This is a genomic window from Vibrio sp. 10N.247.310.17 (assembly GCF_041466605.1).
Taxonomy (GTDB): domain Bacteria; phylum Pseudomonadota; class Gammaproteobacteria; order Enterobacterales; family Vibrionaceae; genus Vibrio; species Vibrio tasmaniensis_A.
This window is the reverse complement of record NZ_JBFSTC010000001.1, coordinates 1-180307: the sequence shown is the minus strand read 5'-3', so window position 1 is coordinate 180307 and position 180307 is coordinate 1. Positions and strand designations below refer to the sequence as shown.

Here is a 180307-nt window from a genome sequence, read left to right as displayed (position 1 = left end):
CAAAAGTGCTTAAGGGTATTGTTAACCATCTGTAGGATCGTTCAACTGATCAGGAAAATGCTTAAATGATCAGTGTTACCTTTTCGGGTGGCTTTTATACGAAAATATCGGAAGGAAAGTAATAACTAGAAACAATATTTACGGATCGATTTACTCAGAACATCAATTGTAGGGTCAATAAAATCGAAGCTTAAGAACTCATCCGGTTGGTGAGCTTGGTCGATTGAGCCTGGGCCTAAAACTAAGGTTGGACATAACTCCTGAAGAAAAGGTGCTTCAGTACAATAGTTCACAGTTTGAGATTCGGTTTCACACACCGATTCCATGCCACCGATAAATGGATGATCGTGCTGACACTCATAACCCGGAATCGGCTCATGCAGGGGAGTAATCTCAATTCTGCCCGGCCATTTTGCTTCTACTTCTTTAAGTGCGCTACGCAGCATGTTATCCAAGCCATCTAAGCTAATGCCCGGTAAAGGACGAACATCATAGTGCAGTTCACAACAACCACAGATACGGTTCGCACTGTCGCCACCGTGGATATGACCAAGGTTTAGGGTAGGGCTTGGAATTGCAAAACCTGGGTGGTGGTACTCCTTGACTAACTTGTCACGCAACTGCATTAAAGCAAATAACACTTCATGCATGATCTCGATGGCGTTAACGCCTAAAGCTGGATCTGAAGAGTGACCTGATTTACCCGTTACTCGCACAGCATTAGCGACGTGACCTTTATGACCGCGAATAGGCACTAGGCTGGTCGGCTCACCAATAATGCAGTAGTCCGGTTTAAACGGCGCATTTTCAGTGAAATGACGTGCACCTAGCATAGTGGTTTCTTCGTCACACGTAGCTAAAACATAAAGCGGCTTGGTTTGCTTGCTCCAATCCATTTTCTTAGCAGCTTCATAAACGAAGGCAAAAAAGCCTTTCATATCGGCGGTGCCTAATCCGTAGAAGCGGTTGTTGTGTTCTGTCAATGCGTGAGGGTCGAAGTTCCAACGTCCTTCATCGAATGGCACGGTGTCGCTGTGTCCTGCAAGCAATAAGCCCCCTTCGCCAGAACCCATCTTTGCGACCATATTATGCTTGCCGGGTTCGACTTCCACGACCTCAACGCTAAAGCCTACGTCTTTAAACCATTGAGCCATTTTTTCGATCACTTTCTCGTTGCCATGATCCCAGCTTGGATCTGTTGAGCTAATGGAGTCGGTGGAAATTAGGCCTTTATAGACCTCAAGGAAACTCGGTAATTGCATAATATCTTCACTTCTACTATTGACAGGAAAACCATAAGTCGGTAAAACACATATTAAATCATATTTAATGCATAAGAAATCAAATATAGCTAAAAATTAAGTATGAATAGTCAAATTTGAAATATAACTTACCTCAAGAATGGATGTGTTGAGATGTTGAAAACCACGATCATTGGTGCAAGCGGCTATACAGGAGCAGAACTGGCTCTAATGATAAACAGACACCCTGAGCTCACGCTATCAGGTTTATATGTCTCAGCCAATAGTGTAGATGCGGGCAAACCTATCGCTGCACTGCACGGTAAGTTAGCTGGCCTGATTGATATGCCAGTACAACCTTTAACAAATCCGGAAGAAGTGGCTAAACAGTCTGATGTGATTTTTCTAGCAACGGCACACGAAGTCAGTCACGACCTAGCGCCCATTTTTCTAGAGAACGATTGCCAAGTTTTCGACCTATCGGGTGCATTCAGAGTTAAAGGTGAAAACTTCTATCAAGAGTTTTACGGTTTTGAACATCAACACGAACAATGGCTAGACAAAGCGGCTTACGGTTTAGCGGAATGGAACGAACAAGAAATAAAAGAAGCTCAGCTTGTTGCGGTAGCGGGTTGTTACCCAACGGCATCACAACTGGCGATTAAGCCTTTGGTTGAAGCCAAGTTACTTGATGAGAACCAATGGCCAGTGATTAACGCAACCAGCGGTGTAACTGGTGCAGGCCGCAAGGCGACCATAGTTAACAGCTTCTGCGAAGTGAGCCTGCAAGCTTATGGCGTCTTCAATCACCGTCATCAACCTGAAATGGCCGCACATTTAGGATGTGATGTAATTTTCACCCCGCACCTCGGCAACTTTAAGCGTGGCATTTTAGCGACCATCACCATGAAACTGGCTGACGGTGTGACAGAACAACAGATACAAGATGCCTTCGAGCAAGCTTATCAAGGTAAGCCAGCTGTGAGATTGCTCGAAGAGACATTGCCAAGAATTCAAGATGTAGAACAGACGCCTTTCTGCGACTTAGGTTGGAAGGTTCAAGGTCAGCACATCATCGTTGTTTCAGCGATTGATAACTTATTAAAGGGTGCATCTAGCCAAGCGATGCAGTGTTTGAATTTACGTTATGGTTTTGCGCCATTAACTGCGTTAGTGTAAGGAAATCTAGATATGAGCCTTAATAATCAACCATTAATCATAAAGTTAGGTGGCGCTGCGCTATCTTGTGGTGAAACACTTAGCAAGTTATTTGGTGCTATCTCTGCTTACCAACAACAGGCACAACGACCAATCGTGATTGTTCACGGCGGCGGTTACCTTGTTGATGATTTGATGAATAAGTTGAACCTCGAAACCGTTAAGAAAGAAGGGCTACGTGTTACTCCTTATGATCAGATCCCTGTGATCGCTGGTGCACTAGCGGGCACGGCTAACAAACTACTTCAAGGTCAGGCAATTAAAGACGGTATCAATGCCGTTGGTTTGAGCCTTGCAGATGGTGGTTTATGCAAAGTGAGTGAACTGAACCCTGAATTGGGTGCAGTAGGTAAAGCTGAGCCGGGCGACTCAACCGTTCTGCAAGCGATTCTTAATGCGGGCGCACTGCCAATCATTAGCTCGATTGGTCTGACTGAGCAAGGCCAACTGATGAATGTGAATGCCGACCAAGCTGCGGTTGCCGTTGCAGGTGCGCTTGATGCTGAACTGGTACTGCTTTCTGATGTAAGTGGTGTGTTGGATGGTAAAGGCCACCTCATCCCAAGTCTTAATCAACAACAAGCTGATGACCTTATTACAGGCAAAGTGATTACCGACGGCATGATCGTTAAGGTTCAAGCTGCACTAGAAGCTGCTAACGACCTTGGACGACCAATCGAAGTTGCCACTTGGCGATACCCAGAAAAGCTAACACAACTGTTTTCAGGTAAAAGCATAGGAACACAGTTTTTACCTCAGTAGGTCTCACCACGAGTCACTACTTAAAGAATTTAGACAAATTAAATAAACATATAATTATGAAGTCATTTCCAACGCTGACCGCCATGTGCAGTATGGAAACTAGGAGAAAGAAAATGAGCAAAGTTAACGTAAAGAAAGTTGTAGTAGCCTACTCTGGCGGTCTAGACACATCAGTAATCATTCCATGGTTGAAAGAGAACTATGACTGTGAAGTGGTTGCGTTTGTTGCGGATGTAGGCCAAGGCGATGAAGAGCTGATTGGTATCGAAGAGAAAGCAAAAGCTTCTGGTGCATCTGAGTGCTACATCGCAGACCTTAAAGAAGAGATGGTGGCTGACTACATCTACCCAACACTAAAAACGGGTGCTTACTACGAAGGCAAATACTTGTTAGGTACTTCAATGGCTCGTCCAATCATTGCGAAAGCTCAGGTTGAAGTTGCACGTAAAGTAGGTGCAGATGCATTGTGTCACGGCTGTACAGGTAAGGGTAACGACCAAGTTCGTTTTGAAGGTGCATTTGCTGCACTAGCACCGGATCTACACGTAATTGCACCTTGGCGTGAATGGGATCTAGTGAGCCGTGAAGAGTGTCTAGACTACCTAGCTGAGCGTAACATCCCTTGTACCGCTTCTCTTACTAAGATTTACTCGCGTGATGCAAACGCATGGCACATCTCTACAGAAGGTGGCGTTCTAGAAAATACATGGAACGCACCGGATGAAGATTGCTGGGCTTGGACTGTAGACCCAGAGCAAGCGCCAAACGAATCTGAAACTGTGACGCTTAAAGTTGAAAAAGGTGAAGTGGTAGCGGTTGATGGCGAAACAATGACGCCATACAACGCACTGGTTTACCTAAATGAGAAGGGTGCGAAGCACGGTGTTGGTCGTATCGATATCGTAGAAAACCGTCTTGTTGGCATGAAGTCTCGTGGTTGTTACGAAACTCCAGGTGGCACAATCATGATGGAAGCACTGCGTGCAGTAGAGCAACTGGTTCTTGATAAAGCGGCATTCGAATTCCGTGAAGAGCTAGGTGTTAAAGCTTCTCACCTTGTATACGATGGCCGTTGGTTCACTCCGCTATGTAAGTCAATTCTTGCAGCAACAGATGAGCTAGCACAAGACGTGAATGGTGAAGTGGTTATCAAACTTTACAAAGGCCATGCAACTGTGACTCAGAAGCGTTCTGACAACAGCTTGTACTCAGAAGAGTTTGCAACCTTTGGTGAAGATGAAGTTTACGACCAAAGCCACGCTGAAGGCTTTATCCGTCTTTACTCGCTATCAAGCCGTATCCGTGCTCTGAATAGCCAAAAGTAATCCGAACAATGAGTTAGTGAGCTAGCCTTTTACGAATAACGGAAGGCTAGCAAATAGACATTATTACGCAAAGCCCATCCACTATTGATTAGTGAATGGGCTTTTTTCTATCTATTAGTCTAATAAATCAGCTTCGGTTTTTATCATTGAATGGCATATAATTCGCGAATCACGCTGAAAATAAATAGTGGATTAAATCATTGGTGAATAAATATGTTAAAATAATGAATTAATACTTTATTTTCATTTTGAATTGCCGTAAGTTTAAACCATCAGAAAAATACTGAATTTTAATCAGAATTATCATTTGCAAAAACAGTGAGCACTGTGCAATTAGGAGATACACAATGGCATTATGGGGCGGTAGATTTACCCAAGCAGCAGACACCCGGTTTAAAGATTTTAACGATTCTCTTCGTTTTGATTACCGATTGGCTGAGCAAGACATTGTGGGCTCAATTGCCTGGTCTAAAGCTCTACTGTCGGTCAACGTATTAACCGAAGAAGAGCAACAGAAGCTTGAGTTAGCGTTGAATGAGCTAAAACTTGAGGTGATGGAAGATCCTGAACAGATTCTACGTTCTGATGCAGAAGATATTCACAGCTGGGTCGAGCAACAACTTATCGGCAAAGTCGGTGACTTGGGCAAAAAACTTCACACTGGCCGTTCTCGTAATGACCAAGTGGCGACAGACCTTAAACTATGGTGTCGTCAGCAAGGTAACCAACTGCTACTTGCATTGGATCGCCTACAAAGCCAAATGGTGAACGTCGCTTCTCAGCATCAAGAAACCGTACTTCCTGGCTACACTCACTTACAACGTGCTCAGCCGGTAACTTTTGCTCACTGGTGCTTGGCTTACGTTGAAATGCTTGAGCGTGATTATTCTCGTTTGAATGATGCGATTAAGCGTCTAGATACATGTCCGCTGGGTTCTGGTGCCCTTGCTGGAACTGCTTACCCGATGGACCGTGAAGAGTTAGCTCACAACTTAGGTTTCCATCGTGCAACGCGTAACTCTCTAGATTCAGTATCTGACCGTGATCATGTGATGGAGCTGATGTCGATTGCATCTATCTCAATGCTTCACCTTTCACGTCTTGCAGAAGATATGATTTTCTACAACTCAGGTGAATCAAACTTCATCGAGTTAGCCGATACAGTGACGTCAGGTTCATCTCTGATGCCACAAAAGAAAAATCCAGATGCGCTAGAGCTTATACGTGGCAAAACTGGCCGTGTATACGGTTCATTAGCCGCAATGATGATGACAGTGAAAGCTCTGCCTTTGGCGTACAACAAAGACATGCAAGAAGATAAAGAAGGTCTGTTCGACGCTTTAGATACTTGGAATGATTGTATGGAAATGGCAGCACTCTGTTTTGACGGTATTAAAGTGAACGGCGAACGTACGCTTGAAGCAGCAAAACAAGGCTACGCGAACTCAACAGAACTGGCTGATTACTTAGTAGCGAAAGGCATTCCTTTCCGTGAAGCTCACCATATTGTTGGTGTAACAGTCGTCGCAGCGATTGCTAAAGGCTGTGCATTAGAAGAGTTAACCATCGCAGAGATGAAAGAGTTCTCTGAGGTGATTGAAGAGGATGTGTATGACATCCTGACCATTGAGTCGTGTCTTGAAAAACGTAGTGCGCTAGGTGGTGTATCACCACAACAAGTGGCTTACGCGGTTGACCAAGCAGAGAAGCGTTTATCACAGCGTGATACTTCTATCGTTAAGGTTCGTTCTGCTCGTCTGACCGATATTGAAGCGTTGGAAGGCATGGTGGCCTACTGGGCGAATATGGGTGAAAACCTACCTCGTTCTCGTAATGAACTGGTGCGTGATATTGGTTCGTTTGCCGTCGCAGAGCATCATGGTGAGGTGACAGGTTGTGCATCACTCTATGTGTATGACTCTGGCTTAGCGGAAATTCGTTCGTTAGGTGTTGAAGCTGGTTGGCAAGGCCAAGGGCAGGGCACCGCGATTGTGCAGCACTTGGTTGATAAAGCGCGACAAATGGCGATCAAGAAGGTGTTTGTGCTGACTCGTACCCCAGAGTTCTTTATGAAGCATGACTTCTTACCAACATCAAAATCTCTGTTGCCTGAGAAGGTACTGAAAGATTGTGATCAGTGTCCTCGCCAACATGCATGTGATGAAGTGGCGTTGGAAGTGAACTTGGTTGAACAGATCATCGCAAAGGTGAATGTTGCATAAGGTATTGATTTTATAGCCCCTAAAAAAAGATCAAAAATCTGATCTTTTTTGGGAACAAACTAAGAAAAGTCCGGTCTATTAAAGTACCACTGCTTTTTCTTAGAATTTTCTAAGAAAGCCCTAGAATCGATTGGTTCTGGGGCTTTTTTCTATCTGCTGTTTGGGAAATGATGGGAGCTTGCTAAGTAGGGGCATTTAATTGGGCGTCTGGCCTTTATCGCTTATCTAGCCGTTATCACTTATCTAGCAACGTCTCTCTGTTAACGCTTTTTGTTCCTTAAAGGCAGCACGAAAAATTTCATTATCCAATGTAACGACAGCAACCCACTGAACGCGAAAGCGGCCATCATCAAGGCGATGGCATTGATGGTTTTTGGGTCTTCTTTGAAAAAGAACCACCACACCCCCCAACTTAAAATCGACAACACCATCAGTTGGTTCATACAACGTTGGCAGCGGCCGAGTTTGTTACGGATTTTTTCACTTTTATTGCAATGAATGCATGTCATCTTGGGTTTGATTCGCGTTATGCTTGTTGCCCTGATAATAACACGTCACAAGATATTGGATCACGGTGACACAGAGAGATAAAGTCGATGATTGAGCGCCAAGAAACGAAGCAACGCATGAGCCGTATTGTTAAACACAACGGTACTATCTACCTATGTGGCCAAGTTTGTGCTGATGCAACTAAAGACATCACAGAACAAACACAAACGATGCTGGATAAAGTGGAAGCCCTACTTGAGCAAGCGGGCAGCGATAAAGAGCACATGCTGTCAGCAACGATTTACTTGAAAGACATGAAAGACTTCCAAGAAATGAACGCAGTATGGGATGCATGGGTTCCTGAAGGTCACGCTCCAGCACGCGCATGTGTAACGGGTGATATGGCTCGTGAAGCGCTACTTGTTGAGATCTCTGTGATTGCTGCTGAGAAGTAATTGCTTAAAGCTTTTAGTGACGCAATGGCTTCAAGAGATTCCAGATACCTTGTCCCTCGGTTCTGAAATGACGAGTTTAACTTTGATTAGCTGATGCGTTCAGCCAAAAGAAAAAGGAAAGCCAATGGCTTTCCTTTTTAGTATCTAGTTTCTGTTAATAGAGCAAGCTGCTATCTTTCCTGATGATCTGCGATTAACAACCAGGGCCACAATCTAGACAGTGTTTCACCATCTCTGGACCTAGGTGCAGTTTCGCATTGAGGTCACGTAGCGCTGTTCGCACACCTTCTTCAATCACTGGGTGGTAGAACGGCATGTCTAGCATTTCAGAAACCGTCATCTTGTTCTGGTGTGCCCAAGCTAATAGGTGAGCCAAGTGTTCTGCGTTTGGTCCCATCATTTCAGCACCAAGGAAGCGGCCTGTACCTTGCTCGCCGTATACGTGCAGAATACCTTTGTTGCGCAGCATCACTCGTGAACGACCTTGGTTCTCGAAAGACACATCACCTGTTGCGAAACAACCACATGTGCCTAAGCGTGTGGTGATCTCTTTGTAAGTTTCACCAACCATCGCGATTTGTGGGTCAGAGAATACCGCTGAGATTTTAGAACGGCGTAGGCCTGCACGAATCTCTGGGAAGCGACCTGCGTTATCACCCGCAATACGTGCTTGGTCTGCTGCTTCATGTAGTAGAGGCAGTTGGTTACTTGCGTCACCGGCAATAAATACTGATGGTAGCGATGTTTGTAGTGTGTAGTGGTCTGCGATAGGAACACCACGTTCATCAAGCTCAAGAGAAGTATTCTCTAGACCAAGTTTATCCGTGTTAGGGCGACGACCTGTGGCTGCCAGCACATATTCAACGACGTTAGTTTCGAGTTCACCTTGTTTATTGATGAACTGGATTTCGACACGAGCTTCGCCTGACTCAGTGGTAATACGCTTCATGCTTTCGATTTTCACGTCTGCATCAAGGTAGAGCTCTTCATTAAAGACTTTGTCTGCGTAAGCCATGATCTCTGGGTCGGTCACTGGGCCAACTTGACCACCCAAACCGAACAGTTTGGTCTTTACCCCTAAACGGTGTAGTGACTGACCAAGCTCAAGGCCAATAACACCGGGGCCAAATACCGCCACTGATTCTGGCAGATCATCCCAACTGAACACGTCATCGTTAATGATTAGGCGATCACCAAGCTCATTCCAAACGGCAGGGTATGCAGGGCGAGAGCCTGTTGCGATAACAATACGTTTAGCGGTGACAACCGTGTGGTCATCAATTTGCAGTGTGTTGTCATCTAAGAATTTTGCGTAGCCAGAGATCTTGTCTTGCTCTGGGATTTCATCAACGCCTTCTAAAACAAAACCAACAAAACGGTCACGCTCAAACTTCACTCGGTCCATCACTTCACGGCCGTTAATCACGATATCACCTTGTGGGTGAACGCCAAAAGCCGGCGCTTTCTCGATTTGGTGTACACTTTCAGCCGCTGCAATAAGCAGTTTAGATGGCATACAACCAACACGAGCACAGGTTGTACCGTAAGGGCCGCCTTCAATCATCACAACACTGTCAGTGTGTGCTTTTGCAGCGCGGTAAGATCCTAGACCTGCCGTACCGCCCCCGATAACTGCTACATCTACATTGACTTGTTTCATAATAATTTTCTCGCAATAGCTAAATTTAGTGTGAACGAACCCCTCCAACTCTGGTGATTTTTTGAGTGAGTCAGGATAGCGGGTCAGTTTTGTGATTCTGTTTTATTAGGTTTAGCTTGTCGCTCTGCCTTTATTGCTATCTGCTTCTTGTTACTAACTATAGGTTAGTTAAAGACGGGCGAGTCACAAGCTATATTCTCTTTCCAAAGCTCAGATAAGAGTATTTGGAATAGCTAACCCACAAGAGGGTGGGTTAGCTGATATTGCTTAGTTAACTTAACGATTAAGCTTATATCGATGGTAAGTCATTAACCTAGGAAAGCTTCAAGTTCTTCGCTACCACCGATGTGTTTGCCACCGATGAATACTTGAGGAACCGTTGTACGACCAGAGATTGCACGTAGGCTTACTGTTGTCGCGTCTTTACCTAGTACTACTTCTTCGTAGTTCAAACCTTTGTCGATTAGGTTCTGCTTCGCTTTCATACAGAAAGGACAGCCTGGCTTAGTGAATACTGTGATTGACTCTTGCTCTTTGTGCTCAGGAGCAATGTAGTTAAGCATAGTATCTGCATCAGAAACCTTGAACGGGTCGCCTGGTACGTCTTCTTCGATGAACATTTTTTCTACCACGCCGTTTTTAACCAGCATGCTGTAGCGCCATGAACGTTTGCCGAAGCCGATGTCGTTTTTCTCAACTAGCATACCCATACCGTCTGTGAAATCACCGTTACCATCTGGGATGAATGTGATTTTTTCAGCTTCTTGGTCTGCTTTCCAAGCGTTCATTACGAATGTGTCGTTTACTGAAACACATAGAATGTCATCAACACCGTTTTCTTTGAATACAGAATGTAGCTCGTTGTAACGAGGTAGGTGGCTTGAAGAACATGTTGGTGTAAACGCACCTGGTAAGCTGAATACGATAACTGTCTTGTCTTTGAATAGCTCTTCCGTCGTTACGTTAACCCATGCATCACCTTGGCGAGTTGGGAATGTTACTTGAGGGATTGATTGACCTTCTTTAGATGCAAACATATTGATTTCCTTAAATAGTATTTTAAATTTTGTTCTATCAGAGCTTAACGTTTTTCTTTGCTCTGTTTCGTTTCGTTGAGCCCATTATTAGACAAATCCTTTGATAGCTCTAATCGTTTGATGTTATGGTTTTGATAGGTAAATTCTATCAAGAGCATTTTTCTTTTAAATGTTTCTATGAAACCCCTTGTTCTTATTAAACCAGAGGTAAGAGACTGATCATGAACATTCGTGACTTTGAATACTTGGTGGCGCTCGCAGAGCATAAACACTTCCGAAAAGCGGCAGAAGCGTGCTTTGTCAGTCAGCCGACACTAAGCGGTCAAATACGCAAACTAGAAGATGAAATTGGACTTCAGTTAACCGAGCGTAGTCCAAGGAAGGTCATATTTACAGAATCAGGGTTACAACTTGTTGAACAAGCCAAGCGTATTCTCAATGAAGTAAAGACTTTTAAGGATATGGCAAGTGGACACGGTGAAGCGATGACGGGGCCGATGCACATTGGTTTTATTCCGACCGTTGGCCCTTATATTTTACCTAAGATCATTCCTCATCTTAAAGAGTGCTTTCCCGATCTTGAGCTTTACCTGCATGAAGCGCAGACCCATCAGCTAGTGAGTCAACTTGAAGATGGCAAGCTTGATTGCTTGGTATTGGCTGCAGTTGATGAAACGGCGGCGTTCAAAGAGATTGATGTGTATAACGAACCGTTGAGCGTCGCAGTGCCGTGTGATCATGAGTGGGCTAAGCAAGACACTGTCGATATGTTGCAGTTAAATGGACAAACCGTACTTGCACTGGGTGATGGTCACTGCTTACGAGACCAAGCCTTAGGCTTCTGTTTTGCTGCGGGTGCAAAAGACGATGAGCGCTTTAAAGCGACCAGCTTAGAAACGCTGCGTAACATGGTAGCAGCAGGGGCAGGTATTACCTTGCTTCCTCAGCTATCGGTACCGAAGGAAAAACAGAAAGATGGTGTGTGTTACGTTCCAGCGGTGAACCCAACACCTTCACGTCGCATTGTTGTTGCCTACCGACCGGGCTCTCCGTTAAAGGGGCGCTTTGAGCAATTGGCTGAGGCTATCCGAACTCAATTAGATAAAGCTGTTTAGTAATTTAAATCGTAGATAGCTCTGATTATAGATACAAAAAAAGGGTTGATATGAATACATATCAACCCTTTTTGTTGGTTCATGTTACTTGGTTCAACAAACCCTAACTAGAACAGCTCTTCTACTGCTTCACCTGATGACGTTGAGTAGATGTCATCATTGAAACGTTCAGTAATGTACTCGGTTGGCTCAGTGCCTTTCTCGAAATACTCGAACATTGATGAGCTGTCGAACTTGTTGGTCAGTAAGCCAGTTTCACGGTCGATACGAACGCGAACGATATTTTCTGGAAGCTCTTTACGTTGTGCCGGAACACCCGCTAACGCTGTGCCCATGAAATCAACCCATGCCGGCTCTGCTGTTTTAGCGCCCGCTTCTGCACCTGTAATTTGATTTTTACCAAGGTTAGAGTTCGCTTTGGTTCGACCTAGGTTACGGTTGTGGTTGTCAAAGCCAACCCATACCGTTGCAACCATGCCAGGGCCGTAACCGCTGTACCAAGTATCTTTCGAATCGTTGGTGGTACCGGTTTTTCCGCCAATATCGCGACGCTTCAGCGGTTGAGCACGCCAACCTGTACCATTCCAGCCTGTGCCAGCACTCCAGTCACCGCCGCCCCAGATATTGCTGTACATCATTTCACGAACAAGGAACGCGTTCTGCTCAGTGATCACTTGGGGTGCGTACTGTACTTGGGCATCCACATCTTGCTCGGCAAACTCATCAGCCATTGAATCTGAGGTCATTGGCTGTTGGCAATCGTCTTTACACACTACTTTCGGTGTCGCTTGGAATTCAGTCTCACCAAATGGTGTTTCAATGCGGCTGATGTAGAAAGGTTCAACGTAGTAGCCGCCATTAGCGAATACTGAGTAACCTTGAGCTACCTTCATTGGCGTTAAGCTACCCGCACCCAGAGCAATGGTTTCAGAGCGCGGTACTTCGTCAATATCAAAACCAAATCGAGTTAGGTAGTTACGAGTATCATCCAAGCCCACTTCGCGCAGTACACGTACTGCCATTACGTTTTTAGATTGAGCTAAGCCAATACGTAAACGAGTTGGACCCACATAGGTCGGTGGTGAGTTCTTTGGTCGCCATGCCGTGCCTTGGCTCTTATCCCATTGATTGATAGGCGCATCGTTGATCAGTGAGGCTAGCGTTAAGCCTTTCTCAATCGCTGCTGAGTAGATAAATGGTTTGATACCAGAACCCACCTGACGAATAGATTGCGTTGCACGGTTGAATTTGTTGTGAACAAAGTTAAAGCCACCCACCATCGACAATACCGCGCCGTTGTTCGGGTTCATTGCAACAAAAGCGGTGTTCGCATTGGGTACTTGGCTTAGTCGCCATACAACCGGTGTTTCAGGTTCAGTTGTTGTTTCTTCGGTAGGCTCTTCAGATACTTCATCGCCGGTTACTGCTTCATGGCGAACCCAAACTTGCTCACCAACAGCCAAAATCTCTTTCGCTTGAGAAGGCGCTGGACCTTGGCGGTTGTCCGTTAGGAATTTACGCGCCCAGTTCATGCCTTGCCACTCGATAGTGCCTTCGCCTTGGTTCTTAACCCAAACTTGAGCGCTTTTCGAATCAACAGCGGTTACAACTGCTGGTACTAAGTCACCATAGGTTGGTTGAGACTTAAGGTGCTTAACGATTTGTTTTTGATCCCAAGCCGATTGCGCCGTTTGCCATAATACTTTTTCAGCACCACGGTAACCGTGACGTTCATCGTAGCCAAGTAGGTTCTTAATCGCTGCTTGGTTCGCTGCTTTTTGTAGTTTTGAATCAACGGTGGTGTAGACCTTCATGCCTGATGTGTAAGCGGCTTCACCATAGCGTTCAACCATCCAAGCTCGTGCAACTTCTGCTACATATGGTGCGCTCAGTTCAATCTCGGCACCGTGATATTTCGAGATAAGTTCTTCACTGCGAGCGTCATCGTACTCCGATTGAGTGATGTATTTTTCGTCTAGCATACGACGTAATACCACGTTACGACGGTTGGTCGCACGCTCAACAGAATAAATAGGGTTCATAGTTGAAGGTGCTTTTGGCATGCCCGCAAGCGTAGCCAATTCACTTAAGGTGAGCTCAGGAAGATCCTTACCAAAATAAACACGCGCTGCTGCGCCGAAACCATATGAACGGTGACCAAGGAAGATCTTGTTTACGTAAAGCTCCATGATTTCTTCTTTACTCAGAAGTTGCTCTATGTGGATCGCAATGAAGATCTCTTTGATTTTACGCATGATCTTTTTCTCATTAGATAAGAAGAAGTTACGCGCAAGCTGCTGAGTAATGGTACTTGCCCCTTGTTTGGCTGAACCGGACATAGCAACCACGAGTGCTGCTCGAGTGATACCAATTGGATCAATACCAGGATGCTCGTAAAAGCGGCTATCTTCGGTAGCAATCAAAGCTTCAACTAGGTGGCGAGGAATCTCGTCATAAGTCACTGGATTACGACGCTTTTCACCAAATTGAGAGATCAATTTACCGTCTTGACTGAAGACTTGCATTGGCGTTTGGAGTTCTACGTCACGCAAAGTGGCAACATCAGGCAACTCTGGTTTTACGTAATAGTAAAATCCGAAAATTGTACTGACTCCAAGAATCATGCAAATCAATGTAAATATGAATAATCGCTTTATGAACTTCACCGGATAATCCCTGATTAGTTAAGGCTGATAAGCAGCAAACCCTTGTACTCTAGGTTAAAAACTTAGCTTTCGTTTATTAACGCTTATTTAACTAATAATCACAACCCCTAGATAATCAACGAAATGCTTGGCACTTCAGGAGCTAGGTCACATGGGTTCATCATTAATTACAGGTATAGATATAAATCATCACAGCATCAAAGCCGTGGTACTAAAACCCGTGGGGGAGTTGTATGCCCTAGTGGGATACAAAGAGCTGCCGATTTCGGACGACATTTTTACAGCTAACCATACTTTGGAGTATCAGAAAACTGTTAAGAAACTTAAAGAACTTAGGAAAGGACTGCCTTTTGGCTGTCGCAACGTCGCCATTTCGGTACCCGATAACACGGTGATCAGCAAAGTACTGCAAATAGAGAGTGATTTAGAAGACAGAGAAAAGGAGTTTTCTATCTATCAAACCTTTGCTCATCAATCTCCCTTTCCTATCGAGGAGCTGAGTTTAGATTTTGTAAAGCTGGAAGACAAACGATTTGGTAAAGGATCGACAACTAGCTATCAGATATATGCGACTCGTAAGGAAGTTGTAGACAGTCGAGCGGATGCTTTAAATAAAGCCGGATTTAAACCTGTTGTCATCGACACCCAAGCACATGGTCTGCTCAATATTTGGCAGTTGGCTTCACGCCTTTATCCTGAAAAAAGTAACTGGTTGCTGGTGGACGTGGGAGTTGACCAAACGTCGTTAGGCATTATCCCGCAGGATTCAGCACCTTTCTATAAAGACATCGCCTTTGGTACTCAAGATCTTCGCGGTACTGACAGCCCGAGTTATACAGAAGGTGTGTTCGGCAACGCAGAGGAGACACATCGGTTTATTGTTAATTTGGTTGAAAAGCTTAAGCGACAGTTGCAACTCTATTCCTCAGTGAATGCACTTGAGCCGATATCCGGGATCTGGCTGATGGGCGAAGGAGCCAGCATTCCGATGGTAGTTGAAGATCTAGAGCGCCATTTTCAGATGAGTTGTGAATCGCTCAATCCTTTATCGTTATTTGAGAACAAGGTGGCGAAGCGGCACCAACTGCCGATGAACTGGCAACATTTCGGCATTGCCGCGGGTATGGCGATGAGTGGACTCAAGTGGCAAGGAGAGAAGCATGTTGCATCAAATTAACCTGCTGCCGTGGCGTGATGAGATTCGCGCTCAGCACAAGAAGCGTTTTATTCACCTAGTCATTCTTGGCGTCATCATTGCACTTACAGGGCAATGGGCGGTTGGTCACTATTTTCAAGATCAACAAGCCAAACAGCAAGCTCGCCTCAATTATCTTAATCAATACATTGCCGAGCTCGACCGACAAATTCAATCGTTAAAAGTTGCAGAACAAGAACACAAAGCCATTCTGACTCGACTTGATGTCGTGGAGTCGTTACAGCTTGGCCGTAATAAGACCACCGACTTTATGAATCTAATGCCGGAGCTGATTCCTGAAGGGGTGTATGTCGACAAGATAAAGATGAATGGTCAGGAGATTGAGATGGCCGGTATCAGCGACAGTACGGCTCGCCTCGCCACAATGTTGGACAATCTAGAGCGTTCTGATTCTCTTAAAGGGGTCGAGATGCACTCTATTATCCATAACCGAAAACGCTTCAATAAAGAGTTTCAGACCTTCAAGGTCTCTTTTGTGTTTAGCCCTGTTTCTTTAGAAAACACAACCGCAGAGAGCGCAACCGCGAGCAGAAAAGAGAAGGGGGCAAATCATGGCTAACCTTCAAAGTAGGATTAGCTGGCAAAATAGTGTGAGCTTGCAAGATCTCGATGCTGATGAGATCACCGAATGGCCGTTGTTGCCCCAACTGCTCGTTATTCTGTTGCTGATGATATTAATCCAAGGTGTCGGGACTTGGCTGTATTTGCTGCCTTTAGACGATGAACTGCAGCAGATGAAGCAGCAAGAGCAGACTTTGAAAGCAACGTTAAGGATAAAAGCGAACAAGGTTGCGGCTTTGCCTAAGCTTCAGAGTCAGTTGGATGAGCTAACCAGTCGCTACGACTATCTGTTAGAACAACTACCCGTTCAAAAGGAGCTCGCCAGTATGTTGGCCTCAGTGAATGAACTTGGTTTGGATAATGCGCTGACCTTTACGCGCATTGATTGGGGGCAAAAGCAGAACAAGGAATTCCTCTATCGGTTACCCCTCAATATTGAGCTAACCGGTGATTACCATGAGATTGGCGATTTCTCCGCGGCCATCGCAAAACTGCCACGCATTATTAGCTTCGATGATGTGAATTGGCAGCGAGTCAGTCAAGAAAGCAGCACGCTACATTTCAGGGTTCGAGCTTACACCTATCAGTTTAAATCGGAGGTGAATGATGAAATTCAGTAGCGTCCTTTTGTCCCTATTGTTACTGCTTGTGCTTTCAGGCTGTAAAGCCAGTCAGGATTCGTTAGAAGATTTTGTGAGGCAAGTTGAAGCTAAGGCGAGAAAAGAGGTAGAAAAACTTGTCCCAGAAACGGAGTTCTTAGCCGCAACTTATCAACGCCACGCCTTTCGCCCTCCCTTTGAACTTCCTAAAGAAGCCATGGTTCAAAATCAACCCTTGGTGAAGAAAGACTGTTGGCAGCCGAACGCTCGTTCTCGTATTGGCAAGTTAGAAAAATACCCGCTGAGTAAGCTGCGTTTAAGAGGCGTAATGGGCCGTGGAACAAGCGTTTCAGGGTTAGTACAAACCCCAAAAGGGAACGTGGTCAATGTGAAAAAAGGTCAGTTTATTGGCTTAAACAATGGTCGAGTTACTAAGGTGACGAGCCAGTATGTACAGATTAATGAAACTCTTCCAGATGGTTTAGGTTGTTGGCATAAGCGCAACGTTAGGCTCGCTCTGAAGTAAACCAATGTCACATGATGTGGATATGAGATGTAAATATGATTAAAGGAATAAGTGGATTAGTGAGCAAGGCTCTACAAGGTTTTGCTGTGTCTGTGATGTTGGTGGTTAGCGTGTTCAGCTATGCCGAGAGCTTGCCAAATCAATTGGAAAATATTGATTTTAGGGTCAACAAGGAGAAAGACGCCGTCATCATTATCGAATTGGCAACCAGCACTGCTGTGGTGGATGTTCAACGTGCTCAGGAAGGTTTAAGTATCGAGTTACTCAATACTCAGGTGAATGACGATAAGCTTTACCTCCTGGATGTGAAGGACTTCGCGACCTCAGTTGAAGGTATTGAGGTGTATAAGGAAACGCCCAGTACGCGATTGTTGGCAACGATCGCTGGTGACTATCAATATGAATACAACTTAAAAGGTCGCTTTATTGAGGTAATGATCAGTAGGCCTACTATTGATGAAGTGACAATAGAGAAAAATGTTTTAGAAAAAGAAGGCAAGGTGATATCGATTAACTTCCAAGATATCCCTGTACGTAATGTTTTGCAGCTTATTGCTGATTACAACGATTTCAATCTCGTTGTTTCTGATTCAGTCACGGGTAATCTGACTTTACGTTTAGATGGTGTGCCTTGGCAGCAAGTTCTCGACATTATCTTGCAAGTTAAGGGGTTGGATAAGCGTGTTGATGGCAACGTTATCTTGGTGGCACCTAAAGCTGAGCTCGACCTTAGAGAGCAACAAGCGCTAGAGAAATCTCGTTTGGAAGAAGAGCTAGGTGAACTCAAGTCGGAAATCATCAAGATTAACTTTGCCAAAGCCACCGACATTGCCGACATGATTGGTGGGGAAGGGGCGGTAAGCATGTTGTCCGAGCGAGGCTCGATTACCATTGATGAGCGAACTAACTCCCTGTTGATCCGTGAATTGGAAGAAAACATTGCGGTGATACGAGGCATTATTGAATCGCTAGACATTCCCGTGAAGCAAGTTCAGATAGAAGCACGTATTGTCACTGTTACTGAGGGTAATCTTGATGAACTAGGAGTGCGTTGGGGCGTTTCCTCGACTAACGGAAGCTTCAAAGTTGGCGGCTCGATAGAGGGCAACCATCCATCGCAAATTACGCCGTATGACGACAATGGTGGGAATAGTGCGATTGACGATTTCCTCAACGTTAATTTAGGATCAACTTCCCCGAGCGCGTCGAGTATTGCGTTTCAGGTAGCCAAGCTGGGTTCTGATACCTTGCTTGATCTTGAATTGTCAGCACTGCAACAAGAGTCGAAAGCAGAGATTATTTCTAGCCCACGCTTAATTACCACCAATAAAAAACCCGCTTATATTGAGCAAGGTACTGAAATCCCTTATTTAGAGTCTTCTTCAAGTGGTGCTACTTCAGTCGCATTTAAGAAAGCGGTATTGAGTCTCAAGGTGACTCCGCAGATCACCCCCGATAATCGTTTGGTATTGGATTTGAGCGTGACTCAAGATAGGCCAGGGCAAGTGGTGAAAACCGGCACCGGTGAAGCGGTCGCTATTGATACGCAAAGAATTGGTACGCAAGTGCTTGTTAATAATGGTGAAACGGTCGTGTTGGGTGGTATTTTTCAACACAGTGTGAGCAGCCAAGTTGATAAAGTTCCACTGTTAGGAGACCTTCCTGTTCTTGGCGCATTGTTCCGTCGTAGCTATGAAAATGTAGGCAAAAGTGAACTACTTATTTTTGTTACACCTAAAGTTGTGATTCAGTAATGAGCAATTAGATTAAAAATAAAGTTGCATTAGTGGCACCTAACCTTGATAATTTCGGGTCTTATCACGAATTATCTGTGAGGAATCGGTGCCACGGGCCTTTTAATTTCAGTACTTGTACTGACCTACCTTGTGGCGATGTCATTGAATTAACGTTGTAAATTACTGCTAAAAACATGGCTGAGAAACGCAATATTTTTCTTGTTGGCCCAATGGGCGCCGGCAAAAGTACAATTGGTAGACACCTAGCTTCCCAACTTCATATGGAGTTTCTAGACTCTGACACTGTGATCGAAGAGCGCACTGGCGCAGACATCGCATGGGTTTTTGATGTTGAGGGCGAAGATGGTTTCCGTAAGCGCGAAGAATCTGTAATCAACGATCTGACAGAAGAACAAGGTATTGTTCTTGCGACAGGTGGTGGTTCAGTGCTGAGCAAAGAAAACCGTAACCGTCTATCTGCACGAGGCATTGTTGTATACCTAGAGACAACAATTGAAAAGCAACTTGCTCGCACTAACCGCGACAAGAAACGCCCTCTACTTCAAACAGACAACCCGCGTGATGTGCTAGAAGATCTAGCTGTATCTCGCAACGCACTATACGAAGAAGTGGCGGACTACACAGTTCGTACTGACGACCAAAGTGCAAAAGTGGTAGCCAACCAGATCGTAAAAATGCTAGAAGAACGTTAAGTTCATTTTTCGGAGAGCAAACCCATGGAACGGATTACGGTCAATCTAGCTGAGCGTAGCTACCCTATCTCTATTGGCGCCGGGTTATTTGAAGACCCGGCGTACCTTTCTTTTTTATCAGGTAAGCAGAAAGTTGTTGTTATCAGTAATGTGACAGTAGCGCCTCTTTATGCTGATAAAATTTTATCGCTATTGGATCAAGTCGGCTGTCAAACATCTCTTCTCGAGCTGCCAGACGGTGAACAGTACAAAAACCTTGAAACGTTCAATTCAGTGATGAGCTACATGCTTGAAGGAAATTACAGCCGCGATGTGGTGGTGATTGCTTTAGGTGGTGGTGTTATCGGTGATTTGGTTGGTTTTGCTGCTTCTTGTTATCAACGCGGTATTGATTTCATTCAAATCCCGACGACCCTTCTTTCTCAAGTGGACTCCTCTGTAGGTGGTAAAACGGCAGTGAACCATCCCCTTGGCAAGAATATGATCGGCGCTTTTTACCAACCAAAATCTGTCATCATCGATACTAACTGCCTATCAACGCTTCCAGAGCGTGAGTTTGCAGCGGGCATGGCTGAGGTGATCAAATACGGCATCATTTACGATGAAGCCTTTTTTGGCTGGTTGGAGCAGAATCTAGAGAAACTGTATCAACTTGATGAAGACGCACTGATTACCGCGATTGCTCGTTGTTGTGCAATTAAGGCTGAAGTGGTTGCTATCGATGAAAAAGAGTCAGGAATCAGAGCGTTATTGAACCTAGGTCATACATTTGGTCATGCGATTGAAGCAGAACTAGGCTATGGTAATTGGCTACATGGTGAAGCTGTGTCGTCAGGCACTGTAATGGCAGCAAAAACCGCCCAATTACAGGGACTGATTTCTCAGCAGCAACTTGAGCGAATTATTTCTATACTCAAGAATGCGAAACTACCAATCCATACGCCAGAAAGCATGTCTTTTGAAGACTTTATGAAGCACATGATGCGCGATAAAAAAGTGCTGTCTGGTCAGTTGCGTCTGGTATTACCAACAAGTATTGGTACTGCTGAAGTGGTTGCTGATGTACCTCAAGACATCATTAAACAAGCGATTGATTTCTGCCGTACTCTTTAAATTCGGTTGTGAGGTTGCCTAGCTAAAAGTTAGGCAACTGAAGCGCTTTACAGATCGAACTTATCAGTAGGGATCCCCAATGAGTTTGGCTCATGATTTAAGAGTATTGGAGTTAGAGTCTCAAGTTGAGTTGCTAGAGCGTTTACAGCTTTTAACTAACTTTGGTTCAAACTTTGTAAATGTTGCTGGTAAAACGGGTTCTGGCCGATCTTGGTTAGCTCAGCGTTATCTTGAAGCATGGTCGACAGAAAAAAATCAGTGTTTACTGCTTTGTCACCCAAGCCAAGACGATCAACAGCGCCGCGCACTTATTCTTAGTCAGATTGTTTCTGACCCACTCTTTAATCAACATGATTCTTTATCTGATAGCCTTGCTAGGTTACTGGATGGAGATACGTGTAATGTGCTTATTGTCATTGATGACGCCCACCGATTGTCTGAGCTACTGGTATCAGAATTATGGATGTTGGTACTTGAATCTCAATCAAACCCTCAATGGACGATTAATATCGTTCTGTTCTCGCAAACTGGTCACCTAGACACGCTATTAACACGACTTAGTTACGGTCAGCCGCACAAACCTATCGCCCTTGAGATCGATGATCTTTCGCAACCAGAAGCTGAACATTTCTTTGAGTCACTGGTGATTCGATATGTCGATGATGAGTCAGAATCTCGGGTGCGAAATGTATTTAAAAAAGCGCAACCTTTGCCCGGTGAGCTAATGGCCTTAGGAGAATTGAAAGTGGAAAAAAGGATTATTATTCGCTCAATCATTGGTTCACCTATCAATATTGCGATTGTGGTGGCGTTTTTGTTGCTTGTTATCGGCGGCGGTTACTGGTGGATGTTTAATCAACCAACGCCTGACGATAAAGCGCAATCTATTATCGCCCCTATTGAGCAGACAGTTATTCCAACGTTGGAAGTGGAAAATGTAACTGAGCAAGCCACAATCGACGGAACTGTCGATTCTGAAGCCGAAGTTGATATGAGTTATCAAGGTGCTGACGATGATAGCTCTTCTCTGCCGCCGGTCGTGGTTGAAGAGACAGCCAGTGTTGGTCAGGTAGAACAAGATCAGCAACGTGTGGTGATCACCTCTGATGTGGTCGATGCTTTGCTTGATGATAAACCTGAGAGTGTTGATACCAGTGCAATTGAAGCTGTAGTTGAAGAAAAGACAGATGCAGTCGTTATCCCGCAGCCTGATGTTGTGGAACGTGAGTCATTGCCGGCAACGAATGAAGGTTCAGAGCTAACACAATCAGCACCTCCGACAAAAAAAATCACATTCTCATTTGCACGCGAAGAGCTACAAGCTATCTCGCCGCGCGCTTATACCCTGCAGTTGAGTGCGATGACATCATTGGAAGATGTACAATCTTTCATTGAAGAGTATGAGCTTGAGAACAAGGTTCGTATTTACCCAACACTTCGTAACGACACCAAGTGGTTTATTATCACTTATCAAGATTACCCAACGATTCAAGTGGCGCGAGATGCGGCAAGTGCGTTATCAAAACCACTTCAACAGTTGGAACCTTGGGCAAAATCGATGAATCAAGTGCATCGAGAGATAGAACGTGCGAAATAACCCTGAGCTTAGCCTCAAAATATGTTACATTCCGCAGCCTTATTTTTGAGTTGATAGATAGAGCAGTAAATGAAAAAGCAGCGTGCCTTTCTAAAATGGGCTGGTGGTAAATATGGCCTAGTTGAAGACATCCAACGTCACCTGCCACCTGCTCGTAAATTGGTAGAACCGTTTGTCGGTGCCGGATCAGTATTTCTGAATACTGATTTTGAACAGTACCTACTTGCAGATATTAATCCTGATCTTATCAACCTATACAATCTACTTAAAACCGATCCTGAAACCTATATCACTGAAGCGAAGCGTTGGTTCTGTCCGGAGAATAACCGTAGAGAAGTGTTCTTAGATGTTCGCGCTGAGTTCAATGGTACAGATAACGTTATGTATCGCTCGTTAGCTTTCTTGTACATGAACCGATTTGGCTTCAATGGCTTGTGTCGTTACAACAAGAAGGGCGGTTTTAACGTTCCGTTTGGTTCTTATAAAAAACCTTATTTCCCTGAAGCCGAGCTAGAGTTTTTTGCTGAGAAAGCGAAAAAAGCCACCTTCGTCTGTGAGGGATACCATGAAACCTTTAGCCGCGCGCGCAAAGGTTGCGTGGTTTACTGTGACCCTCCATACGCACCGCTGTCGAACACGGCTAACTTTACCTCTTACGCAGGTAATGGTTTTAGCTTAGATGACCAAGCTGCACTGGCGGATGTCGCTGAAAAAGCGGCGATGGAACGCGATATTCCTGTCTTGATTTCAAACCATGACACCACCTTAACGCGCCGTTTATACCATGGTGCGGAACTGAACGTGGTCAAGGTTAAGCGCACCATTAGCCGTAATGGCGCAGGGCGCAATAAAGTTGATGAGTTACTGGCGCTTTTCCATAAAGAGAAAAACCAGCAACACGCTTCAACAGAATTGCCGTCGTTAGCATAATCCTCGAACTCATTAAATTGAGTGACCCACGGGTACTTTCTTAAACTAATCTTTCGAACTGCTAGGATCTGCTTAGGTGCTTAGGTAGAATTGCACACCAAATAGTCTTGGGATTGAGTCTTGTACTTGTGTATGAGAGGTCACAAGGCGGTGATATTCGCAATTTACTCACTCTTAAGAGGTTTGGTATGAAAGATTTTCTAATCGCTCCATCGATTTTGTCTGCAGATTTTGCTCGTCTTGGTGAAGACGTCGAAAAAGTACTCGCAGCCGGTGCCGACGTTGTGCACTTCGATGTGATGGATAACCACTACGTACCTAACCTGACTTTTGGTGCACCGATCTGTAAAGCGTTGCGCGACTACGGCATCACAGCTCCTATCGATGTTCACCTAATGGTTAAGCCAGTAGACAGCATCGTACCTGAGTTTGCTAAAGCCGGTGCATCAATGATTACCTTTCACGTTGAAGCGTCTGAGCACGTTGACCGTACTCTACAGCTAATCAAAGAACACGGCTGTAAAGCGGGTGTCGTACTTAACCCAGCAACGCCACTTTCTTGCCTTGATTACATCTTAGATAAAGTAGATATGATTCTACTAATGTCTGTGAACCCTGGCTTTGGCGGTCAATCTTTCATTCCTCACACTCTCGATAAGCTGCGCGCTGTTCGTAAACTTATTGATGAATCAGGCCGTGATATCCGCCTTGAGATTGATGGCGGCGTGAAGGTAGATAATATCCGTGAAATCGCAGAAGCGGGCGCAGACATGTTTGTTGCAGGTTCCGCTATCTTCAATCAACCAGATTACAAAGAAGTGATTGATGAGATGCGTGCAGAGCTTGCAAAAGTTAACGCATAAAAGTAGAACTAGGGTCTGTTGACCTAAGATCAAAAAATTTAAATTAAGGGGCTAATTGGCCCCTTTTTTACGTCTTGGAGCTCAACTCATAAGACGAACATAATAAATAGGAAAGTAAGATGTCATTAAGCTCAATAAAACTGATTGCCTTTGATTTGGATGGAACCTTGTTAGATAGCGTGCCTGATTTGGCTGTCGCCGCTGACCAAGCTTGTCAGGAACTGGGTTTTTCTTCAGTAAGCGAAGAACAAGTTCGCGACTATGTGGGTAATGGTGCTGATGTTCTTATTGGACGTTCATTGAGCCGTAATCTTACGGTTGATCCAAGCCTAGAGCCTGAGCTTCTGAAGAAAGCGCGTATCCTGTTTGATGATTTCTACGAGCAGGGCGGCCATAAGCTGAGTCACCTTTATCCATCGGTTAAAGAGACGTTAGCTGAGCTAGATAAAGCGGGCTTCACCATGGCGCTTGTCACCAACAAGCCTTCGAAATTTGTACCAGATGTTCTGGCGCAGCACGGTATCGATAAGTATTTTGTTGATGTGTTGGGTGGCGACTCTTTCCCAGAGAAAAAGCCGAATCCAGTAGCGTTGAACTGGTTGCTAGAAAAGCACAATGTAAAAGCTGAAGAGATGCTGATGGTAGGCGATTCAAGCAACGACATCAAAGCGGCTAAGAACGCAGGCTGCCACTCGTTTGGTCTGACTTACGGCTATAACCACGGTGAGCCGATTTCAGTATCAAACCCTGACTATGTCGCAGACAACATTGCACAATTACTAGATGTCGTTCTAGTTTCAGCATAAAGCGGACAAAAGTTAGCTAACCTACTAGCAAAATACTTATCAATGAGTACACTGGATGAGCCGTACAGAAGAGCTGTGCGGCTTTCTATTTTAAAGTTAAGAAGCTAAGTTTTTCAGATACTAGGTTAAGAAACTAAGTTAACGAGCTTAGCGAACAAGCAAAGGAATTAAAAGCATGAGCAAGCCCATCGTATTGAGTGGTGTTCAACCATCTGGTGAACTAAGTATCGGTAACTACTTGGGTGCTCTACGTCAATGGCAACAGATGCAAGATGATTACGATTGCCAATACTGTGTTGTAGACCTTCACGCAATTACGGTTCGCCAAGATCCGAAAGCTCTGCATGAAGCGACTCTAGACGCATTAGCAATCTGTCTTGCTGTCGGTGTTGATCCAAAGAAGAGCACGCTATTTGTTCAGTCACACGTACCAGAGCATGCTCAACTTGGTTGGCTTCTTAACTGTTACACACAAATGGGTGAGCTGAGCCGTATGACTCAGTTTAAAGATAAGTCTGCACGTCACTCAAACGACGTAAACGTAGGCCTATACGACTACCCAGTGCTGATGGCTGCAGACATCCTGCTTTACGGTGCTCACCAAGTGCCAGTAGGTAGCGACCAGAAACAACACTTAGAGCTAGCGCGTGATATCGCAAATCGCTTTAACAACATCTACGGCCCTGAAACGCCAATCTTCCAAGTGCCAGAACCTTACATTCCAACAGTGAATGCACGTGTAATGAGCCTGCAAGATGCGACTAAGAAGATGTCTAAGTCGGATGACAATCGTAAGAACGTGATTACTCTGCTAGAAGAGCCTAAGTCGATCATCAAGAAGATCAACAAAGCGCAAACGGATGCAGAAACACCACCACGTATTGCTCACGATTGGGAAAACAAAGCGGGTATCTCTAACCTAATGGGTCTGTACTCTGCAGCGACGGGTAAAACGTTCGAAGAGATCGAAGCGCAATACCAAGGCGTTGAAATGTACGGTCCGTTCAAGAAAGATGTAGCAGACGCGGTTACCTCTATGTTAGAGCCTATCCAGGCTGAGTATAAGCGTGTGCGCGCGGATCAAGATTATTTGAATTTTGTCATGCATACAGGTAAAAATAAAGCTAGTGCAAGAGCTAGGAAAACGTTACTCAAAGCTTATGACGCTGTTGGTTTTGTTGAGCGGCAGGGGCTAACTAATAGCAATAAGTCAATCTGGAAAGAGAGAGGGTTCATTAAGTAACTTATCGAGAGTATGCTGCAGTAACACTGAAAAAAGCATACGAAGCAGTCGGTTTTGTTACTCGCCCGTAGGGTGAGCTAAAGCCACTCGTTTCAGAATTTAAGCCCAAAGTAGACGCTGTTTACTTTGGGCTTTTTAGTACCCGTTCCATTTACTCCCCCAGTAAATCTCTTGTTTGAATTGATGATTTAAGCATTATCTCGCTAACATATTCATAATATTAATGCTGTGCAGACGATCCTATTCCCTCTCCTTAGGGTTTATAAAATCTTGCTTGTTTCTATTTGTGTTGGAAATACATAACGTGCCAAACAATTGATGATTATTAAGTGATAAGTTCCTCATTTTCTTGCTAACTGACTTATTCCTTTCATAAATAAACCTGATAGTTACCACAAAATACATGACTGCCCATAGACGGCAGTAACTATAAATCGATGAACTCAGGTGAAACGGATGGCTCTTTTACACAAACCTTCATTGCTAGCAGTGGCAATTGGTAGCTTGCTAACAGCAAGTGCACACGCTGATTTGTTTATTTCACAATATGTGGAAGGCGGCAGCCACAACAAAGCGGTTGAGATTGCTAATAACGGCGATAGCAGCATAAATTTAGATGGTTACTCGCTGGCGAAGTCTGCGAATGGCAACGGCTCATGGGGCGCCACTTTACCTTTAGATGGCCACGTTTTAGCGCCTGATGAGGTACTTGTTGTCGCTCATACGCGGTGTTTTTCAAGGTAGTTGTCATCATTTGCTTGCTTATTAAGCAGCTTCTCTTTCTGGATTTAAGTGAACGTCACCAACAGGTTCACAGTTTCTGATATCACCTGGCCAGCGTTCAGGGTTTAGCTCTTTCGCAGTGAGTAATACCTCCGCTCGGCGCTTCAAGATCTCTTTATCTTTTCCATTGTGACGCTCTGAAGGCGTGACGTAATTCAGCTTACTGTGCTTGTGCTCGGTGTTGTACCAGCGTACGAAGGCTTCAACCCAACTTCGACTACTGTCGATTGTTTCAAAGCCCTTTGTTGGCCAGCTTGGCATGTACTTTACCGTGCGGAACAATGACTCAACATACGGGTTATCATCACTGACTCTTGGGCGACTATACGATGAAGTAATACCTAACTCTTCCATTTTAGCTTTGAACGTCAACGACTTCATCGGCGCACCATTATCTGAGTGAAGAACCAGAGCTTGATTGAAGCACTGCTCTCGCATCAACGTTCGTTGCAGAAGTTGTGACGCCAGCTCACCGCATTCATGCTCATACACCTCATAACCCACGATTTTTCGACTGTAGATATCCTCGATGACATACAGGTAATAGTGTTGGCCTCGAACTTTTGAAGGTAAGTAAGTGATATCCCATGTATAGACTTGGTTCGAATCTGTAGCTGTGTAACTTGTTGGTTTCGCACGCTTCTGCCTACTTCTTTGACGACCTCGTTTGTTTAGTTGCCCCTGTGCACTCAGTATCCGATAGTAACTTGACTCAGAGGCGATATACTCACCTCTATCAAGCAGTGTCGGGACGATTTGAGTCGGAGGTAAGCTTGCGAACTCAGAGCGGTTACACACCTCAATAATCGCATCACGCTCTTGTTGAGATAGCTTGTTCGCAGGCTCAGTTCTACCGCATATCGGCCTTTTGTCAGCTTGAACTTCACCTTGCTGATACCAGCGACGATACGTTCTCAAGTCAATTTGAACTTCATGGCAAGCTGGCTCTAAACGGCATCCGTATTGCCTCGCTTCAAGGATAAGAGTCACTATGATTTGCCTTTCATCGGTTGAGGTTAGTCGTCCTCTGGCTCTTCCCCGTAAAAGGCTCTCAGCTTTTTTCTTAGTACCAAGAGGGCGGCCGTTTCAGCGAGCGCTTTTTCTTTGAGTCGTAAATCTTTCTTCAATTCTTTGATTTCAAGTTTGTCAGCTTTAGCCTGTTTTTTGGCTTGTGCTTCACTCTCTTTGTTCGACATGACTCCTTGAACAAACTCATTCCGCCAAGTCTGTACTTGCTCAGGGTACAAGCCCTTCTCTCGACAATATTGGCTGAGTTCACTTTCGGTCATCGAGTAAGTCTCGGCAACAATGGCGAGTTTAGTTTGAGCAGACCACTGCTCTGATGAAGTGTTGTTATTTGGCACGGCGGCTCCTGAACCTCTGAGTTGCTGCCGCCAATGATACAGGGTCGCAGTGCTAATTCCTTCCTCTTCCGATACTTCTTTCACTGACATCGAATAGGGAGGCAACAGCTTCTTTAATATAGCTTCTTTTCTTTCTACTGAGATACGAGACACAATTACTCTTTATCGCCCAAACTGGTTAAATTTTAACAGTGACAACTACCCTGCCAGATAGGGCATATAGCTCATTGCCAACACCGACATCTTCTCTTCTTAACCAATCCATTGCACCAAAGTAGCTTACCAATGATTTTTGTGACTTATTTACATTGGGGCTGATTTTCGTTTGCTTCAAATCATAAAGGTATTCCAATGATTCTTCTGATACCTCGTTACGAAACTCTTCAGATTCCAATGCATAAGTAAGAATCGTCATCAGCCCAATAAGAGGACTATAGCCACCGTGATTATTTAACTCATCCATACGATAAGTTTCAAATTCTTTCAGAACCTTATAGCGATTTTTAATCTCATACTGGTTTAACCATGAAACAAAGTGTCTTGCAGTACTGGCAAATTTAGCTTTTGCTGATTTGGCGGCATCTTTGTCAAATAAAACATAATTGTATGCTGCCACTATCGCCATGTACAATATGGCTTTATCAGGGTTCTTCGTGTCCGTAATAGCAATGGTATGTTCAATAAAACCTCCAATCTTGGGAACAAAAAGAGACGTCGCTGAAAGCGGGTGACAAAAAGACGTTGCGGGTTGACTCTTCTTATAGTCATCCTTTATCCTTTTTTCTATTTCCGAGCTAGTTAGCTGTTTTTTATCATCTACCTGTAAATCAGCCATTAACCACCTCCTTCAATAATCGCTCACGGTGTCCACATGCATGGATGTAGATTTTTGTCGTCTGATTGCTATACCTTCCATCTACTTTATGACCAAGCCTCCGTGCGGTTTCAATATAAACTCTTGACTCTGTAGTGATAGATTCATAATTCTTCTTAGCTTTTTGACACTCTTCAAAGAAGATATCTGTACCAAAAGAGTGTCTAAGATTGTGGTATACCAGTCCGTCCTCTAATGCTTGACAGTGTGAATAAGCTTCTGGGTTATTCAGCATTTCAACCCGAACCTTTCCTATAATCTTCGAGTAAATTTTAGTCCCATAGGCTTTTGAAATAACCTGACCTTTAGAGTTATTATTGGAATTAGAAACAAGAAGATGTTTAGAGTCACTATCAGGCCGTTCAGTTTCATAATATCGTTTCATCAGGAGAAGAAGGGATTTGGGGATATAAAGAGAACGAGAAACTTTGTACTTTGTATATAAAGAGGATAAGTGATATTCAAACTCCTGCCTCTCTGGATTACCATTAAGCTCTTTAAACAAGCTAAGTATTCCTTTATGCTTCTTTTTGTTCACTTCAAAGTCATGCAAAAGAAACCCTTGATTCTCCATGGTTCTGCAACCTAGCTCTCCGCCATTTCGTAAAACAATTTCTTCCAGTAATGAGTTGGCGTGGCGGTATAGTAATTCTCTTGTGGCAGGCAAGTGGTATTTAATAACTGAGTTTGATTTATTATTTGCTCTTGCTAATTCTCGGTACTCAGAGTAAATGCTTATTTTCTTATAACTATTACCAAAGAAGTAAGTTAGCCAGTTATAATAACTGGTTAGAGTAAATACAGATCGATCAACAACAAGCTCACTTTTACCCATTAGTTCAATTAGATGATCATTAATATATTCATTGATATGTTCTGAAGGTAATGCTGTGTGGTTCGTCAATGTAACTAGAGAGTGCTCATTTTCTTCTACCCACTCCAAAAACAGACCGAGTTGGTTTCCTCTAACATACTGAGCATCAGAGCCAATTTCTCTCTCTTCAAAAAAGTGTTCCGGTAAACCTGTTTTTAAACTTCTCTTGCTTTTTAGTTCAACAGACAGACCCAGTAAGGTAGTGTAGCGAGAGTACAGGTTAGGAAGCAGGATTGGTAAATCATCGTCATAAAGATAAATCCAATGCTGATTATGGATAGTGTCATTTATTCTTTGCATACATTATCTACCTTGAATTACCGCCCTATATTAAAAGGTAGTAGTTGATAACTGCACTTACAAATTTCACTTCAAGTTAGAACTGTAAAGTTTAAAAACAGTCCATATCAACGTGGATTATCTTTCTTACTTTCTCTTCACTCGCACTACACATCTAGGAATAACCCAACCTTACAACTGTATTTATAAACAGTATAATCAATTATTCTCAGATTTAAAATGATCTGGAGCCCAGCTAAATAGCTTTAACTTCATTAGCCACTTACTATTCTGATAGTATTGTTAGAGAGTATTTAACCTATAAGTAGGGATAACTTTTGAGTGATAAAATACTAGTAGTCGAAGATAGTCGTGCATTCAGAAACTACCTGTACCAGCAATTTAAAAATGATGGCTATGAGGTTGCGCTGGCTGAATCAGTGGCTGAAGCTAAAGCTATCTTAGAACAAGATACGGATTTCTTGTGCGCGGTGCTCGATTACTGCTTACCCGATGGTCAAGATGGCGAGATCATTGATTTGGTACTCGGCTATCAACAAAAAATCATAGTCCTAACCGGCATGTTCAACAACACACTTCGAGAACAAGTACTCGCGAAGGGTGTGATTGATTACATCCTCAAAGACAGCATGTCATCAGTCAGTTATTTGCTTCCTCTGGTTAATCGAATCTCAAATAACCGATATCATAAAGCCTTGGTTGTTGATGATTCTGCTGTGGTTCGTCGATATGTAGTGCAACTTCTTGAGCACCAATATATTCAAACGATTCAAGCGGAAGATGGCGAACAAGCACTAGAGCTTCTCCAAAACGACCCCGACATCACTTTCGTCGTTACCGATCATGACATGCCAAACAAAGATGGCATTTCGATGACCCGTGACATTCGAGTACACCATGATCGTAATCAACTCGCTATTCTTGGGCTATCTGGCAGTGACGACCGAACCATGACAGCTCGTTTCCTTAAGGCTGGTGCCAACGACTTCCTTTACAAGCCATTTAACCAAGAAGAGTTTTTCTGCCGTATTCATCAGCTACTCGATATGAAAGAGGCCACCAATGAACTATTTCGTCATGCAAATGAAGATGCTCTGACCGGGCTTTGGAACCGTCGTTATCTATTCAATCAAACATGTAAAGGCTGCGAACATCGCAGCATCGCCATGATGGATATAGACTTCTTTAAAAAGGTGAATGATACCTACGGTCATGATGGTGGCGATGCAGTACTCATTGAGGTCGGAAAGATCATCAAAAATCATTTTAAAGATGATGTCGCCGTTCGTTTCGGCGGTGAAGAGTTCTGCATTCAATCGTGCAGACCATTTGAAGAATTTGTCGACACGCTAGAATCAATGAGGATTGCGATACAAAACCAAGAAGTTATTCATGACTCACAACGGATTAAAGTCAGCATAAGTATCGGGTTAAGCGACTTAGTTGGCAGTTTGGATGAGCAAATAAAAGCCGCGGACGAACTGCTTTATACGGCAAAAGAACAAGGTAGGAACCAACTGGTCTTTACGCGTAATAACATGCAAATCGACCACTAGAAATTCGTTTTTGTTTCCGTTTCAGCATTCCAAAATAGACAGTTCACTCAAACAAAAAAAGCTCAAGACGATAATCTTGAGCTTCTTATTCTAAGGGCATAGATAACTCTATTCCCCTATGACTGTCACCAATTAAGCGATACGGTCTTTACTCCAAGCCGCTTCTTTTTGTTGACGTTCTGCCAATTTCTCTTCACGGTATGCTTCACGTGCTTCACGTTTTTTACGCGCATCACAAGGTTCAGGGCAGTTACATACTTTATCAATACCAACAGCACCTAAGCCACCACAGCTACCTTTCACAACTTTCTTTTGGATAATATAGCCAATTGACATCGCTGCGATTACTGCAAGAAAAACACCAAATGTAATCAGAAATGTATTCATAATTATCTCGCTTACCTTATTTACCTAAGTATGGCTTAAATGCTTCTGAAGCAATTTCTTTAAAGCCATCAGCTGTTTTTACCACCATGAACACTGGGATGTTATGTTGGTTTGCGACTTCCAGTCCTTTTTCTTCACCTAAGACCATAAGGCCAGTAGATAAACCGTCTGCAGTCATTGAAGACGGATTTAAAACGGTTACAGAAACCACTTTATGATGAAGCGGCTTACCTGTTTCTGGGTTGATGATGTGTGAATAACGAACACCATCACGCTCAAAATAGTTTCGGTAGTCGCCAGACGTTGCGATCGCCATATCACCAGGCTCGATGATCTCTTGAATGTTGCGCTCGTCAACACTTGGCTTCTCGATGGCGATACGCCAACCCACACTTTCACGGTTTAAGCCCTTCAAACGGATTTCACCGCCCACTTCTACCATGTAGTTATGAATGCCAATTGAATCGAGGTAGTCAGCAACGACATCCACGCCCCAACCTTTTGCAATGGTCGAAAGGTCAACATACAAGTTAGGCAAATCTTTGCTTAGCTTATTACCTTCAACGCTTAAGTGGTGAATACCAACCTTAGCCTTACGAGCCGCAAGCTCTTCGTCTGATGGAACCACTTCAGGACGCGCTTCTGGACCAAAACCCCACAAGTTAACTAATGGACCAACCGTCACATCCAACGCACCTTCAGTAAGACCGTTCAAACGAATCGCTTCTTTCACAACGATAGCGGTTTGTTCAGACACTTCGAATGCGTCCGCACCTTTGTGTTGGTTGAAACGGCTCAGCTCTGAATCTTCACGGTAAGTCGACATTTGATCATTTACTTCTTCAAGTAGACGATCGATCTCGGTATGAACTTCTTTAGACTCAGGAAATTCATCGCCATTGATGTACTTAATGTTATAACTGGTCCCCATTGTCGGACCACTTAAATGTACTTGCTCTCTTGCCTGCTCACAGCCCGCAAGAAAAATTAAAGAAGTTAATGCAACAAGCCAAATTCTCACTTGCTTACTCCTGTCTAATGTTGAGGATTTATATAAGGAAAAATAAGAGTGAAAAATAGGTATTTTAAATGCCTTACTCTTTCTTATATAAGCCAGTTTGTTGTCACGAGTAGTCTTAGAAAAACAAATGGCTGACTCGTAAGAGTCAGCCATAATATCAATCACTTAAATGGATTAACCACCGAAGTCATCTAGTAGGATGTTTTCATCTTCTACACCAAGATCTTTCAGCATGCCGATCACAGCCGCGTTCATCATTGGTGGACCACACATGTAGTACTCACAGTCTTCAGGAGCTTCGTGATCCTTCAGGTAGTTTTCGTACAATACGTTGTGGATGAAACCAGTGTAACCGTCCCAGTTGTCCTCAGGTTGAGGATCAGACAGAGCACAATGCCACACGAAGTTTTCGTTTGCAGCCGCTAGGCCGTCGAAGTCTTCAATGTAGAACATCTCACGCTTAGAACGAGCACCGTACCAGTAAGACATCTTACGAGTAGAGTTAAGACGCTTAAGTTGGTCGAAGATATGTGAACGCATTGGCGCCATACCTGCACCACCACCGATGAATACCATTTCATTGTCTGTGTCTTTAGCAAAGAACTCACCAAATGGACCAGAAATAGTACATTTGTCGCCTTCTTTAAGAGACCAGATGTATGAAGACATCACACCAGGAGCTACGTCAGGGTTGTTTGGCGGCGGAGTTGCGATACGCACGTTAAGCTTGATGATGCCTTTCTCTTCTGGGTATGAAGCCATAGAGTAAGCACGGATCGAATGCTCTTTAACGATAGACTCGTAACGGAACAAGTTGAACTTATCCCAGTCACCACGGTATTCCTCAGGAATATCGTAATCTGCGTATTTCACGTGATGTGGTTCAGCTTCAATCTGAATGTAACCACCCGCGCGGAACGGAACTTCTTCACCTTCAGGGATAGCTAGAGCCAATTCTTTGATGAAAGTAGCTTCGTTATCGTTAGAGATAACAGTACATTCCCACTTCTTCACACCAAAGATATCTTCGTCTAGTTCAATCTCCATGTCAGTTTTCATAGCAACTTGACATGCAAGACGTTCGCCTTCGCGAGCTTCACCTTTTGTGATGTGATCAAGTTCAGTTGGAAGGATGTCGCCACCACCAGACTTAACTTTTACACGACACTGACCACAAGAGCCACCGCCACCACAAGCAGAAGATACGAAGATACCAGCGCCAGCTAGGGCACCAAGTAGCTTGCTACCAGGCTGAGTAACGATCGCCTTTTCAGGGTCGCCGTTTACAGCAATAGTGATGTCACCTGATGGTACTAGCTTAGACTTAGCGAAAAGAATCACTAGTACTAGAGCCAATACAATAATGGTAAACATCGCTACGCCAAGAATAATGCTTTGCATTTGTTATTCCTTATTACTGGGTGCTTACCCTACAGTTGAACACCAGAGAAAGACATAAAGCCTAACGCCATCAGACCAACAGTAATGAACGTGATACCAAGGCCACGAAGACCTGGAGGTACGTCAGAGTACTTCATCTTCTCACGGATACCCGCAAGAGCAACGATAGCTAACATCCAACCCACACCAGAACCGAAGCCGTAAACAACAGATTCAGCAAAGTTGTAGTCACGAGTTACCATGAAAGATACACCACCAAAGATTGCACAGTTAACTGTGATCAGTGGAAGGAAGATACCTAGTGCGTTGTACAAAGGTGGGAAGAAACGGTCTAAAACCATCTCTAGGATTTGTACAAGTGCCGCGATAACACCGATGAATGCGATGAAGTTAAGGAAACTTAAATCGACACCTTCAACAAGCGCGTTTTCTTTCAGGATGTGTGTGTAAACAAGGTTGTTTACAGGAACAGCAATTGTAAGTACTACAACTACCGCAACACCAAGACCAAAAGAAGTTTTAACTTTCTTAGATACCGCTAGGAACGTACACATACCTAGGAAGAAAGAAAGCGCCATGTTTTCGATGAAAATCGATTTAACTAGCAGACTAATATAATGTTCCATGACTACCTTACCCCTTCGCTTCTACTTGTTCTGGTTTGAACACACGAATTGCCCAAATCAAGAAACCAATTAGGAAGAATGCTGAAGGTGCTAGAAGCATCAAGCCGTTTGGCTGATACCAACCACCGTTGCTCACTAGAGGTAGTACTTCCATACCAAATAGTTTGCCAGAGCCTAGAAGCTCACGGAAGAAACCAACAGTGATAAGAACGAAACCGTAACCAAGACCGTTACCAAGACCGTCGATAAACGATGGGATTGGCGCAGACTTCATTGCGAATGCTTCAGCACGACCCATTACAATACAGTTAGTAATGATTAGGCCAACGAATACAGATAGCTGTTTAGAGATATCGTATAGGTATGCTTTAAGCACTTGGTCTACCACGATTACTAATGATGCGATAATTGCCATCTGAACGATGATACGCACACTGTTAGGAATGTGGTTACGGATTAAAGAAACGAAGAAGTTAGACAGAGCAGTAACGAACATTACCGCGATAGTCATAACAAATGCTGTTTCTAGCTTAGTGGTTACCGCAAGAGCAGAACACACACCAAGAACCTGTAGCGCGATTGGGTTGTTATCCAACACAGGCGCTAAGATGCTCTTTTTAATTTCTTTTGCACTAGACATTAGTTCAGACCTCCGTCACGAACTTTTGCTAGGAACGGACCAAAGCCCATATCACCTAACCAGAAGTCAAATGTATGTTGAACACCAACGCTAGTCAGTGTTGCACCAGAAAGGCCATCTACACCGTGCTCAGAACCTTGAGGAGCGCCACCTTTAACAACCTGAATAGCAGGTTTGTGGTTTTCGTCGAATAATTTCTTACCAACGAATTGAGCGCGCCAAGTTGGGTTCTCAACTTCACCACCAAGTCCAGGAGTTTCACCTTGCTCGTAGTAAGTGATACCAGAAACTGTGTTGCCATCAGTCTCTACTGCAACGAATGCGTACATCATTGACCATAGACCGTTACCGTGAACAGGGATGATAACTTTAGAAGTTTCAGCGCCATCTTTCACTAGGTATACAGTACCCGTGTTAGCACGACGAATGATCTTAGCGATGTCATTTTCAGCTGAAAGCTTGATTGACTGAGCTGGATCTTTTGCCGCTTTACGTTGGTCATATGCAGCAGCATCGCCGTCAACGAAATCGCCAGTAGCGAAATCAACTAGACGAGGTTCGATGTTCTCTGCGTAGAGTGCTGGGATATCACCTGCAAGCTCAATACCCGCAACTTCAAGGATCTTAGTTTGCTGATCCAGAACTGCGTTAGCTTGCTGCTTAGGTTTAAGAACAACTGCAGCTGTTGAAACGATGATTGAGCACACTAGGCTCAATGCGATAACAACAAACAGCGTCTTTTTAATGCTATCGTTATTACTTGCCATAGCGCGCTAGTCTCCGCTTAATGTTCTTCTCGATTACAACGTGGTCAAACAGAGGAGCAAATAGGTTTGCGAATAGAATCGCAAGCATCATGCCTTCTGGGTATGCAGGGTTAACTACACGAATCATTACACACATTGCGCCGATTAGGATGCCGTACCACCACTTACCTTTATTGGTAAATGAAGCTGATACTGGGTCAGTCGCCATGAAGAACATACCGAATGCGAAACCACCTAGAACTAGGTGCCAATGCCAAGGCATGCTAAACATTGCGTTAGTATCAGAACCGATCACGTTGAACAGTGTAGACACAGCAATCATACCGATCATTACACCAGCAATGATGCGCCATGAAGCGATACGCATGTAAACGATCATCGCTGCACCGATCATAAGTGCTAGAGTTGATACTTCACCGATAGAACCTGGGATGTTACCAATGAATGCGTCCATCCAAGTGATTGCTTCACCTGATGTCACGTTCATTAGTGCGCTACCGCCGCCTTGAGCCCATTGGCTAAGAGCAGTTGCACCAGAGAAACCATCTGCAGCAGTCCAAACTACGTCACCTGAAATCTGTGCAGGGTATGCAAAGAATAGGAACGCACGGCCAGCAAGTGCAGGGTTCAGGAAGTTACGACCCGTACCACCGAAGATCTCTTTCGCCACAACAACACCGAAGGTAATACCTAGTGCTGCTTGCCATAGAGGAAGCGTTGGCGGAACGATAAGCGCAAATAAGATAGAAGTAACAAAGAAACCTTCGTTTACTTCGTGCTTACGCACCATACAGAACAGAACTTCCCAGAAACCACCGACGATGAATACCGTTGCGTAGATAGGTAGGAAGTATGTCGCACCAAGTAGCATCTTGCTGCCAACACCAGCATCGGGCCCTAAGGAGGCTCCAAGCATTTCGGTTAGCCAGTAGTGCCAGTTACCATCGATAACAGAAACTAATTCAGCGCCTGCGTACATATGGTTAAGTGCCGCGATAGCTTGGCCACCCGCGTTGTACATACCCCAGAACATTGCTGGGAATACCGCGAACCAAACCATGATCATGATACGTTTTAAATCAACGCTATCACGAACGTGTGAGCTTTTCTTTGTGATAAGACCTGGCGTGTAAAACACTGTCGCAGCTGCTTCGTAAAGCGCAAACCACTTCTCGTGTTTACCACCTGGCTCAAAATGATGCTCGATGTCTTCAAGAAACTTTTTAAGGCCCATGAAAATTACCCTTCCTTCTCAATCGTATCTAGGCATTCACGAAGTAGTTGACCGTACTCGTACTTACCTGGACATACAAAGGTACACAATGCTACATCTTCTTCGTCTAGTTCTAGCGCACCAAGTGCTTGAGCACTATCAATGTCGCCTGCACATAGATCACGAAGCAGCAATGTAGGTTCCATATCTAGAGGCATTACGCGCTCGTAGTTACCAATTGGAACCATTGAGCGGTCACTACCGTTTGTCGTCGTTGTCATGTTGAACAACTGACCTTTAAACAGGTGACCAAGGAATGAACGAGTAACAGAGAACTTGTTCTTACCAGGCATAGCCCAGCCGAATAGCTCTTTATCACGACCTTCACGTAGAACAGAAACTTGTTGATGGTAACGACCAAGGAAAGCATGTGGACCTGTTGCTTCAGTACCCGTAAGTACAGAACCAGAAATCACACGAACTTCGCCTGGCATTAACTCGCTGTCTGTCAACTCTTCAAGGCTAGCACCAATTTGAGTACGAACTAGACGTGGGTTATTCACCACTGGACCAGCCAGAGAAACAACACGCTCAGAGTAAATCTCACCAGTAAGGAAAAGCTTACCGAATGCGATAACATCTTGGTAGTTAATGCTCCACGCTACATTTTGTGCATTTACCGGATATAGGTAATGCATATGCGTGCCTGCAAGACCTGCAGGGTGTGGGCCATCAAAAACATGTTCTTCAACGTTAGACTGAGCTGAACGAGGTAAGCTAGTACCTTTTTTACAAACGTACACTTTACCGTTAGTCAGAGTTGAAAGAAGATCTAAACCAGCAACGAAAGCATCAGACTGCTCGTTAATGATTAATTCTGGCTCAGCTGCTAGCGGATTAGTATCCATAGCAGTAACGAAAATAGCCTGAGTTTCAGAATCAACTGCTGGAACCTTGCTGAACGGACGAGTTCGCAAAGCGGTCCATGCGCCAGACTCAACTAACTGAGTTTTAACCGTTTCACGGTCAAGACTTACTAGTTGGTTAGCTTCATAGCTATTGAACGTGATTTGCTCATTGCCTGCTACTTCAATCACTACTGATTGAAGAACACGCTTAGCACCACGGTTCACTTCAATAACTTTACCGCTTGCTGGAGAAGTAAATACAACACCTGGGTTCTTTTTATCTGCAAAAAGAACTTGGCCTTTCTTCACTTCATCACCAACGCGAGCATGCATCGTAGGACGCATACCAACGTACTCTTCGCCAAGCAAGGCGACTTTAGTGATGGACTTACCATCATTAATCACCTGGGATGGAGTTCCTGCGATAGGAAGATCCAAACCCTTCTTTATTGTAATCATACGCACTTGCACTACTTTATCGGGAAAAAGATTCTTTTAATTGCGTAAATTCGGGACGTTTTAAAATCGCCCTTAGACACGACATTACAGTGTCCGGTTCTGGTAAATTCGAGATACCAAAATCGCAACATTACATTAATAAACCCATCACAAAGATTATGTGAGATTTATCAGGTGCCGTATTCTAGCATTTTTTGACAACTTGATGCCATGACCAATAACTTGAATACGGCCTTAATTTGGTGAGATTTGAAGCATATGGACTCTCAAATATGTATAAATTTGACGAGCCGCACAGATAAAATGGCTTTTGAATCGTGTTTTAAACAAGAGATTAATACTCTGTCACAAACTAATATTTTACGAGTTATGTTGAAACACTGTTAATAAAAACATTACTCATTGTGGGTATTTAAAGACGCCTAATTTGACATCAATTTGAGTGATATAAACCCTAAAAACACATCAGCCTGGCGATAAAAAAGGCAGCATCGCCACCTCTTCTATCAGTTAGTTTTATTACTTACCACCGCCCATACACATAGGGCTGTCTGGCACGTTATCGAGTTGCTTCATCCATTCATCTTTTGTATAAGTGTGAATAGATAGTGCGTGAATATTATTCGCTAGCTCTTCTGAAAGTGCTTTATTTACCGCTCGATGACGACCAATAAGGCGCAAGCCTTCAAACGCATCGCTGACAACAATCACTTTAAAATGACTCTCAGAACCAGCCGGAACATTGTGCATGTAGCTCTCATTGACCACGTTTAAATGACTTGGTGAAAACTCATTGTGCAATTTTGTTTCGATAACTTCTTGGATCATTATGATTCCTTAATAACGTATTGGCATTATCTGTGGGGGAAGTATAAACCCTAACTGGTCGACTGTCTGAGTATTTCATAACGAACGACTTAGGTTTGGTTGAGTTTTTTCTATCTTGTTCAGGCTGCATTTGAGACAATATCTTTGTTATTTCTTACATAAGTATCTCAAGCTATGAAAACCGAACTTACTCTTCTCGATAGAACTTTGACCTTACATCGTTTCCCCAACCGTTCAAATGAAACCCTTCAAGCTTGGGATGCGGGCGACGAATACATTATTAGTCACGTTGAAGAGATGAATCTGGAACCTGGCAAACACATCCTGATCATGAACGATAGCTTTGGTGCCCTGTCGGCATGGTTCTCTAAAGATCATGATGTCACCATGATGAGCGACTCGTTTATCTCTCATCGCGGTGCGCTAAAAAACTTGCAGCGCAATCAAAGTAACCGTGTGAACTTCCTGAATACGATGGATGATATCCCACACGGTATCGATCTTGTGATCATGCAACTACCGAAAACAAACCGTCATCTAGTATGGCAATTGAGCCAACTACGCCAAGCGTTGCCAGAAGGCTGCCAAGTCATCGGTGTAAACAAAGTAAAAGATATCCACACATCTACACTTAATATTTTCGAAAAGTACCTAGGTGAAACCAAAACTTCTCTAGCGAAGAAGAAACATCGCTTGGTTTTCTCTTCACCAAATTGTCAGCCGATTCAAACGGTCGAACCTTTTGTTGAATGGGATGTAGACGGTGAAGATATTCGCCTGAAAAATTTACCGAACGTTTACTCAGGCGAGGCACTCGATCAAGGTGCTCGCTATATGCTAGAGCACATCCCTCAAGATCCTGAACTGCGTCATATTATCGATCTAGGTTGTGGCAACGGTGTATTGAGTGTAAAAGCTGGGCAATTAAACCCACAAGCGCGTATCACCTGTGTTGATGAAAGCTTTATGGCAGTGGAATCAGCGCGCCAAAATATTAAGGATAACCTTGGCGAAGAAGGTAATTTCCAGTTCATCGCCAATAACTGTTTAGATGGTTTTAAGAAAAACAGCACTTACTTAGTTATGTGTAACCCTCCGTTCCACCAACAACAAGCGATTACAGATCACATTGCATGGCAAATGTTCTGTGATGCAAAGCATGTTCTTAGCAACGGAGGCAAATTAATTGTTATTGGTAACCGACACCTCGGATACGATGTCAAACTAGCAAGACTATTTGGTGAAGCAAACGTTGAAACGCTTGAACTGAACCAGAAATTTGAGATATTACAAGCAACAAGAGAACCTGCGAATTTTAATAAATAAGCAGAAACGACGTCACAAGAATTTAAGATACCGAGCTCCTGGTGTGAATTTAGAAAGGATAAAGGAATGAAAAAACTGATTTTGGCTGCTTCTATTTTGGCTTTGACAGCATGTTCAGCCCCTCAGAAAGAACAGATCAACGTAATGCCAGAAGCTTCACTAAGCTCAAGCAACCTTGTACAAGGCAAAACATACACACTAACCAGTAAAGATGTTCGTGCCGCTCAATATGTTGCATTGGTTGATAGTGGCCGTTCAAACATTCAGCCAATTCACGCTAAGCAAAACATGCGTATTTCTCTAGAAAACGCTATTGCTCAACAATTGGAGTCTCAAGGTTTTCGTGCAAGCGTTAACAGTGAAAACTCAATTGTTTTAGAGATTCAAGAAGCGCTTGTTACCGTCAAGCACACCATCATGGAAAACCAAATTGATGGTAAAGTAACTCTTGAAGTAACCGCTGAAACGCCTGAAGGCAAGCTAGTTAAGACATTCAATGGTACAGCAACTCGCACAGGTGCATTAAGTGCATCAAATGACGATATCGCAATGGTACTAAACGATGTTATCGACTTAGTTCTTAAAGAGATTGCCAATGACCAAGAGCTGCAAACTTACATGAAGGAACGTTTCTAATGGGGCGCATTCTATCTTCTATCGCATTGATGCTGGTGAGCGTGAGCGTTTGGGCTGGTCCTAAAGTGAACGTAGAAACAACATTAGGCGGCTTCACTATCGAGCTAAACCAAGAGCAAGCACCGGTTAGTGTTGATAACTTTCTGAAATATGTTGCAGACGGTAGCTACGAAGGCACTCAGTTTCACCGTGTGATCCCGGGCTTTATGGCTCAGGGTGGTGGCTTCGATCAAGATATGAAGCAATTAGCAACTTATGCGCCTATCAAAAATGAAGGCAGCAATGGCCTGAAGAATGATACTGCAACGATCGCAATGGCTCGCACCAATGCACCAGATTCTGCAACTCGCCAGTTCTTCATTAACTTTGCAGACAACGATTTCTTAAACGCGAAAGGCGGTAATCCTGGTTACGCTGTGTTTGGTAAAGTAACCGATGGTTTTGACGTTGTTCAGAAGATGGCAACAATTCCAACCAAGCGAATGGGCCGCATGTCAGACATTCCTGTCGACCCAATCGTCATCACTAAAGTGACCCTTCTTAAGTAATCCAATGTAACGCCCTTATTCTTAAGGGCGTTTTCTATACAAGGACGCCCCATGTCATCAGGCACCCCCTCTATTTCTTGGATGCAAACTTTCCGCAGCTACTTAGACAAACGTCTACTTTGGGTGTTTATGCTCGGTTGTTCGAGTGGCTTCCCATGGGTTCTGATTGGATCCAACATGTCTGGTTGGCTAAAAGATGCCGGTTTAACTCGTGCTGCGATCGGTTATTTCGGCAGTGTGTTTGCTGTCTATGCTATTAACTTTTTATGGGCACCGTTGGTAGACCGAGTCAAACTGCCAGTTTTACACGCGATATTAGGCCAACGACGCAGTTGGATATTCTTGTGCCAAAGCTTGGTATTGATCTGTACCCTGTTCATTGCTGGAGTAAACCCAGCCAATGACTTGATGTTCACCTCTATGCTTGCTCTCGGAATAGCTATCGCCTCAGCAACTCAAGATGTCGCAATAGATGCCTTCCGTATTGATTCATTTCCAAAATCGGAAGCATCAAAGTTGCCACAAGCATCCGCAATGGCCGTGATGGGATGGTGGACTGGCTATTCTCTTCCAGGTTATCTTGCTTTTATCAATGCTGACTCAATCGGTTGGAATGGTGTGTATTACGGCATGGCTGGTGTGGTTGTCGTGTTAATGCTGTTTACTCTTTTTGTCGGAGAACCCAATACACAACGTGAAGCATTACAAGAGCAAGCACAACAACGTCACAACAGAGTTGTGGGTTCAAAAGTCGTCGCTTGGTTCAGCGTTACAGTGCTAGAACCGTTTTATGATTTCTTCAAACGAAACGGAGTTCAAGTTGCCATCACCCTTCTACTGTTTGTGTTCCTATTTAAGATAGGTGAAGCCTTCTTGGGTAGAATGTCTATCACCTTCTATAAAGAGATAGGCTTTAGCAATGAACAGATTGGCCACTATTCTAAGTTAATCGGTTGGGGCGCGACGATATTCTTCACCTTGCTCGGCAGTATCTTCAATGTGAAATTCGGTATTGTACGCGGACTAATGATTGGTGGCATCGCAATGGCAGCCAGCAACCTAATGTTTGCGTGGATCGCTCAGGCAGGCCCTAGTGAAACTCTGTTCTTGGCAACTATCATTGTCGACAACTTCACAACCGCCTTTTCGACGGTAGCATTTGTCTCTTTCTTAACCTTACTGACTGGCCAAGCTTTCTCAGCGACGCAATATGCCTTATTAGCATCCTTAGGCAATTTCGGTAGAACAACACTGGCTTCATTCAGTGGCGAGCTCGTCGATTACCTCAATGATTGGTCAACCTTCTTTATACTGACGTCATTAATGGTGATTCCGAGTTTGATCATGCTCTATTCGTTACGCCACTTTTTCACTGATTTATTAGAAAAAGCGAAAAACAACCACGAATAAAAGAAAAAAAAAGCAAAAGAGAAGAGGGGAGCATTGAGCTACCCTTTTCTATTTTCTATTTTCTATTTTCTATTTTCTATTTGCAGACGCTTAACGGATTAATCTGTGGTTTCACTTACTATTAAGTTAAATCCCGTTCCCATCGAATCATCAATCGCCACTACTTGATACACAACACCGTTAACTAAGGTCGCAGGCGCGGAGTCAATAGCAACAGTAGATGGATCGCCAGCCACCGTAATCGTCACATAGTAAGTTCCCGCAGCTACATAAATACCATTCGCGAAATCTTTGAATTTCACATTACTCAACGCAGGAGTACTTCCAGAAATTCCCACGTTCTCGGTTAAATAAATATCAACCGAAGCTGCAATTGGATTAGCTGCAGCATGAGTAATGTTCAATACTGCACTGGTTGCAACAGAGCGTCGATTTTCTGGAACAACTAGCGCTTCCAAATTGAGAGGACTTACCGTCCCCACGGCATAGATGCTGTAATCCATTCCGGCAAACACCGCTAAACCGTCAACATCAATGAATGTTGGAGAGGTGGTTGCTGTTTCATAAATATCGATATCGTAACTGCCTGCCGCCAAATCTAAGAAGCCACGAACTTTTTTAAACATTAGAGCATCAAGAGGAGCAAACTTAGCCGAGTTTACAAACACATCCACAGAGGGTGCACTATCAACTAAATGCCCTACTCTCACTTCTGCAGATTCTGCCATGTCGTAAATTATAGATGAACTTTTGCCATCCATTACCATCAGCTTCACCGGAGACGTACTGGTTGAATCCGCTCTTGGCACGGCTGCAATGGTCAGCTCGCTACCAGCAGGGAGAGTGATCTCTCCTGAATCAAACGCGATAGCACTTCCACTCACGGTTTCTAATCTCACACGATATTGACCAGCAGGAATATTGAGCACATCGGTAAATCCTTTGTATCCCAAAGTTCCAATCGGTGCGCCTAGAGGATCATTCGGTGCTGTAACGTATAGATTCACATCACCAACTCCAGTTGCCGCGTGAACAACTTGCACATCCAAACTCGAACTCGTCGCCGTGCCTGCTGCAGGTCGTGTCACAACGAGAGCCTCAACTGGGTTGTTGGAACCGTCAGCATCACCGACCACCATCACCGTGTAATCTAAATCACCGCTTAAATCGAACTGGCTTGGCGGAATCACTGTCGCCACACCATCTCCAGGGAGTTGAACATCGACCTGTAGAGTTGTCTGGCCTTGATTGACCGAGGTATATCCAGATGCCTGAGCATAATCAACCCCAGTCCAACGAGCCTGACTATTAACTAACACATTAGCTAGTGGAGCATCTGGCGATGCGTGAACAGCTTGCAGCTGGGTTGTTGGTTGATCGTCATCATTACACCCTACAATGAACAGGGCTGACAACGCTACAGCGAGTATAGGTGAATATTTCATTGGTCTTCTCTCCAAAAAGTTCGACCAGTTCGTCACACAGCAGATAAGCTCAAGAGCAGATCTTTAAATGTTGCCTCAAAATTGGTGCAATGAACGGTCTCAATATTGTCAGCGATGAAAAAACAACCAGAGTTAAAAGTCAGGTTAATCATCACATGAATTGTTCATCAATTGATTCAAACTTCAGTACGGAGTTGCTTGGAAATGGATCAAAGGCAGGATCGAAACGTTCGCTAAGTGAGGTGTTTTTTACGAGAAAACGCTTAGAAAGAAATACTGTTGATTTTGATATGCATGTCACGATTTTTGGTAGAATCGTTTGCTTAGAGCGGTATTTCACCAATTTATACACAAAATAATCGAATTTCACAAAATCAATAGAAGTAGGGATTCATCAAGATGCATAGCAACATTAAAGTTCCATCATTTAGATCGTTAGTGTGATCATGCTCACCATAATAATCATAGTTTTCACTCTGTCTCACTTTTATTTGAGAACAAAATCGCTATTATGCTCGGCATTCGGACATATAAACACGCACGGATTAGCGGGTTACTTATTTCAAACATAGAGAGTTCCATTATGCGTAAATCACTTTTAACTCTTGGCCTACTTGCAGCAGCTTCTGCTCCAGTAATGGCGGCTGATTATTCTGACGGCGACATCCACAAGAACGATTACAAGTTCCTACAATTTAACTTGATGGGTGCTTTTAATGAAAAAGGTGTTTCTGAGTCGACTCATGATTACCTAGAGATGGAATTTGGTGGTCGCAATGGTATTTTCGATCTTTACGGCTACGTTGATGTATTTAACCTGACGTCAGACTCAAGCAGCGATAAAGCAAAATCTGAAAAGATGTTCATGAAATTTGCGCCTCGTATGTCTATCGATGGCCTAACTGGCACTGATCTTTCTTTTGGTCCAGTACAAGAACTTTACGTTGCTACGCTTATGGAATGGGGCGGAGGTGGCGCTACTAACTGTAACTCTACAGGCTGTATTGATGGTAGTCCTGGTGTAAATACTCAAAAAATTGGTCTTGGTTCTGATGTAATGGTTCCATGGTTCGGTAAAATGGGATTAAACCTTTACGGAACATACGATTCAAACAAGAAAGATTGGAACGGCTTCCAACTCTCTACTAACTGGTTCAAACCATTCCACTTCTTCGAGAACGGTTCTTTTATCTCTTACCAAGGTTACATCGATTACCAATTCGGGATGGATGAAGGCAAAGGTTACGCAACATCAAGCCATGGCGGCGCAATGTTCAATGGTCTTTACTGGCACTCTGATCAGTTCGCAGTTGGTTACGGCCTAAAACTTTACAGCGATGTATACGGTTTTGCTGACGGTGAAGGTCTTCCATGGAACTCAGCTTCAAAAGCTGAATCTTCTGGCGTAGGTCACTACGTTGCAGTAACTTACAAGTTCTAATCAAACTTCTAAGAAAGTTTCCAAAATGGCACCCTCGGGTGCCATTTTTTATTGCTTTCATTTAATGCCTCGCTATCCTTGCAGCACCACTTTTTTATATCGGTATTGCTGTGAACATCACTATTGTTGGCCCTGGGGCTATCGGCTCTTTATGGGCAATAAAACTGCTTCAAGCTGGTCATAATGTGGCTTTGTGGAGTCGTTCCACGGATCACTCAATTGACTTATCACTTGATGGACAAGCTTCACTTTCCTTCAGTAACAACAATATCGAAAAGCTATCAGCGAGCGATTTAGTGATCTTCACAGTCAAAGCTTGGCAAGTAGAAGAAGCCACCACTCCGTTACTTCAGTATCTAGACTCTGACACCATTCTCATGTTCATGCACAACGGTATGGGGGCGGTCGCTCAGATAGCAACTCAAATTGATGCTCACCCGATAGTATTGGCAACCACGACCCAAGCTGCATTCAAACCTGATCGTAATAGTGTATCTCACACAGGAATCGGCCAAACTCAATTGGGTGCTTTTAACCTCAAGGGTCAACAGTGCACTTTTTTGGTTGATGTGTTGGAACACGCCCTACCGAGCGTAAATTGGAATCCAGAAATAACAACGGCGCTGTGGGCTAAACTCGCCATCAATTGTGCGATCAACCCACTGACTGGGCTGGAACAAATCAAAAATGGAGAGCTTGCTGACCAAAGGTTTAACGAAGTTCTGAGTTCTATAGTTAAAGAACTCACGCAAGTGATGCAGGCGGAAGGCATTAATTGTTCATTCGACAAATTAGAAACAAGCGTAAAACACGTTATTCAAGCGACAGCAAAAAACAATTCATCCATGAAGCAAGATATGTTTTACCAACGTAAGACAGAGATCGACTTCATTACCGGACACCTAATAAAGACAGCACTCAAACATCAGATAGAAGTTCCTGTTAACCAAAAGCTGTTTACGCAGGTTAAAGAACGAGAAAATAGCTGGAATCATCAAGATTAGTCAGCAACGATTAACAAGTCGCGATAAAATAACGATACCGCTCAGCATAACGCTAGCAACAATTTCCAAGATTTTAGGTAAGAATAGATGCTTGATATCAATCACATCCGAGAGCAGTTTCCTGCGCTATCACAAACCATCAATCAACAACCGTTGATTTATTTAGACAGCGCGGCAACGACACAAAAACCTCAGGTGGTTATTGATGCCATTAGCCAATACTACTCCAAACAAAATGCCAATGTTCACCGTGGTAGTCATAGCTTAACAGCCAACGCGACCAGTCAATTTGAAGCCGCCAGAGATAAGGTCGCTCAGTTTATCGGCGCAAGCTCTTCAAAAGAGATTATTTGGACTCGCGGCGCAACCGAAGCACTTAACCTGATCGCACAAACTTACGCAAGAAGCACGCTTCAACCTGGCGATGAGATCTTAGTCAGTGAAATGGAACATCACGCCAACATCGTGCCTTGGCAAATTGTGGCTGAACAAACGGGTGCTAAAGTCGTGAAAGTACCAATGACATCAGATTGTGACTTTGACGTTGTTGCGTTTGACGCCCTTTTGAATGAACGAACTAAGATTGTTGCTCTGGCTCAGATAACCAATGTTACGGGTTCTCGCCAGCCCATTAAACAAGTTATCGAGAAAGCCCACAAGAAGAATGCGATTGTTGTGGTCGATGGCGCGCAAGGTATCGTTCATGAGCCCGTTGATGTTGCTGCTTTAGGGGCGGATTTCTACGTTTTCTCAGGACACAAGCTCTACGCCCCTGCAGGCATCGGTGTACTTTACGGCAAGCTAGAATTGCTCCAAGCGATGCCCCCTTGGCATGGCGGTGGCAAAATGGTTGAGCGCGTGTCTTTCTCTGGCACTACATTTTCTGAACTGCCGGGGAAGTTTGAAGCGGGCACGCCAAATGTAGCGGGAGCGATAGCATTAAGTACCGCAATAGAATGGTTAAGTGGTTTTGCTCAGCGAGATGTCGAAAATCATATCCACCAGCTACAGCACGAGACTTATCTTGCACTCAGTAAACTGGATGATATTCAGGTATTGGGTTATCAACCCAACGCGAGTGTGATTACTTTTGTGATGGACGGTGTTCACCATCAAGATATTGCTACTCTGCTGGATCAGCAAGGTATCGCAGTACGTGCTGGACACCACTGTGCTCACCCATTAATGGATGCACTTAATGTGAAAGGAACGGTTCGTATTTCATTTGGTATTTATAACAATCTAGATGATGTTGAAAAGCTCGTAGCGGCGATAGAAAAAGCCGTTGATATGCTGTAGCGAGTAGCGAGTAGCGAGTAGCGAGTAGCGAGTAGCGAGTAGCGAGTAGCGAGTAGCGAAATTATGTAGGGTTGGCGTTTAGCGTCAACCCTTTTTGTTTCTGTGTATCTAAGAAATGTTAAGCACTTAGCTCTTGGATTTGAGCAACAATCGCTTTTAATCCATTGCCGCGAGATGGGCTTAGATGGGTAATTAAACCGATTTGTTCAAAGTATCCATCGATATCGAACGCTTGAATCTGCTCTGATGTTTTTCCATCATACGCAGCCATCACTAATGCAATCAGACCGCGAACGATACGCGCATCAGAATCAGCACAAAAGCGCCAAACACCGTCGATATTTTGAGAAACCAACCACACTTGGCTTTCACAACCAGATACAATCACCTGTTCACTTTTCAGTTCATCAGGCATCGTTGGCAGTATCTTGCCCCATTGAATCACCTGGCGATAACGGTCTTCCCAACCGCTGAATGTCTGCATCTTCGCGACAATATCATCACTGGTAATTTCAGTGCTGAATGGAGAGCTTGGGAATGTGGTCATTTTAATATCCAGTCGATTATTAATTGAATAGAAGACGTTACTTAGTATGCTTTTGAATGATCTTTTCTACGATACGCGAAACAGCCACAAAACCAAAAGTCGCGGTTACCACTGTCGCGGCACCAAAACCCGTCGCGCAATCCATACGTTTTGGACCTTCTGCGGTCGCTTTCGCAGCACATACACTGCCGTCGGCTTGAGGGTATTTAAGTTGCTCAGTCGAGAACACACAATCGATACCAAACTTACGCGCAGGGTTCTTAGGGAAATTATGATGACGACGCAATGTGTCTTTCAATTTCTTCGCTAACGGATCTTGAATCGTTTTAGTCAGATCAGCCACTTTAATTTGAGTCGGGTCAACTTGCCCACCCGCGCCACCCGTAGTGATCACTTTGATTTTGTTGCTACGGCAATACGCCAACAACGAAGCCTTAGCTTTCATGCTATCAATCGCATCGAGCACAAAGTCGAACTCTTTCGATAGGTATTCAGCCTGATTATCAGGACCAATAAAGTCGTCGATCAGGTTCACTTTACACTCAGGGTTAATCAGCTTAACGCGCTCTGCCATCACTTCGATTTTACTCTTACCAACCGTGCCCGACATTGCGTGGATTTGACGGTTAATGTTCGTCACGCACACATCATCCATATCGATCAATGTCAGCTCACCTAAACCAGTACGAGCAAGCGCTTCAACCGCCCATGAACCGACACCGCCAATACCGATCACACACACGTGTGCTGCTCTAAGTATATCTACTTCACTATTGCCATACAGGCGACGAGTGCCACCAAATCGTTGGTCATAGTTTTCTGAAGCTGGAGTGGTCAATTCACGCATTGTTGCCGCCAATTTATTTCTGAGAAAAAGAAAAGAGTGCGTTTTATACGCACTCTTGAATTAAAAGTCTAGGGGATTAGCGATTCGCTTTCAATGCCCCATTTTATTATTGTTTACTCGACCTTTTCAGGAGGCAAAGCCCAAGGCGCTTCGGTTGCGCTGCCATCTAGACCCAGCTTCCACACCCGACCAAAATGCTTGTAATGACCCGCTTCAGTTCCTGCTCGTGGGCCCATACCATGGTAGAGGTCCAAATGATTTTGCTTAACCGCACCACCGGTATCTAAAACCAATAGTAGTCTTAGTTGGTGCGCGCCGCTCCAAGTACCATCAGCATTCAGTAACGGAACCTCAGCCAGGATAGGTGTTCCCATTGGTAAGATAGAGCGATCGCCCGCTACCGCCGCCATCGGTAATAGAGGAATGCCAGCGCTACCCATTACGGATAGATCATCTCTCGCGCTAAAGAAGACGAAAGATGGGTTTTGCTCAAGCAGCTCTTTTACCACTTCAGGATCGTTCGCCAATACCCACTCTTTGATTGCTTTCAGTGACATTTTTTCGCGTGGCACTAAACCTCTTTCGATCAAAACACGACCAATACTCACGTAAGCTTTATTGTTCTTACCCGCGTATGCAAAATACTGCAGCGTGTCATCATCTCCGAAATGCACAAAGCCGCTGCCCTGTACTTCCATCATAAATGGGTCGATACGGTTTGCTGAATAACCTAACTCAAGACCTTGGCCTTCTAATGCACCGTTGTAGATCTCTTCGCGTGTTGGACACTCTTTATCACACTCTGGAAGCCCATAAACAGGGAATCGGTATTCTTCGTTTGCTTCATGTCGCAGTTCCATTACAGGAGAAAAGTAACCCGTGAATAAAACATTACCTTGTTTATCACCACCACCTAATTGAGCAGTTTGAACACCAAAATTCGCTAGCTCGCTCGGCTCTCCACTCAGCACCGCCCATTCATTGAGTTGCTGATAAAGCGGCTCATAGATTTTAGCCATCGAAGGGGATTTAGAAACCACCATCTCAGCTTGCTCTGCAAATGCGGTGAAGTCTCTTGGTTTATTAGATTCAACCAAATCGACCTTATTTAAGGTCCGGGGAAATTCACCGTCAAGGTGTTGTTGGGCAAGATCAGTGGGTTGAGCACAGCCAAATAAGAAAGAGGCAGCAACAAGGGGAAGCCATTTTTTAATCACAAGAGTCATCCTAAATATTCTATGCATCGAGGATGACAAAAACGATCAGATAACACAATCTTAGATTGTAAATGTTTACAATAATACCAATCACAGTAAGTAAGTGTTCAAAAATAGCGTAGGAAAAAATCTTGAGAACAAGGCAGCTCTTCTCGATAAGAAGTTTCGATAAGTAGTTATTCTACAATCAAAAATTCTAACGAAGTTATCGAGGTTTTTAACAAGCTAGGGTGACCAGTTATTTACTACGATTGGTATAAGATAACCTATCGAACTGAGTTATCGATATAACCTTTAAGGCGAAAGACTGGATTATAGTGATTATCCGATACAAGCATCATTTCTGTTTTATCAGAATTCGTTAGGCGAAAGTGATACGTTTTATTACCTGCCTTATATTCGAAGTACTTGCCATCAAAATCAAAATGAGTCGACACAACAGAGCCTCGCACTGACACACCATTTTCACTCAGCACAAACTCGTCCGCAGCATAACGAGCGACATCTTGCTCGACCCAAGTTCCATATATTTGACTATTAGGTGTTATCGCATCTTGCACTCTATAAAACACATCGGCGAACAAGGAAGCGACGGCAAACGAACCCACCAAAGCTAAAACCATTAAACTGCGTTCAATGAGCTTACGTCTCAATTTAGGTTTGTTGCGTTGCTCTGCTCCACTGTAGAGACCTTTTGCGATCTCATCAATCTTACTCTTTCTTACTGGATTTTTTTGCATTCGTTTACGACTCATAAGGATGCTGTACGCATTGTACACTGAGACAGTTTATAAAACGAAGCCTAGATGAGAATAGTTTGCGCTTCATTCCAAAAAGTTGTTGTTCAGATTTGAATTTAAATGCTAAATTATCGAATAAATAAACAAGGAAGACTTATTCTGTGAAATTAAGAAGTACGGCGCTAGTCAAAGGCTTTAGGCAATCGACCCCTTATGTAAATGCTCACCGTGGTAAAACCATGGTGATTATGTTGGGAGGTGAAGCAGTTGCCGATAGAAACTTTGGCAACATTATCAGTGATATAGCCCTGCTTCATAGCCTTGGGGTTAAGATTGTTCTCGTTCATGGGGCAAGACCACAGATCAACCAACTGTTAGAGAAACAAGACTGCCATACGCCTTACCATAAAAATATTAGAGTCACAGATGAATATTCTTTAGGTGTTGCAATGCAGGCGGCTGGACAACTGCAACTTGCGATCACCGCTCGCCTTTCAATGAGTTTGAACAACACCCCAATGGCAGGAACTCAACTCAATGTTATGAGTGGTAACTTCATTACCGCTCAACCCTTAGGCGTCGATGATGGTACAGATTACTGCCACAGCGGACGCATTCGTCGAATAGACATCGAAGGGATCAATCGCACCCTTGACCAAGGTTCCATCGTCCTTCTTGGGCCTATTGCCAGTTCAGTCACTGGCGAAAGCTTTAACCTGCTTTCGGAAGAGGTCGCGACACAAGTTGCTATCCGTTTGAAAGCCGACAAACTGATTGGCTTTTGTTCTGAGCAAGGGGTGACTGACGAAAGCGGTAATGTACTCGCCGAACTCTTCCCTAAAGACGCCAAGCAAATTCTTGAACGCTTAACGGAATCCCAGAACCCCGCCGAAGACATGAGCACCGGAACACTGCGCTTCTTGAAAGGAGCGATCTCCGCTTGCCGAGCAGGCGTGCCTCGTTGTCACTTAATCAGCTACAAAGTCGATGGCGCATTGATCCAAGAGCTATTCTCTTTTGATGGTATTGGAACCCAAGTGGTCATGGCGAGTGCCGAACAAGTCAGACAAGCTCAGATTGATGATATCGGTGGCATCTTTGACCTCATTCGTCCACTGGAAGAACAAGGCATCTTAGTTCGTCGCTCAAGAGAGCAGTTAGAGCAAGAAGTCCATCGTTTTACCATCATCGAAAAAGACGGTCTGATCATTGGTTGCGCTGCGCTATACGCTTACCCAGAAGATCACATGGCAGAGATGGCCTGTGTCGCCATTCACCCAGACTACCGAGATGGAAACCGTGGACAGTTACTGCTGGATTACATGCGTCATCAGTCCAAATCTCGTGATATCGACCAGATCTTTGTTCTTACCACACACAGCCTTCATTGGTTCCGTGAACAGGGTTTTTATGAGATTGCTGTTGATGAATTACCAATGGAAAAACAAGGTCTGTACAACTATCAAAGGAATTCCAAGATCTTAGCGTTAAATGTGTAAATTAAATTTGGAGTAAAATCTCACTTTAATAAGGAATCTATTGCAAATGTAATCGTTTCCAATGTGATATTTATTAAATATGCACTTTCATTCACAGCCATAATTGTATAGAATTTGCACGCTTTATGAATATCGACAAGCGTTTTTATTGGAATGCCGCCGAATGTTTAATCTATGACATTCAGGCGGTCACTGCACGGATTGCTATACCCGTTAACGATCAGCATGCTAGTAGTCATTAGTCTGCTCGTTAATATAAACAGCAAAAGAGCAACATTGATATGAGAACCATTGTTTGTAACTCGCTGCAAAGTTTTTGGGATATGGCTGATAACCAATTCTTAGAAGGGTTAGACGTACACTGCGTGTTCCCTGTGAGCGAAAATCTAAAAGAGTTTATTTTGAATTGCCAACCAAAATACAAGATAAACCATATATCGTTTACTCGAGCGTTTTTGGGTACTGATTCCTGATAACGTTCAGAGCAACCACGGATGGTTGCTTTGTGTATACGGTTTACCCTGCTATTTCGTAGTTTTACTTCCAGCTGCACCTCCACTAAAACCACTGACCGTCAGTTAGTTAATCGACTTCCTAAACCACTCACTCGCTCTGTTTTTACCTTAATACCACGCTTCAATACATTGGTATCACTGAACATCATCAGTCGTTTCTTAGCACGTGTAATACCCGTATAGATAAGTTCTCGCGTTAAAATAGGGCTGAAGTCTGGCGGTAAGATCATTAAGGTCAGATCAAATTCACTGCCTTGAGATTTGTGTATCGTCATTGCATACGCGGTTTCATGATCAGGCACTCGACTTGGTAGTACAGCTTTTACACTGCCATCGGGCAATTCAAAGTACACCTTTAATCGAGGGGCTGAGTTATCATCAATTGAAGAAGAGCTACTTACATCAGCCTCAAGCATACAGATACCAATATCACCATTGTATAAACCTAAGCCATGATCATTGCGCGTTACCATTACTGGTCGCCCGTGATACCACAATTCATCGTTGTGCGGATTCACCAAGCGTCTTGCGGCAAGTGCCCTTTCGATTCTGTGGTTGAGGCCTTTAACACCAAAGTCACCTTCGCGAATGGAACACAGCAACCGACACTGGCTGAACAAATCGAGAACCGATTTCGCTCTCGCTTCTTGAGTTTCTAGCTCTTCCAATGGCACATTCATTCGGTTCAGATACGCACCATATTCATTAACTAAAGTACGTAGCATCAAGTTATAGCTGTCACTCGACAAGGGATGGTTTTCGATGTCATCAAACCCTTTCGCAAAGACTTGGTCTACTTGACTCGCCGAGCCATTATTGATCGCTTTTGCCAACTGCCCGATACCTGAACGCGCATCGAAACGATAACTCTTCTGCAGCATACACAAGCTGTCTGCAATCGCAGGCGGATTTACAGATACTGCTTTAACCTGCCTTGGTTTGGCTATCGAGTCAAAGCCTGTCATTTCCGCAATCAAGTTACCTTGCGCAGTGCTGTAGCCTGTTGAATTAAACGAGCAGATATCACCCAACACGGCACCAGCTTCTACTGAAGCGAGCTGGTCTTTATCACCCAACAAGATAAGCCTTGCGTGCTCAGGAAGTGCATCCACCAGCTTATACATCATCGACAGATCAACCATAGAAGCTTCATCCACCACCAAGATATCAAGGTGAAGTGGATTGCGTCGGTTATGTCTAAATTCCGCTCGATTAGGAATAGCGCCGAGCAGCCTATGCAAGGTGCTCGATTCCGTCGGTATGTTGGCTTTTACTTCAGGAGCTAGAGGCAATTGCTCAATCGCTTTACCAATCGACTCAGTTAAACGCGCCGCCGCTTTACCTGTCGGAGCCACCAGCTTGATCGTCGGTATTTTACCTTGGCTGAGTGATTGCTCGACCATCGCCGACAGCAACTTAGTTACCGTGGTCGTTTTACCGGTACCCGGCCCACCAGAAATCACCGCGAAGCGACGACTTAACGCCACCGCTGCCGCTACTTTTTGCCAGTTCAAACAGACAGATAACGGCACTAGACTATCCAGCACATCTAAATCGGTCACTTGTTTGGCTTGAACAATCGCTTGATCGATAGAACCCCAATCCAAAGCCTGTTCATCGACGATATCTAGATGGTCACACACTAACTGCTGACGTAATACCTGAGAGGTTTGTTGGTTTGCTTCAGCCTTGGTTAAGGCATTAAACAGGAAGTGATAACTGCGTGCAAAAAGCTGATTGAGCGTCTCAGTCAGTGCTTTTTTCTGCTCAATATTGAACTCTACTGGCTTACTTAAACGGTTTAGAGTTTCAGCCAACACAACTTCGTAGTTCCAATAACGCTGTAAGTAGACACGCTGCCCATCAAACATCAGCGGCTTAACGCAGTCATTAGTTGTTCCAACTAGGTTAGATGATTGCAGAACAGTCACCCAATCAATACCCAACAGTTTTTGGTTCAATTGCAGTGCCGTTTCACCGTACAAACCAAGCAACTGGGCTAGATCTGTCGTTTGTTCAGGGCCTGCCTTATGCTGCTGTATAAGCTGAGTACAAATATGCCCCTTGCCTAATTCATGGCTTACAACGCCAGCTAGAAACCCGATCTCTTGAGAATGACTCGTCGCTTGCTGAGCAATAAAACGGGCAAATTGATAATCCAACTGACGAATTGAACCTTTGTCCGCTAGGAACTTTAATACATTCATGAGCTGCTCAGGGATAAGTGAAACTGGCTTTACAGAGTTCGCTGTTTCCATATTAGTGGTCGTTGTTGTCATTATAAAGCCCCATCTGTCCAGTTTCATTGTCATTCAATTGTGCTGAACGTCTGTCTATCACTTTACCGTCAATCAATTGATCCATTTCATCGAGCAAAGCCAATGTAGGTTTCGCCGAGAAAATACCTTGTTGAGATTGGCCGTCCATTCCTCTTAAAAACAAGTAATAGACCCCACCAAAGTGCTGATCATAGCTGTAATCCGCAACGCGGCTGCGTAAGAAGCGGTGCAATGCCAACGCATAGATTTGATATTGCAGATCATAACGGTGGTCGGCCATCGCCGATTTCAATGCCTCACCATGGTAGACGGCAACATCATCACCTAAATGATTCGATTTCCAGTCGAGCACATAGTATTTACCTTGGTGCTCGAACACTAAATCGATGAAGCCTTTCAGCATGCCTTGTACTGTTTGGAAACCTAAGTCGCCCGCTTTAGCCGATAACGGATCGTGATATTGAATGGTTTCATTCAGCTCAGATGCGGCCAACACTTCGATCGGCAACAAGAACTCCATTTCGACTAATCGTTGAGTCGAGTCTTTCTCACTCAGCTTTAGATTTTTGCCATCCAATGCGGTATTAAGAACGGTATCGACCAGTTGTTGAAGCACAGGTAGCCACTCTAACTCGTATTGCTCTGACTCTAATAAGTGAGTAATTACTTGCGTGTTATGTTCGCTGGTTGCTGGCTCAGTAAATTCAACATCCTCAAATAAGGTGTGCAAGAAAGTACCAGGGCGAGCGCCACGAGGGAACGTGAATATAGAACGTTCAGGTTCAATCAATTCCGACTCGTCTTGTTCATCAGCCGAATCAATATCAAAACCTGACACCTCAATCGTCGCATCATGGTTTGCGCCGTGACTGCCTTGTTTTACAAGCCCCGAGTAACTGGTGATTCGCCAAGCTCGGTCAATTGAAGCTTTAAGTTCACTAGCCTGTAAGTCGTCACTCACTTGATCTGTTTGTACAAACACTTGCTCGTGAGCGGTTGGTGTTTCAGACAGTAATACGCTTGAATTCTTACTCTCAATCGCTGACAAAGCTTGATTCAACTCAGCGATGCCTTGCTCTTGTCCGTTTTGAACCAAGTAGCCCATCGCACTCAAATGCACGCCCGTCGGTTCTTTGGTTGAACGCCCTTTACGCAGTGGCGCCATGCCAATGAAACAACCGTAAACGGCACGAGTCAGCGCTACATAAATCAAGCGTAGGTCTTCCGCCAGTCGCTCTTTATCGGCTTGTGCTAAGGCACTGTCACTGCCTGTGATATCAAGTACTGTGGTATCTGAATCATGATCGTAGAACTTGCCTTCGCTCGCTTCACGGTAGCTCGCTACAAACGGCAAAAATACAAGGTCATATTCCAAGCCTTTCGACTTATGAATGGTAACGATTTGAACCAAGTTTCTCTCTGATTCAAGGCGTTGAATGTCGTCTTCACAGCCCCCTAAACCATTTTGCGCATCGGATATCGCTTCTGCCAGCCAACGCAACAAGCCATAGTCGCTGTCGAGTTCTTGTCTTGCTTGTTGCAACAGTTCGCCAATGTGCATCAAATCAGTGAGTGAGCGCTCACCATTTTCTTCTTCTAGTAAGCGTTCCGCGAGGTGCCTTTTACTGATCACGCTGCGAAGCATTGGTAATACGCCACGTTGCAGCCACAACTTACGATATTCTCGGAATTCGTTAACGACATTTTCCCAAACCACTTCATCGTTGTTGAGTTCATCCAATGATGCGGCATCCAAAGCAAACAACTCTGACGCTAAACTCGCACGCAATGCACGGTCATTTTCAGGCGTCAGCACCGCTTGCAGTAGGCGTTGAATGTCTTGTGCGACCAAGCTGGTGAACACGCTATCTCGGTTAGACAAATACACGCTCGCAATGCCTTGTTCCGACAACGCATTTTTAATTAGGCGACCTTCACTACCAGTTCGAACCAAGACAGCAATATCACCTGCATTCACGGCATGTTGTTTTTTACCGTTATCAAAATAAGCTTGCTCGTTTTGAGAAGCGGTCAAAATGGTTTGAATTTGACTCGCCGTCGCCTCAGCCATTGCTTTGTGATATTCGCCTTTCGGTAAGGGCTTGTCTTCCGCTTCTTGTAGCCAAAAGGTCAGTGCATGCTGGGTTTCTCCGTTCATCACCCATTGGCGTTTGTCGGCCGATGGGCTGGCTGCGACGGGAAAAAATGGAATGTCTTGGTCGTAGATAAACGGACTGTCCGAATTCATAAACACTTGGTTTACTGCACTGACCATATCAGCACTCGAACGCCAGTTAGTCCCTAAAGTGTAGTGAGCACTAACTTGGTTTCTCGCCTTGATATAGGTAAAGATATCCGCGCCACGGAAGCCATAGATAGCCTGCTTCGGGTCGCCGATCATAAACAGACCGCATTGCGGGTTATCGAGATAGATTCGGCTAAAAATACTGTATTGCAGCGGATCGGTATCTTGGAATTCATCGATCATCGCCACTGGGTATAAGGTGCGGATTCTCTCCACCAGCAATGATTGCTCATCCACATCAATGGACGCGGATAACTGAGTCAACAAATCATCAAACGATAACCACTGCTTTTGCTGTTTAGCTTTGGCTAACATGGTTCGGCAATGGGTAATGGCATGCGCCAGCAATGGAGCTTTTAGATCTGCTGGAGAATTTAAGAAGTCCTCAATCGCTTCGAAAACGGCGTGCTGAGGTGCTGTGCCTTTCGGTGTTTTTTCAATTAGAGTGGCTTGAGAGAACTTCTCTAGTTTATCTGGGAACTGGTAATCATGAGTGTCGCTCTGCGCCCATGCTGTGACGGCTTCTAACCAAGTCGGCAAAGACTTCTTGGTGTAGCTGCGCTTGTTCACATCTGAACTTGAGATCAAAGCCAAAAAGTCCGCTTCAGATTCACACCACAACGCCTTAAGTTGCTTCACTTTATCTAGGTTTTGATTGTGCAGTGTTTGTAAGTCACCCGACATTGCTTCCACGGTTAGCTTTAGTGGAGAACCCGTCAGGTAGCGATTTACTTCAGCCAATAACGAAGCGGGAGATCCCCAAATATTTCGCACTTCGCCAGCCAATTGAATTGGCAGCGGGTAAAACTGCTTACGCCAATAGTCGGCTACCACTTGCGCTTTCAGATGGCTTTCATCGGTCACAAATTCATTATCAAAGCGGCTTCCTGACTCGAAGGCATTTTGAGTCAACATTCGCTGACAGAAACCGTGAATGGTGTAGACCGCTGCTTCATCCATTTGTCTTTCAGCGTTAAGAAGAGTTTTTGCCGCGCCAGCATGATCATCGATTGCTTGTAACAAAGGCGCAATCACTGGGTCGTCACTTTGCCCACGTGCAAACGCAATACGTGCATCGTGGATTCGAGCACGGATACGGTCTCGCAGCTCAGCCGTTGCCGCTTCAGTAAAGGTCACCACCAGAATTTGGTCTACGGTTAGCGGCTCATGGTGTCGAGTGGCTTCAGTCAGATCGCCTTGCGGTGCAGCCGTGCCGTGCCCGAGCAGTAGGCGCAAGTACAAGCCAGCGATGGTAAATGTTTTACCCGTACCCGCTGATGCTTCAATTAAACGCGCGCCATGAAGTGGAAACGTCATGGTATCGAGTGTTTTTGGAGCGATTACCTGAACACTGCTTGTGGTCGTCATGCCTTACTGCCTTTTGATAGATGAGTCTGTTAAAAATGTGACTATTGCTATAAATGTGACCTAGCGTGGAAAACGTCATTCAATTTACGTCCTACGCTGATTTGTTAATAGTTAGTGCGATCTCTCTCACGGATCAATTCAGATCGCCTCGCTACTATGCGCCCACGAGTTCAGGAGCGCGATTCGAGTTTTATACTCATGCGTTACTTTGAACCACAGAATAATGGTCCCTCTGACCTGTGGCCGTACAGCGAACGCCCTACACTAATAATGATTTACTGGCGGCCACTTTATTTCCTGTACTTTGCTTCTCTTCACCTTGAAAGCAGGTATCCCAAATGCTGACCAGCGACTCTCTTTCGTTTTTCATTAATTCAGCGCACTCGCTATTGATCTTGTCGATCACAACCACTTACTCCTGATCTTCCAGATCGGCAGCAGCCAACCTTGCCGCCTGTAACACAAGCGTTGAATACATCCGTGACTCAACAGCCAGCTCATCGTCCCACTTAGGCCAAATACGTGAGATGTAAGTATCTCTCCCCTCACCCGTAAAGGCGAAGCTGTCATTAAAGGTATCGGCCATTTTCTTGAGCGACTTTTCTTCGTCATCGACCCACTTACCACGGCTAAAGCCCGCTTCAACACCAGCCAATGCGGTTTTCGGGAAATAAGGCAATGGTGCAGTCATGCCTTGATAAAACAGTCGCACTAATTCAGCCAACAAGCTCTTCACCTGCTGCGCATCGCCGATAGGCTGTAGCGTCTGGTGAACAACGCCCTCTTTTCTGTCATAGCCAATAATATGGGTCGTTTTCCCGTGTCCCATCACTGCGCAACATAAATGATCGATCCATGCTGCTAAGTAATCTTGAGAGCGTATTTTGCCGCTACGGAAACGCACTAGACCTGATTGATAGTTTTGAGTTAACCAACCCATCAAGCGAACAGGTTTGCCTTCGCCTAACACATCAAATTCGATATTCACTTCGAGATCTTGCTGCGGTGATCCACTCACAAATCGAATCTCTTTGGCTAAGTCTTCCGCTTGCACACGGTTGGTTTCAAATTCGATATCACCAAAGGCGCCAACCGGTAATCGGCCCTGTGCTTTTTGCTCAGAGACAAACAATCGAACGGCTTCGTCTGCGCCTTCAGGGTGGTCCAGTAACACTTGTAGCAAAGCATCCTTAAGTTGGAAGCTCTCTAAACCATTAAGTACAAATGGCTCATCATCTTCCATCACAGGAAGTGGCGGCTCAAATACCACTTTTAGGCGGCGATTAAAGAAGTACTGCACTGGTAAACGCCAAAAACGCTGTAACTCAACCAAATCGAGTTCTAACGGGTACGTCGCACCCAACAAATACTCATCTAAGGCGCGATTAAATTCACCACTGCGTTCACCGGAACGGTTAGCCGCTGGAAGCCACTCTTTGGCGTAACTCAGCACATGGCTTGCATCACCTTGAGTAAAGGCTGTTGGGCTAAACGGTGTCATGGTGTGTTCAAAGCTGATCGCTTGAGTCAGGTTGATGCCTGAGTCATCACTTGGTAAGGCTTGGTCGTCACTCAAACAGTAGTTCTGTTGGCAGTATTCAATCAACTCTGAAACCAATACCGACGGCACTCGCTCAGTATTATCTTGAATCGAACGGCCGACATAGCTGATGTACAAGCACTCTTGTGCTGACAACATCGCTTCTAAGAATAGATAACGGTCATCATCACGACGAGAACGATCACCTGGACGAGTGCGCCCGTTCATCAAATCAAAACCTTCTGGCGGCATTGAGCGAGGGTAAACACCATCGTTCATTCCCAATAGACAAACGGTTTTGAAAGGAATAGAACGCATCGGCATCAAGGTACAAAAGTTAACTTGGCCTGCTAAAAAACGCTGACTAATACGCGCGCCAGATAACTTATTATTGAGGTATTGGTAGATAATGCTTGGTGACAGTTCTTGTTCATACAAGGCATCATCAAGCTGTTCATTCAGTTGCGAAAGTGCATCACGAATCGATTTGAGCACCACCTCGCCTTCCAGCTCAACCGCAAAGAAATCATCAATCATTTGCAGCAAGGTTTCACGCCAACTATCGATAGATTGAGTCTCAGTAAGGCGTTGACGGTAATGAGCGATACGATCGATAAAGTGAGCTAACTTACCTGCAAGTTCGGCGTTAATGCCTTGAACTTCGTTATAAGCGGCAATTGGAGAGTGTTCAGTTTCAAATAAACCTGCAGAGTCCGACATCGCATATCCTAATAACATGCGCTGAATGCCGAATAGCCAAGTGTTTTGCTCGGTCGCAGGTAGATCAAATTCTGTCGCCGTTGAAGCATCGACACCCCAACGGATACCCGCTTCTTCAACCCATTGCTTGGCTTGCTCGAATTGAAACTCGTCAATACCAAAGCGTGCCATCATCGCAGGAATTTCTAACAGCTCTAGCAACTCAGAGGCTAAACAGCGCGTGTTCGGTAGCGCGATCAATTGCATGAAAGCGGTCAGAATTGGGCTTTCTTGGTCTGCGGTTCTATCAGAGATCGAGTAAGGGATATAACGCTCACCCGGAGCATTACCAAATACCGCCTGAATCGCTGGGCTATAAGCATTAATATCAGACACCATTACGATGATATCGCGTGGTTTTAATGTCGGATCGGCATCAAACATCGCCAACAGCTGATCATGAAGGACTTCAACCTCACGCATTGGGCTATGACAAGCGTGTACCGTCAACGAGCGATCGCCAAGCTCAACCACCTGTTTATGGTTGCTGGAATCTAAGATGTGATCGTCTTGATGCTCTTCTAACTGGAGAATATCGGCTTGCAGTTGATGAAGCAGGTTATCCCTCTCAACATCAATAAAGAACTCATGCTCTTCGCTGTCTGATTGAGATAGCAAGAACAGGTTATCTCTGCCTAGCTTACCCATAGATGCGAGTAAGCTATTACCGACCGCTTGGCTGGTATGCAGTTCGTCTTCAACGTTGGCTTCAATGCCATCTTTCAATGGTGATACTTCGCCTTCTAGTTGAGGTAAACCATCAACCAACGCAAACTGCTTACGACGCTGGGCTTCAACTCTTGCCAAATATTTACGGTCTCGAATATCGCCCCAGTAATGTTGGCAAGGGTTGGTGAACATCAAGTGCACATCAATCTGCTCACCCAAAGCTTTCAACGCATCCATGTAACGAGGAGGCAACAAAGAAATACCAAACACAAATAAGCGTTTCGGCAGATGTTGCAATTGACCTTGTTGATTGGCTAGCGCTTCAATGAAGTCGTGGTACAAATTGCCACGGTGGTATTTTGATTGGCCTTGAGACAGAGTTTGCTCATAGAGTGCTTGCCACAAAATCGGTTGCCAAGGGTGCTCTTGCTGCCCTTCATCATCGACCAATTCAGCAACGGGCTCTCCCGCTTCCCACATCGCCATCCACTCTGGTCGATACACCAAGTAACCATCGAAGATATCGGCAATTTTCTCTGCCAATTGATACAGCTTCGAATCACCCTCGTCGTTTTCAAGATAGCGTTGCAGGGGTAAGAAATCAGGGTGGTCAAGCTTAGCGGGTAGCAAACTCATCAGCTTCCACGTCATCGCTTCTTTATTAAAAGCACTGCGTTTCGGTACATCAGGAAGCACTTGGGTAAACATATCCCAAATGAAGGTTGCTGGGAGAGGAAAATCGATATTTGCTGCTACACCAAACTCTTTGGCGAGTTCCATCTTAAGCCATTGAGACATACCAGGGCTCTGAACCAAGATCTGCTCTTTTTCGAAAGGATTGGCTAAAGGGTCACTTTTGATTAAGTGAACGAGAAGGATTTTTAAAGTATCAACTTTATTGGAATGATAAACAGTAAACAAAGTGCACTCACGCTAATCTTGCCACAATATACTGCCAGATTAGCATAAGTGCCGAGTTTGGATTAGCAATATAAGCTTATGAAATACTGAAAACTTAAGGTCCGTTTATCTTTTGAACTATTGCTTCTTACAATCTACTGCCTACCGCACTTAGAACACGGTGAGGTTTGTAATTCATGTAATAACGAACCGCCACATAACCCACTACAAACGTTGCCACAATCAATTCTAGATAGGCTAGGTTGAAGACTTGATCCACATAGTGAGTTTCCACACCAACAGTTTGCATCCAAGCCGCCAATTTGAATAGCGCCGTTGCACCAATCACGATTGGGAATGTAAACGCCGCATAGCCAGGGCTGAATGGCAGACGAAGTAGTTTGAAAAACGCGATGTAAATAATAAACGTCATCAACACTGCAATGCCAAAGAGTAACCCAATGATCACTGGCGAAGGATTTGCCGTCACCGTTAGGTAGCCTGCTAAAGATAGACTTGCTGGTGCCGCCATAATCGCAATGGTTGGTTTTGCTGCGTCAGGTACTTCATGAGAGAAGATCAAACGGTAGATCATAAGAGGTAGCATTACGGCATAAACCAATAAACCAAAGACTAAAGTCGCGTGAGCAACGGGTTCTAAGATCGGGTTACCTGAAAAAGAAACGTCTGCCACGATAATACCGATTGGTGGCACAAACCAACTTGGCACCATGTGGTGAATCTCAAAGTTTTTAGCTCTGTGGTATAAGAAGCTCACCAAGAACACGACATGTAACGCTACCGAAGCGAGCCACACAGCTTCTTGTAAGAATTGAGAGATCGGAGCCAACGAAGCAGACACCACCATACAACCCATTGCGAATGTGGGTACAACACTGCCGACAACAGGGTGAGCAAGGTCTTCACGTAATAAGTGGCCGTGAATCAAAAATTTCACAGCTAAAACAAGAAGCAATACCGCCGCAATACCAGCACTGACCCACTGCACTAAACCCGGTGTGTGCAAAATACCTTGTGCGACTAAAACACCATCCCAACACCAGCCTAAACTTGCAATTGCGAGTGCTAACCCTGCCATGGGAGTTGGAGCTCCTGTTAATCTATATTTAATACGTTGAATCATGTCAGCCTCTCTTAAACTTAATTCACTAAACTTGTGAACTCATCAGCTTGTTGAAGCCATAATACGCTTGCTCTTCGTTAAACAATATCCAATTATATATAACAAATGTTCATTAATACTGAACGATACCTTTCCACCAGCAGCGTAAAACTAGGAACCTGATGGCTAATATTTCAATCAAACAACTCAAAGTGTTCGTCACTATTACCCAGAATTCGACGCTTACCGCTGCATCAGAAGCGCTATTTCTGTCTAAGGCCGCTGTCAGCATGGCGCTAGGCGAAATGGAGAAACAACTCGGTCACTCTCTATTTGACCGGGTTAATAACCGATTAATTCTCAATCAAGAAGGACAAAAGCTTCTTCCTTTGGCGGATGAGATATTACATCGTGCTGCTGGTATTGATGTTTTGTTCCGTGACGACCAGCCTTTAAGTGGCAATCTAAAGGTCGGTGCGAGTGACACAATTGGTAATCAGGTCGCACCGTTTATTCTGTCTGGCTTTCGTGAACGAACTCAACATCAGGATCAAAGCTTGTTCATTTCAAACAGTGCGCTGATCTGCCAAAAGTTGGTGGATTATGAACTTGATATCGCGCTAATTGAAGGAAAAACATTACACCCTGAACTCATTTCGAGTCAGTTTAGCAGCGATGAAATGTGTATTATTGTTAGTAATCAACACCCTCTCAATTCAAAAGAAAAAGTGATTTTAAGCGATTTAGAAGATAGTCATTGGATTTTACGTGAGTCTGGTTCAGGCACTCGCGAGTTTTTCCTGCGTGCCGTCGCACCGCGTATCGAACATTGGTATGAATCCTTTGAGCTCAACACCACCGAGGCGATCATCAATTCTGTTTCTGCCAATCTTGGATTCGCGTGTTTATCACGGCTGGCGGCGCAACGAGCAATTGACTCAGGCCGAGTGAAAGCACTCGATGTCCCACTCGACATGAAACGACGTTTCTGGATGCTAGTTCACAAAGACAAATACCAGAGCCCACTGCTGAAATCTTTCATGAGTTATTGTGAAGACTGGGCTACACATCAAGATTGAGGGCGCATTGTTAGGGCTCCAACTGGACTTTTAACATCAGAAACTGTATAAAAAGCCAGTAAAATTTTATCAAACTTAGAGGATTAACCATGGCTGTTATCGTCAAGTACGTGGTCGAACGCAACGGAGAAGAGAAAATGACTTTTACCTCTAAAGCCGAAGCTGACGCATACGACAAAATGCTGGATATGGCTGATGAGCTTTTTGAACTATTAAGCAAAAGCGATTTAGTTGAAGATGAAGGCAAGCAAGAAGAGCTTGCTATGTACCTAGCGAAGAACAAAGAAGAAGTTCTTTACGCATTAGGTGCTAAGCGTAAACCAGCTCCGAAAAAAGAAAAGAAGCTTGAAGCTGTTGAAGACGCAGAAGAAGATGCCGCTTAATTAGCTGAAGTTTTCTAAAAAACGTCAATAATGTCTCTAATCAGAGCTCGTTATTGGCGTTTTTTTATACTTATCGAAATATAATGAACTCTGTTTATAGTCGAAATCGCTCTAAACATTCGCTTGCACAAAAGTGTGATTAAGATCTAATCTATAGCCATCAGGTGATGGGGTTCCACCTAAGCTTTTGCTTCAACCGCCCGTTCTTTTGAACCGTGCTAATGACTCCTACAGAATCGAAAACAGGTAATACTGTTGGATGTATCGCTACTCCTCCATTTTGGAATGGACTTAGTCTATTAAGACTGAGCTTCATGTCACCTTTGGATGACCGATACTCAAGATCTGTAGTGAATTAGCCGCACCTCTTCCAACACGTCCTGTTTTCTCAACGCCCTAGGTCTTAAATGGCTCTATCAGTGAGAAAACATTATGCACTACTCTTCAGAAATTCAATCAATGTGCCCTATTCAAAGGGGTGATCTTCACACTTCAGCTCCAATTCCAGTTGAAGGCGCTATGGTTAGTCCAAAAGATGTCATCGCTATTTCTGGTTTAAGCCATGGCGTAGGCACTTGTGCACCACAACAAGGTGCAGCAAAACTAACGCTGAACGTAAAAAACGGCATCATCGAAGAAGCGCTAATCGAAACGATTGGTTGTTCAGGCATGACTCAATCAGCTGCGATGGCAGCCGAAATTCTCACTGGAAGAACCATTATTGAAGCTCTGAATACTGACTTGGTATGTGATGCGATCAACGTAGCGATGCGTGAAATCTTTCTGCAATTCGTTTACGGTCGAACTCAATCCGCATTCTCTGAAGGCGGCCTAGAAATTGGCGCAGCATTGGAAGACTTAGGTCAAACACAACGTAGCCAAGTAGGCACCAGCTATTCAACCTCAGCGAAAGGCGTTCGTTACCTAGAGCTTGCAGAAGGCTACGTGACCAAGCTTGCACTTGATGATCACAGCGAAGTGATTGGCTACGAATATCTCAACCTCGGCAAAATGATGAAGGCGATTAACCAAGGCATGCCAGCTAATGAAGCTGCTGACCTTGCGACGGGGACTTATGGTCGCTTCGATGAAGCCGTTACCACCATTAACCCACGCCAACACTAATTTTGCCAATTTAGAGGAAAGATATGATGAACACTCAATTTAATGAATCAGTAACTCGCGTATTGGCAGAAATGAACTTCGACTCTTTAGAGCAAGCGAACCAATACTGTCTATCACACAATGTCGCCCCAAAAGCGCTAGTGATGGATACCCAACCTATTGCTTTCGAAAGCGCTGCCGATGCCTATATCCTTGGCTCAGCACTGGCGCTATTTCGCAAAGCCACCAGCGCAGAACAAGCTGCGAATATCATTGGTGAAGGCCTTCAAGCATTCACCAAACCCGGCAGTGTTGCTGAGCAACGCCAGGTCGGTATTGGCCACGGTGCATTGGCTGCACGTCTTCTAAATGAAGAAAGTCACTGCTTTGCTTTCCTTGCGGGCCATGAATCTTTTGCTGCTGCAGAAGGTGCGATTAAAATCGCACTCAACGTCAACAAATCACGTCACAACCCATTGAAGGTAATACTCAATGGTCTAGGTAAAGATGCGGCTTACTTAATTTCTCGCATCAATGGTTTTACCTATGTTCGCACTCAATACGATTACCAAACAGGTGAGCTTGTTGAAACAGAACGCCGCCGCTTCTCACAAGGCCCTCGCGGAGAGATTTTGTGTTACGGCGCTGATGATGTACGTGAAGGCGTGGCAATCATGCACAGAGAAGAAGTGGATGTGAGTATTACGGGTAACTCAACTAACCCAACGCGCTTCCAACACCCTGTTGCAGGTATCTACAAAGCAGAACGTACTCGCCAAGGTTTACCTTACTTCTCAGTTGCTTCAGGCGGCGGTACAGGTAGAACATTGCACCCAGATAACGTGGCAGCAGGCCCTGCGTCTTACGGCATGACAGATACTATGGGTAGAATGCACGCTGATGCTCAGTTCGCAGGTAGCTCTTCTGTTCCGGCTCACGTGGCAATGATGGGCTTCATCGGTATGGGTAACAACCCAATGGTCGGCGCGACGGTTGCATTGGCTGTAGCAGTAAGCGAATCTCAAAACGCATAACGACAACGTTGAGCGCCACGATCTATCCATAGAATAGAGTCCGTTAACTGAGAAACAAGCAATAACAGACGACCAAAACTCTACACCTATCACTAAAACCAAACAGCCAGCCTTATGCTGGCTGTTTTTTATTCACACTTACTCTACTATCTATTTCTAATAATTATTTGTATTTAACTGCATCTTTTCAAAGGAATAATATGAAAGAGCTCATCATTCATACCATTACTGTGTTCATGGGCTTTTTTGCCATCATGAACCCAATCGCTAATACGCCAATTTTTCTTGGATTAACCGGTGACAATGACAGGGAAACCGTTAAATCTATCGCTTTCCGTTCAGTGTTTATCGCATTCATCATCGTCAGTACTTTTGCACTCTCTGGCAAACTGATCTTTGACCTATTTGGTATCACACTTTACGCACTGCGCATCACAGGCGGCATTTTGGTCTTTTTGATTGGCTTCCACATGCTGCAAGGCGATTCAACACACGCCAAAGCAAAAGAGAAAGTGAACTCAGACGCCCAGAAAGACGCAGCTCTAAGTATCGCCGTCTCACCACTTGCAATGCCAATTCTCGCTGGCCCCGGCACCATTGCCACTGCGATGAACTTTGCCAGTACCGAGGGGGTCTATGAAACCATCATAACCATCGTCGCTTTCGGCCTACTATGTACCCTAACCTATGTCTTATTTGTATTCGGCGAGCGATTTGTTAAAGCTGTCGGACCAAGTGCATTGAACGTGATAACCCGAATGATGGGTTTAATACTCGCCGTTATCGGTATGCAGATGTTGATTGAAGGGATTGAGCAGGCTTATAAAGCGCTATTTATCTAAAGAGTGATGTTCATTTAAAGAACGTTGGTTATCTAACTTTGATATCAAATTTTGTTGAATTGCATCATTTTCTCATTGCAGAAAACTATCTCCAGAAAGACAAGCAATATCATTTTACAGACTTTATCCCGATGCGCCCTTTCATAACGAGGGCGCTCTCTTTATGATGAACGCAATTAAATTAACTTTGCTAACGGCAGCGCTTGTTATTCGAGCCGCTGTTATGAAATAGCAAAATCAAGACTCAACACATGGAGATTCAACATGGCTTACTTTTCACTAGCCTTCGGTACGGCAACCAAAAAACGCGACAATAAAATCATTGAAGCGTTCTTCCCTAACCCACTTCTAAACCCAAGCGACGCTCTTGTTGCGGCTGTTGGTGAAGTTGCAGGTTACACTGAAGGCAACCAAGCTATCGAAATCTCTGCTGCACAAAGCGCAGAACTAGCGAAAGCATTCGCAGCAAACGACGATGCAGCAAACGCATCTTTCGCAGAAAAAGCAGCAGCATCTGAGCAACCTCTTGTTCTTGTTGTTCTTGCGACTGACGAGAAGCCAGCATCAGTTGCTGAAGGCTTCCTGAAGCTGCAACTTATCTCTAACCGCCTAGTTCAACCACACGGTACGGTACTAGACGGTATCTTCGGTCTACTGCACAACATCGCATGGACTAACGAAGGCCCTATCGATCTTCCTGAGCTGTCTGAGCGTCAAATCGAAGCTCGCCTAGCGGGTCGTGCTCTGTCTGTAGATTGCGTAGACAAGTTCCCTAAGATGGTGGATTACGTGGTACCAACAGGTATTCGTATTGCTGACACTTCTCGTGTTCGTCTTGGTGCACACGTAGGCGAAGGCACAACAGTAATGCACGAAGGTTTCATCAACTTCAATGCTGGTACAACTGGCGTAAGCATGGTTGAAGGTCGTATCTCTGCAGGTGTGGTTGTAGGTAACGGTTCTGATATCGGCGGCGGCGCTTCTATCATGGGTACTCTGTCTGGTGGCGGTACTATGGTTATCTCTATCGGCGAAAACTGCCTACTAGGTGCAAATGCGGGTCTTGGCTTCCCAATGGGCGATCGTTGTACGGTTGAGTCTGGTCTTTACGTGACTGCGGGTACTAAGGTTCGCATGTTAGATAAAGAAGGCAACGAAGTAGAAATCATTAAAGCTCGTGACCTTGCTGGCGTTTCTGACCTTCTGTTCCGTCGTAACTCGATTACTGGCCAAATTGAATGTCTAGCGAACAAGTCTGCTGTTGAACTGAACAGCGAGCTACACAGCAACAACTAATCTACGCACTAGATGCTAAATTACTAGATACTAAAAAACACGAAGCCGCTGGAGGTAAATCCAGCGGCTTTTCTTTTATCTATATAAAACGGAAAGCGTTACACTTTCTCGGCAGCTAACTGCTCAAGCGCTTGAATAGAGGTTTCTGATACTAACGTACCATCCATGTAGTAACTGACCTTGTCGCCATCACGAACCCCCGTCAAAACGGCTTTCTGACCATCATTGTAGGTGATGTCCATACGAATCGTATTCTCATCGATTTGTTTCATCTCACCCCATTCGATCTGACGATTATTAAAGCCAAGTGGTGCATCTTTCAGTGAATCATCGAGGCTATCGTTCACATCAATCATAGTATCGACTTTACTATCGAATATATGAGGCGCGCCAGTCAGTGGGTTTTTTCCTGCCCAGAATTCGATCGAGTTAAATACGATGTAATCGGCTGCGAATGTTAAAGCGTAAACTGGAGCAAGCAAGAAGTTGACCCCAGCACGAGCGTAACGGTTATCTACAACCTCGACGTTGAACTTCATTAATTTCCCAGTAACGGCATTACTACCGACACACCCAGCTAACGACATGACAATCGCTGCCACTGCAACTGCTTTTGTGATTGTTGTTTTCATAGATCCCTCTTATGCCACAATGATTGATTCGGTTTTTGCATAGCCAAACAGCAGTCTTCCTGTTCACGTACAGAAATTCATGGCCTAACAAATTGATTCCATAACATTTAGCGTAGTGGAGTTTTTTAGAACAGCAAACGTTAATTGTTTCGCTCTGGTTCCTAAAGAGTTGCCAATAAAAAAGCGCAGACCTTTCGGTCTGCGCTTTTATTAGTGTTTAAAACTATTCGGTTTTGTGAACCAGATTAACCCACATTCTTACGTGCGTTTTGGAACATACGCATCCAAGCGCCATTCTCGCCCCAACCTTCTGGAGACCAAGAGTTAGCAACCGTACGGAATACACGCTCTGGGTGAGGCATCATGATAGTCACACGGCCATCCGTCGTTGTTAAGCCAGTGATAGCGTTTGGCGAACCGTTCGGGTTATTCGGATATTGCTGCGTTTGGTTACCGTTATTATCAACGTAACGTAGGGCAACCGTACCTGAATTTTCAATCGCGTTTAGGTGGTCATTGTCACGCACTTCTACGCGGCCTTCACCGTGAGAAACAGCGATTGGCATACGAGAACCTTCCATGCCGTTGAAGAATACAGAATCAGACTTCTGAACTTCAACTAGGCTGAAACGAGCTTCAAAACGTTCTGATTCGTTACGAACGAAACGTGGCCAGTACTCAGCACCAGGGATTAGCTCGCGCAGGTTAGACAGCATCTGACAACCGTTACACACACCTAGAGAGAAGGTATCTTCACGCTTGAAGAAATTTTCAAACTGGTCACGCGTAGAGTCGTTAAACAGAACCGACTTAGCCCAACCTTCACCAGCGCCTAGTACATCACCGTAAGAGAAGCCGCCACAAGCCACAAGGCCGTTGTACTCTTCTAGTACCGCTTGACCCGTTAGGATGTCGCTCATGTGAATATCAGTTGCTTCGAAGCCTGCACGGTCAAATGCGGCTGCCATTTCAACGTGAGAGTTAACACCCTGCTCACGTAGAATCGCCATTTTAGGCTTAGCGCCCGTGTTGATGTAAGGAGCAGCAATGTCTTCATTTACGTCGAAGCTTAGTTTCACGTTCAGACCTGGGTCTGAGTTGTCTTTCTTCGCTTCGTGCTCTTGGTCTGCACAGATTGGGTTATCACGTAGACCTTGCATCTTGTGCGTAGTTTCAGCCCAAATAGTACGTAGTTCAGTACGGTTACGCTCAATCACAACCGACTCACCAGACTTAATCACTAGCTCATCAGATGCCTCAACAGAACCAATTACGTGTGAACACGCTTCTAGACCGTTTGCAGCAAGTGTAGAAAGTACTGCGTCTAGGTCGTCGTTACGAACTTGGATTACCGCACCTAGCTCTTCGTTGAATAGTGCTGCTAGCGTATCTTCGCTGTTCTCTGATGCAGATAAAAGCGCTGCAATATCAGCGTTAACACCACAGTGACCTGCGAACGTCATTTCAGCTAGCGTTACGAATAGACCGCCATCGCCTTTATCGTGGTAAGCGACAACTTGGTCGTTCGCTACAAGTGCTTGAACGCCTTCGTAGAAACCTTTTAGTTGTGCTGCATTGTCTACGTCTGCTGGCTTGTCACCAAGCTGCTTGTAAACTTGCGCTAGTGCTGTAGCACCCATACGGTTTTTGCCGTTACCTAGGTCGATAAGAACTAGTGAAGTATCACCTTTGTCAGTGCGAAGCTGAGGCGTAATTGTCTTACGAACATCTTCAACACGTGCAAACGCAGTGATAACAAGAGATAGCGGAGACGTTACTTCTTTCTGCTCGCCGTTCTCTTCCCACTTAGTCTTCATCGACATTGAGTCTTTACCCACAGGGATAGTAAGACCCAGTGCCGGACATAGCTCTTCACCCACGGCTTTAACCGCTTCGTAAAGACCTGCATCTTCACCAGGGTGACCTGCTGGAGACATCCAGTTAGCTGACAATTTAATGTGTTTGATATCGCCGATGTTGGTCGCTGCGATGTTAGTGATTGCTTCACCAACCGCTAGACGAGCTGACGCGCCAAAGTCTAGAAGTGCTACTGGCGTACGCTCACCAAGAGACATAGCCTCACCGTGGTAAGAGTCGTAACTTGCTGCAGTTACTGCGCAGTTAGCAACTGGAACCTGCCATGGACCAACCATTTGGTCACGAGCTACAAGGCCTGTTACCGAGCGGTCACCGATAGTGATAAGGAATGTTTTCTCAGCCACTGTTGGTAGGCGAAGAATACGGTCAACCGCTTCGTTTAGTTCGATACCAGAACGGTCAATCGCTGGGTTGTTCGCTTTTAGCGTTTTCGCGTCACGGTGCATCTTAGGCGTTTTACCTAATAGGATGTCCATAGGCATATCGATTGGCGTGTTGTCGAAGTGTGAATCTTCTAATTTAAGATCACGCTCTTCCGTTGCTTTACCAACCACGGCGTAAGGTGCACGTTCACGTTTACAAATCGCGTCGAACGTTGCCATGTCTTTATCAGCAACCGCCATTACATAACGCTCTTGAGATTCGTTACACCAGATCTCAAGTGGGCTCATGCCCGGCTCATCGTTTGGCACGTCACGTAGGTTAAAGATACCGCCACGCTCGCCGTCGTCTACTAGCTCAGGAAGTGCATTCGAGATACCGCCCGCGCCCACATCGTGGATAAATGCGATTGGGTTCGCATCACCAAGCTGCCAACAACGGTCGATAACTTCCTGACAACGACGCTCCATCTCTGGGTTTTCACGTTGTACAGAAGCAAAATCTAAGTCTTCAGAAGAAGAACCAGAATCCATTGAAGATGCAGCACCGCCACCAAGGCCGATGTTCATTGCAGGACCGCCAAGAACGATTAGGCTTGCACCTACTGGGATCTCTTTCTTCTGAACATGATCATCACGAATGTTACCTAGACCACCAGCCAGCATGATTGGCTTGTGGTAACCACGTACTTCTTCACCTGCGTGAGAGTTTACTTTCTCTTCGTAAGTACGGAAGTAACCTAATAGGTTTGGACGACCAAATTCGTTGTTGAATGCTGCGCCACCAAGAGGACCTTCAAGCATGATATCCAAAGCAGTAACGATACGGCTCGGCTTACCAAAGTCAGTTTCCCAAGGTTGAACGAAGTTCGGAATTTTCAGGTTAGATACAGAGAAAGCAACCAGACCTGCTTTTGGCTTACCACCAATACCTGTCGCGCCTTCATCGCGGATTTCACCGCCTGAACCTGTTGATGCGCCCGGCCATGGAGAGATTGCCGTTGGGTGGTTGTGCGTTTCAACTTTCATCAAGATGTGTGTTTTTTCTTGGTGGTAGTTGTACTGGCGAGTTTCTGGATCTGGGAAGAAACGACCCACTTCAGAACCTGTCATTACCGCTGCGTTATCTTTATAAGCAGACAGAACGTGCTCTGGTGTCGTTTCAAAGGTGTTCTTAATCATCTTGAACAATGATTTTTCTTGCTTAACGCCATCGATAGTCCAATCAGCGTTAAAGATCTTGTGACGACAGTGCTCTGAGTTCGCTTGTGCAAACATCATTAGTTCGATGTCAGTCGGGTTACGACCTAACTTCTCGGTGAAGCTTTCAAGAAGGTAATCGATCTCATCTTCTGCAAGTGCAAGACCTAGGGTAACGTTTGCTTTTTCAAGCGCTTTACGTCCGCCAGTTAATAGGTCAACTTCCGCATAAGGAGCAGGCTCAGCCACGGTAAATAGTGCCGCCGCTGATTCGAAGTCAGTGAAAACCACTTCCATCATACGGTCGTGCAGGATTGCTTTCAGCTCAACAAGTTGAAGCTCAGAAAGTTCAGCAGAGGTTTCAATGTAGAAAGCAGTACCGCGCTCTAGACGTGACACTTTAGCCAGTCCACAGTTGTGTGCGATATCTGTTGATTTTGAAGACCAAGGCGAGATAGTGCCCGGGCGTGGCGTTGCAAGCAGCAGTAAACCTTCAGGTTCATGCTCTTCAATCGTTGGACCGTAAGTCAGTAGCTTTTCTAGCTTCTCAACTTCAGACTCATCTAGGTCTGCCGTTAGATCAGCAAAGTGGGCAAACTCAGCGTAAATACCTGTTACAGGTAAGCTTAATTCACGACAAAGCTCTAAAAGCTTGTTAACACGAAACTCAGATAGAGCTGGGGAGCCACGCAAAATTCTCATGTGCTTAGGTCTCTTATGCAGTTGATTAAGGTAGTATTGGAATAAATTCAGTGGGTTATAGGAACAACCTAACTGTTTTCTTCGAAGCTATTCCCGAAGGTTGCCAAACCTATGCCGATTCCACCTCTTCAATGCGAGCGCATTATAAAGCATTTCTTTTTGTGACGTAACACCAAAAGCAACCGTTTGCGTGATTTTTTTTATCTTTATGCGTAAATGGTACTTTTGCTGCATTTATCAGCACTTTTACAACTGTTTAAATAAACCTGCTTTGCCAGCCTTGCGGGGTTTGGTATAAAGGGGCTTCCACTTTTCGAGATTTCATTTTGATGCCTAAATTTACGCTCATCTTTTCGTCTAAGTTCCTTCTGCTTGCCATTGCCCTAGTTGGGTTGGCTGGATGCCAGATTGAGTCAGAACCTAAAAGTGTCCTTGAGCAGATACGAGAGCGAGGCGTTCTTCGCGTCGGCACCCTAAATAACCAACTCTCTTATTACATTGGTCCCGATGGCCCTGCTGGTTTGGATTACGAGTTAGCTCGTGAATTTGCGCAGGAGCTTGGTGTACAGCTTGAGATTAAACCCGCTTACCGTTTATCCGGCCTCTTTCCAGCCTTAAAGAAAGGCGAGATCGATCTTATCGCGACAGGGTTAACGCAAAACAATAACCTGACACGCGCTTATCGCGCTGCGCCCGCCTATTACTATGTAAGCCAGCAAGTGGTGTATAAAAAAGGACAGTGGCGCCCAAGAAACCTTCAACAACTGATCAAGTTCGAGAATAAGCGTCAAGCTGATTTCGTAAAAGCACAAACTGAATCAGAAGAAACGGCATCTACCGAAACATTGACGCCATCTTTGGTGGTAGTGAAGGACTCACATTTTGAGCCAACGCTAAAACAGATCCAGAACAAGCACGATGACTTTATCTACGATGCAATAGGTAATGCTGACATCAATGACCTGCTAAAAGAAGTCTCTACTGGTGAACGCTTGTTTACTGTAGCAGACTCGATTGAGCTGTCACTCGCACAGCGTTTGTACCCAGACGTCGCTTTGGCATTTGAGCTGACAGAAGACCAACCTATCTCTTGGTATTTACAGAAATCTGAAGATGAAAGCCTTTATGCATTACTGATTGAGTTCTTTGGTAACCTAAAACAGTCTGGTGAACTGGCTTCATTGGAAGAAAAATACATCGGCCATATCGGCACCTTTGATTACGTTGATACTCGTGCATTTATCCGCGCATTGGATAGCAAGCTGCCAAAATGGTCGCCGCTATTTCAGAAATATTCTCAAGAATTTGACTGGCGCTTGATTGCCGCTTTAGCATACCAAGAGTCACACTGGAATCCTGTCGCACGCTCTCCAACAGGTGTTCGAGGCATGATGATGCTGACACTGCCTACTGCGAAGAGCGTTGGTGTAACCAATCGTCTCGATCCGAAACAGTCGGTACAAGGCGGTGTTGAATACCTGCGTCGTATCGTGAATCGAGTACCAGATTCAATCACCCAACACGAGAAGATCTGGTTTGCGCTTGCCTCATATAACGTAGGTTACGGGCACATGATGGATGCTCGTCGCTTAACCAAAGCACAAGGCGGTGATCCTGATGCTTGGGGTGATGTGAAAGACAGGCTTCCTCTGCTAAGACAGAAGAAGTACTACAGCAAAACTCGTTACGGGTATGCGCGTGGTGATGAAGCAAGGAATTACGTTGAGAACATTCGCCGTTATTATCAGAGCATTATTGGCCATGTAAATAAGCGTAATAAAGAGGAAGAAGCGAGCCTTGAAGGTTTGGTCGTTATCCCACCTCTAGAGGTATCAGATGCTGAATCAACAATCAGTGAAACTGAATCCGCAGTGAACGACGCTGAGTCTTCCAAATAAAAGAAAAAGAGCAATGCCATTTAGCATTGCTCTTTTTTATTGCATCACGATAAATGACCAAAACAAACAAAACGCCTGCGATATCCAGAGTGTCATATTGCAGTAACAATCGAACTTTATAACGTCACACCATAAGCGACATAATGCTCTGTTGCATTCAGCTCTTAGCCATCACGATAGTGGTTCAGAAAACCAACGCTAAGTTCGTGGCAAAGCTTATAAGCAAATAACCACTATAATTAAAACTGAAGTCATACTTACAAAGCCAGACGACAAATAGGAAATCGTTGAAATGATGAAGAACAAACTGAAATCGAAACGCCTTGATAAGACCGTTGCTGCCAACCGTCGTAAGCGTATGCTTTCAAATAATAAGAAGAAGATCATTTGGCGCAACCGTGCTTTCATGCAGATGATTGCTGAGTAAAAGTAATGACCAAGTAAGTTTGCTTGGCACTCTTATGATTGAGAGTGCCGAAAGATCGCTGCTATTTTTTGTTACAGACCTTGTTCTTGTTACTTACCTTATTCTTATTACTTGCCTTGTCAGATTCTAAACGCTGCTCTTCCTGCAAACGCTCAAGCTTTCGCTTCTCTTTGATCTCTTTTCTACGGCGCTTAAAAAACGCCTGTAATTGTTCACGACACTCTTCCTCTAACAAACCATGCTCAACATCGGCATAGTGGTATGAGGCTTGGCTTTCAAAGAGATTCAATACCGTACCCGCCGCACCCGCTTTTAAGTCTGGAGCACCAAACACAATGCGCTTTACTCGGCTGTGTAATAAGGCACCCGCGCACATTGGGCAAGGTTCTAAGGTGACATACAAGGTGGTATCAAGTAAGCGATAGTTTTCCAAGGCTTGACCTGCTTTACGCAAGGTTTCGATTTCTGCATGTGCGGTTGCATCGTGGCAGCCAATCGAGCGGTTCCATCCTTCAGAGATAACCTCCCCATCTTTCACTAGAACAGCACCAACGGGAACCTCTCCCTCTTTTTCTGCTTGCTTAGCTACCTCGATGGCGCGTCGCATGAAGATTTCATCTTGAGGGCTGAATTGATGGTCTGACAAAGGGAGCTCCAGAAAACAAAGGATAAAAACGAAAATAGGTATGCGGTGAAGCATACCTAATCTTCGTGATAATGAACAATAAAGAGATAAGAGGCAATGAACAATCGCCGCTTACTGATTAGGCGGATCGCTAGCTATTGGCGCCTTCTATGTCATCGGCTATTTGCTTCGCTTTGATACTCACAATGCGATTGTTCTCAACAGAGATAACTTCAAACTGCCACTGCTGGTATTGAACAACTTCACCTGCATCAGGTAAGCGCCCTATTAACCAAGTCACTAAGCCATTCAACGTTTGGAAGCTCTCGCTTTCCCCCTCAAAATCCGACAGCTCTAAGCGGTTTTTCAGTTCACTGATAGGAATCAATCCATCCACCAGTAATCCATCTTCCACTTGCTCTGTCCAAAGATCTTTAGGGTTGTTCGATAACTCACCAGCAATCGCCTCTAGGATATCGTAATGAGTCACAAGGCCTTGAACATCGCCATATTCATCAACAATGAATGCCATCTCTGTACCCGACTCTTTAAAATAGCCAAGTAGACGTAAAGCCTTCATCGATTCAGGAACATAGATCGGAGAGCGAGATAGCCCCATGATCACTTGAATGTTTAAATTGCCCGCCTGATTCAATAAGGCTTTGGCTGACACCGTACCGACCACTTTATTGAGGTGGTCTTGGCACAATGGAAACACACTATGCTTTGAACTGCGCAGCTTTTTAAATATCTGCTCAACCGGTTGGCTAATATCCAGAAAGTCGACGTCTCGACGTGGCGTCATCAACGAGCTCACCAAACGGTCATCAAGCTGTAAGATATTGCGAATCATCTCTTGCTCGCCACGTTCAATCACACCAGATTCCGAGCCTTCTTTCACGAGTGCATGAATATCATCTTCCGTCACACTGTCTTCTTCGCCACCACGTCCCATTAACTTGAGAATACCTTCCGTAGAAGCAGACAACGCAAACACAAACGGCGTCGCAATTTTAGATAACCAGAAGATAGGCAGCGCGACTAGCACAGCAATGTTTTCAGCTTGAGATTGAGCAAAACGTTTTGGCACTAGCTCACCTACAACAATCGCGAAGTAAGTAATACCCACAACGACTACCGTGGTAGACAGGATATTCGCTTGTGTTGGATCGAGTCCCCACAGTTCAAGTTGAACGGCCAGTGGAGCAGAAAGCGTCGCCTCACCCACAATACCGCTGAGTAGGCCGATTACCGTAATACCGATTTGAATGGTTGAAAGGAAGCGGGTTGGATTTTCTTTGAGCTCAAGAGCAACCTGAGCGGAGCGATGTTTTTCGGCTAAGCGTTTCAGCCGACTATTCTTTGCTGCTACCAGTGCAATCTCTGACATGGCAAACAGACCATTTAAAACAATTAACCCTACTAAAAGCAGAATTTTCATGTGGCTTGGATTTCCTAAATTTACCGGCCAACAATTAGCCGTAATCCGGAGTATAAGCTGAGTGCCTTTATTTTGAATATAAAAAGTTTTGGATATAGAAAGTTTGGGATATAAAAAGTCTTGGATAAAAAAAACAGAAAAAAATAGCAAAAAAAAAAAGCCCGCACATTTCGGTGCGGGCTTAGCAATGAATAAAGCTTAATTTTGCTTAGTTCAATCTTACATTGTGTAAGTGTAAGGAGCTTGGATACCTAGCGGGATACCAAGAGCCCAGTAACCTAGCAAGAAGATAGACCAACCGATTAGCATAGCAATCGAGAATGGCATCATTAGAGAAGCTAGAGTACCGATACCTGTCGACTTAACGTAACGTTGACAGTAAACAACAACCAGTGGGAAGAACACCATCAGTGGAGAGATGATGTTAGACACTGAATCACCTACACGGTAAGCCGCTTGAGATAGCTCAGGAGAGATACCTACAACCATTAACATAGGAACTAAGATAGGACCAATCAGTGCCCACTTTGCTGAAGCTGAACCTACAAGAAGGTTAACTGAAGCCGTTAGTAGAATCATACCAACAACCGTTGCTTCACCAGGAAGATCCATTGCTTTCAAGCCCTCAGCACCGTAAAGCGCCAGCATAGTACCGATGTTTGATTGAGCAAATGCTGATAGGAACTGAGCACAGAAGAACGACATTACAATGTATGCGCCCATCGTTGCCATCGTCTCAGACATTGCTTTGATAACATCATTACTATTCTTGAAGGTACCCGCTACACGGCCGTAGACGATACCCGGAATAATAAACAGGATGAAGATCAGAGGAACGATAGACTTCATTACTGGTGCTGAGAACGCCGTTAGTTCGCCTTCTGGTGAACGAAGTGCTGAGTTTTCAGGCATTAGAGCCGCGATAAGCAGACCAATACCGGCAACCATTGCCCAACCAGCGAATTTGAATGCTTTAGATTCAATGGCTGTAAACGTACCTAGATCAGGTGCTTGTTCTGCATCTTCATCGACAGGCGTATTAGCAAGACGAGGCTCGATGATTTTCTCTGTAACGTACCAACCAATTGCCACAATTAGAATTGAAGACAAACCAGTAAAGAAGATGTTCGCTAGAGGGTTGATCACGTATGCAGGGTCAAGAACGTTTGCCGCTGTTTGAGTGAAACCTGCGAGTAGCGGGTCAATACCTGAAGGAATGAAGTTCGCTGAGAAACCACCGGATACACCAGCAAACGCTGCTGCAATACCCGCTAGAGGGTGACGACCCGCTGCGTGGAAGATGATACCGCCAAGAGGGATTACTAGAACGTAACCTGCATCTGCTGCTGTGTGAGACACGATAGCAACAAGAATTAGCATTGGCGTTAGCAACTTAGCTGGCGTGAAGTTAAGCATCTTCTTAAGGCCAGTCGTAATGAAGCCTGAAGAGTCAGCAACGCCAACACCTAGCATAGCAACAAGTACGATGCCTAGCGGTGCGAAGCCTGTGAACGTGGTAACCATATTCGCTAGGAAGCTAGCAAGCGCTTCACCAGTAAGTAGGTTGTTTACTTCAAGAGCAGCACCCGTTTGAGGGTTGATTAAGTCGAATGAAAGATTCGATAAAAGTGCAGATGCTACCCATACAATAACTAGAGCCCAGAAGAACAGAATTGCTGGATCTGGAATTTTGTTGCCGGCGCGTTCAATGAAGTTTAGAAAGCGGTCCATACCACTGATCTTCTCAGTCGATGGTGCTTTTTTTACGGCTTGGTTACTCATTGTAACTCCATATGTGATGTTGTTTGTTTAGGCCTAATATAAGTTTTGACCATGGCCTATTGGTACAGCACATATTCTATTAAAGTCGCTGTTAAAAAGCACAAGGTTCCACATCATTTTCCATAAATGGAGACATATTTTGCAAAAATACTGTACAACAGCAACAATATAAAAACACAAAAAACACCATTCCATATACAGAGTTTTAACTGGCACGTAAACAATGTCCGAGGAGTGAAAACTATCAGTAAAGGAGAAGCGTAGGGCTTGGCATGCAGTAAACGTTTGCTTAATAGATCAATCAAATTCACTGTATTTGGAGAGCATAGTTTCGAGGCGAATGCTTTGCGCACGGTTCATGCGATCTTGCCATGCAACAGTCACCGTAATGTTTTTCAAAGCGTGAGACAAGGCACCACTGGCATTTGTCACCTCACAGCTCATCGTATACCCAGAGCCCGACAAACCAGATAAAGGATCCGAACTTGTCGCATTGCGACAGTAGTCCGCTTGATTGAGATCCGTAAAAAGGATTAACCCTACAGCTCCCCCCACATCCGATACACGAGTTCGATAATACTCTATCTGCCTTTCAGCAAAGTGAAGCGCTTCTACACTGTGCAGCGCGTAATCCGATTTTTGTTCTGCATAGACCTGTAGCTTAACCAACCCTAGCGAAGCGATACCGATCAATAGAAAAGAGATCAGGACCTCTATCAAGCTAAAACCTGAATTTTTATAAGTCATTCCATGATCCCTTTTTCCATTTGGCTTTCAAAGGAACACTATGGGGGTTGTATTCGCCTGTGTAATCTAAGTTAATCGAACCTTGAATTGTCGATAACCCGCCTACTGAATCAAAGAACATCCCTCCCTTGGGAAAAAAAGAAGCAAATCCAATATAAACCGAATTGCTCTGCACTAAGCCGGCGATAGGTATCGTATTTGGAACTTTGGCCCATAAGCCGCTCAATAGGTCCGTATCAACATCAGGTGAGGCTGGTTCGTCGTATATGATCATATCATTTAGGTGATAAAAGGAACCATCAAACACACTTGCATTACCGTTCGCAACGATGCCATCTTGAATCACTAATGAACGTGGAGTAATAACACCGGGGATAGGTTCTACCACATTAATTGGTGGGTGATAGACCACGCAATCACCTATCACCCACACCTTATCTTTGCCACTAGTAAAGGCGTTATTAATCGCTTGGCTACACTTATTACCTTGATACTTCCCATTGACTAAATCAATGTGCTTGGGGGGAGATACAGTCCTGTCAATGAGGTCAATCACATGATAATCACGCTTAATCTGGTCAATATTTTCTGGCGTTTTAGATACCCCAAAGTAATTAGAGAAAGTATCGATGGCTGGGTCAAATTTGAAATCTGATTGAAAAGCATTTGAAGGCAATGACCCAACTGAATCAATGGTTGCATTGCGGCTAATATCGGTTGTCGGTTGGCAAGACTCAAAGGTAGGAAAAGGAGGGAGGCCGCCCGTAGGTGTGATTGTCTTTAAACGCCCGCCGCCTTGGTTTTTATAGATCACACTATCTAAGAACCGAACAGACACACATTCGTTAATACCACCGACCGCAGTAAGACTAATATCTGGGGTAATATCGATATTGTGATCAGAAATAAACTCCAAACTCGAATTGGTTTGCATCGCCCCTAACCCCGACGAATTGTTAAAACTTATCTCTTTGTTGAGAGATAAATAGTGAGCACTCGACACCAATATATTCGGTGTTAGGTTATCTGATTTCAACGTGAGGACTTTCGACTGCTGACAGTGATTCATTAAATCATTGGGAATAGCCGTGAGATCATTTTCAGCTATATAGGTAAAACCACACTCCAACCCAGCCTCCGCGTTCCAATGAGCTTTGCGAACTTGAACTTCATTCTGCGCGACCTTAATTTGATGAAAAACACTGCGATAGGTGCCCAAAGTAACAATTAAAGCACTCAACACTAAAACAGATGTGATTAACAACGTAGCTACTCCAGCTTGCTGCTTTACCGAGGTCATTGCCAATTCCTTTGCTTAACGGTTATAGCGACGCCTTTAGAGATCCCAGCACTCGGAATTGACGCAACAATATTCAAATCAGTGAGCGTAGTGCTCACCCCATTTTTGCTCAACACTTGTGAGGATATTGATAAATCGTCGACGGAAATAATGCTATCGTCGAAAAGTGAGTAGCATGAGGTAACTTGATCATGAGCTAAAATGTTCCCTGGAGTAAGAACGCCCTTTTCACAAACTTTCAATCGAGTCCCCTCCTTTTTATACACGATATTCCTGTAATTTTTTCCGTCAGTTGATCCCTCTTTCAAATAGACGAACCCCACCTCAACACCACCGCTAACATGAATCGTATTAACGGCATCTAATAGCTTCAGGGATTCACCATTTGAACCATCGTAGCCTGCTCGTTGAATATCTTCTTTCATTACCTGCATCGCGCTCGTAAGGTTTTGCAGCAGCAATAGCTCAATGCCTTTATCTTTGGCTATTCTGTGCCCCGTCATAAATACGCTGCCGATAATAGCAATCGCGAATACACCAATAACGGAGGTAACCATCAGTTCAATGAGAGATGCGCCCTTTTGCTTTCGCAAGCTTCTGCTGCGGGCCTTAGCAAGCATAGTAACCATACTGAGCGCCTGATTCGCCGCACACTTTAATTCGCCCCGGAGGGCTAGATAGTTTAATCAAAAGCCGGTCGGTTGAAGCTCTTTTAGGAGCCAAGTAAATCGTACCTCTGGCAGGCCTTCCTCTTACACTTTCAAAGCTGATTTTTGAGCCTGTATAGTTATGAGAAAACGATAAATCTCGAAACGGTTCTCCCGACAACATCAGCAATGTATCACCAGACAGATCTTCCGTAGGCTTCAACCATACAGTCCACTCCCCCGTAGATTGCTCTTCATTTTTAGCCGTCGAGAAATGTACCCAGAGTTTTTGATTTCTTTTCACAGACTCAGACTTTGCCTGTACTAAGAAACCATTCAACTCCCCAGCAAGGCGCTGTATCTTGACTGTTTGGGTGACTGAACTAAAACTCGGAGCAGCCGTCGCTACCAATATCGACAGTATCGACACCGTTATTAACAGCTCTAATAAAGTAAACCCGCGAGTCATTTCCCAAATTCCTATGTAATCAGGTGCGTAAGCATGTTTAATCTTGCACCGATGCTACCACCCGAGAAAAATGGACAGGGTTATGAAAGGAAACTACTCGTGAAGATTCGAATAAAAAGATGTAACAACAACAATTTAAGTATGAAAGGAATGACACTGATCGAATTATTGATCGCTGTTGCCATTGTAGGAGTACTCAGTGCAATAGCTTATCCAAGCTACACAAGCCATGTGTTAAAATCGCATCGAATGACAGCGATAGGAGATATGGCAAAAATCCAACTTGAACTTGAGAGTGCTTACGCCGGAAATTATGCCACGGCTGCTGGAAACATAGTTTCTGGAGGGACGTGCTCGTTTTGCGATACCGATACAAGCAGGTATACACTAACAATTTCGGCTAGCAGTACCTCATACTCCATTCAAGCTGAACCACACGCACCACAGACAAATGATGACTGCTTAGACTCACCGACTGATATTCTGGAGTTACATCACTCAGGTGTTTCAGAGCCTCAAGCGTGTTGGAAGTAACAAGAGGAGACACTAAAGCCTCTAGGGGGTGATCTGAAAAATTTCGATTATTTTTGCTATGAGCTTCTTTTATACCAATCAAAAAACACAAATCTATAGACACAAAAAAGCCTGCTACATGAGCAGGCTTTTCTACTTTTATCATTAAATTGAAGTGTCAATAATTTAAAGATCAACAACTTAACGTGTCAATAACCTATTTATCTAATCAGTTGATTACTTAGTTAGGTCATCAAAGAAGTTTTTCACGCCGCTGAAGAAACCTTCAGATTTTGGCTTGTGCTTGCTTGCAGCTTCACCACAACATGTTTCTTCAAATTCACGCAGTAGTTCTTTTTGACGAGAGCTTAGCTTAACCGGTGTTTCAACCACTAGCTTAACGATTAGGTCACCCACACCGCCGCCACGAACGCCTTTCACGCCTTTGCCACGCATACGGAACATACGGCCCGTTTGTGTCTCTTCTGGCACTTTAAGGTTTACACGGCCATCGAGTGTTGGAACTTCAACTTCACCACCTAAAGCAGCCATAGAGAAGCTCACTGGCACTTCACAGTAAAGGTTGTTGCCGTCACGCTCAAAGATATTGTGCTCTTTTACGTGTACTTGTACGTACAAGTCGCCAGCTGGAGCGCCGTGCTCCCCTGCTTCGCCTTCGCCAGATAGACGAATGCGATCACCAGTATCAACACCTGCTGGGATCTTAACGTTAAGCGTTTTCGTCTTCTGTTTGCGACCTTGACCATGACATGAGTTACATGGGTCTTTGATGATCTTGCCTTTACCATTACAAGTAGGACAAGTCTGTTGAACCGCAAAGAAACCTTGGCGCATTTGTACCTGGCCGTGGCCATGACAAGTACCACACGTTTGTGCAGAAGAACCCGCTTTCGCGCCGCTACCATCACAAATGTCACATTCAACAAGTGTTGGTACTTCAATCTCTTTAGATACACCACGAACGGCTTCTTCTAGAGAAAGCTCCATGTTGTAACGCAAATCAGAACCACGTTGTGCACGCGCTTGACCACCACCACGACGACCGCCGCCGAAGATATCGCCAAATACGTCACCGAAGATATCGCCGAAGTCACCTTGGCCACCGCCGCCGTAACCGCCGCCACCCATGCCACCTTGTTCAAAAGCTGCGTGGCCGTATTGGTCGTAAGCTGCTTTCTTTTGAGCATCGGTTAGGATCTCGTACGCTACTTTTACTTCTTTAAATTTGTCTGCTGCGCTTTCATCACCCTGATTACGGTCCGGGTGGAATTTCATCGCTAAGCGTTTGTACGCTTTTTTAATATCGCGCTCTGATGCATCGCGGCTTACGCCTAATACTTCGTAAAAATCACGTTTTGACATGTTCTAGGTCACCAAAATAATTGCTACTGCCGAATGATCACTTCAGCAGTCTGTGTATCAATCTAGATAAAAGTTCTGTCGGCTGAAACGCCGAATAAAGCTATTATCTAGATCGACAAGTCTAAATACAAATTTACGGGCGTGAGAGTTACCTCTGACGCCCGCAATAATAAGTCTTTGAGACAATGAATTTCTAAGCAAGTAGCTTGAGTTCTAGGAGGAAGCGCGGAGCCTACGCTAGTAGGTGAGCACTTCCGACAACGAAATCAGGCTACTCTGCGACGAAATTATTTTTTGTCTTCTTTTACTTCTTCGAACTCAGCGTCTACCACATCGTCGTCTTGCTTAGGTTGTTCACCAGCGTCAGCACCAGCTTGTTCAGCTTGAGCTTTCTGTTGAGCAATTTCCATTAGCTTTTGAGCTGCTTGCATAAGTTCTTGAACTTTAGCGTCGATAGCTTCTTTGTCGTCACCAGACTTAACTGATTCTAGAGCTTCGATAGCTGCTTCGATTTTAGCTTTCTCGTCTGCAGGTAGAGCTTCACCAGCTTCTTCTACTTGCTTCTTAGTGCCGTGAATCATTTGATCAGCTTGGTTACGTGCAGTTACTAGCTCTTCGAACTTCTTGTCAGCTTCTTTGTTAGCTTCTGCTTCTTGAACCATTGCTTCGATCTCTTCCTCAGACAAACCGCCTGATGCTTGGATAGTGATCTTCTGCTCTTTACCTGTCGCTTTATCTTTAGCAGATACGTTCAGGATACCATCAGCATCTAGGTCGAATGTTACTTCAACTTGTGGCATGCCACGTGGTGCTGGTTGGATACCTTCTAGGTTGAACTGACCAAGAGACTTGTTGTAAGTCGCTTGCTTACGCTCACCTTGAAGAACGTGGATAGTTACTGCGCTTTGGTTGTCTTCAGCTGTAGAGAACACTTGATCCGCTTTAGTAGGGATAGTTGTGTTTTTCTCGATAAGCTTAGTCATTACGCCGCCCATCGTTTCGATACCGAAAGATAGAGGAGTAACGTCTAGAAGAAGAACGTCTTTAACTTCACCAGCTAGTACACCACCTTGAACAGCAGCACCCATTGCAACAGCTTCGTCAGGGTTCACGTCTTTACGTGGCTCTTTACCGAAGAATTCAGTTACTTTAGCTTGAACCATAGGCATACGAGTCTGACCACCTACTAGGATAACGTCAGTGATTTCGCCTACAGATAGGTCAGCATCTGCTAGAGCAACTTTTAGTGGCTCAAGAGAACGTTGAACTAGGTCTTCAACTAGAGACTCAAGCTTCGCGCGAGTCACTTTGATGTTCATGTGCTTAGGACCAGTCGCATCAGCAGTAACGTAAGGTAGGTTTACGTCAGTTTGAGTAGTAGAAGAAAGCTCGATTTTCGCTTTTTCTGCTGCTTCTTTAACACGCTGCATTGCTAGTGGATCAGCTTTAAGGTCGATACCTTGCTCTTTCTTGAACTCATCTACTAGGTAGTTGATCATGCGGTTATCGAAATCTTCACCACCAAGGTGAGTATCACCGTTAGTTGAAAGTACTTCGAAAGTCTTCTCGCCTTCTACTTCGTCGATTTCGATGATAGAGATATCGAATGTACCACCACCAAGGTCGTATACAGCGATAGTGCGATCACCACCTTGCTTGTCTAGGCCGTAAGCCAGAGCAGCAGCAGTAGGTTCGTTGATGATACGTTTAACATCTAGACCAGCGATACGGCCAGCATCTTTCGTTGCTTGACGTTGAGCATCGTTGAAGTAAGCAGGAACAGTTACTACTGCGCCAGTTACTTCTTCGCCTAGGAAGTCTTCAGCTGTTTTCTTCATTTTCTTAAGAACTTCAGCAGATACTTGAGGAGCAGCCATTTTTTGGCCTTGCGCTTCAACCCATGCATCACCGTTATCAGCTTTAACAATGTTAAAAGGCATGATTTCGATATCGCGTTGAACTTCTTCATCTTCAAAACGACGACCGATTAGACGCTTAATCGCGTATAGCGTGTTTTGAGGGTTAGTAACAGCTTGACGTTTCGCAGGTTGACCAACTAGCGTCTCGCCTTCAGTGTATGCGATTACCGATGCTGTTGTGCGTTCGCCTTCAGCATTTTCTAATACGCGTGGTTTGTCACCGTCAAGAACAGCAACACAAGAGTTAGTAGTACCTAAATCAATACCAATGATTCGACCCATCAGGCTTTCTCCGAATAAATTCTATTTAGTTTTTTGCTATACCCACTATGTGGGGGGTAGTAATCAGGGATTCAACCCTAATACACAAAATTTAAATGCAAATGTATTTTGCTTTCGTATGCACCATAGATAAGGGCTCACGAATCCTTTTCAAGGGGGGATACTGGATTTTTTCACATTTATTTTGATAAAAGGAATGGTTAGACACGAATACATATCATTACCTTCACATAAGCCCAGTAACTGGGGTTATCACCCAATAAAAAACGGAGCCACTTAGGCTCCGTTTGTCTATTCAGGCTTTCCACTTAGATTTCATCTATAGAGGAAAATCTCTGATTACGCTTCTGCTTTCTTTAGCTCAGCTTCTTCGTTTGTTTCAACGCCGATTTCGCCTTCAGACTTAGCAACGATAGTGTTAACCGCTGTATCACCTACTACGTTAGAAGAAGTACAGAACATATCGTTGATACGGTCTACCGCAGCAATGATAGCTAGACCTTCTGGTGGTAAACCTAGTTGGTGCAATAGAACACCTACCATTACAACACCACCACCAGGAACACCACCAGCACCGATAGACAGTAGCAAGATAGTTAGACCCAGAGTAAAGATGTCAGCCGTGTTGATTGGTTGACCGAATGCGTTTGCTACGAACATTGTCGCTAGTGCGATGTAGATAGAAACACCAGACATGTTCATTGTCGCACCCAGTGGTACACCGAAGCCTGCCACAGATCTTGATACACCAAGCTTTTCAGTTAGAGTGCGCATTGTTACTGGGATAGTCGCATTCGAACTTGCCGTCGATAGTGAGAAAAGGATTTGCTCACGAGTTGCACGTAGGAATTGCTTAGGCGTAATACCTGTCGCGATACCAACCATCATTGGGTAGAAGAAGAAAATCCAGAACACTAGCATCGCAACAACAAGCGCTACATAGCCAGCTACAGACATAAGTGTCTCAGCGTTCAGTGTCGCACCTAGTTGAATCATCAGAGCGAATACACCAAATGGCGCCAAGCTCATTACTAGGCCGATAAGCTTCATCATGATTTCGTTAGCCATCTTGAACGTTTTGATCGCTGGACCGCCACGTGAATCAAGAGCCTGAATAGCAAGACCAGTCAAAATTGCCATGAAGATGATCTGTAGCATGTCGCCGCTTGCAAACGCCTGAACTGGGTTGCTAGGAACGATGTTCACAACAAGAGAGAAGATATCTGGAGTTTCAGTTGTTGTTAGTTGAACTGTCTCAGAGATCGTTCCGGCTAAATCTGCACCAGCACCCGGTTGGAAAATAAGGCCAACAGTTAGGGCTGCAGAAATCGCGATGATGGTGTTGATAATGTAAAGAGCAAAAGTTTTACCACCTAGGCGACCGAAAGAACGGATGTCTTTCAATTCAACAATTCCGCAAACGATAGATACGTATACCAGTGGAACAACCAATAGTTTGATCAAAGAGACAAACATACCACCGACACCTTCTGCTAGACCTAGCAGGTAAGTATCAAATACTGCAATACCGTTGAATAGGTACTGAATAGCAGTACCAATAAGTAGGCCGGCAAACAAGCCTACAAAAATCTTACTTGAGAGCGATTTATCCATCGTTCTTCTCCAGTTTGTTGTGTTTGAAATTTGTACTTTTATAGTTATATATGCGAGTTAAATCGCTATATCGCAGTGGATTTTACATACAAAGATAACAATTAAAAGCATTTATTTACAAAAACATTACAAGTGTGACGTCAAAACATTTCTTCATTAACAACTGGTTTCATAATATAAAACTCTAAATCATTGTTCTGGGTAATATAAAAGGAACAACATTCTTAATGCGTTTTTGGTGACTATTTACGTGGGGTCTCAAGTTATAGGCACAAAAAAAGAGAGGCATATGCCTCTCTTTCCATTTTACGTAAACCAGTGATTTATTTTGTCGCCGCGACTACTCAGTCAATGCGCGACTCAATCACTTGGCAGCGTAACACGTCATTACTTAGCAACCATAACCATCGCAGGGCGAACCACACGACCGTTTAACTCGTAACCTTTTTGCATTACGAACATAACCGTGTTTGATTCGTGATCTGGACTTTCTTGGATAGACATCGCTTGGTGGAATTCAGGGTTGAACACTTCACCTTCAGGGTTGATCTCTTTAAGACCAAACTTAGCAACTGTGTCTACGAACGTTTTGTGCGTTAGCTCAACACCTTCAAACAGTGGCTTAACCACTTCGTTTTCAGCATCTGCCGCTTGCATTGCACGCTCTAGGTTGTCGATGACAGGAAGTAGACCTTCAGCAAACTTGTTCAAAGCGAATTTACGCGCCTTATCAATTTCTTGCTCGCTACGGCGACGCATGTTTTCAACTTCAGCTTTTGCGCGAAGAACAGAATCTTGCTGCTCTTTCACTTTAGATTCGCTAGAAAGTAGTGCAGCTTCTAGTTGAGCGATTTTTGCTTCTTGCTCATCAACAGACTCTTCATTTAGCTCAGCTTCTTCAACTTTCTCAGCTTCAGCAATGATTTGATCTAGCTCTTCTTCCGTTACTTTGTTTTCTTCGTTGCTCATGATCTCTCCAGAATTCGTTTTCAATGCAAGTGACAGGTGTGTTTGCACCCCAAATTGATATAAAACACTCGCATAGACGTTCAACTTGCCTTTATTATGGGGATGAAGAATTTTGATTCAAGCCTAATTCGTTTGGAAACGTTATGAAAAAGCCATTTGAAGTCATCGCCATTATTGGTAAACCTCGAGATCAGCAAGCAATTCAGACTCATAGAGAGCTCTATCAGTGGTTAAGTACTGAGGGTTATCAAGTGTTTGTGGATGACAGACTCGCTACAATTTTAGACGATATCCCACAAGAACATTTTTCTAGCCTAATTGAATTAGGTAAACGCGCCGATCTCGCCATTGTGGTGGGTGGTGACGGAAATATGCTCGGTGCCGCTAGAATCTTGTCACGTTTCGATATTTCAGTGATTGGCGTAAACCGAGGTAACCTAGGTTTCCTTACCGATCTTAATCCTGAAAACTTCCAGAGTGCGCTTACTGATGTACTCAAGGGTGAATTCATGGAAGAAGAGCGCTTCTTACTTGAAACTGAAATTCATCGTCATGGCCAAATAAAAAGCCACAACGCCGCACTCAACGAAGCAGTACTTCACCCCGGTCAAGTCGCACATATGATCGAGTTCGAAGTGTATATCGATGACAGCTTCGCCTTCTCACAGCGTTCTGATGGCTTGATCGTCTCAACACCGACAGGTTCTACCGCTTATTCGCTTTCTGGCGGTGGTCCTATCCTGTCATCAAGCTTAAATGCAATTTCATTAGTACCAATGTTCCCACACACCCTTTCAAGCCGACCACTTGTGGTGGATGGAAAGCGTCGTATCAAGCTGATCGTATCGCCAGATAACCGCGGTACACAGGAAGTGAGCTGCGATGGTCAAATCTCGCTACCAGTTTCTCCTGGCGATGAGATCCACATTTACCAAAGTCCGAATGTGCTCAAGCTGATCCACCCTAAAGACTACAACTACTACCATGTTCTGCGTAACAAACTAGGCTGGTCGAGTAAGTTGTTCTAAAAGAATAAAAGCTCCAGAAGTAACCGAATTATGAAAGGCTGACGACGTTCGTCAGCCTTTTTTATTGCCCATAGAAAGCCCGTCGGCTCTCGCTTCTCTGCAATTCCTTATACCTCCACTCCCGACAGGGAGGAACAACTGAATTGGGAATCTACTGCGGTTTCAGTGATCTACGGACGCGCTCAATTCTGAGATCGGTCACAAAAAATTTTTACCTGTCGACTTTACTGTATAAAGAAACAGTATATACTGGGCTTATATACAGTATTGTTCAGTTATACAGGTAAATAAAAATGCTGGCTCATCTAAGTGTTAATAATTTCGCTATTGTTAAGTCTTTACAGCTAGAACTCTCTAAAGGCATGACAACAATCACCGGAGAAACTGGTGCGGGTAAATCTATCGCTATCGACGCTTTAGGCTTGTGTCTTGGAGGAAGATCTGATGCAGGAATGGTTCGACAAGGTGAAGAAAAAACCGAAGTCAGTGCCGCTTTTTTACTTGAGAACAATCTGCATGCTACCCGCTGGTTAGAAGACAATGAACTGCTTGATGGCGGTGAATGCATCCTACGCAGAACCATCTCTAAAGAAGGTCGTTCTCGCGCATTCATCAACGGCAGTCCCGTGCCTCTTTCACAATTAAAATCGCTTGGACAGCTGTTGATCAACATTCATGGTCAACACGCGCACCATCAGTTGATGAAAAGCGATTACCAAATGGCCATGCTTGATCAATACGCAGGTCACTTGAACCTATTGAAATCGACACGTAATGCTTACCAAGCCTGGCGACAAGCCGATAACCACTTGAAAGAGTTACGTGAAAATAGCCAGCAAAACCAAGCTCAAAAACAACTTCTTGAATACCAAATCAAAGAGTTAAATGAGCTGTCTATTGGGGAGGAAGAATATGAAGACCTCGAACAAGAGCATAAGCGCCTCTCCAATAGCGGAGAACTGGCCACAACCTGCCAACAAGCTATCGAGCTTATTTATGAAGGTGAAGAAGTTAATGCGCTTGGTATTCTGCAATCGGCCAATAACTCCTTAATTCAGTTAGCGGAGCTAGATGAAAGATTGGCTGAGTTACCAAACTTATTGTCTGAAGCCATTATTCAGATTGAAGAAACCAACAACGAGTTAAGAACATACCTAGACAGCATTGATGTTGATCCCGGTCGTATGGCTTACGTTGAAGAGCGCTTCTCAAAAGTAATGTCGATGTCTCGTAAACATCACGTGTTGCCAGAAGAGCTCTATAAGCATCATCAAGACTTATTACAACAAGTTGAAGCGCTTGATTGCTCTGATGACAAGTTGGAAGAATTAGCAAACGAAGTAGAAAACCAATACCAATCGTTCGTGGCTAAATCAGAGAAGCTTCATAAATCTCGAACTCGTTACGCAAAAGAACTCAACAAGCTGATCACGCAAAGCATGCATGAACTGAGCATGGAAAAAGCGCAGTTTGCCATTGAAGTAAACAACACCAACACACACCCTTCTCCATTAGGTATGGATAACGTGACCTTCATTGTTTCGACCAACCCTGGCCAACCAATGCAGCCCATTGCTAAAGTGGCTTCTGGTGGCGAGTTATCACGAATCTCACTAGCGATTCAGGTGATCACAGCGCAAAAAGTGGATACACCAAGCCTCATTTTCGATGAAGTCGATGTGGGTATCAGTGGACCAACCGCTGCGGTTGTCGGAAAAATGCTTCGAAAACTGGGCGAATCTACGCAAGTGATGTGTGTGACGCATTTACCTCAAGTTGCCGGTTGCGGTCACCAACAGCTGTTTGTTGCGAAGAACACGAAATCAGGTAAAACCGAGACTCAAATGCACACGCTTGATGAACAACAACGCGTTTCAGAGCTTGCTCGACTGCTTGGTGGCAGCCAAATTACCGAATCGACACTTGCCAATGCAAAAGAGTTATTAATCGCAGCTTAGGTTACATATTCGGCAACTTTCTGATAATTTACCGAAAATTCTTGGCAATTTTGCAACTTAATTCAAAATTGCCAGTCATAACAAGCTCAAAGCGCAAGGAGCTTTTTACTTCTTGCTGGAGCTTGTTTATTATCAGGCAGTATTTTAGCGAAGAAAGATCTCAAACTATGCGAATTAAAAAGTGGTTAGTTGCAGTTCCACTTGCACTAACAATGTTGACCGGTTGCTCTCTACTAGAGAAGTTGGTTTATCGAATTGACATCAATCAGGGTAACTATGTTGAACAAGAAGCTGTCGATCAGCTCAAGTTTGGCATGACAAAAACACAAGTTCGTTACGTTATGGGCTCACCTATGCTTATCGAAAATGGCTATCCAGATACGTGGTACTACATTTACCACCACCAAAAAGGCCATAACGACCCTATCCAGAAAAACCTTGTCGTGAACTTTGATGCCACAGGCACTCTAGTAACGATCAATGGTGACTTTGAAGCCAGTGATGAGTTCTTCGAAAGCCTTCGCTAGCTTTCAACTAACAAAGCTTTCCAGTCAACAAAGCTCTTAGCCGATAAAGCTATCAGTCGACAAAGCTATAGGTCGACAAAGCAAGAATCGCAAAAGCCTGCTCACTTCACACGAGTAGGCTTTTTAATATCTGCTAACAAATTATCTGCGTTGTCTAACCAACAGGCACAAAAAAGCTCGCCAATATCGCGAGCTCTCTTCTTAGTCAAACTTGTTTGGCATTACGATTTAGCAGCTGCTGCTTTTGCTTGCTCAGCACGCTTACGGCGAATCTCTTTTGGATCGGCCAACAGTGCTCGGTAGATTTCGATACGGTCTTTATCTCGAACTGTCGCATCTAGCTTAACGTTACGGCTGAATACGCCAACCTTGTTTTTCGCTAAGTCGATTTCTGGATACAGTTCCAAAACACCAGACTGTGCGATGATCTCTTCAACGGTCGCGTTCTTGTTCACTACCAAGGTAAACACACGCTGCTCGTGCGGAAGCGCGAACACAACCTCTACGTGGATCATATCTGATTCAATAGTCATGGCTTAGTAAACCTGTTTCGCGCGTTGAGTAAAAGCACTGACCATATTACTCGTCAGCTCATTGAAAACCTTACCAAATGCCATTTCAATCATTCGGCTAGAGAATTCAAACTCTAACTTAAGCTCAACCTTACACGCTTGCTCATCGAGCGGAGTAAAATACCAACCGCCCTGTAGCTTTTTAAACGGGCCGTCCACCAGCTCCATCAAGATCTCAGCGCCATCCGCTAAGCGGTTCGATGTGGTAAATGTTTTACTGATACCCGCTTTAGAGACATCAACCGAAGCCACCATAGTTGAATCTGAAGATTCGATCACACGTGAACCAGAACACCCTGGCAAAAACTCGTGATAACGAGCAACATCATTGACCAAGCTGAACATCTGGTCGGCACTAAACGACACTAATGCTGAACGAGTAACCTTTGGCATATAGACTCCTGTTAAAGACAGCGTTACATTAACACAAACTGCAATTTTAATTGTATTGGGCCAGAGCGCAAATAAAAAGGATTCCCCAACTAGGGTGCAATCCGTATAATGAGGCCATTATGGCAAAGAATAAATCAAAATCAAAAGCCGGTAGCAATACCATTGCGCTTAATAAGAAAGCTCGCCACGAATATTTCATCGATGATGAGATAGAAGCGGGGCTTGAGCTACAAGGCTGGGAAGTAAAATCCCTACGTGAAGGCAAAACCAATATCGCAGAAAGCTACGTCTACATCAGAGACGGCGAAGCATTCATCAGTGGTATGACGATCACTCCGCTCACTCAAGCGAGTACTCATATCGTGGCGAACCCAACACGCATCCGTAAACTACTAATGTCGAGAAAAGAACTCGACAACCTTATCGGTCGTATTAACCGTGAAGGCATGACACTTGTCGCAACCGCGCTTTACTGGTCTCGCTCTTGGGCGAAGATTAAAGTTGGCGTAGCGAAAGGTAAAAAGCTGCACGATAAACGTACTGATATGAAAGAAAAAGATTGGGCGAGAGATAAAGCACGAATTATGAAGAGTAATTTGCGTTAATTTTAAGCACTTAAACGCACAGTGCTAGACAGGCAAAGCTTTTCTGGTACTATGCAAATAACACTTGGGGCTGATTTAGGATTCGACAGGAATTTTGAAGTCTGAGGTGCATGCCGTGGGGCGGTTGGCCACGTTAAAAGCCGCAAAAAAATAGTCGCAAACGACGAAAACTACGCACTAGCAGCTTAATAACCTGCTCAGAGCTCTCTTACCCTAGCTTCCGCTCGTAAGACGGGGACCAATAAGAGATCAAACCCAAACTAGCTAGCGCGGATTCTCCCACCTGAGAGGAAAAGCGCGAATAACAATTCAGGTTAGCCTTTAACTAGCGTGTCGGTTCGCAGGTTGCTGGTGAAATTAAAGATCGACTAAGCATGTAGTACCAATGATGAATGATTTTTGGACGCGGGTTCAACTCCCGCCAGCTCCACCAAACGTTTGGAACGGGACATCTCAGGATGTCCCGTTTTTGCATCTAAAGCCTTACACATCAACACATTACCCTTCTCGTAGCATTTCATTACATATCAAGACCTCTCAATCTCTTAGTATTCCAGTTAGTATTCCAAGCAACAACTCGTTATATTGGAATACTAAACAGCAATTCTAGGGGTGTATATGGCTCGTAAAACAACTCGTCTTACTGACAAAGAACTAAAAGCAACAAAGCCCAAAGATAAAGACTACGTCCTATCAGATGGCGATGGATTGCAGTTTCGAGTGAGAAAAAATGGGACGACTCAATGGAATCTCAATTACTACCACCCGATAACCAAGAAACGCATTAACCTAGGATTAGGGACTTACCCTAGCCTCACCCTTGCCAATGCTCGAAAAATAGCTTTAGAAGCAAAAGAGCTACTAGCGCAGGGAATTGATCCGAAAGAACATCGAAACGAGTCAGTAAAGGAGCAAGCCGCTATTGTTGAGCACACTCTGTTTAATGTTGCCTCGGACTGGTTCGATATAAAGCGTAATGATGTGACTGTGGACTACGCTAAAGATATTTGGCGTTCTCTTGAGCTGTATGTATTCCCAACACTCGCTAAAACACCAGTTACCCAAGTTACCGCTCCAATGGTGATAGAGTTGCTTCGCCCAGTAGAAGCAAAAGGAAGCTTAGAAACCGTAAAGCGTGTCACTCAAAGGCTTAACGAAGTGATGGACTACTCCGTCAATTGTGGGCTCGCACCAGCAAACCCACTTTCAGGTATTCGAGCTGCTTTTAAAAAGCCAAAGAAAGAAAACATGAAAGCCTTAGCACCTGCTGAGCTACCTGAACTAATGGCAGCAATAGCCAACGCCAGTATTAAGCGCACCACTCGCTCGCTGATTGAGTGGCAACTGCACACAATGACTCGCCCTAATGAAGCGGCAGGCACACGATGGGAAGAGATCGACTTTGAGAATAATCAGTGGGTGATTCCTGCGGAGCGTATGAAAAAACGTAAAGAGCACTCCATCCCACTAACGCCTCAAATGTTAGCGCTCTTGGAATCTATGAAACCGATCAGCGGACATCGTGACTATGTATTTCCTGCTGACCGTGATCCGAAAAAGCCAACCAACAGCCAAACCGCAAATGCTGCCCTGAAGCGCATGGGCTTTGCTGGGCGCTTAGTAAGTCACGGCTTGCGTTCTATTGCCAGTACCACACTTAACGAGCAAGGGTATGATTCTGATTTGGTCGAAGCAGCCCTCGCCCACATTGATAAAAACGAAGTGAGACGAGCATACAACCGCACCGACTATTTAGAGCGCAGACGCCCAATGATGCAATGGTGGAGCGAGCATATTATCCAAGCATCACAAGGCACACTTTCTATTACTGGTTATAAATCACTGAGGGTTGTTGGCGATGAATAAGCAAAAGCACATTGATATTGACCCGAAGAAAGTAACAGCATCAGAAATTAAGGCACTGAAAGGTGGGGTAGTCCCTAAAACATCAGTCGAAATATCTTCATTCGCTAACGATGATATTTTCTTAAAGTATGAAGATGACCTATTTGAATTCTTGAACAATCCACCAAATAACTTAACACTTGAACACCGATTTTACATTCAGATGCTCAACCAACTGCTCCAAAGAAAATCCATAAAAAGCAAGAGTGCTGGGCGACCTGAAAAGCTACTTTCAGAATCAACTTTTGTTTGGGCTATTTGTATTTTATTAGGTAGTAAAAACAAAGCTGCATTGGCACTTGGTATTGATACAAAAGCTATTCGTGTACACGTGAACAAACTTGATAGTTTAGGCATCAGCCCTTTTCCTGAGCGAGAGCTTTCACACAATCACAGCATTGGAACAGATTCCGAAACCATCCTGTTTCATGCCATGCAAGTAGTCAAAAGTTATGAAGAAGAGCTACAAGAAGTAGCACGAACCGATGGAGGCGATACACTTACCCAAATTAGAGCTCGCTATACGAAAACAAGAGAGCAAACACACTTGATTAAGTATCAGTCGCTATTCAAAAGGCTCAATCGTAAGAGATAAAGTCACTTCTTCAAAAACAGATAAGGGGGGAATAAATCGCTCTCCTTTTTTTCCGTCTTATTTCATCACAGATAACTCATTAATCTCCTATCAGAAGTTACGACATCTAAGGAGATCACATGAGTACCAAAGTTCAACTTTCTATTGTTCGCTTACCAGAAGTAATGCGTCTAACTGGTTTATCACGCCCTACAATCTACCGCCGAATCGCTGAAGGTTCCTTTCCAGCTAGGGTATTGTTAGGTGAAAGAGCTGTCGGGTTCAAATTACATGAAGTCATTGAATGGATTGAAAACCTAGAAGTAAAACAAAATAAGGGGGCTTGATATGACACCTGAACAACAAGCAACTCAGCGCCAATACATTGCTTCAAAACAACGTTATCACAAGCATATACGAGCCCTAAAACACCTTACAGAATCGGGAGTCTGTATCCATAAATCGACATACAGTAATGAGTGGAAACTACTTCATTTACTAGCGCAGTCATACGGCTCGTATGTATTTTTATGTAAATACCGACTTTCAAAAAAGCTAGGAGTTGCTTGTGGATTTCTAACTCGCAAAGCAAAAGCAATTTTGAAGGACTATGCCAAAGGGTATCCCGTGATAATTCCTCCAGAGATCAATGTAACTTCAAAGCGAATGATGGGGAAAAGCAATAGCTTTGTAGTGGCTAACAAAGGGGCAAAGAAGGCTCGAACACCAAAAGTAACCAGCATCAAAGGTAAGTATAAATAAGCAATATATTGCCCCGCCTCTATGCGGGGCTGTAACTTCTGGTATTTGTATCTAATGCTATCAATTCAAGATCTTTCCTCTGTTCTACAAGTATCAGAAAGCTCCATAAAAAGAATGGTAAAAGACAAGGCGCTCCCGCCTCCGATTAAAGGATATAAAAACAAAAACATCTGGCTGCCCTCGAAGCTCAAAAAACACAGTCCTGTCCTCGGTGAGCTATTTGCTCATGTACCAGATAGAGGCAACCAAAAGCGCAAGTATCAAAAAGGTAAATCGAACCAAACTGTGCTGCGTACATTCATAAGCCCTATCTCGGGTAAGCACTTACCGATACTCACAAGCGGCTTAGACGGCAGCCCTAGAGCTTGTTTTACTAGTGAGCTTAAAAGGCTTAGTAATACGTTTGAGCCACTACTAGAGAGCTTTAGGCTACCAGTAGGCATTATGCTCACCATAAGTTCAAAGACAGTAAAAGAGCACCGACTCAAAACCATGAGCGAGGTTATCAAGCCGATTAACCGCCAGCTTCAAAGCATAAAAATCACACCGTGTATCTGGCGAGGGTGTGAAGAAGTCACCGCCAACGGCAAGCACTACCACATTACGATCATGTTTGACGCCAGCCCATGGGCTCACAAAGAAAGTGGCTCGATAAAGAGAAAGATCCGAAACGCACTCAAGCGATTACCGTTTAAGGCATGGTTTGGGGAGAACGATATAGAACGCCTAGAGCGGATTCGTCTAGTTAAGTGCTGGAGTGATTACTGTGATTTTTTCGAGCATACCAGCTACCAAGCGAAAGTTGCGACCAAGCCAAAGCGAGATAAACAAAGCTTGTTATCAAAACGTAAAATTGCTTTCAGTGGTTCTAGGTTAAATAAATCAGCATCAGAGAATAAATGAGACTCTGAGAGCTCTTGCTGAAAGCTATGGTCGATTTGAGCTTGCTTAGCTCCTAGTTAAATGGGTAGGTTTAATATGTTTCCGTATAGTCATCCCATTGAGAGACTCAGGTGTCACAAGGGTTAGAACTCAATTCTCTAGTTCAAAAAACTATTCGCTCAAAGTCTCATTCCTATATCTCTCTTTTATATCTTAACTGGAGCCTAAATGGGGGGCATAAATTACTTGTTAAGAATCAGATCTAATCCAGAATGTGGGGAGATAGTTAACGCTTCACAGTAGGATAAATACTCAATTATATCTAATCGCCTTTCTCCTTGTTCAATCTTGCCAATGAATGAATGAGGGCAGCCTAGCCTTGCAGCAAGCTCTCTCATTGATAGTTTCTGTTTTAGCCTTTCATCTTTTAGCCAATGAATTAGCTTTTGATAATCAGCAGAGTGAATTGTTTTTTTCATTGTTCCGATATTAGGAACAAACTACAATGTACCCAAATTAGGTACAGGAGTTTACAATGAGAAAATTATTATTTTTGACAGCTGTAATAGTGCTCACGGGGTGCGCTGGTGGAGCTTTTGATGAGAACGCAAAGAAACAGGAACTAAAAAATAAGTTCGAGGAGTATGGAGCATGCTTAAGTCTGTACCATTTTACTAGATTATCTGTAATGAAAAATATGGGTGGAGATTACAAACAAATCACGAAAGGTCGAACACCAAGTGACAATAGTTGGGCGACTGGCTTCTATAAGGATGGGGACATTATAATAGAGTATAGAGGGGACTCACTAAAGGTAGCAGCTGAACCAAACGCAAAAGCAATCTCATCAGCAGGATGGATAGCGGCAATGATTGACGATAAAGGGGTCATATATGTAGGCACCGTCTCAACAAGTGAGATTATCTGTACTAGTCGAAAGCCATCTGGATTTCTCAAGCCAGAAACAATTAAAACGATGTCAAAAAAACAAATGAGTTTTTAACTTGGCTAGCGAGCTACCAACCTATTATTGAACCACAACAAAGGCTAGACAAGTTGCTTGCTAGCCTTTGTTTAATATCATGTACTCATAGAATATATCTACTACAACCCCTTGGGGAAAAGCGATTCCAATCGAACAATAGAGTACTATCACTTGGTTTTATGAAACGTTTTTCTTCACTTTAGAGCCTTCAACCTAAAACGTCATTGTCCCTTTTCTACTTAATGCTTTTACTCATTCATACCCGATTTATGGGCTTTTACCCTACTAAAAGTTATCTACTCTAATAATGCGGTTCGTTGCAATCCACGTGATGTATCACAGGGTGGTATAGCAACTAAACTATAACAGTCCTTTGTTTAAGTTCTCCGCTCCAGATTAAAACTGATACCTCTAGTATCTTTGATAACCCACACCAACATATACTATGAATTGCAGTGCGCAACAAAGAAATGAATCATAACTCATGGTACTCTTAACGAAACTAATCATAAGGACTAATTGAAAATCATGAGACTTACTTTACCTATTTTTGACTTTACCGATAATAACGGTTTTAACTCAGGTATCGATATTTTCGGTAGAAAGAGGTTTGGCGAACAAGTCACGAACTTGATTCTAAACACTGAAGAAAATTTGGTTTTAGCTCTTGATTCAAACTGGGGGCAAGGAAAGTCAACTTTTATCCGAATGTGGAAAGATCACAACAACTTGTTAGAAGTCCCATTGACTACGATTTATTTTGATGCATTTGAGAATGATTATCAACAAGATGCATTTCTTGCACTTGCATCAGAAGTCTACAATGCACTCCAGTTGGATGTAGAGACCGACAAAGAAGAGTTTAAAAACAAAGTTTTTAACGTTGCTAAAGCTTTTGGCCGTAGTGCGATACGTATCGGAAGCCGCGTAGCTACTGCGGGATTAATCGACGATACAATACTTGATGCAGCTCAAGATGAACTGTCGAAATCTATATCTGATAATGTTGAAAGTTATATATCGCATAAACTAGACAACACAGATCAAGATCGATTAGCGTTAAAAGAATTCCGTGACTTCCTCTCCACAGTAATTCAAGAAAAGATGGCCAATAAAAAATTGGTTTTCGTAATTGATGAACTAGATAGATGTCGTCCAGATTTTGCTTTAGAAATAATAGAAAAAATTAAACACCTATTCTCTGTAGAAGGTTTAACATTCTTGCTAGTTATGAATCGTACCCAGCTAGAAGAGTCTGTTAAATGCAAGTATGGCTCTGGAATTGAGGCTCAAACATACTTACAGAAATTCATCCATATTTGGTTACAACTTCCAGAGAATCGCAACCAAGATTTTGGTCAATCAGATAAGATTAAATTTTTAAACTATGCAGTTCGAGAAATGGACTGCGATTTTCTTGCAGTCAACGATGTTACCAAGAAAACCCTACTTGAAGTTATCGCAGCAAACAACACATCATTTAGAGAAATTGAGCGGATGATGACGCAAATTGCTATAATACAAAATATTGAAACTCATACGAGTCAGTATAACTTTAACTATCAATTAGCGGTTGCTGGCCTCATATTTATTAAAGTTAATTTACCTGATTTATATTTAGGACTAGTAACAAAAAAAATTGATCCGGATATGCTTCTAAGAAGATTGAACATCAAACAAGAAAACGGTACATACGCAGGTTCATTAGCTAATATCATTCTTGCAACTCTATGTGATGACGCTACATTTGAACAGATGCTCGAATCTGGTCAAATTCAAATGGAAACACATCGCGCATTTGATAGAGATGTTTTTGTTAGTTTACACAACGTAGTTAATAATTTCGGTCAAATATAAATAATAAAAAAGGCTCTTGGTGAGCCTTTTTTGTTTCTAGTGTAGGCGTTACACAATTGTCCAACTATCTTTCAGCACAACTTTTTAGACATTGCTCAATTTCAAGATCACAAAAACACTTAGTATTCCAAATGGTATTCCAAAATAAAAACAATGAAAGCTTAATCAATATAAATCATTAAGTTAAAGATTAGATTCAACTTACGCCAGCCCACCAAACGTTTGGAAAGAGTTGGCCCTTTTTGTATTTTATAATCATCAATTATGCTGTCGGTACTAAACGCGCTACCTTTCACTCACAGGGTGACGCACGGTGTAAAGTGCTTTTGATTCCCATGACTTTAGTTTCGAACCATCTCATGCGCTTCAAAGTCAGTATTTCTAATTAACTTTTATGTGGCATATTTGATCTACTTACGTGTAACCATCACCTCACCTTACCCGCATGGATAATCGCCAATCGCAGAAAAACTTAGCGACAAGTCTAATAAAGGCTGGTATCCACCTTCTTGCAATACCTCTTTAAGCTAAAGGCTTTGATTATCCCCTGAAAGGTATAAAGTTATATATATCCCTTTGTTGGGATAGCACGGCCAATATCCTCTAATGGGGGTCAAGCCTCATAATATGAAGTGACAACTTGTGATTTATAGCCCACAACAATTAGCCAATACTTTATTGCTAATACGCAAAAAAATAAATGGACTCAGTTCGAAGTGGCAAAGAGAGTCGCATAAAGCAAGCTACCATTTCTAACTTTGAAACTAGACCAGATAAAGCCACGCTCTCTACCATGTTTAAAATCATTCAAGCCTTAGACCTGACAGTAAAGGTTGAAACAAGAAGTGAGAGCAAGACAATGTGTAATGCCTTTATATTACACACAATACTTGAACGACCACCTTAAGGTTCCGATAGAGAGTTAGCCATACTTTAGGTATCTCAAAGCCCCATGGCTTTGAGTTTTCTATTGTTCTTTCATTACATAAAGTAAATCACATTAGACTTTTAATAAGATCGCCAAGTTTGTAATCATAAAAGCTCACTACTGTAGACTTTTATGTGATAACTCAATGTATTCACCATAAAAGTGAACTTTAATAGACTTTTATTTAAAATCTACGTATAAATAACTTAAAAGTCTACTAAGACATACTTTATTGCATCATGCTATATGGAGGTTCTATGGTTAAGAAAGTAAAAGCAACTGAGTCACCAGATCTAAACCAGGTGTTCACACCATCACTACTTGGTGAGGCGATCAAAGCAAAAAGAACTCAAAGTAAAATCACTCAGCAAGATGCAGCATTGCTTTCTGGTGTTTCAAAACAAACCTACATAAAAATTGAACAAGGCAGCTCCGATATTAAACTAACCTCTTTAATGAAAGTTGTGTCTGCTCTAGGAATAAAGATATCGATACAACCATGGCAAGACTTAGATGCTTCAGTCTCATCACAGGAGAAAGGTAATGACGTCTGGGTCTAATCAATACATCCTCGATATAGTCTATAGCCAGCAAGTCATAGGCAAACTATCACTGAGTAAAGAAAGTGATGCTCTATCTGTAATCTACAAGCAAGATTGGATTGATAATGGGTTTCCCATATCGCCACACCTTCCATTTAACTCTGATATACCATCAGTCAATATCAGGAGGTTCTTACAGAATTTGCTCCCTGAAAATAAAGGGTTAGATTATTTGATCGACTTTCTTGGCGTATCACGTTCAAACGTATTTGCACAAGTTGGTGGTATTGGAACAGATACATCAGGTGCAATGATGTTCTTATCTGAAGGTGTTTCTCCAGTTCAAACTGAAACCTCTTTCAACCCAATCAACGATAGTGAATTAATTAAGAAACTATCTGACCCTGAGCTTTGGTATTTAGAAATATGGGAAGGAAAACCAAGACTATCAGTAGCGGGGGTTCAATCTAAGCTAAACGTTTTATCTATCGATGGAAACTTAGGGTTTGGAGAGGGTGAACTATGCTCAACTCATATTGTGAAGTTCGAAAAAAATGACCAACAACACCTTGTCATAAATGAATTTGTGACGATGAAGTTAGCGAAGCTAGTTGAACTAGATGTTGCTGATGTTGAGTTGCGGTATTTTGACCAATTTCCAGCCTTAATTGTAGAGAGATTTGATCGAAAGCTATTTAGCTCAACAAGTGTGAAACGAAGGCATATGATCGATGCCTGTCAAGCTTGTAACCTAGGTGTCGATAGAAAGTATGAACGAAACTTAGGTAAACAAAGAGATGTCAGTCATATTCGTGATGGTGTCAGCTTCACCCGACTTTTTTCGGTAACAGAGCAATGTGAAAACCCATTAGCGGCAAAACTAGCGATCCTAAAGTGGGCAATGTTCAATCTCTGCATTTATAACGCAGATGCACATGGCAAAAACTTCAGTTTCTTTGTCCAAAAATCGGGCTTAACACCAACGCCACTTTACGATCTAGTCAATGTAAGGATGTACCCTGAATTTGAGCAGGATCTTGCGATGGCAATTGGGGATGAATTTGACTCAGATTCTATTAATGCCTACCAACTTGTAGAGTTTGCTGACGATTGTGGTATTTCACCAAAATTGCTTCAACAGAGCCTAGTAAAGATCGCAAATGACATTATAAACAACATTGATGATGCTATATCTCTCGTCACTCCTACTTCTGATTCACAATTACCTTATTTAAACCGATACCGTGAAATCGTTGTGGCTAGATGTAAGCACTTCCTTAAACAATCACCACTCATCACTGAAATTGAGCTTTAACTTATAGATAAGCTATCTAATCAGAATATAGAAAGCACAAAGAGCAAAAGCTCTTTGTGTTACCTACTTGATAATTAACGCAGCCAGTTCAGTTACTGATGAAGAAGTTGAACCGATAGAAATTAGATAAATTTAGGTGTTACTCCATATCGCCCAGTAAGTAATCTTCATCGCTACTCACTACTGCGCCGTGCTTTAAGAAGTTCTTACCTAGGATCATGCTGTATTCAAAGCGAGAGCGATCTTGAAGGTTTACCCTCACCTCTTTCTCTAGGTCACCCAACTTCACCTTCATTTCTACCACTGGGCGAATGTTCACCTTCTCGCCTTTCTTAGCTTTAATGCGCATTACATCAATCACAGGCTTAGTGAAGTCTTGCTTATCGCCTTGGTTGTTTTGATAGGTAAAGCTCACCATGTCTTGGCCGTCTTTCTTAAATCGTTTGATGTTGACTGCGTTCATTGAGCTGACATCTGCGCCTGTATCCAACTTGGCAGGGAATGTCATGCCGTTGACTTCAACAACTTCTATATGCCCAACTTTAAACAAAGGTTCCGATTTCAAAAGATAATCAGATCGAGTATTCACATATACCCCATCTTTCGCCATCTTCTTACCTAGAATGAAGTACGCTTCTTTTTCATTGCTGTTAAGCACATCGATAGCAAACTCTTGTTGGCGAACTTTACCAGCTCCCAAAAACTCACCACTTACCACCGGGCGAGTATCATCACCGACCTTAAGCTTCTTAATAATTGGCTTTGTTATCTTCTGCTTCTCACCATTTACATCTGTAAGATAAAATTCAACAGAAGCCTCTTTGCCTTTACCTGTCATTTCAAAACTGTCGACCTTCAACAAAGGCGTGTTGACAGTAAATGAAGCAACAGCCTTCATAGGGAAACCATCTAATGTGATATCTTCTTCCGGTGAGATAATCAGTGGCTCAGTCTTCTTCGCGACCTCGCTGAAATTCTCAGATCCTTCAGAAAGAATATTCTCAGCACTGGTGTCAATCATAAAAAGCTCACTTGCTGTATCAGTGCCCAATCTGAGCTGTGAGCTGCTATTCGAACGGTCGCGCAGGTACACCAGAACGTCTTTGGTTGTGTTTTCATCGAGTTGAACCGGCACATACACCAAAGGTCTTTTTTTACCACCTACACTTAACATACGAACTAATGGCAGTGTCATCTCTTTCTGCTCACCATCGTTGTCGAACATATCAAACGTCACTTCACTGTTCTTCTTATCTACATCGATGTCTTTCGCATGAAGAATGCTGTAGCGATTTTTTAATGAGAAGGTCACGTTCATCGCCATTCCCGAGATAGACATCACCTCTTTTCGGCCAACAACCGTCGCGTTTTCCTGCTCCTGCAAATAGTCGTAACCAGCAAACACCAGTGCGTTATCCGCAAGGAAGGTTTTGCCGATCAATACTGGCGCAGAGAAGTGACTTCTGTCCGTCAGGTTAACGTCTGTTTTTAACTCTTGATCCGCAATGGTCAGCGACATTTTGACAGTAGGGCGAAGCAAAGGCGTGCTGCTGGTGCGGCTGCGTATTATGCTGACACGCTCTAAAGGTGCTTTAATTAATACCATGTCACCCGTACGTGGGTTTTGAACCTTGAAAGAGACCACAGCTTCATATTTTGCAAAGGTACTGCCATCCCAATCATCGTAATCAACATCGGAATTGTTCAACAGGTCTTCGGTTAACGCCGCCATCAACTCTTTGTCTTTGAGGTTTTTGTAGTCGGCATTAGAGCTCTTCACATGAATGTCTTCCGCATGCATAGAAGTGGTTTCTGCACCGGTATCGATTTTACCAATGAAAGGAACGTCTTTTAGCCCTTGAACGCTAGATAGGTATACATTCTCTGTACGCCCTAATACCGCCTTACCATCGAGTTCGTAGGTCGGATTTTGAGTGGTGTGTGAAGTGTCTGTAGCCAAAGAATATTGTGAAAAAAGTAGAGTGCTTAAAAGAGTTAGAGCCAAAGGTATCTTTTTCATTAGTTGGTCCGTTGTGATCAGTTCACTAATAATACTGGCGATTCGGCAAATAGTTCCCCCACCAGCAATGGTTCTCACATAACGTTAACGCTATGAGTTTTTCGATGACAAACCGATGACTTTGCGCAGCATTCGCTTATCGATTATTGACCATTGGATACCCGATAACCTTTTCAATATGTGGTGTTCTATTGAAAAAATAAATACCAAAAAGGCCAACGACAAGCGCTGACCTTAGCGATTCAAAACACACCTGAAGCGAGTTTAACTTGCTAAAACACAAACGGTTCTAGATAAACATAGCACTAAAAAGTGCCGACTGTTTTCTTTGCACAGATAGCTCGAGCTTTTTCTGCGTTCTCGCCTTTATTTTTGATAGAGCACTGTCGATAAGATTCGACGTAGCGCTCAAATAACACTTTGGCTTCAGGTTGTGGTTTAGAGAGCAGTTGGTTAACGAACTTTCTTGAGCCGACCTCAAAATGCTGAGTATCGATTGGGCTATTCCAATCCCCTCCCCAGATCATAAATCCGTGATGAGCAAACAGCTCAATCACATCTTCTGCCATGCCTCGGCGTTCAATTTCATCACGCGCGCGAAAACGAGTACGGTTCACATAGCGAGCCGCTGATTGTGAAGGCTTTACCGTGATTCGTCCCTTGCTATCGAACTCTAAGAAAGGATTTTGAACTGGGTTGATGTCGATTGCCACACCATAGGCATGTTTCGACCAACCTCCTCCGCCTGTAATAGGACGAGCGTTAAACGCGCTACTGTTGTTCGCGTCCATTGAGGCGCTATCATCACCTCTGAATTCACGCATTAGGCGAGCGGAATGAAGAGGAAAATTGCGCTGTTTAAGCTCTGAAAAGATTTGTTCAACAGCTGGCGCAATAACATCAAGCACGATCATATTGCCCTGTTGCGTTTCCCCTTTGAAATTAATGAAAGCGAAATCCACTTTGGATAGCCGCTCACAACCAACGGGCGCACCACTACTCAAGACATTGTTCTTTTTCATCATGTCGCATTGCCATTGAGATATAGAGGTAACCTGGGCATAACTCGCAGCACTGAGCACAGTGGCCAGCCAGCCGACAATAAAACGTTTCATATAAAAGACTCAAAAATAGTAAGAGTGAAAAGTAGCAGAAGTTGGAAAATAGCATATTAGGCCAAGTTGAGCGCACGCTTTGTTAGTGCGTTTTGTCCCAATAGACAATCTCTCGAACTCGTCCGTTCTGATCCTTGTCAGCTTCTCCACCAACATCAGAAAGTTCAGGTAAGGTCGATAATTGCGGAGCGTAATAGGCGATCAACATCAGTACAAAAGCATCGTAAATATCATCTATCGCGACGTCTTTACGCTTGGTATTTGAAATGGACAACGACAAGCCGTCACACCACTGAGGGGCAAGTTGCTGAATAATAGAAAGCCTTTCCTCTTTGCCTTCTTGTGTTCGTTTTGAAAACGTCAGCGGTTCACCTTTCAATGCTGCAAACACAACTTCAGGATGTGATTCCCTGATAGAAAGATTGGGATGAGTTTCAATGAGCTCATCAAGCTCGCGGATCTTGGGCACAATTCCCCAAGTCTGTTTAGAAAACTTCTTATCAAGCTGCTCCACATTGGCATTACATCCCGCAATGTAATCGGTTTGGTAAACCGCCTCTCGGCACGGAACAGGAAAAACGGAAGAGCCACGCTTACTGGTGAGAAAGCGCCTTGCTGCTTTATCGCATAATCTATCCGGAGTCTGTGAATCGCTAAAACCAATAGGCATATCGATTAACGTTGTTGCTCCCGTAAGATCGTCAAGCAACTCATCTAGGGTCTTTACCACCTTGAACTCAGGTGGCTCATTGCCAGAGACAATCCAAGCGATCCAACCTGCCTTGCAGCCATCAATTCCGATGTATTTCATTGTGTTCTCGATGATTAGTTTGTTGAGGGCTATTTGGGATAACTAGCCACTTAATGATCAGTGCCACTCATTAATTAACAGTCTGCTTTTCACGCCACGTACCTGTAAACCCATTGCATCGAACACCTCTTCGAAGTCTCGACACTGTGGTGGAATATTGGGTAGAGAAAGTGCTGCTTCAGAAAAGAATTGTTGTTCAAAATGAGCCGAATCGTTCCACGCCAATTGCCACCATTCGAGAATACGAAACTTAGACGCTCGAAGTTTTTCAGCCGTAGGAACTTTGTCACTTTTGCTTAGGTTCTCTTTGCTTGTGGTCGGAAAGAGGTTCCACTTGTCGTTATTCGGCCAATAAGCAAAAGGCAAGCAGTGATCAACGTGATACTCATTTTTTAATGATTTTCCACTCCAGACACTGACAATATCGGCACGTTCAGATCTAAGTTGTTCGACACGTTTACGCACATCGCGAGTATCGTGGTTTTGATCGATCCATACCAAGCAGTCGTGATACGTCTGTAGTGAGATACTTCGCTGTCGGTTCAACTCGAAACGCTGCATCTCCATGACCCATTGATTCACCACCAGCGGTTCAATCCAAGAGTGGTAGATTCTAAAGCACTCCCACAGGCTTTCATCGAGAGTGAAATAGCCAAAGCTTTCTAAGAACTCACTATCAATGACCAGTGATTCTCGGCTCTTCCGTCGTTTCTGAGGTGGGTATATATCGAATAGTCGGTTGTCTTTCGAGCCTTGATAAATAAAAGTCACAGGCCCTGATTTAATGGTGCTGATCGTTTGTGAAAACAGCTTCTGTAGTGCCTTGGCTTCATCGCCGAGAAACATAGTGCCTATCGCTAGATCATCAGCACTGAGGTGTTTGAGTTTATTCCAACCATCCTCTTTTACAAATCCGAGGCCTTTACTCGTGTTGCTATTTTGCTGAATCCCAGCGCCTTCTATATCGATATCAATCAAACGCTTAAACTGCCTTACCCAATACAGAGCAACTAAGCCCACTGGTAGAGAAATTTTCCCATCCGTTCGATCAATCACAGCGCCTGAATGAGCATCCGCAATTCTCAGTAAAGTTCTTAATAAGGCCAGCTTGTATGTGGCCGACTTGTTGTCATTCACAATAATGTGGCGCACCTTGTTCAAGTCGCCGGAGCCATCATCTGGTAATGTCATCACCACGGTTTGCCACCACACTTCACTGCGGTTCAATGTATCTTGGCTATCATCAACATGACGAACCAACAAGGCGCTGTTTTTTGATAAACGCTCGAGCTCTTCAACTGAGACTTCATAGCCTTGTCGACTGTCTTTAAACTCCCCATGACGCAAAGTAATCACCAACTTGCCATTTGGAGCCAGCAAGTTAGACAACTTTCTAAATGCACGCTCTCGATGAGACGGAGCAAGATGCATCCAAACCGCGCTCACCAATATCAAATCAAAACGTATTCCGAGGTTTTCAGTGCGGCTAAGCGAGGGAAGTGAATCATCAATCCAGCTAACACTTGGGCTTGTATATTTCGAGCCTTGTTCGCGTAATGAAGCACTTGGTTCTATCGCAATAACATCAGCTCCGGCTTTGTGCATCCATAGCGCATCACGACCACTTCCTGCACCAACATCTAGTACTTTATCGCCCTCTAAAGGCCAATAAGCTTGCCAGCTTTTATGTACCGTCTCGAACGTCACTGAGTTGTACTGTTCACAAAGTGTGTGAGCATTTTTATCGTAAAAAGGAATCGATGAGGACATATGCGCTATTGGGGTTAGGAGTCTATCTCAATAGTAATAGGGAGCTTAGGCGATTGCTAGCAAGTCATGTAAGTTCAGCCACACCAATCAATATTTATCGTTAGTGACTGTTTTATATCAATATCCACCTAATGAGATCGTCAGGCGAGTCACATCACGAATCAGTTTCGTCAGCAAAACAAAAACAAACAAGGTGCAAGCTGACGTGCGAACAGAGATAATTGTTTGAAGATGATTAACTCGCCTCAAGTACCTAGCTGATAAAGACTAATGACCACATACTCACACATAGATACCCCGTTCAACCTGCGCCACACCTGTTGGTTTTGTGGTGAACCTTCCAATGATGTTGTTGAATTCCCTAAGACTGCACAAGCTATTGCCAAGATAGACTATTCACCGATAGCACTGCCGGCTTGCAAGGAGTGTGCGAGAATTAACTATTCCAAGAGTCTGACTTCAATTTGGGCGGTGCGCGATCAGATAAAACACGCACTCATCGATAAGTACGCAAAGCACCTAGGCATCGGTGAAAACTGGACGGAACAAGAGCTTATTGATTCTGATTTTTCAGGCTCGACGCTTGGCGGATTTGGCCGTAGTGCTTGGAAAATGTATCAAATAGCCAAACAACGAGTCGATTATAGAGGCTGGCCTTTGTCGGTTGATGACATCCCACTTGAGGTATACGACGAAACCAGTGGCTTTGAGTTTGACGGTACTCGTTACGCATCAATCAATTCATGTATCGACTATTTCACCAAGGCTGCGGGCGTAGACAAAGAGCTGTTGTCGCAGCTTGTCGACATTGTTTCAACAGACCGTTTTAGCTACGCACTTCGAATCGCCAAGCTGAACAAGAATGTCTCTAATACCAAACGTTCAGAGATCATCGAAGAGGTGTTACAGCAAGAGTCTGAACAAGAAGAGATACAGCTTGAGCAAGCCAATTCACTGTTCAACCCAAATGTCGAAGAGGTCAGCATTTCAGGTTCGACGGCTCCGGTTTTCGCTATTCAATGGGCAATGATGAATAACGTTATAGATTTAGCTCACCTTTGCGCACTCGAAGATGATTATTTTGACTATTTCGAACATCTTGGTGGCCCTGCTGCTTTCATGTCTTATAACGGCCTACAGCTCTATTTAGAATCACGCCAAGATCCTGAATGGGTAGAAAAGTCGGATCCAAATAAACAGTATTGGTGAACATGCCTACCTACTGGTGAACACGTGTAAGCTCGATAACTGCGTCAAACACCCATCGTTAGTCCTTGTTTTATATAAAGATCTAAAAACAGCCCCCTAAAACAGTTAATTGTTGCAATTCGGTTAAATAGAGTGAAAACTTCAAGCATCTAAAACTATTTAATCACTGCAATCTTGTCGTGAGTAAGGAGTGAATTGTGCTTGCTGTTCTTCGTATTATTTTGGCGACGGTGTTTATTATTTTCACCACTCTATGTGCTTTTGGTTACTGCTTGTTTAGCCCCAAAAACCCAAAGCATGTGTACGTTTTTTGCCGTTGGTTCAACCAATTACAAAAACTCGTTGGGGTAAAGATCCTACAGAGAGGCCTAGATAATGCGCCGACACCAGAAAAGAGCGTCTACATATCTAACCACCAAAGCGTGTTGGACTTTGTGACCGCCCCAGGGATGTTAAGGCCTCGCACGGTTTCTTTAGGTAAGCGCGATTTGTTGTACGTGCCCTTCTTTGGCCTGCTGTATTGGATCACCGGTAATATTTTAATTAACCGCGAAAACAAGTCCAAAGCACGCGATACCATCAAGCAAGTGGCGGAAGCGATTCACCAGCGAGATCTGTCTGTTTGGGTTTACCCTGAAGGAACGCGCAGTAAAGGGCGTGGACTACTGCCATTCAAAACGGGCGCTTTCCGAATGGCGATTGAGGCGAGTGTGCCTATCACCCCGATGTGTACCAGTACCACGCACAATAAAATTAACCTCAACCGAGTTAATAATGGCATTGTGATCACCGAGATGCTGGAGCCTATAGATGTCTCTGGATACAAGCTCAGCGACGCAAGAGAGTTAGCGAATCGCTGCCATGCCTTGATGGCTGAAAAAATAGCAGAGCTTGATGCCGAAGTGGCTCGTTTAGAGGCGCAACAAAACCCAGAACTGGATTCAGACGGTTCTTCCGTGCGCTAACAGTAGTCACAGAAGGAACAAGAACCAACTCGCAACGAACCCACAGAGTCATTGCTCAGTTACTTAAAAAGATACTCAACGATCGCAACTCTCATTGTTCTTGTTTTACTTGCTGGCGCTTATCCGCAAAATAAAAACAGGCGTTAATAGCTTTATAGAGCAATGGGAGTAAACGATGAAAGTGATTCACCATGGCGGCAAACATACCGTCACAGGATCTTGTCACGAGCTAAGAGATTCAGGCCAAGCGGTGCTCATCGATTGTGGCTTGTTTCAAGGTTTAGATCTTCAAGGTAAAAAGCTTCAAGGTGAAGACACTCGCCCTCTCGATATTGAGTTTGAAACTTCCCACCTCAATGCTCTTCTGCTGACCCACACTCACATTGATCATATTGGTCGATTACCTTGGTTACTCGCCAGTAGCTTTAACCAACCAATTTATTGTACTCAGGCGACAGCTGAACTCGCCCCTTTAATGATTGAAGACGGCCTAAAACTGCAAGGGCTCAGTCATAAACAATCCAAACTCATCCTTAAAAAAATTCATTCGTTGATTGCTCCTAAGCCTTACGGAGATTGGTTTCCCATCACGTCCACACAACAAAACAACGGAAAGGATCATCATAGGCCAAATACTCTGTATGCTCGTTTTCAACCTGCAGGGCATATCTTAGGTTCGGCCTATATAGAGATTAAGTTACCCAACCAAGAAGTAGTGGTCTTTTCAGGCGACTTGGGCCCTAGTAACACGCCACTGCTGCCGGATCCTAAACCACCACAACAAGCCGACTATCTGTTTATTGAGTCGACTTACGGCACTAGCACGCACGACTATATTGCTTCACGCTCTGAACGCCTCAAATCAATCATTGATCGTTCGTTACTCGATGGCGGCGTTATTCTAATTCCGGCTTTTAGCATCGGTCGAACACAGGAACTACTATTTGATATCGAACACCTAATTTTTGAGCATCAACTCAGCAGCGATATTCCTATCATCCTCGATTCGCCTATGGCAGAAAAGGTGACGCGATCCTACCGACGCTTTAAAGAGTTATGGGGGCAAGAAGCAAAGCAGCGTCTTGAACTGAAACGTCACCCACTCGCTTTTGAGCAGTGCATTACGGTTGATGGACATAGAATGCACAAGAAAATCGTGAATCGCCTCAAGTCGACAGGTGAACCCGCGATTGTGGTCGCAGCTTCTGGAATGTGTCAGGGCGGCAGGATAATGAACTACTTATCCGCTTTGCTTCCCGATCAACGGAAGGATGTGATTTTAGCGGGCTATCAAGCCCACGGAACGCTCGGGCGAGACCTGCAACAAGGCGAAATGCAGGTTTCTATTGATAACAAAGACGTTGAGGTTAATGCTCAAATTCATGGCATGTCTGGCTATTCTGCTCATGCCGATAAAGAGGATCTCAATCGATTTATAGAGGGCATAGCGACTCCACCAAAAGAGGTGCATTTGATTCACGGTGAGCCAAATACTCAGTCTGAGTTCGCTAAAGAATTACAGGCGCGAGGGTTCGTGGTTGTTTGAAACAGGCATCAAACTAGCTACTTTCACTCAGTAAACATGAAGGCCAGAATTATCGAGCCTTCAAAGGCACAGTTTCTTAGGCCTGCGAGATCACTCGATGCAGGTGATATATTCCAATCAAATTCATCTCACCACTCCTATATCAGCCGTTCATGCTAAACAATTTTCACCGCTGTTTTACGCAATTTCGTCTCTTGTGCACACCTACCCTTCTTCTGCGCACCTCCCCACCCTTTTGTATTAATCACTATTTATTCACTTTGCAAAACACCAGTCGCAACAACCTGTTGCATAACAAGTTAAATGGAACGATTATCGAATTAGCACTAAGCATTAACAAACACCCTCTATAACTTGCTTTATGTCACAGTAATCCCAATGCGCAGTTAAATAATTTAACACTCGGGTTACAAGTGAAGTATTGTGTTGTTCGAAAAACAATCATAAGCAAAACTAACAGGGAAAATACTCATGCAGTCGTTCGTTGATTTTTTGAATGGAATAATCTGGAGCCCAGTACTTATCTACCTATGTTTAGGTGCAGGTTTGTTCTACTCCATCATGACTCGATTTGTTCAAATCCGTCACTTCTTTGAAATGTGGCGCTTGCTACTTTCGGGTAAAAGCTCATCAAAAGGCATCTCGTCTTTCCAAGCTCTTGCCGTTTCGCTATCTGGCCGTGTAGGTACAGGTAACATTGCAGGTGTTGCTGCCGCTATCGGTTTCGGTGGCCCAGGTGCAGTATTCTGGATGTGGGTGGTAGCTTTCTTTGGCGCGGCGACTGCTTACGCAGAATCTACGCTGGCGCAAATCTATAAAGAAGAAGATGAAGGCCAGTTCCGTGGTGGTCCGGCTTACTACATTGAAAAAGCAATGGGTCAGAAGTGGTACGCATGGATCTTCGCTATCGCGACTATTTTTGCATGTGGTATTTTGCTTCCAGGTGTTCAGTCAAACAGTATAGGTAATGCTGTAGAAGCTGCATTTGGCTCAGGTGATATGATTGAAACAGCTATCGGTACATTCAGTTTCGCTAAAATTTTCACTGGTACTGTTGTTGCTATCATCCTTGCTTTCATCATCTTTGGTGGTGTTAAACGTATCGCGAACTTCACACAAATTGTCGTTCCATTCATGGCGTTGGCTTACATCATCATCGCATTCGTTATCATCCTACTAAACATCAGCCAAGTTCCTGTTGTTTTCGGAATGATTCTGGGTGATGCATTCACTCCTATGGCAGGCTTTGGTGCTGCAATCGGTTGGGGTGTTAAACGTGGTGTTTACTCAAACGAAGCAGGTCAAGGTACTGGTCCTCACGCGGCAGCTGCGGCAAGTGTTGATCACCCAGCTCAGCAAGGTTTGGTTCAAGCGTTCTCTATCTACATTGATACTCTTCTAGTATGTTCTGCTACAGCGTTCATGATCATCATCACTGGTGCTTACAACGTTCACGGCGGCGCTGAAGGTGTATTCCTTGTTCAGAACCTAGCAGCAAACATCGGTGCGAATGGTCCTGTATTTACACAGCTTGCTATTGAAAGTGCACTGCCAGGCGTTGGTAAGCCGTTCATCGCATTTGCTCTGTTCTTCTTCGCATTTACAACGATTCTTGCTTACTACTACATCGCAGAAACGAATATTGCTTACCTACGTCGTACCATCAAGATCCCTGGCATGATGTTCGTACTTAAGCTTGTTCTTATCACTGCAGTTTTCTATGGCACCGTTAAAACAGCGAACCTTGCATGGGCAATGGGTGATGTGGGTGTTGGCTTGATGGCATGGTTAAACATCGTTGGTATTCTGATCATCTTCTTCATGTCTAAGCCTGCGCTTAAGGCTTTAGCAGACTACGAAGAACAACAGAAACAAGGTGTGACTGAGTACACATTCAACCCTGTAAAACTAGGCATTAAAGGTGCAACTTACTGGGAAGAGAAGTACAAGCGAAAAACAGGCAAGTCTCCTGAATCTGAAGTTGCAGACAGTAAACCTGTAGAGCAACCTTCAGCTTAAGCTTGACTTAGCAAATAGATCGCTTTAACTCGCGCTATTAATAACGCATAAAAAAGGGGTTAGCCATTTCGGCTAACCCCTTTTGTTTTGTTCATAAAAATCGCAGTTTATAACGAGCTCATTACTTATAACGAACTGACTGCTTATAACAAACTAACTGTTCCCAAGCTAGAGCGTTAAGCTGCGATTTCTTGTGTTGCCATTTGAGGCGCTTTTTTCTCACCGATTGGCAGTACTGTGCGGCCATATTCGTTGTTGATTACTTGTGCCATTGCAAAGTAGATAGCTGACGCACCACAGAAGATACCTTCAAAACCAGCGATAGTACCGATCAGTTCGCTGCCAGTGAAATCACGAGCGGCAAGTAGGAAGAACAAAATAGTAAGTGAACCGAATACTACTTGTTTCGCTACTGGGTAGCATAGAGAACCAATGAACATGAAGCCAGTGAAGATGCCCCATAGTAGTAGGTACCAACCCATAAACGCTGCTGGACTTGCTGGTAGGCCCATGTAAGGCATTACGATTAAACCAACCAAAGATAACCAGAATAGACCGTAAGAAGTAAACGCAGTTGTACCGAACGTGTCACCACGTTTGAAACACATTGTGCCCACGATAACTTGGCTTAGACCACCGTAAAAAATACCCATAGCAAGAATCATTGAATCGATTGGAAAGAAACCTGCGTTATGGATATTAAGAAGTATAGTAGTCATACCGAAACCCATTAGGCCAAGTGGTGCCGGGTTCGCCAGTTTTGTTGACATTTTGCGCGCCTTTAAAAAAAGTTAATAAAATTTGTACGCAAATTTTAATCCGAACGGCATAAAAAGATAGATCGCTAAATCGCAATCTTAGATTGCATCGTTCGCCAGTTCGGCTTTCGTGATGATTTCAAGTATCTCGCCAACTCGTTTAGGGCTTTGTTCCATCAAGACCGCTTGAACCTCGGGCTTTACACACGCTAACCACTCTCCCAAAGGTTCTTGATTAAACTTATCCATTGGGCCCATACTTTGGCTCCATGCACCACGGATATCAACCGTATCTTTGTGGCCATCGTTGGTCGTAAAATATGAAAATTCAAAGGTTGTCGCGTCTACAGATGTGATTTGGCCAGATGCCCCCCACGGCGCAGAAAGTTCGATCATAGGACCGATAGGATAGCTTTCACCTTCAATTTCTACAGAAGTTGCTTCACCAATGTAAATTTGAGCGTTATTGGCTGACTCTGAGACAGTGAAAGGTAATGATGTTGATACAGAATTAGGACCTTGAGGCGCAGCTTGCTTTAATAAGAATTGAACGATTGACGGGTATGCATTAACAGCAGCATCAACTTCCCCAACAGACTCCATACAGCCTTCGTAATTCATAATGCCTGTACTATCGACACCTTTAATTAAAGCGCCTTCAAGTGTTTGAATAACATGAATTTGGTTACCTTGCTCCTCTATAGACGTTATTTGGCCTACAGGACTTTTTAATACTTGATAACGCTGAGCAACAATACCTTCAGAGCTCGTTTCAAAACTCAAACTGCCATAATTACCCCAGCCCAAACTTTGCTCGAGACCTGACTGCGGCGTACTGTTACATCCAGTAACTCCAGTTACCAATAACGCAAGAATAGATAGCTTTAACTTCATTTTAATTGCCCTGTAATCGAATTATTCACGAACACAGTTTATCGATAAATGGAAAGCACTACTGTAATAGAAAGTAAGGGAAGTGTCGTATAACTGTCACTGAACAAGCAAGCCTCTTAAACAGAGGCTTGCTTAAGTCAATTATTTACAGCTAATTTCATCCCAGAACCAGTTCGATTGAACAGGGCTTTCCCAGAGACCCGGACCGTTTTTAGCCACGAAACACTTGCCGTTATGCGTCACCTTGTCGCCATTGCTCACTTGGCTAACACCCGCTTGCCATGTGATAAACACCGATGGATCAACAACGACAGGCGGCTCAGTCACAGGTGGTTCAACCGGTGTTGGGTCTACCGGAGCAGGATCGACAGGTGCAGGGACAACTGGCGATGGATCTGTCACTACGGGTGGTGTTGGCTCACCCGCTACTAATTTCCAAGGGCCACCATTGGCAGGCTCATCTCCTTGAGTCCACCATTTCGCTTCGTAGGTCGCGCCGTTGTGAGTGACTTGGTCGCCAGCATTGTAAACTTTACTCGCATTCCAACCGTTACCTCCGGGGTTAGTACCAGGGTCAACCGGTTCAAGCTTATCGACCACTTTTACTTCAGGCCAGCTCGCATGTGATCCATAAAAATTGGTCACACACTTCTCATAATCTCCGGCTACCAAGGCTGAATAAGCGGTTTGGAAACCAACAAGCTCACACTCAAATGAATATCCTTCTGGGCGGTCTGCGTAGTATTTCCAGTTACCATCCCAGTTGGTGTACAACACATCGGTTGCACCGTTGAGGTTCAAGCTTCCGTAAGGCGTTTGCTGCCAACATGTATTGGCTTCATCCGCTTCTACAGGGATCAGATAATGCGCAGCTAACCCTTCCCAATAACGAATTCGGTTAACTGGTTGGCCTTTGTCTTTGTTCTGCTCACCACACTCGATACCACCATTAATTACGTTGATTGTGGTACCAAACCCATAGCCAATTCCCGCATCCAACTCACGTTGAGAGGGAGTCCAAGTGCGGTCAATAACGTGCAGCATGGCAGGTTTAGGAGCTTGAGGTGTAAGGAAGAACCAGATAGCAGAAGCCAAGTTCAACCATGAATCAGCAACCAAACCTGGGTTATTCAATAGAACCGTCGCATCACCATCGAACATCACTTCCGAGAACGCACCGTAGTTAAAATGGTAAGAAAGCTGTCCAAAATAACCCTGACCTGCCGCACATGGCCATCGTGCATTCTGCCAATCGTTCTGGCCACAACCGGTGGTGTAACCCTCTTGGCCTTCAGACCAACCCATTTCACGAACATGCACCAGCGCTTGCTGCCACTCTTCTAGAGCTAATGGGTTATCAGAGGTGTTATCTATTGCGATGTGCCCACCTGTTTCTTGAGCGAAATGAGCAAAGGCCGTGATGATGGATTTTTTACAGATGGCGTCTGAATCTCGACCATCAGTGTACTCTCCACAGAAGGCTGGGAATTTTCCAATCGCGCGTAAGAAGCGAGTATAAGTGTACTCTGGTGCTGCCATCTGAGTGAGGAAGTCCCATTCAGATTGAGGAAATACACGCTCGACTCGTTTCACGTTTTCAGGATTCGAGGCTAAACCCGGCTCAATCGCTTCAACAATACTATTGGGACGAGTTTGTAATGCTTGTGACCAGATCGCATACATAGGATCGGATGTTTTCGCTTGTTCAGCAGCTTGTAATGCCGACTTTTCAACAAGGTAGCCATTCGGGTTTTGCGGATCAGGTTGAATGTTCAAAGACGCGTAACTGTGTGCAGCTAAAGTGCAGCCAACTACTGTCGCCAAATATTTGATTTTTAACATGATGGATTCTCTTATCTGTCCTTAATAAGTCCATCAAAGAGTATGCGGCGCATGGGAAATGAGCCAGTCGTTACCATGTGAATTTATAAAAAGTGCGAGTGACACTTTTATGTATCCTTCAACACAACAAAACGTCTCATTGTTTCTTGAGGTGATATCTAACTTCCAACGGATTTGGTTTCTCGTTGTAGATGTAAGTCCTTAATCTCCTAAATAAAAAGAAAAAGCCTCGAACAAAGTTCGAGGCTTAAGATCTTAATCAAAACTGGTTAAATCTCTAAGAGATTATTCCCACTCGATAGTTGCTGGTGGCTTACCAGAAATATCGTAAACAACACGTGAAATGCCGTTAACTTCGTTGATAATACGGTTAGATACCTTACCTAGGAAGTCGTATGGTAGGTGTGCCCAGTGAGCAGTCATGAAGTCGATAGTTTCTACGGCACGTAGAGATACAACCCAATCGTACTTACGGCCATCGCCCATTACGCCAACTGAACGCACTGGTAGGAATACCGTGAATGCTTGAGATACTTTGTGGTAAAGATCAGCAGCGTGAAGCTCTTCAATGAAGATAGCATCAGCACGACGCAGTAAATCACAGTACTCTTTCTTCACTTCACCAAGTACACGAACACCTAGACCAGGACCAGGGAATGGGTGGCGATAAAGCATGTTGTATGGAAGACCAAGCTCTAGACCGATCTTACGTACTTCATCTTTAAACAGCTCACGTAGAGGCTCAACAAGGCCCATTTCCATATCATCAGGAAGGCCACCAACGTTGTGGTGAGATTTGATTACGTGTGCTTTACCAGTCTTAGATGCAGCAGACTCGATTACGTCTGGGTAGATAGTACCCTGAGCAAGCCATTTAGCATTCTTCAGTTTCTTAGACTCTTCGTCGAAGATATCTACGAATACGTGACCGATGATCTTACGCTTCGCTTCTGGTTCAGCTTCGCCTTCCAGAGCGTCAAGGAAACGATCTTCCGCATCAACTTTAATGATGTTTAGGCCGAATTGGTCACCAAACATCTCCATAACCTGCTCACCTTCGTTTAAACGAAGAAGGCCGTTATCTACAAATACACATGTTAGTTTGTCGCCGATAGCGCGGTGAGCAAGCATTGCTACGACTGATGAATCAACACCACCAGAAAGACCAAGGATAACTTCGTCGTCACCTACTTGCTCTTTAATACGTGCAACTGCATCTTCAATGATAGATGCTGAAGTCCACAGACCTTCACAACCACACGCGTTAAGAACGAAGTTCTCAAGCATTTTTAGGCCGTTTTTAGTGTGCGTTACTTCTGGGTGGAATTGAACACCGTAGTATTTCTTCTCTTCGTTTGCCATTGCAGCGTATGGGCAAGTATCTGTCTCTGCGATTTTTGTGAAATCAGCAGGGATTTCAACCACTTTGTCACCGTGGCTCATCCAAACATCTTGAGTTGTCTCAAGGTCGGCGAAAAGTGCAGATTCACCCGTCACTTGTACAGCCGCGTAGCCGAACTCGCGCTCAGTAGATGTTGCTACTTTACCGCCAAGTTGCTCAGCCATAGTTTGCATGCCGTAGCAGATACCGAAGACAGGAACACCTGAATCAAATACGTACTGAGGTGCACGTGGAGAATTCTCTTCCGTTACACTTTCAGGGCCACCAGATAGGATGATACCGTCTGGATTGAATTCACGAATATCCGCTTCTTCTACGTCCCAGCTCCAAAGTTCACAGTAAACACCGATCTCACGAATACGACGAGCTACTAGCTGTGTGTATTGAGAACCGAAGTCCAGAATTAGAATACGTTGGTCATGAATATTTTTAGTCATTGTAAGCAGTCTTATTGGCTATGTGATAAAACGGAGGCGAGTTTACTCACCTCTGATTAACTCTTCAAGAAATAAAGCAAACGTTTTCGTTGGTTATCTGTAACCTCGTGTTTTGAGAAAATCAGACTTTCTGCAAAACAGGCGGTAGATATAATACCAATCACAGTAAGTAAGTAAGTGTTCAGTAGTAGCGCTGGAAAAAAGCTTGAGAACAAGGCTGCTCTATTCAACAAAGAGTTCTGATAAGTAGTTATTCTACAATCAAAAATTCTAACGAAGTTATCGAGATTTTTAACAAGCTAGGATGACCAGTTATTTACTACGATTGGTATATTAATGTGCCGACTAAATCAGCACATAATTCAAACGTTTGGACGTATTATTAACCTAAACGGTAGTTAGGTGCTTCTTTCGTGATTTGAACATCGTGTACGTGAGATTCTTTCATGCCCGCACCAGAGATACGAACAAACTCAGCTTTAGTACGCATATCTTCAACAGTTGCAGAACCCGTTAGGCCCATGCTTGAGCGTAGACCGCCCATCTGTTGGTGAACGATCTCTTTTAGACGACCTTTGTATGCGATACGACCTTCAATACCTTCTGGAACAAGCTTGTCTGCAGCGTTGTCAGATTGGAAGTAACGGTCAGAAGAACCTTGAGACATAGCGCCAAGAGAACCCATACCACGGTAAGACTTGTAAGAACGACCGTTGTAAAGGATAACTTCACCCGGTGCTTCTTCAGTACCTGCGAACATTGAACCAACCATCACACAAGATGCGCCAGCAACGATAGCTTTACAGATATCGCCAGAGAAGCGAATGCCGCCATCTGCGATTACTGGAATACCGTATTCGTTAGCTACTTCAGCCGCGTCTGCGATTGCTGTTACTTGAGGAACACCAACACCAGTAACGATACGAGTCGTACAGATTGAACCCGGGCCGATACCTACTTTAACCGCACTAACACCCGCTTCGATAAGAGCACGAGCGCCAGCGCCAGTTGCTACGTTACCACCGATGATTTGTAGATCAGGGTATGCAGCGCGAGTTTCGCGGATACGGTTAAGTACGCCTTCAGAGTGACCGTGTGAAGAGTCGATAAGTAGAACGTCTACGCCAGCTTCAACTAGAGCAGCAACGCGCTCTTCGTTACCAGCACCAGCACCAACAGCTGCACCTACACGTAGGCTGCCGCGCTCATCTTTACAAGCGTTTGGTTTACGTTCTGCTTTGTGGAAATCTTTTGCAGTGATCATTCCCGTAAGTTGGAAGTCATCATTTACAACAAGAACTTTTTCAACACGCGCTTCGTGCATTTTCTCTTGAACTTCTTCACGAGTTGCACCTTCTTTAACAGAAGCAAGGCGAGCTTTAGGCGTCATTACTACGTCAACTTTCTTAGAAAGGTCAGTTACAAAGCGAACATCACGGCCAGTAATAATACCAACAAGTTCGTTTGTTTCAGTAACAACAGGGAAACCGGCAAAACCGTGTTTTTGAGTAAGAGCTACAACATCAGCGATTGTCGCGTCAGGGTTTACAGTAACAGGGTGAGAAACTACACCTGCTTCGTAAATTTTAACCTGGCGAACCATTTCAGCTTGTTGTTCAATAGACATGTTCTTGTGAATGAAGCCTATTCCGCCTTCTTGTGCCAGTGCAATCGCTAGGCGAGCTTCTGTCACAGTATCCATCGATGCAGAGATCATTGGGATGTTTAGGAAAATATTCTTCGTCAACTGAGTGCGAAGATCAGCTGTATTAGGGAGAACGGTGGAGTGTGCTGGCACTAGCAGTACGTCGTCGAATGTCAGCGCTTCTTTGGCAATTCTTAGCATTTGCAATATCTCACAATAATAGGAGTAAAAAGAAACAATCCAATCTCATCGTTTCGCCTAATGAGGGCAGCCAATTAAGGAAAATCAAACTGCATTTGGATTAGATATTGCGGACGGATTATACGGCCAACGAAATCGCTTGGCTACACATTTTTATACTTTTAATTTGCATTTACCCCCTTGCTATGTATTATATTGCCGCTATCTTCCATACTCACGCCCAGTGAGATTCCAAGAGAAAGACCTTCCTTCAAGGATAGATAGCGCTTCTATGACCAATCCAAACATCTTTACTGTTTCTCGCCTCAATTCAGAGGTTCGTCTCCTATTAGAAAACGAAATGGGAATAGTCTGGCTCGTTGGTGAAATCTCAAATTTCTCTGCACCTGTCTCTGGTCACTGGTACCTCACGCTTAAAGACTCTCGCGCTCAAGTTAAGTGCGCTATGTTTCGTGGCAATAACCGTCGTGTGACTTTTAAGCCTCAGAACGGTAATCAAGTGCTAGTTAAAGCGCGCCTATCTCTTTATGAGCCACGCGGTGACTATCAACTGATCATCGAAAGCATGCAGCCAGAAGGTGACGGCAAGCTTCAGCAAGAGTTTGAAAAACTTAAGATGAACTTGGCGGCGGAAGGTTTATTTGCTCAGTCCAGTAAACAAATTCTTCCAGAACATCCTAAATGCGTCGGTGTTATCACCTCTAAAACAGGCGCAGCCCTCTTCGATATTCTCGATATACTGAAAAGACGCGATCCTTCATTGCCTGTTGTGGTTTACCCAACCATGGTTCAGGGCGAAGAAGCGGCGATTCAAATTGCTCAAGCAATTGGGCGTGCCAATGAACGCAATGAGTGTGATGTATTGATCGTTGGCCGAGGCGGCGGTTCTTTGGAAGATCTATGGTGCTTTAATAATGAGATCGTCGCTCGCACCATTGCAGCAAGCCAGATCCCGATTATCAGTGCCGTTGGGCATGAAATCGATGTCACTATCGCGGATTTCGTCGCAGATATGCGTGCTCCAACGCCATCAGCAGCCGCTGAATTAGTTAGCCGTGACAACAGTCATAAAGAGCAAGCTTATGCGTCTAAACGTGCTCGTTTAGTGAGTGCGATTCGTCATGTGTTAATCAAACAAGCGCAATCAACTCAGACGTTGAAATACCGCTTAGAGAAACAACACCCGAGCTACCAACTGCAAAAGCAGAGTCAGCAGCTTGATGACTTAGACATGCGTTTGCGTCGTGGTATGACTCAATACCTAAAGCAGCATGCGCAGCGTGTTGAACGTAAGCAGCACCAACTTCAGCTGAACTCGCCAGTGAAACGCCTTGGTGAACAGAAACTGCATCTACAACGTTCAGAGCAAAAGCTATTGGATGCAATGGACAAGACATTACTAACTACTCGCCACCAACTAGCCATGGCTGCCGAGAAGTTAGAAACAGTAAGTCCATTAGCAACCCTAAAACGTGGCTACAGCATCACCCATTCAGCATCGAGTAAAACTGTATCATCCGTTAACGATATCGAAGTCGGTGAAGTGATCACCACCCAAATTGAAGACGGTGTGATTGAATCGAAAGTGACCACAAGAGTCGCTAAGAGCGAGTTCTAGGTTCATTAGATACAAAAAAGACCCAACACTTTGGTATTGAGTCTTTGGTATAACATCACCGATTGTCGTTCAAACCAAATAATTTAAGGCTATTCCGCTGGTTGGAATTCGAACTTTACTCTCGATTTAGATTTAAGCTCATTACACTCACCATTACAAAAATAGCTCGCTGCACCACAGGCTTGAAGCTTCTCAAGTTGGCTGCTGCACTCAGGACAAAACCCAACCTTAGTAAAGTGTGCCTGACAACTTTCACAGTGATACTTTCCATCCCAACCTAGCTCTGATTGGCACTTAGGGCAGATATTTTCACTCATTAGCATTTCCTAACTCACTACTTTTTTTACAATCTACTACTGCTAAGACTTAGCTTGCTTGATTTGGTACATGTTCTTATCAGCTTGTGCGATCAAGCCTTCCAATGACTCAGGATCTTTATCATAAGAAAGTCCAACGCTGACAGAAAACTGAGTGCCATCGATATAGAGCGCTTGTTCCAAGGTTCTTTCTAAGCTTCGATAAAAGTTCAGCACACTTTCTTGATCATCAAAGCAAGAGAACACGACAAACTCATCGCCCCCATAGCGCCCTATCTTGGCACAGGCAGTCGTTGCCTCATCAAGCACTTTTGCAACGGCTAACAACACATCATCACCAAAGCTGTGGCCAAACGTATCGTTTATTGACTTAAATTTATCGACATCAACAAACAGGCATGCCATCACTTTTTCAGTAAAACACCGGTTAGTTAACACCTGCTCGGCTTCTCTCAGCAATGCTCGGCGATTCAAACTGTGTGTTAGGGAGTCCCGATTGGCAAAAAAGTTGAGTTGATTCTCTAACTCATACTTCTCAAGCGCGACTGAATACAGAGAAGCCAATAACTCTAAGATCTCAAGTTCAAACTCATGAGGTTCAGAGATGTACTGACTGTAAATTGCGAAGGTACCTAATACGTGACCATGTGAAGAGATGATTGGCACTGACCAACATGCATGAAGATTGGCCTGATTGGTTAAGGCTAAGAAAGGAATCCAATTCGGGTGTGCATTAATATTGGAGACCATGACAGCTTTCTTAAGTGCCGCCGCTTCGCCACAAGAACCAATTCCGGCACCAACCCCCACCCCTTCTATCTGCTGGTTATAAAAATCAGGCAAGTTTGGAGCATATTCTAAATGTAATGTATTCGATTCGGGGTTTAGCAATAGGATAGAGGCCATCCTTTGACCAAAAATCTGCTCGGTGAGTTGAATGATCTTGCGATTTAATTCTTTGCGATCCAACCCAAGGGCAAGCTTTCGAAGCAAACTGTTTACTGCTCGGTGACCTTCTAATAAAAATTGTTGTTTCATTCACTAAAGCTTTCAATTATATGGTGGGAACAGCTTGTTCTTATGCAAGCCTATATACTGGTCAATATTAACACACTAAATTACCACAACACACCACCGAAGATCATAGGTTGATCTTTTGCTTTATCTACTTTGATCAGCGATCTACCCCAAAAAGAATATTTATATCACCACACACCGAAAGCATAAGTTACATATACTGCATTTCAATTTACAATGGAATATATGACTAGAAACAAACAAATAAAACCAACAATGCAGAACAATCTATTTTCGATCTTTAATTGAGATCATCGAGAGACACACGTCTGCATTTCGATATGTTGGTCATCTAATTGGGTTAACTTAACCGACAATGCCTTAAGTTCTGAAGTATTGTCGATGTGAGTACCACCACACGGAATAGACACTAAAGTCTCGTCATCTAGTTGCCATTCCCAGTAGCGAGAGTCTGTTAACGACTCACCTTCTAGTCTCATCGTTACAAGAGTCGATTCAGCAAGCCAGCCTGCAATCATCTGGTTGATATTGGCCTCAATGCCATCAAGGTTCGTTAGCATGTCAGCAACGTTCAGACCGCGTTTCTTCAATGTTTTACCTAAACGATACTTATCGGTACACAACTCTGGAGTCACAAAGCTAGTCACCTGTGCGTAGCTATTGAAGTCATAGCTGCCGAGTGGATCTTTTCTATCCGCATCTTTACGCCAGTAACTCTCAGCCAATACTTTATTCAAGGCTAAGAAGGCAATATGTCCGGCACTATGACCGCGGCTCAAACTGGCTTGGTGCTCTTTATCAACCGACAACTCAACTTCATCGCCAATTTTAATAATAGAAGCTGATACAGGTAGTTGGTGGACAACCACAAACGCCCACCCTTCCGTATCACGCTTAACAGGGATATCTGCTGCAATATAAAGATTTCCAGTAGATTGCTCTATTGCACCAACAAGGCAATCTTCAACAATATACTGTTCGCCACCTACGCTGACAAAACCTCGGTCTGCTGGGTGATCGGGCCAAATATGACTCACAGGGTGGAAAGGTGTCACGTCAGTGATCAAGTAAGTTTTGCTGTCGTCACTTTCAACGTACACTGCTTTTGCATTTAGCAGCCAAGTTTGATGACAAAATTGAGTGATGGTTGGTGTGATTGCTGACGCTGGTGTAATCAAATCGCTAGTGGTCATATCATTCTTCTTTTGGAATCTAGTCTAAGTCGCTAGCTGATAACGGAATCAAAGACGCGATTATCAGATAACGTGAATTTTACTTAAAAAAATACCCGAGACAGGCTCGGGTATCAAATCTATTGGAAAGGTTTACTTGCGACCTTTAACCATGCTCATCATACGTTTACGTTTACGTTCTTGAGAAATTGTCAGCTTGTTAGTCTTAGCTTCAAATGGGTTCTCGCTGTTCTGGAATTGAATGCGAATAGGTGTACCCATAATTTCTAGTGAACGACGGTAGTAGTTCATCAAGAATCGTTTGTATGAATCTGGCAAGTTACGTACTTGGTTACCGTGGATAACGATAATCGGTGGGTTGTAGCCACCAGCGTGCGCGTATTTCAATTTAACACGACGACCACGAACCATAGGTGGTTGGTGATCATCAGTCGCCATCTTCATGATACGAGTAAGTACAGAAGTACCAACACGAGTCGTTGCTGACTTATAAGCTTCTTGAACAGACTCAAACAAGTGACCAACACCAGTACCGTGAAGTGCAGAGATAAAGTGAATACGTGCGAAATCAACGAAACCTAAACGACGATCTAGTTCTTTCTTAACACGATCTTTAACGTCGTTATCTAGGCCATCCCACTTGTTTACGGCAATAACAATTGAACGACCAGCATTCAACGCAAAGCCTAACAAGCTTAGATCTTGATCTGAGATGTTCTCGCGAGCATCGATAAGCAGTAATACAACGTTAGCATCTTCAATCGCTTTCAGTGTTTTAACCACTGAGAACTTCTCAACTGTTTCGTTGATATTTTTACGGCGACGAACACCCGCAGTATCAATCAGAACGTATTCACGCTCATCACGCTGCATCGGAATGTAGATAGAGTCACGAGTTGTACCTGGCATATCGTAAACAACAACACGTTCTTCACCAAGAATACGGTTAGTTAGTGTTGATTTACCTACGTTAGGACGACCAATGATCGCTAGCTTAATCGGTTGATCTTGAAGGCGCTTGAATTCTTCTTCCGCTTCTTCTTCAGTGAAATCAACTTGCTCTTCTTCTTCGTCTTCAAATTCAGTTAAATCGCTTACTTCGCCATTCTCAGCTTTTAACGCTTCAGCGAATGGGTTTAGAGCAAGATCAATCAACGCAGTTACACCACGACCGTGCGCTGCAGCGATTTGGTACATGTCTTCTACGCCTAGTTGCCAGAAATCAGCACTTGCAGCATCAGGGTCGATACCATCAACCTTGTTTACTACTAGCATTGAAGGCTTTTCTAGTTGACGAAGGTGCTTAGCAATAGCTACGTCTGAAGGTGTTAGACCCGCACGGCCATCTACCATAAATAGAACGACATCAGCTTCATCAATCGCCGCTAGCGACTGTTCAGCCATTTTAGTTTCAACACCTTCTTCGGTACCGTCGATACCACCAGTGTCGATAACAATAAAGTCATGCTCGCTAAAATGAGCATGACCGTATTTACGGTCACGCGTTAAGCCAGGGAAATCCGCAACCAATGCATCACGAGTTCGAGTCAATCGGTTAAATAACGTAGATTTACCTACGTTCGGACGCCCTACTAGAGCAACAACAGGTACCATAACAACCTCTACAATTTCTTCTCTAAATGTAGTTATAGGTAAGCACTTGATCGCAAGTTTAAACTCTTACCTATAACCACACGGTTTATTAATTTATAACAACAAAACGGCTCCTAGCTGTTACCAACCAGGAGCCGACTGTGAATTATATCACGCTTTTATTGGCTAATCGTTAGTTTCTTTACATCGCCATTGCGAGTCGTCACTAAGTAGCCTTCAGGCATTTCAATTGGCGCAACCGCAAAGCCGCTATCATCGACCAACTGTTGAGCAACAAACTCACCCGATGAACGATCTAACCAGTGCAGATAACCTTCAGTATCACCAACAACTACATAACCATTAATAATAGCAGGTGCTGTCAGTAAGCGGTTTTCTAACAATGGAGTGCTCCACAGTTCAGTACCACTACGCGCATCAACCGCAACCACATGGTCTTTGTCAGTCACAACGAACAAACGGCTACCATCACTCGCTAAATCAATCGCTGACGAGTAGTTACGTTTCCAAACTGGCTTACCAGAACGAAGATCGATAGCAATCAGCTGACCATTGATACCTACGGTATACAGGGTGCCACCAAGAACAACCGGTGATGCATCCACATCAACTAAACGATCGATTTCCGTTGCACCTTTTGGCGTGCCTACTGGCTGTTGCCAAATAAGCTGACCACGATCAACGATAGCTGCGGCTAAACGACCATTTGCCGTACCCCAGAATACACCACCTGAAACAGTAACAGGCGAGCTATCGCCACGAAGTGTTAGGCTTGGTACTTCGGTACTGATGGTCCATTTTTGCTCACCGCTTTCTTGATCTAACGCGGTCAACATGCCACGACTGGTATGAACAATAACCATGTTGCTTTCAGTTGCAGGGGATGCAAGCACCTCACCATTCACTGATACACGCCACAGCTCTTCACCGGTTGATTCATCCAGCGCGATCACTTCGCCATTTTCAGAACCAACAAATACCTTACCGTAAGCTGCCGTTAAGCCACCCGATAAACGAGCCAGTACTTCTTTCTCAAGATCGACTTTCCAAAGCTCTTTACCTGTTTCAGGGTCAAGCGCTTTAACCATACCTTCACGGCTTGCAACAAATACTTTGTCGTAAGCCAATTCCGGCGTTAGTTTTGAAAAGTAGTGACCAACACCATCACCAACCGACGTAGACCATTCCTGGCTAGGAGTAAACTCGCTGTTTACCGTTGGTACTGGTGCCATGATTACGGTGTCTTCTTCACTTGCACAGCCCGCTAGCAGGCCAAGAGCAATCGCACACAACGCCGCTTTTGGAAACATCTTCTTCATTCAAAGCGCCTTATTTAGCTAGGTCGTCAAGTTTGATTTGAAGCGTTTGGCTCGCATCAGCAGCTTGTTGAGCTTCAGAGTAAGCACTGTAAGCTGCATCTGTGTCGCCTTTACGAAGTGAGATATCACCACGCAGTTCAGCAACACGGCCAGTCCAAGATTCGTCAGTCATCGCTTCAAGATCAGTCAATGCTGCGTCAAATTCACCTTGCTCAGCTTTGATACGAGCAACACGGTAAGTAAGTAGTGGTGCTAATGCCGCGTCCTTAGTTGCCGATTTTGCCCACTCAAGCTGTTCAAGTGCTGCTGCAAGGTCACCCGCTTGAACTTGCGCTTTAGCTAATTGCATAGCAGCAAGAACAGAGTATTCAGCGTCTTTGTTTGCGTCGATGAAAGCTTGAATATCAGATTGAGCATCAACGCCCTTAGTATCAAGAGCTGAAATTACAGAGGTGTAGCTTTCTGAAGCTGCTTCACGCGCTTCAACGACTGAGTCTTGGTAATAGCGCCAACCGAATAGACCACCTAAACCAATAACCGCACCAAAGATTACGGCTTTACCGTTCTCTTTCCACCAATCTTTAATGGCTTCAACTTGTTGCTCTTCGCTATCGTAAAGTTCCACTTCCTGTCCTCTTTAATTCTTTAAACGCCAGCATAGTGCTGACGTTAATATTCATGATGAGCGTTTGCTCAATGGCTAACTAGATTAGCGCAGCAACTTTCTCTGCAACTTCCGCTTGAGACACGGTTTCTTGCACACCGCCAACCAAATCTTTTAGCACAACTGTATTGTCAGCAACCTCGTTCTCACCAAGTACCAACGCCACAACAGCACCTACTTTGTCAGCACGTTTGAATTGCTTCTTGAAGTTACCACCACCGAAGTGGTTCATCACACGTACGCCTTCAACGTTATCGCGTAATTGATTCGCTAACTGCATGCCCGCGATCATTGTACCTTCGCCAGCAGCAACCATGTATACGTCAACACTACGACGAACTTCTGTAAGTTCTAGCGTTTCCATCATAAGGACTAGACGCTCTAGACCCATAGCGAAGCCAACCGCATTGGTTGCTTTGCCGCCGAGTTGTTCAACAAGACCATCGTAACGGCCACCACCACATACTGTACCTTGGGCACCAAGGCTGTCTGTGATCCACTCAAATACGGTGCGGTTGTAGTAATCTAGGCCGCGTACTAGACGCTCGTTAACTTGGTATTCGATACCAACAGCGTCAAGAAGTTCACACAAACCAGCAAAATGTTGCTTCGATTCTTCACCTAGATATTCAGATAGTCGAGGTGCGTCACCTAAGATAGCTTGAACATCCGGGTTCTTAGTATCCAGAACACGTAGAGGGTTAGTGTGCATGCGACGTTTGCAGTCTTCATCTAGCACATCAATGTGTTGCTCAAGGAAAGCCACTAACGCAGTACGGTAGCTTACGCGATCTTCTTGAGAACCGATTGAGTTCAATTCAAGACGAACGTGTTTATCGATACCTAGTTCACGCCATAGACGTGCTGTCATCATAATAAGTTCAGCGTCAACATCTGGGCCGTCTAGGCCAAACACTTCAACACCACATTGGTGGAATTGACGGTAACGACCTTTTTGAGGACGCTCGTGACGGAACATTGGGCCCATGTACCATAGGCGCTGTTCATCACGGTTAATAAGGCTATTTTGAATACATGAACGTACACAACCTGCTGTTCCTTCTGGACGCAGCGTTAGACTGTCACCATTGCGGTCATCAAAGGTGTACATCTCTTTAGAAACAACGTCTGTCTCTTCACCAACCGCACGGCTAAATAGGTTTGTTTCTTCAACGATAGGCATACGTACTTCGTTGTAACCGTATGCGCTCACCACACTTTTAACTGCGCTTTCTACTTTCTGCCACAGTGGTGATTGAGTTGGAAGGCAGTCGTTCATGCCTCGAATTGCTTGGATATTTTTAGCCACAGTATTTATTCCGTAATTTCTCACGACCAGGTATCAGTGCGAATAGACAATCACACCCCATCGCGTTGTATTAATCTTCTAAGTTTTCTACATCAATGCGATTTGCTTTATCAAGCACTGATGCTTTTGCACGAATCTTAGCTTCAAGTTTGTCGACAAGGTCATCGTTATCGAAGCGCTCTTTCTGACGCTTACCGTCTTCGTAAAAAGCACTCTTACGTGCACTACCAGCTAGACCTAAGTGAGACACTTCAGCTTCACCAGGGCCGTTAACCACACAACCGATGATAGATACATCCATTGGAGTAATCACGTCTTCTAGGCGCTCTTCAAGGGCATTAACGGTGTTAATAACATCGAACTCTTGACGAGAACAGCTCGGGCACGCAATGAAGTTGATGCCACGCGAGCGAATGCGCAAAGATTTAAGAATATCAAAGCCAACTTTGATCTCTTCAACAGGATCAGCCGCGAGCGAAATACGCAGCGTATCGCCGATACCTTCAGAGAGAAGCATGCCTAAACCTACCGCTGACTTCACAGAACCTGCACGCGCACCACCCGCTTCGGTAATGCCAAGGTGAAGAGGTTGATCAATCTGCTTAGCAAGCAAACGGTAAGAACCGACGGCTAGGAATACATCAGACGCCTTAACGCTGACTTTAAATTGATCAAAGTTCAAACGGTCTAGGATGTCGACGTGACGCATTGCAGATTCAACAAGCGCTTCTGCTGTAGGCTCTGTGTATTTCTCTTGGATCTCTTTTTCAAGAGAACCGCCGTTAACACCAATACGAATCGGGATATTCATATCACGAGCACAATCCACAACAGAGCGAATGCGGCTTTCGTTACCGATGTTACCTGGGTTGATACGCAGACAGTCAACGCCGTATTCAGCCACTTTAAGTGCGATACGGTAGTCGAAGTGAATATCAGCAACCAAAGGAACAGAGACCTGCTGCTTGATTAGCTTAAAGGCTTCAGCTGCATCCATAGTCGGTACAGATACGCGAACGATATCAGCGCCAACTTTTTCCAGAGCTCTAATTTGAGCAACGGTCGCGGCTACATCTGTTGTTCTTGTGTTGGTCATGGATTGCACAGCAATTGGTGCACCATCACCGATCGGCACATCACCCACATAAATACGGGTTGATTTGCGACGAATAATAGGAGATTCGTGTTGCATATTAACTCTAAGGTAAGGTTATTCTAGCTACTTTGCCTGAAGTATACCCAGAAAGGTCGACAGGTTCACTTGCAAATGTCATCGATACGCCCTCTGGCGCACCTAGAATCACTTTATATGGCGCAGTTCCTGATAGATTTAACGACTGGCCTGCTTTTTTGATGCCAGTCGACAAGGTTTTGCCCGAAGCATCTTTCACTTGGATCCAGCAATCAGCAGAGAACTGCATCACTAACTCGTTAATCACAGCTTCAGGCGCAGTGCTTGCTTCAACAGCTTCTGCATTAACAGCAATTTCAGTATTAACAGCAACTTCAGCAGTTGGTTCTGTCTCTGTTGCTTGCTGTGCAGTAGTTTCGTCAGTTAAAGTAACAGAATCTTCCGCATCGCTTATCGCAGCAAGGTCATCAGTACCTTCAACAACAGAAGTACCCTCTTCATTTTGTTCAGCTTCAATCACTTCTAAAGAGGTGAATTCAGGGGCAAGTGATTCTTCTACAGCTAGCTCTTCTGAGCTTTCAGTATTAGCTAAAGATTGAGATAGGGTGTCTTGTTGTTGGTTCTGCCACCACCACAGTGAGGAGATACCCGCAATTACCGCAAAAATGCTCCAAGTAAGGATCATAATACGGCTGTTGTGCTTCTCGGTTTTGGTCTTACGAGAAAAGCTCAACATTTCTTGTTCTTGATGTTGAGCGTCACCAGCATGATGGAGTGCACTCAATACGACCTTTTCGTCAAGATTGACGTATTTCGCGTATGAACGAATGTAGCCACGCATAAAGGTTGCAACTTGATCTGACTCGAATTGGTTTTCTTCAATTTGTTGGATCAGCGTAACGCGCAGCTTTAAACGATCAGAAATCTGCTTTTGTGTTAAACCAAGAGATTCTCGTTTATTTTTAAGCAGCGTTCCCGCTTCGATTTCTGGAGCGACAGTTTCTTTTGTTTGTGTTTCGTGTTCTGTGTTCATAGAGAGTGAACTTCTAAAGTATTATCGCAGGTTGATGAGAGCATTTTTATTGTCGTTTAAGCTCAATCTAACAACCCACTTTATGTGGAATTTTTCCTGTTATCTAAATCATCAACCCTTAAAGACGAACATCACCCATTGACTATGGATGACCTTCTCAGGAAGCTAGTTTATCAAGTAGCCAACCTAAATAGACACATTGACGATTACCGGGTAACAAGCGAGCACTTAAATTAATTTAAGATGAGTTAATCATAAGCTAATGCCATTGCAAGGCAAAAACACTTTAAACAAAATTTACCGTCAGCTCATGGTTTTGTCCAAAATTTGACGAAAAATGTAAGAAAGCATGGGGAAAAAATCCAATTATTGGAAATTCACCTTCCAGAAAAGCAACAAGCCAGAAGGAATCCTTCTGGCTTGTTTAGATCTAAATGGTATTTAAACCGCTTTTACTTGAATCACATCACCTGCGATCAAGTTAGCTTCAGAGGCGGCTTTCAGCATTTTAGTACGCTTGGTTCTATCAATAACATCACCAACCAGCTGACCACATGCGGCATCAATATCATCACCACGAGTTTTACGAACCGTAACTGTGTAGTTGTATTCCATCAGCGTTTTTTGGAAGCGATCAATACGAGAGTTGCTTGGCTTCTTATAAGGCGAACCCGGATAAGGGTTAAATGGAATCAAGTTGATCTTACAAGGCGTATCTTTCATTAGCTCAGCAAGTTCACGAGCGTGGTCCATATCATCATTCACATGATCCAACAGAACGTACTCAACCGTTACTTTGCCGCGGTTAGCATTTGAAGAAGCAATGTAGCGACGAACCGATGCTAGGAAGTCTTGGATATCCCAACGATCGTTGATTGGCATGATTTGGCTACGTAGTGCATCGTTTGGTGCGTGTAGAGAAATCGCCAGAGCTACATCGATGTTGTCTGTCATCTGATCAAGACCAGAAACAACACCAGATGTTGATACTGTTACACGACGCTTAGACAGTGAGAAACCTAGATCATCAAGCATCAGCTCCAATGATGGAATTAGGTTCTTCATGTTCAATAGAGGTTCACCCATACCCATCATTACGACGTTAGTAATTGGACGACGACCCGTTTCTTTCTCTAAACCGATTTCACGTGCAGCACGCCAGATTTGACCAACGATCTCTGAAACTTTCAGGTTACGGTTGAAGCCTTGTTGAGCCGTAGAGCAGAATTTACATTCAAGCGCACAACCTACTTGCGAAGATACACATAGCGTCGCACGATCACCATCTGGGATGTATACAGTCTCAACGTCTTGGTCACCAACGCTCATCGCCCATTTAATGGTGCCATCCGCAGAGTGCTGAGCTTCAGAAACGATAGGTGCAACAATCTCACAGCGATGCAGCAGTTTCTCACGTAACTTTTTGTTGATGTTGTTCATTTGTTCGAAGTCATCGACACCGAAGTGATAAATCCACTTCATCACTTGCTCTGCTCGAAACGCTTTCTCATTCAGTTCTTCTGTGAAAAATTTACGAAGACCTTTACGATCAAAATCGAGTAGATTGACTTTAGCTGTGGTCATGATGCCTCTCAATGACGGAACAATAATTAAGGGCGCGAATTGTACAGCCTTTACGCAACTTCAACAAGCACTGTAAAACCTTGTGTTTACTAAGACATTCAAACTTAAGTGATTAAAATTTACACAGTCAAATTTACCTGCTTAAGTTTGGCCAATTCAAAGAGAGATTCCCGATTACGCTCCTCCGTCGCTTTCGGGAATGACGGGCTTTAACCACCTAATACTCGCGCCCTACTAACGCGACTTGTTCGTCATTCCAGAACCGAGGAACGAGGTATCTGGAATCTCCAATAGTAAACTCAGACTCCTGATATGCTCCTTCTTCACTCTCAGGAATGACACGAGAACTCACCAGAAATGAAAAAGGCTTCACCGAAGTGAAGCCTTTATTGAGACTTGCTGTTGTCTGCTTATTCAGCTGGACGCGGGCAAATTTCAGATTCTGGGAAGAAGAATTCGATTTCGCGAGCCGCAGATTCAGGGCTATCACTGCCGTGTACTGAGTTGTAACGCATGCTGATTGCGTAGTCAGCACGGATAGTGCCGCATGCAGCTTCTTCTGGGTTAGTTTTACCCATTAGTTCACGGTAACGAGCGATCGCATTTTCGCCTTCAAGTACTTGAACCATGATAGGACCAGAAGTCATGAACTCTTTTAGTGGTCCAAAGAACTCTTTACCTTCATGTTCTGCATAGAAGCCACTTGCTTGCGCTTCTGTAAGAGAAACCATTTTAGCGGCAATAATCTGTAGGCCAGCTTTTTCAATGCGGTGGTAGATTTCACCGACAAGGTTACGCTTAACTGCATCCGGCTTAACAATTGAGAACGTTCTTTCTAGAGCCATAGGGATTCCTTCACTTCATTTTTTTGTTATTAAATACTGAAATTACTAAGATCATTCGATCTGAGTTTATGAATAAGCGGTATCGAAATACCGCTCACTCTTATTATTATTTTGCTTGGTCGATAAGAAGACGAGCCAGTGTACGAACACCCATACCGGTCGCGCCTGCAGCCCACTTATCACTTGATGACTTGCGGTAAGTACCCGCGCAATCCATGTGAATCCAACCTTTTTTGTAGTCATCTACAAAGTAAGAAAGGAACGCGGCAGCTGTACTTGCACCCGGAGTGTAATCACCAGAGCTGATGTTTGAAAGATCAGCAAAGTTTGAAGGCAACATACCACGGTGGAAATCAGCAAGCGGCAATGGCCATAGACCTTCTTTCTCTTGGTTCGCAGCCGTTAGTGCTTGATGAGACAACTCATCATCAAAGCTCAATAATGCGTGGTAGTCGTTACCTAATGCATTTTTAGCCGCGCCAGTTAGCGTTGCACAGTCGATGATCAACTCAGGATTCTGAGCGCTTGCGAACATCAGGCCATCAGCCAAAACTAAACGACCTTCCGCATCGGTATTCATGATCTCGACAGTCTTACCATTTTTGTAAGTAATGATGTCGCCAAGCTTCAATGCACGACCAGAGATCATATTCTCTGCACAACATAAGATAAGCTTGATGCGCTTGTTCAGGCCACGTTCAATCGCAAGACCTAAACCACCGGTAATAGTCGCGGCGCCACCCATGTCAGCCTTCATTGCTGTCATGAATTGACCTGGCTTAATGCTGTAACCGCCTGAGTCGAAAGTGATACCTTTACCCACAAGACAAGCAAACACGGGTGCGTTTTCATCGCCGGTAGGGTTGAAGTCCAGTTGAAGCATTGCAGAAGTACGTTCAGAGCCGCGGCCTACCGCATAAATGCCTTCCCAACCTTCAGTTAGGAGATCTTTGTCTTTAACGATTTTCGCTTTAACAGTGCCTGCTGGTGCCACTGACTTGATGTATTCAGCTGCCATTGTCGCTAATTGACGAGGGGCAACTTCTTCAGCCGTTTTGTTGATGATGTCACGCGTCCAATCTGTCGCGCGGATACGTGCTTCCAATTCAACCTGATCAGCTTCAGCTAGAGTATCCCACTCCAATGCATTCTTTTTCTTTGGTCCACGGTAGCCTTGGTAAAAAGCCCAAACACTTTCTAGATCCCAGCCTTTACCGCTAAGTGCAACCAATGCGATACCTTGTCCGTCAAGCGTACGACCCGCACGTTGAACCGCGCCTAGATCGTGGCCTTCACCAATGTGAATTGTCGCTCCCGCTTCTGAGAACGATAAAATAGCTCTTGCTCCCCACTGAGGCTGGGCAGCTTCTTGACTTAAAAATACTGACATCTGTGTAGACATGATTTCTCCTTGTCATGAACCACTTTGAGTATGTGATTCTGATTGTTTTTTATTAGCGCACTGATGTTAGCATTATGTAGGAGGAAAATGTCATTTTGATAAAAAAACGGACCATAAGGTCCGCTTTTTTTAGTAAGAATTGTTAACTTGGCTGCGTTTTACATTGGACTGATACCAACCCGCGACCAAGTGATTAGACAAGAGGATTAATCCATCTCATCCATCCAGCACAATATAATGGCCTCTAGAATTTTCTCATTCGAGTGATTCGGCTCATCATCAAAATCTTCAAGATCTAGCACCCATTGATGCAAGTCCGTGAAGCGTACTGTTTTAGGATCGGTATCTGGGTATAAATCACATAGTTCAATCGCAATATCTCGCGAATCAATCCATTTCAAACTCATAACATTTCCTTATCTTTATCAGCGACGATTTGTCATCTTAGTGACTTATATTCTATGCCAGCTTTACTAACAGTTTTAGTCGAGCTTATTTCTTAATGCTCTTCAGAAGCTAAGTTCAACGTGTACTTTGGAATCTCTACAACAAGATCCGAATCAGCTACTTTAGCTTGGCAACCAAGGCGAGATTCCATCTCTAAACCCCATGCTTTATCTAGCATGTCGTCTTCTAGGTCATCACTCTCTTCTAAAGAGTCGAAACCTTCACGAATCACGACGTGACATGTAGTACATGCACACGACTTCTCACATGCGTGTTCAATACCAATACCGGCCTTCAATGCAACATCAAGAACCGTCTCACCAGTTTTTGCTTCTAAAACAGCGCCTTCTGGACATAGATCTTCGTGAGGTAAAACAATAATCTTTGGCATGTTTATCTATTCTCTAACTATTAAATATTATCGACTGACTGACCTGACAGTGCAGCTCGAATTGATTTATCCATACGACGAGAAGCAAAGTCTTGGCTCGCTTTGTCGGTATTCTTAATTTCTAGTTCGATGGCATCAGCGCTTTCGCCATTACGCACTTCAATCAGTGCTTCAATAGCTTGCAGAAGGAGCTGTTTTTCTTGCTCATCAAGCAGCTCATCGCCATCAGCTTGCATTGCTGCAATAAGACCTTCGATAACACGATCTGCTTCTACACGTTGCTCAGCTAGAGCACGCGCTTGCATGTCTTCTTTAGCAAACGTCATCGAATCTTTCAGCATGCTCGCCACTTCATTATCGCTTAAGCCGTAAGACGGTTTAACCTGAATTTCAGCTTGAACACCTGTGCTCTTCTCCATAGCAGTAACCGATAGCAGGCCATCAGCGTCTACTTGGTAAGTCACACGAATATGCGCCGCACCAGCCGCCATTGGTGGAATACCGTTTAGAGCAAAACGAGCCAATGAACGACAGTCATCAACCATCTCACGTTCGCCTTGCACGGTGTGCACTGTCATTGCAGTTTGACCGTCTTTGAACGTGGTAAATTCTTGTGCGCGAGCAACAGGGATAGTGGTATTGCGTGGAATGATCTTTTCGACCAAGCCACCCATCGTTTCGATACCTAGGGAAAGAGGAATAACATCAAGCAGCAGCATTTCAGAGTCAGGCTTGTTACCGACTAAGATATCCGCTTGGATAGAAGCACCAATCGCAACCACTTCATCTGGGTTAATGCTGGTTAATGGCGTACGACCAAAAAAGTCACCCACCATTTCACGGACAAGCAATGTACGAGTTGAACCGCCGACCATCACGACTTCTAGAACATCATCCGCGTCAACTTCAGCATCTTTCAATGCACGACGGCACGAAAGCAGTGTTTTCTTAACCAGTGGCTTGATGATCTCTTCAAACTCTTCACGAGTTAATGAACCAGCCCAACCCAACACTTCAACATTAACGCTTTCAGCGTCAGATAAGCCTATCTTCGCTTCTGTTGCTGCATCTAGAAGAATACGATTCTGTTCTGCGGTTAGCTCTGATAAGCCCATTTGCTCTTGGAAGTGCTCTGCGATCAAGTGGTCAAAGTCGTCTCCGCCTAATGCAGAGTCGCCACCCGTTGCTAATACTTCAAAAACACCTTTAGACAGGCGTAAGATAGAGATATCAAACGTGCCACCGCCAAGGTCATAAACCGCAATCACCCCTTCTTTACCTGAATCCAGACCGTAAGCAATCGCTGCCGCAGTAGGTTCATTAAGAAGACGTAACACGTGAAGACCAGCAAGTTGAGCCGCGTCTTTCGTACCAGCACGCTGTGCATCATCAAAATACGCAGGAACCGTAATTACGGCGCCAGATAACTCACCGCCTAGCGTAGACTCAGCACGTTGGCCAAGCGCTCGTAGAATATCAGCAGAAACCTGGATTGGGTTCTTGTTGCCTTGTTCTGTGCGGATCACAGGTAAACCATTATCACTTTCTTCAAACTGATATGGCAGAGACGGGTATCGCTGTTGAATATCTGACAGTGAACGACCGATTAATCGCTTAACTGAGATAATGGTATTTTTAGGGTCAGTCTGCGCGTTAGCACGAGCTTCATCGCCAGTGGTGTACGACTCTGACGTATAGTGAACAACTGAAGGTAAAATGCTTCGACCTTGTTGATCAACGAGTGTACTTGCCTCGCCACTGCGTACTGCAGCAACCAACGAGTTTGTTGTACCTAAATCAATACCCACAGCAAGCTTGTGCTGGTGAGGAGCGGCGCTTTGCCCTGGTTCTGCAATCTGAAGTAGTGCCATGGATGTGTCCTTGTTATACAAACTAGCCGATCAAACGATCTTCAACTAATTCGATTTCATTCTTTAATTTTGCAATAAACTTAAGCTTTCTTACTCGGTCTGCAGCTTCTAGCCAAGCTTCGCTTTCGAGTTCTTGTTGGATAGCGCTTAATTGTTGTTTATACATTTTGCTAACCTTGCCTTCAAATGCAAATAGCGCATCTTCGGGATCAGAACTGTCTGCGATATCTTCCAGCTCTTCACGCAGTTCCATTTGCTCCATCAGGAACATCGGATCTTGCATGGTTTGTTGTTCGCCACGAATGTCTTCACCGTGTTGAACTAGCAGGTATTCTGCTCGGCTGATTGGATTCTTCAATACCTGGTACGCATCGTTGATTTGTGCCGCTTTTTGCACGGCTAATAAGCGGTCACGCTCAGAAGCTATCGCAAATTTATCAGGATGGAATTGGCGTTGCAGATCTCTAAACTGAGAAGAAAGAAGGCTACCATCCAGTTGAAACTGAAGTGGTAGCCCAAATAATTCGAAATGATTCATGTAAAGGTGGTCCTAAGTTTAGGCTCTTTGTTCAGAGCCTAATTTTATTCTTCGCTTACAACGCTTAACGATTCAAGCGTTTAAACATTGAAGCTCTCACCACAACCACATTCGCCTTTCGCGTTCGGGTTGTTGAATTCAAAACCTTCGTTTAGGCCTTCTTTTACATAATCAAGCTCAGTACCGTCTAGGTATACTAGGCTCTTTGGATCAATGATGACCTTAACACCTGAGTGCTCAAACACTTCGTCTTCTTCGTTAAGCTCGTCAACGAATTCCAGTACATACGCCATACCCGAACAGCCAGTAGTTTTTACTGCTAAGCGTAACCCGAGACCTTTACCACGGTTATCTAGGAAAGCTTGAACTCGGCTTGCTGCCGTATCTGTCATGGTGATGGCCATACTACAACCTTGTGTTTTATATAAATTGAGAACTCAGGTGGGAGCACAAAGGGTGCTCCCAAATATTACTTATTTTGTCGACGTAATTACGGTATTGAAGCGATTAGTGCTTCTTTTTGTAATCCGCAACAGCTGCTTTGATTGCATCTTCAGCAAGAATTGAACAGTGAACTTTCACTGGTGGCAACTCAAGCTCTTCTGCGATTTCAGAGTTTTTAATAGCAGCAGCTTCATCAATACTTTTACCTTTAACCCACTCTGTAACCAGTGAGCTAGAAGCGATTGCGCTACCGCAACCGTAAGTCTTGAATTTTGCGTCTTCAATAATACCTTCTGCAGATACTTTGATTTGCAGTTTCATTACGTCACCACAAGCCGGTGCGCCAACCATGCCGCTACCTACACTTGGGTCTTCTTTATCAAACGAACCTACGTTACGTGGGTTTTCGTAGTGATCAATTACTTTTTCGCTATATGCCATGATAGTTACCTCGAATCCTCTATTTCCGTGAGATTAGTGATGAGCCCACTCAACAGTGTTCAAATCAATCCCTTCTTTATACATATCCCATAGAGGAGACATGTCGCGTAATTTGTTTACCGCTACACGGATTTGTGCAATCGCGTAGTCGATTTCTTCTTCCGTTGTGAAACGGCCGAATGAGAAACGTACTGAGCTGTGTGCCAGTTCATCGTTTAGACCAAGAGCACGTAGAACGTATGAAGGCTCTAGGCTTGCTGATGTACATGCAGAACCTGATGATACCGCTAGGTCTTTTAAAGACATAAGCAGAGACTCACCTTCAACGAAAGCGAAGCTCACGTTTAGGTTGTGTGGTACACGTTGGTCTAAGTCGCCGTTTACGGTTACAGCTTCTAGATCTTGAACACCTTTCAATAGGCGCTCACGAAGTGCTAGTGCGTGATCGTAATCTTTCTGCATGTCTTGCTTAGCGATAGCAAACGCTTCGCCCATACCCACGATTTGGTGAGTAGCAAGCGTACCAGAACGGAAACCACGTTCATGACCGCCACCGTGCATTTGCGCTTCAAGGCGAATACGTGGCTTACGACGAACGTACAAAGCGCCGATGCCTTTAGGGCCGTATGCTTTGTGTGCAGACATAGAGATAAGATCAACTTTCATCTCTTTTACGTCTAGTGGGATTTTACCCGCAGACTGCGCCGCATCAACGTGGAAGATAATCTTGCGTGCACGACATAATTCGCCGATTGCACCGATATCTTGGATTACACCAATCTCGTTGTTTACGTGCATGATAGAAACTAGAACAGTATCTTCACGCATTGCAGCTTGTAGCTTGTCTAGATCAATGATGCCGTTTGCTTCTGGCTCAAGGTATGTCACCTCAAAACCTTCACGCTCTAATTGGCGGCATGGATCAAGAACCGCTTTGTGTTCTGTTTTGCACGTGATTACGTGCTTACCTTTCTTCTCGTAAAAGTGCGCAGCACCTTTGATAGCAAGGTTATCTGACTCTGTAGCACCTGACGTGAAAACAATCTCACGTGGGTCTGCATTTAGTAGATCGGCAATTTGCTCACGAGCATTATCTACTGATTCTTCTGCCTGCCAGCCGTAACGGTGTGAACGAGATGCAGGGTTACCGAAGTTACCGTCCATCGTCATGCACTGAACCATTTTTTCAGCAACACGTGGATCGACTGGGCATGTAGCTGAATAGTCAAAGTAAATAGGCAGTTTCATTTTCTACTCCAATGTAAAAACTGACCGCTAAGAGCGGGCATTAACACCGTGAGGTGCTGCACTAATCGTTGTAGTGCTCGTATTTTTATGTGCAAAACCATTATTAACCGCAAGATCGATATCTTGACGATCAGAAATCTCTAAAACTTCGTTATCTTTCATTAGCTCACCGAGCGTAATGTCGTTTAAGAAGCTGCTGATTCGGGAGCTTAAATCACGCCATAAAGTGTGAGTTAAACAACGAGTACCACCTTGGCAATCTGCTCGACCGTGACACTTAGTTGCATCGACTGATTCGTCAACTGCAGCAATTACAGTTCCGACAGCGATGTCGCTCGCTTCAGCACCTAAACGGTAACCACCGCCAGGACCACGAACACTAGCAACCAAGCCAGCTTTACGTAACTTAGAAAAAAGTTGTTCTAAGTAAGATAACGAGATGCCTTGTCGCTCTGAAATATCAGCCAGAGGAACTGGGCTTTTTTGCGAATGCAGTGCTACATCTAGCATAGCTGTTACCGCATATCTTCCTTTAGATGTAAGTTTCATATCACACCGTATCCACATTGTTTATGTGGTTGGAATTTTCCCATACCCGACTAAATTGGTCAAGTATTTAGTTGACTATTTTAGTCAGGTATTCACCCTTAGGGTTTGCATGGGCTTTATTTGTCGTTTTTGCTCTTCTCAATTGAAGTCAAAATGCCGCGTAGAGTGTTGATCTCTTGCAGCTCTGGACGAGCTCGACTGAACAAACGACGTAGCTTATTCATCACCTGACCCGGCTTATCCTTAGAAATAAATTGGGTATCAATGATCACTTTTTCAAGGTGCTCATAGAACATTTCTAGTTCTTCGTGACGAGGGTACTCATCTTGTTGCTGCGGCTGGTACTGGCTCGCCACCATATCAAGGTGTGCTACACGCACTTCATAGCTAAGAGTCTGTACTGCCATTGCTAGGTTTAGTGAGCTGTATTCTGGGTTTGCAGGAATACATACATGGAAATGACACTTCTGAAGCTCATCATTGGTTAAGCCAGTACGCTCACGGCCGAACACTAACGCTACAGGGTGCTTTTGACCTTCAACTGCAAATTTTTGTCCACATTCACGCGGCTCAAGCATTGGCCATTCAAGCGTACGAGAGCGTGCACTCGAACCAACCACCAAACCACAGTCTTTTACTGCTTCATCCAGTGTAGAAACGATGGTCGCGTTTTCCGCGATGTCACCTGCACCCGCAGCCAGTGCTAAGGTCTGCTCGTCAACTTCACATTGAGGGTCTACAAGAACTAACTGACTCAAACCCATCACTTTCATTGCGCGAGCTGCTGATCCGATATTTCCCGAATGAGACGTACCAACCAGAACGACTTTTACATTGTCTAACATGCTATATGACACCACTTTAAAAATAATCGCGAGATATTAACACATAGCTAAGTAAAATGGTCAGACCCTTCTCGGAATGTGAAATCAAGAGTTCAAAAAATAACCACTTCCCTTTTGGGGAAACTTTGGTATACTCGCCGCCGCTTTAAATTGTTCTTTAACATCTTGTGGGAAAAACCATATGCATCCAATGCTAAACATTGCGATACGCGCTGCGCGTAAAGCTGGCAACCATATTGCTAAATCTCTAGAAACAACTGATAAGATCGAATCGTCTCTAAAAGGTAACAACGATTACGTTACTAACATTGCTCAAGAAGCTGAGTACATGATCATTGAGACAATCAAATCATCTTACCCAGAGCACAGCATTATTTCTGAAGAGTCAGGCCTAACTGAAGGTAAAGATTCTGACGTACAATGGATCGTTGACCCACTAGATGGCACCAACAACTTTGTAAAAGGTTTCCCTCACTTCTCTGTATCTATCGCTGTTCGCATGAACGGTCGTACAGAAGTTGCTTGTGTTTATGACCCAATGCTAAACGAGCTATTCACAGCTCAACGTGGCGCTGGCGCTCAACTTAACAACGCTCGTATGCGTGTTACTCAACTTAAAGACCTTCAAGGTACTGTTCTAGCGACTGGTTTCCCATTCAAGCAAAAACAACACTCTGAATCTTTCATGAAGATCATCTCTGGTCTATTCGTTGATTGTGCTGATTTCCGTCGTACTGGTTCTCCAGCTCTTGACCTATGTTACCTAGCAGCTGGCCGTGTTGACGGTTACCTAGAACTAGGCCTTAAGCCATGGGATCTAGCAGCTGGCGATCTAATCGCTCGTGAAGCTGGTGCTATCATGACTGACTTTGCTGGCGGCACTGATTACATGACGTCTGGTAATGTTGTTGCTTCAAGCGCACGTGGTGTTAAGTCTATTCTTAAGCACGTTCGTGAGAACTCTAACGAAGGTATGCTGAAGTAATTCAGACCTTGCGTTAATGCTCTCTAGTTAAGAGCAGAAGATTTTCAAAGCCTCGCTATTGCGAGGCTTTTTTGTATCCGCGATACGAGATACGAGATACGAGATACGAGATACGACCAAAATGTCGGTTAGTTACAGTGAACACAAATCACTGCTCTGTCGGCTGTATTTAGATCGTCACTAGATAGTGACTTAGCTACTTTGGCACTTGGTATTGGTATTGGTATTGGTAAATACGACAATGTTCAGTCGGTTCCAAAAGCTAACCCACAATATACAGACATAAAAAAACCGCTAGTTGCCCAGCGGTTTTTTTGGTTTAGCGAAAGTTGTTAAGCCGCGGCCTAAGGCATTTCGTCAAACTCTTCACCTTCTTTATCCACTTGTGGTGGCATTAGGTGTTCACGCGTAATACCCAACTTCATAGCTAGTGCAGATGCAACGTAGATAGAAGAGTAAGTACCAACGGTAATACCCAGTAGAAGTGCAGTCGCAAAGCCGTGAATCATAGCGCCGCCCTGAACGAACAGTGCGATAACTACGAATAACGTTGTACCAGAAGTGATCAATGTACGGCTCAATGTTTGTGTGATTGAGCTGTTCAGCACTTCAGGTGCCTCGCCTTTACGCATCTTACGGAAGTTCTCACGAATACGGTCAAATACCACTATGGTATCGTTGAGGGAGTAACCGACTACCGTTAGCAAGGCTGCCACGATGGTAAGGTCGACCTCAATTTGCATTAGAGAGAACACACCTAGTGTGATGATAACGTCGTGCGCTAGGGCTAATACAGCACCTGCAGCTAATCGCCATTCAAATCGTACGGATACGTAGATCAAGATACAGATCAGAGAAACTAAGATCGCAAGACCACCAGCTTCTGTTAGTTCATCACCCACGTTTGGACCAACGAACTCGATACGACGCATCTCAACTTGCTCACCAGTACCATCTTTAATTGCAGACAGGATTTGGTTACCAAGCGTTTCGCCCGCAACACCATCACGTGGACGTAGACGAACCATTACCTCACGCGCAGAACCAAAGTTCTGAACCGTAGCATCACCAAAGCCTTCAGCTTCTAGTGCGCTTCGAATATCAGGTAGGTTTGCTGGCTCCTCAAAGCCCACTTCAATCAGGGTTCCGCCGGTAAAATCTAGACCCCAATTCAACGATTTCGTTGTTAGGGTGAAGATAGCAGTACCAATCATCAAGATTGAGAATAAAAAGGCAACCTTTGACCAACGCATGAAGTCGATCATTTTGTCTGCTTTTAGAATCTGAAACATATTAATTCCTAGCCTTAGATCGACAGTTTCTTAACGCGTTTGCCGCCATACATCAGGTTCACGATACAACGTGTTCCGATAATAGCTGTAAACATTGAAGTCAAGATACCAATTGATAACGTTACCGCGAAGCCTTTAATCGCACCTGTACCTACAGCAAATAGAATGATTGCTGTTAGTAGTGTGGTGATGTTGGCATCGGCGATTGTACTAAATGCGTTTGCATAACCTTGGTGAATCGCTTGTTGTGGACTGCGTCCATCTCGAAGTTCTTCACGTATACGCTCAAAGATAAGAACGTTGGCATCGACTGCCATACCGACCGTCAATACGATACCGGCAATGCCTGGTAGCGTCATTGTCGCGCCAGGAATCATCGACATCACACCAATAATCAACACTAAGTTAGCCATCAGAGCGACGTTCGCAATCAAACCGAAAGTACGGTAGTAAAGCAGTGTAAACAGCATTACTGCAGCCATACCCCAAACCATCGCCATGATACCCATATCGATGTTTTGTTGACCCATAGATGGACCAATCGTACGTTCTTCTACAATCGAGATAGGCGCAATCAATGCACCTGCACGTAGTAGAAGTGCCAAGTTATGAGCTTCAGCCGTTGAGTCGATACCTGTAATACGGAAGTTACGGCCAAGCGCAGATTGAATCGTCGCTTGGTTAATCACTTCTTCGTGCTTACTTAGGATCACTCGGCCTTCAGGTGTTTTACGACCGCTGTCTTTATACTCTGCAAATACGGTTGCCATTAGCTTACCGATATTTTGACGAGAGAATGTAGACATCTTGCTACCACCTTCGCTGTCTAGCGAGATGTTAACTTGTGGGCGACCATATTCATCAACACTTGAGCTTGCATCTGTAATGCTAGAACCGCCTAAGATAACGCGTTTCTTAAGTACTACAGGACGACCATCGCGGTCTTGCTTAATTTCACTACCAGCAGGAGCACGGCCAGAAGCTGCAGCGGCCAAATCGGCACTGCTGTCCACTTCACGGAATTCAAGAGTCGCGGTTGCGCCTAAAATTTCTTTAGCACGAGCCGTGTCTTGAACACCTGGCAATTCCACTACGATACGGCTAGCACCTTGACGTTGAACCAAAGGCTCAGCAACACCAAGTTCGTTAACACGGTTACGTAGAATAGTAATGTTTTGCTCTACCGCATAATTGCGGATTTCTTGAAGACGAGTTTCAGTGAAGTTAGCAATCAAAGAGAAACGACCGTTAGATTCTGAATCTACGAACGTCATATCTTGGTGCTTAGATTGCAGTAGCGATTTCGCTTCAGCAAGCTGCTCTTCGTTACGCAGAATCACTTCAACCGCATCTTTACCCGATGGGCGAATAGCGCGGTAGCGGATTTTCTCTTCACGAAGTTCACTGCGGAACGCTTCTTCTTGTTGGCCAACCAGTTTTTGCATCGCAGCGTCCATATCCACTTCCATTAAGAAGTGAACACCACCACGTAGATCAAGACCCAGTTTCATTGGTGCAGCACCAATAGATTCAAGCCAATCAGGAGTTGAAGCCGCTAGGTTTAAAGCTACGATAACGTCATCACCTAGTGCTTCTGTGATGATATCACGGGCACTGATTTGCGTATCTGTATCGTTAAATCGAACAAGAATGGAATCGTTTTCGAGAGCAACGGATTTAGTAGAAAGGTTTTCTGCTTCAAGAGCATTGGTGACAGCATCCAGCGTAGACAGATCTACAGAGGCGCCACGCGCCCCTGTAACTTGAACTGCCGGATCTTCACCGTATATATTTGGAAGTGCGTACAACGCAGCGATAGCGATGGCAAACATCACCATCAAATACTTCCATAACGGATAACGGTTTAGCACAGCGAGGATCCTCTAGCTGTTTATAGTGATTTCAGAGTACCTTTTGGTAGCACTGCTGTAACGAAGTCTTTCTTGATAACGACTTCGTTGTTTGCGTTCAGTTCGATAGCAACGTAGTCGCTGTCTTCAGCAATCTTAGTGATCTTGCCGATTAGGCCGCCGCTTGTAAGAACTTCATCGCCTTTGCCCATAGAAGACATAAGGCTCTTGTGCTCTTTAACACGCTTAGCTTGTGGACGGTAGATCATGAAGTAGAAGATCACAGCGAACATACCTAGCATGATAAGCATTTCGAAACCGCCGCCTGCTGGTGCACCTTCTGCTGCTGCGTGAGCTTGAGAAATAAACATTTAAAACATCCTCTATTATATTTTCGTAATTGTTTGTCTAATTGGGTCGTATCCCTTTATTTTCAAGCCCCATCACTCGGAAGAGAGATAGGGCTCGCAAAAAAGAAATACTAAGATTCTTTACCTAGTGGTGGCACTTCACGCCCCATTCTTGCGTAGAACTCTGCAACGAACTCTTCAAAGCGATCTTCATCGATAGACTGACGAATGTCTGACATTACTCGTTGGTAGAAACGCAGGTTGTGAATCGTGTTCAGTCGAGCACCTAGGATTTCGTTACAACGATCCAAATGGTGTAAGTACGACTTGCTGTAGTTCTTACAAGTGTAACAGTCACAATCTGAATCTAGTGGTGTTGTATCGGTTTTATGCTTCGCATTACGGATCTTGATCACACCTTCCGTTACAAACAGGTGACCATTACGTGCATTTCGCGTTGGCATAACACAGTCAAACATATCGATACCGCGACGAACACCTTCAACCAAGTCTTCAGGTTTGCCTACACCCATTAGGTAACGAGGCTTATCTTCAGGCAGTTGAGGACATGTGTGCTCAAGAATGCGGTGCATATCTTCTTTTGGTTCACCTACTGCTAGACCACCTACTGCGTAACCGTCAAAGCCAATTTCTGTTAGGCCTTTAACGGATACATCACGAAGGTCTTCGTATACGCCACCTTGTACAATACCGAACAGTGAGTTCGGGTTTTCTTGCTTATCAAAATGATCACGTGAACGCTGAGCCCAACGAAGAGACATCTCCATTGAGTCTTTAGCTTCTTTGTGCGTTGCAGGATAAGGCGTACATTCGTCAAAGATCATTACAATGTCTGAACCTAGATCCTTTTGGATTTCCATCGACTTCTCAGCGTCCATGAAAATCTTGTCACCGTTTACAGGATTACGGAAATGAACACCTTCTTCAGTGATTTTACGCGTTGCACCTAGGCTGAATACTTGGAAGCCACCTGAATCAGTCAAGATAGGACCTTTCCAGTTCATGAAATCGTGCAAATCACCGTGCAGTTTCATGATTTCTTGACCAGGACGTAGCCATAGGTGGAATGTATTACCTAATAGGATTTCAGCACCTGTGTCTTTTACTTCTTCAGGTGTCATGCCTTTTACCGTACCGTAAGTACCTACAGGCATAAATGCTGGGGTTTCAACGGTACCGCGTTCAAACTGAAGTTGACCACGACGTGCGCCGCTATTAGTTTTTTTAAGTTCGTATTTTAATTTCACGAAGCCTCCAATATGCCAGAGAAACAATCTGACTGTTAATTCAGAACCTTAGGCCAAACAAAAGTTCAGTCTAGTGGGTTCTATGAGGAGCGGTCGCGTATTCCTTGCGAGAGATTAGACAGACACCCTGCCCGACTCCTAGCTTACTGCTAGCACCCGTAAATTCTGCTTATATCGTTTATAACCAGCTAAAATTAGCTCGTTTTCTTATTGATGAACATCGCATCACCGTAGCTGAAGAAACGGTATTCGCTCTTCACTGCGTGATCGTATGCGCCCATCACATTGTCGTAGCCAGCAAATGCACTCACCAACATAATCAGCGTTGATTCTGGTAAGTGGAAGTTGGTAATCAAGCAATCCACCAGCTGATATTCATAACCAGGGAAGATGAAGATTTCTGTGTCACCAAAGAAAGGAACTAACTCAGTGCCATTTTTCAATGCATCTTGAGCCGCACTTTCTAGTGAACGCACAGAGGTTGTACCAACGGCAATAATACGCCCGCCACGTGCTTTTGCAGCAGCTACAGCATCCACCACTTCTTGCGGTACTTCAACGTACTCAGCATGCATGTGGTGGTCATTGATATTATCGACTTTTACTGGCTGGAACGTACCAGCACCAACGTGAAGTGTCACGTAAGCAAACTCAACACCTTTTTCTTTCATGTCAGCCATTAGCTTATCATCAAAGTGAAGGCCTGCTGTTGGCGCAGCAACCGCACCCGGCTTTTCATTATAGACAGTTTGGTAGCGCTCTTTATCGGCGTCTTCATCTGGACGATCGATGTAAGGAGGCAGTGGCATGTGACCAACACTGTTAAGAATCTCTAAAACGCTTTGATCGGATGTGAAATGGATTTCAAATAACGCATCATGACGTGCCACCATTTCAGCTTCATACTCATCGTTCTCACCAAGGAACAATTTGGTACCCGGTTTCGGTGATTTAGAACAACGAACATGCGCAAGAATGCTTTTCTCATCCAGCATACGTTCAACCAACACTTCAAGCTTACCGCCTGATGCCTTGCGACCGAATACACGAGCAGGAATCACGCGAGTGTTATTAAAAACAACAAGATCGCCTGGCTCAACCAAGTCTAAAACGTCTTTAAACGAACCATCAGCTAGGTTGCCATTGTTGCCATCTAATTTAAGTAGGCGGCTTGCTGTGCGCTCCTCTTGAGGGTAGCGAGCAATGAGTTCATCTGGTAGGTCAAAGTGAAAATCTGAAACTTGCATGTGTCGAGTCTTGTCTTAGTTGATGATATTTATGCCGTTGACGAATATTAAGTCGAAGTTGCCGAACAATCGTTTCGGTAAGTAAATCGTTACCAGAAACACATCGTAAACATGACTAAAAATTTCGCAGTGGGCTAGTATAGGCACACGAGCCGCAATAGCAAGGTTTACAGCATTGGATTATTGTAAAGAGTCGTAAAATAATACGACCACTCCCCCTCATAAAAAAGCCAAAATTAGTTGCATGAAACTCACCCAAAAATGCGTTAGATCTCAGTTATTTTTTGGATAAAAAACTATAGTAATAGCAACAAATAAAAAAGAAGGAGGTCCGTATGATCAAGGTTGAAGATATGATGACTCGCAACCCTCATACCCTATTGCGCTCACACTCACTGGCCGATGCAAAGCACATGATGGAAGCGCTTGATATCCGCCATATTCCGGTTGTTGATGCCGACAGACAACTACTTGGCGTCGTCACACAGCGAGACGTTCTTGCCGCTCAAGAATCTAGCCTACAAAACATCCCACAAGCTCAATCCTATACTCTTGCAACACCACTCAATGACATCATGCACAAGAGTGTTATGTCTGTAGAGCCGCGCGCAGGACTAAAAGAGTCTGCTGTTTATATGCAGAAACACAAAGTGGGCTGTTTACCTGTCGTAGAGAACCACGAACTCGTGGGCATCATTACAGACAGCGATTTCGTTACGATAGCCATTAACCTGCTAGAGCTACAAGAAGAAGCGGAACCGGAAGAGGTCGAAAGTTAGTCCGTTTGTATTACTCACGATAATCCTTAGAGCCTTTGAACCTGAGGCTCTTAACATATCTAAATTCTGACACGTCTAAAATCTCATCTATTTTTATGAAAAGCCGAGAGAAAAGTTACAAAAAACAACAATATCAACAACCGATTTTACCCATCATTCTTAGACATCAAAATATAGTGGATACATACTATTTATTGATATATTTATCGTTAGAATCATGTAAGAATTTGTTAAGAATAAAAACAAGCTGCCTTACTAGGAATGATATTTATGAGTTTAAAGAAATTGCTGTCCTTAGGTTTTGGCGTGATTCTCGCGCTAATTTTGGTTATTTCAGTCGTTGCTTCATTACGCTTTTATCAATCGAGTGATGGGTTTAACACCTACCGCTCTCTTGCAATAACAAGTGTCTCAACAGGTCGAATCCAAGCCAATATACTGGAAGCTCGTTTATCTGCACTTAAATATATTAAAAACCCTATTCCGTCACATGCTTCTGAACTGAATAGACGTATCACCGCATCAAATCAATTGATAGATGAAATATTAGACTCTCATCTTGACGATCTACACAAAAATGAATTCCTAACGATAAAGAAGCAGCTTGATCAATATAGCCAAGGCTTTAACAAGGTTGTTCAACTTGTTAATACTCGAAACAACCTAGTTCAAGAGGCCTTAGACCCATCAGGAGTCAATATGCGTGAGGCAGTGACTAACCTAATGACCCAGGCTTCAGCTGAAGAAGATTTAGAAGTTGCTGTCAGTTCAGGACAGCTTCAGCAGCATGTATTGCTATCAAGATTGTACTCTTCTAAATTTCTGACGAGCAATAAAACAGAAGATGCTCAGCGTGCTGAAAAAGAGTTTGCCTCTGCCGCACTACTTGCAGAAACAATCGAATCTCAACTCATGTCGATGGAACAAATCAACTACTTAAACGATTTCACTAGTGCCTTCAAAATTTACCGCAACACATTTTCAAAAATCGTTGACACTATAAACACGCGAAATGGCATCATTTCAGGGACTCTTGATCTTGCTGGTGTTAATGCAGCAAAAACAATTGAAGAGATAAAGCTATCAACAAAGTCAGAGCAAGACTCTGTCGGGCCTAATATGGTCGAGCGATTCTCTAACGCGCAATTTGTGCTTGGCGTTCTTTCAATTCTCGTTGTCGCCGCTTCTCTTAGCATTGCCGTTTCGATTTACCGCAGTGTATGGAAAGTCGTTGGAGGAGAGCCAAGTGACATCCAAGCAATTGTTGCCGAAGTCGCCGCTGGTGATCTTTCAAAGCAGATTCCAATTACGGGTAAAGAAACCGGTATATACGCAAACATTTTAGAAATGCGCCAAGAACTACGTCGAATAATCGATGGTTTCCACCAGATTTCAGACAATGTTTCAGCAGCCTCCGTTGAGCTAACCGCGGTAATGAGCCAAACAGAAGGAAATGCTCAACAAGAACTGAGTCAAATGGAACAAATCGCGACAGCCATCAATGAACTTTCTAGTACTGCGAGTGAGGTTAGCCAGAATGCAGCTAGCGCAGAGAGCGCTGCAACTGGGGCAACGACAAATGTCAAAGATGGCAGTGTTTCCCTCGATGCATCAGATGATATATCTCGAAAAGTTGAAGACTCGATCGAAGAAACATCAAACATCGTTAATCAATTGCAAGAGTACTCGGTAGAGATCGGTAGTGTTATTGAAGTGATCAATTCAATTTCTGAGCAAACTAACTTACTTGCGTTAAATGCAGCCATTGAAGCCGCTCGAGCGGGAGAGCAAGGCCGAGGCTTTGCGGTAGTTGCAGATGAAGTTCGTTCTCTTGCCGCTAAAACGCAACAATCAACGGTCGATATTCAAGAAATAATATCTCGCCTTCAGGCTCAAGCGAAAGATGCGAACCAATTTATGCAATCCAACCTTTCGTTAGCAGAAGAATCTAGACAGTATAGCGAACAGCTTCGTGCTGCATTCGCTTCTATCACTGACTCTGTACAACTAATATCTGATATGAACACACAAGTAGCCACAGCGTCTGAAGAACAATCAGGCGTAACACAAGATATTTCACAAAATGTTTCTCTGACCTTTGATATTGTTCATCAAAATGTTTCAGGAATTGAGCAGAGCAAACAGGCAAGTGAAGAACTCTCTTCATTAGCTGTTAAGCAAAAAGACTTGCTGAGTTTTTTCAAAATCTAACGTTATAGTAAAATAGATAAATAAGCTTCTAACGCCACTATTTGTGGCGTTTTTCTTTTCAAATGAACAAACAAAAAGAGCAGCCAAATAGCTGCTCTTTTTCTTTTGAATTTTATTTTCTAGTTTTTTAAAGCAATTCTGAGACCACATCAGCTAACTGATGAAAGGTTTCAAGACGTGACGAGCTTGGTCGCCATACAAGGCCTATGTCTCGGTATGCTTGTTGGCCTGGCGGGTCGATCACCACTAAATTCTGATTTTGCAACAAACCATGATCGATCGCCATTTGTGGGATAAAGGTGGTTCCTAAACCATTTGCCACCATTTGTACCAACGTATGTAGGCTTGTGGCGGTGAACGGGTTTATCTTCTCTTTGTCGGTTAGCTTACAAGCTGATACCGCGTGCTCGGTTAAGCAGTGCTCGTTCTCCAACAAGAATACAGATTCGTCTGGCAGGTCATCATATTTAATCGGAACACGAATACCATCGGCTTGATTGCGGCTGATTACCATTCTGAAAGGGTCTTGCCCAACAACTTTGCTCTCCATGTTGTCGATATCGACAGGCAAAGCCAGAATCAGTACATCCAACTCACCATGACGCAACGCAGCCAATAGGTTAGTGGTCGTGTCTTCCCGTAACAACAAGTTCAACTGTGGAAAACGTTGGTTCGCTTCTTGTACCAAATCGCACAATAGGAATGGAGCAATAGTAGGAATACACCCTACTCGCAACTGCCCTTGCATCGCGTCTCCATTACATAGATTTCCGAGCTCAACCAAGTCTTGCCCTTTCGCCAATAACTCTCGACCATGCTTAACCACCAGCTCACCCGCTTGAGTGAAAACCAATGGGCTCTTTTTATCTTTCTTCTCATAGAGAGGACAACCAATGAGTTCTTCCAGGTTTTGAATGCCTTTACTTAGTGTCGATTGACTCACGAAGCAGCGATCCGCAGCGTCGCTAAAGTGGCGAGTTTCGTGAAGAGTAACAAGATAGTGAAGTTGCTTAAGACTTGGCCATTTATTCATGAAATTACTTTGTAATATGAGTAGGATAACTTAAGTGAAGGTCATTTGACCTAAGGAACGGACAAAGAATAAGCTTATCGCTTTTTTCGATTAACTTAATCTATTTAATTCGCTTTTTTCTATAGTACCGATTGTACTATAGTTTGTCCCGTAGAAACGGAGCCCAAACAAAGATGTGTTGGGCCAACTAATTTTTTAGGAGATTCCAAATGGTACTAGTAGGTCGTCAAGCCCCTGACTTTACTGCAGCAGCTGTTCTAGGTAACGGTGAGATCGTTGATAACTTCAACTTCGCAGAATTCACTAAAGGTAAGAAAGCGGTAGTTTTCTTCTACCCACTAGACTTCACTTTCGTTTGTCCTTCAGAGCTAATCGCTTTCGACAACCGTCTAGAAGATTTCCAAGCTAAAGGCGTTGAAGTAATCGGTGTTTCTATCGATTCTCAATTCTCTCACAACGCATGGCGTAACACTGCTATCGCTGACGGCGGTATCGGTCAAGTTAAATACCCTCTAATTGCTGACGTTAAGCACGAAATCTGCAAAGCATACGATGTTGAGCACCCAGAAGCAGGCGTTGCTTTCCGTGGTTCTTTCCTAATCGACGCAGACGGCCTTGTACGTCACCAAGTAGTTAACGATCTTCCACTAGGTCGTAACATCGACGAAATGCTACGCATGGTAGACGCACTAAACTTCCACGAGAAGAACGGTGAAGTATGTCCTGCACAATGGGAAGAAGGTAAATCAGGTATGGACGCATCTCCACAAGGTGTTGCAGCATTCCTATCTGAGCACGCTGACGACCTAAGCAAGTAATTACCTCTTAAGCCCGAACTCAACGCGGGTTAATGGTTGGAAGACTCTCTATAAAGAGAAATAAAGCATAAGCTAATAGCGCAAAGCGCACCGCCAATCAGTTAAGAAGTAAAGTCCTATTAAAAGCCCGAAGTTAACGCTTCGGGCTTTTTTCATATCTCTCCGACGACAATTCTCTACCTAAACCGTCTCTGCAACATTTAATAGAGGCAGTTACAAGAACAAACTTTACCCCTATTTTCCTCTGCTACCACCTATTCATATCCGTATCTAGGTTGTTATGATTTCGTCCGTATCTTTTTGAACGGATAAATACGATGAACACCGAAATTGAAGTCTGTATCGATAACTTAGAATCTCTATATAACGCACTATCTGGTGGCGCGAATCGAATTGAGCTTTGCTCTTCATTAGCACTTGGCGGGTTAACTCCAAGCTTCGGAATGATGAAGCAAGCGGCAAAAATTTCGTCCGTACCAGTTTATGCCATGATACGACCGAGACAAGGTGACTTCATATTCGATTATGACGATATCCTCTGTATGCTGGAAGATATTGAAGCTTGTGCAAGAGCAGGGTTGAATGGCGTCGTTCTGGGTGTACTAACACCTGATGGTGAGATTGATATGTCTGCAATGCAAATTCTCTCAAGCAAGGCTCACCAATTCAAACTAGCAATCACCTTCCACCGTGCAATCGACCAACTTCAGGATTATAAAGTAGCGTTAGAGCAGATTATTGAGCTTGGATGTGAAAGGATCCTGACGTCAGGGCTTGCTATTAATGCAGAGCAAGGCATCAATGTGCTCGCAGATATGGTCAAACAAGCCGATGGCAGAATCGATATCATGGCTGGTGCTGGCGTCAACGCAACGAATGCCAAAATGATTCAAAGCTCCACCCAAGTACCTGCACTTCACCTTTCAGGTAAATCGACAAGACCCAGCCTAATGGAAAGCAATTCAAGCGCTCAAATGGGCAGTAATGATGTTGATGATTATCAGATACCAGTAACTGATGCGAATAAGATATCCAATGTGAGAGCTGCCCTCACCGCTTAGGGTAATCGTCACTAACACAAATCCAGAGAACCACGCTGACGAATCTAGCGGACTGGCGTATATTAGAGTTAATAGCACAGAAAATTTTCATGGACAGATATGGCTAAAGACTTATTCAGCTCTCTTGATTTAAACCTGTTACGAACATTTCTTATTGTTTATCAAGAAAAAAACACCAGAAAGGCTGCGGAACGTTTATTCGTTTCTCAGCCAGCGGTTAGCCAAGCCCTACAAAAGCTAAGACACCACTTCAACGATGACCTTTTCGTAAAGGTTCATGGAGGCTTACAACCTACGGCATTTTCAGAGCAGCTCACCAATCAAATAAAACCATTCATGGACGGTCTATCTATCGCGGTTAATACATCAAACACTTTTGATCCGAAAGAGATCGATTACACGTTGAAAATAGCCCTATCTCCAGTGGTGCTTTCTTGTCTGTCTGGCTCACTTTTTAAAGATATAAAAGCGCAAGCACCAAACGCTAAACTAAAGCTTGTTCCATGGTCAAACTCGTCTGTCTCAGATATACAAAAAGATGAGGTTTTGATTGGAGTAAGCGACTTAGGGGAAAAGACAAGTAAAGAAGTTTATACAAGGCAGCTCATTGAATTAACAGGACGTATATTTGTTAGGAAAGATCACCCTTTAAAGCAAAACACCGTGACTCCATATGACATGGCAGGGTACGAAATCGCATCTTTAGTAACGCCAGGTTGGAATGACAATTTTAGCTTAGCGTCTCAGATTCTAACCGACCTTTCCATCGAGCATCGTATCGGTTTTCGCAGTGAGTTGGTCATGGCTCTGATCGACGTTATTCAACATACTGATATGTACATGCCCCATTCCAACCTTTTCCCAGTAGAAAACTATCCGACATTACGCGGGATAGATGTCTCAGTGGACGGAAAAACACTGAAAACTCCGGTCTATAGTTATATACACATTAAAAATCGAAACTCACCTTTAACAAATTGGCTTTCAAAACTCATAGAGCAAGTTTTATCAGAACAAGTACAAAAGTAAGTTCGATTAAAAGTTATATATTGTATTTTACTCTTCCGGACGCCAGCTCAGTGCGCTAGCAATAGTACCGATAACTAATGTGTCTTTTTCAGCGTCATTAAGTTCAGGTAACATCTGTAGCGTTATCATTCCATTTGTCTGTGCAGCCGCTACTTCTTGCGAAGCGTGTTTAAAGCTATACCCTAGTGGTTTTTCTACCGACATTAAAAGGTCTTTACTTGAATGGACAGTTTCTACGTCATATTTATTCGCCCCAACTCGGATGTAGCCAGCTTCTTTCTTTTCTAAGCTAACACTGATCATCCCAGATTGAGGCTCTAAAACGAACTCTCCTATATTCTCATTGCTTTGAGATACAGAACAGCGGTAAGGTTTATTGCCACCAAAATCAACACCCATGTAGTTAACTGAAGTGCCAGCGCCAGAACAGACTAAGTTCCACACTTGGCCATTATCGACTCTAGTGATTTCAGCAGCCAGCTCACCCTCTTTGAATGAAACAGTCTCAAACCATGTTGAACCTGATGAATCTCGGCTATATTTACCTTGGTACATACCTGCAATATCAAACGTCCCTTCTTGTCCTAACCCCCAAAAATCACCATCAGTTTTAACCATGAGTTCTGGCTGCTGATTAACCGCATCTGATTTGTCCATGATGGCAACGCTGCCGCACGCAGTTAACGCGAAAAGAGGAGTCACAACGAAAAGAAACTTCTTCATACTGATATCTACCTAAAAATAAATGTAAGGGAAAAATTCAGTAAAAGAATAAATTAAAGATAAGTAAGAATATAGCGAGCATCAATGAGCTATATCGATACTATCGTTATTTCTCTCATGAGCCTTAAACAAATACATTACAGAACATCAGCTTATGTTTAGACACTTCTATCACGCTCGTTTTGTAAGGCTACGTAAGACCCAAAGATCACGTGTAATGATTTACTCCTGCTGATAAGCAAGCATTATCACAGAGATAATCAATGCGAATTAGCCTGCTCTTTCAAAGCCCATATAATGATCACCGTTAGCCAGTGATTTCACTGGATTCACGCATGGATCGACCTAATGCTAAGGAGAGCGCAAAATTACTTCGGTGGTACCATGAAATTTAAAACACTTCTTTTAGCTTCAGCTTTATTCTCAACCTCTGCACTTTCAAATGGTCTTCACTTATCTCCTGAACTAAAGATTGGTTCTTATCATGGTTTTGGAATACAAGCAGGTATTACTGATGTGGAAAATCTAGGTGCGGTTTATCTGAGCTATTCTCAGCTTTGGTATGACAGCGACCGATACGATGAAACGGTTGATGCGTACCGCGTTGGTATTCAAAATATGTTTGGAAGCAACCAGAACCACGGCTTTCAGGCGGAGATTGGTGTAGCGAGTTATGACGGAACAAAAACGCGTAACGGCGAAATTGAAGAGAAGACAGCACATGGTTTAAGCCTAGGTGGAGCCTACGTTTACCAAGCAACACCAGTGCTTGGGCTACGAGCTGGTGTGGATATGAATATTTTTGATCACAATAAGACCTTCGTGCCTTACGACACAACAATCAACCTTAACCTTGGTGCAATTATTCGCTTCTAAAGTTAATACCTACTTCAGTGCGTCATCTAGGCTTTGATCACCAAGGTGGCGTACATCTTTACCTTTCACAAAGTAAATAATATATTCACAGATATTTTGGCAACGATCTCCCACTCGTTCAATCGCACGAGCTGACCACATCACTTGCAGGATATTGGGGATGTTCTTAGGGTCCTCCATCATGTACGTCATCAACTGACGAATCACAGCTTCATATTCCGCATCCAGCTTATCGTCAAGTTTATGTACTTCCGCCGCCGCGTCTACATCCATACGAGCAAAAGCATCTAATACTTGATGCAGCATAGTGATAGCCTGACGACACAATGGTTCTAACGAGACGTGAAATTTTTGTTCTTTGGTCGAAGGGATCTCAATCGCACCCTGTGCGATTTTAGAGGCCACATCGCCAATACGTTCTAGATCAGTAATGGTTTTGATGATCGCCATAATCAAACGCAGATCTTTGGCAGTCGGCTGACGTTTCGCGATAATACGAGTACATGCTTCATCGATTGAAACTTCCATCGCATTCACTTTATGGTCGTCACGAATTACTTTTTTGGCCAGTTCCGCGTCATCTTTATGAAGCGCTTGCATCGCAAATGACAACTGCTGCTCTACCAATCCACCCATAGTTAATACGTGTGTACGGATAGATTCTAATTCGACATTAAACTGTCCTGAGATGTGGCGACCAAAATGCATGTCAGCTCCTTAAAAGAAATGAATAAAGTCATTTATTTTAGAGTGACTTAGCTCTAGATGGCGCGAACTTAAACGTTAGCCGTACCTACCTGTAATGTAGTCTTCCGTTTGATTTTTCAATGGCGAAGTAAATATAGAATCAGTATCTGAGTACTCGATCAACTTACCCATATGGATAAAAGCGGTGTGGTCACTCACGCGAGCTGCCTGCTGCATGTTATGAGTAACAATAACAACGGTGTATTGGGTTTTAAGTTCGTTGATCAACTCTTCAATCGTCAATGTCGAAATCGGATCGAGTGCCGATGTTGGCTCATCCAATAACAGCACTTCAGGTTCGATGGCAACCGCACGAGCGATGACTAAACGCTGCTGTTGACCACCCGATAACCCAAAGGCGTTCTCATGCAAACGATCTTTGACTTCATCCCACAACGCCGCGGCGCGCAGAGAGCGCTCAACTGCATCATCAAGATCTCGGCTGTTGCTCACGCCTTGCAGCCTCAATCCATAAACCACATTCTCATAGATAGATTTAGGAAAAGGGTTCGGACGTTGAAACACCATGCCGACTCGGCGTCGTAAGGTCGCGACATCCACCTTAGGGTGATAGACGTTCTTGCCATGAAGCTTTACTTTTCCGGAAACCTTACAACCTTCAACAAGATCGTTCATGCGATTAATGCAACGCAGTAGAGTCGACTTACCACACCCTGATGGGCCAATAAACGCGGTCACCTGTCCCTTTGGGATTTGCATTGAAATATCATCAAGTGCTTGGCTCTCTTTATAATAAAGATTCAGCCCTTCAATCGAGATAGCAATTTGCTCATCCTTCAAATTGTGAACATCAAGTGGTGCTTGGTAACCCAAGGTTTCATTAATCGAGAACATCTAATCTTGTCCTAAGGTTCGGTATTTTTCACGCAAGTTATTACGGATATTGATGGCCGTTAAATTCAATCCAACAATCACAGTAACCAGTAAAAATGAAGTCGCATACACTAAAGGTCGTGCCGCTTCGATATTAGAGGTTTGAAACCCAACATCATAGATATGAAAACCTAAATGCATGAACTTTCTGTCTAAATGCAGGTATGGGAACTGACCATCCACAGGCAAGCTTGATGCGAGTTTCACCACACCCACCAGCATTAATGGGGCAACCTCCCCCGCAGCTCTCGCGATTGCCAAAATCAAACCGGTGATAATCGCAGGGCTTGCCATCGGTAAAACAATGCGCCAAAGCGTCTCGAATTGAGTAGCACCAAGCGCTAATGAACCGTGCCTCACGGAGCTAGGGATACGCGTTAAGCCCTCTTCCGTTGTTACAATAACAACGGGTAATGTTAATACCGCTAAGGTCAGTGCGGACCATAATAGGCCCGGCGTACCAAATGTCGGAGCGGGTAATCGTTCTGCGTAAAACAAAGAATCGATTGAGCCACCTATGGTATACACAAAGAATCCTAAGCCAAATACACCATACACAATCGACGGTACACCCGCTAAGTTAATTACGGCAATACGAATCAAACGTGTTAATGCGTTGTTTTTTGCATATTCATGAAGATATATCGCAGCAACCACACCAAGAGGCATCACTACAATCGACATAAGAATAACCAACAGTACCGTGCCAAAAATCGCAGGAAACACACCGCCTTCAGAGTTTGAGTCTCGTGGGTTCTCCGACAAGAACTTCCAAACTTGTTTTCCCCAATGTCCAACCTTTTCAAGATAAGACATATTATTCGGGTACCAATAATCCAAAATATGACTGAGCGAAATTTCAACCTGCTCTCCTGTCATATCTTCTACCAACAAGCTTTCGACATTGAGCTGTGTTCTAAGATGCTCAAGCTTTACTTCGGCTTCAGCCAACTGGCGATTTAATTCCAGTTTAGTTTGAGTATAGGTTTTAAGGTATTCATCGCTCACTGACTCATTGAGTTCAAGCTTACGTTTTTCTAAGCGCAAATTTTCCAATTGCCAGCTGATATTGCGGATTTCTTGGTTCACTACACGCGACGTTTCTTTACGTAACGTATCAGCGAACGCCAAGCCTTGCTCGAGCTTTTGGTCTATGTTCGAATCAAAGGTGCCAGAAGCGGTTATAAAACCCACTGGTTTACCAAAGAAATAACCACCTCGACTTCGCTCAATCACAGCCCAGTCAGGTGGGGTGGTTGGTTCACGTAAGTTCACATCCAAAATGGAAACAAAGTCCGCTGGATAAATCTCCCTGTTGGCAACTTTGATACTTAAGCGCTGAATTAGCCCAGTCGACAGGTTTTGAGTCGACAAGAGGTCGTGTACTTGTGGGACTTGCTCTATCGGGATGTATTTTCGTTCATATAACTGGCCAATCAATACATCTTGCTTTACTACCGTTTCGTCGAGGCCGACAACTAACGATGCATCTTTAGAATCCACTTGCCATTGGTACAAAGGAGCAGGCCAAAAATAAGTCAAGCCCTTCCAGCCAATCAACAGCATTAGGCCAAGAACCGAAAGCATACTGATGCTCACCGCCCCGCCCGTAAGCCAGATCCACGGAGAGCCTGATTTAATCCAAGACAATAATGACTTCAGTTTATTCATCATGAACGACCTTGCTCTGACGTGCTGAACCCAAGGAAGAGCCAAGTTCGTGAGATACGCTAATCAAACAGCGAACAGCCATTGATAGAGATTGAGGTAGAGTTTTAAAACTACAGCGCACGATATTTATCTCTCAGTCTTTGTCTAACCCACTCTGCGACAGAGTTCACCGCGAACGTAAAAATAAACAGTAAGAGTGCTGCTAAGAACAACAATCGGAAGTGAGAACCACCCACCTCGGACTCTGGTAACTCGACAGCAATTGTTGCCGATAATGTCCTCATCCCTTCCAAAATATTCCAGTCAAGAATAGGGGTGTTACCTGTCGCCATCAAGACAATCATAGTCTCGCCAACCGCTCGTCCTAGCCCCATCATGATTGCAGAAAAGATACCTGGGCTAGCCGTCAATAACACCACATAAATAAGGGTCTGCCACGCTGTTGCGCCCAGCGCCAGTGAGCCATCGGATAAATGTTTTGGCACAGAGAAAATAGCGTCTTCTGCAATCGTGAAAATTGTCGGGATGACAGCAAAGCCCATAGCGAAGCCAACCACCAGCGCATTACGTTGGTCAAAGTCGATGCCATAGTTAGCCAAGAAGGTACGAATATCACCACCAAACAACAAGGCTTCCATACCATTTTCACCAGCAAAGACTGCCATCACAGTAATCACCAATACCGGGATCAATATCAGAGCATGCCAACCATTAGTAAAACGGCTCGTCACCATTTTTGGCAAACAGAACCAAACAAGCCCAGTCAGTAGCGTGCTCAGTGGTAATAGCACCATTAACGAGAAGACGGCCGTTAAATGCGTTTCAACAATGGGAGCAAACCAAAGCCCAGCCAAGAATCCGATGATAACGGTCGGAAGAGCTTCCATCAGTTCTATCGACGGCTTCACGACTCTTCGCATTCGTGGAGACATGAAGTATGCGGTGTAAATGGCTCCGAGCACAGCAACCGGCACGGCAAACATCATCGCAAACAAAGCGGCTTTGATAGTACCGAATGTGATAGGGACTAAACTGAATTTTTCTTCAAAGTCATCGTTCGCCGACGTTGATTGCCAAACGTATTGTGGCTCAGGATAGCTTTCGTACCAGACTTTTTGCCAAAGCGATGAGAATGATATTTGCGGATATTCGTTATCAACTTTAGCCACGCTGATGGTGCCATCAATCAGCGTCGCCAAATGCAGTTCGTTAGCAGACATAGCCGCTAATTGTGGTGACTTATCAAATGCGCGCTCAAACAGCGACAGCTTTTCACTGGTCGTATAGTGGCTTTGTAATGTGCCATTCTGATAGAAACTATAAAAACCCTTTCTATAAGTATCTGGCAGAATAAACTGAACCTCTTCGGCGAGTTGGAAGTCGCGAATATGGGTCAGGCTACGCTTTTCATCTTTGAGTACATCGAACCACTGAGAAACCTGTCCGTCCTCATGCGTAACCAACAGTGAATAAGCTCCAGACAGTAAATCGATACTTTTCACCGAGTGCTTCGCATCATTTAAGCTAAGATCAATCACTTCACGAACATTGAAGCCGCTATCGGATAACTTCAATACAACTAAATCCGATTGTGCTCGAAGATATAAAGTTTGGCCATCAGGCGTGACTAACAACTGTTGCTGTAAACCCAACTTATCCGACAGCCATTGACTCTTCTGAAAAACATACTGACCAGTAAGATCACTCTGGTACCACTTAACCAAAACTCGTTGATCGCTTAGCTGAGCGGCAACCGTGATACCACGTCCATTCTTAGAGAACGCAAATTTTTCGATTGTTGTTCCGTTTGATGATTCATCATTTAAAAACGGTTCCGGGAGATCGATTTGCTCAATTTTAGGTTCGGCTTCACTGCCCTTTTGCAGCACAGGCGCACTATACTCAGGGTAGAAAAAAGTAAGGTTGCTTGCGCTATCAGCAAAGGCAAACCAGTTTTCAGATGGGGTATTTCGAGAAAAAGCGATGGGGTTAGCTAAAACATTACGCTCAAAGTAAGAATGTGTATTTTGAGACTCTAAATCCCAAAACTGCACCAAACCGGATTTTTCGATAGTAAACGCATGCTGACCGTATTCATCCACGGATAAGGCGATAGGCTTTTCTATGGCTACTGTCTTCACGGCTTGGTCAGTATCTAAACCAGTATCAGAAAATACCGGTAAAATGACCATCGCCAAGTAAACAAAGATCAGCACCAGAGCAGCTAGAACACTGACCGCGCCACATGTCACCGAAAAACGGACGAGACGATCTTTCAACCATCTTTTTTTGTCGCGCTCTTTCAATGAAAATTGGGCTGAAGCCATCTGTTTATCTACCTTTTTTTAGCTACTGACATAATATGTACGTTAGATGACAATTATATTACAAGTTACGTTAAACAACTGAAACTAATAACAAGTTTGTTGACCATATTTCTTAAAGTAAGATCATAGATTTTGTGAATCTTGTCATTCTAAATTAAAGTAACCAGCTCTATAGCCAGCACTCAAGGATTATCATCTCGATGGAAAAAGACTATGTCACAAAAGAACTTAGCTGGTTATCCTTCAACGAAAGAGTGCTCCAAGAAGCAGCCGACAAATCAGTACCCTTAATCGAAAGAGTTCGTTTTTTAGGTATTTACTCGAAAAACCTCGATGAGTTTTACAAAGTCCGATTTGCTGATGTGAAACGAAAGATCTTACTTCAAGATCCTCAATTACCTGCCAACTCGCAGAAAACCCTGCTAACTCAAATGCAGAGCCAAGCAAGTAAGCTCGATGCTCAATTCCATGAATTGTATAGCGAATTACTATTGGAACTGGCGCGCAATCGTATTTTTCTGGTCAACGAACAGCAAATCAGCGAAGAGCAAAGTGAGTGGATCAAAAAGTATTTTAAGAAAAAAGTGCTTCCACATTTAACTCCGTTTCTCTTGAACGAAGATAGCCAGTTACTCAATATTATCAAAGATGAACAAAGCTACTTGGCGATCGACATTGAGCAAGAGACATCTTCTCAATATGTCTTACTCGAAATCCCATCTGAAGCTCTCCCTCGATTTGTTAAGTTACCAGACACTTCGGGTTCACAGCGTACGACTTTGATCTTATTAGATAATATAGTTCGATTTTGTTTAGATGACTTGCTTAAAGGATTCTTTGAGTATGACTCCGTGCGTTGCTTTGCTATAAAAATGACTCGTGATGCCGATTATGACCTTCAAGAGAGCAATGAAAATACTCTACTAGAATCTATGTCGTTGGGTTTAGAACAGCGTTTGACGGCACTACCGATACGCCTTATCTATGAGTCAGAAATGCCCGCTGAAATGCTCAATTTCTTACAAGTCAGACTTAAACTATCTGACTATGACAGTGTCATTGCGGGTGGTCGCTACCATAACTTCAAACACTTCTCTGAGTTCCCACGCCTTAATCGACGTGATTTAGTTAATCGTCCACTACCCACGATTAAGTGCGCGCATTTCAGTCATTACCCAAACTATTTCGAAGCGATCAAAGCTCGTGACATCTTGTTGCATTACCCTTATCACACCTTTAATCACATTACTGAACTCGTGAGGCAGGCTTCCTTTGACCCGAAGGTAACTTCCATAAAAATAAACGTTTACCGTGTTGCAGAAGGTTCAAAGCTCCTTAGCTCGATCATCGATGCGGCGCACAATGGTAAGAAAGTAACTGTCGTCGTTGAGCTTCAAGCTCGCTTTGATGAGCAAGCCAATATTCAATGGACCAAGAAACTTCAAGAAGCCGGTATAAAAGTCATCCATGGCATCCCAAGTTTGAAAATCCACTCCAAGCTGTTGCTCATTAAACGGAAAGAAGGCAAGCATACGGCGCATTACGCTCATATTGGCACCGGTAACTTTCATGAAGTAACAGCGCGCGTGTATACCGATTTTTCTCTGCTCACTGCAAATGAAGATTTGACTCAAGAGGTGAGACAAGTCTTTAAGTATATTGAAAACCCTTATCAAAAATCACAGTTCAAGCAACTGATTGTGTCACCAAAGAATACAAGAAAACGCCTGTATCAGTTGATAGATAATGAAATACAAAACGCGATAGAGAACAAGCCTGCAAGTATCACTCTAAAACTCAACAATTTGGTCGACCGAGAGATCATTGAGAAGCTCTATCAGGCCAGCCAAGCCAATGTGAAAGTGAGAATGGTCATTCGTGGTATGTGCTCTCTCGTACCGGGAGTCTCCAACATCAGTGAGCAGATTGAGATTGTTAGTGTGGTCGATCGTTTTCTCGAACACCCAAGAGTGATGATCTTTGGTAACGCTGGTAATCCAAAAGTCTATATCTCCTCTGCCGACTGGATGACACGAAACTTCGATCACCGCATCGAAGTCGCCACTCCAATTTTAGATCCAAAGATCAAGCAAACCATTATCGATATCACCGAGTTTCATTTCGATGACAGCAACAAAGCTCGAGTGCTAGACCAATCGATGAGCAATCCTTACATACAAGCTCCAACAAACCCACTCGATTACCCGACGTCACAACTCTCCACTTACCACTATATTAAACGTATGGAGAAACTTGCTCGCAAGAAGTACAAACAAGAGAAGAAATCATGCCGCTAATTGATAACAAACATTCTCGATGTATTGCCGCTATCGACTTGGGTTCGAACAGTTTTCATATGGTGGTTGCCCGAGTATTCGAACAACACCTGCAATTAGTCAGCAGACACAAACAGAAAGTGAGATTAGGTGATGGGTTGGATGAGTTTAACTTCTTATCCGAAAGTGCTATCGAGCGAGGCTTGGAGTGCCTCAAAGTGTTCGCAGAACGACTAGCGGATTTTGAACTTGATGATGTAAGAGTTGTTGCGACTCATACCCTAAGAAAAGCCAAAAACGCTCAAGACTTCTTAGAGCAAGCCAAACCACTGTTTCCTTTTCCAATAGAGATCATTTCAGGTCAAGAAGAAGCTCGAATAATCTATAACGGTGTAGAACACACTCAAACCGCTTCTGAATCTAAATTGGTTATTGATATCGGTGGAGGGAGTACGGAACTCGTCGCAGGGCAAGGCTTTACGCCCCTAATTATGCGCAGTTTACCTATGGGATGCGTCAGCTTCACTCAACACTTCTTTGCTGACGGAGAGCTAACCTCACAACACTTCTCAGATGCTTATACCGCGGCTACTCGTCTATTGATGCCATTGATTGAAGAATATACAAAGGCGCCTTGGGAAATCGCCTTTGGCTCATCAGGGACGGCTAAATCAATAAAAGAGGTACTCATTGGTTTAGGCTTTACCGATGGTCTCATTACGCCACAACGTCTGTCCTATTTGAAAAATCACTTATGTGAGTTTTCATCATCCAAAACCTTAGACCTTTCAGGTTTAAGTGATGAGAGAAAGCCGGTGTTTGCTGCTGGCGTCATCATTCTTTCAGCAGCCATGGATACGCTAGACATAAAGGAGTTACATTTTTCTGATGGCGCCCTGAGAGAAGGCGTTCTTTATGACATGGAGGATAGGTTTAAAGATATTGATGTTCGAACAAGAACTGCCGAAACGCTCGTCTCTCGATACCATGTTGACGTAGCTCATGGCCAGAGAGTCAAAGAACTCGCCCTTGCATTACTGAAACAAGTGCAGCCTCAAGTAACGACTATGGTCACTAATGAGCTGTATGATCTAGTTGGTTGGGCTGCACTACTTCATGAGGTAGGGCAAAGCATCGCATTCCAAGGCTATCACCGCCATTCGGCTTATCTGCTTAAGCACACGACAATGCCCGGTTTCAATACTGAGCAACAACGTCTTATCTCGACATTGGTTCGCCACCAAAGAAAAGCGATTAAGCGACAAGACTTGCCGGAACTGTCTCTATTTTCTCCACAACAAATAACGCTACTAATTCGCATATTAAGACTCGCTATCTTACTCAATCGTCAGAGAAATCAAGCACTAGTCCCAGACACGACTCTAACGATTGAACAACAGGATAACTGGGGATTGAAAGGATCTAACAGCTATTGGTTGGCCCAAAACCAACTGCTTGAATATGAACTCAAAGAAGAACAACAACGTTGGCAAAATGCTGGATGGTCGTTAAAGGTAGAATAACGACCAGTCAAAATAAAAACAGCCTGCGACTTAGCAAGCTGTTCATACGTTCGTTTTCTAAGTTTGTATTAGCCTCAATCAGAGCCCGACTTTTGCCAACTCTTGCTCCGCGAACTCAGGCGGTATCGCTAAATAGCCATCTTTCTCTACCAGTTCTTGCCCTTGCTTCGAGAATACAAAAGTGAGGAACTCTCTCTCTACAGGAGAAAGCGGTTTATCTGGGTGTTTATTCACATACACATAGAGAAAGCGCGATAGAGGGTAATCTCCGCTTAAAATATTCGCTCGAGTAGGCTCTACGTAATCAGAACCATGCTCCGCAATAGGAATTAACTTTACACCAGCCACTCGATAACCAATACCTGAGTACCCTATCCCGCAGATTGATGAAGCGACCGACTGTACAACCGACGCTGAGCCTGGCTGTTCATTGACTCGGTTCTTGAAGTCGCCACTACATAATGCGTTTTGTTTGAAGTAGCCGTAGGTTCCCGAAACGGAATTACGACCGAACAGTTGGAATCTATGTTTTGCCCACGGCTGGCTGATACCTAAATCTTGCCAATTGTTTAGCGGCTTAGTCGCGCCACAGCGCAATGTCTCCGAAAATATGCTGTCAATTTCGCGAAAATTAAGCCCCTCGATAGGATTATCACGATGCACAAAAAGACCAATCGCATCGATAGCAACTCGAAGCGCCGTCGGCTTATAGCCATGCTCCCTTTCGAACGCTTCCACTTCTCGTAGGCGCATTGGACGACTCATAGGCCCAAGGTGAGCAGTACCTTCCGTTAATGCAGGAGGTGCAGTGGATGAACCAGAAGCCTGAACTTGAGCATTCACGTTCGGGTAGTAAGACTTAAACTCTTCAACCCATAACGTTGTCATTCCCGCTAAGGTATCGGAACCGACAGACAACAAGCTGCCAGAAATACCCGGAACCTTAGAATAATCAGGAAGAGAATCGACACTTTGCTCGGCATGAACAGGGGTAACCAAAGCTAATGCTAATAATGAACTGATGGGGAAACGCATCCGGCGTATTAAGGAACTCATGACACTGTCAATCGGCTAGGTAGCGTGAAATGGAATCGGCTACCAACACCCACTTCACTTTGAATTTCTAAATGTGAATCATGGTGACTAAGCGCATGTTTCACAATCGCTAACCCTAGGCCACTGCCCCCAGTATCGCGTGAGCGTGCTTTATCAACACGATAGAAACGCTCTGTAAGTCGATGCAAGTGTTGTGGTTCGATACCGTCTCCGGTGTCTGACACATCCAAACACGCACCTTGACTGGTTTGATACCAACGAACCTTTACGGTCGCACCAGGCGGCGTGTATTTCACTGCATTGTAAACCAGATTCGATATCGCACTTCTTAACTGATCTTCATCAGCTAATACGCGTAAGCTCTTATCAATATCAAATTCCAGCTTGTGTTCTCGCTCTCCACTGAGACTAACGGCTTCTTTTTCAAGAACTTCCAACATCGCCGGAACGTTAACCACTTCATCCAATTCATGCATTGGCGCCGCTTCTATCTTAGAAAGAGTAAGAAGCTGATTGACCAAACTGTTCATGCGATTCAATTGCTCAGTCATCACACCATGAGCCTTAGGCCACATAGGCCCAACGACCATGTCTGGATCTTCCGTCATTTCAAGATAGCCCTGAAGTACGGTCATTGGAGTGCGTAGCTCGTGAGAAACGTTAGCGAAAAAGTTACGACGCATGCCTTCTAGCTGTTTTAGCTGAGTAACATCACGTACTACCATGAGGTGTTCGCCCTCGGTATACGGTACGATACGAAGCTCAAGCATGCGCTCCACATTAAGTGGCGAAGGCATCTCTAACGGCTCTGAGAAATCTTGTTTATTAAGGTACTTGATGAAGTCCGGCGTGCGGATCAAGTTAGAGATGGGTTGGCCTGAATCGTCTGGCCAGCGAAAACCCAGTAAATACTGAGCAAGCTTGTTGCACCAAACAATATTGCCTTCACCGCGAAACACCACAACGGCATCGGGTAGGGATTCAGCACCGTTTCTGAAACGGCGGATGAGGTTGGTCAATTCTTTGCGCTTACGACGCTGTCTCTGCTGCATACGATAGATACCGTTAAACAGAGACTCCCAGTTTCCAGAACCTGAAGGGGGTGTTAACCGCTTTTCATCCCACAACCAAGCAGACAAACGCATTTGATAGTGTAGATGCCATGCTAACTGTAATACTGTTGCAGCCAGCAATAACCAAGGTAAATAACCGAATATCCATCCGACTATAATCCAAGGTGCGTAAAAAAAAGCCAGCTCCCAAGCTAGCTTCTTCCAGGTTAACTTCTCAACCATTCAGGACTCCATAAACTGGGCAGTGAAGCCACATTAAGCCTTTGTAGAAAAACGGTAGCCTGCGCCGCGAACCGTTTGAATTAATTTGTCATGACCAGCAGATTCAAGTGCTTTGCGTAAACGTCGAATATGAACATCAACCGTACGATCTTCAACGTAAACGTTGGTACCCCAAACGTTATTGAGCAGTTGCTCTCGGCTGTATACTCGCTCTTGGTGAGTCATAAAGAAATGCAGCATTTTGAACTCGGTTGGGCCCATATCAACTGGGCCTTCGCTTGCTGTCACGCGGTGAGATACAGGGTCTAGCTTAAGACCTTGTACATCAATCACATCTTCTAGTGCAGTAGGCGTTACACGGCGGATAACCGCTTTCAGGCGAGCAACGAGCTCTTTTGGTGAAAATGGCTTGGTGATGTAATCATCAGCGCCCACTTCTAAACCACGCACCTTATCTTCTTCTTCGCCACGAGCCGTCAGCATCACCACTGGGATGTTGCGAGTTAACTCTTCACGCTTCATGTGCTTGATAAAGTTTATCCCGCTACCACCAGGTAGCATCCAATCTAGTAATACTAGATCTGGGAAAGGTTCACATAGCTTGTTTACCGCTGTATCGTAATCTTCAGCCTCTACTGCTTGGTAGCCTTTTTGTTCAAGTACAAAACACAGCATCTCACGAATAGGTGCTTCATCTTCAACGACCAGAATCCTTCTCGACATAATTGAATAGCCTTAGTATTTAATCAACGCATTGCATTATCTGGTTTAATTATGACACTTTTGTGACCTTTGAAAACAAATTTTCATATAACTGTCTCAAACATTTCACTTTTAATTTTTATTGCAGGTATAAGACAAATGGATCGAAATCTCCTATGATGAGCGTCTTCAGATAAAGGTATGAGAAATATTTATGTGGTTTAAGAATTGCCTCGTCTATCGCTTTAATCGTGATATAGACTTCAACGCAGATCAGCTAGAGAAACAACTTGAAGAGTTCCGTTTTACCCCTTGTGGTAGCCAAGACAAACAGAAGTTTGGTTGGGTAAATGCGATGGGTAGACACGGCGATATGATGACGCACGTATCAGAAAACCGCATTCTAATCTGTGCAAAGAAAGAAGAGAAAATGCTTCCAGCTTCTGTGATCAAAGATTCATTGAATGCAAAAGTAGAAACGCTTGAAGCGGAGTCTGGTACTCCTTTGAAAAAGAAAGAGAAAGACAGCCTAAAAGAAGACATCATCATCGATCTTCTTCCTCGTGCTTTCAGCCGCAGTAACTTTACTTACGCGCTGATCATGCCGAAAGAAGGCTTTATTGTGGTTGATGCTAGCAGCTACAAAAAAGCTGAAGACGTATTGGCATTACTACGTAAAACTATGGGTAGCCTGCCTGTAGTGCCAGCTATTCCAGAACAAGCGATTGAAACAACGTTAACTGAATGGGTGAAATCAGGTGATACGCCTCAAGGTATCACTATGCTCGATGAAGCAGAGCTTAAATCAATCCAAGAAGACGGTGGTATTGTTCGAGTTAAGAAACAAGAACTAGAAGCTGATGAGATAAAGAACCACATTGAAGCCAACAAAGTTGTAACTAAGCTTCTTATTAACTGGCAAGATCGCATAGAGTTCATCCTTGCTGAAGATGGCAGCATCAAGCGCCTGAAATTCAGTGATGAATTAAAAGATGAGAACGACGATATTCCTCGTGAAGATCAAGCAGCGCGCTTTGATGCAGATTTCTCACTGCTATGTGGGGAGTTCAGTGTTTTCCTTCCAAACCTATTTGAATCATTAGGCGGGTTAACTCAACCTAACGCTTAATTGTTCCGATTTAGAGCTCAGGTGTCGACGATATCTGAGCTTGTTTTCTTCTCCACCCCGCCTATCAACACCTAACAACACTCTTCGCAATACCATTGTTATCTTTAGGGCTATCAACCAAACTCATTTTAGCGTAAAATTTGCGCCCCTTTGATATCACTTGGTGGTATCAACCTGACTTGAGATCAGATTAGAGAACGAAGCAATGACGACACAAAAACCATTTGTACCTGAACTATTATCACCGGCAGGAAGCCTTAAAAACATGCGTTACGCATTCGCCTATGGCGCAGATGCAGTATACGCAGGCCAGCCACGTTACAGCCTTCGTGTTCGTAACAACGAGTTCAATCACGAAAACCTACAAATCGGTATCGATGAAGCTCATGCTCAAGGCAAAAAGTTATATGTTGTATGTAACATTCAGCCACACAACTCTAAATTAAAAACATTTATCCGCGACCTTAAGCCAGTTGTTGAGATGGGCCCAGACGCACTTATCATGTCAGATCCAGGTCTTATCATGATGGTACGTGAATCATTCCCTGAAATGCCGATCCACCTTTCAGTTCAAGCAAACGCAGTAAACTGGGCGACCGTTAAGTTCTGGTCAACTCAAGGCGTTGAGCGTGTGATCCTATCTCGTGAGCTATCTCTTGAAGAAATCGAAGAGATTCGCGAACACTGCCCAGAAACAGAGCTAGAAATCTTTGTTCACGGTGCTCTATGCATGGCTTACTCTGGTCGTTGCCTACTTTCTGGCTACATGAACAAACGCGATCCAAACCAAGGTACTTGTACTAACGCTTGTCGTTGGGAATACAAGACAGAAGCTGCAAAAGAAGACGAAAACGGTCAGATCGTTGAAGCTAACCCTACAGGCGTTGCTATTCAAGAAGTAGAAACTCAAGGTATTGAAGTTCAAGACGAGCGCCCTGACAACACTCTAGGCCTTGGTAAACCAACTGATGAAGTCGTTTTACTTTCTGAATCACACAAACCTGAAGAGAAGATGGCAGCGTTTGAAGATGAGCATGGAACTTACATCATGAACTCGAAAGACCTTCGCGCAATCCAACACGTAGAGCGTTTAACTAAGATGGGCGTTCACTCTCTGAAAATCGAAGGTCGTACTAAGTCTTTCTACTACTGTGCACGTACAGCACAGGTTTACCGTAAAGCTATCGATGATGCTGTTGCAGGTAAGCCATTTGATGAGAGCCTAATGGGTACGCTAGAGAGCCTAGCTCACCGAGGCTACACTGAAGGCTTCCTACGTCGTCACACTCACGATTCATACCAAAACTACGAATACGGTTACTCTATCTCTGATACTCAACAGTTTGTTGGTGAATTCACAGGTAAACGCCGTGGCGACCTAGCTGAAGTAGAAGTGAAAAACAAATTCCTAGTTGGTGACAGCCTAGAAATGATGACACCTAAAGGTAACGTTGTTTTCAAACTAGAAGTGATGGAAAACCGTAAATCTGAAGCGGTAGACGACGCAAAAGGTAACGGTCACTTCGTATTTATTCCTGTGCCAGCAGATCTCGATCTAGAGTATGGCTTGCTAATGCGTAACTTGAGCGAAGGCCAAGATACACGTAACGCATCAGGTAAATAACGGTTACTTGGGAAAGATAAATGGCTCTACTAATAACTGACAAGTGCATAAACTGCGATATGTGTGACCCAGAATGCCCAAATGGTGCAATCACTATGGGTGACAGTATCTTCGAAATCGATCCTGATTTATGTACTGAGTGTAAAGGTCACTATGAGAAGCCAACATGTCAGTCAGTATGTCCGATTACAAAATGTATCATTACTGACCCGAACCATATTGAAACTGACGACGAATTATTAGAAAAGTTTGTCATCATTCAAGGCTTGGCCTAAAAGATAAAAGGTTCAACTTAATCATCAAGTTGAACCTTTTTTTTAACCCGACTTTTCAATGGGATATATGTTACAGAACATCTCTTTCTCAAATTGATATTCGAGTCGCTCTCGCCAGTTTATTGATTGAGCTATCGGAACAAGATAGAAGTTTTCTCTACTGGTGTCGGTCACAAATGCCATTCCATACTGCATTAACTCATAGTGAACATCATTTACGAAGCTAGGATCTAAACGTTGTCTGCCTGTTAGCTGATTGATATCAGCTCTTGAAATAGAAATACCCGAGCTTTCAGCGTTGAACCTATGTCTTAACCATTCTGAAAATTCCTTTGCACAAATCATAGTCATAGTCTTATCCTTGAATTATCTATCGACGGGCATCAGACTCTGATTTCGCATACTGCGTATAAGCCGCATCTTTCACCCCAAAAAACACTCAACCCCTGACCAAACCTTGTCAAATTAGTCATCGTCGCCCTTGCTGATATCATTATTGATTTTATTGATATCAAACGATGTTCTTAATCTCGTGTTTATAAACTCTAGACAAAAGTGTGATATTTCTCCAGTTTTAGAGTCGAGAAAACCAGTGGCATTACCACTGCAAAAATCCTCGATGAAGAGGGTTACTTATTTGATATCAAGGCCAAACATTGACTTGGCATCACTTTAACTCTCTTTTTTTTCTTACTTTTAACGACTTTTTTAGGTGGAGGAACGGGAATGGTCTTTGGAGCCCAACTTGCAAGTTCATCTCCACAACCATCACCTTTAGGAGGGCTTGCTTGAGCTATACAGTTTGAGCTGCCATCAGGACACTTTAAACGAACGTGGAAGTGGGAATGATGCCCCCACCAAGGCCTGATTTTACCTAACCAAACTCTCCTATTGGAATCAGAGTTTTCTTGTTCACAAAGGGTTTGCTTAATAACTGGGTGAACAAAAATTCGCACCACTTTTTCATCTTTGGCTGCATAGCGAATCACTTGAAAATGATCATCGGTCCAATTCGATTCACGCAATTTGTAGTTAGTGAGATCGACAACGCTCATTGGCTTAGGTACGGCAAGTTCATTCTCTGAAAGTTTTTTATCAGTGAGCCTTAACCATATATCAATATCCAAACCAGTCTGGTGACTTGAATGACCCGAAGAAAAACGTCCTCCACGAGGCAGAGAAATATCACCCACTAATAGATTTGTGTTGAGTTGTTTGCTTGTAGTTAAACCAAGCCGTTCAATAAACTGAATAGCTTCGGCATGGCCATAATAGCGTTCTCTCTGAGGGCGGATCACCTGATAACCTTGCCCATTAATTGGCAAAGCTTGCGCCCCGTCAAGACAACCATTAGCGTAACTACCTATGGATGAGGTTGAATTTCTTGTTGGGCTTTTCTCTTTTTCCCACGAGGTTGCTGATACAACAAACGAACAAAAGATAAGAGCCAATGTACAAAATAACCTCATAACAATTCCAAATAAACGATCACTGTTTTTATACTAGTCGTCATTAGGGAATTGGTGTATGTCGAGAGTGATATTTTTGGGATAGCTTGAGAGTTATCTACTGACTTTAGATATTTAAGTGAAAAAGCTTCACTATTCCTAGCGAATCTTCTCAATCTGTAGCGATATTATCGTAGTCGAAGACAAAAACTCACAGCCCTGAAACGACGAAAGCCTAGTCATAAGACTAGGCTTTCTAATAAATGGCGGAACGGCTGGGGTTGCAGGCACCGGGACTCGTTGGTCGCAGACCAAAACACTAGATACGAAAAAGCCCTAACATTTCTGTTAGGGCTTTGTCTAATAAGTGGCGGAGTGGACGGGACTCGAACCCGCGACCCCCGGCGTGACAGGCCGGTATTCTAACCAACTGAACTACCACTCCGCAGTGG

Annotated in this window: 156 protein-coding genes, 1 tRNA gene, 1 other RNA gene, 1 pseudogene and 1 riboswitch; of the genes and pseudogenes, 69 read left to right on the top strand and 90 right to left on the bottom strand. The window is 44.0% G+C overall.

Features of this window, described 5'->3' with window-relative positions:
- Window positions 1-125: 125 nt before the first annotated feature.
- Complete coding sequence (gene argE, locus AB6D80_RS00795; RefSeq protein WP_009848891.1) at window positions 126-1262, bottom strand: acetylornithine deacetylase; 1137 nt, start codon at window positions 1260-1262, stop codon at window positions 126-128.
- A gap of 153 nt (window positions 1263-1415) precedes the next feature.
- On the opposite strand from argE, the gene argC reads away from it, so the two are divergent.
- The 4 genes from argC to argH all read left to right on the top strand — a co-directional run bounded on the left by argC (window position 1416) and on the right by argH (window position 6768).
- Window positions 1416-2420 (top strand): N-acetyl-gamma-glutamyl-phosphate reductase, encoded by a 1005-nt coding sequence (gene argC, locus AB6D80_RS00790; RefSeq protein ID WP_371707575.1) that lies wholly within the window; start codon window positions 1416-1418, stop codon window positions 2418-2420.
- Between the two features lie 12 nt (window positions 2421-2432).
- Window positions 2433-3221, top strand: a complete 789-nt coding sequence (gene argB, locus AB6D80_RS00785) for an acetylglutamate kinase (protein ID WP_017061138.1) — start codon at window positions 2433-2435, stop codon at window positions 3219-3221.
- Window positions 3222-3334: 113 nt separating this feature from the next.
- Window positions 3335-4546, top strand: a complete 1212-nt coding sequence (locus AB6D80_RS00780; RefSeq protein WP_372187538.1) for an argininosuccinate synthase — start codon at window positions 3335-3337, stop codon at window positions 4544-4546.
- A gap of 347 nt (window positions 4547-4893) precedes the next feature.
- Window positions 4894-6768, top strand: a complete 1875-nt coding sequence (gene argH, locus AB6D80_RS00775) for an argininosuccinate lyase (protein ID WP_009848895.1) — start codon at window positions 4894-4896, stop codon at window positions 6766-6768.
- Between the two features lie 260 nt (window positions 6769-7028).
- Here the strand turns inward: argH and AB6D80_RS00770 are convergent, their stop codons facing one another.
- On the bottom strand, window positions 7029-7277 hold the full coding sequence (locus AB6D80_RS00770) for a DUF3624 domain-containing protein (RefSeq protein ID WP_012604954.1): 249 nt from the start codon (window positions 7275-7277) through the stop codon (window positions 7029-7031).
- 87 nt (window positions 7278-7364) lie between these two features.
- On the opposite strand from AB6D80_RS00770, the gene AB6D80_RS00765 reads away from it, so the two are divergent.
- The gene (locus AB6D80_RS00765) at window positions 7365-7712 is read left to right on the top strand and encodes a RidA family protein (RefSeq protein WP_004729674.1); all 348 of its coding nucleotides are present in this window, start codon (window positions 7365-7367) and stop codon (window positions 7710-7712) included.
- Between the two features lie 193 nt (window positions 7713-7905).
- Here AB6D80_RS00765 and AB6D80_RS00760 read toward each other — a convergent pair whose 3' ends face one another.
- A complete protein-coding gene (locus AB6D80_RS00760; protein ID WP_372187536.1) occupies window positions 7906-9372 on the bottom strand; it encodes a dihydrolipoyl dehydrogenase in 1467 nt (488 codons plus the stop codon).
- Window positions 9373-9680: 308 nt separating this feature from the next.
- Window positions 9681-10409, bottom strand: coding sequence for a glutathione peroxidase (locus AB6D80_RS00755; RefSeq protein ID WP_010435300.1), 729 nt, complete (start codon window positions 10407-10409; stop codon window positions 9681-9683).
- A gap of 221 nt (window positions 10410-10630) precedes the next feature.
- On the opposite strand from AB6D80_RS00755, the gene oxyR reads away from it, so the two are divergent.
- Window positions 10631-11524 carry a DNA-binding transcriptional regulator OxyR gene (gene oxyR, locus AB6D80_RS00750; RefSeq protein WP_017103618.1) on the top strand — a complete coding sequence of 298 codons (894 nt, stop codon included), beginning with the start codon at window positions 10631-10633 and terminating at the stop codon, window positions 11522-11524.
- Window positions 11525-11631: 107 nt separating this feature from the next.
- Here oxyR and AB6D80_RS00745 read toward each other — a convergent pair whose 3' ends face one another.
- Complete coding sequence (locus AB6D80_RS00745) at window positions 11632-14190, bottom strand: penicillin-binding protein 1A (RefSeq protein WP_371702132.1); 2559 nt, start codon at window positions 14188-14190, stop codon at window positions 11632-11634.
- A 151-nt stretch (window positions 14191-14341) separates the two neighbouring features.
- Between AB6D80_RS00745 and pilM the strand changes: the two genes are divergently transcribed.
- The 13 genes and pseudogenes from pilM to AB6D80_RS00680 form a co-directional block, all read left to right on the top strand.
- Window positions 14342-15367, top strand: a complete 1026-nt coding sequence (pilM, locus tag AB6D80_RS00740; protein ID WP_371702134.1) for a type IV pilus assembly protein PilM — start codon at window positions 14342-14344, stop codon at window positions 15365-15367.
- The gene (locus AB6D80_RS00735; protein ID WP_065679726.1) at window positions 15351-15965 is read left to right on the top strand and encodes a PilN domain-containing protein; all 615 of its coding nucleotides are present in this window, start codon (window positions 15351-15353) and stop codon (window positions 15963-15965) included. The genes pilM and AB6D80_RS00735 overlap by 17 nt, the downstream gene beginning before the upstream one ends.
- Window positions 15958-16587, top strand: coding sequence for a type 4a pilus biogenesis protein PilO (locus AB6D80_RS00730; RefSeq protein ID WP_017100002.1), 630 nt, complete (start codon window positions 15958-15960; stop codon window positions 16585-16587). The genes AB6D80_RS00735 and AB6D80_RS00730 overlap by 8 nt, the downstream gene beginning before the upstream one ends.
- Window positions 16574-17092, top strand: coding sequence for a pilus assembly protein PilP (locus tag AB6D80_RS00725; protein WP_371702152.1), 519 nt, complete (start codon window positions 16574-16576; stop codon window positions 17090-17092). Before AB6D80_RS00730 ends, AB6D80_RS00725 begins: the two co-directional genes overlap by 14 nt.
- A 35-nt stretch (window positions 17093-17127) precedes the next feature.
- A complete protein-coding gene (locus AB6D80_RS00720) occupies window positions 17128-18846 on the top strand; it encodes a type IV pilus secretin PilQ (RefSeq protein WP_372187534.1) in 1719 nt (572 codons plus the stop codon).
- 176 nt (window positions 18847-19022) lie between these two features.
- Window positions 19023-19541: a shikimate kinase AroK gene (gene aroK, locus AB6D80_RS00715; RefSeq protein ID WP_009848907.1), complete on the top strand. Its 519-nt coding sequence runs from the start codon at window positions 19023-19025 to the stop codon at window positions 19539-19541.
- A gap of 24 nt (window positions 19542-19565) precedes the next feature.
- Window positions 19566-20654 carry a 3-dehydroquinate synthase gene (gene aroB, locus AB6D80_RS00710; RefSeq protein WP_012604944.1) on the top strand — a complete coding sequence of 363 codons (1089 nt, stop codon included), beginning with the start codon at window positions 19566-19568 and terminating at the stop codon, window positions 20652-20654.
- 79 nt (window positions 20655-20733) lie between these two features.
- Entirely contained in the window at window positions 20734-22251 is a 1518-nt protein-coding gene (locus tag AB6D80_RS00705) for an SPOR domain-containing protein (protein ID WP_371995654.1), read from the top strand.
- Between the two features lie 69 nt (window positions 22252-22320).
- Window positions 22321-23181 carry a Dam family site-specific DNA-(adenine-N6)-methyltransferase gene (locus AB6D80_RS00700; protein ID WP_372187532.1) on the top strand — a complete coding sequence of 287 codons (861 nt, stop codon included), beginning with the start codon at window positions 22321-22323 and terminating at the stop codon, window positions 23179-23181.
- A gap of 188 nt (window positions 23182-23369) precedes the next feature.
- Entirely contained in the window at window positions 23370-24044 is a 675-nt protein-coding gene (gene rpe, locus AB6D80_RS00695; protein WP_029222055.1) for a ribulose-phosphate 3-epimerase, read from the top strand.
- A 119-nt stretch (window positions 24045-24163) separates the two neighbouring features.
- Entirely contained in the window at window positions 24164-24850 is a 687-nt protein-coding gene (locus tag AB6D80_RS00690) for a phosphoglycolate phosphatase (RefSeq protein ID WP_102544832.1), read from the top strand.
- A gap of 175 nt (window positions 24851-25025) precedes the next feature.
- Window positions 25026-26093, top strand: a complete 1068-nt coding sequence (gene trpS / locus AB6D80_RS00685; protein WP_372187529.1) for a tryptophan--tRNA ligase — start codon at window positions 25026-25028, stop codon at window positions 26091-26093.
- Between the two features lie 456 nt (window positions 26094-26549).
- Window positions 26550-26819 (top strand): annotated as a pseudogene (locus AB6D80_RS00680) (lamin tail domain-containing protein); the annotation flags it as partial.
- 39 nt (window positions 26820-26858) lie between these two features.
- On the opposite strand, the gene AB6D80_RS00675 reads toward AB6D80_RS00680, so the two are convergent.
- The 3 genes from AB6D80_RS00675 to AB6D80_RS00665 form a co-directional block, all read right to left on the bottom strand.
- Window positions 26859-28393 (bottom strand): IS3 family transposase gene (locus tag AB6D80_RS00675; protein WP_372064626.1). Its coding sequence is split into 2 segments (ribosomal slippage): window positions 26859-27940 and window positions 27940-28393, totalling 1536 coding nucleotides; the frame shifts between segments, so codons are not numbered across the junction.
- 25 nt (window positions 28394-28418) lie between these two features.
- The gene (locus AB6D80_RS00670; protein WP_372187527.1) at window positions 28419-29075 is read right to left on the bottom strand and encodes a hypothetical protein; all 657 of its coding nucleotides are present in this window, start codon (window positions 29073-29075) and stop codon (window positions 28419-28421) included.
- Complete coding sequence (locus AB6D80_RS00665) at window positions 29068-30288, bottom strand: site-specific integrase (protein ID WP_102580013.1); 1221 nt, start codon at window positions 30286-30288, stop codon at window positions 29068-29070. Before AB6D80_RS00665 ends, AB6D80_RS00670 begins: the two co-directional genes overlap by 8 nt.
- Before the next feature lie 317 nt (window positions 30289-30605).
- Here AB6D80_RS00665 and AB6D80_RS00660 point away from each other — a divergent pair, with 317 nt between their 5' ends.
- Window positions 30606-31844 carry a diguanylate cyclase gene (locus AB6D80_RS00660; RefSeq protein ID WP_371702530.1) on the top strand — a complete coding sequence of 413 codons (1239 nt, stop codon included), beginning with the start codon at window positions 30606-30608 and terminating at the stop codon, window positions 31842-31844.
- A 132-nt stretch (window positions 31845-31976) separates the two neighbouring features.
- Here the strand turns inward: AB6D80_RS00660 and nqrM are convergent, their stop codons facing one another.
- From nqrM to bolA, 9 genes are all read right to left on the bottom strand, one after another.
- Window positions 31977-32231, bottom strand: a complete 255-nt coding sequence (gene nqrM, locus AB6D80_RS00655) for a (Na+)-NQR maturation NqrM (protein ID WP_009848378.1) — start codon at window positions 32229-32231, stop codon at window positions 31977-31979.
- Between the two features lie 16 nt (window positions 32232-32247).
- Window positions 32248-33252, bottom strand: coding sequence for an FAD:protein FMN transferase (locus AB6D80_RS00650; RefSeq protein ID WP_065678549.1), 1005 nt, complete (start codon window positions 33250-33252; stop codon window positions 32248-32250).
- Between the two features lie 174 nt (window positions 33253-33426).
- A complete protein-coding gene (gene nqrF, locus AB6D80_RS00645) occupies window positions 33427-34653 on the bottom strand; it encodes an NADH:ubiquinone reductase (Na(+)-transporting) subunit F (protein WP_009848376.1) in 1227 nt (408 codons plus the stop codon).
- A gap of 29 nt (window positions 34654-34682) precedes the next feature.
- A complete protein-coding gene (gene nqrE / locus AB6D80_RS00640) occupies window positions 34683-35279 on the bottom strand; it encodes an NADH:ubiquinone reductase (Na(+)-transporting) subunit E (protein ID WP_009848375.1) in 597 nt (198 codons plus the stop codon).
- A 7-nt stretch (window positions 35280-35286) separates the two neighbouring features.
- Window positions 35287-35919 (bottom strand): NADH:ubiquinone reductase (Na(+)-transporting) subunit D, encoded by a 633-nt coding sequence (locus AB6D80_RS00635; protein ID WP_004735210.1) that lies wholly within the window; start codon window positions 35917-35919, stop codon window positions 35287-35289.
- Window positions 35919-36686: a Na(+)-translocating NADH-quinone reductase subunit C gene (locus AB6D80_RS00630; RefSeq protein WP_371702532.1), complete on the bottom strand. Its 768-nt coding sequence runs from the start codon at window positions 36684-36686 to the stop codon at window positions 35919-35921. Before AB6D80_RS00630 ends, AB6D80_RS00635 begins: the two co-directional genes overlap by 1 nt.
- Entirely contained in the window at window positions 36676-37920 is a 1245-nt protein-coding gene (locus tag AB6D80_RS00625) for an NADH:ubiquinone reductase (Na(+)-transporting) subunit B (RefSeq protein WP_122054171.1), read from the bottom strand. Before AB6D80_RS00625 ends, AB6D80_RS00630 begins: the two co-directional genes overlap by 11 nt.
- 5 nt (window positions 37921-37925) lie before the next feature.
- Window positions 37926-39266, bottom strand: coding sequence for a Na(+)-translocating NADH-quinone reductase subunit A (locus tag AB6D80_RS00620; RefSeq protein ID WP_009848371.1), 1341 nt, complete (start codon window positions 39264-39266; stop codon window positions 37926-37928).
- Window positions 39267-39785: 519 nt separating this feature from the next.
- Window positions 39786-40094, bottom strand: coding sequence for a transcriptional regulator BolA (gene bolA, locus AB6D80_RS00615; protein WP_009848370.1), 309 nt, complete (start codon window positions 40092-40094; stop codon window positions 39786-39788).
- A gap of 174 nt (window positions 40095-40268) precedes the next feature.
- On the opposite strand from bolA, the gene AB6D80_RS00610 reads away from it, so the two are divergent.
- From AB6D80_RS00610 to AB6D80_RS00595, 4 genes are all read left to right on the top strand, one after another.
- Entirely contained in the window at window positions 40269-41420 is a 1152-nt protein-coding gene (locus tag AB6D80_RS00610; protein ID WP_012603366.1) for a class I SAM-dependent methyltransferase, read from the top strand.
- A gap of 66 nt (window positions 41421-41486) precedes the next feature.
- Window positions 41487-42056 carry a YajG family lipoprotein gene (locus AB6D80_RS00605; RefSeq protein WP_372187525.1) on the top strand — a complete coding sequence of 190 codons (570 nt, stop codon included), beginning with the start codon at window positions 41487-41489 and terminating at the stop codon, window positions 42054-42056.
- Complete coding sequence (locus AB6D80_RS00600; RefSeq protein WP_009848367.1) at window positions 42056-42604, top strand: peptidylprolyl isomerase; 549 nt, start codon at window positions 42056-42058, stop codon at window positions 42602-42604. The genes AB6D80_RS00605 and AB6D80_RS00600 overlap by 1 nt, the downstream gene beginning before the upstream one ends.
- Before the next feature lie 51 nt (window positions 42605-42655).
- Window positions 42656-44014, top strand: a complete 1359-nt coding sequence (locus AB6D80_RS00595; protein WP_371702534.1) for an AmpG family muropeptide MFS transporter — start codon at window positions 42656-42658, stop codon at window positions 44012-44014.
- Between the two features lie 98 nt (window positions 44015-44112).
- On the opposite strand, the gene AB6D80_RS00590 is transcribed toward AB6D80_RS00595, so the two are convergent.
- Complete coding sequence (locus AB6D80_RS00590; protein WP_371702536.1) at window positions 44113-45459, bottom strand: DUF4397 domain-containing protein; 1347 nt, start codon at window positions 45457-45459, stop codon at window positions 44113-44115.
- A 583-nt stretch (window positions 45460-46042) separates the two neighbouring features.
- Here AB6D80_RS00590 and AB6D80_RS00585 point away from each other — a divergent pair.
- From AB6D80_RS00585 to csdA, 3 genes are all read left to right on the top strand, one after another.
- Window positions 46043-46900 carry an outer membrane protein OmpK gene (locus AB6D80_RS00585; protein ID WP_371702538.1) on the top strand — a complete coding sequence of 286 codons (858 nt, stop codon included), beginning with the start codon at window positions 46043-46045 and terminating at the stop codon, window positions 46898-46900.
- Between the two features lie 110 nt (window positions 46901-47010).
- Complete coding sequence (gene panE, locus AB6D80_RS00580; protein ID WP_371702540.1) at window positions 47011-47904, top strand: 2-dehydropantoate 2-reductase; 894 nt, start codon at window positions 47011-47013, stop codon at window positions 47902-47904.
- Window positions 47905-47991: 87 nt separating this feature from the next.
- Window positions 47992-49203 carry a cysteine desulfurase CsdA gene (csdA, locus tag AB6D80_RS00575; protein ID WP_371702542.1) on the top strand — a complete coding sequence of 404 codons (1212 nt, stop codon included), beginning with the start codon at window positions 47992-47994 and terminating at the stop codon, window positions 49201-49203.
- A 118-nt stretch (window positions 49204-49321) separates the two neighbouring features.
- Here csdA and csdE read toward each other — a convergent pair whose 3' ends face one another.
- From csdE to AB6D80_RS00555, 4 genes are all read right to left on the bottom strand, one after another.
- Complete coding sequence (gene csdE / locus AB6D80_RS00570) at window positions 49322-49750, bottom strand: cysteine desulfurase sulfur acceptor subunit CsdE (protein ID WP_371702544.1); 429 nt, start codon at window positions 49748-49750, stop codon at window positions 49322-49324.
- A gap of 37 nt (window positions 49751-49787) precedes the next feature.
- Window positions 49788-50597 carry a tRNA cyclic N6-threonylcarbamoyladenosine(37) synthase TcdA gene (gene tcdA, locus AB6D80_RS00565; protein WP_371702545.1) on the bottom strand — a complete coding sequence of 270 codons (810 nt, stop codon included), beginning with the start codon at window positions 50595-50597 and terminating at the stop codon, window positions 49788-49790.
- Between the two features lie 113 nt (window positions 50598-50710).
- On the bottom strand, window positions 50711-51823 hold the full coding sequence (gene mltA / locus AB6D80_RS00560; protein WP_009848359.1) for a murein transglycosylase A: 1113 nt from the start codon (window positions 51821-51823) through the stop codon (window positions 50711-50713).
- 257 nt (window positions 51824-52080) lie between these two features.
- Complete coding sequence (locus AB6D80_RS00555) at window positions 52081-52569, bottom strand: DUF2850 domain-containing protein (protein ID WP_017098026.1); 489 nt, start codon at window positions 52567-52569, stop codon at window positions 52081-52083.
- Between the two features lie 146 nt (window positions 52570-52715).
- Here AB6D80_RS00555 and argA point away from each other — a divergent pair, with 146 nt between their 5' ends.
- Together argA and AB6D80_RS00545 are read left to right on the top strand one after the other, a co-directional pair.
- On the top strand, window positions 52716-54053 hold the full coding sequence (gene argA / locus AB6D80_RS00550) for an amino-acid N-acetyltransferase (RefSeq protein ID WP_304568669.1): 1338 nt from the start codon (window positions 52716-52718) through the stop codon (window positions 54051-54053).
- Between the two features lie 281 nt (window positions 54054-54334).
- Window positions 54335-54526 carry a hypothetical protein gene (locus AB6D80_RS00545; protein WP_009848356.1) on the top strand — a complete coding sequence of 64 codons (192 nt, stop codon included), beginning with the start codon at window positions 54335-54337 and terminating at the stop codon, window positions 54524-54526.
- A gap of 101 nt (window positions 54527-54627) precedes the next feature.
- On the opposite strand, the gene recD is transcribed toward AB6D80_RS00545, so the two are convergent.
- The 5 genes from recD to AB6D80_RS00520 all read right to left on the bottom strand — a co-directional run bounded on the left by recD (window position 54628) and on the right by AB6D80_RS00520 (window position 65532).
- Window positions 54628-56847: an exodeoxyribonuclease V subunit alpha gene (gene recD / locus AB6D80_RS00540; RefSeq protein ID WP_372187521.1), complete on the bottom strand. Its 2220-nt coding sequence runs from the start codon at window positions 56845-56847 to the stop codon at window positions 54628-54630.
- The gene (gene recB, locus AB6D80_RS00535; protein WP_372187519.1) at window positions 56828-60520 is read right to left on the bottom strand and encodes an exodeoxyribonuclease V subunit beta; all 3693 of its coding nucleotides are present in this window, start codon (window positions 60518-60520) and stop codon (window positions 56828-56830) included. The genes recD and recB overlap by 20 nt, the downstream gene beginning before the upstream one ends.
- A gap of 259 nt (window positions 60521-60779) precedes the next feature.
- Window positions 60780-60926, bottom strand: a complete 147-nt coding sequence (locus AB6D80_RS00530; RefSeq protein WP_170962724.1) for a hypothetical protein — start codon at window positions 60924-60926, stop codon at window positions 60780-60782.
- Window positions 60927-60932: 6 nt separating this feature from the next.
- Entirely contained in the window at window positions 60933-64409 is a 3477-nt protein-coding gene (gene recC / locus AB6D80_RS00525) for an exodeoxyribonuclease V subunit gamma (RefSeq protein ID WP_372187518.1), read from the bottom strand.
- A 127-nt stretch (window positions 64410-64536) separates the two neighbouring features.
- On the bottom strand, window positions 64537-65532 hold the full coding sequence (locus AB6D80_RS00520) for a TDT family transporter (RefSeq protein ID WP_017098030.1): 996 nt from the start codon (window positions 65530-65532) through the stop codon (window positions 64537-64539).
- Between the two features lie 161 nt (window positions 65533-65693).
- On the opposite strand from AB6D80_RS00520, the gene AB6D80_RS00515 reads away from it, so the two are divergent.
- The 6 genes from AB6D80_RS00515 (at window position 65694) to dapD (ending at window position 71249) form a co-directional block, all read left to right on the top strand.
- The gene (locus AB6D80_RS00515; RefSeq protein ID WP_372187516.1) at window positions 65694-66590 is read left to right on the top strand and encodes a LysR family transcriptional regulator; all 897 of its coding nucleotides are present in this window, start codon (window positions 65694-65696) and stop codon (window positions 66588-66590) included.
- 89 nt (window positions 66591-66679) lie between these two features.
- A complete protein-coding gene (locus AB6D80_RS00510; protein ID WP_004735185.1) occupies window positions 66680-66973 on the top strand; it encodes a YebG family protein in 294 nt (97 codons plus the stop codon).
- 154 nt (window positions 66974-67127) lie between these two features.
- Window positions 67128-67211, top strand: a riboswitch (Fluoride riboswitch).
- Between the two features lie 194 nt (window positions 67212-67405).
- Complete coding sequence (locus AB6D80_RS00505; protein WP_371702556.1) at window positions 67406-68098, top strand: iron-sulfur cluster assembly scaffold protein; 693 nt, start codon at window positions 67406-67408, stop codon at window positions 68096-68098.
- Between the two features lie 23 nt (window positions 68099-68121).
- Window positions 68122-69111 (top strand): GGGtGRT protein, encoded by a 990-nt coding sequence (locus AB6D80_RS00500; protein WP_032555326.1) that lies wholly within the window; start codon window positions 68122-68124, stop codon window positions 69109-69111.
- 200 nt (window positions 69112-69311) lie between these two features.
- Entirely contained in the window at window positions 69312-69953 is a 642-nt protein-coding gene (locus AB6D80_RS00495; RefSeq protein ID WP_009848347.1) for a MarC family protein, read from the top strand.
- A 264-nt stretch (window positions 69954-70217) separates the two neighbouring features.
- Entirely contained in the window at window positions 70218-71249 is a 1032-nt protein-coding gene (gene dapD / locus AB6D80_RS00490) for a 2,3,4,5-tetrahydropyridine-2,6-dicarboxylate N-succinyltransferase (protein WP_372187514.1), read from the top strand.
- A gap of 98 nt (window positions 71250-71347) precedes the next feature.
- Here the strand turns inward: dapD and AB6D80_RS00485 are convergent, their stop codons facing one another.
- Both AB6D80_RS00485 and purL read right to left on the bottom strand, forming a co-directional pair.
- Window positions 71348-71881, bottom strand: a complete 534-nt coding sequence (locus AB6D80_RS00485) for a DUF3332 domain-containing protein (RefSeq protein WP_009848345.1) — start codon at window positions 71879-71881, stop codon at window positions 71348-71350.
- 245 nt (window positions 71882-72126) lie between these two features.
- Window positions 72127-76041, bottom strand: a complete 3915-nt coding sequence (gene purL, locus AB6D80_RS00480) for a phosphoribosylformylglycinamidine synthase (RefSeq protein WP_372187512.1) — start codon at window positions 76039-76041, stop codon at window positions 72127-72129.
- Between the two features lie 329 nt (window positions 76042-76370).
- Here purL and mltF point away from each other — a divergent pair, with 329 nt between their 5' ends.
- The gene (mltF, locus tag AB6D80_RS00475; RefSeq protein ID WP_032499857.1) at window positions 76371-77939 is read left to right on the top strand and encodes a membrane-bound lytic murein transglycosylase MltF; all 1569 of its coding nucleotides are present in this window, start codon (window positions 76371-76373) and stop codon (window positions 77937-77939) included.
- Window positions 77940-78231: 292 nt separating this feature from the next.
- Entirely contained in the window at window positions 78232-78366 is a 135-nt protein-coding gene (locus AB6D80_RS00470; protein WP_010438952.1) for a hypothetical protein, read from the top strand.
- A gap of 61 nt (window positions 78367-78427) precedes the next feature.
- Here the strand turns inward: AB6D80_RS00470 and tadA are convergent, their stop codons facing one another.
- From tadA to AB6D80_RS00435, 7 genes are all read right to left on the bottom strand, one after another.
- Window positions 78428-79066, bottom strand: coding sequence for a tRNA adenosine(34) deaminase TadA (gene tadA, locus AB6D80_RS00465; RefSeq protein ID WP_017103935.1), 639 nt, complete (start codon window positions 79064-79066; stop codon window positions 78428-78430).
- Between the two features lie 76 nt (window positions 79067-79142).
- Entirely contained in the window at window positions 79143-80432 is a 1290-nt protein-coding gene (locus tag AB6D80_RS00460) for a hemolysin family protein (protein ID WP_135444958.1), read from the bottom strand.
- Window positions 80433-80651: 219 nt separating this feature from the next.
- Window positions 80652-82214 (bottom strand): AbgT family transporter, encoded by a 1563-nt coding sequence (locus AB6D80_RS00455; RefSeq protein ID WP_012603342.1) that lies wholly within the window; start codon window positions 82212-82214, stop codon window positions 80652-80654.
- 297 nt (window positions 82215-82511) lie between these two features.
- A complete protein-coding gene (locus AB6D80_RS00450; RefSeq protein ID WP_372187511.1) occupies window positions 82512-82961 on the bottom strand; it encodes a prepilin-type N-terminal cleavage/methylation domain-containing protein in 450 nt (149 codons plus the stop codon).
- Window positions 82951-84261 carry a hypothetical protein gene (locus AB6D80_RS00445; RefSeq protein WP_017098040.1) on the bottom strand — a complete coding sequence of 437 codons (1311 nt, stop codon included), beginning with the start codon at window positions 84259-84261 and terminating at the stop codon, window positions 82951-82953. Before AB6D80_RS00445 ends, AB6D80_RS00450 begins: the two co-directional genes overlap by 11 nt.
- On the bottom strand, window positions 84258-84890 hold the full coding sequence (locus tag AB6D80_RS00440) for a PilW family protein (RefSeq protein ID WP_371703287.1): 633 nt from the start codon (window positions 84888-84890) through the stop codon (window positions 84258-84260). The genes AB6D80_RS00445 and AB6D80_RS00440 overlap by 4 nt, the downstream gene beginning before the upstream one ends.
- Window positions 84871-85377: a GspH/FimT family pseudopilin gene (locus AB6D80_RS00435; RefSeq protein WP_017098042.1), complete on the bottom strand. Its 507-nt coding sequence runs from the start codon at window positions 85375-85377 to the stop codon at window positions 84871-84873. Before AB6D80_RS00435 ends, AB6D80_RS00440 begins: the two co-directional genes overlap by 20 nt.
- Window positions 85378-85428: 51 nt before the next feature.
- On the opposite strand from AB6D80_RS00435, the gene AB6D80_RS00430 reads away from it, so the two are divergent.
- Entirely contained in the window at window positions 85429-85911 is a 483-nt protein-coding gene (locus AB6D80_RS00430) for a type IV pilin protein (protein ID WP_009848333.1), read from the top strand.
- A 216-nt stretch (window positions 85912-86127) separates the two neighbouring features.
- Here AB6D80_RS00430 and dnaJ read toward each other — a convergent pair whose 3' ends face one another.
- From dnaJ to grpE, 4 genes are all read right to left on the bottom strand, one after another.
- Window positions 86128-87273, bottom strand: a complete 1146-nt coding sequence (gene dnaJ, locus AB6D80_RS00425) for a molecular chaperone DnaJ (protein WP_017100070.1) — start codon at window positions 87271-87273, stop codon at window positions 86128-86130.
- Window positions 87274-87560: 287 nt separating this feature from the next.
- The gene (gene dnaK / locus AB6D80_RS00420; protein WP_009848331.1) at window positions 87561-89474 is read right to left on the bottom strand and encodes a molecular chaperone DnaK; all 1914 of its coding nucleotides are present in this window, start codon (window positions 89472-89474) and stop codon (window positions 87561-87563) included.
- Window positions 89475-89813: 339 nt separating this feature from the next.
- Window positions 89814-91088 carry a dicarboxylate/amino acid:cation symporter gene (locus AB6D80_RS00415; RefSeq protein ID WP_009848330.1) on the bottom strand — a complete coding sequence of 425 codons (1275 nt, stop codon included), beginning with the start codon at window positions 91086-91088 and terminating at the stop codon, window positions 89814-89816.
- A gap of 387 nt (window positions 91089-91475) precedes the next feature.
- A complete protein-coding gene (gene grpE / locus AB6D80_RS00410; RefSeq protein ID WP_009848329.1) occupies window positions 91476-92057 on the bottom strand; it encodes a nucleotide exchange factor GrpE in 582 nt (193 codons plus the stop codon).
- A gap of 143 nt (window positions 92058-92200) precedes the next feature.
- On the opposite strand from grpE, the gene nadK reads away from it, so the two are divergent.
- The 3 genes from nadK (at window position 92201) to bamE (ending at window position 95570) form a co-directional block, all read left to right on the top strand.
- A complete protein-coding gene (gene nadK / locus AB6D80_RS00405) occupies window positions 92201-93085 on the top strand; it encodes an NAD(+) kinase (protein ID WP_009848328.1) in 885 nt (294 codons plus the stop codon).
- Window positions 93086-93378: 293 nt separating this feature from the next.
- A complete protein-coding gene (gene recN / locus AB6D80_RS00400; RefSeq protein WP_371703289.1) occupies window positions 93379-95043 on the top strand; it encodes a DNA repair protein RecN in 1665 nt (554 codons plus the stop codon).
- 167 nt (window positions 95044-95210) lie between these two features.
- Window positions 95211-95570: an outer membrane protein assembly factor BamE gene (bamE, locus tag AB6D80_RS00395; RefSeq protein WP_009848326.1), complete on the top strand. Its 360-nt coding sequence runs from the start codon at window positions 95211-95213 to the stop codon at window positions 95568-95570.
- A gap of 221 nt (window positions 95571-95791) precedes the next feature.
- On the opposite strand, the gene AB6D80_RS00390 is transcribed toward bamE, so the two are convergent.
- On the bottom strand, window positions 95792-96103 hold the full coding sequence (locus AB6D80_RS00390; protein ID WP_004735158.1) for an RnfH family protein: 312 nt from the start codon (window positions 96101-96103) through the stop codon (window positions 95792-95794).
- A gap of 3 nt (window positions 96104-96106) precedes the next feature.
- On the bottom strand, window positions 96107-96535 hold the full coding sequence (locus AB6D80_RS00385) for an SRPBCC family protein (protein WP_004735157.1): 429 nt from the start codon (window positions 96533-96535) through the stop codon (window positions 96107-96109).
- Window positions 96536-96654: 119 nt separating this feature from the next.
- Here AB6D80_RS00385 and smpB point away from each other — a divergent pair, with 119 nt between their 5' ends.
- The 7 genes from smpB (at window position 96655) to AB6D80_RS00350 (ending at window position 101284) form a co-directional block, all read left to right on the top strand.
- Window positions 96655-97140: an SsrA-binding protein SmpB gene (gene smpB / locus AB6D80_RS00380; RefSeq protein WP_004735156.1), complete on the top strand. Its 486-nt coding sequence runs from the start codon at window positions 96655-96657 to the stop codon at window positions 97138-97140.
- Window positions 97141-97206: 66 nt separating this feature from the next.
- Window positions 97207-97573: a transfer-messenger RNA gene (ssrA, locus tag AB6D80_RS00375) on the top strand.
- Window positions 97574-97758: 185 nt separating this feature from the next.
- On the top strand, window positions 97759-99006 hold the full coding sequence (locus tag AB6D80_RS00370) for an integrase domain-containing protein (protein ID WP_372187509.1): 1248 nt from the start codon (window positions 97759-97761) through the stop codon (window positions 99004-99006).
- Window positions 98999-99640 (top strand): hypothetical protein, encoded by a 642-nt coding sequence (locus AB6D80_RS00365; RefSeq protein ID WP_372187508.1) that lies wholly within the window; start codon window positions 98999-99001, stop codon window positions 99638-99640. The genes AB6D80_RS00370 and AB6D80_RS00365 overlap by 8 nt, the downstream gene beginning before the upstream one ends.
- Window positions 99641-99759: 119 nt before the next feature.
- Window positions 99760-99966, top strand: a complete 207-nt coding sequence (locus AB6D80_RS00360) for a helix-turn-helix transcriptional regulator (RefSeq protein ID WP_372187506.1) — start codon at window positions 99760-99762, stop codon at window positions 99964-99966.
- 1 nt (window position 99967) lies between these two features.
- On the top strand, window positions 99968-100381 hold the full coding sequence (locus tag AB6D80_RS00355; RefSeq protein ID WP_372187504.1) for a hypothetical protein: 414 nt from the start codon (window positions 99968-99970) through the stop codon (window positions 100379-100381).
- 54 nt (window positions 100382-100435) lie between these two features.
- Window positions 100436-101284, top strand: coding sequence for a helix-turn-helix transcriptional regulator (locus AB6D80_RS00350; RefSeq protein WP_372187503.1), 849 nt, complete (start codon window positions 100436-100438; stop codon window positions 101282-101284).
- A 221-nt stretch (window positions 101285-101505) separates the two neighbouring features.
- Here the strand turns inward: AB6D80_RS00350 and AB6D80_RS00345 are convergent, their stop codons facing one another.
- Window positions 101506-101742, bottom strand: a complete 237-nt coding sequence (locus AB6D80_RS00345; protein WP_372187501.1) for a helix-turn-helix domain-containing protein — start codon at window positions 101740-101742, stop codon at window positions 101506-101508.
- A 56-nt stretch (window positions 101743-101798) separates the two neighbouring features.
- Here AB6D80_RS00345 and AB6D80_RS00340 point away from each other — a divergent pair, with 56 nt between their 5' ends.
- The 4 genes from AB6D80_RS00340 (at window position 101799) to AB6D80_RS00325 (ending at window position 106890) form a co-directional block, all read left to right on the top strand.
- Window positions 101799-102266, top strand: coding sequence for a hypothetical protein (locus AB6D80_RS00340; protein WP_372187498.1), 468 nt, complete (start codon window positions 101799-101801; stop codon window positions 102264-102266).
- Between the two features lie 510 nt (window positions 102267-102776).
- The gene (locus tag AB6D80_RS00335; RefSeq protein WP_372187497.1) at window positions 102777-104105 is read left to right on the top strand and encodes a P-loop NTPase fold protein; all 1329 of its coding nucleotides are present in this window, start codon (window positions 102777-102779) and stop codon (window positions 104103-104105) included.
- Window positions 104106-105290: 1185 nt separating this feature from the next.
- The gene (locus AB6D80_RS00330) at window positions 105291-105593 is read left to right on the top strand and encodes a helix-turn-helix transcriptional regulator (protein WP_017098054.1); all 303 of its coding nucleotides are present in this window, start codon (window positions 105291-105293) and stop codon (window positions 105591-105593) included.
- The gene (locus AB6D80_RS00325) at window positions 105577-106890 is read left to right on the top strand and encodes a HipA domain-containing protein (protein ID WP_017098055.1); all 1314 of its coding nucleotides are present in this window, start codon (window positions 105577-105579) and stop codon (window positions 106888-106890) included. The genes AB6D80_RS00330 and AB6D80_RS00325 overlap by 17 nt, the downstream gene beginning before the upstream one ends.
- 139 nt (window positions 106891-107029) lie before the next feature.
- Here AB6D80_RS00325 and AB6D80_RS00320 read toward each other — a convergent pair whose 3' ends face one another.
- From AB6D80_RS00320 to AB6D80_RS00305, 4 genes are all read right to left on the bottom strand, one after another.
- Window positions 107030-108910: a RimK/LysX family protein gene (locus AB6D80_RS00320; protein ID WP_017098056.1), complete on the bottom strand. Its 1881-nt coding sequence runs from the start codon at window positions 108908-108910 to the stop codon at window positions 107030-107032.
- A 305-nt stretch (window positions 108911-109215) separates the two neighbouring features.
- Window positions 109216-110025, bottom strand: a complete 810-nt coding sequence (locus AB6D80_RS00315) for a M15 family metallopeptidase (RefSeq protein WP_372187495.1) — start codon at window positions 110023-110025, stop codon at window positions 109216-109218.
- Between the two features lie 82 nt (window positions 110026-110107).
- Window positions 110108-110836: a DUF429 domain-containing protein gene (locus tag AB6D80_RS00310; protein ID WP_017098058.1), complete on the bottom strand. Its 729-nt coding sequence runs from the start codon at window positions 110834-110836 to the stop codon at window positions 110108-110110.
- A 57-nt stretch (window positions 110837-110893) separates the two neighbouring features.
- Complete coding sequence (locus AB6D80_RS00305) at window positions 110894-112606, bottom strand: bifunctional 2-polyprenyl-6-hydroxyphenol methylase/3-demethylubiquinol 3-O-methyltransferase UbiG (RefSeq protein WP_017098059.1); 1713 nt, start codon at window positions 112604-112606, stop codon at window positions 110894-110896.
- A 270-nt stretch (window positions 112607-112876) separates the two neighbouring features.
- Here AB6D80_RS00305 and AB6D80_RS00300 point away from each other — a divergent pair, with 270 nt between their 5' ends.
- From AB6D80_RS00300 to AB6D80_RS00285, 4 genes are all read left to right on the top strand, one after another.
- A complete protein-coding gene (locus AB6D80_RS00300; protein WP_017098060.1) occupies window positions 112877-113815 on the top strand; it encodes a hypothetical protein in 939 nt (312 codons plus the stop codon).
- Window positions 113816-114012: 197 nt separating this feature from the next.
- Window positions 114013-114780 (top strand): 1-acylglycerol-3-phosphate O-acyltransferase, encoded by a 768-nt coding sequence (locus AB6D80_RS00295; RefSeq protein ID WP_017103102.1) that lies wholly within the window; start codon window positions 114013-114015, stop codon window positions 114778-114780.
- Between the two features lie 175 nt (window positions 114781-114955).
- A complete protein-coding gene (locus AB6D80_RS00290; RefSeq protein ID WP_372187493.1) occupies window positions 114956-116326 on the top strand; it encodes an MBL fold metallo-hydrolase in 1371 nt (456 codons plus the stop codon).
- 471 nt (window positions 116327-116797) lie between these two features.
- Entirely contained in the window at window positions 116798-118345 is a 1548-nt protein-coding gene (locus tag AB6D80_RS00285; protein ID WP_372187492.1) for an alanine/glycine:cation symporter family protein, read from the top strand.
- Window positions 118346-118521: 176 nt separating this feature from the next.
- Here AB6D80_RS00285 and AB6D80_RS00280 read toward each other — a convergent pair whose 3' ends face one another.
- The 5 genes from AB6D80_RS00280 to guaB all read right to left on the bottom strand — a co-directional run bounded on the left by AB6D80_RS00280 (window position 118522) and on the right by guaB (window position 125524).
- The gene (locus tag AB6D80_RS00280) at window positions 118522-119115 is read right to left on the bottom strand and encodes an acetate uptake transporter (RefSeq protein ID WP_010440610.1); all 594 of its coding nucleotides are present in this window, start codon (window positions 119113-119115) and stop codon (window positions 118522-118524) included.
- A gap of 87 nt (window positions 119116-119202) precedes the next feature.
- On the bottom strand, window positions 119203-119997 hold the full coding sequence (locus tag AB6D80_RS00275) for a hypothetical protein (protein WP_372187490.1): 795 nt from the start codon (window positions 119995-119997) through the stop codon (window positions 119203-119205).
- 141 nt (window positions 119998-120138) lie between these two features.
- Complete coding sequence (locus AB6D80_RS00270) at window positions 120139-121839, bottom strand: glycoside hydrolase family 19 protein (protein WP_372187488.1); 1701 nt, start codon at window positions 121837-121839, stop codon at window positions 120139-120141.
- A gap of 285 nt (window positions 121840-122124) precedes the next feature.
- Window positions 122125-123678: a glutamine-hydrolyzing GMP synthase gene (gene guaA, locus AB6D80_RS00265; protein WP_012603320.1), complete on the bottom strand. Its 1554-nt coding sequence runs from the start codon at window positions 123676-123678 to the stop codon at window positions 122125-122127.
- 382 nt (window positions 123679-124060) lie between these two features.
- The gene (guaB, locus tag AB6D80_RS00260) at window positions 124061-125524 is read right to left on the bottom strand and encodes an IMP dehydrogenase (RefSeq protein ID WP_372187487.1); all 1464 of its coding nucleotides are present in this window, start codon (window positions 125522-125524) and stop codon (window positions 124061-124063) included.
- A gap of 271 nt (window positions 125525-125795) precedes the next feature.
- Between guaB and xseA the strand changes: the two genes are divergently transcribed.
- The gene (gene xseA / locus AB6D80_RS00255) at window positions 125796-127142 is read left to right on the top strand and encodes an exodeoxyribonuclease VII large subunit (RefSeq protein WP_372187486.1); all 1347 of its coding nucleotides are present in this window, start codon (window positions 125796-125798) and stop codon (window positions 127140-127142) included.
- Between the two features lie 89 nt (window positions 127143-127231).
- On the opposite strand, the gene AB6D80_RS00250 is transcribed toward xseA, so the two are convergent.
- From AB6D80_RS00250 to trmJ, 21 genes are all read right to left on the bottom strand, one after another.
- Window positions 127232-127459: a zinc ribbon domain-containing protein gene (locus AB6D80_RS00250; protein ID WP_017099592.1), complete on the bottom strand. Its 228-nt coding sequence runs from the start codon at window positions 127457-127459 to the stop codon at window positions 127232-127234.
- A gap of 42 nt (window positions 127460-127501) precedes the next feature.
- Window positions 127502-128497, bottom strand: coding sequence for a sensor domain-containing diguanylate cyclase (locus AB6D80_RS00245; RefSeq protein WP_017099591.1), 996 nt, complete (start codon window positions 128495-128497; stop codon window positions 127502-127504).
- A 290-nt stretch (window positions 128498-128787) separates the two neighbouring features.
- Window positions 128788-129690, bottom strand: coding sequence for an alanyl-tRNA editing protein (locus AB6D80_RS00240; RefSeq protein WP_371702264.1), 903 nt, complete (start codon window positions 129688-129690; stop codon window positions 128788-128790).
- Window positions 129691-129822: 132 nt separating this feature from the next.
- On the bottom strand, window positions 129823-131304 hold the full coding sequence (der, locus tag AB6D80_RS00235) for a ribosome biogenesis GTPase Der (RefSeq protein WP_010440555.1): 1482 nt from the start codon (window positions 131302-131304) through the stop codon (window positions 129823-129825).
- Window positions 131305-131462: 158 nt separating this feature from the next.
- On the bottom strand, window positions 131463-132623 hold the full coding sequence (bamB, locus tag AB6D80_RS00230) for an outer membrane protein assembly factor BamB (RefSeq protein ID WP_009848297.1): 1161 nt from the start codon (window positions 132621-132623) through the stop codon (window positions 131463-131465).
- Window positions 132624-132633: 10 nt separating this feature from the next.
- Entirely contained in the window at window positions 132634-133248 is a 615-nt protein-coding gene (locus AB6D80_RS00225) for a YfgM family protein (protein WP_017099589.1), read from the bottom strand.
- 79 nt (window positions 133249-133327) lie between these two features.
- Window positions 133328-134596 carry a histidine--tRNA ligase gene (gene hisS, locus AB6D80_RS00220; RefSeq protein WP_017099588.1) on the bottom strand — a complete coding sequence of 423 codons (1269 nt, stop codon included), beginning with the start codon at window positions 134594-134596 and terminating at the stop codon, window positions 133328-133330.
- A 70-nt stretch (window positions 134597-134666) separates the two neighbouring features.
- Window positions 134667-135788 (bottom strand): flavodoxin-dependent (E)-4-hydroxy-3-methylbut-2-enyl-diphosphate synthase, encoded by a 1122-nt coding sequence (gene ispG / locus AB6D80_RS00215; protein ID WP_009848294.1) that lies wholly within the window; start codon window positions 135786-135788, stop codon window positions 134667-134669.
- Window positions 135789-135795: 7 nt separating this feature from the next.
- Window positions 135796-136761 carry a cytoskeleton protein RodZ gene (gene rodZ / locus AB6D80_RS00210; RefSeq protein WP_135382714.1) on the bottom strand — a complete coding sequence of 322 codons (966 nt, stop codon included), beginning with the start codon at window positions 136759-136761 and terminating at the stop codon, window positions 135796-135798.
- Window positions 136762-137202: 441 nt separating this feature from the next.
- Window positions 137203-138345 (bottom strand): bifunctional tRNA (adenosine(37)-C2)-methyltransferase TrmG/ribosomal RNA large subunit methyltransferase RlmN, encoded by a 1143-nt coding sequence (locus AB6D80_RS00205; RefSeq protein ID WP_009848292.1) that lies wholly within the window; start codon window positions 138343-138345, stop codon window positions 137203-137205.
- A gap of 410 nt (window positions 138346-138755) precedes the next feature.
- Window positions 138756-139190, bottom strand: coding sequence for a nucleoside-diphosphate kinase (gene ndk, locus AB6D80_RS00200; protein WP_004735101.1), 435 nt, complete (start codon window positions 139188-139190; stop codon window positions 138756-138758).
- Between the two features lie 106 nt (window positions 139191-139296).
- Window positions 139297-140592 carry an aminopeptidase PepB gene (gene pepB / locus AB6D80_RS00195; RefSeq protein WP_017099586.1) on the bottom strand — a complete coding sequence of 432 codons (1296 nt, stop codon included), beginning with the start codon at window positions 140590-140592 and terminating at the stop codon, window positions 139297-139299.
- 206 nt (window positions 140593-140798) lie between these two features.
- On the bottom strand, window positions 140799-140999 hold the full coding sequence (iscX, locus tag AB6D80_RS00190; protein WP_004735099.1) for a Fe-S cluster assembly protein IscX: 201 nt from the start codon (window positions 140997-140999) through the stop codon (window positions 140799-140801).
- Window positions 141000-141091: 92 nt separating this feature from the next.
- Window positions 141092-141430, bottom strand: a complete 339-nt coding sequence (fdx, locus tag AB6D80_RS00185; RefSeq protein WP_017098073.1) for an ISC system 2Fe-2S type ferredoxin — start codon at window positions 141428-141430, stop codon at window positions 141092-141094.
- A gap of 20 nt (window positions 141431-141450) precedes the next feature.
- Entirely contained in the window at window positions 141451-143301 is a 1851-nt protein-coding gene (gene hscA, locus AB6D80_RS00180; RefSeq protein ID WP_372187483.1) for a Fe-S protein assembly chaperone HscA, read from the bottom strand.
- Window positions 143302-143323: 22 nt separating this feature from the next.
- Window positions 143324-143839: a co-chaperone HscB gene (gene hscB / locus AB6D80_RS00175; protein WP_009848288.1), complete on the bottom strand. Its 516-nt coding sequence runs from the start codon at window positions 143837-143839 to the stop codon at window positions 143324-143326.
- A gap of 80 nt (window positions 143840-143919) precedes the next feature.
- The gene (gene iscA, locus AB6D80_RS00170; RefSeq protein WP_004735095.1) at window positions 143920-144243 is read right to left on the bottom strand and encodes an iron-sulfur cluster assembly protein IscA; all 324 of its coding nucleotides are present in this window, start codon (window positions 144241-144243) and stop codon (window positions 143920-143922) included.
- Window positions 144244-144346: 103 nt separating this feature from the next.
- Complete coding sequence (gene iscU, locus AB6D80_RS00165; protein ID WP_004735094.1) at window positions 144347-144724, bottom strand: Fe-S cluster assembly scaffold IscU; 378 nt, start codon at window positions 144722-144724, stop codon at window positions 144347-144349.
- 33 nt (window positions 144725-144757) lie between these two features.
- Window positions 144758-145972 carry an IscS subfamily cysteine desulfurase gene (locus tag AB6D80_RS00160; RefSeq protein ID WP_009848287.1) on the bottom strand — a complete coding sequence of 405 codons (1215 nt, stop codon included), beginning with the start codon at window positions 145970-145972 and terminating at the stop codon, window positions 144758-144760.
- A gap of 27 nt (window positions 145973-145999) precedes the next feature.
- A complete protein-coding gene (gene iscR / locus AB6D80_RS00155) occupies window positions 146000-146521 on the bottom strand; it encodes a Fe-S cluster assembly transcriptional regulator IscR (RefSeq protein WP_012603310.1) in 522 nt (173 codons plus the stop codon).
- Between the two features lie 116 nt (window positions 146522-146637).
- Window positions 146638-147366: a tRNA (cytosine(32)/uridine(32)-2'-O)-methyltransferase TrmJ gene (trmJ, locus tag AB6D80_RS00150; protein WP_004735091.1), complete on the bottom strand. Its 729-nt coding sequence runs from the start codon at window positions 147364-147366 to the stop codon at window positions 146638-146640.
- 181 nt (window positions 147367-147547) lie between these two features.
- On the opposite strand from trmJ, the gene suhB reads away from it, so the two are divergent.
- Window positions 147548-148351, top strand: coding sequence for an inositol-1-monophosphatase (suhB, locus tag AB6D80_RS00145; protein WP_009848284.1), 804 nt, complete (start codon window positions 147548-147550; stop codon window positions 148349-148351).
- 344 nt (window positions 148352-148695) lie between these two features.
- On the opposite strand, the gene secF is transcribed toward suhB, so the two are convergent.
- The 5 genes from secF to queA all read right to left on the bottom strand — a co-directional run bounded on the left by secF (window position 148696) and on the right by queA (window position 154358).
- On the bottom strand, window positions 148696-149643 hold the full coding sequence (gene secF, locus AB6D80_RS00140) for a protein translocase subunit SecF (protein ID WP_012603308.1): 948 nt from the start codon (window positions 149641-149643) through the stop codon (window positions 148696-148698).
- Between the two features lie 14 nt (window positions 149644-149657).
- Window positions 149658-151514: a protein translocase subunit SecD gene (gene secD, locus AB6D80_RS00135; protein WP_372187481.1), complete on the bottom strand. Its 1857-nt coding sequence runs from the start codon at window positions 151512-151514 to the stop codon at window positions 149658-149660.
- A gap of 20 nt (window positions 151515-151534) precedes the next feature.
- On the bottom strand, window positions 151535-151864 hold the full coding sequence (yajC, locus tag AB6D80_RS00130; protein ID WP_009848281.1) for a preprotein translocase subunit YajC: 330 nt from the start codon (window positions 151862-151864) through the stop codon (window positions 151535-151537).
- A 110-nt stretch (window positions 151865-151974) separates the two neighbouring features.
- Window positions 151975-153111 carry a tRNA guanosine(34) transglycosylase Tgt gene (gene tgt / locus AB6D80_RS00125; protein ID WP_009848280.1) on the bottom strand — a complete coding sequence of 379 codons (1137 nt, stop codon included), beginning with the start codon at window positions 153109-153111 and terminating at the stop codon, window positions 151975-151977.
- 194 nt (window positions 153112-153305) lie between these two features.
- Window positions 153306-154358: a tRNA preQ1(34) S-adenosylmethionine ribosyltransferase-isomerase QueA gene (gene queA / locus AB6D80_RS00120; protein WP_017099581.1), complete on the bottom strand. Its 1053-nt coding sequence runs from the start codon at window positions 154356-154358 to the stop codon at window positions 153306-153308.
- A gap of 335 nt (window positions 154359-154693) precedes the next feature.
- Here queA and AB6D80_RS00115 point away from each other — a divergent pair, with 335 nt between their 5' ends.
- Both AB6D80_RS00115 and AB6D80_RS00110 read left to right on the top strand, forming a co-directional pair.
- Window positions 154694-155137, top strand: a complete 444-nt coding sequence (locus tag AB6D80_RS00115) for a CBS domain-containing protein (RefSeq protein ID WP_009848278.1) — start codon at window positions 154694-154696, stop codon at window positions 155135-155137.
- Window positions 155138-155407: 270 nt separating this feature from the next.
- Entirely contained in the window at window positions 155408-157348 is a 1941-nt protein-coding gene (locus AB6D80_RS00110) for a methyl-accepting chemotaxis protein (protein WP_371702257.1), read from the top strand.
- 127 nt (window positions 157349-157475) lie between these two features.
- Here the strand turns inward: AB6D80_RS00110 and AB6D80_RS00105 are convergent, their stop codons facing one another.
- On the bottom strand, window positions 157476-158381 hold the full coding sequence (locus tag AB6D80_RS00105; protein WP_009848276.1) for a hydrogen peroxide-inducible genes activator: 906 nt from the start codon (window positions 158379-158381) through the stop codon (window positions 157476-157478).
- Window positions 158382-158590: 209 nt separating this feature from the next.
- Here AB6D80_RS00105 and AB6D80_RS00100 point away from each other — a divergent pair, with 209 nt between their 5' ends.
- The 3 genes from AB6D80_RS00100 (at window position 158591) to AB6D80_RS00090 (ending at window position 161289) form a co-directional block, all read left to right on the top strand.
- Window positions 158591-159199, top strand: coding sequence for a peroxiredoxin C (locus AB6D80_RS00100; protein ID WP_009848275.1), 609 nt, complete (start codon window positions 158591-158593; stop codon window positions 159197-159199).
- Between the two features lie 317 nt (window positions 159200-159516).
- A complete protein-coding gene (locus AB6D80_RS00095) occupies window positions 159517-160260 on the top strand; it encodes a copper homeostasis protein CutC (RefSeq protein WP_371702255.1) in 744 nt (247 codons plus the stop codon).
- 99 nt (window positions 160261-160359) lie between these two features.
- Window positions 160360-161289, top strand: coding sequence for a LysR family transcriptional regulator (locus tag AB6D80_RS00090; protein WP_372187479.1), 930 nt, complete (start codon window positions 160360-160362; stop codon window positions 161287-161289).
- 27 nt (window positions 161290-161316) lie between these two features.
- On the opposite strand, the gene AB6D80_RS00085 is transcribed toward AB6D80_RS00090, so the two are convergent.
- On the bottom strand, window positions 161317-162012 hold the full coding sequence (locus AB6D80_RS00085) for a hypothetical protein (protein WP_371702251.1): 696 nt from the start codon (window positions 162010-162012) through the stop codon (window positions 161317-161319).
- 384 nt (window positions 162013-162396) lie between these two features.
- Here AB6D80_RS00085 and AB6D80_RS00080 point away from each other — a divergent pair, with 384 nt between their 5' ends.
- Window positions 162397-162888 (top strand): hypothetical protein, encoded by a 492-nt coding sequence (locus AB6D80_RS00080; protein WP_371702249.1) that lies wholly within the window; start codon window positions 162397-162399, stop codon window positions 162886-162888.
- Between the two features lie 9 nt (window positions 162889-162897).
- Here AB6D80_RS00080 and phoU read toward each other — a convergent pair whose 3' ends face one another.
- The 4 genes from phoU to AB6D80_RS00060 all read right to left on the bottom strand — a co-directional run bounded on the left by phoU (window position 162898) and on the right by AB6D80_RS00060 (window position 168527).
- Entirely contained in the window at window positions 162898-163596 is a 699-nt protein-coding gene (gene phoU, locus AB6D80_RS00075; RefSeq protein ID WP_004735072.1) for a phosphate signaling complex protein PhoU, read from the bottom strand.
- A 75-nt stretch (window positions 163597-163671) separates the two neighbouring features.
- Window positions 163672-164490 (bottom strand): phosphate ABC transporter ATP-binding protein PstB, encoded by an 819-nt coding sequence (gene pstB / locus AB6D80_RS00070; RefSeq protein ID WP_004735071.1) that lies wholly within the window; start codon window positions 164488-164490, stop codon window positions 163672-163674.
- Entirely contained in the window at window positions 164491-166200 is a 1710-nt protein-coding gene (gene pstA, locus AB6D80_RS00065; protein ID WP_017098087.1) for a phosphate ABC transporter permease PstA, read from the bottom strand.
- Between the two features lie 110 nt (window positions 166201-166310).
- Window positions 166311-168527: an ABC transporter permease subunit gene (locus AB6D80_RS00060; RefSeq protein WP_009848267.1), complete on the bottom strand. Its 2217-nt coding sequence runs from the start codon at window positions 168525-168527 to the stop codon at window positions 166311-166313.
- Between the two features lie 200 nt (window positions 168528-168727).
- Between AB6D80_RS00060 and ppk1 the strand changes: the two genes are divergently transcribed.
- Window positions 168728-170824 (top strand): polyphosphate kinase 1, encoded by a 2097-nt coding sequence (gene ppk1 / locus AB6D80_RS00055; protein WP_371702247.1) that lies wholly within the window; start codon window positions 168728-168730, stop codon window positions 170822-170824.
- Window positions 170815-172326 carry an exopolyphosphatase gene (ppx, locus tag AB6D80_RS00050; protein ID WP_371702245.1) on the top strand — a complete coding sequence of 504 codons (1512 nt, stop codon included), beginning with the start codon at window positions 170815-170817 and terminating at the stop codon, window positions 172324-172326. Before ppk1 ends, ppx begins: the two co-directional genes overlap by 10 nt.
- A 78-nt stretch (window positions 172327-172404) precedes the next feature.
- Here ppx and AB6D80_RS00045 read toward each other — a convergent pair whose 3' ends face one another.
- From AB6D80_RS00045 to phoB, 3 genes are read right to left on the bottom strand one after another with little or no spacing between them, the layout of a single operon-like run.
- Window positions 172405-173361 (bottom strand): PstS family phosphate ABC transporter substrate-binding protein, encoded by a 957-nt coding sequence (locus AB6D80_RS00045; protein WP_372187539.1) that lies wholly within the window; start codon window positions 173359-173361, stop codon window positions 172405-172407.
- 17 nt (window positions 173362-173378) lie between these two features.
- Window positions 173379-174677 carry a phosphate regulon sensor histidine kinase PhoR gene (gene phoR, locus AB6D80_RS00040; RefSeq protein WP_372187477.1) on the bottom strand — a complete coding sequence of 433 codons (1299 nt, stop codon included), beginning with the start codon at window positions 174675-174677 and terminating at the stop codon, window positions 173379-173381.
- A 33-nt stretch (window positions 174678-174710) separates the two neighbouring features.
- Window positions 174711-175400: a phosphate regulon transcriptional regulator PhoB gene (phoB, locus tag AB6D80_RS00035; protein ID WP_004735064.1), complete on the bottom strand. Its 690-nt coding sequence runs from the start codon at window positions 175398-175400 to the stop codon at window positions 174711-174713.
- A gap of 193 nt (window positions 175401-175593) precedes the next feature.
- On the opposite strand from phoB, the gene rdgC reads away from it, so the two are divergent.
- From rdgC to AB6D80_RS00020, 3 genes are all read left to right on the top strand, one after another.
- On the top strand, window positions 175594-176508 hold the full coding sequence (gene rdgC, locus AB6D80_RS00030; RefSeq protein ID WP_004735063.1) for a recombination-associated protein RdgC: 915 nt from the start codon (window positions 175594-175596) through the stop codon (window positions 176506-176508).
- A gap of 205 nt (window positions 176509-176713) precedes the next feature.
- Entirely contained in the window at window positions 176714-178132 is a 1419-nt protein-coding gene (yegQ, locus tag AB6D80_RS00025; protein WP_009848261.1) for a tRNA 5-hydroxyuridine modification protein YegQ, read from the top strand.
- 20 nt (window positions 178133-178152) lie between these two features.
- A complete protein-coding gene (locus AB6D80_RS00020) occupies window positions 178153-178407 on the top strand; it encodes a YfhL family 4Fe-4S dicluster ferredoxin (RefSeq protein WP_371964783.1) in 255 nt (84 codons plus the stop codon).
- Window positions 178408-178449: 42 nt separating this feature from the next.
- Here AB6D80_RS00020 and AB6D80_RS00015 read toward each other — a convergent pair whose 3' ends face one another.
- The 3 genes from AB6D80_RS00015 to AB6D80_RS00005 all read right to left on the bottom strand — a co-directional run bounded on the left by AB6D80_RS00015 (window position 178450) and on the right by AB6D80_RS00005 (window position 180300).
- Window positions 178450-178758 carry a hypothetical protein gene (locus tag AB6D80_RS00015; RefSeq protein ID WP_009848260.1) on the bottom strand — a complete coding sequence of 103 codons (309 nt, stop codon included), beginning with the start codon at window positions 178756-178758 and terminating at the stop codon, window positions 178450-178452.
- Between the two features lie 278 nt (window positions 178759-179036).
- Window positions 179037-179876: a penicillin-insensitive murein endopeptidase gene (gene mepA / locus AB6D80_RS00010; RefSeq protein ID WP_371702242.1), complete on the bottom strand. Its 840-nt coding sequence runs from the start codon at window positions 179874-179876 to the stop codon at window positions 179037-179039.
- Window positions 179877-180223: 347 nt separating this feature from the next.
- Window positions 180224-180300, bottom strand: a tRNA-Asp gene (locus tag AB6D80_RS00005).
- Between the last annotated feature and the right edge of the window lie 7 nt (window positions 180301-180307).

Excerpts from the sequence above, each read along its gene's own strand:
- argE (WP_009848891.1), bottom strand. The coding sequence starts at position 1,262 with ATGCAATTACCGAGTTTCCTTGAGGTCTATAAAGGCCTAATTTCCACC.
- argC (WP_371707575.1), top strand. The coding sequence starts at position 1,416 with ATGTTGAAAACCACGATCATTGGTGCAAGCGGCTATACAGGAGCAGAA.
- argB (WP_017061138.1), top strand. The coding sequence starts at position 2,433 with ATGAGCCTTAATAATCAACCATTAATCATAAAGTTAGGTGGCGCTGCG.
- AB6D80_RS00780 (WP_372187538.1), top strand. The coding sequence starts at position 3,335 with ATGAGCAAAGTTAACGTAAAGAAAGTTGTAGTAGCCTACTCTGGCGGT.
- argH (WP_009848895.1), top strand. The coding sequence starts at position 4,894 with ATGGCATTATGGGGCGGTAGATTTACCCAAGCAGCAGACACCCGGTTT.
- AB6D80_RS00770 (WP_012604954.1), bottom strand. The coding sequence starts at position 7,277 with ATGACATGCATTCATTGCAATAAAAGTGAAAAAATCCGTAACAAACTC.
- AB6D80_RS00765 (WP_004729674.1), top strand. The coding sequence starts at position 7,365 with ATGATTGAGCGCCAAGAAACGAAGCAACGCATGAGCCGTATTGTTAAA.
- AB6D80_RS00760 (WP_372187536.1), bottom strand. The coding sequence starts at position 9,372 with ATGAAACAAGTCAATGTAGATGTAGCAGTTATCGGGGGCGGTACGGCA.
- AB6D80_RS00755 (WP_010435300.1), bottom strand. The coding sequence starts at position 10,409 with ATGTTTGCATCTAAAGAAGGTCAATCAATCCCTCAAGTAACATTCCCA.
- oxyR (WP_017103618.1), top strand. The coding sequence starts at position 10,631 with ATGAACATTCGTGACTTTGAATACTTGGTGGCGCTCGCAGAGCATAAA.
- pilM (WP_371702134.1), top strand. The coding sequence starts at position 14,342 with ATGGGTTCATCATTAATTACAGGTATAGATATAAATCATCACAGCATC.
- AB6D80_RS00735 (WP_065679726.1), top strand. The coding sequence starts at position 15,351 with ATGTTGCATCAAATTAACCTGCTGCCGTGGCGTGATGAGATTCGCGCT.
- AB6D80_RS00730 (WP_017100002.1), top strand. The coding sequence starts at position 15,958 with ATGGCTAACCTTCAAAGTAGGATTAGCTGGCAAAATAGTGTGAGCTTG.
- AB6D80_RS00725 (WP_371702152.1), top strand. The coding sequence starts at position 16,574 with ATGAAATTCAGTAGCGTCCTTTTGTCCCTATTGTTACTGCTTGTGCTT.
- AB6D80_RS00720 (WP_372187534.1), top strand. The coding sequence starts at position 17,128 with ATGATTAAAGGAATAAGTGGATTAGTGAGCAAGGCTCTACAAGGTTTT.
- aroK (WP_009848907.1), top strand. The coding sequence starts at position 19,023 with ATGGCTGAGAAACGCAATATTTTTCTTGTTGGCCCAATGGGCGCCGGC.
- aroB (WP_012604944.1), top strand. The coding sequence starts at position 19,566 with ATGGAACGGATTACGGTCAATCTAGCTGAGCGTAGCTACCCTATCTCT.
- AB6D80_RS00705 (WP_371995654.1), top strand. The coding sequence starts at position 20,734 with ATGAGTTTGGCTCATGATTTAAGAGTATTGGAGTTAGAGTCTCAAGTT.
- AB6D80_RS00700 (WP_372187532.1), top strand. The coding sequence starts at position 22,321 with ATGAAAAAGCAGCGTGCCTTTCTAAAATGGGCTGGTGGTAAATATGGC.
- rpe (WP_029222055.1), top strand. The coding sequence starts at position 23,370 with ATGAAAGATTTTCTAATCGCTCCATCGATTTTGTCTGCAGATTTTGCT.
- AB6D80_RS00690 (WP_102544832.1), top strand. The coding sequence starts at position 24,164 with ATGTCATTAAGCTCAATAAAACTGATTGCCTTTGATTTGGATGGAACC.
- trpS (WP_372187529.1), top strand. The coding sequence starts at position 25,026 with ATGAGCAAGCCCATCGTATTGAGTGGTGTTCAACCATCTGGTGAACTA.
- AB6D80_RS00670 (WP_372187527.1), bottom strand. The coding sequence starts at position 29,075 with ATGGCTGATTTACAGGTAGATGATAAAAAACAGCTAACTAGCTCGGAA.
- AB6D80_RS00665 (WP_102580013.1), bottom strand. The coding sequence starts at position 30,288 with ATGCAAAGAATAAATGACACTATCCATAATCAGCATTGGATTTATCTT.
- nqrM (WP_009848378.1), bottom strand. The coding sequence starts at position 32,231 with ATGAATACATTTCTGATTACATTTGGTGTTTTTCTTGCAGTAATCGCA.
- nqrF (WP_009848376.1), bottom strand. The coding sequence starts at position 34,653 with ATGCAAAGCATTATTCTTGGCGTAGCGATGTTTACCATTATTGTATTG.
- nqrE (WP_009848375.1), bottom strand. The coding sequence starts at position 35,279 with ATGGAACATTATATTAGTCTGCTAGTTAAATCGATTTTCATCGAAAAC.
- AB6D80_RS00635 (WP_004735210.1), bottom strand. The coding sequence starts at position 35,919 with ATGTCTAGTGCAAAAGAAATTAAAAAGAGCATCTTAGCGCCTGTGTTG.
- AB6D80_RS00630 (WP_371702532.1), bottom strand. The coding sequence starts at position 36,686 with ATGGCAAGTAATAACGATAGCATTAAAAAGACGCTGTTTGTTGTTATC.
- AB6D80_RS00625 (WP_122054171.1), bottom strand. The coding sequence starts at position 37,920 with ATGGGCCTTAAAAAGTTTCTTGAAGACATCGAGCATCATTTTGAGCCA.
- AB6D80_RS00620 (WP_009848371.1), bottom strand. The coding sequence starts at position 39,266 with ATGATTACAATAAAGAAGGGTTTGGATCTTCCTATCGCAGGAACTCCA.
- bolA (WP_009848370.1), bottom strand. The coding sequence starts at position 40,094 with ATGATCCAAGAAGTTATCGAAACAAAATTGCACAATGAGTTTTCACCA.
- AB6D80_RS00610 (WP_012603366.1), top strand. The coding sequence starts at position 40,269 with ATGAAAACCGAACTTACTCTTCTCGATAGAACTTTGACCTTACATCGT.
- AB6D80_RS00605 (WP_372187525.1), top strand. The coding sequence starts at position 41,487 with ATGAAAAAACTGATTTTGGCTGCTTCTATTTTGGCTTTGACAGCATGT.
- AB6D80_RS00600 (WP_009848367.1), top strand. The coding sequence starts at position 42,056 with ATGGGGCGCATTCTATCTTCTATCGCATTGATGCTGGTGAGCGTGAGC.
- AB6D80_RS00595 (WP_371702534.1), top strand. The coding sequence starts at position 42,656 with ATGTCATCAGGCACCCCCTCTATTTCTTGGATGCAAACTTTCCGCAGC.
- AB6D80_RS00590 (WP_371702536.1), bottom strand. The coding sequence starts at position 45,459 with ATGAAATATTCACCTATACTCGCTGTAGCGTTGTCAGCCCTGTTCATT.
- AB6D80_RS00585 (WP_371702538.1), top strand. The coding sequence starts at position 46,043 with ATGCGTAAATCACTTTTAACTCTTGGCCTACTTGCAGCAGCTTCTGCT.
- csdA (WP_371702542.1), top strand. The coding sequence starts at position 47,992 with ATGCTTGATATCAATCACATCCGAGAGCAGTTTCCTGCGCTATCACAA.
- csdE (WP_371702544.1), bottom strand. The coding sequence starts at position 49,750 with ATGACCACATTCCCAAGCTCTCCATTCAGCACTGAAATTACCAGTGAT.
- tcdA (WP_371702545.1), bottom strand. The coding sequence starts at position 50,597 with ATGCGTGAATTGACCACTCCAGCTTCAGAAAACTATGACCAACGATTT.
- mltA (WP_009848359.1), bottom strand. The coding sequence starts at position 51,823 with ATGACTCTTGTGATTAAAAAATGGCTTCCCCTTGTTGCTGCCTCTTTC.
- AB6D80_RS00555 (WP_017098026.1), bottom strand. The coding sequence starts at position 52,569 with ATGAGTCGTAAACGAATGCAAAAAAATCCAGTAAGAAAGAGTAAGATT.
- AB6D80_RS00545 (WP_009848356.1), top strand. The coding sequence starts at position 54,335 with ATGAGAACCATTGTTTGTAACTCGCTGCAAAGTTTTTGGGATATGGCT.
- recD (WP_372187521.1), bottom strand. The coding sequence starts at position 56,847 with ATGACAACAACGACCACTAATATGGAAACAGCGAACTCTGTAAAGCCA.
- recB (WP_372187519.1), bottom strand. The coding sequence starts at position 60,520 with ATGACGACCACAAGCAGTGTTCAGGTAATCGCTCCAAAAACACTCGAT.
- AB6D80_RS00520 (WP_017098030.1), bottom strand. The coding sequence starts at position 65,532 with ATGATTCAACGTATTAAATATAGATTAACAGGAGCTCCAACTCCCATG.
- AB6D80_RS00515 (WP_372187516.1), top strand. The coding sequence starts at position 65,694 with ATGGCTAATATTTCAATCAAACAACTCAAAGTGTTCGTCACTATTACC.
- AB6D80_RS00510 (WP_004735185.1), top strand. The coding sequence starts at position 66,680 with ATGGCTGTTATCGTCAAGTACGTGGTCGAACGCAACGGAGAAGAGAAA.
- AB6D80_RS00505 (WP_371702556.1), top strand. The coding sequence starts at position 67,406 with ATGCACTACTCTTCAGAAATTCAATCAATGTGCCCTATTCAAAGGGGT.
- AB6D80_RS00500 (WP_032555326.1), top strand. The coding sequence starts at position 68,122 with ATGATGAACACTCAATTTAATGAATCAGTAACTCGCGTATTGGCAGAA.
- AB6D80_RS00495 (WP_009848347.1), top strand. The coding sequence starts at position 69,312 with ATGAAAGAGCTCATCATTCATACCATTACTGTGTTCATGGGCTTTTTT.
- dapD (WP_372187514.1), top strand. The coding sequence starts at position 70,218 with ATGGCTTACTTTTCACTAGCCTTCGGTACGGCAACCAAAAAACGCGAC.
- AB6D80_RS00485 (WP_009848345.1), bottom strand. The coding sequence starts at position 71,881 with ATGAAAACAACAATCACAAAAGCAGTTGCAGTGGCAGCGATTGTCATG.
- purL (WP_372187512.1), bottom strand. The coding sequence starts at position 76,041 with ATGAGAATTTTGCGTGGCTCCCCAGCTCTATCTGAGTTTCGTGTTAAC.
- mltF (WP_032499857.1), top strand. The coding sequence starts at position 76,371 with ATGCCTAAATTTACGCTCATCTTTTCGTCTAAGTTCCTTCTGCTTGCC.
- AB6D80_RS00470 (WP_010438952.1), top strand. The coding sequence starts at position 78,232 with ATGATGAAGAACAAACTGAAATCGAAACGCCTTGATAAGACCGTTGCT.
- tadA (WP_017103935.1), bottom strand. The coding sequence starts at position 79,066 with ATGCTTCACCGCATACCTATTTTCGTTTTTATCCTTTGTTTTCTGGAG.
- AB6D80_RS00460 (WP_135444958.1), bottom strand. The coding sequence starts at position 80,432 with ATGAAAATTCTGCTTTTAGTAGGGTTAATTGTTTTAAATGGTCTGTTT.
- AB6D80_RS00455 (WP_012603342.1), bottom strand. The coding sequence starts at position 82,214 with ATGAGTAACCAAGCCGTAAAAAAAGCACCATCGACTGAGAAGATCAGT.
- AB6D80_RS00450 (WP_372187511.1), bottom strand. The coding sequence starts at position 82,961 with ATGACTTATAAAAATTCAGGTTTTAGCTTGATAGAGGTCCTGATCTCT.
- AB6D80_RS00445 (WP_017098040.1), bottom strand. The coding sequence starts at position 84,261 with ATGACCTCGGTAAAGCAGCAAGCTGGAGTAGCTACGTTGTTAATCACA.
- AB6D80_RS00440 (WP_371703287.1), bottom strand. The coding sequence starts at position 84,890 with ATGGTTACTATGCTTGCTAAGGCCCGCAGCAGAAGCTTGCGAAAGCAA.
- AB6D80_RS00435 (WP_017098042.1), bottom strand. The coding sequence starts at position 85,377 with ATGACTCGCGGGTTTACTTTATTAGAGCTGTTAATAACGGTGTCGATA.
- AB6D80_RS00430 (WP_009848333.1), top strand. The coding sequence starts at position 85,429 with ATGCTACCACCCGAGAAAAATGGACAGGGTTATGAAAGGAAACTACTC.
- dnaJ (WP_017100070.1), bottom strand. The coding sequence starts at position 87,273 with ATGTCAAAACGTGATTTTTACGAAGTATTAGGCGTAAGCCGCGATGCA.
- dnaK (WP_009848331.1), bottom strand. The coding sequence starts at position 89,474 with ATGGGTCGAATCATTGGTATTGATTTAGGTACTACTAACTCTTGTGTT.
- AB6D80_RS00415 (WP_009848330.1), bottom strand. The coding sequence starts at position 91,088 with ATGGATAAATCGCTCTCAAGTAAGATTTTTGTAGGCTTGTTTGCCGGC.
- grpE (WP_009848329.1), bottom strand. The coding sequence starts at position 92,057 with ATGAGCAACGAAGAAAACAAAGTAACGGAAGAAGAGCTAGATCAAATC.
- nadK (WP_009848328.1), top strand. The coding sequence starts at position 92,201 with ATGAAAAAGCCATTTGAAGTCATCGCCATTATTGGTAAACCTCGAGAT.
- recN (WP_371703289.1), top strand. The coding sequence starts at position 93,379 with ATGCTGGCTCATCTAAGTGTTAATAATTTCGCTATTGTTAAGTCTTTA.
- bamE (WP_009848326.1), top strand. The coding sequence starts at position 95,211 with ATGCGAATTAAAAAGTGGTTAGTTGCAGTTCCACTTGCACTAACAATG.
- AB6D80_RS00390 (WP_004735158.1), bottom strand. The coding sequence starts at position 96,103 with ATGACTATTGAATCAGATATGATCCACGTAGAGGTTGTGTTCGCGCTT.
- AB6D80_RS00385 (WP_004735157.1), bottom strand. The coding sequence starts at position 96,535 with ATGCCAAAGGTTACTCGTTCAGCATTAGTGTCGTTTAGTGCCGACCAG.
- smpB (WP_004735156.1), top strand. The coding sequence starts at position 96,655 with ATGGCAAAGAATAAATCAAAATCAAAAGCCGGTAGCAATACCATTGCG.
- AB6D80_RS00370 (WP_372187509.1), top strand. The coding sequence starts at position 97,759 with ATGGCTCGTAAAACAACTCGTCTTACTGACAAAGAACTAAAAGCAACA.
- AB6D80_RS00365 (WP_372187508.1), top strand. The coding sequence starts at position 98,999 with ATGAATAAGCAAAAGCACATTGATATTGACCCGAAGAAAGTAACAGCA.
- AB6D80_RS00360 (WP_372187506.1), top strand. The coding sequence starts at position 99,760 with ATGAGTACCAAAGTTCAACTTTCTATTGTTCGCTTACCAGAAGTAATG.
- AB6D80_RS00355 (WP_372187504.1), top strand. The coding sequence starts at position 99,968 with ATGACACCTGAACAACAAGCAACTCAGCGCCAATACATTGCTTCAAAA.
- AB6D80_RS00350 (WP_372187503.1), top strand. The coding sequence starts at position 100,436 with ATGCTATCAATTCAAGATCTTTCCTCTGTTCTACAAGTATCAGAAAGC.
- AB6D80_RS00345 (WP_372187501.1), bottom strand. The coding sequence starts at position 101,742 with ATGAAAAAAACAATTCACTCTGCTGATTATCAAAAGCTAATTCATTGG.
- AB6D80_RS00340 (WP_372187498.1), top strand. The coding sequence starts at position 101,799 with ATGAGAAAATTATTATTTTTGACAGCTGTAATAGTGCTCACGGGGTGC.
- AB6D80_RS00335 (WP_372187497.1), top strand. The coding sequence starts at position 102,777 with ATGAGACTTACTTTACCTATTTTTGACTTTACCGATAATAACGGTTTT.
- AB6D80_RS00330 (WP_017098054.1), top strand. The coding sequence starts at position 105,291 with ATGGTTAAGAAAGTAAAAGCAACTGAGTCACCAGATCTAAACCAGGTG.
- AB6D80_RS00325 (WP_017098055.1), top strand. The coding sequence starts at position 105,577 with ATGACGTCTGGGTCTAATCAATACATCCTCGATATAGTCTATAGCCAG.
- AB6D80_RS00320 (WP_017098056.1), bottom strand. The coding sequence starts at position 108,910 with ATGAAAAAGATACCTTTGGCTCTAACTCTTTTAAGCACTCTACTTTTT.
- AB6D80_RS00315 (WP_372187495.1), bottom strand. The coding sequence starts at position 110,025 with ATGAAACGTTTTATTGTCGGCTGGCTGGCCACTGTGCTCAGTGCTGCG.
- AB6D80_RS00310 (WP_017098058.1), bottom strand. The coding sequence starts at position 110,836 with ATGAAATACATCGGAATTGATGGCTGCAAGGCAGGTTGGATCGCTTGG.
- AB6D80_RS00305 (WP_017098059.1), bottom strand. The coding sequence starts at position 112,606 with ATGTCCTCATCGATTCCTTTTTACGATAAAAATGCTCACACACTTTGT.
- AB6D80_RS00300 (WP_017098060.1), top strand. The coding sequence starts at position 112,877 with ATGACCACATACTCACACATAGATACCCCGTTCAACCTGCGCCACACC.
- AB6D80_RS00290 (WP_372187493.1), top strand. The coding sequence starts at position 114,956 with ATGAAAGTGATTCACCATGGCGGCAAACATACCGTCACAGGATCTTGT.
- AB6D80_RS00285 (WP_372187492.1), top strand. The coding sequence starts at position 116,798 with ATGCAGTCGTTCGTTGATTTTTTGAATGGAATAATCTGGAGCCCAGTA.
- AB6D80_RS00280 (WP_010440610.1), bottom strand. The coding sequence starts at position 119,115 with ATGTCAACAAAACTGGCGAACCCGGCACCACTTGGCCTAATGGGTTTC.
- AB6D80_RS00275 (WP_372187490.1), bottom strand. The coding sequence starts at position 119,997 with ATGAAGTTAAAGCTATCTATTCTTGCGTTATTGGTAACTGGAGTTACT.
- AB6D80_RS00270 (WP_372187488.1), bottom strand. The coding sequence starts at position 121,839 with ATGTTAAAAATCAAATATTTGGCGACAGTAGTTGGCTGCACTTTAGCT.
- guaA (WP_012603320.1), bottom strand. The coding sequence starts at position 123,678 with ATGACTAAAAATATTCATGACCAACGTATTCTAATTCTGGACTTCGGT.
- guaB (WP_372187487.1), bottom strand. The coding sequence starts at position 125,524 with ATGCTAAGAATTGCCAAAGAAGCGCTGACATTCGACGACGTACTGCTA.
- xseA (WP_372187486.1), top strand. The coding sequence starts at position 125,796 with ATGACCAATCCAAACATCTTTACTGTTTCTCGCCTCAATTCAGAGGTT.
- AB6D80_RS00250 (WP_017099592.1), bottom strand. The coding sequence starts at position 127,459 with ATGAGTGAAAATATCTGCCCTAAGTGCCAATCAGAGCTAGGTTGGGAT.
- AB6D80_RS00245 (WP_017099591.1), bottom strand. The coding sequence starts at position 128,497 with ATGAAACAACAATTTTTATTAGAAGGTCACCGAGCAGTAAACAGTTTG.
- AB6D80_RS00240 (WP_371702264.1), bottom strand. The coding sequence starts at position 129,690 with ATGACCACTAGCGATTTGATTACACCAGCGTCAGCAATCACACCAACC.
- der (WP_010440555.1), bottom strand. The coding sequence starts at position 131,304 with ATGGTACCTGTTGTTGCTCTAGTAGGGCGTCCGAACGTAGGTAAATCT.
- bamB (WP_009848297.1), bottom strand. The coding sequence starts at position 132,623 with ATGAAGAAGATGTTTCCAAAAGCGGCGTTGTGTGCGATTGCTCTTGGC.
- ispG (WP_009848294.1), bottom strand. The coding sequence starts at position 135,788 with ATGCAACACGAATCTCCTATTATTCGTCGCAAATCAACCCGTATTTAT.
- rodZ (WP_135382714.1), bottom strand. The coding sequence starts at position 136,761 with ATGAACACAGAACACGAAACACAAACAAAAGAAACTGTCGCTCCAGAA.
- AB6D80_RS00205 (WP_009848292.1), bottom strand. The coding sequence starts at position 138,345 with ATGACCACAGCTAAAGTCAATCTACTCGATTTTGATCGTAAAGGTCTT.
- ndk (WP_004735101.1), bottom strand. The coding sequence starts at position 139,190 with ATGGCTCTAGAAAGAACGTTCTCAATTGTTAAGCCGGATGCAGTTAAG.
- pepB (WP_017099586.1), bottom strand. The coding sequence starts at position 140,592 with ATGTCTACACAGATGTCAGTATTTTTAAGTCAAGAAGCTGCCCAGCCT.
- iscX (WP_004735099.1), bottom strand. The coding sequence starts at position 140,999 with ATGAGTTTGAAATGGATTGATTCGCGAGATATTGCGATTGAACTATGT.
- fdx (WP_017098073.1), bottom strand. The coding sequence starts at position 141,430 with ATGCCAAAGATTATTGTTTTACCTCACGAAGATCTATGTCCAGAAGGC.
- hscA (WP_372187483.1), bottom strand. The coding sequence starts at position 143,301 with ATGGCACTACTTCAGATTGCAGAACCAGGGCAAAGCGCCGCTCCTCAC.
- hscB (WP_009848288.1), bottom strand. The coding sequence starts at position 143,839 with ATGAATCATTTCGAATTATTTGGGCTACCACTTCAGTTTCAACTGGAT.
- iscA (WP_004735095.1), bottom strand. The coding sequence starts at position 144,243 with ATGGCCATCACCATGACAGATACGGCAGCAAGCCGAGTTCAAGCTTTC.
- iscU (WP_004735094.1), bottom strand. The coding sequence starts at position 144,724 with ATGGCATATAGCGAAAAAGTAATTGATCACTACGAAAACCCACGTAAC.
- AB6D80_RS00160 (WP_009848287.1), bottom strand. The coding sequence starts at position 145,972 with ATGAAACTGCCTATTTACTTTGACTATTCAGCTACATGCCCAGTCGAT.
- iscR (WP_012603310.1), bottom strand. The coding sequence starts at position 146,521 with ATGAAACTTACATCTAAAGGAAGATATGCGGTAACAGCTATGCTAGAT.
- trmJ (WP_004735091.1), bottom strand. The coding sequence starts at position 147,366 with ATGTTAGACAATGTAAAAGTCGTTCTGGTTGGTACGTCTCATTCGGGA.
- suhB (WP_009848284.1), top strand. The coding sequence starts at position 147,548 with ATGCATCCAATGCTAAACATTGCGATACGCGCTGCGCGTAAAGCTGGC.
- secF (WP_012603308.1), bottom strand. The coding sequence starts at position 149,643 with ATGTTTCAGATTCTAAAAGCAGACAAAATGATCGACTTCATGCGTTGG.
- yajC (WP_009848281.1), bottom strand. The coding sequence starts at position 151,864 with ATGTTTATTTCTCAAGCTCACGCAGCAGCAGAAGGTGCACCAGCAGGC.
- queA (WP_017099581.1), bottom strand. The coding sequence starts at position 154,358 with ATGCAAGTTTCAGATTTTCACTTTGACCTACCAGATGAACTCATTGCT.
- AB6D80_RS00115 (WP_009848278.1), top strand. The coding sequence starts at position 154,694 with ATGATCAAGGTTGAAGATATGATGACTCGCAACCCTCATACCCTATTG.
- AB6D80_RS00110 (WP_371702257.1), top strand. The coding sequence starts at position 155,408 with ATGAGTTTAAAGAAATTGCTGTCCTTAGGTTTTGGCGTGATTCTCGCG.
- AB6D80_RS00105 (WP_009848276.1), bottom strand. The coding sequence starts at position 158,381 with ATGAATAAATGGCCAAGTCTTAAGCAACTTCACTATCTTGTTACTCTT.
- AB6D80_RS00100 (WP_009848275.1), top strand. The coding sequence starts at position 158,591 with ATGGTACTAGTAGGTCGTCAAGCCCCTGACTTTACTGCAGCAGCTGTT.
- AB6D80_RS00095 (WP_371702255.1), top strand. The coding sequence starts at position 159,517 with ATGAACACCGAAATTGAAGTCTGTATCGATAACTTAGAATCTCTATAT.
- AB6D80_RS00090 (WP_372187479.1), top strand. The coding sequence starts at position 160,360 with ATGGCTAAAGACTTATTCAGCTCTCTTGATTTAAACCTGTTACGAACA.
- AB6D80_RS00085 (WP_371702251.1), bottom strand. The coding sequence starts at position 162,012 with ATGAAGAAGTTTCTTTTCGTTGTGACTCCTCTTTTCGCGTTAACTGCG.
- AB6D80_RS00080 (WP_371702249.1), top strand. The coding sequence starts at position 162,397 with ATGAAATTTAAAACACTTCTTTTAGCTTCAGCTTTATTCTCAACCTCT.
- phoU (WP_004735072.1), bottom strand. The coding sequence starts at position 163,596 with ATGCATTTTGGTCGCCACATCTCAGGACAGTTTAATGTCGAATTAGAA.
- pstB (WP_004735071.1), bottom strand. The coding sequence starts at position 164,490 with ATGTTCTCGATTAATGAAACCTTGGGTTACCAAGCACCACTTGATGTT.
- pstA (WP_017098087.1), bottom strand. The coding sequence starts at position 166,200 with ATGAATAAACTGAAGTCATTATTGTCTTGGATTAAATCAGGCTCTCCG.
- AB6D80_RS00060 (WP_009848267.1), bottom strand. The coding sequence starts at position 168,527 with ATGGCTTCAGCCCAATTTTCATTGAAAGAGCGCGACAAAAAAAGATGG.
- ppk1 (WP_371702247.1), top strand. The coding sequence starts at position 168,728 with ATGGAAAAAGACTATGTCACAAAAGAACTTAGCTGGTTATCCTTCAAC.
- ppx (WP_371702245.1), top strand. The coding sequence starts at position 170,815 with ATGCCGCTAATTGATAACAAACATTCTCGATGTATTGCCGCTATCGAC.
- AB6D80_RS00045 (WP_372187539.1), bottom strand. The coding sequence starts at position 173,361 with ATGCGTTTCCCCATCAGTTCATTATTAGCATTAGCTTTGGTTACCCCT.
- phoR (WP_372187477.1), bottom strand. The coding sequence starts at position 174,677 with ATGGTTGAGAAGTTAACCTGGAAGAAGCTAGCTTGGGAGCTGGCTTTT.
- phoB (WP_004735064.1), bottom strand. The coding sequence starts at position 175,400 with ATGTCGAGAAGGATTCTGGTCGTTGAAGATGAAGCACCTATTCGTGAG.
- rdgC (WP_004735063.1), top strand. The coding sequence starts at position 175,594 with ATGTGGTTTAAGAATTGCCTCGTCTATCGCTTTAATCGTGATATAGAC.
- yegQ (WP_009848261.1), top strand. The coding sequence starts at position 176,714 with ATGACGACACAAAAACCATTTGTACCTGAACTATTATCACCGGCAGGA.
- AB6D80_RS00020 (WP_371964783.1), top strand. The coding sequence starts at position 178,153 with ATGGCTCTACTAATAACTGACAAGTGCATAAACTGCGATATGTGTGAC.
- AB6D80_RS00015 (WP_009848260.1), bottom strand. The coding sequence starts at position 178,758 with ATGACTATGATTTGTGCAAAGGAATTTTCAGAATGGTTAAGACATAGG.
- mepA (WP_371702242.1), bottom strand. The coding sequence starts at position 179,876 with ATGAGGTTATTTTGTACATTGGCTCTTATCTTTTGTTCGTTTGTTGTA.